This is a genomic window from Vreelandella subglaciescola, assembly GCF_900142895.1.
Taxonomy (GTDB): Bacteria; Pseudomonadota; Gammaproteobacteria; order Pseudomonadales; family Halomonadaceae; genus Vreelandella; species Vreelandella subglaciescola.
On record NZ_LT670847.1, the window covers coordinates 1,314,924 to 1,543,927 of the forward strand.

Consider the following 229,004-nt stretch of genomic DNA (forward strand, 5'->3'; position numbering starts at 1 on the left):
CGCCGCCGGCGGGTTAACCACGGCGCGGCGCTGGATTTTGCCGGCAACGACTATCTGGGGCTCGCGCTGGATCCGCGCGTCGCCGAGGCCGCGGCCGTGGGCGCACGCCGCTTTGGCGCAGGCGCAGGCGCTTCGCATCTGGTTAGCGGCCATTTGGCCGTCCACGAGGCGCTGGAAAACGCTCTGGCCGAGTGGCTCGGCCGCGAACGGGTATTGCTGTTTTCCACCGGCTACATGACCAACCTCGGCGTGCTTCAGGCGCTGGCCGACGGCGAGACAGCGGTGTTTCAAGACCGCCTCAATCACGCCTCGCTGATCGACGGTGCGACGCTTGCCGGCGCGCGTTCCCGGCGTTTTCATCACCGCGACAGCAGCGATCTGGAGCGCCTGCTTGCCCGCAGCCGCGCCGCGCACCGGCTGATCGTCAGCGACGGCGTGTTCAGCATGGACGGCGACGTCGCCGACGTTCACGCACTGGCCAACGCGGCCCGCCGGTACCAAGCTTGGCTGATGATCGACGACGCCCACGGCATCGGCGTGCTCGGCGAGCACGGCGGCGGCTGTAGCGAAGGCATGGGCAGTGCTGAGGTGCCGGTATTGGTCGGCACGCTGGGCAAAGCGCTGGGCACCGGCGGCGCCTTTGTCGCCGGAGACGCCGCGCTGATCGACCACGTCACCCAGTTCGCACGTAGCTACGTGTACACCACCGCCCAGCCGCCGGCAGTGGCCAGCGCTACTCTCAAAGCGCTTGAGATTGTGCGCAGTGAACCCGAACACCGTGCCCGCCTTAACGCCAACATCGCCACCTTTCGCCGCGAAGCCCAGCGTTTGGGTCTGCCGCTGGCCGATTCAACCACGCCGATTCAGCCGCTGATGCTGGGTGACGAGGCGCGCACGCTGCGCTGGGCCACCAGCCTTGAGCGTGCGGGCATTGCCGTGGGTGCTATTCGCCCGCCCACCGTGCCTTTGGGGCAGGCGCGACTGCGCATTACGCTCAGCGCGCGGCATACCCAACACGATATTGCACGGCTGCTCGATGGCCTTGCGCAGTGCCAGCGCGAGGTGGCGCCATGAGTACCGCGTTACGCTTGACGCTGCTTTCCGGCTGGGGCGTGGATTCGCGCATTTGGCAATCGCTCGCCCCACATTGGCCGGAAGGCGTCAACGTTACTACGCCCAACTGGCCGGGGTATTCTTTATCACGGGACGAAACTTCAACACGGGCCGACACCACGCCCGCGCTTGTCGAACCGGCCAGCCTGACCGCCACCGCTGACGCCATGACCGATAAGTTGGCGCCAGACAGCGTTTGGGTCGGCTGGTCGCTCGGCGGGCTTTTAGCAACTGCGCTGACCGCGCATCTGCCCGCCCCGCAAGGGCTGATTCTGCTGGGCGCCGGCGCGCACTTTTGCACGGCGGGCGGCGTCACGCCCGACGCCCTTGCCGACTTCACCCGCGCCTTTGAGCGCTCGCCCACGGCAACGTGGCGGCATTTTTTGCGCTGGCAAACTCGCGGCGAGCCTTCGCCCAGCGCGGCTTTTCGTGAGCTGAGCAGCCTGCTGGGCAGCACTCCGCCGGCAGATACGGCCACCCTTGCCGCGGGGCTTGGCTGGCTAAGCACGCTGGATAACCGCGAGCGGCTGGCCGCCTTGCCCTGCCCTGTAACGCATCTGGCGGGGAAAAACGATCCGCTATTAGGCGCCGAACCACAGGCCGAGCGGCTTGTCACGCGACTGACCCAGGCCGGGCACTGCCCGATGGTGTCTCAGCCCGCCGCGCTGGTTGAGGTGCTTCACCGGCTAGCCGCCGGTATGACCACGCGCCCCGTGGAGGCATCATGACCACGCTTGCTTTGCAACGCGATACACCGCTAACGACCGACTGGCAGGCGCGGGTTGCCCGGGCGTTTTCTCGCGCCGCGCCGCGCTACGACGAGCTGGCCACCGCTCAGCAGCGCATCGGCGAGGGGCTGTGGCAGGCGCTCCCGACTAACGCGTCAAGCGTATTGGACGTGGGCTGCGGCACCGGCTACTGGACCCAGCGCCTGGCCGAGCGCTACCCGGCCGCCCGCGTTATCGGCGTGGATATCGCCCCCGGCATGCTGGATCAGGCACGAAACCGCCCGACCCGCGTTGACTGGCGCCAGGGCGATGCCGGCGCGCTGCCCGTTGAGAGCGCGAGTATCGGGCTGGTGTTTTCCAGCCTTGCGCTGCAGTGGTGCACCGATATGGACGCCGTGATGGCCGAATTTTCCCGGGTGCTCGCCCCCGGCGGGCGGGCGGTTATCACCACGCTGCTTGCCGGCACGCTCGAAGAAATCGCCTTTGCCTGGCAGCGCCCCGAGGCGCTTTTGGCTTATAAAAGCGCCGCCCACTATGGCCGCGCCGCCGAATCCGCCGGGCTTGATGTGGTGCGCCAATGCGAGCACCGCGAACGCTACTACTACCCCGATATGCGCGCGGTGATGGCCTCGATCAAGGGCGTGGGCGCACAGGTGCCGCGTCCCAGTTCCAGCGCTGCGCTGACTCGCCGCGACGTCGAGGCCGCCGCCGCCCGGCTGGAAACGCGCCGCACCCCGCAGGGGCTGCCGGTCAGTTACCGCTGCCTGACGCTGACGCTGGAACGGCCATCAACCCCGGAGTAACTGCCATGAGCACCTATTTTGTTACCGGCACCAACACCGATGCGGGCAAAACGCTGGTGACCAGCGCGCTGCTCTATGCGGCGCGGCGCCGCGATTACTCCACCCTCGGGTTAAAGCCCGTGGCCTCGGGCAGCGACGTAACCGAAAGCGGGCTGCGCAACGCCGACGCGCTGGCGCTGCAGGCGCACAGTGCCCCGCCGGTAGCGTATAGCACCGTCAATCCGTTTGCCTTTGCTCCGGCCATTGCCCCGCATCTGGCCGCCGCAGAGGCCGGCCGCCCGCTCAGCGCCGCCGCCATTATTGATGCGCTCAGGCAAACCCTAAAACAGACGCCGCGAGATTTTACTCTGGTAGAAGGCGCCGGCGGCTGGCGGGTTCCGCTCAACGCCGATGAGGATTTTTCTGAGCTGGCCGCCGGGCTCAAGCTGCCGGTGATCCTTACCGTGGGGCTGACGCTTGGCTGCCTGAATCACGCCCGGCTCAGCGCCGAAGCTATCGCCGCCGACGGCCTCAGGCTTGTCGGCTGGGTGGGCAGCGCGATTGACCCCGCGTTCAGCGCCGACACGCCGCGCTTCACTGCCAACCTTGAGCTGCTGGAGCGCAAGCTGGGCGCGCCCTGTCTGGGCATTATTCCTCACCTTAAAGCGCCCTCCGCCGAGGCGGCATCAACGTATTTGACCTTACAGGAACTGCAATGACTTCCCCCGTCTGGCACCCCTACCAGCGCCTGAACCATTCCTCCAACCCGGCCCCTAAACCACCCAAGGTAGTCGGCGGCGACGGCGCCTACTTCGAGTTGGAAGGCGGCGAGTGGCTGCTCGACGCCTGCTGCTCGTGGTGGTGCATGATCCACGGCTATCGTCACCCGCGCCTTGTTCAGGCCATTACCGACCAGGCGCAAACGCTGTGCCACGTGATGCTCGCCGGGCTTACCCACGACCCCGCCGAGCAGCTTGCCCGTGAATTGGTGCGCATTACGCCCGAGGGGCTGAACCACGTGTTTTTCATCGACAGCGGTTCGGTGGGCATGGAAGTGGCGATGAAAATGGCGCTGCAGTATCACATCCTCACCGATCGTCCGGAAAAGACGCGCATGCTGGCACTCAAGCGCGGCTACCACGGCGATACCAGCGGCTGCATGGCGGTGTGCGACCCGGACAACGGCATGCACCGGCTGTTCAGCCCGCTTTTGCCACAGCACCACTTCGCCCCGGCGCCAACCGCCCCTTTTGATGCTGCCCCCGACGACGTCGAGGGCGACCTTGCCGCCCTGCGCGAAGTGCTCGAGCGCCACCATCACGAAATTGCCGCGCTGCTGATGGAGCCGTTGCTGCAGGCCGCCGGCGGGCTGAACATGACCTCGCCGCACTACCTGCGCGGCGCCCGCGCGCTATGCGACGAGTTCAACGTGCTGCTGGTATTTGATGAAGTGGCCACCGGCTTTGGCCGCACCGGCAAGCTGTTTGCCGCCAACCACGCCGACGTGACGCCGGATATCATGGTGCTCTCCAAGGGGCTGACCGGCGGCTACATCGGCCACGCCGCGACGCTTGCCACCGACCGCGTCCACGACGCCTTCAGGGGCGACAGCGACATCCACGCCTTTATGCACGGCCCCACCTTTATGGGCAATCCGCTGGCCTGCCGCGTGGCGCTCGAGAGCCTGCGGGTGTTTGAGGAAGACGACTATCTGGGCAAGATCGCCCGGCTGAGCGAGGTATTAACCCGCGAGCTGAAGGACGACGCCGCACTTAACGCCTGTGACGCCGTGGCCGACGTTCGCGTGCTCGGCGCCGCCGCGGTGATCGAAGTCCACGACGCTAGCGCGCTTGACGGCGTGCGCGAGTTTGCCCGGGAACGCGGCGTCTGGCTGCGCGCCTTCGGCCGCTGGATGTACACCATGCCCGCCTACATCACTAGCGAAAACGACCTGCAAAAAATCACCAACGTGATGAAGGCGTGGTTTTCATCCGGCCTCGCGGACCAACGCTAATTGACCCTCGCGCTGCCACTGGCGGGTAAGCGCGGGCACGCCCTCGCCCGCGGTCGCGCTGAGCGGCTGCACGCCGGGCGGGCTTAACGCACGGGCGTTGGGGTCCACCAGCGCGCAGGGAACCTCCACGTTGAGGTAGTCAAGCAGCAACGCCGCCGGCATAACGGCCAGCGACGTGCCTACCACCAGCAGAAAATCCGCCTCTTCGACCAGCGCACAGGCCTCGTCAAACAACGGCACGGGCTCGCCGAACCAGACCACGTCGGGGCGCAGCTGGCTGCCCATGTCGCACAGGTCACCCAGCGCAATGCCGCCCCTGGGCAGCGGATAGCGCATGCGCGCATCGACGCTTGAGCGGGCGGTTAAAATCTCGCCGTGCAGGTGCAACACGCTTTTAGAGCCGGCGCGCTCGTGCAGGTCATCGATATTCTGGGTGATGATGCTGACGCGAAACCCGGCCTGCTCAAGCCCGGCGAGCGCCTTATGCGCAGCGTTGGGCCGGGCACGGCGCACCTGCTCGCGGCGGCGGTTGTAAAATTCGAGCACGCGGCCGGGGTCGCGGCGAAAGCCCTCGGGCGTGGCCACGTCTTCAACGGCGTGGTTTGCCCACAGGCCGTCGCTGGCGCGGAACGTCTCGATGCCGCTTTCAGCGCTGATGCCCGAACCGCTGAACACCACCAGATGCGGCGTCTGGGTCATGTCGTCCTCGCTTTTGGGTCGAAAGCACTCAGTGTATCAGCGCCGCCCGGGCGCCGTTAAACCGCTGTTTGTTGCGATACGGATAAACGTCGATCACCCGGCCGGCGCGAATGTCCTGCTGCAGGCCCTGCCAGTAGGCCGGGTCGAAAATTTCCGGGTGCAGGCGATAAAACTGCTCGCGGCGGGTGGGGTTGGCGATCAGGAACGGCCCGAATTCTTCGGGGAAAATATCGTTCGGGCCGATTGAAAACCACGGCTCGCCAGCGAGTTCCTGCTCGGGGTGGCTCGGCTTGGGAATCGCGCGAAAATGGCAGTCGGTGAGGTAGCTGATTTCGTCGTAATCGTAAAAAATCACGCGCCCGTGGCGGGTGACGCCAAAGTTTTTCAGCAGCATATCGCCGGGAAAGATGTTGGCCGCCGCCAGCTGTTTGATGGCATTGCCGTAGTCTTTGAGAATCGTCAGCTGCTCGGCTTCGTCACAGTCTTTCAGGTAAAGGTTGAGCGGCGTCATCAGGCGTTCGGTGTAGCAGTGGCGGATAATCACCTTGTCGCCTTTCAGCGCCACCGTGGAGGGTGCAACTTCGAGCAGGTGCGCCAGGCAGTCGGGGTCAAAGTGATCCTGGCGGGCAATAAAGTTGGAGAATTCCTGAGTATCGGCCATGCGCCCCACGCGGTCGTGGCGTTTGACCAGGCGATATTTTTCGCGCACCTGATCGTGGGTCACGTCCTTGGCCGGATCAAACCTGTCCTTGATGATCTTGAACACCGTCTGGTGCGACGGCAGCACAAATACCGCCATCACCATGCCGCGCACCCCCGGCGCGATGATAAAGCGGTCGTCGCGCCGGGCCACCTGATGATTGAGCGCGCGGAAAAACGCAGTCTTGCCGTGTTTGAAAAAACCGATGGCGGCGTACAGTTCGCTTTCGGATTTTTGCGGCATCAACGTCTGCAGGTAGCCCACGAACTCGTTAGGTACCGGCACGTCGACCTGAAAGTAGGCGCGGGTAAACGAAAACAGAATCGAGACTTCGTCGGGTTCGATCAGCACGGTATCCAGATGCAAACAAGCGATGCCGCTGCGTTCCTCGCCGTCCTCGCCGTGCAGCACCGGCAGGATCAGCGGCACCTGCTCGCCGCCGCCGCGAATGCGCCCCACCAGATACGCGCCCTTGTTGCGGTAGAACACGCTGTGCAGCAGCTCGATCTCGGCATTTTCTGCCTGCAAAATAGCGTCGGGCAGGTGCTCGCGCAAAAATTCGGCACCCAGCGCGGCGTCTTCTTCCGCGTCGGCGAATGGATTGTCCAGCGGTGCCTCGGTTAACGCCCAAACCAGCGCGGCCTGCCAGTCGTCATTGACCGACTGGCGCCGGCACAGCTCAATGCCCGAGCGGCGCGGGGCATCTTCCCGAGAGCTGTACACAAACATCCAGTCGTTGCGGATGTGGCGGTGATGAAAGATCGAGCAAAACAGCGAGTTGAAAAACGTCTCGGCCAGTTCGTAGTCCAGCCGATGGCTGATTAGCTCGGCGTAGCGGCTGCGCGCTTCACGCCAGTAGTCACAGTGGGCCAGCACGTCCTGATTGAAGGTGCGCTGCAGGCGCCCCAGAGTGTCGTCGACTTTCTCTTTGTACAGGTTGATACGCCCGGCGTTGGCCTGCTGGGTTTCCTGCCAGGCGGCGTCGCGAAAGCGCCGGCGGGCGTCGCCGGTAATGGCCTGAAAGCGCGTGCGATATTCGTCAAAGCCGTGGAGTACGGTGGCGGCAAGGCGATAGGCGGCGGAAAGTTTCACGAGTATCTCCTGTGCGTTTCATCAAGCTTCGCTGAACCCGAAACCACACGCGAGACGACTTTGGTGGCGCCTGCCGGCCTTACGCTATCGCTTCAATGTGGCTCAGGCGCAGACAGAACGCTCCGGCTTGGCGGTCGGCAATCAACAGGCCGAGCTGATAAATCGTCTCGGGCGACAGCGCCGGCGCCTGAACCAGACGCTTACCGCGGTGCACGGCTTCAAACTCGCCCCACCCGAAGCGCAGGGTTTGCCATTCCCCTGCGTCCGGGGTAAACGCCACGCGGTAGGCGCTGGTATCCCCCAGTGTGTGGCTCTTCAGGCGCAGCTGATAGGTGCGCCCGTCGCCATATACGCGCAGGGCGATACCCTCGGCAGAAGCCAGCGTGCGTTCAAAGGCCTCGGGTTCGCGGCGCACCGAGGCAAACCCGCCGCCGTTGTCCAGCGAGGTTTCACCCACAAAGCGCCCTTCGCCCTCCGCGACGTGAAAGCCGCTTTTCGATACGCCGCCCATGACCCCATCATTCACCGCATACCAGCGCCCGGCCTCGGTTTGGGCTTCATCAGCGGCAAGGCGTGAAAAACATACGCTACTCATTAAAACTCCCTGACCCGCATCGTTGATGGGTTTGCTGCAACGTTTTTCATAGCGTTCTCCACGACGGCTCCCACAACTCTAGACTAGACTCAGCCGGTGGGTCACGCTTAACGCCCACCTTCATGCGTTACCCGGAGCCCGTCATGTTTAATACCACCGCGTGGAATCGCTTGCGCTACACCGCCTACGCGCCGCTGTATGACGCGATAGCCGGACGTGTGCTGCAAAAGCCGCGCGAAGCGGCGCTGGCTCAGGTGGACTGGGAAGCGGGTATGCGCGTGCTGCTGGTGGGCGCCGGCACGGGGCTTGATCTGCCGTTTCTACCGAGCAATATCGAGCTGCACGCCACCGATCTGTCAGCGGCGATGATCAAGCGCACCGCCAAACGCGCGACTCACCTGCGCCGCGATGCCAACTGCCGCGTGATGGACGCCGAGGCGCTTGACTACCCCGACGCGCATTTTGACGTGGTGGTGATGCACTTTATCGTCGCGGTGATGCCCGACCCCGCACAAGGGCTTGCTGAGGCGCATCGCGTGCTCAAGCCCGACGGCCAGCTGTGCCTGCTGGACAAGTTCCAGCCTGATCACCGCCCCGCCGGCACCGGGCGCCGCCTGCTCAACGCCGTCACCTCAGCCATTGCCACCGACATCACCCGCCAGGCGACGCCGTTACTCAGCGGCGCGGGCTTTGCCGTACGCTGCGATACGCCGGTGCTGATGGGGTCGCTGTTTCGTGCGCTTATTGCGGCCAAGCAAAGCTGAACGTTCAGACTATTCAAAGCAGGTTATACAGAAACACAGTGGCGATACCGGCAGGCGTCACGAACTTGAGTATCAGCATAAAGGCGTTGAAGGCGCCGCCTTGCAGACCAATGTCTTCAGCCAATCCATCCCGCGTGACGGCCCATCCGGCAAACAGGGCAATAGCCATCCCACCGAGAGGCATCAGGACGTTGGAGACCAGAAAATCCAGCAGATCGAATACCGTCTTGCCTTCGAAGAAACCCATGAAGCCCAGCGGATACACCTCGCCCCACACGTTGAAAGACAGCACCGTGCCGATGCCAATGAACCAAACAGCGATTCCACCACCCAGCGCGCTTTTAATTCGGCTGGCGCCTTTATGTTCCTCAAGCCATTCCACCACGGGTTCCAGCATGGAGATGGCTGAGGTAATGGCCGCCACCAGCAACAAGGCAAAGAAGAGAGTGCCAAATATAATACCGCCGCTCATCTGCCCGAAGGCCAACGGCAGCGTCACAAAAATAAGCCCTGGCCCGGCGCCGGGTTCCAGACCGTTGGCAAACACCAGCGGAAAAATAGCCAGCCCCGCCAGCAACGCCACGCCGGTATCCAGCACGGCGATGGTCATGGCGGTTCGGGCAATGTTGATGTTTTTCGGCAAATAGGACCCATAAGCCATCAACACACCGATACCGATACTCAGCGTGAAAGCCGCATGGCCAAGGGCGATCAAGACGCCCTCGGTCGTCAGGCGGCTAAAGTCCGGTGAAAACATGAACTCAACGGCGCGACCAAAGCTGCCGCTGTTCATGGCGTAAATCACCATCACGATAAGCAATAGAAACAGCATCGGCATCAGTATGCCGACCGCTTTTTCAAGGCCTGAACGAATCCCCCGCGCCACGATAAATACCACGATAGCCATGAACACAGAATGCCAGAGCAACAGCTCCCAGGGATTCGCCAGCAGGTTATTGAACTGCCCGCCAATGGCCTCTGCATCGGCACCCACGAACATCCCGACCGCCGCCTTGCCGATGTACACCAGCGCCCAGCCGCCGATCACCGCATAGAAAGACAGCACCAGAAACGACGCCACCACGCCATTCCAGCCGATGATGCGCCAGCCTTTAGCTGTGCCCTCGGTTTGCGTCAACGTGCGCATGGTGGCAATCGGACTCTGCCCGCCCCGGCGGCCGAGCATGATTTCAGCGATAAGCACCGGCACGCCGATAAGGAAGATACAGGCGAGATACACCAGTACAAAAGCACCGCCCCCGTTCTCACCGGTAATGTAGGGGAATTTCCAGATATTCCCCAGACCCACGGCAGAGCCCGCAGCCGCCATAATAAACGCCAGCCTGGATGTCCAGAGATTACCCGCCTGCTGGTGGGCATGCACCGTTTCACTCATTGCGTTCTCCGAATCATTGTTGTTGTCGGATCGTCATGGTTAAAAATCTATGCACATTTTGCTCAACCCTATGCACCTCACCGGCCGATGGCGTGGCAATAGCACAACGTACTAGAAGCCAGCGGCTGCGCACCGGCCGCCGGTTGAACGCTCGCTCGGGCGTCGCTGTCGTCAGCAAAGAAGCTCATCAGCGCCATCACGATGATGGAAAGCACAAAGTAAATGGCCAGCCGCTTCCAGAAGCTTATTTTCATGGGAAAGGTCCTTGATTGTGGGGGCATATCGGGTATCGGCAGACAACGCTAGAACGCTTTTTCCAGGGCAAAACGCGGCCGGGTTTGCCCGTCTTGTTCGACCGTTTCAGTAAACATGGCAAGCGGGCGCACCCACAGGCCGTATTCGCCGTAAAGCGCGCGGTAGACCACCAGTGTCTCTTCATTTTCGCTGTGCTGTGCGCTGCCCAGCACTTCATACAGCGCGCCTTTGTAGTGGCGATAAATACCGGGAACGGGGGGCATTACGTTGTCTCTCCTGACGGGGTTGATGAACTGCCGGAGGCCGCCGCGTGCGACGCCCGGGCTTTTTTGGCCAGGCGCGCCAGCACCTGCGAGGCGGCAACAAAGCCGAAGGTACCGGTCACGAACGTCGCGGCGCCAAAGCCGCTTTCGCAGTCCAGCCGCGTGGACTCACCGCTGGCCGGCTTTTGCTTGCATACCTCGCCGTCGGGCGCCGGGTAGGTCAGCTGTTCCTCGGAATACACGCACTCCACCGCAAAGCGACGCTTGAGGTTGCGCGAAAAGCCGAAGTCGCGGCGTAGCCGCGCGCGCACCCGGGAAAGCAACGGATCGTGCAGGGTGCGGGTCAAATCGGCCACCCGAATGCGCGTCGGGTCGGTTTGCCCGCCCGCCGCGCCGGTCACGGTGATGGGCATTTTGTGGCGTTTGCACCAGGCGATCAGCGCGGCCTTGGCCACTACGCTGTCGATAGCGTCGACTACGTGGGTCGCTTCCCGCGGGATGCGTTCGTCAAGGTTGGTGGGCGTGGCGAAGGCGGTATCGGCGACGACCTCGATCTCGGGGGCGATCAGCCGGCAGCGCTCGGCCAGCACTTCGACCTTGGGACGCCCTACGGTGCCGTCAAGCGCGTGGAGCTGGCGGTTGACGTTGGAGATACAGACGTCATCCAGATCGATCAGGGTGAGCTTGCCGACCCCCGAGCGCGCCAGCGCCTCGACCGTCCAGCTGCCCACACCACCCACGCCCACTACCACTACGTGCGCGTGGCGAAACGCCTCGGCGGCGCGCGCGCCGTAAAGCCGGCGAATGCCGCCAAAGCGCAGGGCATAATCACTGGAGGGCATATCGCTATCGGCAGGGGTCTGGGTCATATCAAGCTCGCGGTTGATTTAAGGGGCGGCGCGTTTGGCAAGACGCGCTGGCGGTCAAGCGGCAGGTGGCCGGCCCAGCCAAAGCGCTGGAACAGGGCTTGCATGGGCGTATCCAGCGCGCACTCAAGTTCGATGCGCTGGCCCAGCAGCGGATGTTCAAAGACCAGCTGCGTGGCCGCCAGCAGCAGCCGTGGTGCCTCGAGGCGCTGGGCAAAAAAGCGGTTGTGCACGCCTTTGCCGTGCCGGGCGTCACCAATGATCGGATAGCCGCGCCGCGACAGATGCCGGCGGATCTGGTGGCGTCGTCCGGTCAGCGGCCGCGCCTCCACCAGCGAGTAGCGCGCTTTGGGGTAGCGGTCGACCTGTACCGGCAGCTCGACGCTATCCAGTCGGGTAATCTCGGTGGCCGCCGGCATCGCAGGCATCTCGGCCTTGGGGCGAATGCCGTCTTCTTCGCGCAGCGCGTACTCCAGCCATTCGTGCTCGGGGGCCGCGCCGCGCACCACCGCCAGGTAGCGCTTGTCGACCCGTTGCTCGCTAAATGCCTCACACAGGCGGGCGGCCACCGCGGACGACAACGCAAACACCATCACCCCGGACGTCGGCCGGTCAAGCCGATGCACCGGGTAGACGCGCTGGCCGATCTGGTCGCGCAGCCGCTGGAGCAAAAACTCGGTCTCACCGCGCGACAGCGCCGAACGATGCACTAAAAGCCCCGACGGCTTGTGCACGGCAACCAGGTGTTCATCCTGATAAAGGAGTGTCAATGGCGGCATGGGCGCCTCCTGCAAAACAGGGCGCTATTGTCGCGGCTTGGCGTCAAGATGTCATCCACGCCGTCGAGCCGGCCAACTGCCGGCGCTAATAAAGAACGCTTTGTGAACATGGGGGGTTATCCAGGTGCGTCATTGGGTCACGGCGCAAAATTTTGCTAGGCTCAAAGGCAGAAGATTACCTCTTGGCCTGCCCGCTAGCGGGTCGCTTAACATCCGCAAGGAGAAATCACCATGCGCTACACCGCACCGTTTACCGGTATTGCCGCCTCGCTGCTGCTGGCCGCCTCGGCCCACGCCGCCGATACGCTGGACGTTGACATGCACAGCGTCAGCGCCGATGGCGTCGGCGATTCTCTGGGTACCATGACACTTGAGCAAACCGACCACGGGCTGCTGCTCACGCCAACGCTTGAAGGGCTTGAAAGCGGCATTCACGGCTTCCACGTCCACCAGAACGCCAGCTGCGAAGCGGACGACAACGACAGCGGTGATACCGTCGCCGCCCTGTCTGCCGGCGGCCACTATGACCCCGAGTCTACCGAGACCCACCAGGGCCCCTACGGCGATGGCCACCTCGGTGATTTGCCGGTACTCGCCGTCAATGAAAACGGCGAAGCCAACCTGCCTACGCTGGCGCCGCGCCTTAGTCTTAAAGACATGAGCGGGCGCAGCCTGATGATTCACGCCGGCGGTGACAACTACTCCGACGAGCCGCACCTGGGCGGCGGCGGCACCCGCGCTGCCTGCGGCGTCGTGAACAAATAAACGGCGCAGTAAACTGCAAGACGCGCTGCATAGCACAACAAACGGCACAGCAAAACGGGCAGGTCATATGGCCTGCCCGTTTCAGCATCACGCTACCCTGTCGACGGCGTTTATTCGTCGCCGGCCATTTGCATCTGGCGCTGCATGTAGTTCTGGATACCCACTTTCTCGATCAGGCCCAGCTCGGTTTCAATGTGATCGATATGGTCTTCTTCGTCGGCCAGCAGGTCGCGCAGCAAGTCGCGAGTGACGTAGTCCTTGACGCTTTCGGCGTAGGTCACGGCTTCGATGTAGTCGTTACGGCCGTCGTGCTCGATTTTCAGGTCGGACTCGAGCATTTCCTTGACGTTCTCGCCGATGTGCAGCTTGCCCAGATCCTGCAGGTTGGGAATGCCCTCGAGGAACAGGATGCGCTCGATCAGCTTGTCGGCGTGCTGCATTTCTTCGATGGATTCGTCGTATTCCCACTTGGCCAGCGCCTTGAGGCCCCAGTCCTTGTACATTTTGGCGTGCAAAAAATACTGGTTGATCGCCACCAGCTCGTTGCCCAGCGCAATATTAAGATGCTCGATAACTTTCGGATCGCCTTTCATGACACCACCTTTTGGTTGGGCATTGCCCGCGACAATGCCAAAAATGCTTGATGGAACACTGCCCACGGCAATGCCGCAAACAATGCGGATCAGGCCTGGACGCATCCAGACGCGATCAACCAGGAGTTACAGGCACAACAAAGCCGACTCCCAGGATGTCTGGAAGTATAGGCTAAAAAACAAAAAACTTAAACGAATCATCACGTTGCTAACGCTAAATATAACAAGATAGATTCGCGTCAGACGGCGTAAGAAAGCCCCATACTGGCCTCGGCGCGCGCCTCACTGAGCGCTTCGCGGGTGACGGACTTCGCTACGCAGACGCACTTGCCGCACTGGGTGGAACACCCGGTCGCGTCGCGAACGTCTTGCCAGCTGCGCGCGCCGTCATCCACTTCACGCCGAATCTGGTGGTCGGTTACTCCTTTGCACACGCAAACATACATGGCAACACCTCATACAAGACATGCCACCAATGTAAATGATTCCCATACATCTTTGCAAGTGATAACGCCACCTATTGCTTTTTCCCCGCCTTGGGCAATACCACAGTGCGCGTATCGGAGGCGAGATCCGGCCAGCTGCGTTTTTCCGCATCAAACAGCACCCACCAGTACCCCATCCCCAGTGCGGCCAGCGACACCCAGGCCACCATGCAGCGCATCAGGCTCTGAAACAGGCTAATCGGGCCGCCATCCAGCGTTTGCACCCGCACCCGCCAGGCCTGCATGCCCAGCGTCATGCCGGCGCGGCGCCAGCAATAGGTAAAAAAGGCCGCCGTCGAACACACCAACAGCAGGCGCAGCGTGGCCACGGCCAGGCTGCCGGTACCGATACTTTCGGCACTGTGGCCCAGCACAAAGCGCATGAACGCCAGATGCGCCACCGCCACCACCAGCCAGATGGCCAGCACCAAAAAGCCGTCATAAAGCATCGCCGCCAGCCGCCTGGGCAAGGCGGCCGGCGTTACGCTATCCAGCTGGGTAAAACGTCGTTGGGTCATGAAAGTCTCTTTAACAAAAGCGAACCAGGGGCTGTGCGAAAAATCGTCGAGCGCAGGCACTTTTCGGGCAGCACCTAGCCGTTGCGGCGCAGCAGAAACAGTCCCGCAGCCGCGCAGACAAGGGTCGGCACCAGCACCGCCCATACCGGGGAAAAGCCGAAAATCGTCGAGGCAGGGGCGAGCAAATCCTGGGTGTACTTGAAGATCAGCCCGGTGATCACGCCGTAAAACACCCGCGTACCGGCGGCCACGGTGCGCAACGGCCCGAACACGAACGAGGCGGCAATCAGCACCAGCGAACCCATGGTCAGCGGCAGCAGCATTTTCTGCCAGAAGTACAGCAGCGGCTGCTCGGCATTACGCCCCTGAGATTCAAGAAAGCGGGCGTAGGCGTAAAGCTCGCTGGGTGACTGACTGGCAATATCGCGCAGCAGCCGCTCAAGCTGCATGGGCGTCAACGCCGTGCCCCAGGTCTCGCTCTGATGGTGCTCGGTTTCGGTACGCTCGGGGTAAAAGCGCGTGGTGGACACATTGGCCAAACGCCACTCGCCGTTCTCCCAATAGGCGCGCTCGGCGTAGGACGCCTCGATCAACCGACGGTCGTCAAAGCGGTAGCGCAGCAGATCCAGCACCACGTCATCGGCGCGGATGGCGCCAAAGCGGTACACCCGATCATCTTCGATCTGCCAGGCGCTGCGGCTGGTCAGCAAGGCGCCCTCGCCCATGCGCTGCTCAAACTGCCAGGCTTCGGCAAACTGTTCGGTGCGCGGGCTGACAAACTCCGCCACAAAAAGCACGGCTACCACGACGAGCAACACGGGTTTCATGACGCCCCAGACGATGCGTGAAAGCGAGCGCCCTGCCGCGCGCATCACGGTCAGCTCGTTGCTGGAGGCCATGCTACCAAGCCCTATCAGCGCCCCGATCAGCACCGCCACCGGCGCGTATTGATAAAACCGCCAGGGCAGCCGCATCCCCAGATACAGCAGCACGTCCAGGCTGCTGTAAGCGCCCTGCACGTCACCCAGATCGTCAATATAGGCAATAATGAAATCAAGCCCCAGCAGCACGGCCTGCACCACGATAATTGACGCCAGCACGGTGCGCGCAATGTAGCGGTCCAATCGATCCATCAGCATTAGCGCATCCCCTTGCGTTGCGAGTGCCATAACAGCCCCAGGCCTAACGCCAGAAACACGCCGTGAATCGGCCATACGCCGAGTGCGGCAGGCAGCGTGCCGGCGTCGATGGCGTCCATCGCGGCCAGTAGCAAGCTTAGATAAGCCACGTACAGAAACACCGCGGGCAACAGCTTGGCAAAGCGCCCCTGACGCGGATTCACCTTGGATAAGGGCTGCGCTATCAGCCCCAGCACAAACACCATCAGCGGCAGCCCGGCCCGCCACTGCCACTGTGCCTTGGCAGCGGGGTCATCGCTTTGCCACAGCGCCGCGGTACTGCGGTATTCTGCGGCATCCAGCTCACGGCGATCACCGCTCAGCCCCAGACGAATGGTATAGCGCTCAAAGGCCAGATGCTCGGCGCGGTTCTCGCCCGGCGTCACCCCAAAGCGGTCGCCTTCCTCGAGGACCAGAAAGCGGCTGCCCGTTTCGTCACGAATTTCCTGATAGCCCTGCGCAGCCCGGGTAACGTAGTTGGGCATATCTTGACCGCGGTTGCCCAGCTCATGGACGAAAACATCTTGCATCTGCTTGCCGTCACTGGAAAACCCGCTGATATAGGCCGTTCGCCCCTCGCCGAATTCCTGAAAGCGCCCGGGTGTCAGTATTGATGCATCCAGCCGGCTGCGCTGCTCCTGGATGATTTCTTCGTTGAGCATGCTGCCCCAGGGCGTCAACCATACGCTGCACAGGCCCACCAGTACGGCGACCACCACCGAGGGCAGCAGCGTGATTTGTAGCAGCCTCAGCGGGCTGATGCCGCAGGCGACCATGACGGTAATTTCGCTGTTCATGTAAAGCTGACCATAGGCCAGCAGAATGCCCAGAAAAAACGCCAGCGGCAGCACCAGCTCCATAAATCCCGGCAGATGAAACAGCATCAGGTTGCCAAGGATGGTGACAGGGAAATCGCCTTCTGCCGCGTTGGCAAAATAGCGAATAAAACGGCTGCCCATAATCACCAGCAGCAGGATGCCAGCCACCGCCGACATGGTGAGCAGCACTTCGCGGGTTAGGTAGCGAAATAAAATCAACGCGGTCTCCGGCCAGTCTCGCAGGTTGCCATGCAATGCGCCCATGGCTTGGGTACACTGGGGGCATTATCCCGATTCTCACAATGCTTGTCTTGTTTGGAGACGCCATGCAATTTTCCGTTCAGACTGCCAACCCCGCCAAAGCCGAAACCGACTGCGTTGTGGTGCCCGTGTTCAAGGACGGCGAGCTGCTGCCCGCCGCCGCCAAACTGGACGACGCCAGCGAGCGGCTGATTGGTCAGCTGGTGGAACGCGGCGACTTTGACGCCGCCCTTGGCAACGTGCTGATGGTGCCCTTTGCGCCGGGGCTTTGCACCGCGCGCCTGATGCTGGTCGGCCTTGGCGAACGGAAAAAATGCCGGGAAGCCGCATTTCTCAAAGCGCTCGACGCCGCCTGCGAGGCGCTGATCAAGCTGCCTGCCGACGACGCCGTCATCGCCTTTACCGACGTGCCGCTTGACGAGCGCGACAGCGCCTGGAAAGCGCGCAAGACACTCGAGGCCATCGTCCGTGCCGGCTACCGCTTTGACCAGTTCAAATCGAGCCCCGCGCCGTTGCCCAGTCTCAAACGGCTGACGCTGACCGCCCGGGACAGCGACGACGCCCGGCGCATCGAAGACGGCGCGCGCGAAGGGCTCGCCATCGGGGACGGCATCAACTACACCCGTACGCTGGCCAACCTGCCCGGCAACGTCTGTACGCCGCGCTACCTCGCCGAACAGGCCGAGGTGCTGGCGGCAGAGTCCGGCGGCGCGCTCACCGCCGAGGTCCTCGACGAAGACGCGCTGGAAGCCCTCGGCGCGGGTTCGCTGCTCTCGGTGGGGCGCGGCAGCGTCGAGCCCACACGGCTGATCGTGATGCACTACCGCGGCGCCGACGACCCCGACGAGGCGCCCCACGTGCTGGTGGGCAAAGGCATCACCTTTGACTCCGGCGGCATTTCGCTCAAGCCCGGCGCCGGCATGGATGAAATGAAATTCGACATGGGCGGTGCGGCCAGCGTCTTCGGCACAACCCGGGCGGTGCTCGGCATTCGTCCCAAATTGAACCTGGTGTTTATCGTCGCCGCGGCGGAAAACATGCCCGGCAGCGCCGCCACCAAGCCCGGCGACATCGTCACCACGCTCAAGGGGCTGACCGTCGAAGTGCTTAACACCGACGCCGAAGGCCGCCTGGCGCTGTGCGACGCGCTGACCTACGCCGAACGCTTTGAACCGGCAAGCGTGGTGGATATCGCCACGCTCACCGGTGCGGTGATCACCGGCCTTGGCCACCACGCCAGCGGGCTTTTGTCCAACGATGATGATATCGCACTGGACGTGCTCGACGCCGGTGAAACTGCCTGGGACCGCGCCTGGCATCTGCCGCTGTGGGACGAATACCAGCAGCAGCTGGACTCCAACTTCGCCGACCTGGCCAACATCGGCGGCGCACCGGCGGGCACCATTACCGCCGCGTGTTTTCTGTCGCACTTTGCCGACCGCTTCCCCTGGGCGCACCTCGATATCGCCGGCACCGCCTGGCATTCGGGCAAGCAGAAAGGCGCCACCGGCCGTCCGGTCGGGCTTCTGACCCAGTACCTGCTGGATCGGCAAAACGATGCTGACGTAGAACCCAGCGAGCGCTAATATAGAATGCCCTGGCGGGCGTTAGCGCCCGCCATTGGTGGCTATACATTCAGCTTTCACGCCCCACTTTCACGTCAGTCTTTTCACGCCGGCGCCAACACGCTGGTTTTAGCGGAGAATATACCCGTGCCCTCAGCCACGTTTCAGACCCAGCCGTCCAATCAGCCGACGGCCGATAACATCCGCGACAACATTCTCGACGCACCCGGGTTTGGCATCCACTTCAGCGACCACATGGTGCATATCCGTTGGACGCAGGATGCCGGCTGGCACGCACATGGCGTACGCCCTTACGGTCCGCTGACTCTCGATCCGGCTGCCGCGGTGCTGCACTACGGCCAGGAAATTTTCGAAGGCATCAAGGCCTACCGCCACGCCGACGGCTCGGTGTGGACCTTCCGTCCGGAAAAAAATGCCGAACGTTTTCGCCGTAGCGCCCGCCGCCTCGCCCTGCCGGAGCTTTCCGACGACGACTTTATCGGCGCGCTCAAGGCGCTGCTGGCACAGGATCACGCCTGGGTACCCACCCCCGCCGACGCGTCCGACGAGTGCAGCCTTTATCTGCGCCCGTTCATGATCGCCTCCGAGGCGTTTCTGGGTGTACGTCCGTCACACGAGGTGGATTTTTACGTCATCGCCTCCCCGGCGGCGGCCTACTTCAAGGGCGGCGTCGAGCCGGTCTCGATCTGGCTTTCCAGCCACTACAAGCGCGCCGCCCCCGGCGGCACCGGCTTTGCCAAATGCGGCGGCAACTACGCCGCCTCGCTTGCCGCGCAAAAGCAGGCCGATGCTCAGGGCTGCAGCCAGGTGGCGTTTCTCGACGCGGCGGAAAACCACTGGATCGAAGAGCTTGGCGGCATGAACCTGTTTTTCGTGTTCAAGGACGGCCGGCTTGTCACCCCGCGCCTGACCGACACCATTCTCGAAGGCGTGACCCGCGACTCGGTGCTGACGCTTGCACGCGACGAAGGCCTGACGCCGGAAGAGCGCCCGATCAGCCTCGACGAATGGCGCGAAGGTGCCGAGTCCGGCGAGATCACCGAAGTCTTTGCCTGCGGCACGGCCGCGGTCATCACCCCGGTCAGCGAGCTGGTTACCGAAGACGAACGTATTCGCCTGTCCGCCGGCGGCGACAACGCCGTGGCCAAGCGCCTGCGCACCAAACTGCTGGACCTGCAGTACGGCCGTAGCGAAGACACCCACGGCTGGCTGACGCGGCTGGTTTAAGCGCGACAGGCAACAATGCAGGGGCCTTTATGGCGCGCATCGACTTTTACATTCTGCAAGATACCACCCTCGACGCGCGCCTGGCGTTTGCCTGCAGGCTGGCGGAAACCATCTGGCGCAAGGGCTACCGCCTGCACCTGCACTGCGCCGACCGCGCACTGGCCGAGCAGGCCGACGCCGCGCTCTGGGACTTTCGCCCCGATGCCTACCTGCCCCACGCGCTGGAAGACAGCGATATGGCCGCGAGCGTCCCCGTGACGCTCGGCTGGCAGGCGCTACCCGTGCCCCGGGGCGACACCGCACTGTTGAACCTGCACCCCGAGATTCCCGAAGGGTTCGAGCGCTACGCCCGGGTGGCCGAGATCATCAACCAGCACCAGGACGTCCTCATGGCCAAACGCGCCTGCTGGCAGCGCTACAAGGCGCAGGGCCACGAGGTGGTTCCCCACAAACTTGGCTAGCCGTTAAGCGCCGTTCGCCAAGTGCCTTGCCATTCATGCCGCTTTCCCACGGTGGGTTTATGCTGCGTTCGCAACTCGCGCGTTTTCCGTTAACCACGATCGTTATCGCGCAGTTTTTTGGCACCTCGCTATGGTTCAGCGTCAACGGCGTGGGCCAGGCGTTGCAGCAGACCATTGGGCTAAGCACAGGCGATTTGGGGCTGCTGACCATTGCCGTGCAGGCGGGGTTTATTACCGGCACCTTGACGATTGCCACCACCGGGCTTGCCGATCGGGTGCGCGCCAACCGCCTGTTTGCCGGCTCCGCGGTGGCCGGGGCGGTGGTCAACGTCGCGTTTATTCTCGCCGCCGACCAGCTGGCCGCCGGCGCGCTGCTGCGTTTTCTGACCGGGCTGTGCCTGGCAGGCATCTACCCGCTGGGGATGAAGCTGGTAGTCAGCTGGACGCCCCGTCAGGCCGGCGCTGCCCTCGGCTGGCTGGTGGGCATGCTGACTCTGGGCACCGCCTCGCCGCATCTGCTGCGCGGGCTGATGCTGGCGCTGCCGTGGCAGTGGCCGCTGGTGCTGGCCTCGGCTTTGTCGCTGGTCGCCGCCGCGCTGATTTACACCCTGGGCGTCGGCCCGCACCTTCCGCAAACGCCGCCTTCCGGCCCGCCCTGGGCCGTGGCGCGGGCGTTTAAACAGCGCCACTTTCGCGCCGCTGCGCTGGGCTATTTCGGCCACTCGTGGGAGCTTTACGCCTTCTGGGCGCTGGTGCCGCTGCTGGTAGCACGCGAGCTGGCGCGCATTGATATCTCGCTGAGCAGTGTGGCCTGGCTCAGCTTTGTGGTGATGGCGGTGGGTACGCCGGGCTGCGTGCTCGCCGGCAAGGCCAGCCGGCACTACGGCAGCGCCGCCGTGGCGCGCACGGCACTGGCGACATCGGGCGCGCTGTGCCTGTTTTATCCGCTGCTGGGCAGTGCGCCGCCGCTGTTGCTTATCGCGCTGCTGCTGGTGTGGGGCGTCAGCGTGATTGCCGATTCGGCACAGTTTTCGGCGTTGGCCTCAACCCACGCGCCGCCGGCACGGCTGGGCGCGGCGCTTGCCGGCATGAACGCGATCGGCTTTGCGCTGACCATCCCCGCGATTGCGCTGGTGACCACGCTGTGGGCCGATCAGGGGCTCGCGGTGCTGTGGTGGCTATTGCCGGGGCCAGCGCTGGGGCTCATCGCCATGCGTCAGGCCGGCCGCGCGTAGAACAAGGCCTGACGCACCCCCGCGTCACGCGTTATACTCGGCAGCATTTTTACGCTGCCGCCCAATGACATGAATTCGATGCTGCGCCTCGGCGCGGCGTCTCTGCTGTGAGTGACCCCATGGACAAGACCTACCAACCCGAGACGATCGAAACGCGCTGGTATCAGCGCTGGGAAGCCGACAACCGTTTTGCCCCCTCGGGCACCGGCGAGGCGTTTTCCATGATGATTCCGCCGCCCAACATCACCGGCAGCCTACACATGGGGCATGCGTTTCAGGACACCATCATGGATACCCTGACGCGCTACAAGCGCATGCAGGGCAACAATACGCTGTGGCAAATCGGCACCGACCACGCCGGCATCGCCACGCAAATGCTGGTGGAGCGCAAGCTCGCCGCCGAAGAAGGCAAGACCCGCCACGATCTGGGCCGTGACGCCTTTCTCGACAAGATCTGGGAATGGAAAGAAGAGTCCGGCGGCCACATTACCCGCCAGCTGCGCCGCATGGGTGCCAGCGTCGACTGGTCGCGGGAACGCTTCACCATGGACGACGGCTTCTACAAGGCCGTACAGGAAGTCTTTGTCCGCCTGCACAAAGACAAGCTGATCTACCGCGGCAAGCGGCTGGTCAACTGGGACCCAACGCTGCACACCGCGATTTCCGATCTGGAAGTGGAAAACCGCGACCAGCAGGGCAGCTTCTGGCACTTCCGCTACCCGCTGGCCGACGGGGTCAAAACCGACGCCGGCCTCGATTACCTGATCGTTGCCACCACCCGCCCGGAAACCCTGCTCGGCGATACCGGCGTGGCGGTCAACCCTGACGATCCGCGCTACGCCTCGCTGGTCGGCAAGTTTATCGAGCTGCCGCTGGTCGGGCGCCGCATTCCCATCGTCGCCGACGAGCACGCCGACATGGAAAAAGGCTCGGGCTGCGTCAAGATCACCCCCGCCCACGACTTCAACGACTACGAAGTCGGCAAGCGCCAAAACCACCTGCTGATCAACGTCTTCTCGCAAAATGCCGAGGTGCTCGCGCGCGCCGAGATCTACGACCTGAAAGGCCAGCCCCAGCCCGACGCAGACGCCAGCCTGCCGGAAAAATACGCCGGTCTTGATCGCTTCGAGGCGCGCCAGCAGATCGTCGCCGACATGGACGCCGCCGGCCTTTTGGCAGAGGTCGAAGCGGTCAACAACACAATGCCTTACGGCGACCGCTCGGGCGATATTATCGAGCCGCTGCTGACCGACCAGTGGTTTGTCGCTGTCGAAGAGCTGGCCAAGCCGGCCATCGCCGCGGTCGAAGACGGCGACATCGAGTTCGTGCCCAAAAACTACGAGAACATGTACTTCTCGTGGATGCGCGACCTCCAGGACTGGTGCATCTCGCGCCAACTGTGGTGGGGCCATCGCATTCCGGCGTGGTACGACAGTGAGGGCAACGTCTTTGTCGCGCGCACCGAAGCCGAGGTGCGGGAAAAACACAATCTCGCCGCCGACGTCACGCTGACTCAGGACAACGACGTGCTGGACACCTGGTTCAGCTCGGCGCTGTGGACGTTCGGCACCCTGGGCTGGCCCGAGCAGACGCCCGAGCTTGCCACCTTCCACCCGACCAACGTGCTGGTCACCGGCTTTGACATCATCTTCTTCTGGGTCGCGCGGATGATCATGATGACGCTCAAGTTCACCGGCGAGGTGCCGTTCAAGACGGTCTACGTCCACGGGCTGGTGCGCGACGGTCAGGGCAACAAGATGTCCAAGTCCAAGGGCAACGTGCTCGACCCCATCGACCTGATCGACGGCATCAGCCTTGACGATCTGGTGGAAAAGCGCACCGGCAACATGATGCAGCCGAAAAAGGCCAAGGCCATCGCCAAGGCCACCCGCGACGAGTTCAAGGGCGGCGTCGAGCCCCACGGCACCGACGCGCTGCGCTTTACTTTCCTCTCGCAGGCGACCACCGGACGCGACATCAAGTTCGACATGAGCCGGCTCGACGGCTACCGCAACTTCTGCAACAAGCTGTGGAACGCCTCGCGCTACGTGCTGATGAACGCCGACGGCGAGGATTGTGGTGCGGATGGCAGCGAGGTCACGCTGTCGCTGGCCGACCGCTGGATCCTCTCAGCGCTGCAAAAAACCATCGCCCAGGTCACTCGCCACATCGACGACTACCGCTTCGACCACGCCTCCCAGGCGCTTTACGACTTCATCTGGAACGAGTACTGCGACTGGTATCTCGAACTCTCCAAGCCTGTTTTATGGGACGAAGCAGCCAGCGATTCCGCCAAGCGCGGCACCCGTCAAACGCTGGTGCGCGTGCTTGACACCGTGCTGCGCCTCGCCCACCCGATGATGCCCTACATTTCGGAAGAGATCTGGCAGCGCGTGGCACCGCTGGCGGGCACGCTGAACGGCGAAGGCGATTCGATCATGACCCAGCCGTGGCCCGAGGCCGACGAGCATCAAATCGACGAGGCCGCCAGCCGCGATATCGAATGGCTCAAGGGTGTGATCGTCGCGGTGCGCAACGTGCGCGCCGAGATGAACATTGCGCCGGGCAAGCCACTCAACGTGCTGCTGACCCGGGGCAAGCCCGAAGACGCCGAGCGCCTGGCACACAACCGCCCGTTCTTGATGAAACTGGCCAAGCTCGAAAGCGCGACCTGGCTGGATACCCCCGACGACGCCCCGCTTTCTGCCACCCAGCTGGTGGGCGACATGGAAGTGCTGGTGCCAATGGCCGGGTTGATCGACAAGGACGCCGAGCTTGCGCGGTTGAAAAAGGAAATCGACAAGCACGACAAGCAGATCGGCGGCGTGGAGAAAAAGCTCGGCAACGAAAGCTTTATGGCCAAAGCGCCGGCGGCCGTGGTCGACAAGGAGCGCGGCAAGCTCGCCGACGCACAGGCCACGCGCGCGCTACTCGAAGAACAGCGCCAAAAGATCGAAGTGCTGTAACCCGCGCCGCGCTTTGGCTAACGTCCTTGTAAGCGACCGCAATGCCACTGCAAACGCCCGCCCCGCGCGGGCGTTTTTACGTTCCGATGAACCTTTGCAGATACCCGCCGTGGTTAACGTTTTACCAGCGTTGAAAGGACTTATTAAGCCAAGCATTATTCTTTGACTATAATATGTGTAAGATCCGTAACGCTTTTTCCAAGCCTGCATCGACTGATTTCAGCCCCATAGGGAAGCGCTTATGCCCATCGCTATTGAACCGCTGGAGGCGGCGCTCCAGGACGCCGGCATCACTTGTCGGGCGCTTGAGCCCATGGCCGATACCGGCCTCGCCCACGACCACGTTTGGCTGCACCGCGACGGCGACGACTGGGTGGCACGGCTGCCCAAGCAAAGCCAGATGGACCTCTCGCCGGAAGACAATCTGACCTATCAGGCAGCTTGCTACCGGCGCGCGGCCGAAGGCGAACACGCCCCGCACCTGCACGCCGTGCTGCCCCCCAGCGATACCCTGCCCCGCGGCGGGCTGGTGGTAGACGCCGTGCGCGGCCGGCCGGCCGAACTGCCCGAGGACTTGCCCCGCATTGCCGCGGCGCTGGCGAGCCTGCATAGCCTGGCGCTGCCAGCGCCCGGGCAGCGTACCCCGCTGCTGGCTCCCGCCAATCCGTGGCGTGCCATGCGCAATGAAATCGCCGAGCAGGCCCTGTTTGTGGAAACGGCTCAGCTGCCGGACGCCGTCAGCCGGCGCATTCACGCCGCACTCAAAACCCTGCCGGCGCAGCTGGACGATACCGTCGCCTGCCTGATCAGCTTTGATGCCCACCCGGGCAATTTTTTGATCGACCCGAGCGGTCGCGCCGTGCTCGTCGATCTGGAAAAGTGCCGTTACGGGTTGGCCGGCATCGATCTGGCCCACGCCAGCCTGTATACCTCAACCACTTGGGACATGAACAGCTACGCCGTGCTCACGCCGGACGAAGTCGCCACCTTTTACCAGCGTTGGCACAACGCATTGGGCGATACTTCGCCGAGTACCGAAACGCTGCTGGCCTGCCGCCGCGCCACCTGGCTCTGGTCGCTCACCTGGTGCGCCAAGTGGCGCGCCCAGCATTTGCAGGCGCGCGATGCCAAGCGCCGCGGCGAAGACTGGTCCGCCGAGCTGAGCGACCCGGCGCTGATCGAGCACGTGCGCGACCGCGTGGAGCACTATCTTTCGCTGCCGGCCATCGACGGCGTGGAAGAAGAGCTGGATCACCTGGACGACGTGCTTTATTAACGACGTGCCTGCCCACACCTGACAGCCCCTACTTTGCCTGCTGACACAAGGAACGATGCCATGCCTGCCCGCCAACTGCTGCGCCCTCTGCGGGTGACCCGCCTTTTCGCCGTGCTGTTTGCCGGGCTATGCACCGCGCTGACGCTGCCCGCCTTTGCCGCCACTTCCCAGGCGCCCGACCCCGACGACTGGGGCGCGGTGCTCAAGCGCGCCGAGGGCCAGACGGTGTACTGGAACGCCTGGGGCGGCGATTCGCGCACCAACCGCTACATCGGCTGGGTGGCACGGCAAATGGACGAGCGCTACGGCGTTGATGTCGAACACGTCAAGCTGGATGACACCGGCAGCGCCGTGGCCCGGGTGCTGGCTGAAAAACAGGCCGGCAACAACGACGACGGCAGCATCGACCTGCTGTGGATCAACGGGGAAAACTTCGCCGCCATGCGCGAGCAAGACCTGCTGTTTGGCCCCTTTGCCGGCGCGCTGCCCCACTTTGCGCTGACGCGTCCAGCGGCAAATCCCGAGGTAATTACCGATTTCACCCTGCCCACCGAGGGCTACGAGTCGCCCTGGGGCAAAGCACAGATCACCTTCTACTATGACAGTGACATGCTGGATGGCGCCGACAGCGACACGCCGCCGCGCAGCATGGCCGCGCTGCTCGATTGGGCGCGCGCGCACCCGGGGCGTTTTACCTATCCGCGCATTCCCGACTTTACCGGCAGCACCTTTTTAAAGCAGGCGCTGATCGAGCTGACGGAACAGGGCGATGCGTTGTATCAGCCGGTATCGGAAAGCGACTTTGACGCCGTCACCGCCCCGCTCTGGGACTACCTCGACGCGCTGCACCCGCACCTGTGGCGCCGCGGCGAGAGTTTTCCTGCCTCCGGCCCGCGGCTGCGCTCGCTGATGGGTGACGGCGAACTATCGCTGGCGTTTTCGTTCTACCCCACCGACGCCGCCGTCGCGGTGCAGGAATACCAGCTGCCGCCCAGCGTGCGCAGCTACGTGCTCGACGGCGGGACTCTGGGCAACGTGCATTTCGTCGCCATTCCCTACAACTCGCCGCACAAGGCCGGGGCCATGACGCTGGCCAACTTTCTACTCTCGCCGGTTGCCCAGGCAAAAAAGCAGTCCCTCGACTACTGGGGGGATCGCACCGTGCTCGACGTGGCCCACTTGAGCGACGCTCAACGGGCGCTGTTTGACGCCCAAAGCGACAACCCCGCGCTGCCGTCGCCCGAGGCCTTTTCCAACACCCTCGCCGAGCCGCACCCCAGCTGGATGACCGCGCTGCAAGACGCCTGGCTTGAGCACTACGGGGTGAACTAAGCGTGCTACGGCTGGCCCCGGCGCTGGTTATCGCCCTGCTGACGCTACCCGTGGCCGCGGGGCTGGGCATGATTTTACTGCCCGCCTTTGGTTACCTGCCGGTGCTGGGCGGCGACGCCGCAAGCCTGACCCCGTTTCACATGCTGTTCGCCCAGCCGGGGCTGTGGCGCTCGGCCGCGCTGAGCATGGCCAGCGGCCTTGTTACGCCGTTTATCGCGCTGAGCGTGGTGGTGCTGTTTCTGGCCGCCGGGCGCGATAGCCGGCTGGATCGCAGCATTCGCCGGCTGGTCTCGCCGTTTCTGGCCGTGCCCCACGCCGCGCTGGCTTTCGGGCTGGCGTTTTTGATTGCCCCCTCGGGGCTTTTGATGCGGCTGGTGTCACCGTGGCTCAACGGCGTCAGCCACCCGCCGGACGCGCTGATCGTCAACGACCCGCTGGGCCTGTCGCTGATGGCCGGGCTAATCCTCAAGGAGATTCCCTTTCTGCTGCTGATGAGCCTGGCCGCACTGCACCAGCTGCAGCCCGAAAAGCGCGTGGAAATCGCCCGCTCGCTGGGCTATGCGCCCACGGTTGGCTGGCTGAAAACGGTGCTTCCCGTGCTCTACCCGCTGATTCGTCTGCCGGTTTACGCGGTGATCGCCTACGCCACATCAAACGTGGATATGGCGCTTATTTTAGGCCCGACACTGCCGCCCACCCTGGCCGTTTCCATCCTCGGCTGGTTCAACGACCCCGACCTCAACCGGCGCTTCATGGCCTCGGCGGCGGCCGTGCTGCAACTCGGCGTGACGCTTGCCACGCTGCTGACGTGGTGGCTTGGCGAGCGGCTGGTGGCGCGCTGTTTACGCCCTTGGCTCACCAGCGGCGGCCGCCGGCGCGGCGAAGCCACGTTGCGCCGTTTGGGTCGCAGCGGGCTGACCGGCGCCAGCTTGACGGCCGTTGCCGCGCTGGCCGGCCTGGTGATGTTCTCGTTCGCGGGATTCTGGAGCTTTCCCGATGCCCTGCCGCAAACCTGGACATTTGACCACTGGCAGCGCGTCGCGCCGATGCTTTCCGGCGCACTCGGCAACACCACATTGATTGCCCTTGCCGCCACGTTTATGGCCACCGCGCTGGTGCTCGCCGTATTGGAAAACGAACACCGGCAAAATATTCGCCCTGCCCGCGCGCCATGGCTGCTATACGTGCCGCTGATCGTGCCGCAAATCGCCTTTTTATTCGGCCTGGTGGTAGCCGCCGAAAGCCTCGGCGTAGCGCCGCAAACCGGCCTGGTGATTGCCGGACACCTGCTGTTTGTGCTGCCCTATGTGTACCTGTCGCTGGCTGACGCCTACCGCCAGCTTGACCCGCGCTGGTTTGAAGTGGCGCGCTCGCTTGGCGTCTCGCGCAACGCCGCTTTCTGGCGGGTGCGCCTGCCGCTACTGGCCGCGCCATTATTGACCGCGTTTGCCGTAGGGCTTGCCATCAGCATCGGCCAGTACCTGCCCACCCAGCTGCTCGGTGCCGGGCGAGTGAACACCGTCACCACCGAGGCCGTCGCACTGGCTGCGGGCGGCAACCGGCGCTTGATCAGCGTGTGGGCGCTGGTTCAGGCTTTTCTACCGCTGCTGGGCTTCGTGCTCGCTGCGGCACTACCGCGACTTTTAACTTCCCCCGGGCGCATACTGCGAGGCAGACCGCCGTATCCGGCAAATGCCAGCGCCCCACACGTCATCGGCAAAAAGGACCCCTAGCGTGGCTGAGACTGTTCCCACTTTAACGGAGCCGGCACGCATCAGCATCGTGGTGCCGGTGCTCAATGAAGCTACGACGCTTGTCGCCGCTCTTGAGGCGCTGCAGCCGCTACGCCGGCGCGGGGTCGAGCTGATTGTGGTCGACGGCGAAAGCCGCGATAAAAGCGCCAGCCTTGCCCTGCCGCTGGCCGACACCGTGATGACCAGCACCCCCGGCCGCGCCACCCAGATGAACATTGGCGCCAGCGCGGCCAGCGGCGACGTGCTGCTGTTTTTGCACGCCGATACGCGCCTGCCCGACAATGCGCTCGAACAACTAAACCAGGCGCTTGCCGCCCACCGCTGGGGGCGCTTTAACGTCACGCTCGAGGGAAGCAGCTGCTGGCTTGGCATGATTGCCACGCTGATGAACGCCCGCTCGCGGCTCACCGGCATTGCCACCGGGGATCAGGCCATGTTCATGAGCCGCGCCGCGTTTGCCGCCGCCGGCGGCTTTCCCGAGCAGCCGCTAATGGAAGATATCGAGCTGAGCCAACGGCTCAAAAGGCACGGCAGACCCGCCTGCCTGAAAGCCCGGGTGATCACTTCCGGCCGGCGTTGGGAGCAGCACGGCGTTTGGCGCACGATATGGCTCATGTGGCGGCTACGCCTTTACTACTGGCTCGGCGCCGATCCTGAAGATCTCGCCCGCGCGTACCTGAAAAAAGAGCCCCGCGATGCCCGCTGATAATGCTTTTGTGGCCGATGCGCCGGTGCAGCTGCACCTGCTGGCCAAGGCGCCGCTGGCCGGGCGTGCCAAAACGCGGCTGATGCCGAGGCTTGGCGCCCAGGGCGCGGCCAGCGCTCACGTCGAGCTGGTCACCCAGTGCGTGGCCAACGCCTGCCGGGCGATGCCCGCTGCCCGCGTGACGCTGTGGACGGCACTCGACCACGATCACCCGCTGTTTGCCACTTTGCAGGCACGTTGTGGCATCAAGCTCGCGCCCCAGCCCGAGGGCAATCTGGGCACCCGCATTCACCATGCGCTGGCCAGCCGCGAAGGCCCGGCGATGATCATGGGCAGCGACTGCCCCTCGATTACCCCCGATCTCATCCAGACCTGCGCGGCGCGGTTGGCGACACATCCCGTGGTGATTTTGCCCGCCGAAGACGGCGGCTACGGGCTGATCGGCATTCACTCCATCACCCCTGCCGACACCCAGGCGCTGTTTGCCGACATTGCCTGGGGCAGTGGCGCAGTGCTGGCGCAAACCCGCGAGCGGCTGGCAGCCCTTGGGCTGAACGCCGCCTTTCCCGCGACCGTCTGGGACGTTGACCGTCCCGAGGACTGGCAGCGCTACCGACGGCTGTTCCCCTCACCCTCTTTCTCATCGTCAACCCGGAGTCGCCCGTGAATCGACAACGTCTGCTGCTCATTGTCCTACTGCTGGTCGCCATCGTGGCCTTTTTTGCTACCGGGGCCCACGAGTGGTTCAGCCTGGAGACGCTCAAGACCTACCAGAGCGATTTTCAGGCCATGTTTAACGACTCTCCGTGGCAAGTGGCCGGGGCTTTTTTCGCTGTTTATGTGCTGGTCACTGCGCTGTCTTTGCCAGGCGCGGCGATTCTGACCCTGCTCGGCGGGGCGCTGTTCGGGCTGGGCATTGGCCTGGTGCTGGTGTCCTTTGCCAGCGCCATCGGCGCGACGCTGGCCTTTCTGATCTCGCGCTACCTGCTACGCGGCCCCATTGAGCGGCGCTTTCCCGGCCGTCTGGCGGCGATCAACCGGGGCGTGGACAAGGACGGTGCATTTTATCTGTTCAGCCTGCGGCTGGTGCCGGCGTTTCCGTTTTTCATCATCAATCTGGTCATGGGGCTAACGCGGCTCAAGGCGCGGACGTTCTACTGGGTCAGCCAGGCGGGCATGCTTCCCGGCACGCTGGTGTTCGTCAACGCCGGCGGCCAGCTGGGCGAGATCGAGCGCCTGAGCGACGTAGTCTCCCCGGGGCTGGTGGCCTCCTTTGTGCTGCTGGCGGTGTTCCCCTGGCTTGCCCGGCGGATGATGCAGGCGGTGCAGCGGCGCAAGGTCTATCAGGGCTTTATCCGGCCTTCGCGCTTTGACTACGACCTGCTGGTGATCGGTGGCGGTTCGGCGGGGCTGGTCAGCGCCTACATCGGCAGCGCGGTCAAGGCGAAAGTCGCGCTGGTGGAGTCGGGCGCCATGGGCGGCGACTGCCTCAACACCGGCTGTGTGCCCTCCAAAGCGCTGATTCGCGCCGCCCGCGCTGCCCACGAAATACGCACCGCCGAGCGCTTTGGCGTCACATCAGGCGAGCCGCAGGTCGATTTTGCCAGGGTTATGGGCCACGTTCACCAGGCGATTGCCGGGGTCGAACCCCACGACAGCGTCGAGCGTTATACACAACTGGGCGTTGACGTGCATCAGGCCCACGCCCGGCTAAAAACGCCCTGGGAGGTGGCCGTCGGCGGGCAAACGCTCAGCGCCCGGCATATCGTCATCGCCACCGGCGCGCGTCCCAACGTACCGCCACTGCCCGGGATCGAGACGGCCCGGGTGCTGACCTCGGAAAACCTGTGGACCCTTGACGAGCTACCCGAGCGGCTGGTGGTGCTGGGCGGCGGCGCCATCGGCTGCGAGCTGGGCCAGAGCTTTGCCCGGCTGGGCAGCCAGGTAACGCTGGTGGAAGGCGGCGATCAGCTATTGGGCCGCGAAGACAGCGAGGTGGGCGAGCATATGTCGCACACCCTGGAAAGCGAGGGCGTGACGGTACTGACCCGCGCGCTGGCGCATGAAATTACCCACTACGACGGCCAGCAGCTGCACATCGAGCGCCGTGGCCATGAGGCGGGCGCTGAGGGTGAGGCCGCCAGCGAGCATCAGACGCTGAATTTCGACTATCTGCTGGTCTGCGTCGGGCGTCGCGCCAACGTCGAAGGGCTGGGGCTTGACGCCCTGGGCATCACCACGGAAGACAACGGTACCCTGGCGCTCAACCGCCAGCTGCAAACTCGCCTGCCCAACGTTTGGGCCTGCGGCGACGTGGCCGGCCCCTATCAGCTAACCCACGCCGGCGCGCACCAGGCCTGGCACGCGGCGGTCAACGCCCTGTTCGGCGGGCTCAAACGCTTTAACGTGGACTATCGCTTCATCCCCGCGGTGGTTTACACCCAGCCCGAAGTGGCACGCGTGGGGCTAAGCGAGCGCGACGCCGACGAACAGGGCATCGCCTACGAGCTCACCCGCTACGCCATGAGCGAAAGCGACCGTGCCATTGCCGAAGACGCCACCGGCGGCTTTATCAAGGTGCTAACCGTCCCCGGGCGGGACAAGATTCTGGGCGCGACCATCGTCGCCGAAAACGCCGGCGAATGGCTGGGCGAGTTCAGTCTGGCGATGAAGCACGGCCTGGGGCTCAACAAGCTGCTGGGCACCGTGCACCCTTACCCCACGCTCAGCGAAGCGGCCAAGGCCACTGCCGGCGCGTGGAAAAACGCCCACAAGCCCGAGCGCGTGCTGGCGCTGCTCAAGCGCTACTTTCGCTGGCGGCGCGGGGCATGATCGAGCTGACGCTTATCGGTGCGGGACACGCCCACGCCTTTGTGCTCGAGGCCTTTGCCCGCATGCCCGAGCCCGACGTCAACCTGACAGTCATCAGTGAAAGTCGTCTGGCGGCCTATTCGGGCAGCGTGCCCGCCTGGCTGGCCGGTCAGTGCCGGCTGCGCGAGACGCAAATCGACGTCGCCGGACTGTGCCAGCGCGCCGGCGCCCGGCTAATCGAGCAGCGCGCCGCGCACGTCAACGCTGCCGCCCGTGAGATCACGCTTGAAAGCGGCGAGCGCCTGAACTTTGACCTCGCCTCTTTCAACGTTGGCGCCACGCTGCGCCACCCAGACACCATGCAGGAGCAAGATGACTCAGCGCTGCCGTTCATGCTCGCCATGCGCCCGCTATCTGCACTTGCCCCACGTTGGCAGACGCTGTGCGCGCGGGTCGATGCGCTACCCCGCGAAAGCGTACAGCGGGTGGTGAGCGTGGGCGGCGGTGCAGCGGGGTGCGAAACGCTGCTGGCCGTGCTCGCCGAGCTGCGCGCACGGCGCCCGGACGTGCGCTTTGAGGGGGCGCTGCTGAGCGCCGACGGCGCGCTGTTACCCGGCGCGGGCAAGCTGCCGCGAATGCTGCTGGGTCGTGCCCTGCGCCGCGCCGGCGTGCACGTCCACAGCGGCATACGCGGTGAGGCACTGACCAGCGGCGGCGTGCTCAGCCAACACGGCGATAATATAGCGGCGGATATCGTGCTCTGGGCCACCGGTGCGGTGGGGCACGAATGGTTGTCAGAAAGCGGTCTGGCGAGGGATCGCCGAGGATTTATCAAGGTGGCGCCAACGCTGGAGGCGAGCGGCCAGCAGGGGATTTTTGCCGCCGGCGACTGCGCGGCCTTTGAGCCGGCGCTGCCCAAGGCCGGCGTTTACGCCGTGCGCATGGGGCCGCACCTTGCCGCCAACCTGCGCCGCGCCTCCCGCCACGAACCGCTAACGGCGTGGCAGCCGCCTCGACGAGTGCTGGCGCTGATTGGCACCGGCGACGGCCGCGCCATTGCCAGCTACGGCGCGCTCGGCGCCTCGGGAAAATGGCTATGGCGGGCGAAGAAACGCATTGATGAACGCTTTATCGCCCGCTTCAACCCGCCGTTTGACAACGGTTCGGGCGCCTAGTGTCGGCCTAGTTGGCCTTGCGCCAGCCGCCGATCACCCGGCTATCGGGGCCGAAGAACACCAGTCGGTCGTGGTCAATCAAATAGCCGTAGGCGTTTTCCAGCATATCGGTCACGCGCTTGGCGTCGTCAAGCGCGGGGCAAGCCTTGCGCGTGGTGGCCAGCTCGTCAATGCTGATGCGCTGCTTGCCGCCCAGGCTTGCCTGACCGGTAAAGCGATTGCAGCCGTCGCTGCCGCTAACGCTACCGTCGGGCGCAATACGGAAATGCGCCGGTTCGGGCAGCGTCACGCGCTCGTGAGTGCCGAGCAGCAGCAAATTCCAGCGCTGATCGATCACCTCGCCGCTCAGCGGCTTGTCGTCGGAGACGTCAGGATTGGCAGGGCTGGTTACCGGCGGCGCGCTTGAACAGGCAGCCAGTAGCGTCATTGACGCCGCCACGCCGGCGAGCTGAAAGCGCTGCTTTAGGCGGCCTCTTTGCTTGCCTGGGGCACGCTGTGTCATGGGGTTTCCTCGATGTATAACGCAGCGGGTTACCAGCTGCCGGTGTTTTCCATGGATGCCCAGGGCTCGGCGGGTTCCAGCGGCTCGCCCTTTTGCAGCAACTCGACCGAAATACCGTCGGGGGAGCGTACAAAGGCCATGTGGCCGTCACGGGGCGGACGGTTGATGGTGACGCCGCTATCCTGAAAGTGCTGGCACAGCGCGTAGATATCGTCGACGCGGTAGGCCAGGTGACCAAAATTGCGGCCGCCGTCGTAGGTTTCCGGGTCCCAGTTGTGAGTCAGCTCGAGTTCTGGCGCCTGCTTTTCGGCCGAGCGGCTCTCGTCTTCCGGCGCGGCCAAAAAGACCAGCGTAAAGCGGCCTTTCTCGCTGTCCTTGCGGCGCACTTCTTTCAGGCCGAGCAGGTCGCAGTAAAAATGCAGCGCGGCGTCCAGATCGCTCACGCGCACCATGGTATGAAGATATTGCATATCAGCTCCTCGAACGTTTCAGGGCAAGGTGGCTACGGGGCGATACCTTCGCCGCAGCCGCTGTACTGATCACCGTCAATGGACAGCGTGACCCGTGCAGGATGAGGCTTGCCGCTCATATCGTCAAAGCAGGCGCCGGATTCGATGCGTACACGAAAAAAGCGCGAGGCGTCAGCGTTTTCCAGCACCACGCGGCCGGCGGCGTTGTCCATTACGCTCATCATGTAGGGCAGCGTTTCGGTGGTTTCACCGTAGTCGGTGGATAGCGTCAGCGTGGGCGCCTTGTTGTCCAGCTCGACCGTCCAGCCGGGCTCGTTGCCGTGGGCCAAAAACATCACGCCGGGATGGTCGGCGCGGGTGCGCGCCGCGCGTTTGTTCGCCAGTTGGCACTGCAGCTGGCCGCGCGGCGTTTCTACCTGGGCTTTATCGCCACGATTCCAGAAGCTGATCCCGCCGTTCTGGTAGCGTGCGCCGCTCGCCACCACCGCCTGGGGCAGGCGCCAGGCGCCGTGCAGCGACCACAGCCGCAGGGTTTCATCGCCAAAGGCGGTGACCAGATTCTGGTTGGCTGGCGCGCAGCGCCACGCCTCAAAGCGTTCGGCCTCGCCGGGAAACAGCATGGGCGGCAACAGCGGAGCCGAGGCTATGGATGTATCCGGCGCCGTCTGGCGCGGCCCGTCGGTAGCCTGATCAGCCGCTGAAGGCGCTGCACCCTGGCTCGCACAGCCGCCGAGTACCAGCGCCGCGGCGCCGAGCAGCGGCACCACGTGATAATGGGTTGGCATGAAGTCTCCCTGGTTTTTTATAACGTGCTCAGCTTGTTATAGCGCACTCAAAGCGGTGGTGTCGCGTTCAAGGCCGCTTGTACGCTTGCAGGTCGTCGGGGTTGAACCCTTCAACGTGCTCGGGCAGCTCAAGTTCTTCGCGCTTGAGTTTTACCTGCATTTTTTCGGCCAGCCGTTCGGCGTCGTCGTCGGTGGTGCGGTCGTTCATCTCGGCCATCTGCGCCATACCCTGATGGTAAAACGAGACGAGATCCAGCGCCGTACGGTCGTCGTTGTCCATGGCGCGGCGCAAGGTCGAGAGATAGCCGCTGACCTGCCCCAAGTGGTGTTTGAGCTGCCAGGCATAGCGCACCTCGGTCATCCACGGGCGATCCTTGAGGACGGCAAACATCGCGCTGGTGGCCAAAAGCCCCAGCAGTACGCCCAACGCATTCAGCGCCAGGCTGCTGCCAAACGCCGCGGTCAACAGCATGGCAAACAGCATGCCGAGCACGACGAACTGCCCCGCCATCACCAGGCTGATAATCCGCGACTTGCGTCGATACGCGTGGGTATCCTGATGTTGGAGTATAAAGCGTGCCATGAACGGCCTTTTGTGTGATGGGTTAATGTTTACGCCAGCCGCTCGGCGGCGGTTTTCAGCAGGCGCTCGGTGGTGTCCCAGCCGATACAGGCATCGGTCACGGAGACGCCGTGGCGTAGTGTACTACCCAGCGATTGTTTGCCCTCGTGCAAGTGGCTTTCAAGCATCAGCGCGGCCAGATTGAGGTTGCCCGCCTCGCGCTGGGCGAGCACGTCGAGCATTACTTCGCTCTGGCGGCGATGATCCTTGCGCGCATTGGCGTGGCTGCAGTCCACCATCAGCCGCGGGTTTTGCCCGGCGCTCTCCAGCGCCGCCGCCGCTGCGCGCACGTGCGCCGCCTGATAGTTGGGTTCACCGCTGCCGCCGCGCAATACCAGATGGGTGTGCGGATTGCCCGGCGTTTGCTGCACCACCGGCCGGCCGCCGGCATCCATGGCGAAGCGCTGGTGCGGGTGGGCAGCAGCCGCCATGGCATCAACCGCGACCTGCACGCCGCCGTTGGTGGCATTCTTGAACCCCACCGCTGCGCCCAAATCGCTTGCCAGTTCGCGGTGCAGCTGGGATTCCGTGGTGCGGGCCCCGATGGCCACCCAGCTGAGCAGATCATCCAGATACGGCGCAAGCATGGGTTGCAAAAGCTCGGTGGCAATCGGCAGACCACATTCGGCGACGTCGCGCATCAACTCGCGAGACAGCTCAAGCCCCCGGGCGATGTCGCCGCTGCCGTCAAGGTCGGGGTCGTAGGCCAGACCCTTCCAGCCCACCGTGGTGCGCGGCTTTTCCACGTAGACACGCATCACCGGCAGGATTTGCCCGGCGACGTCGTCGGCAAGCGCGGCAAGGCGTTCGGCGTATTCAAGGGCCGCGCGGGGATCGTGCACCGAGCACGGCCCCACCACCACCAGCAGGCGCGAATCCTCGCCCGACAAAATACGCTTTACCGCCGCACGCTGGGCGCTGATTTGCGCGCTCAGTGCGCGGCTGACAGGATACGCGGCGCTCAGCGCGTCGGGCGTGGGCAAGGCGTTCGCAGCGCTTGGCGATGCGGTGGAAGACGAGGTGACGGCCGTGGCAGATTCAAGGGCAGCAGCAGTGGCATTCATGGGTTAACTCTCCGTACGCAAGGGACATCGTTGGCTCTTGCCACCCGCATGTACACGGCCGGAGGTGGCAGCTGCTGCCGGCCGCGCGGGGCTAAATCGCCACCCGTAGTCGTACGCCGGATAGCCGTACAAAACGGGAGATTCGATGTTGGCCGGTGCGCGGTAACTCATGGTGCAGCTCCTGTGTAATCAATCGCTTTAGCGGATACTTCCAATTTTTTCGGGCCGACGTATAAACGCAAAAAACCCCGGCTGGGGATTACCCACCGGGGTTTTCGCGGCAGGCAACCCGTAGGGGGATGCCCGTTGGCGCGACTCAATCGCCGGCCACGGCCATCCCCTGGCTAAACCAGTAACCATAGCCATAGGCAAACGCGGTGCATTGCACCGGTGCAAAAAATACCCTGTAAGCGAAATCGACGGTATTCATACGTGTTGCCTGCGGGTCGTGTTGCCGTGAAAATAAAACCACTGGCGCCAGAGTAGCCTGATCACAGCCCCTCTGGCAAGACGGCCGGCTAGCCGGTAAATGTCTGGATCCAGCCGATGGTGGCAGGCAGGCAGGTCATGCCCACCAGCACGATCAGCCCCATCAGGATGGAGAGAAAGCCGGTATCGTCGTAAGAGTTTTCATCGCGGGCCATACAAGCCTCCTTGTGGTTGATACGTTTCAAGCGGACTTCTGTCCGCGTGCAGAGCCTTGGTTTATCAAGCTGAGCATCTCAAACCCAGCCTTTCAAATCCAGTTTAGCAAACTCTTGGCCGGCGTTTCAGGCTTTATCGCGCGGAGCGTAGCTGAACACATCGGAAAATACCCGGGTTTGGTCGATGCCTTTGGCTTCCAGAATATCCAGGCAGGCATACACCATGCCCGGAGAGCCGGACAAATAGATATCGCATGCCTCGGATGCAAGTTCGGCGTTTTCCAGCGCTTCGTCGATGCGCCCAGCGTGGTGGATAATTCGCTCACCGTCGGCCAGCGGCTCTTCCAGCGGCAGCTCGGTCACCGCATGAAAGCAAAACTGCGCCCGGGTTTGTGCCCAGTGCGTGGCCAGCGGCTCGAGGTAAAGTTCGCGGTGCTCACGGGTAGCCCACCACAGGTCGATCCGGCGCTCGGGGGTGTGTTCAAGGGCGGCCTCAACGATGGCTTTCATCTGGGCAAAGCCGGTGCCGGCCGCAATCAGCAGCAGCGGACGCGCACTGCTTTCATCGAGTACGCAGTCGCCGCCGGGCAGGCGCACGGTGAGCTGGTTGGCGACCTTTAACAGCTCGCGCAGCCGCGCCGAGTTGCTGCGTTCCGGCCAGTGCTGCACGTGCAGCTCCAGCCGGCCGTCGCCGCGCGCGGCGCTGGCGATCGAGAACGGCACCCAGGTCGAGTCGTCCAGCGCCAGCTCCAGATACTGCCCCGGCGCATGGCGCATGGCTTCGGCGCGTCCTTCAAGGGTGACGCCAAACACATCGGGATTCAGACTTTCCACTTCGGTGACCTGACAGGTCATCGTCCTTGCGCTCATGCAAACCTCTTGTTCAGCGTCTCATACGGGCGACGCGACGTCGTGAATGATGAATGTCAGCCGCTGCTGCCGCTTCGCGCCGGCGGCAGCGGTATGCCGATACCCAGCGATTCCCAGCGTTCGTCCACGCGCGCCTTGATGGCGCTGTCCATGGCGATGGGTTCGCCCCACTCGCGGGTGGTTTCGCCGGGCCATTTATTGGTGGCATCAAAACCCATCTTGGAGCCCAGCCCCGATACCGGCGAGGCAAAATCAAGATAGTCGATAGGGGTGTTTTCCACGATAACCGTATCCCGCGCGGGGTCCATGCGCGTGGTCATCGCCCAGATCACGTCTTCCCAGCGGCGTGCGTCGACGTCGTCGTCAAGCACCACCACAAACTTGGTGTACATGAACTGGCGCAGGAAACTCCACACCCCCATCATTACCCGCTTGGCGTGCCCCGGATACTGCTTTTTCATGGTCACCACCGCCATGCGGTACGAGCAGCCTTCCGGCGGCAGATAAAAATCCACGATCTCGGGGAACTGCTTGCGCAGAATGGGCACGAACACTTCGTTGAGCGCCACGCCCAGAATCGCCGGCTCGTCGGGCGGGCGGCCGGTATAGGTCGAGTGGTAAATGGCGTCGCGGCGCTGGGTGATGCGCGTTACGGTAAACACCGGAAACGACTCCACCTCGTTGTAGTAGCCGGTGTGATCGCCAAACGGCCCTTCGGGGGCGGTGTCGTCGGGGTAAATGTAGCCTTCGAGAATGATCTCGGCCGAGGCCGGCACGTCGAGCTCGGCGTGGCCACACTTGACCAGCTCGGTGCGCGAGCCGCGCAGCAGTCCGGCAAAGGCGTATTCCGACAGCGTATCGGGCACCGGCGTCACCGCGCCGAGAATCGTCGCCGGGTCGGCGCCCAGTGCCACCGCCACGGGGAACGGCTCGCCAGGGTGCGCCTGCTGAAACTCCTGAAAGTCCAGCGCCCCGCCGCGATGCGACAGCCAGCGCATGATCAGGCGGTTTTTGGCGATTTTCTGCTGGCGGTAAATGCCCAGATTCTGGCGTTCCTTGTGCGGCCCACGGGTCACCACCAGCGACCAGGTCACCAGCGGCGCGGCGTCGCCCGGCCAGCAGTGCTGAATGGGCAGACGATCAAGATCCACGTCATCGCCTTCGTACACCACTTCCTGCACCGGCGCACGCTTGACCATTTTCGGCCCCATGCTCAGCACCTGCTTGAAAATCGGCAGCTTTTGCCAGGCGTCTCTGAGCCCCTTGGGCGGATCGGGCTCTTTCAAAAACGCCAGCAGCTTGCCGACTTCGCTAAGCGCCTCGACCGAGTCTTCGCCCATGCCCAAGGCCACCCGTTCGGGCGTGCCGAACAGGTTACCGAGCAGCGGCATGTCGTGCCCCTTGACGTTTTCAAACAGCAGCGCCGGGCCACCGGCGCGCAGGGTACGATCGCAAATTTCGGTGATTTCGAGGTAAGGGTCCACCTCGGCGCTGACGCGTTTAAGCTCGCCTTTCGCTTCAAGCGCCTCGATAAAGTCACGTAGATCGCGGTATTTCACGACGGAGTTCCTGTTCTCTTGGGCGTCACCGATGCCGGTAACGCTCGCCGGCAGGGCTGCGATGGCGACTAGCGGCGCTTCATGGCCTCGAAGAATTCGAGGTTGGTCTTGGTATCTTTAAGACGGTCAATCAGGAACTCGGTCGCACCGGTGTCGTCCATCGGGTGCAGTAGCTTACGCAAAATCCACATGCGCTGCATTTCGTCTTCCGAGGCGATCAGGTCTTCGCGGCGGGTGCCGCTGCGGCGAATATTGAACGACGGGAAGACGCGTTTTTCGGCCAGCTTGCGGTCCAGATGGGCTTCCATGTTGCCGGTACCCTTGAACTCCTCGAAGATGACCTCGTCCATTTTGGAGCCGGTATCCACCAGCGCCGTGGCGATGATCGTCAGGCTGCCGCCCTCTTCGATGTTGCGCGCCGCGCCGAAGAAGCGCTTGGGTTTTTCCAGCGCGTGGGCGTCAACGCCGCCGGTCAGCACCTTGCCCGAGCTGGGCACTACGGTGTTGTAGGCCCGCGCCAGACGAGTGATGGAGTCCAGCAGGATCACTACGTCCTTTTTGTGCTCGACCAGCCGCTTGGCCTTTTCGATCACCATCTCGGCGACTTGAACGTGGCGCGCCGGCGGTTCGTCAAAGGTCGAGGCCACCACTTCGCCGCGCACGGTGCGCGACATTTCGGTAACTTCTTCCGGACGCTCGTCGATCAGCAGCACGATCAGGTGGCACTCGGGATTGTTGCGCGTGATCGACGTGGCGATGTTCTGCAACATCAGCGTCTTACCCGCCTTGGGCGGCGACACCAGCAGGCCACGCTGGCCCTTGCCGATCGGCGCGGTGAGATCAATGATCCGCGCGGTCAGGTCTTCCGTCGAGCCGTTGCCGATCTCCATGCGCATCCGCTCGTCGGGAAACAGCGGCGTCAGATTCTCGAACAGAATCTTGTGCTTGGCGTTTTCCGGGCGATCGAAGTTGATCTGGCTGACCTTGAGCAGGGCAAAATAACGCTCGCCGTCTTTCGGCGGACGAATCTTGCCGGCAATACAGTCACCCTTGCGCAGGTTAAAGCGGCGGATTTGCGACGGCGAGACGTAGATATCGTCTGGACCGGCCAGATAGGAGCTGTCGGCGCTGCGCAGAAAACCAAAGCCGTCCTGGAGGATTTCCAGCACACCGTCGCCGTAGATATCCTCGCCGCTTTTGGCGTGCTTCTTGAGGATGGCGAAAATGATGTCCTGTTTGCGCGAACGAGCCAGATTATCAATCCCCATTTCGCGGGCGATAGTCAGCAGCTCGGGAACAGTTTTTTGCTTGAGTTCGGTAAGATTCATCGGTGTGTTAGAACGTTGCTCGTGGAAGCGAGGCGCCAGGCGCCAAGAAGAAAGGGGCGTGAAAATTCGCCGTATGATGCGTTCAGATTCCGAGAAGGCGCGTGTTCAATATGTACGGGGTCAGGCTGAACCGACAGTATCGGGTGTCAGCTTGAAGATATTAACGCCTGTTAAATACGTATGTTAAGTACGTCCAGCATTGGGAAAGCTGGCTCAACGGATAATCTGACGACTTGGACATCTGGTCAGCTCTACCACTGCTGTGAACCCGACGATTGAGTGACCTTATCATGAAATAAAGCCGAAAAACCGCGAAAAACGTCTGATGCACATGTGATGTGGAGGTTGGATAGAGCTCGGGATGACCGAAGCGACGCTGCGGTACAGTCTGCTATGCGCCTTTCGGTTCAAACCAGTTACTGGATGGTAGTCAAGCCCTGCGGCAAACGCAAGCCCTTGCCGATTGACAATTATGCAGGGGCCCCGCAACCTTGCCCTAGCCAACCGGAAGGACAGCTCATGCCCAAGGACACGCCTTTTTCCGTCGCCGACGCCAATAACGCTACCCTGCCCTCAGCTCCACATGTCAGGCAGCAGCCGCAACGTCGCGCACAGGAACGTCGCGCCACGTTAAAACGCGTGGCCGCCATTGATCTGGGCTCCAACAGCTTTCACCTGCTGGTGGCCAACTGCCGGCAAGGGCGCTTGCAGATCGTTGCCCGGCGCGGTGAAAAAGTCCAGCTGGCGTCGGGGCTTGGCGATGACGGCCAGCTCGACGATGCCGCGATACAGCGTGCGCTGGGCTGTCTGGGCCGCTTCTCTGCCTTTTTACGCAATATTGCCCCGGAAAACCTGCGCATTGTCGGCACCAATGCCCTGCGAGAAGCCGACAACAGCCGCGCCTTTATCGATCAGGCGGAAGCTCAGCTTGGCTATCCCATTGAAATCATTGCCGGCCGTGAAGAAGCCCGGCTTATCTATCTGGGCGCGGCGCATGCGCTAGCCGAGCACGGCCGGCGGCTGATAGTGGATATTGGTGGCGGTTCCACTGAACTCATCATTGGTGAAGCCTCCGAACCGCTGGCGCTGGAGAGTCTGCGAATGGGCTGCGTGACCTTCTCCCGGCGTTTTTTCGCTGACGGCAAGATAACCTCGGCGAACATGCGCCGTGCCGAACTGGCCGCGCTTTCCGAGCTCGTGCACATTCAGCGTGCCTATCAGCAGCTGGGCTGGGATGAGCTGGTGGGCACCAGCGGCACGGCCAAAGCGGTCGCCAGCGTGCTGTACGCGCACGGCGACACCCCTCAGCAGGGTATTATTACTCGTACCGGGCTGCATAAGCTGCGCAAACGCCTGCTGGACTGCAAACGCCTGGACAAAGTCGCGCTTGACGGGCTGAAGGCCGACCGCGCCAGCATTCTGCCCGCCGGTGTGGCAGTGCTCACCGCGATCTTTGAAGCCTTTTCCCTTGAACGCATGCGCTTTGCCGAGGGCGCCCTGCGTGAAGGCGTACTCTACGATATGGTGGGCCGCGACCACGCCGCAGACTCGCGCGGCAAAAGCATCGAGACGCTCAAGTACCGCTACAGCGTCGACCCGCGTCAGGCGCACAACGTGGCGACCACCGCAGGGCAGCTTTTTGACCTCGCGCGCCAGACCTGGCCACTGGGCGACGAACAGCGACGCTATTTGTGCTGGGCTGCCGAGCTGTATGAACTCGGCCTTGCCGTGTCGCACAGTCGCTTTCATCGTCACGGCGCGTACCTGATCGAACACTCCGACATGGCCGGCTTTTCCCGCCCCGAGCAGCAGCTGCTGGCTTTTCTGGTGCGCGCCCACCGGCGTAAATTCCCCCAGAAAGAGTGCCTGATGCTGCCCCGGGCCCGTCAGCAGGATGCCGCCCGTCTGGCGCGGCTGTTGCGCCTGGCCGTGTTGTTCAATCACTCGCGTCCGCAACAGGCACCGGCCGACCTGCCCGTCAACATTGTGGATGAGGTACTTGAAGTGGCGCTTTCACCCGGCGACCGCGATTCCTTGCTGGGTGCTGACCTGGAACAGGAAGCCGCCTACCTTGACGCCGCCGGCTATGGCCTCTCACTGATCTAGCCATTGCCGCTCGCCGGCCCTCGACGCTCGGCATGATGCGTCGTCAAGCGCCAGCCTTCTGCCTGATACAGCAGCGTATCGGGCGCCTTGAGCACGGCCACGCAGGTCTCCCCCGCCCACAGCACAATCACTGCGTCGCGCTCCCAGGGCGGCACGCCACTCTCGGCCAGCAGCCGCTTGAGATCCCGCCGGCCGCGTCCGGCCAGCCGGATAACCTCGCCGCCGCGTCGCCAGGTGGCGGTCAGCGGCGTTTTAAGCAGCGCGTTGCCGTCCCGGCTCGCCCACCATTCTGACTGCACCGCGCGTGCGGTTAACGGCTCTTCAGCCAACGACGTTTCCGTTAACAAATACAGCCGCCCGCGCCATAGCCGCGCGCAAGCGCCCGGCCAGGCAACATGCACCTGGGCATCGGCGGCGGCATTCAACTGATCGAGCAGCGTATCAAGCCGCCGCGCAGGCGGTGTGGCAAGCCCGCGCTGCCGGCAAAAGGTGCGCACCAAAAGCCGCTGGCGCGCCCGCGAGCGGGTGGCCAGCGCGGCAGCGTCGAGCTGATCGGGGGCGAGTTTGAGCGTAGCCAGTTCTTCGCTGGCATAGGCCTCAAGCAGCGCGTCAGCATCCTGCATGTGATGGGCGGCGGTGCCAAGCGCGCGTTCGGCGTGGGGCCAGCGCTGAGTCAATAGGGGGAGTACGCGGTGGCGCAGGTAATTGCGCTCAAAGACGGTATCGGCGTTGGTGGGGTCGTCGCACCAGACAAGCGTGCCGGCGCGTTCAAACGCCTGCGCTTCATCGACAAGGGAGCGATGCGGCACCTCCAGCCACGGGCGCAACAGCGTTATGCCGCCACTGTCCCGGCGCGCTGGCATGGCGCCAAGCCCGCGCGTCCCGCTGCCGCGCAGCGCGGCCAGCAGCCAGGTTTCGGCCTGATCGGTGCGGTGCTGAGCCAGCCACAGCGTGTCGCCTTGGGGCAGGTGCTGGGCAAAGGCCGCGTAACGCGCCTCCCGGGCGGCACCCTCCACGCCCATGCCTTTAGCGCTCACGGCCACCCGCGCCACCGTCAGCGCCACGCCCAGCCGCCGGCACAGCGCGCGGCAGTGGTGTTCAAAATCCGCGGCGGCGTCCTGCAAGCCGTGATTGACGTGCAGCGCGTAAAGCGCGCGGCCCTGCGCGTGGCAGACCTCGGCGGCAAGCGTCAGCAGCAATGAGGAATCCATCCCGCCGGAGAGTGCCACCCAAACGCCGCGCCCCGGCGGGGTCTCCACCAGGGCGCGTTCGAGCAGGGCGGGCAGCGTGTTATGCCGCGGGCGCGCCATAGCTCATCAGCCGCTCGTAGCGACGTGCCAGCAGCGTCTCGGTATCCAGCCCTTCAAGCCGCTCAAGGCTTTGGCTGAGCGATTCTTTCACCCGCTCGGCGGTTTGTGCGTAGTAGCAGTGGGCGCCGCCCAGCGGCTCCTTGATCAGCGAGTCGACAAAGCCGAGCTCCTGCAGACGCTCGGCGGTAATGCCCATCGCCTGTGCTGCTTCGGAGGCTTTGGTCGCGCTCTTCCACAGGATCGAGGCGCAGCCTTCCGGCGAAATCACCGCGTAGGTCGAGTACTGCAGCATGGCCAGCTCGTCGCATACGCCAATCGCCAGCGCGCCGCCGGAGCCGCCTTCGCCGACCACGGTAGAAATGATCGGGGTTTTCAGCCGCGACATCACCGCAAGGTTGTTGGCAATCGCTTCGGACTGACCGCGCTCTTCGGCGCCGATGCCCGGGTAGGCGCCGGGGGTGTCGATAAAGGTGAATACCGGCAGGCGAAAGCGCTCGGCCATTTCCATCAGACGGCAGGCTTTGCGGTAGCCTTCCGGGCGCGGCATACCGAAATTACGCCGCACTTTTTCTTTGACGTCGCGGCCTTTCTGATGGCCAATCACCATCACCGGCTTGTCATTCAGGCGCGCAATGCCGCCCACCAGCGCCGGGTCGTCGGCAAAGTGGCGGTCGCCGTGCAGCTCGTCAAAATCGGTAAATACGTGCTCGAGGTAATCAAGCGTATAGGGGCGCTTGGGGTGGCGTGCCAGCTGCGTCACCTGCCAGGGCGTGAGATCCTTGAAGATGGACTCGGTCAGCTTGCGACGCTTGGCCTCCAGACGTTCGATTTCATCGGCGAGGTTGACCTGACTGTCGGAGCTGACCAGACGCAGTTCTTCAATTTTTGCCTGTAACTCGGCAATCGGCTGTTCAAAATCGAGGTAGTTGGGATTCATGGACGGTGCCTGTAAAAAAAGCCTGTAAAAAGTAAGCCTTGTCGGATCGAGCATCTCTTAAAGGGCATTATCGCAGCTTGGCCCTGCCACGCAAGGCAGACGCACGGCGTGGCGCCAACGTCAGCGGTAGCGCAGCTTGACGCCGGTCTGGCCCTGGACATCGCGCAGCGCCAGCAGCAGGTCATCACTTGGCGCCACCCGCCAGGTGTCATCGAGCGCCAGCCACGCCGTCGCCTCGGGATGGCGATATTGCAGGCGCACCGGCAGGCCATCGGCGTCGCGGTGTGGCGTCAGGCTATCACGCAGGCTGGCGACCAAACGACCGTTGACCTGGGTGGCGTCCAGCGCCACATCCACCGACTGCCCGTAGCGCACCCGCGCGGTGACCATCGGCGTGACGTCCTTGCCGCGCAGTTTGATCCCGCCCGCGTAGTCATCGGTGGAGACTTCGCCTTCCACGATAATGATCTGATCGGTCTCGATCTGGCCGCGTAGCGCCTCGAACGCCTCGCCAAACAGCGACGCCTCGATGCGCCCGGTGCGGTCGTCCAGGGTAATGAACGCCATGGTGTCGCCGCGTTTGGATTTCATCGTACGCACGCCCACCACCAGCCCGGCCACGCGCTGGGGCTCCCGCGACGGCGTCAAATTGCTGATGCGGGTGGAAACAAAGCGCTTTAGCTCGCGCTCGTATTCATCAATCGGATGGCCGGTCAGATAAAGCCCCAGGGTATCTTTTTCACCGGACAGCCGCTCGCGGTCGGTCCATTCGCGCACGCCGCGGTAGTCGGCGTAAACGTCGCGATCCTCTGCCGGGGCAAAGGCCTCACCGAACATATCCACCATGCCCAGATTCTGGTTGGTGTGATTCTGCGCCGCGGCCTTGAGCGCGTCTTCCGTCGAGGCGGCCAGCAGTGCGCGATTGTCGCCCAGCTTATCCAGCGCGCCGGCGCGAATCAGGGCTTCAAGGGTGCGCTTGTTCATGCGCTTGGGGTCAAGCCGGCGACAGAAATCAAACAGGTCGGTGAACGCCCCGCCGCTTTCCCGCGCTTCGACAATCGCGCCAATCGGGCCTTCGCCCACCCCGCGAATCGCGCCCAGGCCGTACACCACGCGCCCGTCGGTATCCACGGTAAATTTGTAGCCGCCGACGTTGACGTCCGGCGGCGTGACGGTCAGCCCGAGGTGGCGGCATTCTTCGATCAGCGGCACGACCTTGTCGAGGTTGTCCATTTCCGTGGACATCACCGCGGCCATGAACGGCCCCGGATAGTGCGCCTTGAGCCACGCCGTCTGATACGACACCAGCGCGTAGGCCGCCGAGTGGGACTTGTTGAAGCCGTAGCCGGCAAACTTCTCCACCAGATCGAAGATGTTGCCCGCCAGATCTTTGCCGATGTCGTTTGCCGCGCAGCCTTCCATGAAGCCGGCGCGCTGCTTGGCCATTTCTTCGGGCTTTTTCTTGCCCATGGCGCGGCGCAGCATATCCGCCTGACCCAGGCTGTAGCCGGCCATCACCTGGGCAATCTGCATGACCTGTTCCTGATACAGGATGATGCCGTAGGTGGGCGCGAGCACGGGTTTCAACACCTCATGCTGATAATCCGGGTGTGGATAAGATACTTCGGCGCGGCCGTGCTTACGGTTGATAAAGTCGTCGACCATGCCCGACTGCAGGGGGCCGGGGCGGAACAGCGCCACCAACGCGATCATGTCGTCGAGCGAATCCGGCTGCAGACGCTTGATCAGCTCCTTCATGCCGCGGGATTCGAGCTGGAACACCGCGGTGGTTTCAGCCTTTTTGAGCATCTCGAAGGTAGGCTTGTCGTCCAGCGGGATGGCGGCGATATCCAGCGGCGCCTCGTCGTCCACGGCGCGTATCTTGTCGACCATCTCCAGCGCCCAGTCGATGATCGTCAGGGTACGCAGGCCGAGAAAGTCAAACTTCACCAGCCCGGCGTCTTCGATGTCGTTCTTGTCGAACTGCACCATCAGCCCCGAGCCGTCTTCGTCGCACAGCAGCGGCGAGAAATCGGTCAGCTTGGTCGGCGCGATCACCACCCCGCCGGCGTGCTTGCCGGTGCCGCGCGTGGTGCCTTCGAGCTTTAACGCCATCTCCCAGATTTCTTCGGCGTCTTCATCGGCGGCGATAAACTCCTGCAGCGCGCTCTCGGCCTCGATGGCCTTGCCCAGCGTCATGCCCACTTCAAACGGGATCAGCTTGGAGAGCTTGTCGCCCAGCGAATACGGCTTGCCCTGGGCGCGGGCAACGTCGCGCACCACGGCCTTGGCCGCCATGGTGCCGAAGGTGACGATCTGCGAGACGGCGTCGCGCCCGTAGCGGCGGGCGACGTAGTCAATCACGAGGTCGCGCTTTTCCATGCAGAAATCGACGTCAAAGTCGGGCATGGAGACACGTTCGGGGTTGAGAAAACGCTCGAACAGCAGGTCGTACTTGATCGGGTCCAGGTCGGTGATCTTCTGCGCGTAGGCCACCAGCGAGCCGGCGCCCGAACCGCGCCCCGGTCCTACCGGCACGTCGTTATCCTTGGCCCATTGGATAAAGTCCATGACGATCAGGAAGTAGCCGGGAAAGCCCATCTGCAGAATGATGTTGAGTTCGAAGTCCAGCCGCTCGCGGTAGCGGGCGTCAATCTCGCGGTAGTCTGCGCCGTCGCGGGGGTAGCGCTCGGCGGGATAAAGAAAGTCCAGCCGTTCGGTCAGCCCGTCGTGGGACACCTTGCGGAAAAATTCGTCCTGGGTCATGCCCTCGGGGATGGCAAACTCGGGCAGAAAGATTTCGCCCAAGCGCACGTCAACGCTGCAGCGCCGGGCAATCATCACGCTGTTTTCGAGCGCCTCGGGAATGTCGGCAAACAGCTCGGCCATTTCGTCGGGGCTCTTGAGGTACTGCTCCTCAGTATATTTGTTTTCGCGGCGCGGATCGTCCAGCGCCTTGCCCTCGCCGATGGCCACCCGGGTTTCGTGCGCCCAGAAGTCGTCGCGCTCGAGAAAACGCACGTCGTTGGTGGCCACCACCGGCGTACCCGACTCCAGCGCCAGCGCTACGCTTAAGTGCACGCAGTCTTCTTCCAGCGGCCGACCGGTGCGCGTCAGTTCCAGATAAAAGCGCTCGGGAAACGCCGCCTGCCATTCATCCAGCAGCGCCCGAGCATCGCGCTCGTGATCGCTCAGCAGGTGGCGGCCAATATCGCCTTCGCGGCCGCCGGACAGCGCAATCAGCCCGGCGCTTTGCTCAAGCACCCAGCGCCTGTCCAGCAGCGCACGCCCCTGGCGCTGGCCGTCGGTCCAGCCGCGGGAAATCAGCTCGGTCAGGTTGCGGTAGCCGGTGTCGTTCATCGCCAGCAGCGTGAGGCGGTACGGGTGCGCCGCGTCGTGAGGGTTGGCCAGCCACACGTCGCTGCCGATGATCGGCTTGAGCCCCGCGCCCTGGGCCGCGGTGTAGAACTTGACCAGCCCGAACAGGTTGGTTTCATCGGTCAGCGCCAGCGCCGGCATCTCGCGCTCGGCGGTGGTGCTCACCAGCGGCTTGATTTTCACCAGCCCGTCGACCAGAGAGAACTCGCTGTGAACGCGCAGATGAACAAAGGGAACTGTCATGGGAGTCTCGATGATAGCCTCGACAAAACGCATGAAAAGAAAGATGCAGGAAAGGCAAACCGCCGGCAGCCGTGACGCAAAAGCCCGACGTAAAAACCTAGATCAGCGCCAGCTGGCGAGCCACCGGAGCGAAGCTGCGACGGTGCTCGTCAAGCGGCCCCAGACGCTCAAGGGCGGCCATGTGCGCCTGGGTAGGATAGCCCTTGTGGCGGGCAAAGCCGTAGTCGGGGTAGCGCGCGTCCAGCTCAAACATCTGGGCGTCGCGGGCCACCTTGGCAAGTATCGAGGCGGCGGCAATGGCCGCGTGGCGGGCATCGCCCTTGACCACCGCCTGCCCCGGTAGCGTATGCCCCGGCAGGCGGTTGCCGTCCACCAGCAGATACTCCGCCGCGGGCGCCAGGGCGTCAATCGCGCGGCGCATGGCCAGATGCGTGGCGTGGTAAATATTCAGCGCATCCACTTCGGCCGCGCTGGCCTCGGCCACGGCAAAGCTCAACGCGTGCTCACGAATCTCGATGTCCAGCGCTTCGCGGCGCCTCGCGCTGAGTTTTTTCGAATCGGTTAGTCCGGCGATCGGCCGCGACGGGTCAAGGATCACGGCGGCCGCCACCACGCTGCCGATCAGCGGCCCGCGCCCGACTTCGTCGATGCCGGCCAGCCGCTCGCCCTGATAGGCAATCTCGAGCGGGGCGTACTCAACGGCGGTGCGCTTGGCCTTGGGGCGTTCGGCGTGACTCATGGCGGCTCCTCATTGAACGACGCCTGATTGAGCGACTGCCCTGCCGCCAGCGCCTCGATGGCGTCAACCGCGCGGGCGCTGGCGCCGCGCTGAAGCGCGGCGTGCATAGTGGCAAAGCGTGCCTCCAGCGCGGCGCGCTCATCGGCATCATCCAGCATCGCGGACAGCGACTCGGCAATCGTCTCGGGCGTGGCGGCGTCCTGGATCAGCTCGGGCACGATGGCCTCGCCGGCGATGAGGTTGGGCAGCGAAATCCACGGCGTTTTCACCAGCCGCTTGGCCAGCCAGTGTGTCGCCGGGGCCATTTTATACGCCACCAGCATCGCCCGGTGGCAAAGCATGGCTTCCAGCGCAGCGGTGCCCGAGGTCAGCAGTACCGCATCGCTTGCCACCATCGCTTCGCGGGACTGACCGTCGACCAGCGTGATCCGTGCGGCAAGCGCCGGATGCTCGGCCAACAGCGCGGCAAGCGCCTCGTGCCGAGCGGGGCTGGCTGCGGGAATCACCACCTGCAATGCCTCAAAGCGGCGGCACAGCGCCTCGGCGGCGGCCAGAAACGTCGTCCCCATAAAGCGGATTTCGCTTGCCCGTGAGCCCGGCAGAATCGCCAGCGTCAGCGCCTCGGGCGTAAGCCCCAGCGCCTTGCGCGCGGCCTGACGATCGTTCTCCAACGGCATTTCGTCGGCCAGCGGATGGCCGACAAACGCCACCGGCACGCGGTGCTCGCGGTAAAAATCGGCCTCGAAAGGCAGCAGGGTCAGCATCGCATCGACCGAACGGGCAATGCCTTTTACCCGCCCCTGACGCCACGCCCATACCGAGGGACTGACGTAGTGCGCGGTGGTGATGCCCGTGCTGCGCAGCGCGCGCTCAAGCCCCAGATTGAAATCCGGGGCGTCGATGCCCAGCATCACGTCGGGCTGCCACGCCAGCGCGTCGGCTTTCAGGGTGCGGCGCACGCGCAGCAGTTCGGGAAGATGCTTGACCACCTCCACCAGCCCCATGACCGACAGCGTTTCCAGCGCAAAGCAGCTGTGCATGCCCTCGGCGAGCATGCGCGGGCCGCCGATGCCACGAAACGCGACGCCGGGGTGGCGCGCCTTGAGTTCACGCATCACACCAGCGCCGAGAATATCGCCGGACAGCTCGCCGGCCACGATGTAGATACGCGTAAGCGCCATGACAGGACTCGCCTCTTAACGCACCATTCTTAACGGGCTTTTTTTAACGGACGATGCCGCGCGTCGAGCATTCGATGGACGCCGCAAAGCGCTCCACTTCGGCCGTCGTATAGCGTTCGCGCATGGTGCCCAACGCTTGCTCCACGGTCAGCCCCTGACGATAGACCAGCTTGTAGGACTCGTTCAGTTCCTTGATCGCCTCGCGGCTGAAACCGCGGCGCTTGAGCCCTATCGCGTTCAGCCCGTGGGCCTGGGCGGGGTTGCCGGTGATCATGATGAAGGCGGGCGTATCTTTGGTGATGATCGCGCCGCCGCCGGCCATGGCGTGTTCGCCGAAATGGCAGAACTGGTGTACCGCCGAGAGCCCGCCGATAATCGCGAAATCGCCCAGCGTTACATGCCCGGCAAGCGTCACCTGATTGGCCAGAATGCAGTCGTCACCAATGATGCAGTCGTGGCCAACGTGCACGTAGGCCATCAGCAGGTTGCGCGAGCCGATGGTCGTCTCGCCGCGATCCTGCACCGTTCCCCGGTGCAGGGTCACGCCTTCGCGGATGACGTTGTCGTCGCCCATCACTAACCGAGTGGGTTCGCCGGCGTATTTCTTGTCCTGGCAGTCTTCACCCACCGAGGCAAATTGAAAAATACGCGTGCGTTCCCCGAGCGTTGTCGGGCCTTTGATAACCACGTGGGGGCCGATGACGGAGCCGGCGCCGATAGTGACATCGGGGCCGATCACGCTGAACGGACCGACCTCGACGTCATCGGCCAGGCGTGCCGACGCATCAACTAAAGCAGTAGGATGAATCAAGCCACCTTCCTCTCGGCACAGGTAATTTCCGCTTCGCAGGCCAATTCGCCATCTACCGTGGCGCGGCAGGCAAACTTCCAGATGCCGCGCTTGCCGCGAATCACGTTGGCTTCAAGCGTCAGCTGGTCGCCGGGCATGACCGGACGCTTGAAGCGCACCTTGTCGCTGCCCACAAGGTAGTAGACATAGCCATCGGCCGGGCGCTTATTGACGGTTTTGAAGCCCAGAATACCGCAGGCCTGAGCCAGCGCTTCGACCACCAGCACGCCGGGCATGATCGGATGATGGGGGAAATGGCCGTTGAAAAACGGCTCGTTGATGCTGACGTTCTTGTATCCCACGATGGTTTCGCCTTCGACCAGCTGCGTCACCCGATCCACCAGTAAAAACGGGTAACGGTGGGGCAAGTATTCGCGAATTTCGTTGATATCCATAACCATCGTAGCAACCTCTAAATGACAAAATACCCGGATAGAACCGGGTGATTCCAGCGCTCCCGCCGGCAAAAAAGCAGTGGATTATACCGCGCTGCCCGAAGGCCTCAAGCGCCCCAGCGTGAAAACCCGCGGGCAACGTTTCAGTCGCGATGTTTTTCCAGCCGCGCCAATCGCTTGGCAATATCGTCCAGCTGCTTGAAACGCACCGCGTTTTTACGCCACTGATGGTTTTCCATGGCGCCGGTACCCGAGGAGTAAACGCCGGACGCATGGATCGAGTTGGTGACCAGGCTCATGCCCGTCACCTGCACGCCGTCGCACAGGGTCAAATGGCCGGAAAGCCCGACTCCGCCGCCCAGCATGCAGTGTTTGCCCACCCGCGTGGAACCGGCAATGCCCACGCAGCCCGCAAGCGCGCTGTGGTCACCGATCTGCACGTTATGGGCAATCTGTACCTGGCTGTCGATTTTGACATCGCTGCCAATCAGGGTATCGCCAAGCGCTCCGCGATCGATACTCGAGCAGCTGCCCACTTCCACGTCGTCGCCCAGCACCACGCCGCCAAGCTGGGCAATCTTGTGCCAGGCGCCGCCATCGTGGGCAAAGCCGAAGCCGTCGCCGCCGATCACGCAGCCGCTGTGGAGTATCGCCCGCTTGCCAATCACCACGCCGTGACACACCGTGACGTTGGCGTGCAGCCGCGTGCCCTCGCCGAGCTGACTGTCGGCGCCTACCACGCTGCCCGGCCCGACGACCACGCGCTCGCCAAGCACCGCGCCCGACTCGATCACGGCATTGGCCGCCACGCACGTGCCTTCGCCCAGGGTCGCGTCGTCAGCGACTACCGCTGCGGGGTGAATGCCCGTGCGATCCCGCGCCGGCAGCGGATCAAACAGCTGCGACAGCCGAGCATAGCCGAGGTAGGGATTATCCAGCTCCAGCCGCGGTACCGGGCAGGTCTTGCTGTGCTCCGGATGCAGCAGCACGGCGCCGGCGCGGGTGGTGGCCAGGTCCTTGAGGTAGGCGCGGTTGGTCAGAAACGCGATCTGATCGGGCTCTGCGTCTTTAAGCGTCGCCAAACCGCGAATGGGCGTTTGTGCGTTACCGCTCAAGGGCACACCCAGATGGCGAGCGATATCCGCAAGAGTCAGAGAATGGGAAGCGTGCGTCATAAGAGCCCAGAAATGCTGGCGGTGCGGCCCATGCCGCACCGGAGAAAATTAGTTCAGCGAGTTGAAGACCTGCGTAACCTCATCGGTGAGGTTGGGCAGGTCCATGGAAGAATGCAACACGCCCTGCGGCTCGACCAGAATATCGATACCGTGACGGGCAATGACCTCGTCCACGGCTTTCTCAAGCATCGGTTCGGCCTGCTTCAGAAACTGCTTTTCCGAGCGCTGCTGTGCGGTCAGCACTTCGCGGCGCAGCGTTTCAAACCGGCGGCCTTTCTGCTGCAACTCGCTCATCAGACGCTGGCGCTCGGATTCCGACATCACATCGCCTTCGCTTTGCAGGCGCTGCTGCAGGCTTTGCAGTTCATTGCCCAGGCTTTTCGCCTCGCTTTGTTGAGCGCCCACTTCGCCTTCCAGCCGGCTCAGGGAGGTCTGTGCCGACTCGGTGTTCATCAGCGCGGCACGCCAGTCAAGCACGGCGACTTCTGCCGCGTACGCCGGTACCGCCATGACCCCAAACAACATTACCGCTGCTATCAGTTTACGCATGCTACATCACTCCTTGTGGGTACGAACGCGTGGGTAAGCTTACCTATCCCGCCGCGTTAAAACGACTGACCCAGCGAGAACTGGAAAAACTCGGTGTCGTCTTCGCTTTTGTCATTGATCGGCTTGGCCACGCTGAAGGTCAACGGACCAACCGGCGTCAGCCAGGCAAGGCCGATGCCCGCGCTGTAGCGCAGCTCGCCCAGATCAACGCCCGAGCTGCAGTTCTGCCGCGCCTCGTCATCGTCCAGTACGTCATAGCAGGAGGTCAGGAAGGTATTACCGGCATCCACGAACAGCGAGGTTTGCATGGAATCCTGATTTTCCACGAACGGCATCGGGAACAGCACCTCAGCGCTGCCCTCAACCAGCACGTTGCCGCCCAGGGTGCGGTCACGACCGCCCTCGCGTTTGGGCGTGGTGCGCTGGCCCAGGGTGTTGGAGGTAAAGCCGCGCACCGAGCCCAGCCCGCCGGCGTAGAAGTTTTCATAGAAAGGATACGGTTCACCGCCGCCGAAAGTGTCGGCATAGCCCAGATTGCCGGAGAACTTGAGCGACCAGAGGTCGTCGTCATCCAGCGGAAACAGCTGCTGGGCACGGGCGCGGAACTTGTAATAGCTGACGTCGCTGCCCGGTGCGGCGGTTTCGAACGACACGCGCTGGTAGCTGCCGTCGGTGGGCATGATGCCGCGGTTAAGGTCGTTGCGTGTCCAACTGGCGGTGAGCTTCACGGCTTCCGCACTGTCGCCTTCGTCTTCCACGTAGCGCTCGATTTCCGACGCCGTGTCGAAGTACGTCTTGACCTTGAGGCTTTCAGCGCTGGCGCCGAAGTTCAGCCGGGAAAGCTCGCTGATCGGATAACCAAAGTTGATACCCGCGCCGAAGGAATCGGTGGAATAGGTGGAAATATCCGAGTCTTCGTAGTCGGTTTCACGGTAGAAGACGTTATAGCCCCGGGAGATACCGTTGATCGTCCAGTACGGATCGGTAAAGCCGAAGTTGACGCTGGTAAAGGTATCGCTGCGCTGGGCCCCCAGGTTGACGCGGTTGCCCGTGCCCAGAAAGTTTTTCTGCGACAGCGACGCGCCGTAGATGACACCGGCACTTTGTGAAAAGCCGACACTTGCCGACACCGAGCCCGACGGCTGTTCTTCCACCTCGTAGGTGACGTCCAGCTTGTTGGGCTCGCCGGGGACGCGCTGGGTATCCACCTCGACCTGGCTGAAAAAGCCGAGGCGGTTGAGGCGCTGACGCGACTGGGTGATGGCATCGGTGGACGCCGGCGCGCCTTCCATTTGCGTCATCTCGCGGCGCAGCACTTCATCCTGGGTGGTGGTATTGCCCTTGAACTCGATGCGCCGAACGTAGGTACGCTCACCGGGCTCAACGTTGAGCACCAGGTCCACCGTCTGGTCAGCGTTCATTTCAGGCCTGCTCTTAACTTCGGCAAAAGCAAAGCCTTCGGCGCCCAGCCGCTTGCGCAGCGCTTCGGTGGAGGCGTTGAGCTTGCTGCGCGAAAACTGCTGGCCGGACTTGATTTCAAGCAGGTCGCGCGCCTCGCTTTCCTTGAGGGTCAGGTCCCCGGCAAAGCGAATGTTGCCCACGCGGTATTGTTCGCCTTCATCCACGTTCAGGGTGATGTAGATGTCGGTTTTTTCCGGCCCGATGGATACCTGCGTCGAGGTCACTTCAAAGTTGGCGTAGCCGCGGTCCAGATACCAGGAGCGCAGCCGCTCGATATCCCCGGCCAGCGCCTGGCGCGAATATTCATCGCTGGAAAACCAGCCAAAGAGCATGCCCGGCCGGTCTTCAAGCTCGAACAGGTCGCTCAGGGTTTCGTTGTCAAAAGCGCGGTTGCCGACGATGTTGATTTGACGAATCTTGGCCACATCGCCTTCGTTGATATTGATATTGACCTGCACGCGGCCGGTATCGATTTCTTCAATCTCGGCATCAATGCTTGCACTGTAGCGCCCCTGGGACTGGTAGACGCTTTCCAGCTCGCGCTGGATTTCTTCCAGAGTGGAAAGCTCCAGCACCTGGCCTTCGGCAAGCCCGGCTTCGGTCAGCCCCTTGCGCAGGTCATCTTCGGCAATCTGCTCGTTGCCGCTGATATCAAGCCTGGCGATCGTCGGCCGCTCGACGACCTTGATCACCAGCACGTCGCCTTCGCGCGCCAGGGAGACGTCGTCAAACAGTCCGGTGGCAAACAGTTCGCGAGCGGCATCCGCCAGCTCGCGCTCGCTTACCGTATCGCTCGCGCTTACCGGAAAGGCGTTAAAGACCGAGGCGGCGGATACCCGCTTGAGTCCTTCTACACGAATGTCGGAAACGTCAAAGGGTTGTGCCTGGGCGCTGCCGGCCGCGGCCAGCAAAAATGCTGCCATTCCTAGGGTCTTTATTTTCATGCAGTCAGTTCGCTCGCGTTGGTCTGCCCACCGTATCAGACAGGCACCATATACATTTGTGCAGGCGGATGACAAGGCACCCCGCCTTTACACGCGTCATTACCACAGGCGCATCAGGTCAAAATATAGCGCCATCAGCATCAGCGTCCCGACCATCGCCAGGCCAATGCGCAGCCCTATTCCCTGTGCCCGCTCGGAAACGGGACGCCCCCGCACAAGCTCGACGACATAGTAAAGCAAATGCCCGCCGTCCAGCACCGGAATCGGCAGCAGGTTAAGCACGCCAAGGCTGATGGAGAGGTACGCCAGAAAGCCGACAAAGGCGTCAAGCCCGGCCCGCGCCGAATCGCCGGAGATCTTGGCAATCGTGATCGGCCCGGACAGATTCGACGGCGAAATCAGCCCCACCAGCATCTTGCGGATGGAGTCCAGCGTGAGCAGCGTCATCTCGCCGGTGCGTGAGAGCGCCTCGCCCACGGCCTCAACCGGGCCAAAGCGAATCTCACGACGTAATTCGTCAGGCCACTCAACCGGCTGTACACCCGCGCCGATATAGCCGATTTCCGCGCCGCTTTCCAGCGGATGGCTGCCGGGGGTCAGCGTCATCGCACGGGCTTCACCGCTGCGTATCACACTGATTTCAAGCGCGCGCCCAGCGCTTTGGCGCACGTGCTCAACAAAGGCCATCCAGTCGTCGATGGCCTCGCCGTTGACCTCAACAATGCGGTCGCCCACCTCAAGGCCCGCCTGCGCCGCCGCTTCGCCACTGATGATCTGGCCCAGCACCGGCGGAAATGCCGGCTGCCAGGGCGTGATGCCCAGCGACTTCAGTGGCCTTGGCGGGTTCTGACGCACCATATAGCGCTCGACCGCAAGGGTATAGCGCCGCGGCTCGTTGGTCGCTTCCGGGCGCGCCTCGATGGCCAGTTCGCCATCATGGCCAATCAGCCCCACCAGCGCCAGGTTAACGTCTTCCCAGGAGCTCACTGCCTCGCCCTGTACGCCGGTCAGCTCGTCGCCGTGGCGCAGCCCGGCTTCAAAGGCCGGCGATTGCGGCGCTACCGCGCCCACCTTGGGCACGACCACAGAGGTGCCCGCCACAAACAGGGCCCAGTAGGCGACAATCGCCAGCAGGAAATTGGCCGCCGGGCCGGCGATCACCACGGCGATACGCTGCAGCACAGGTTTGCGGTTGAAGGCGCGGTGCTGCTCTTCCGGCGGCACCGGCGCTTCCCGCTCGTCGAGCATTTTCACGTAGCCGCCCAGCGGAATGGCGGCCACGGCAAATTCGGTGCCGTGGCGATCCACCCGCGACCACAGCGGCTTGCCAAAGCCGACGCTGAAGCGCAGCACCTTGATCCCGCAGCGGCGCGCTACCCAGAAATGCCCGAACTCATGGAACGTGACCAAAAGCCCCAACACCACAATAACCGCCAGAATGTTCTGTATCAGGCCCATCGGCTGTTCTCTCCTGCGCGCTTGCTGCGCGGGTTAACGTCGCGGTGCACCGTGGTGAACCACACGCCGGGCGGCGGCATCGCGCGCCCGACGGTCGGCGTCGACAATCGCCTCAAGGCTTGCCGCCTGCGCCACCGGCTCGCTCTCAAGCACGTCTTCCACCACCCTGGCAATCGCTGCAAACCCCAGGCGCTGATCCAGAAAGGCGTCAACGGCAATCTCGTTGGCCGCGTTGAGCACGGCAGGCGCCGTACCGCCGGCAAGCATGGCCTCGCGCGCCAGCCGCAGGCAGGGAAAACGCGCCTCATCGGGGCGCTCAAAATCCAGCTGCGCCACCTGAAACAAATCCAGCGGCTTGACGCCGGCATCGATGCGTTCAGGAAAGGCCAGGCCGTAGGCAATCGGCGTACGCATATCGGGATTGCCCATTTGCGCAATCACCGAGCCGTCATCATAGGCCACCATGGAGTGAACAACACTTTGCGGGTGCACTACCACCTGCACCTGCTCGGGGGTGGCATCAAACAGCCAGCAGGCCTCGATCAGCTCAAGGCCCTTGTTCATCAGCGTAGCGCTATCGACCGAGATCTTGCGCCCCATCGACCAGTTGGGGTGCGCGCAGGCTTCATCCGGCGTGACCCGCTCAAGGGCTTCTCCGCTCAGGTGACGCAGCGGTCCGCCCGAGGCGGTCAGCAGCAGCTGTGATACGCCGTGGCAGGAAAGTCCGCCGCGGTGCTCAGCGGGTAGACACTGGTAGATGGCGTTATGTTCCGAATCAATCGGCAGCAGCGTCGCGCCGGAGGCCGCCACGGCGTCCATGAACAGCGCGCCACTCATCACCAGCGCTTCTTTATTCGCCAGCAGCACACGCTTGCCGGCCTTGGCCGCCGCCATTGCCGGCAGCAGCCCCGCGCCGCCCACAATCGCTGCCATCACGGTATCTACCGCGCTATCGCGAGCTACCTCGCACAGCGCCTCAACGCCGGCGGTAACGGCCGCGGCCACGCCCGCCGTTTTCAGTTCGCGGCGTAGCCAGACGGCATCCGCCTCAGTGGCAAGCACTGCCACCTCGGGGCGGTGCACCAGGCACTGCGCCAGCAGCGCCTCGCGGGAGGTGTGCGCCGTCAGCGCATGCACGCAATAACGCTCAGGATGGCGAGCAATCACGTCCAGCGTACTGGTGCCCACGGAGCCCGTAGACCCCAGCACGGTTACGCGGCGAACGGCGGCGTCCGTCATAAAGGCAGCACCTGCAGATAGAAAAGGGCAAACACCGGCACCGCAGCGGTCAGGCTGTCGATGCGGTCAAGGACGCCGCCGTGGCCGGGCAGCAGCGCGCTGGAATCTTTCACCTGGCGATGGCGCTTGAGCATGCTTTCCAGCAAATCGCCCAGCACTGATACCAAGGTGACGCCGACCGTCACTGCCAACAGCAGTGTCGTGGCCAGCAGGCCCAGCGACTGCCACACGGCAAACCCCAGCGACAGCAGCGCCGTGGCGGCCATGCCGCCGAATACGCCTTCCCAGGACTTTCCCGGGCTGACGCCGGGGGCCAGCTTGCGCCGGCCAAAGGCGCGGCCGGCAAAATACGCGCCGATATCCGCCGCCCACACCAGCAGCAGCACAAACAGCAGCCAGACTCCGCCCGGCGCGCTGGCCCGCAGGGCATTAAAGCCGACCCAGCAAGGCACCAGCACGCAAAGCCCCATGCCCAGCCGCCGCGGCGTAGAGCCCCACTGCGTGCAGCCCGCGGGGTAGCGCGACACCCAGTAGAGATTAAGCGCCCAGCCCAGCGCACCCAGCCATAGCGGCCAGACCGCCTGCGCGGCGCCTGTTAGCCACAGCGCCAGCATGACCGCGGCCAGGCCGGCGACGATCAGCCCGCGCCGGCGTGAATCGAGCACGCCCGCCAGATTGGTCCACTCCCAGCCGCCCAGCAGCACGATGGCGGCGGCAAACAGCGCAAAAGCGCCGCCTTCAAGGCCAAACAGCCCGGCCAGCACCAGCGGTGCCAGCCAGGCGGCCGTAATAATCCGCTGTTTAAGCACCCTGGGCCTCGATCATCTGCTCGTGGGTCATGCCGAAGCGACGCTTGCGCCCGGCGAAATCGTCAAGGGCAGCGTCCATCGCCTCGGCGCCAAAGTCCGGCCATAGCAACGTAGAGAAATACAGCTCGGCGTAGGCCAGCTGCCAAAGCATAAAGTTGGACAGACGCTGCTCGCCGCTGGTGCGAATGCACAGGTCGACCGGCGGCACCTGGCTTTGCGCCATGGTGTGATCCAGCCGCTCGGCGGTCACCTCGGCAGGGGTAAGCTCCCCCGCCGCCACCTGCTCGGCCAGCCGCCGCGCCGCGCAGGCGATATCCCACTTGCCGCCGTAGTTGGCGGCGATCACCAGGTGCATCCCGGTATTATCCCCGGTCAGCGTTTCGGCGCGCTGGATGTGCTGCTGGATCGCGTGCGAAAACGCCTCGCGATCGCCCAGAATGGTCAGGCGCACGTTGCGCTCGTGGAGCTTTTTGACTTCGCGTTTGAGCGCCATCAGGAAAAGCTCCATCAGCGCGTGGACCTCTGCCGCCGGCCGTTTCCAGTTTTCGCTGGAAAAGGCAAACAGGCTCAGCGTGCCCACGCCGCGTTCGGCGGCGCGCTTGATCACCGCACGCACCGACTCGACGCCGGCACGGTGGCCGCGAACGCCGGAGAGCCCACGCTTTTTGGCCCAGCGGTTATTGCCATCCATGATGATGGCAACGTGCGCGGGCACGCACGCAGCCCCCTGCGCGGATGAGTGCGACAATGGCGTACCTGCTTCAACGCAGGGCTCGCCGGCGCTTGTCGGCCGTGTTTCAGGAAGCTGCGGTGGCGTCATGGCGTCTCGGATCCGGGATCATTCATAAAATACGGCGCGCGGCCTCACGCAAAGCACTGCCTTCCGTGAGGGAACGTCGGGAGTCCCGTACGTTATACTTTCAGCAGGTCGTCTTCCTTGGAAGACAGTGCCTTGTCGATTTCGGCAATGTGCTTGTCGGTCAGCTTCTGGATGCCTTCCTCGCCCTGGCGCTGTTCGTCCTCGCTGATCTCCTTGTCCTTGAGCAGCGACTTGAAGTCACCGTTGGCATCGCGGCGCACGTTGCGCACGGCTACCCGGGCGTTTTCGGCTTCGCTGCGCGCCTGCTTGATGTAGCCCTTGCGCGTTTCTTCGGTCAGCATCGGCATGGGCACACGAATCACGTTGCCGGCACTGGCCGGGTTGAGGCCCAGATCAGAGGTCATGATGGCCTTCTCGATCTTTTGCACCATGCTGCCTTCCCAGGGGCTGATAGACAGCGTACGCGCGTCTTCCACGTTGACCGAGGCCACCTGGTTCAACGGCACCTGACCGCCGTAATAGTCAACGGTCACCGCGTCCAGAATGCTGGGGTGCGCGCGCCCGGTACGAATTTTTTTGAAGTTCGTGTGCAGCGCATCGACGCTTTTATGCATGCGGTTGCCGGCATCTTTCTGGATATCTTCGATCACGTTGTTACCCTCACGTTTTAGCCTTTGTTTATCAGCGTGCCTTCCTTGCCCCCGACCACCAGGTTCAACAGGGCACCAGGCTTGTTCATGTCAAATACCCGCACCGGCATATTATGGTCACGTACCAGGCAAATAGCGGTCAAATCCATGACGCCGAGCTTCTGATCCAGTGCATCATCGTAACTTAGCTGATCGTACTTCACCGCGTCAGCGTGCTTTACCGGATCCTTGTTGTAAACGCCATCCACCTTGGTGGCCTTGATCACCACGTCAACGTCCACTTCGATACCGCGCAGACAAGCGGCAGAATCAGTGGTGAAAAACGGATTGCCGGTCCCCGCGGAGAACAGCACCACGTCGCCGGAGGTCAGGTAGCGGATCGCCGAACGGCGGTCGTAGTGTTCGACCACGCCGCTCATCTGAATCGCTGACATCACCCGCGAGCGGATGTTCGAGCGCTCAAGCGCGTCGCGCATGGCCAGCGCGTTCATGACCGTTGCCAGCATGCCCATATGGTCGCCGGTGACGCGGTCCATGCCGGCTTCGTTGAGCGCGGCGCCGCGAAACAGGTTGCCGCCGCCGATTACCAGCCCCACCTGCACGCCGATACCTACCAGCTGGCCGATTTCCAGCGCCATGCGATCAAGCACTTTGGGATCGATACCAAACTCGTGCTCTCCCATCAGCGCCTCGCCCGACAGCTTGAGCAGAATACGCTTATAGTTCGATTTGGAACCATTCGGCTTCGAACTTACGGCTGCCAAGGCAGCGGGCGTCTGGGGTTCGTTCGTTTCAGTGGGCATGGCATCTCTCCTGCAGCAGACCTAAACAGCGGATAGGCAAAAACTCCCGACGAGCGGGGAGCGGATACGCGAAGGCGTGCGCCAATGCGCACGCCCCACGCAGTGAAACCTCTGACCTTAGCTACGGCCAGCCTGTTCCATGACTTCCTTGGCAAAGTCGACTTCTTCGACTTCAATGCCTTCGCCCACTTCAAAGCGGGTAAAGCTGGTGACTTCACCGCCGGCGGCCTTGACGTACTCGGCCACGCTTTGATCAGGGTTCTTGACGAACGGCTGCTCGGTCAGGCTGTTTTCCGCCAGGTATTTCTTCAGCCGGCCCTGAACCATTTTTTCGGCGATGTTTTCCGGCTTGCCGGCCATATCCGGCTGGGCCAGAATAATCGCTTTTTCCTGGTCCAGCTCTTCCTGCGGCATGTCGTCCGGACGTGCAACGCTCGGATTGATCGCCGCGACGTGCATGGCGACGTCTTTGGCCGCTTCAGAAGTACCGCCGTTGAGCACGGTCAACACGCCGATACGACCGCCGTGTACGTACTCGCCTACGGTGTTGCCTGCGCCGGCATCGATCACGACGGCACGACGTACGCTGATGTTCTCGCCGATTTTCTGCACCAACCGCTCGCGGGTGGTTTCCAGCTCACCGTCCATGACCGCGGCCACGTCTTCGCTTTTCGCCGCGAAAAAGGCGTCAACGATGGTGCTGGTAAACGCGGTGAAGTTGTCATCGCGGGCAACAAAATCGGTTTCGGAATTGATTTCGACCATAACGCCGTAGCTGCCGTCATCGGCAACGCGGGTTACAACGGCGCCTTCGGCGGCGGTGCGGTCGGCTTTCTTCGCGGCTTTTAGGCCGGAGTTCTTGCGCAGGTTCTCGATCGCGACTTCGATATCGCCGTCGGTTTCAGTGAGTGCTTTTTTACACTCCATCATGCCAAGACCGGTACGCTCGCGCAGTTCCTTAACCTGAGAGGCGCTGATAGCTGCCATGGAAATTCACCTCGAATAAGTCTAGCTGAATGATGAAAAGCGGGAAAAAAGGGGGCCAGGCCCCCTTGGACAATGCGGCACGCAAGGCCGCTTCGCCATCTTACTCGGCAGCAGCAGCGCTGTTGTCAGCGGCGGGCGCGTCGTCGGCGGCTTCAACGAGCTCGTCCGGCGTGCCTTCTTTGGCGCTGGCGCAGGCATCGGCGATCGCCTTGACGTAGATCTGGATCGCGCGGATGGAGTCATCGTTACCCGGGATCACGTAGTCAACGCCGTCGGGGTTGGAGTTGGTGTCCACCACGCCGATAACCGGAATGCCCAGCTTGTTGGCTTCGTTGATGGCAAGACGCTCGTGATCAACGTCAACCACAAACAGCGCGTCCGGCAGGCCGCCCATGGCCTTGATACCGCCAATGGAACGCTCGAGCTTTTCCTGCTCGCGGGTGGCCGTCAGCACTTCTTTCTTGACCAGCTTTTCGAAGGTACCGTCTTCACGCATCGCTTCCAGATCGCGCAGACGCTTGATCGACTGGCGGATCGTTTTGAAGTTGGTCAGCATGCCGCCGAGCCAGCGATGGTTAACGAACGGCTGACCCACGCGGTTCGCTTCTTCCTTGATAATCTTGCTGGCGCTGCGCTTGGTGCCCACAAACAGAATCTTGTTGTTGGCCGCAGACATTTTCTCAACCACGTCGATCGCTTCGTTCAGCGCCGGCAGCGTGTGCTCAAGGTTGATGATGTGAATCTTGTTGCGCGCGCCAAAGATGTACTGACTCATCTTCGGGTTCCAGTACTTGGTCTGGTGGCCGAAGTGGGCGCCCGCTTTGAGCAGGTCACGCATATTGACATGTGCCATGGTAAAACTCCTGAAACTCGGGTTAGGCCTCCACGCACCCCATGGATCCGACCAGTGACGCCGTGTGGCGTTCAAAGGCACCCGGGACCATGTGCCGGTGCATGTGTGTTTTCAAGGCTTGCAGTTGGTAATGCAACGTGCCGCCAATGGCACGCTACGGGTACGATTTCCTGACGCCGTGCGGCGACCGGTCAGGGCGCAACAAGGGCATCAAGCCCTCGGCGGGTCTAGCACCAGACGCGACGGACGATTGCAGGAAAGCGCGCGGCTTTATACCATAGTTCCTTACCAAGATGAAGTCGCGGCGCTTTTTACCCGCACAGGTTACACACAGAAGGTGCCCGTACCGCCTGCGGCTCGTGTCATTTTTTCACCTCCAACGCCATCGAGTGTCCATGAACGTTCCGATTAAAACGCCCGCCGAAATTGACCTGATGCGCGAAGCCGGCCGCCAGGCTGCCAGCGTGATCGAGATGATTACCCCCCACGTCAAGGCGGGCATCAGCACCGGTGAAATCGACCGCTTGTGCCACGCATACATTGTTGACGAGCTCGGCTCCACGCCGGCGCCGCTCAACTATCACGGCTTTCCCAAAGCCTCGTGCACATCGATCAACCACGTGGTCTGCCACGGCATTCCCGATGACGCCAAGACGCTCAAAAAAGGCGACATCATGAACCTCGACATCACCGTCAAAACCGCTGACGGCTACCACGGGGATTCCAGCGTGATGTTCATCGTCGGCGAGACGATCCAGGGCGAGCGGCTGAGCCGCGTGACCCAGGAGTGCCTGTATAAAAGCATCGAGGCCATCAAGCCCGGCGTACGCCTGTCGGACCTGGCGCGGGTGATCCAGCAGCACGCCGAAGCCAACGGCTACTCGGTGGTGCGCGATTTTTGCGGCCACGGCATCGGTGCCGGCTTTCACGAGGAACCGCAGTTTCTGCATTACGACGGCTACGCGCCCGAAGCCGACATCACTCTGGCCGCGGGCATGTGTTTTACCATCGAGCCGATGATCAACGTGGGCAGTTACAAAACCAAGGTGCTACGCGACGGCTGGACGGCGGTGACCAAGGATCGCAGCCTCTCGGCCCAGTGGGAGCACACCCTGCTGGTCACCGATAGCGGCGTGGAAGTGCTGACCGCGCGCGGTGATGAAGACCTGAGCTTCCTTACCCGCTGATGCTTCTTCACCACTACCGGTACGTGCCGGACACCTCGCTGCTGGATCTCGATGCCTTTCGCGCCGAGCTTGCCGGCTCACGCTCGCCGATCGCGCCGTTCAAGGGCGCGCTGGAAACGCTGCAGGCGCGGCTGGACGCGCGCTTTCGTGCAGGCGCGGATATCCGCGACTTGGTGCGCGGGCGCGCCTGGCACCTCGACCGGCTGCTGGCGATTGCCTGGGAGCAGCACGCCTGGCCGGATGACGGCGTCGCCCTGCTGGCGGTGGGCGGCTTTGGTCGCGGCGAACTGCATCCGTATTCGGATATCGACCTGTTACTGCTGCTCGAGCACGACGACGACACGCCCTACCGCGAGCCCCTCATGGCCTTTGTCACCTTTCTCTGGGACATCGGCCTGGAAATCGGCCACAGCGTGCGTTCGCTGAATGACTGCGAGCGCGAGGCGGCGGCCGACGTCACGGTGATGACCAACCTGCTGGAGACGCGCCTGATCGCCGGCCCCGAGCGGCTGCGGGAGTCCATGCGCGAACGGCTGGACGAGACGCGCCTGTGGCCGGCCGACCGGTTTTTTGCCGCCAAGTGGGAAGAGCAGATCACCCGCCACCAGCGCTACAACAATTCCGAATACCACCTTGAGCCCAACATCAAGAGTTCGCCGGGCGGGCTGCGCGATATCCAGATGATCGGCTGGGTCGCCAAGCGCCATTTCGGCACCGAAAAATACGCCGACATCGTCGCCAATGGCTTCATGAACGACGCCGAGCTGCGCATCCTGAGCCAGGGCCAGGCGTTTCTATGGCAGGTGCGCTACGCCCTGCACATGCTGGCCGGGCGCGCCGAAGACCGCCTGCTGTTTGATCACCAGCGCAGCATTGCCGAGCTTTTCGGCTTCAAGGACACCGCCGAGCGCCTCGCGGTCGAACAGTTCATGAAGCGCTACTACCGCCACGTAACCGCGCTGGCCGGCCTGAACGACATGCTCTTGCAGCACTTTGACGAAGTCATCCTGCGCGGCGAGCAGTCATTGGCCACCGTTGAACTCAACGAACGCTTTGAAACCAAGGGCGGCTATATTCAGGCGCGCTCGCGCAGCCTGTTCCGGGAGCATCCTGAAGCGCTGCTGGAACTTTTCCTGCTCATGGCCGAGCATCCCGAGATCGAAGGCGTACGCGCCGACACCATCCGCCTGATCCGCGATCACCGCCACCAGATCGACGATCACTACCGCGATGACCCGCTGCACCAGCGGCTGTTCATGGCGCTTTTGCGCTCGCCGGGCAACGTGCCGCGCCAGCTGCGGCGGATGAATCGCTACGGCATTCTCGGCAAGTACCTGCCCGAGTTTGGCCGCGCCGTGGGGCTGATGCAGCACGACCTGTTCCACATCTACACCGTGGATGCGCACACGCTAAAACTCCTCAAGCTGCTGCACGGCTTTCGCAAGCCCGATGCCCGGAACGACTTTGCCGTTGCCGCCACGCTGATGCCCAAGCTGCCCAAGCTCGACGTGCTGTGGATCGTGGGCCTGTTTCACGATGTCGGCAAAGGCCGCGGCGGCGACCACTCGATCATCGGCGCCCGGGACGTAGAGCAGTTTTGCCACAGCCACCGGCTTTCCAATCACGATACCAAGCTGGCCAGCTGGCTGATCGAGCATCACCTGCTGATGTCGATGACCGCGCAGAAACGCGACACCACTGATCCCGAGGTGATCCGCGACTTCGCCCTGACGGTGCAAAACGAAACCCGTCTGGACTACCTCTACGTGCTCACGGTGGCCGACATCAACGCCACCAACCCCACGCTGTGGAACGGCTGGCGGGCAACGCTCCTGCGCCAGCTGCACGCCGAAACCAAGCGCGCGCTGCGCCGCGGCCTGCAAAATCCGCCCGACCGCGACGACTGGGTGCGCGAAACCCGCGACGAGGCGCGCTCGCTGCTGCAGGCCGCCGGCGTCAACGCCGACCAGATCGACCCGCTGTGGGATTCGCTCGGCGAAGACTATTTTTTGCAGTATGCGCCCAGCGAAATCGTCTGGCAGACCCAAGGCATTCTCGCGCACCACGACCCCCACCTGCCGCTGGTGATGATCAGCGCACCGACCGACGACATGGCCGAAGGCGGCACTCAGGTGTTTATCCACACCCGCTCGGTCGACGACCTGTTCGCCGCCACCGCCGCGGCCATGGAACAGCTCGGGCTGTCGATTCACGATGCGCGCATCGCCACCTCGCGCAATGACTGGACGCTGAATACCTTTATCGTGCTGGACAATCAGCATCAGGCGATCCGCGACGCCGACCGCATCGAAGAGATGCGCCGCCATCTGGTCGAAGAGCTGGATGATCCCGACGATTACCCGCGCATCGTCAGCCGCCATACGCCGCGCAAGCTCAAGCACTTCAAGGTGCCCACCACCGTGCTGATCGAACAGGATCCCGGCAACGAGCGCACCCTGCTGGAGCTGACCGCGCCCGACCGCCCCGGCCTGCTGGCCCGGGTGGGGCGGATTTTCATGGAGCAGGACATCGCGCTGTCTGCCGCCAAGATCGCGACCTTGGGCGAACGCGTGGAAGACGTGTTCTTCATTACCACCAAAGCCGGCGAGCCGCTGACCGACCCCGGGCGCCAGGCCAGCCTGCGCGAACGGCTGATCGAGGTACTGGGCGTATAAACGCGCGTTTAACGGTGGATTTGAGCCAACCCGGGGGCTTGCCTATAATCAGCGGCCTGCCCCTGACCAACGATCCCACAACGGCCCTAAAACGGCCCTAAAACGGCCCTAAAACGAAAAATATCATGAATCCCGATCTTGACGCCCTGCATCCGTATCCGTTTGAAAAGCTCGCGGCGCTAACGGCTCACCTGACGCCGCCGGACCATCTTGAACCGATTGCGCTGACCATCGGTGAGCCCCGGCACGCGCCCTACGCCGGCGCGCTTGACGCACTGGTCGCCCATCAGCGCGAGATGGCGCGCTACCCCGCCACCGCCGGCCTACCCGAGCTGCGCGAGACGCTTGCCGGCTGGGCGCAGCGGCGTTTCGGGCTTGCCGAGCTTGACCCCGAGCGTCAGGTGCTGCCGGTCAACGGCACCCGCGAGGCGCTGTTTGCCTTTGTGCAGGCCACCCTTGACCGCACTCGCCCAGCGAAAGTGGCCGTGCCCAACCCGTTTTATCAAATCTACGAGGGCGCGGCGCTGCTCGCCGGCGGGCAGCCGCTGTATCTCGACTGCACCGCCGAGACCGATTTTCGCCCCGACTTTGCCGCCGTGCCGGCCGAGACCTGGCGCGACGTACAAATTGTGTTTGTCTGCTCGCCGGGCAATCCCACCGGCGCGGTGACGCCGCTGGCCGACTTCAAGCAGCTGATTCAGCTGGCTGACGAATTCGACTTCGTGATCGCCTCCGACGAATGCTATTCCGAACTGTATCTGGACGAAAACGCCCCGCCGCCGGGGCTGCTGGAAGCCTGCGCGGCGCTCGGCCGCAACGACTACCGCCGCTGCGTGGTGTTTCACTCGCTGTCCAAGCGCTCCAACCTGCCGGGGCTGCGCTCGGGCTTTATCGCTGGCGACGCCGCGCTGATTGCGCCGTTCAAGCGCTACCGCACCTACCATGGCTGCGCCATGTCACTGCCGCTGCAGCACGCCTCCATCGCCGCCTGGAACGACGAAGCCCACGTGCGCGCCAACCGCGACGCCTACCGCGAAAAATTCGCCGCCGTGACCGCCGAGCTGGCACCGGTGCTGGAGTTCCCCGCGCCGCAGGCGAGCTTCTACCTGTGGCCGGCGGTACCCGATGGCGACGACGTGGCTTTCGCCCAGCGCCTGTTTGAAGCGCAGCACGTCAGCGTACTGCCCGGCAGCCTGATGGGCCGTGCGAACAACGCAGGCGACAACCCCGGTGCTGGCCGCGTGCGTCTGGCGCTGGTGGCCGAGCCGACCTCGACCCTTGAGGCCGCACGGCGCATTCGCGCGTTTATCCAGCGCGGCTAGCCCGGCGTGGCTTGCTTGACACCCGCTTCACGCTCGATACACGCCCGCTTCACGGAGGCTTCATGCTGACGATTTACACCATCAATACCTGCGACACCTGCCGCAAGGCGCGCCGCGCGCTGGATGCCCAAGGCGTGGACTACCGCGTTCACGACCTGCGCCGCGACGGCCTGTCAGATGAACTGCTGGCGTATATTTTCGAGCGCGTGGCGCTGACCGACGCCGTCAATAAACGCAGCAAAACCTGGCGTGAGCTTTCCGCCACGGACCAACAGGCCTTTGAACAGCCGACCGTTGACGACAGCGCCCGTAAGCTTTTACAAGCGTATCCAACGCTACTCAAACGCCCGCTGCTCGCCGTCGACGATGCCACCCTGCGGGTCGGCTACAAAGACGGCGACTACGACGATCTGTAAACTACGCCGCCGCTACGCACACAATGACCGAAGGACGACTTTTATGCTCAGCTTTGCACTTGGCATTGGCACCCAGAACACCCAGGGCAACTGGCTCGAGATCTATTACCCGGCGCCGTTATCAAGCCCGGACGACAGCCTTGTCGCAGCAGCCAAAAAAGCGCTGGGCGCCCCGGAAGGCAACGCCGCCATCAGCTTTCTGCCCGAAGACTGCGCGCGCCTTGCCGCAGCGCTCAAGGCCGCCGGCCACCCCGAGCAGGCCGAGCTTGCCGAGGCCTTTGCCATCAGCCAGCGTCCGCTGGTCGCCATGTTCATCGAGACCGATCAGCCGCCGCAAACCGCTCCCGAGGTCTACCTCAAGCTGCACCTGCTGTCGCACCGTCTGGTCAAGCCCCACGGCGTTGACCTCACCGGCATGTTCGGCCTGCTGCGCAACATCGCCTGGACCAACGAAGGCGCGATCGACATCGAAGAGCTGCCCGCCCGCCGCCTGAAAGCGCGCCTGGCCGGCCGTGCCCTCAGCGTGGACTGCGTCGACAAGTTCCCCAAAATGACCGACTACGTGGTGCCCGGCGGCATTCGTATCGGCGACACCGCCCGCGTGCGCCTCGGCGCCTACCTCGGCGAAGGCACCACGGTCATGCACGAAGGCTTTGTCAACTTCAACGCCGGCACCGAAGGCCCGGGCATGATCGAAGGCCGCATCTCCGCCGGCGTGATGGTCGGCAAGGGCTCGGATCTGGGCGGTGGCTGTTCGACCATGGGCACCCTTTCCGGCGGCGGCAACATCGTCATCAAGGTGGGTGAAGGCTGCCTGATCGGTGCCAACGCGGGTATCGGCATTCCGCTGGGCGATCGCTGCACCGTGGAGTCCGGCCTCTACATTACCGCCGGCGCCAAGATCACGCTGATCGACGCTGACGGCAACGACGCCGATACCGTGGCCGCCCGCGAGCTGGCCGGCCAGAACGACCTGCTGCTGCGCCGCAACTCGCAAAACGGCCGTATCGAGTGCCTGACCAACAAGAGTGCCGTGGCGCTGAACGAGGCGCTGCATGCCCATAACTGAGCCGGACGCGCTCTCACCGACGCTTCAACTCGCGTTTGACCTGATGCGTCGCCCGTCGGTCACCCCCGACGACGAGGGCTGCCAGGCACTGCTCATCGAGCGCCTCGAGGCGCTCGGTTTCCACATTGAGCGCCTGCCCTTCGGCGAGGTCGAAAACGTCTGGGCGACACGCGGCCACCACGGCCCGGTGCTTGCCCTGGCCGGCCACACCGACGTGGTGCCCAGCGGGCCGGAAAGCGGCTGGGAATATCCGCCGTTCGAGCCGCGTATTGACGACGACGGCATGCTCTGCGGGCGCGGAGCCTCGGACATGAAAGGCAGCCTGGCGGCCATGGTCACCGCGGTGGAACGCTTTGTTGCCGCGCACCCCGATCACGACGGACGCATCGCTTTTCTGATCACCGCCGACGAAGAGGGCCCCGCGGTTGACGGCACCCGCGCCGTGGTCGAACACCTGCGCGAGCGCCACGAGCGGCTGGATTACTGCATCGTCGGCGAGCCGTCTTCCACCGCGCGGCTGGGGGACGTGATCAAGAACGGGCGGCGCGGCTCGCTCGGCGGCGTGCTGCGGGTGAAAGGCATTCAGGGCCATGTGGCCTACCCGCATCTGGCGCGCAACCCCGTGCATCAGGCCATGCCGGCGCTGGATGCGCTGGCCCGGGAACGCTGGGACAACGGCAATGACTTTTTTCCCGCCACCAGCTTTCAGATTTCCAACCTGCGCGCCGGCACCGGTGCCACCAACGTGATTCCCGGCGAACTTGAGGTGGTGCTCAACTTCCGCTTTTCCACGGAAGTCACCCACGACGAACTCAAGGCGCGTACCGAGGCGCTGCTGGATGCTCACGGGCTGACGTACGAGCTGGACTGGACCCTCAACGGCGCGCCGTTTTTAACCGCCGAAGGCGCGCTGGTTGACGCCACGGTCAAGGGCGTCGAGGCCGTCACCGGCGAACGCCCAACGCTGTCCACCTCCGGTGGCACGTCCGACGGCCGGTTTATTGCCACGCTGGGCGCCCAGGTGGTCGAGCTGGGTCCGCTGAACGAGACCATTCACAAGGTCAACGAGCGCATTCGCGCCGACGATCTGGACACACTCAGCCGCATCTACGAAACCACCCTCGAAGCGCTGTTTGTTCCCGTACAGGAGCCCGCCTGATGGAGCGCTATCCGGATATTGAGCTGTATCTTGCCCGCACGCCGGCCGGCGTGCTGGATGCCTGGCTGAGCGAAACGCTGGAGGCCGCTCCCCTAATGCCGGCGGGCAAGGGCCAATGGCGCACCACGGGCACATGCCACGGACAGCCCGTGCCGGTGCTGCTGGTGGAAAACGCTTCCGACGGCTTTTCCAGCCTGTGGTTTGACAGCGACCAGACGCCGTGGCCAACCGATCAGGACGCCGCCCGGCACGCCGCCGCCGCACTGGGCGTTAAAGTACGCTGTTCGCTGGGCGGCTGGAGCCCCGGCGATGACCCGGACCGCTTCTGGCAGGTACTGCCCAACGGCGAGGAAGGTCCGATCCACTGGCCCGGCTAGCTCGCGCGCCACGCTCACCCACCCCGCTTGCCAAGCCCCGTACGCAAAAACCCCGCCGTAGCGGGGTTTTTGTTGTGCGCAGGGTTTTAGGCTATTCGATGATGCTGACATCGTCGGCCTGCAGGCCGCGTTCGTTCTTGATCACCTGATAGCGCACGATCTGGCCTTCATGCAGCATGCGCGGGCCACGGCCACGAATCGCACGGAAGTGCACAAAGACGTCTTCGCCGTTATCCCGGGTAATAAAGCCGTAGCCTTTATTGGTGTTGAACCATTTGACGTCGCCTTCTTCGCGCCCGTCATTGGGGTCGATGACGTCCTCTTCTTCATCGTCCCAGTCGTCATCCTCGGGTTCGCGCGGGGCAGGTTCGGCGGGTGCCGGCTGGCGCGCGGCGGATTTGGCCCGCACCGGCGCTGCGGCAGGCGCGCCGGCGGCCTGTACGACCATCGGCGGTGCCAGCACAGCGGCCGCCAGCGTACCGATGCACAGCAGTACGAAGCCGCCCAGCACAGTGGCAAAATACACGCTGACCCCGCCCCCTATCCGGGCCAGTTCGGCGATCCACTCGTCAACGAGCGGCACACCTATCAGATGAAAAATGCCCATCAGCAGAAACGGTGCCGGCGCGGCCAGCAGGATACTGATCAGAATACAGCGCAACACAACTTTTGGATTCATGGATATAAAAAGCTCGCTTGTTGTATGGATAACAAAGGAAGGACAATACATCGTCCCGATACGCGGCGCCAAGGCCGCCGTTACTTGCGGCAAACGCCGTTTATCAACCGGTGCCGGCTTAACGGCACCGGCCATACTCTACAAGACTGCGATGTTATCATGCCCCACAACTTGTCGCCTGCCGCACTAGACGCGCGTCTGGAAGCACTGGAAACCCGCCTCGCCTATCAGGAAGACTGGCTCGATACCCTAGACCAGACCGTGATCGACCAACAGCGACGGCTGGACGCACTGGAAAAGATCAGCGCGCTGATGCGCGAACGGCTGCGCGAGCGCTCTCACGAGCCATCGCATGGACAGACACCAACGCCGGGTGAAAGCGACGCGCCGCCCGACGACGAACGCCCGCCCCACTATTAAGAAGCATGAATGAATAAGCCGGAATGAGCCAACGGCGCCGCGCTACGCCGAGACGATGCTTGCCGGATCGGTGAGCTCAAGCCCGAACGCCTCTGCCACGGCCTGATACGTTACCTGACCCTTGTGGACGTTCAGGCCGGGCAAAAAGTGCGGATCATCGGCGAGCGCCTGCTTCCAACCCTTGTCGGCCAATGCCAGCACGAACGGCAGCGTGGCGTTGGTCAGCGCCTGTGCCGAGGTGCGCGCCACCGCGCCCGGCATGTTGGCCACACAGTAATGCACAATGCCATCAACCACATAGATCGGCTCGGCATGCGTGGTGGGTCGGCTGGTTTCAAAACAGCCGCCCTGATCAATGGCGACATCGACCAGCACGCTGCCCGGCTGCATATCGGCCAGCATGGCACGGCTAATCAGCTTGGGCGCGGCGGCGCCGGGCAGCAGCACCGCGCCGACGATCAGGTCCGACTCGCGCACCGCGCGGTCAAGGGCCTCCGTCGTGGCATATACCGTGCTGATCGCCCCCTGATAGCGATTATCCAACTCGGTCAGCCGGGCAAGGCTGGTATCCAGAATGCGCACGTTGGCCCCCAGCCCCCACGCCATGCGGGCAGCGCTTTCACCCACTACGCCACCTCCGATCACGCTGACGTTGGCGGGTGCCACGCCGGGTACGCCGGGCAGCAATACGCCGGCGCCGCCCTGGGCTTTTTCCAGACTGTGAGCCCCTGCCTGTACGGCCATACGCCCCGCTACCACGCTCATGGGCGCCAGCAGCGGCAGGCCGCCACGCCCGTCGATCACGGTTTCATAGGCAATGCAGGTTGCCCCGCTTTGCATCAAACCACGGGTCAGGGTTTCTTCGGCGGCAAGGTGCAGGTAGGTGAACAGCGTATGCTCGGGCGTCAGGCGTGCCACTTCTTCAGGCTGGGGTTCTTTGACCTTGAGGATCAGCCCGGCGTTTTGCCACAGCGCGTCTACGTCGCCTTCAATGCGGGCGCCGGCAGCACGGTAATCGGCGTCGTCAAAGCCGGCACCTTCGCCGGCGCCGGCCTGTACGCTTACCTCGTGGTCGTGCTCGAGAAGCTCACGCGCGCCGGCCGGGGTCAGCGCGACGCGGTATTCATGGTTCTTGATTTCCTTGGGGACGGCAACGTGCATGCAGGGCTCCTTGCGGGTCAGGTTTATTATTGGTGTTGGCCACCAATGATCTTACCTGCCAAAGCAAAACCGCGTATAGCATGCCGTTAACCGTGGACGCACCTAGTCACGAAAGACCCGCACGCCCAGCGCCTTGAGGTAGGCCGTTTCGGGAATCGCCGGGTGAATCGGGTGATCCGCCGACTGATGGCCCTGAAAAATCACCTGGCCGTGACGATCCTGATGGCGCACCGCGCCGCGTACCACGTCAACCAGACGCTCGGGTGCCAGATGCATCGAGCACGAAGCCGACAGCAACAGCCCGTCGCGGCCCAGCAGACGCATGGCTTCGCGGTTCAGGCGGGCGTAGGCGCGCTCGCCGTTGGGAATATCCTTGCGCTTTTTGATAAACGCGGGCGGGTCGAGCACCACCACGTCAAACTGCTCACCTTCGGCCTTGAGCGCGGCCAGCACCTCAAAGGCATCGCCCTGGCCAATAGCGACCTGCTCTTGCAGGCCGTTAAGCTCGGCATTACGTGCCACCCGCTCAAGCGCGGGGGCTGATGAGTCCACGCACAGCACCTCAGAGGCGCCGCTGGCCGCCGCTTGTACACCCCAGCCGCCCACGTAGCTGAACACGTCCAGCACGCGCTTGCCGGCCACGTGGCGGTTAAGCCAGGCGCGGTTATCGCGGTGATCAAAGAACCAGCCGGTTTTCTGACCGTCGAGCACCGGCACGACAAAGCGCGCGCCGTTTTCTTCGATCAATACTTCGTCGGGTAGCGTGCCCTTGACCACTTCCACTTGGGCCTCCAGCCCTTCCTGGCGGCGGCCGCCGGTATCGTTGCGGAACACGATGGCCGAGGGTTTGATGACTTTTTCCAGCGCGTCAACAATGGCCTCGCTGAGCGCCTGCATGCCTGCGGTATTGAGCTGCACCACGAGGATGTCGCCAAAGCGGTCGATTACCAGCCCCGGCAGCAAATCGCCTTCGCCATGAATCAGCCGGTAAAACGGCTGGGCATAAAACTGTTCGCGCAGCGAAAGCGCCTGCTTGAAGCGGTGGACAAACAGCGAGCGGTCAATCTTCATCGCCGGATCGCGGGACATGATCCGCGCGCAGATCAGCGAGTTGGGATTGACGTAGGCCACCCCGATCGCGCGGCCGTTGGCCTCTTCTACCCGAGCCAGCGCGCCGCTTTCAAAGGCTTTCAACGGCGTTTCGCGGATATCCACTTCGTTGGAGTAGATCCATAGATGCCCGGCCTTCAAACGGCGGTCAGCATTTTTTTTCAGTCGCAGAGGTTGGCTCACGAGTCTCTCCCGTTCGGGGCTAATACAGGGGCTAGCGACAAGGGCTAGCGCTGGCATACGGGGCAGTAGACGCTGGCCCGCTGGCCAAGGGTAATGTGTTTGAGTAAGGCGCCGCAGCGCCGGCAGGGCTGCCCCTGGCGGCCGTAGACGTTAAGCTGCTGGGCAAAATAGCCCGGCTCGCCCTGCCCGCTGACAAAATCGCGCAGCGTGGTGCCGCCCTGGGTAATCGCCGCGGCCAGCACCTCTTTGGCAGCATCGGCCAAACGCTCATAGCGCACCCGGGCGATGCGTCCGGCGGCGCGGCGCGGGTCAATTCCGGCCATGAATAGCGCCTCGGCGGCGTAGATGTTGCCTACGCCAACCACCATGCGGTTATCCATCAGGAACGGCTTGACCGCCATGCGTTTACCGCGCGACAGCTGGTGCAATCGCTCGCCGGTAAACGCGTCGGATAGCGGCTCCGGCCCCAGGTGTGCCAGGCGCGAATCGTACTGCTCGTCAGCCTGCAGCCAGTCGACAAAGCCGAAGCGGCGCGGGTCGTGGTAGCGCAGCACATGGCCATTGGCCAGCACTACGTCGATGTGGTCATGCTTTTTGGGCAAATCACCCACTTGCGCAATACGCAGGCTGCCCGACATGCCCAGATGCCACAGCAACGTGCCCGGCACTTCCTCGCGCGACGCCCCCTCAAGCGGCACCAGCAGATACTTGGCGCGGCGCCTGAGCGTGCCCATGCGCGCGCCCACCGGCCGTTCGGTCAGGTCGTCGGGCACCGGTACCCGCAAGCGGGTGTGGCGCACGCGCACCTCGGTGATTTCCTGCCCTTCTACGTAGGGGGCAATGCCGCGGCGCGTGGTTTCCACTTCGGGCAGTTCAGGCATGGCGCTGTCTCCCGGAGGTTAGCCAGACGGCGGCAAGGTAGCGATACAGGTACAGGGCAGCGCACATGCAAAAACCCGGCACGAAGCCGGGTTTTTCAACAGGCGCTCGCCTGCGGAGAAAGCCAATCATAAGCGCTTACTTGATCTTGGCTTCCTTGTACATCACGTGCTTGCGTACCACCGGATCGTATTTCTTGAACTCGAACTTGTCGGGGGTATTCCGCTTGTTCTTGTCAGTGGTATAGAAGTGGCCGGTACCGGCACTGGATACCAGTTTAATCTTGTCGCGCATGGTGTAACTCTCCCAAAAACAGGCTCAAAAACTGAACCAAAACCTGACCCGAAGGCTTATTTAGAACGATTCGCCGCGCTTGCGCATATCGGCAAGTACGCTGTCGATGCCTTTCTTGTCGATGATGCGCATACCCTTGGAGGAAACGCGCAGCTTGACGAAGCGGTTTTCCGACTCGACCCAGAAACGGTGCGAGTGCAGGTTCGGCGCAAAACGGCGACGCGTTTTACGCTGAGAGTGAGAAACGTTATTACCGTATACCGGACGCTTGCCGGTAACTTGACATACATTGGACATGAGAGCCTCCAACCGCTTGGCGAGTTGTTCAAAGTCGTTTTCAAAACCGTCGGGCAGTTCGGAGCAGGGAGGCAACCGACGCGTTATGCCGCGACTTTTCCCAAACCCGTTATTCAACCCAAGTTCAAAGGTGGCACTTTATACCAGAGGTTGCCGACACCAGCAAGAAAAACCGCTTTTATAAGCGGAATCATCCCGTCGCAAGCCCTCACCGAGAGGAAACGGTCGGCTGTGCCTCTGTCCCTCTAAAGTGCAACCTTCGATATATTAAGAAAACCGCCGCAAAGACACGGCAGTAAAGGGCGCATAATATCGCACAAAACGCGCGTTATATCCAGCCGCGCTCGGCAAACGACACCACCTCGCCGTCGCCCACCACAAAATGGTCCAGCACGCGGATGTCAAAAAGCCCCAGTGCGTCTGTCAGCCGCTGGGTAATGCGCCGGTCGGCATCGCTTGGCTCAGCCACCCCGGACGGATGATTGTGCGCCAGAATCACCGCGCCGGCGTTAAGCGCAAGCGCGCGCTTGGCCACCTCACGCGGGTACACCGAGGCGCTGTCCAGGGTGCCGCGAAACAGCGACTCAAAGCGGATAATGCGGTGCTGGGTATCCAGAAACAGCGCGGCAAACTCCTCATGCCCGAGGTGGCGCAGCTGGGACGTCAAATAGTGGCGCACCAGCGCCGGCGAGGTCAGCGCATTGCCGCGCGCCAGCTGGCTGGCCAAATGCCGACGCGATAGCTCAAGGGTCGCCTGCAGCTGGGCGAACTTGGCATCGCCCAGCCCCTTGCCCGCACAGAAACTCTGACGGTCGGCCTCCAGCAGCGGGCGCAGCCCGCCAAACTGCGAGAGCAAATCACGTGCCAGATCCACCGCCGAGCGTCCGCGCACGCCAACGCGCAAAAAAATCGCCAGCAGCTCGGCATCCGACAGCGCCTGTGCGCCCAGATGCAGCAGTTTTTCCCGCGGCCGCTCACCTTCCGGCCAGTGATTGATGCCCATAAGCGCTCTCTGCCTCCGTGTCGTTCCTGCCTGTCGTCCATGGCCAGTGCCCGTTCGCTCAGCATGCCAAAGCGGCGGCGCGAATGGTATGGTAAGCCTCTTGAAAAACCTGAATTCAGGAAACACAGAGGCAGGATTCCGCTATGGCTGCTTTGACGTTGTCGGGAAAACGCGTGCTGCTGGGCGTAAGCGCCGGCATTGCCGCGTACAAAAGCGCGCTGATTACACGCCAGCTCAAACAGGCCGGCTGCGAGGTGCGTGTGGTGATGACCCACGGCGCCCAGGCGTTTATTACCCCGATGACGCTGCAGGCGCTGTCGGGCGAGCCGGTGCGCACCTCGCTGCTAGACACCGACGCCGAGGCCGGCATGGGCCATATTGAGCTGGCGCGCTGGGCGGATGTGATACTTATCGCACCGGCCACCGCCGACCTCATCGCGCGCCTGGTTCACGGCTTTGCCGATGACCTGCTCACGACGTTATGTCTGGCAAGTAATGCGCCCAAACTGATTGCCCCGGCGATGAACCAGGCCATGTGGCGCCACCCGGCCACCCAGCGCAACGTTGCCACGCTGAACGCGGACGACTGGCAGCTGATCGGCCCCGATGCCGGCGATCAGGCCTGCGGCGATAACGGCCCCGGGCGCATGAGCGAACCCGACGACATCGTCGCCGCGCTCTTCGCGCGTTTGGCGCCGCCGGCAGGCGCCGCCACCGGCAAGCACATAGTGATCACCGCAGGCCCCACCCGCGAAGCGCTTGATCCGGTACGCTATTTGACCAAGCACGTTTTGTCTAATAAAAGCTCGGGGAAAATGGGCTACGCGCTGGCCGCTGCCGCCCTGGAACAGGGCGCGCGGGTCACGCTGATCAGCGGCCCGGTCGCCCTTTCCACGCCTTTCGGCGCCGAGGCCGTCGCGGTGGAATCCGCCGCCGAGATGCACGCCGCCGCCCTGCGACTGGCGCCCGACGCCGACGTGTTTATCGGCTGTGCGGCGGTGTCCGACTACCGTGCCGCCGAGACGGCCGCGCACAAGCTCAAGAAAACCGATAACGACGACACCCTGACGCTGACGCTGATCAAAAACCCCGACATTATTTCCGAGGTCGCCGCGCTGGAAACGGCCCAACGCCCGCCGGTGGTGGTCGGCTTTGCCGCCGAAACCCGGGACGTCGAACGCTACGCCGCCGGCAAGCTCGCGCGCAAGGCGCTGGACATGATTGTCGCCAACGACGTATCCACCGCCGGGCTGGGCTTTGGCAGCGACGACAACGCCGCCTGGCTACTGTGGCGCACACCCTCGGGCAACACCAGCGAGCACCAGCCGCCCCAGCCCAAAACCCGGCTAGCACGGACGGTCATCCAGCGCGCGCTGGCACTATTACCCGCCCCGACACCGACACATACCAAGGAATCATCATGACCACTGCCGCTGCCCGCCCGCGCCTTGAATGCCAACTGCTGGACGAGCGCCTGCGCGACCATATGCCCACCTACGCCACCGAAGGGTCCGCCGGCATGGACTTGCGCGCGCTGCTCGACGCGCCGCTGACCCTTGAGCCCGGCGACTGCGAGCTTGTGCGTACCGGTCTGGCCATTTACATCCGCGACCCGAACCTTGCGGGGATGATCCTGCCGCGCTCGGGGCTGGGTCACAAACACGGCATTGTGCTGGGCAACCTCGTCGGGCTGATCGATGCCGACTATCAAGGCGAGCTGATGATCTCGGTGTGGAACCGCGGCCAGCGCGCCTTTACCGTCGAGCCGTTCGAGCGCCTGGCCCAGTACGTGCTGGTACCCGTAGTGCAGGCCGAGCTTGAGGTGGTCGAGCACTTCACGGCAAGCCAGCGCGGCGACGGCGGCTTCGGCAGCACCGGCGCGCGTTAATATCTTTTTTATCGTTTGATTGCATACAGAGACGACCATGACCCACGCCTCCCTGAACGCCTCCATTTTCCGTGCCTACGACATTCGCGGCATCGTTGACGACACCTTGACCGACGACAGCGTCGCGCTGATTGGCCACGCCATCGGCAGCGAAGCCAGCGCCCGCGGCGAAACCACCGTGGTCGTGGCGCGCGATGGGCGCCTCTCGGGCGAGCGCCTGCAGGCCGCGCTGATCCGCGGGCTGACCGCCGCCGGCCAGAACGTGATCAACGTCGGCATGGTGCCCACGCCGGTGCTTTACTTTGCTACTCACGTACTCGACGGCACGGCCTCCGGCGTCATGGTCACCGGCAGCCACAACCCGCCGAACTACAACGGCTTCAAGATCGTGCTCGGTGGCGAGACGCTCTCGGGCGAGGCGATTACCGCGCTCTACCAGCGCATCGTCGATAATAACCTGACCCATGGCGAAGGCCAGATCGGCGAAGAAGACCTGCGCGAGGCTTATTTGGACCGCATCGTCGGCGATATCCACGTCAAGCGCCCGCTCAAGGCCGTGGTTGACTGCGGCAACGGCGTGGCCGGCGAGCTGGGGCCCGAACTGATCCGCCGGCTGGGTATCGACACCGTGCCGCTGTTCGACGACATCGACGGCACCTTTCCCAACCACCACCCCGACCCCGGCAAGCCGGAAAACCTCGTCGATCTGGTCGCGAAAGTAAAAGAGACCGGCGCCGATATCGGCCTGGCCTTTGACGGCGACGGCGACCGCCTGGGCGTGATTACCCCCAGCGGCACGCTCATCTACCCCGACCACCTGCTGATGGCCTTTGCCACCGACATGCTCGGCCGCAACCCCGGCGCCAAGGTGATTTTTGACGTCAAATGCACCGGCAACCTGACTCAGGTGATCGAACAGGCCGGCGGCGAGCCCGAAATGTGGCGCACCGGCCACTCACTGATCAAGGCGCGGATGAAAGAAACCGGCGCGGCACTGGCCGGCGAAATGAGCGGCCACGTGTTCTTCAAGGAACGCTGGTACGGCTTTGACGACGGCCTGTACGCCGCCGCGCGGCTGGTGGAAATCCTTGCCGGCCAGCAAGACGATGCCGACACCTTCTTTCAGGGTTTCCCGCTTGACGTGGGCACCCCGGAAATCAACATCGAAGTGACCGACGCCACCAAGTTTGCGCTGGTCGAGAAACTTGCCCGTGAAGGCGACTTCGGCGAAGGTATCAAAACCACGCTCGACGGCATCCGCGTGGATTACCCCGACGGCTGGGGCCTGTGCCGCGCCTCGAACACCACGCCGGTTCTGGTACTGCGCTTTGAGGGCAAAAGCGACGCCGCCCTGGCGCGCATCAAGGCGCGCTTTGCCGCCGCGCTGAGTCAGGTTGACGCCACGCTTGCGCTGCCCGAAAGCCCGTAGCTCGCCGTCGACGCTGCTTCTTTATAAAAAAAATGCTTCATCAAACGATAATTAAAGCTTGTCCATACAGGGTATCGGCAAAAGCACACCAGCAAGGGATCACAACAGATGAACTCAGCCAGTCGCGACCCCCAGGTCGTTGTGGAAGTGCTGTCGGAGGCGCTCCCCTATATCCAGCAGTTTTCCGGCAAAACCGTCGTGGTCAAATACGGCGGCAACGCCATGACCGAAGACACCCTGATTGACTCCTTTGCCCGCAACATCGTGCTGATGAAGGAAGTGGGCATCAATCCGGTGGTCGTCCACGGCGGTGGCCCGCAAATTGGCGAGCTTTTGGGCAAGCTCAATATCGAGTCGCGGTTTATCAACGGCATGCGCGTGACCGACGCCGAAACCATGGACGTGGTGGAAATGGTGCTGGGCGGGCTGGTCAACAAAAGCATCGTCAACCTGATCAACCAGTGCGGCGGCAAGGCCATCGGCGTGACCGGCAAGGACGGCGCGCAAATTCGCGCCAGACAGCTGCATGTCGAACAGCAAAACCCCGAGCACCAGGCCTCGGAAATCATCGACATCGGCCACGTGGGCGAAGTCGAGTCGATCTCTACCGACCTGATCGAGATGCTCACCGAACGCGACTTCATCCCGGTGATCGCACCGATTGGCGTCGACGGCGAGGGCAACAGCTACAACATCAACGCCGACCTTGTGGCCGGCAAGGTAGCCGAGGCGCTGTCTGCCGAAAAGCTGATGCTTTTGACCAATGTCGCCGGGCTGATGGACGAGACCGGCGAGGTGATGACCGGGCTAACCACCGCGCAGGTCGACGGACTGATCAGCGACGGCACTATTCACGGCGGCATGCTGCCCAAGATTCGCTGCGCGCTGGATGCGGTCAAGGGCGGCGTGCAAAGTGCTCACATCATCGACGGGCGCGTGCCCCATGCGGTGCTGCTGGAGATTTTCACCAACGCCGGGGTAGGTACGCTGATTACCGACACCGAATAACCGCCAGGGAGGGCATGACCATGAGCGAGAAGCACAAGCCGCGCCGCCGCGAGCAGATCCTTCAGGCGCTCGCGCAGATGCTCGAAGAGGACAGCGGCAAACGCATTACCACCGCCGCGCTGGCGCGCCAGGTCGGCGTGTCGGAAGCCGCGCTGTACCGCCATTTCCCAAGCAAGGCGCGCATGTTTGAAGGGCTGATCGATTTTATCGAGGAAAGCATTTTTGCCCGCGTTACCCGGATTTTAAGCGACGTTCCCAACGCCACCGAGCGCTGCGGCACCCTTGTGGCGCTGCTGCTGGGCTTCGCAGAAAAAAATCCGGGGCTTGCTCGAGTCATGGGCGGCGACGCCCTGACCGGCGAGACCGCAAGGCTGCGCCAGCGCGTGCATCAGCTGTTCGAGCGCCTGGAACTGCAGCTCAAGCAGGTGCTGCGCGAAGCCGAGCTGCACGAAGGGCTGCGCCCCTGCATTCCCGCCTCAGCCGCGGCCAACCTGCTGATGGCTCACGCCGAAGGGCGCATTTCCCAGTACGTGCGCAGCGATTTCAAACACCGCCCCACCGCGTACTGGGACGACCAGTGGGCGCTGCTCTCGGCGCGGCTGATGTGCCCTGTCGCGCAGAGCGCTTAACGCAGCGCATCGGCACAATCTATATCAGTACAATCCACCCACGTGAAAACGGCGCCCTGAAGGCGCCGTTTTTGCGATGTTACCGCACAGACTGAACGTATTGAGCGAACGTCATCAGGCGAAAAACGTATCGCCCATTTTATGGCGCAGCTTTTTCATCGCGTTTTTCTCAAGCTGGCGAATACGCTCGGCGGATACACCGTAAACCGCGGCCAGGTCGTGCAGCGTTGCCTTGTGCTCGGCCAGCCAGCGGCGCTGGAGAATATCCCGCGAGCGCTCGTCGAGCCCTTCAAGCGCGCCCTGAAGGCGGCGCGACGCGTCCTGCTCGTAGTCGCTGTCTTCCAGCTGCGTGGCCGGGTCGGCGGCCGCGTCGTTCAGGAAGTTCACCGGCGCCCGGTAGGCGCTGCTGCTGTCCTCGTCGTCGCCCGGGGAGGCATCAAAGCCGGCGTCATACGACGTCAACCGCCCTTCCATGTCGCGCACCACGGCGGGCTTGACGTCGAGGTCCTTGGCAATCGCGTTGACTTCGTCATTATTGAGCCAGGCCAGACGCTTTTTCGCGCTACGCAGATTGAAGAACAGCTTGCGCTGCGCCTTGGTCGTGGCAATTTTGACGATGCGCCAGTTGCGCAGCACGAACTCGTGAATTTCGGCCTTGATCCAATGCACGGCGAACGACACCAGCCGCACGCCCTGATTCGGGTCAAAGCGCTTGACGGCCTTCATCAGGCCGACGTTACCTTCCTGAATCAGGTCAGACTGCGCCAGCCCGTAGCCGGAATAGCTGCGCGCAATATGAACCACAAAGCGCAGGTGCGACAGCACCAGACGGCGCGCCGCTTCCAGATCGCCGTCGTCGTAAAGACGCCAGGCTAGAGCGCGCTCTTCTTCAGCGCTTAATACCGCAATACTGCTGACCGCGCGTGTATAGCCGCCCAGATCCTGACCTGGAGAAAGCTGACCCACCGGTAGAAGACTGTTGCTCATGTGCAGATGGTCTCCCTGATAACCCAATGTGGTTGACTGGAACTATCGTTAACAGCCTATCGTTAACAGCCGTCGTTAACAGCCGTCGTTAACAGCCGTCGTTAAGAACTGTCTTGAACTAAAGCAATAGACGTTATAACTGGAAAAAAGTTCCTTTCGCACCACGTTTAGTGCGTTTGCCCGGTTATTCAGCGGAATATGCCGTAAAAGCGTCTTCTCGCCTACCGTGCCTTGATGCTGGCCAAGTGCCGCGTGACGGCAACCCACGCGCCCAGCCAGCCGAGTATTGTACTGCAAAAAAGCAGGATTGTAGAGCCCGCGATGCCTAGCGCCGGCAGAGTGAAACCTGCGCCGTAGCTTGCCGCCAGCGCCTGTACCGGCAGCGCCAGCCAGCGCCCGCCCAGAGTCAGCAGCCCCAGCGCGAGAAGCCCGCCACCCAAGCCGTACCAGGCGCCGCTGTACAAAAACGGCCGGCGCACGAATGCGTGGGTCGCGCCGATCAGCATCACCACCTCGATTTCGCGCCGGCGGCTTTCTACCGCCAGCCGGATAGTATTGCCCACCACCAGCAGCACGCCAAGCCCGAACAGCACGCCCAGCGCCAGCGTCACGCGCTGGCCCAGCTCGGCCAGGTGACGCAGCCGCTCGATCCAGGCCAGATCCACGCGCACCTCGTCCACCCCGGCAAGCTCGCTCAGCCGCCGGGAAAGCGCCTGCATGGCCTTGGGCGACGGGCTGTCGGGCGTCACCACTATGCTTGCCGGCAGCGGATTATCCTCAAGCCCGTCAAGCGCGTCGGCAAGTCCCAGCGCCTGCTGAAAATCCGCCATGCCCTGCTCGGCAGTAATCAGCTGCGTTCCCTGAACGGCAGGCTCCGCGGCCACCGCCTGCTCGACGCGCCCGGCCTGAGCAGTATCCACGCGGGATTGCAGATACACCGTCAGCGTGGCGCTGTCGTCCAGCTCGGCATCCAGCAGGCGCGCACTGGAAAGGGTCAGCCACAGCGCGGCGGGCAGCACCAGCGCAATGGCGATCGCCAGCATGGTCAGCAGGCTGCCGATAGGATAGCGCAACAGCCGCCGGATGCTATCCACGGCCATGGCCTTGTGGTGGCGCACCCAGGCTTGAAAGCGGCTGGCCAGCCGCGAGCTGGAAAGCGTCGGCCTGGCGGTACGGGTTGGCGACGCCGCGGGCTTGTTTGCGGCGGAAGACGTGGCGGCGCGTTTGGGCTGGGCAGTGCGGCGCGGCGTGGTCGCCGGTTTGCGTGGCGATGTCATTGTGCCCCCTCATCGGCGACCAGACGCCCGTCACTGAGTCGCAGCATGCGGTGACGCAGCTGGGTGATCAGCGCCAGATCGTGGCTGGCGATCATCACCGTGGTACCGATGCGGTTGAAGTCTTCAAAAAGCGCCATGATGTCGGCCGACAGCTGCGGGTCCAGATTACCGGTGGGCTCATCGGCAAGCAGCAACGCTGGCTTGTTGACCACGGCGCGAGCAATCCCCACGCGCTGCTGTTCGCCGCCGGATAGCTCGATGGGCAGCGCACGTTCGCGGTGCAGCAGCCCGACCTTGTCCAGCGAGGCCCGCACCCGTCGCGCCACTTCGCGCGGCGACGCGCCCTGAATTTCCAGCGGCAGCGCCACGTTGTGAAATATCGAGCGGTCGAACAACAGCTGGTGATCCTGAAACACCACGCCAATCTGGCGGCGATAAAACGGCACCTGGCTTGCGTGCAACTCGGCGATGTCGTGCCCGGCAACCACCACGCGGCCACGGCTGGGGCGCTCAAGCCGCATGATCAGACGCAGCAGCGAACTCTTGCCGGCGCCGGAGTGGCCGGTCAGAAACACCATCTCGCCCCGCCCGACGCGAAAGCTCAGGTGGGACAGCGCCTCAAAGCGCCCGCCGTAACGCTTGCCGACGTTCTCGAAGGCGATCATTCGCGGCTGTCATCTTCCTGGCGGTCAAACAGCGCGCCAACAAAGTCGTTGGCGACGAAGGGGCGCAGATCATCCAGCCCCTCGCCCACGCCAATAAAGCGGATCGGCGTTTTCAGCTGCTTGGCCAACGCAAAAATCACCCCGCCCTTGGCGGTACCATCCAGCTTGGTCAGGGTAATGCCGCTGACCGGCACGGCTTCGTTAAAGGTGCTGGCCTGAGTAATCGCGTTCTGGCCGGTGCCGGCATCCAGCACCAGCATGACCTCGTGGGGCGCACTGGCGTCGAGCTTTTGTATCACCCGATGCACCTTTTTCAGCTCCTCCATCAGGTAGCCCTTGTTGTGCAGCCGGCCGGCGGTATCGGCGATCAGCACATCAACGCCGCGCGCCTTGGCGGCGGCCACCGCGTCGTACACCACCGAGGCGCTGTCGGCGCCGGTATGCTGGGCAATCACCGGCACGCTATTGCGCTCGCCCCAGACCTTGAGCTGCTCTACCGCCGCGGCACGGAAGGTATCGCCGGCGGCCAGCATCACGCTTTTGCCCTCTTGCTGAAAGCGTTGGGTAAGCTTGCCGATGGTGGTTGTCTTGCCCACGCCGTTCACGCCTATCACCAGAATCACAAAGGGGCCGTCGCCGCTTTTCTCCAGACTCAGCGGTGTGGTAACCGGCTCCAGCATAGCGGCCAGCTCTTCTTGCAGGCCCTGATACAGCGCCTGCGGATCGCTGATTTCCTTGCGCGACACCCGCGCCTCGAGCCGCTCGATAATCGTCGTGGTGGCTTCGATACCCACATCGGCCATTAACAGCTGGGTTTCCAGGTCTTCCAGCAATTCGTCGTCGATCTGCTTTTTGCCCAGAAACAGATCGGCAACGCCGTCGGTCAGGTTAGCGCGGGTTTTACCCAGCCCGGCCTTGATGCGCGACAGCCAGCCCTTTTTCTCCGGCCGTGCTGCCGGCTGCGGCTGAGTCGCCGTTGCCTGCTCAGGCTCTGGCTCAGGTTCTGGTTCCGGCTCTGGCTCTGGCTCTGATTGTGGTTCCGGTTCCGGTTCCGGTTCCGGTTCCGATTCAAGTTTGGGCTCAGCGTCCGGGTCAGGCTTGTGCTCGGCCTCGGTGACGGGCGGTATCGGCGTCGGCGCGGGCTTTTCATCAGCCGCTGCTTCATCCGCGGCGGGCGGCGTCGGCGCTTCAATGCCCTCGTCCTGCTCACCCTGACGGTCAACCGGCGTTTCCTCAGAGAGCTGTGTGCTGTCGTCTTCCGGCGCTGTTTCGCGGGTATCGTGCTTTTTCTTGCGTTTAAAAAAACCAAACATGGGCAATATCCGAACGGGTCATCGTCAAAAAAGAGAATTGCCTCCATCCTACCACCGCGCATCAAGACTTTGGATAAGCAGGACGCTACAATCCCGCCCATGACACGAAAACGCTCCTTTCGACAAAACGATCGCAAAAACGCTACGCGCGGCCAGGCCCGGTCAGGCGGCAAGCTGCGCATCATCGGCGGCGAATTCCGCCGTCGCCAGCTGCCCGTGCCCGATCTGCCGGGGCTGCGCCCGACGCCGGACCGCGTGCGCGAAACGCTGTTCAACTGGCTGGGCCAGACGCTCAACGGCAAGCGCGTGCTGGACGCCTTTGCCGGCACCGGCGCACTGGGGATCGAGGCGCTGTCCCGAGGTGCCGCGCGCGTGGACTTTATCGAGCGCGACGCTAAAGCCGCCGCCCAGCTGTGGGAGAACCTGGCCACGCTAAAGGCCGATAGCGGCGACGTCATTCGCGAGGACGTTCAGGCGTTTCTTGCGCGACCGTCAGGCATCGATGAACCCTTTGATCTGGTGCTGCTCGACCCGCCCTTTCATCAAGGGCTTGTCGACACCTGCTGCGACGCGCTTGAAACCGGCGGCTGGCTGTCACCGGACGCTCTGATTTACGTGGAGGCCGAGTCGACCCTCACGCCGGTCGTACCCGGTCACTGGCAGCTGTATCGTCAAACCCGGGCCGGAGAAACCACCGCGCGGCTTTACCAGCGCAAAGACGGCTAAGTCGCGCTTGCCGGCGCGCGGCGTGGGCGTTACGCTCAGCGCAGCCCTTGTGCCAGCCGTCGTCGGCTATCTTGAACGTCGGCCACGCTGAATCACACAATTATTGCATTGTTTACTTACTCGCCAGGAGACAGACATGAGCCAGGAACTGTTCAATCAGCTTGAGCAAAAAGTGACAGCCACGGTAGAAGCGCTTGAGCTTTCCAAGCTGGAAAACGACGAGCTGCGCGAAGAAAACCAGAAGCTCAAGCAGGAGCGCGAAGAGTGGGGACACCGCCTGAACGGCCTGCTGCAGAAGTTTGAAGAAACCGCTTAAAGACACGGTTTGAAGGCGCCTACTGCGCTTCACCTGCCGCCAATGGCAGCGACATCAGCAGCGCATCTTCACGGCCAGCGTCGCTGGCTGACGCGGCGGGGTAATAATGGTTGCGCCGCCCGTCCACGCTGAAGCCGTGGCGCTGATAGAGCGCAATGGCGGCAGCATTGCCGGCTCTGACTTCCAGCAACAGGCGTTCGCTGTGAAAGCGCTCGGCCATACGCTGTGCTGCGCGCATCAGCGCATCGCCTACTCCCTGGCCACGCCGTTCGGGCAGCACGCCAACGGCCTGAATCTCGGCGTCAAAGGGCTGGCGCGCCAGCAGGATAAACCCCATCAGCTGCGGCGCATCTACGGCGCCCGTAAGCGCACCCAGCACACAGGCATCCGCCGCGCCCAGCGCCTCTTTTAGCTCGGCGGGCGTTGCACCGCTGTGTGCGATACCTTCCACCGTTTCAAGCAGGCTTTTATGCTGCGACGTTAACGCCGTTATGCGAAACGTCGCCTCGTCATCAGCGGCTACGCTAGTCATCGTCCTGCGCCTCGCGCCAGCGCTCGCCCAGCGCCTTGATGGCCGGCCACAGTGCGCGCTTGGCAGCGCCGTCATGCAACAGCGTTTCCAGCGCGGGGCCTTGCCATAGCGGCAGCGCAAGCGTATTCGAGCGCGTGGCGCTTTTTTCCTGATGCGGATCAAGCACCTCGCCCAGCGGGGTTTGCTGCTCACCGGCCCACCACAGCACGTGCGAAAGCACCCAGCCGTTGCGGCTTGCCGTACCGCTGACAAAGGCGCTCAGGCCTTCGCGGGCTTCAACCAGCGGCTCTTCGGCGGCGGGGCCATCGGCCAGCGGCGGCCAGGTAAATGTCTGCCAGGCCGACATGGCCGACGGCGCAATGCCCGCCGCCTGATAGATATTAACCAGAAATTTGCGCTGCTCGGCCGTCAGCTCGCCGTCGTGCAGGCTGAGCCAGCGCCCGCCAAGACAGAGTCCCGACAGCGTAAAGGACAGCGGCTGACGGGGGGCAGGAGTCGTCGGCGCCTTTTCTGCCGGCGCAGGCACCGGCTCGGCGCGTGATGGCACGTCATCCAACAGCGCCTTGATGGACGCAGGATTGGCCGCCGGCTCAGGCGCAGCAGCGCGGCGGTCGGCTTCGGCCTGTTGGGCATCGTCAAGCAGCGCATGCAAGCGCTGGCTGGGCGAGGCAGGCGCCTGCGGCGCCGGTTGCTCCCAATCGCAGGCCGTTGTGGCCAGCGCGTTGGGCAGGCAGTAGCGCGATGCCAGCGTAGTAATACCCATGGCCTCAAGGTACTGCCGGCGAACGACTTCCTGATTCACTTGCCGCCGCCACGGCAGTCGGGCGAGTCCGGGCGCTCACCGCCACGCGCCTGCCATTCTGCCGGCGTGTAAAGGTGCAGCGCCAGCGCGTGCACCGGGCCTGCCAACTCGTCGGCGAGCAGCTTGTAGACCTGCTGATGACGCTTGACCGGCATCAGCCCGTCAAGCTGTTCGCTAACCAGCGTGACCTTGAAGTGCGTCTCGGAATTGGGCGGCACGTTGTGGCGGTGGCTTTCGTTCTCCACGCGCAGTACCGACGGCGCCAGCGCATCAAGCTTGTGCTCAATCTGTGTCTGCAGCGTCACGGCTATCTCCTTGGCGGACGGTTCTTGATAAACAGGTCTTGATAAACGGTTCTTATGCATATGACCCCAATGGTACGCGCTTATGCGCTACGCGACGATGCACGCTCGCGCATGGCACGGCGCGCCAGCGGAATCCGCGCCACGCTCGCGATCAGCGATAACAGCGCGGTCAACGCCCCCAGCCACAGCGTCACCTGCACGGCCAGCCCCAGCGCCAGTGCCGCACCCACCAGCGCCACGCCCAGCGATTGACCCACGGTGCGCGTGGTGCTCATTACCCCGGAGGCGTTGGCGCTGCGCGCCGCCGGCAGGCTGGCCATCATCTCGCGGTTATTGGGCGGCTGAAAAAGGCCAAAGCCGATACCGCACAGCGCAACGCGCCACAGGCTGCCGGCAATGCCGGTGCTTTCATCCACCAGCGCCAGCGCGACAAACCCCACGATCAAAAGCCCCAGGCCGATACTTGAAAGCACGCTGGGATTCACCCGGTCGGCCAGGCGGCCGGCCAACGGCCCCACCACCATCAGCGCCAGCGGCCAGGGGGTAAACAGCCAGGCAGTGAGCAGCGGGCTCAGCCCCATTTTTTCCTGATAGAGAAACGACAGCGCGACAAACGCCAGCCCCTGCCCCACAAAGGCAAAGCCCGAGGCCGACACCGCCAGGGTGAAGCGCTTTTCGCGGAACAGGTGCAGCGGCAGTAGCGGATACGGCGCGCGCCTCTGGCGGCGGATAAACGCCGTGCCGGCCAGCAACATGCCAAGCCCGAACCCTGCGCACTGCCAAACGGGGGCGCGGTGCCCTATTGCGTTCATGGTCAGAAACAGGCTGGCCAGCATCAGCATCGAATACAGCGCGCCGCGCGTGTCAAAGCTGCCCTGACGCGGCGTTTCTTTGGGCAGCGCATGGCGGGCGAGCAAAAACGAGGCCAGCCCCAGCGGCACGTTAAGCGCAAACAGCCAGGGCCAATGGGTAAACGACAGCACCAGCCCGCTGAGCGTGGGGCCGGCGGCGTAGCCACCGCCCACCACCAGCGCGGAGAGCCCCAGCGCGCTGCCCAGCAGGCGTGAGGGGAAAATCAGCCGGTAGATTGATGGGCCGATGGACAGCGTCGCCGCTGCACCCAGCCCCTGCAGCGCACGAAACACCAGCAGGGTATCCAGATTGCGCGACAGCGCCGACCCCAGCGCGGCCACGACAAACGTGCCCAGCCCGAACAGGTAAATGCGCCGGCGGGTCACCAGTTCGCTGAGCCCGGCAAAGACCAGCAAAAACGCCGCGCACACCACCTGGAAGATATTGGTGACCCAGACCACGTCGCTGGACGTCACCTTGAGGTCGGCGGCAATGGACGGCAACGCCAGATTGATCATGGTGGTATCCACCACCGCCATCAGCGTACCGCTAACCAGCGCCAGCACGGCAAGAAAGCGCTCGGGGCCCGGCAGGCCATCGTCGCCTGCGCGCGTTTCAAACAGTCGCATGGGTCAGTCGCATGGGTAAAAATCCTTGGGGAAACACACGAACGCGCCTGCTGAAACCGGATCGAAATCGGTTCCAGCAGGCGCGGCTGTGGCACGACGCCCTTGACTCAGGACGCTTGGGGAAAAGGCGAGTAGGCGCTAGTCGGGCTCGTTATCGAGCAATAGCGCATCGTCGACTTCCGAGATTTCCAGCGCCGTTTCGTCATCCAGATCCACGGCGAGAAAGCTGTACTCAATGCGCAGAAAGGCCTGAAACAACGACCAGTCCAGCGCGGCCGGCCACTGACTCTCGTCTTCTTCCCAGGCAAGCAGCTCGGTTTCAAAGATGTCCACGTAGCGTTCGCGCACGTAGGCTTCAAGCGCCTCGGGCGTGTCCATTTCGGGAATCAGATAGACGGTACTCTCGCGTTCGACGTCGCCCAACGCCAGGTCATCGTCTCCCATGGCAGGCTCAAGCGCGTTGATCCAGTCCACAAATTCCTGGGTCGGCCTGACACTCAAGGCGGAGCGGTTAAGCAGTTTCATGGGGTTCTCCTTATAGAACGATGCCTTTGCTGAACGATCTTCACCGTCGAAACAGCATCTTGAAACGCAGTCAGTATGGGCGTTTGAGCGCCGACTTGCCAACGTTTGCCAACCCGATGTCCGGTCTCTACACGTCCGCTTCCGGACGCATGGCCGGGAACAGCAGCACGTCGCGGATCGAGGCGCTGTCGGTAAACAGCATCACCAGCCGGTCAATGCCGATACCTTCGCCCGCGGTGGGCGGCAGGCCGTATTCCAGCGCGCGCACATAGTCAGCATCATAGTACATCGCTTCCAGGTCACCGGCGTCTTTTTCCGCCACCTGCTCTTTAAAGCGCTGGGCCTGATCTTCGGCGTCGTTAAGCTCCGAGAAGCCGTTGGCGATCTCGCGCCCGCCAACAAAGAACTCGAAGCGATCGGTGACGAAGGGATTAGCGTCATTGCGCCGTGCCAGCGGGCTGACCTCGGCCGGGTATTCGATGATGAACGTCGGCTGATCAAGCTTGTGCTCGGCCACTTCTTCAAAGATTTCGGTCTGCAGCTTGCCCAGCCCCCAGCTGTCCTTGACCGCAATGCCCAGCTTGTCGGCCAGCACGCGGGCGGCGTCCAGCGTGTCCAGATCGGCATCCACAATGCCATCGCCATGGGTCAGGATCGCGTTGCGCAGAGTGATGCGCGCAAACGCTTTGCCAAAGTCGTACTCGGCGCCCTGATACGGAATCAGCGTGGTGCCCAGCACCTGTTCGGCGGTGGTGCGCAGCATGGCTTCGGTCATGTCGAGCAGATCAAGGTAGTCGGCGTAGGCCCAGTAAAACTCGACCATGGTGAATTCGGGGTTATGCCGCGTGGAGAGCCCTTCATTTCTGAAGTTACGGTTGATCTCAAAGACCTTTTCAAACCCACCGACCACCAGCCGCTTGAGGTAAAGCTCGGGGGCAACGCGCAGGTACATGTCGATGTCCAGCGCGTTGTGATGGGTCATGAACGGCCGCGCCGTCGCCCCGCCGGGAATCTGCTGCAGCATTGGCGTCTCCACTTCCATGAAGTCGCGGGCTTCAAAAAAGCGGCGCATGGCGCTGATCACCGCCGCGCGGATTTCAAATACGCGGCGCGAGTCGGGGTTCATGATCAGGTCAACGTAGCGCTGGCGGTAGCGGGCTTCCTGATCGGTCAGGCCATGGAACTTGTCCGGCAGCGGACGCAGGCTTTTGGTGAGAAGCGTGGCGTCGACCATTTTGACGTACAGGTCGCCCTTGCCAGATTTGTGCACCGGCCCACGGCCGGCAACGATATCGCCAATATCCCAGCCTTTGACGTCGTCAAGCACGTCGTCGGGCAGGCCTTTTTTATCCACGTAAAGCTGGATTTGCCCGGCCACGTCCTGAATCACGATAAAGGGGCCACGTTTGCGCATGACGCGCCCGGCGACCGAAGCGTACTGGTCAAGCACTTCCAGCTCGGCCTTGTCCTTGTCACCCAGCGCGTCCTGCAGCTCGACGCTCAGGTTGTCGCGGCGAAAATCGTTGGGAAACGCACTTTTCCCCTGGGCGGCGGTCTTTTCGCGGTGTGCGGAAAGCTTGGCGCGGCGCTCAGCGATTAAGTGGTTTTCGTTCTCAAAAGACGCGTCCTGATTAGCCATTCGGGCACCCTTACAATGATAAAACCCTGAAAAATTACAAACCCTGCTTAAGGCTCGCGACGATAAACTGATCCAGATCACCATCGAGCACTTTTTCGCAGTTGCTCGACTGCACGCCGGTGCGCAAATCCTTGATGCGCTGGTCGTCCAGCACGTAGGAGCGGATCTGGCTGCCCCAGCCGATGTCAGCTTTGGAGTCTTCCGCTTCCTGCTTGGCGGCGTTGCGCTTTTGCATCTCAAGTTCCCAGAGCCTGGCCCTGAGCTGCTTCATGGCAGAGTCACGGTTGGCGTGCTGGCTGCGCTGGCTCTGGCAGGCTACCACCACCCCGGTCGGCTCGTGGGTAATACGCACGGCCGAGTCGGTGGTGTTGACGTGCTGGCCGCCGGCGCCGCTTGAGCGGTAAGTGTCGGTGCGCAGGTCTGAGGGGTTGATATCCACCTCGAAGCTGTCGTCCACCTCGGGGGAGAGAAACACCGAGGAAAACGACGTGTGACGGCGCCCGCCCGAATCAAACGGACTTTTGCGCACCAGCCGGTGTACGCCGGTCTCGGTGCGCAGCCAGCCAAAAGCGTAGTCGCCCTGGATATGCAGCGACGCAGACTTGATGCCAGCCACGTCGCCGGCCGAAATTTCGGTAATGTCTGCCTTGAAGCCGTGGTGCTCGGCCCAACGCAGATACATGCGAAGCAGGATATTGGCCCAGTCCTGCGCCTCGGTGCCGCCGGAGCCCGACTGGATATCCAGATAGGCGTTGTTTTCATCCATCTCGCCGGAAAACATGCGCCGGAACTCGAGCTTTTCAAGCGCGGCCTGCAGGTTATCAAGCTCTGCCCGAACTTCGTCCACCGTCGCTTCGTCGTCTTCCACCTCGGCCAGCTCGAGCAGGTCTTCGCTATCGCCAAGCCCCTGTTCAAGGGTGTCGATGGTGGTGACGATGGTCTCCAGCGAGGCACGCTCTTTACCCAGTTTCTGGGCGTAGCCGGGATCGCTCCAGACGTTCGGGTCTTCAAGCTCGCGGGTGACTTCTTCTAGCCGGTCTTTACGCTCAGCATAGTCAAAGATACCCCCTAAGAATGCCTGTCCGCTCCGACAGATCCTTGATTTGATTGTGAATCGGGTTGGTTTCCAGCATGGATGCGCCCCAGATGTGTGGCTTTGGCAAAGCGGGCATTGTAGCGAAACCGGGCGCCTCCCGCATCCATCGCCCCGCCACATCCGCATAAAAACACGCGGCCAGCAAAAAACCCGGCCGGAGCCGGGTTGGGTAGCGCTCATACACAGCGTGAAGCGTTAAAAACGGTAGGTCAGCTGCGCGCCAAAGCCGTGGGCTTCGTTTTTGTAGTCGGCGGAGTAGGTGCTTCCCCCGATCGGCTGGCCGCCGGTGGCCGGGCTTGCCAGGTGATCACTACGGTTCTGCTCAACGTGTGTGCCGTGCTCGGTGAGGTAGGAATAGGCCAGGTCAATGGTCATATCCTCGACCGGCGTCCAGCCGGCGCCCAGCGAGAAAATACGCCGGTCATCAGACGGAATCCGCACGCTGCGGTGCTCGTCATTACTCGGTGTCTGGTCAAGGCTCAGGCCAGCACGCAGGGCCCACTGCGGATTCAGCTGGTACTCGCCGCCCACGGCGAAGGCCCAGGAGTTACTATAGTTCTGCGTTTCCTGGGTGATCTCCTCAATGGTGTCACCGGTTACGCGAATTTCCTGGAACTTGCTCCAGCGCGACCAGGAAGCGCCAAACATCAGCTTGAGCTTTTCGGTCATTTGCTGGGTCACGGAGAAGTTGACGGTTTCCGGCGTGGTTAGCGCAAGGTTGGCGTTATCGGATCGGACCACGTTGCCCAACGGATCGGTGGCCGCAAAATCCCCTTCGAGGTCATATTCGACCTCGGAACGATAGGTCAGCCCCAGCGTGGTTTCCGGCACCGGCTGATAAATCACCCCGAGGTTGTAGCCCCAGGCTTCGTCGTCGCCATCGACGCGGGCGTCAACGTCTCCCGCCGGGTTATAACTCGTACCGGTAGGAATCTGGCGGCGCAGTTCGCCTTCCACGCGGTTATACGTAACGCCGGCGCCGAACGACCACTGATCGTTGAAGCGATAGGATACCGTTGGCTGCGCGGTTACCACCTTAACTTCGGTGTAGTTACCGAAATAGCGCCCCTGAAAATCATCTTCGTAATCGGTCTTTGAGCCAAAAGGCACGTAAACGCCAAAACCGAACGCCAGCCTGTCGTTGACCGGATGCGCATAGAAGGCAAAAGGCACCGCTTTATTGCCGACCATATCGCCGTCGTTACCGCCGGGAACGCTGCCTACCGGCACCTGAACACCATTAGGGGCGCCTCCTCCGACGACGCCAGAGTCCAGGTTACGCGTAGCGGTGGCATTGCTGATGTCGTTATTGACCATCAGGTAGGTGCCGCCGGCCGAAATCTGCGCACGGTCGAGGAACGACATCCCCGCGGGGTTGCCATACACAATGGTGGCATCGTGGACGTTGGAACTGCGCCCGGCGTGGCCGTAGCCCTGGCCGCTGACGCTCTGCTCGTTGAGCTGAAAGCCGCCGGCATGGGCCTGGCTGGCAAAGGCAGCGGCGCTAACGGCGGCCGTTAACGCGAGCTTTTTGACGTGATGTGCTTTTTTAGCAGCGTTTTTAGCATTGTTATTCATAGTCCACCTCTCTTCCCGATGATCGTTATGCAGCGTCCTGATTTATTATGGATCTAGTTGATGATGATTGCGGATACGGTATGTGGCTTCGTTGGTGATGCGCTTTTAGCGTGTTAAGCCCATCGCATTAATACGCCCGTTTAGCCTAGTGCCTTTTTCTCGCACCCGGCGCGTAGGTTCAAGAGCAAACGACCGTTTTATTGCGTCTCCGCTTCATTCTTTAGTCGTATGCATAGATTTTACAGCCAATGGCGCGCGTCATTGGCTCAGCATTGACCTATGGGTAACACAAAGGTTTTACACTACGGGCATGATCGGCTCGCTACCCAGGCCACCGGACACAGAGTAAGGGGAGACGCGGATGAAAGTCAGCGAGATTGCCAGAGAGGCAGACGTGACGGCCGAAACGGTGCGCCACTACACTCGCGAGCACCTGCTCGCTCCCACACGTCACCCGCAAAACGGCTACCAGCTGTTCAGCCGGCACGACCTTGAGCGCCTGCGCTTTATTCAGCGCGCGCGCAAGCTGGGCTTTAGCGTCGCGGAAATCCGCGAAATTCTGGCGCACGCCGATCAGGGCGATTCGCCCTGCCCGCTGGTGCGCGACCTGCTGGCCAGCCGGCTACCCCAGATTCGGTCTCGCATTGCCGAGCTTGAAGCGCTGGCCGCGCGCATGGAGCAGGCGCTTACCAGCTGGCAAGAGATGCCCGACGGCACGCCGGACGGCCACAGCCTGTGTCGTTTGATTGAAAGCTTTCCCGAGGAGACGCCATGAGCCAGCACACCCTGACGCGCCACGTGCCCGGCATGAATTGCCAAGGCTGCGTCAAGCGCATGCGCGAGGCCATTGAGGCCATTGAGGCCGACGCCGAGGTTATCGGCACCCCAGCCGAGAAGCGCCTCGACGTGACCACCACGCTCGACGCTGAGACGCTCGACCGCGCGCTCGATGAGGCCGGCTATCCGCCCGGCGACGTCGAGAACGCAGCCGCCGATGAACCAGCGGACACCGAAACGCCCGACGTCTCCGTCGAGAACACGCCCGCTGCCGGCAGCGAGAAAACGCGCCTGGCGATCAGCGGGATGACCTGCGCCAGCTGTGTGAAAACCGTGCAGCAGGCGCTTGAGCGCACCGCCAACGTCGACTCGGCTTCGGTCAACTTCGGCACCCATACCGCCGAGATCACCGGCAGCGCTGCGGAAAGCGCGCTGATCAGCGCGGTTCAGGACGTGGGCTATGACGCCGAGCCGATTGTCGATATGCGCGAGGCCGAAAAAACCCGCGCCGATAAAGAAGCCCGCGAGTATAAAAAACGCCTGAAAGGCAGCGCGTACTCGCTGGTGCTGGCTATTCCGCTGATGGCCAGCATGTTCTTCTTCCACCCCGAGCCAATTGGCGCCGGCCGGCTTTACTGGTTGGCCATCGGCGCGCTGACGTTTGCGGTCATGGCCTTTCCCGGGCGGCACTTTTTTACCAGCGCGTGGAAAAGCTTCAAACACCACCAAGCCAATATGGATACGCTGGTGGCCATGGGCACCGGCACCGCCTGGCTGTATTCCATGGTCGTGGTGCTGTTTGCTTCCTGGCTGCCCGAGGCCGCTCGCGGCATCTACTTTGAAGCCTCGGCGATGGTCATCGGGCTGATCCTGCTAGGCAACGCCATGGAGCTTAGAGCTCGCGGGCGCACCAGCGACGCGCTCAAGCGCCTGCTCGACCTGCAAACCCGCACCGCGCGGGTGATCCGCGACGGTAACGAGCAGGAAATCGAGATTAACGCGGTGCGCGAAGGCGACCATATCCGCGTGCGCCCCGGTGAGAGCCTGCCGGTCGACGGCGACGTCACCGAGGGGTCGAGCCACATCGACGAATCCATGCTCACCGGCGAGCCGGTGGCGGTAGCCAAAGCCAAAGGCGATACGGTTAGCGCCGGCACGGTCAACGGCAAAGGCGGGCTTGTCTACCGCGCCACCCGCGTCGGCAACAATACCCGGCTGGGGCAAATCACCGAGCAGGTGGCCAGCGCCCAGAACTCGCGCCCGCCCATCGGCGATCTGGCCGATAAAGTCTCCAGCGTATTTGTGCCCTCGGTGATGATTATTGCCGTGCTGACCGCACTGGTGTGGTTCAACGTCGGCGCCGAGCCGCGGGTGATCCACATGCTGGTGACCGCCACCACGGTGCTGATTATCGCCTGCCCCTGCGCGCTGGGCTTGGCCACGCCGATTTCCACCATGATTGGCGTGGGCAAGGCCGCCGAGCACGGCGTGCTGGTCAGAAACGGCGAGTCGCTGCAAACCGCCAGCAAGCTCACCGCGCTGGTGGTGGATAAAACCGGCACCCTGACCGAAGGCAAACCCCGGGTGACCGAGACCAGCATTTTAAGCGGCAGCGAAGCCGACACGCTGGGCTTAGTGGCCGCCCTTGAGCGCGGCTCCGAGCACCCGCTGGCCACCGCCCTGCTGAGCTATTGCGAGGAACAATCTGGCAGCGCCGACGCCGCCGAGATTCACGACTTTGACAGCGTGACCGGCGGCGGCGTGAAAGCCCAGAGTAAAGCCGGCGAGCTGCTGCTGGGCAACGCCCGCCTGCTCGAAGACGCCGGCATCGACTTGGCCGCCGGCCACGACAGCGCCCGGGCGCTGGAAGAAAAAGCCCGCACGCTAGTGTATCTCGCCGTGGGCGGCAAGCTTACCGCGCTGTTCGGCGTCAGCGACCCGCTGCGCAATGACGCCAAAGAGGCGATTTCACGGCTCAAAGCCGACGGTCTAAAGATCATCATGCTCACCGGCGATAACCGCCATACGGCCAAGGCCATTGGCATGGAGGTGGGGATCGACGATTACCGCGCCGAGCTCAAGCCGGAAGATAAGCACGCCGAGATCGAGCGCCTGCAGCAGGAGGGTCACATCGTGGGCATGGTGGGAGATGGCATCAACGATGCGCCGGCGCTCGCCCGCGCCGACGTGGGCTTTGCCATTGGCCAAGGCACCGACGTGGCGATTGAAAGCGCCGGTATTACGCTGATGCGCGGCTCGCTGCACGGCGTGGCCGCCGCCATCGAGATCAGCCAGGCAACGCTTACCAACATCAAGCAGAACCTGGCCGGCGCCTTTGGCTACAACGCGCTGTGCATACCCATTGCCGCCGGGGTGTTCTACCCGCTGACCGGCACGCTGCTGTCGCCGATGATCGCCGGTGCGGCAATGTCGCTGTCCTCGATCACCGTGGTCAGCAACGCCAACCGCCTGCGCCTGTGGAAGCCCAAACAGGCGCCATCTACCGCCGCCGCCAGCGATGACCACGCCGACAAGGAGCAACGCTCATGAGTTTCATCATTAATCTAGCGGGTATCGGGCTGATTGCCGCCGTTGTCTGGTGGTTCTGGCTGAGTTAGTTCTGGCTGGGCGAGTTCTGCGCGATAGGCGATTCAACCCGAACGGCGCGCGCCTCGCAGCACTAGCACCAGCGCCACGCTGCACAAAAGCGCCACCAGGCCGGCAAACCCCGCGCCGGTGGCTACAAGCCCTAGATAGCGAGCGGCCAGCCCAATGCCCACCACCGGAATCGACAGCGCGATATACACAATCACGAAAAAGGTGGAAGTCACCGCACCGCGCTGACTCCCGGGGCAGGCCGCCGCGATAGCCCCCAGCCCGGCACGAAAAGCGATGCCCTGCCCGACGCCGGCAAACAGCGCGCCGCACAGAAACACCGTGAGTGCTGCCTGCAGAATACCTGTGCCGATCAGCAGCGCTCCGGCAATGACGATGAGGCAGCCCAACGGCAGGCGCCATGAAGGCGTGATTCTCCCCTGCAGCACTTGGCCCAGCGTCGAGGAAAAAAACACCATGCCGGCCACCAGGCCAATCAGCGCGAGACTGTGCTGGCCCAACACCTGCTGCATGAAGGCCGGCACCATGGCGGTGAAAAAACCCAACACGGCAAACCCGGCAAAGCCTGCCAGCACCGCGGGCAAAAACACGCCGCGCACCTCGGGCGGCAGGCTCAGGCGTTGCACGCGCAACTGCGGATGCGCCGCCCGCGCCACGGTTTCCGGCGCGCGCCAAACCAGCATCAGGCCAATCGCTAGCAGCACCAGATGCAGCACATACGGCAGCGCCAGCGGCGCCGGCAGGTAGGCCCCGAACACGCCGGCCGTCATCGGTCCCAGCCCTAATCCGCCCATGTTGACGGCGGTGGCGGCCAGCGTAGCGCGCGGCTTCCACGCCTCGGGGGCCAGCTCAATGACCGCCACCGTTGCCGTGCCGGTGAAAATGCCGGCAGAAATCCCCGACACCACGCGCCCGGCCAGCAGCATTCCCAGCCCGTCGCCGAGCAAAAACAGCGCATCGCTTGCCGCCGCTACCAGCAGTCCGGCGAGCAGCAGCGGGCGTCGCCCCAGCTGATCCGACCAGCGCGCGGTGACTATCAGCGCACCGATCACGCCCAGCGCGTAGGCGGCAAAGATCACCGTGATCAGCAGCTGGGAAAAGCCGTACGCCGCCTGATACAGCGGGTACAGCGGCGTGGGCAGCGTGGTGCCCAGCATAACCACCAAAAAGGCGAACGCCGGGCCTAGAAAAGCTAAAGGAGAACGGGCGGAAGAACGCACTGTGGGCATTAGGCAACTCGGATCAATCAAACGGAAAAATGCACACGCCGTGGCCAAGTATTAGACCGGCTCGGCGTGCTCAACCATTAGCTGCAGGCTTTCGCGGCCGCGAAAGCGGTTACGGTTGAGCTTGTAAGCGCAGTGCAGGGTATCGCCGACGCCAAAGGCCGGGAGCTCGCCGGGGGTTAGCGCACGAAACCAGATGGCCTTGAACGTCAGCGCGCCGGTGGAAAGCTCCATCATCAGGTGGGTACCGTCGGCACCCACCGGACGCAACGCTTCAACGATAAAGCGCCCTTCAAACAGCGGCGGATCAAACTCGCGCCCGTAGGGCCCCAGCGCGTCAAGCTCGTCCAGGGTCGCAAGGCTAAGCTTTTCGACATCGAGCTCGCCGTCGGTCCACAGCTTGGGATACAGCGGCGTATCGCCGAGCTGCTCACCCACGGCCTGTAAAAACGCCGCCTTAAACGCGGCAAGCAGCACCTCGGGCACGCCGATACCCGCCGCTCCGCTGTGCCCGCCAAAGCGTGGCAGCGCCTCGGGCGCCAGCTCATGGGCGCGCTGTAGGGCGTCGCGCAGGTGCAGCCCGTCAATCGAGCGGCCGGAGCCGGTCAGCATGGTGGGGGCTGTCGCGCGGGTCAGCACCAGCGCAGGCCGGCCGTAGGCCTGCACCAGCCTTGACGCGACAATGCCCTGCACGCCCGGGTGGCCGTCTTCCACAAACACCACCACCGCCGGCGCGTCGGCGGCGATCTCGGCGACGGCCAGCGCGCGCGCCTCAATGGCCATCTCGGCTTCGATGGCCTTGCGCGACTGGTTATCGTCTTCCAACACGCTTAAGTGCTGCCCTGCGGCGCCGTCGCTTTCGGCCAGCATGAAATTCAGCGCCTCGTAGGGGTCATCGAGGCGCGAGCGGGCGTTGATCCGCGGCGCCATTTGAAACGCCAGCGTCTCGGCGTTGAACGGCACGCTGTCAGGCCCCAGCCGTTCGGCCATGGCGCGCCAGCAGGGGGCATCCATGCGGTTAATCAGCGTTAGTCCGTAACTGACCACCGCCCGGTTGGCGGGGCTGGCGCCAAGCGATACGCAGTCGGCCACGGTGCCCAGCGCCACGTAAGACAGCCACGGTGAAAGCTTGGGCGTGGCGGCGGGCAAAGCACCCCATTCGATCAACACGCCGCGGGCCAGCGACATCACCAGCCACGCCACCATGCAGCCGGCAATCGTCGCATCGGGGTAGTCGCAGTCTTTCCGGGTGGGGTTAACGCAGGCATACGCCGACGCCGGCGGGCCTTCTTCGGGCAGCGCGTGGTGATCGCTGACCACCACGTCAATGCCGGCGGCTTTGAGCCGGGCGATGCGCGGCTCGTCGGAGCTGCCGCAGTCGGCGGTAATCACCAGCGTGGGCTGGGGCGTTAGTGCAAGCGTGCGCTCCACCAGCGGCAAGCTGATGCCGTAACCATCAAAAATGCGGTGGCCAATCAAGCTGTGGAGCCTGTGTTCGGGGACGCCAAACAGCTCCACCAGCGTACGGCGGATCACCACGTGCGAGGTAATACCGTCGACGTCGTAGTCGGTCAGGATGCCGATCGACTCGCCCTCAACCACCGCCTCGGCAATGCGTTCGGCGGCGCGGCGCCCGTCGGCGAGCTTTTGTGGATGCACCAAATAGCGCAGGCTCGGCGTTACCAACGGCGCAAGCTCGCCTTCATAGCCCGGCAGGCGCGAGGCCAGAAGCCGCGCCTGAAGCTCGGAAAGTCCGCTCTCCAAAGCACGACGGTAAAGGGACTCGTTGCTCGAGCGCGTCACAATCACAGGACGGGTGGCCGCATGGGTCAACCGCTCGGGGGCGTGTGGCATGGGTGTCTCTTTCCTACGGGGCAAGACCCCGAACAGCGAAAACGCGAGGATTCGGGTGCGTTAGGATCAGGGCCGATCAACGGGTCATCGAGCAAACATCACACGAGTCAGGTCAGCGGCAACATCACGTGCTCGCGAAAACCCGGACGCTCGGTAAGACGCTCGTACCAGGTGGCCAAGTGCGGCAATTCCGGGCGCTCGATGTTCATGCCAAACCAACCATAGGCGTAGCAACCCAGCGGAATATCACCGATGCCAAAGTTCTTGCCGGAGAGCCACGCTTGGCGGCTGAGAACGTCGTCCAGCACGTCCAAGTGCTTGGCGCAGGCCGCACGGCCGGCCTCCATGGCCGCCTCGTCGCGAGTCGCGTCGGTGGCCCGAATCTTATTCAGAAACAGAGCGCGGAAAGGGTTGGCCAGAGTCGACAGCGCCCAGTCCATCCACATGTCACTGCGGGCCAGACCCCCGACGCTGCCGCTGCCAAGCCTGCCTTGACCGTACTCGGCGACCAAGTAGCGAACGATGGCATTGGACTCCCACAGCAGCAGATCACCGTCTTCCAGGCAGGGGATCAGGCCGTTGGGGTTCTTGGCCAGGAACTCAGGGCTGTCGAGACCGCCGAAGGGGCCGCCCATGTCGACTCGCTCGAGCTCGATACCCAACTCATTCGCGCACCACATCACCTTCTTGACGTTGATCGAGTTCTTTCGTCCCAACAAACGCATGAGCTCACTCCCTTCGTGATGAAACGAGGGCGACATCGCCACCCTTCTCTAGCCGTACTAGTCACGGCGATTTTCCGCCACAAAGCGCTGCACGGCATCGAGCTCGGCGGGCAGCACCGTGTAGCGCTCTTCGCGTTCCAGCAGGTCATCCATGTGCGCGGGCAACGGCACGCCGGAAAAGCCTGCCTTGGCGACGGCTTCGGCAAACTTGGCCGGATGCGCGGTGGCCAGCGTGATCACCGGCGTAGCGGCATCTGCTCGGGCGCGTTCGGCGGCGTGATAGCCGGTAGCGGTATGCGGGTCGAGCACTTCGCCGGTGCGCCGATAGGCCTCGCGAATGGTCTCAAGGATCGCTTCGTCATCCACGCTGTAGCTGGCGAACTTCTTGCGCAGTTTGGCCAGCGGCGCGTCGGCAAGCGCGGTCGGTTCGTGCTGGAAACGCTCCAGCAGCGAAGCCACGGCGGCGCCGTCGCGGTCGTAGGCGTCAAACAAGAGCCGCTCGAAATTGGATGACACGACGATGTCCATGGACGGCGCCAGAGTCGCGGCCAGCTCGTGCCTGGAGAAGTCGTTGGCAGCCAGCGTACGGTGCAAAATGTCGTTGGCATTGGTCGCAATGATGAACTGTTTGACCGGCAGCCCCATCTTGTAGGCCATGTAGCCGGCAAAGACGTTGCCGAAGTTGGCCGACGGCACGCAAAAGCTGACTTCGCGGTGCGGGGCGCCAAGTGCTACGCCAGCGGCGACGTAGTAGACCATCTGCGCCATGATGCGCGCCCAGTTGATCGAGTTGACCGCCACCAGCCGCGTGCCGTTGAGGAAGTCCTGATTGGCAAAGCTGGCCTTGACCATCGCCTGAGCGTCGTCAAAGTTGCCTTCGATGGCGACGTTGAAAACGTTATCCGCCAGTACGGACGTCATCTGGCGGCGCTGCACTTCAGAAACGCGGTTATGCGGGTGCAGGATGAAAATATCGAGGTTGTCGCAGTGACGACAGCCCTCAATCGCCGCCGAGCCGGTATCGCCCGAGGTGGCGCCCATGATCACCGCGCGTTCGCCGCGCTTCTTGAGAAAGTGGTCCAGCAGCCGGCCGAGCAGCTGCAGCGCCACGTCCTTGAACGCCAGCGTCGGGCCGTGGAACTGCTCCATCAAAAAGTGGTTGGCATCCAACTGCTTGAGCGGCACCACCGCGTCGTGGCTGAAGGTGGCGTAGGCCTCCGTGACCAGCTGATGAAAGGTGGTGTCGTCGATTTCACCGTTGACGAACGGCTTCATCACACGAAAAGCGATATCGGCATAGGACAGCCCGGCCATATCGGCCAGGGCGTCATGGGTGAACGACGGCAGCGTTTCGGGCACGTAAAGGCCGCCGTCGCTTGCCATGCCGGTCAGCACGACCTCTTCAAACGAGAGCGCCGGTGCCTGACCGCGGGTACTGATATAGCGCATGGCGTTACTCTCCTTCGTCCAGGCTCTCTACCCGGATGCGCGTTACCGCGCCGGCAATGTCGGCCATGGACTCGATTTCGCGAATGGCGTCGTTCATCTGGCGCTCTTTGGTGCGGTGCGTCATCAGGATGATCGGTACCAGCTCGCCTTCGGTGATTTCTTTCTGGATCAGCGCTTCAATGGAGATGCCGTTGTCGGAAAGAATCGTCGCCACACGCGCGAGTACGCCGGGGCGATCTACCGCGAGCAGGCGCAGGTAGTAGGCGGTGGTAATGTCTTCCATGGGCATGATCGCCGGCGCGTTCATGTCTTCACCCACGCCGCTGAAGGCCAGGTACGGCACACGGTAATGGTGGGCGGTGTTGATGTCGCGGGCGACATCCAGAATATCCGCGACCACGGCAGATGCAGTGGGCTCGGCACCGGCGCCGGCACCGTAATACAGCGTGGGGCCCACGGCGTCGCCCATCACGGCAATGGCGTTTTTCACCCCGTGGACGTTGGCCAGCAGCCGGTCCTTGGGGATCAGCGTGGGGTGTACGCGCAGCTCAAGCCCGTTTTCGGTGCGCTTGGCAATCCCCAGATGCTTGATCACGTAGCCCAGGTTATCGGCCTGATCCACATCTTCGCCGGTAATCCGCGAAATGCCTTCAGTGTAGGCCTTGTCAAACTGCAGCGGCACGCCGTAGGCGATGGAGGCCATGATGGTTAGCTTGTGCGCCGCGTCGATGCCTTCAACGTCAAAAGTGGGGTCGGCTTCGGCGTAGCCCAGCGCCTGCGCTTCGGCCAGCACGTCTTCAAAGGCGCGGCCTTCGTCACGCATGTGGGTCAGGATGTAGTTGCCGGTACCGTTGATGATGCCGGCCACCCATTCGATGCGGTTGGCGCCGAGGCCTTCGCGCAGCGCCTTGATCACCGGAATACCGCCGGCTACCGCCGCTTCGAATGCCACGATCACGCCCTTTTCATGGGCGGCCTGGAAAATTTCGTTGCCGTGTACGGCAATCAGCGCCTTGTTGGCGGTGACCACGTGCTTGCCGTTTTCAATCGCGGCCAGCACCAGCTCGCGGGCGGTGTCGTAGCCGCCAATCAGCTCGACGATGACGTCCACGTCGGGGTTGGCCGCGACTTCAAAGACGTCACTGGTGGCCTTGATACCGGTAATATCGCAATCCGGGTGGATGCTGCGATGCCCCACCTGTTCGATCACGATCGGGCGTCCCGCACGCCGCGCAATATCTTCGGCGTTGCGCGTGAGTACGTTAAAGGTGCCGCCGCCAACGGTCCCTAGTCCACAGATGCCTACTCTTACCGGTTTCAAAATACATCCCCTTTGTCGTTGCGCACCTGAGCGGTGCAGTCAGCGTTATGTCGCGTTGCGTTCGGGTAGCGTCGTTACGCCAGAATATCGTGCTAGTCGTCAAGCCCCAGCATGGCGCTCAGCCGCTTGGGTGGCACAAAGCCCGGCACCATCTTGCCGTCGGGCAGAATAATCGCCGGCGTGCCCTGCACGCCCATTTCCAGCCCCAGAGCATACTGCTTGGCGACCGGATTGTCGCAGCTGGCGTTGGCCGCCAGCGTCTCGTTGCTAAACGCCTGGCTCAGCGCGTCGCCGGGATTATCGCTGCACCAGGCCTGCTGCATGACCCGAGCCGCCGGGCTTTGCATGCCGCCGCGCGGAAACGCCAGATAGTGAACCGCAATGCCGCGCTCGTTGAGCTCGGGTATGCTTTCATGCAGCCGCGTGCAGTAGGGGCAGCTGGTATCGGTAAACACCGTGATGGTGGCTTTGGGCTCATCCACGCCGCGAGACACCACGCGCTCGCTTTCCGGCACTGCGGCCAACGCGGCCACGCGCTCCTGATTCTTGTCCTGCTCGCTCAGGTTGACCAGCCCGCCGCTGTCATTCTGATAAAGGTCTCCGACCACAAAATAGCTGCCGTCGGCATTGGCATAAAATGACTCACCGCCGTCCAGCTGTACGTGATAGAGGCCGTCCATCGGTGTTTGGCTAACGTCTGCGACCGGGACTTTTTGCCCGTTGATCCGCAACGAATCGGTCAGCGTATCGGGTGCCGTCTGGGCACTGGCTAATGCGGGCAATAACGTTCCGGCAAGCACCAGACTGGAAAAAATATTGCGAACTGAAATAACGGTGCGACCCATTGTCGTTCAACCTCGTGGATGATGATCGGCATGCAGCTGCTCCAGGCGCGCCTGGGCAACATGCGTATAAATCTGCGTGGTGGATAAATCACTATGCCCCAGCAGCAACTGTACGACCCGCAAATTGGCGCCATGATTCAATAAATGTGTGGCAAACGCATGGCGCAGCGTATGCGGCGACAGCGGCGTGTCGATGCCGGCACGCAGCGCGTGGGCCTTGATGCGGTACCAGAACGTCTGGCGCGTCATGCTTTTATCGCCGCGCCCGGGGAACAGCGCTGCGCGCGTGGTGTCCTGCATCAACGCCGGGCGCGCCGTGTCGATATAACGTTCAAGCCAGTGCCCGGCCTCCTCGCCCAGCGGTACAAGGCGGTCTTTATCGCCCTTGCCGCGCACCCGCACCACGCCCTGGCGCAGGTTGATGGCGTCAACGCTCAAGCCTACAAGCTCGGAGACCCGCAGGCCACAGGCATACAGCAGCTCCAGCATGGTGCGGTCGCGCACGCCCAGCGGCGTGGCCGTATCCGGCGCGGCCAGCAGGCGTTCGACCTCGTCTTCGTCAAGCACGTTGGGCAGATTCGGCCGCACCGGCGGCAAGCGAATACCCGCCAGCGGGTCGTTGGCCACATGCCCGTAAAGGCGCGCCCAGCGATAAAAACTGCGCAGGGTCGATAACAGCCGGGCATTGCTGCGCAGCTGATAGCCCTCGGCGCGGCGTGCGTCAAACCAGCTAACCAGCGCACCCGGCGGCGGCGCTACCAGCACACTTTCATCACTCGCGCTTTGAGCGCTATCAGCCTCAAGCGTATCACGCCAGGCCTCCAGGTCGCGCCGATAAGCCGCTAGCGTATGCTCACTGGCGCCGCGCTCAAGCCACAGCGCATCCAGAAATGCATCAATGAGATCCATAGGCCAGCAGCCTTCCCTTGTTCAGATTCCTGGCCGCCCGTCTGTTGCGCGGCACAGACACACAAAACCCCGCCCCGCAGAGCGGTGACGGGGTTTTGGCAGCCGGGCGCCACAACGCCCGGCACGGCAAGCTCGCCCTTAGGCCAGCTTTTCCTTGATCCTCGCCGACTTACCGCTACGCTCGCGGAGGTAGTACAGCTTGGCTTGACGCACGTCACCGCGGCGCTTGACTTCAAGGGAGTCGACCAGCGGGCTGTAGGTCTGGAAAGTACGCTCAACGCCAACGCCGTGGGAAATTTTACGCACGGTGAAAGCGGAGTTCAGGCCGCGGTTACGCTTGCCGATTACGACGCCTTCAAAGGCCTGCAAACGCTCGCGAGTGCCTTCCTTTACCTTGACCTGAACGACAATGGTGTCGCCCGGGGCAAAGGCCGGAATTTCCTTGCTCATCTGCTCGGCTTCAAGCGCCTGGATCACCGGTTTTTTACTCATCGTCTTACTCCTGATAGTTCGTCGTGGCTTACCGCTCAGCCATAAAAAGGCGGAAGCCGTGATCCCGGCGCTCAAAGCGAGTGCGCGGGAGTCGTTATGGGTGACGCAAGTGCGCGGCTACTGGCCTTCGCCCTGCACCGCCGCCTGTCCTACCGGTTGCTGGTCTCGGTGTTATCGACCGACCGGGTGGACAGCGCGTATTCCTCGATAAATTCATTCAACAACCGCCGCTGCTCTTTATCCAGCGCTTGCTCGTCGACAAGCTCCGGACGTCTGAGCCAGGTACGACCCAGCGACTGCTTCAAGCGCCAACGCCTGATGGCCGCATGATTACCGCTCAACAGCACCTCGGGCACGCTGACGTCGTCAATCACTTCCGGGCGCGTGTAGTGCGGGCAGTCAAGCAGACCTGCGTTAAATGAATCCTCGATGGCGGAGTCCTGATGGCCCAGCACGCCGGGAATCAGCCTTGCCGCCGCGTCAATCAGCACCATGGCCGGCAGCTCGCCGCCGCTCAGCACATAGTCGCCAATCGACCATTCTTCATCGATGTCACTCTCGACCACGCGTTCGTCGATCCCTTCGTAGCGTCCGGCCACCACGACCAGCGGGCTTTGCTCCGCCAGCGTCTGCACGCCTTGCTGATCCAGCTTTTTGCCCTGGGGCGAAAGATAGATCACTTTGGGCGCCAGACCGGTGGCATCAGCGGCGCGCTGGCGCGCATCGGCAATCGCACCGCGCAGCGTATCCACCTTCATCAGCATACCGGGGCCGCCGCCGTAGGGGCGGTCGTCGACGCTGCGATGGCGATCGGTCGCGTAGTCGCGCGGGTTCCAGTATTCGAGCGTCAGCTGGCCTTTTTCCACCGCCCGGCCGGTTACGCCGTGCTCCGTCAGTGCGGCAAACATGTCGGGAAAAAGCGACACGACGCCGACCCACAGCGTGGGAGCGGGAATTGACCCGCCTTCTGACATCAACGCACTGCTGCTCAAAACTCTGCTGCTCAAAACTCTGGATCCCAATCAACGCACATCCGGCCTGCCTCCAGATCCACCTCGGTAATCACGTCACCGGGCAGATACGGCAGCAGCCGCTCGCGTCGATCGATGGCGTCGCGATCACCGCGCACCACCATGACATCGTTGGCGCCGGTTTCGAACAGGCTACTCACCCGCCCTAACCGTTCGCCGGCCTGCGTGAAAACCGCGAGGCCTTCAAGTTCGTACCAGTAGTACTCATCATCGGCGAGTTCGGGAAGCTCGGCCTTGGGCATCAGGATCTCGGCTTGGGACAGTGCCTCGGCCGCGTTACGATCACTCACGCCTTCAAGCTCAACCACTAGCCCTTTGCCCTGCCGACGTCCCTGAATGACGCGATAGCGCTTGAGGCTCTCGCCCTGGCGCACCCACCATTCGGGGTAGTCAAAGATGCTGTCGGTGGGGCTGGTGTAGGCATACACCTTGAGCCAACCCTTGATGCCATGAGGGCTTGTCAGCGTGCCCAGCACAACGTGCGCCTCCGGCTCGCCGCGATTGGCGCCGGGCGACGGAGTGTTCATCGTGGAATAAGGCATCAAACCACCTTGGGGCATTCAAACAACCTCATGAGACAGCATGGCAAAAGCACTTAGGCTTTTTTGCCAGCTTCCTTGACCAGTTCAGCAACGCGGTTGGACAGCTGTGCGCCGTGACCCTGCCACACGGCGATGCGGTCCAGATCAATGCGCAGACGTTCTTCCTGACCGCGCGCTACCGGGTTGAAGAAACCCACACGCTCGATGAAACGACCATCACGCGACTTGCGTGAATCGGTAACGGACAGGTGATAAAAGGGACGCTTTTTGGCGCCACTACGTGCCAAACGAATAGTAACCATACGATAAATATCCTTCGGTTGAGGTTACGAGAGCGCCGTGCCGCGGGGCGTACCCACGCTCTATAAAGAGATATACGCTCTGTAAAGATATAAAGGTGCTTGCTTCAACCTTCACGGGCGGCGCCATAGACGCAACGCCCACGCATGAAGAGGCCGCATTCTACGCAAAAGCACGGACATTGGAAAGCCTCACGGACGAAAAGCCGCCAGGCCTGCATGCCCGCCGTTAACGCCGGGGGAGCCCGCCCGGCCCGCCCATACCGCCGGGGCCTCCAGGGCCTCCAGGGCCGCCTGGCCCACCGCCGCCGGTCATACCCGACATACCGCGCATCATTTTCTGCATGCCGCCTTTCTTGCCGGCTTTTTTCATCATTTTCTGCATCTGCTTGTGCTGCTTGAGCAGACGATTCAAATCCGGCACCTGCAGCCCGGCACCCGCGGCGATGCGCCGCTTGCGCGAGCCGTTGATGATTTCAGGCTTGTGGCGCTCTTTGGGCGTCATGGAGTCGATCAGCGTCTCCAGCTTGCCCATCTCTTTTTCGGGCCCCGGGCCTTGAGCCATCTCGGCCATCTGCCCCATACCCGGAAGCTTGCTCATCAGGCCGCCCATGCCGCCCATTTTCTTCAGCTGCTGGAGCTGTTCGCGAAAGTCTTCCAGATCGAAGCCGTCGCCTTTCTTGACCTTTTTGGCGAGTTTTTCGGCCTTGGTCTTATCGACGGTGCGCTCGGCTTCCTCGATCAGCGAGAGCATGTCGCCCATACCCAGAATCCGCGACGCCACGCGGTCGGGGTGGAACGGCTCCAGCGCGTCGACTTTCTCGCCCATGCCCATGAACTTGATCGGCTTGCCGGTAATGTGGCGCACTGAGAGCGCCGCACCGCCGCGGGCGTCGCCGTCGGCCTTGGTCAGGATCACGCCGGTGAGCGGCAGCGCTTCGTGGAACGCCTTGGCGGTATTCACGGCGTCCTGGCCGGTCATGGCATCGACCACAAACAGCGTTTCGTCAGGCGTCACGGCCTGATGTAGCGCCTTGATCTCGTCCATCATCGCTTCATCGATGGCCAGCCGGCCGGCGGTATCGATGAGCACCACATCGTGGAACTGGATCTTGGCGTGGTGCATCGCCGCCTGAACGATATCCACCGGCTTTTGATCCGAACGCGAAGGGAAGAAGTCGACTTCTACCTCTTTCGCCAGAGTTTCCAGCTGGTCAATCGCCGCGGGGCGATAGACGTCGGCCGAGACCACCAGCACCTTCTTGTTCTCACGTTCGCGCAGGTAGCGCGCCAGCTTGGCCACCGAGGTGGTTTTACCCGCGCCCTGCAGACCCGCCATGAGCACCGCGGCCGGCGTGCTTTTGAGGGTCAGCCCTTCGTTGGCCTCGCCCATGATCGCTTCCAGCTCCTGCTGGACGATCTTGACGAACTGCTGGCCCGGCGAGAGGCTGGTGGACACTTCCTGCCCCACCGCGCGCTCGCGCACGCGATCAACAAAGGCCTTGACCACCGGCAGGGCCACGTCGGCCTCCAGCAGCGCACGGCGCACTTCGCGCAGGGTATCCTTGATGTTGTCGTCGGTCAGGCGGGCCTGACCCTTGACCGACTTCAGCGTCTGCGAAAGACGCTCACTTAGATTCTCAAACATAGGGCTTCTGCCTCCCTTGTGGTCACCAGACGCAAGCGCCCTGGACAAGATGGCCGTGATTATACGCGCTGGCGCCGCGAGTCTCCATCCATCACCGCTGTGCGAGACTGCAAGGATTCGTTATAGTAGAAGATTAGCGACCTTAAGCCAGCAGTGCGCCGCCTTTTCAGCGCGGCGTGCCGGCTGTATTCATCATCATTTTCACTATACCGCGCCGCCTGGCGCACGGATGGCATCATGCAGGCGCTGCCTTTCGCCACGATTGCTCTTGTTCTTTACGTCGCTGCCGCCATTTGGCAGGGCATGACGCTTTTGCGCCGCGTACCCCCGCGTCAGGGCATCGTGCGCCTGCTGGCCGCAATGGCGCTGCTTTTGCATATCCCCGCGATTGTCGAGCTGCTGGGCCGATCGCCCGGTTTTTTACCCGGCTTCACCACCAGTATTGCCCTGTTCATGGCAGTGGCCGCCAACGTGGTGTTGGTGGCCAGCCTGTTCAAGCCGATTCTCAATGCCGGTATTGCGCTGTTTCCGCTCGCCGGCCTCGCCCTGCTGATTGCCGCCGGCCTGCCTAGCCACGGCATCAAAGGCGGCATTACCCCGGGCATTCTGTTGCACATTGTGACCTCCGCGCTGGCCTTTGCCCTTCTCGCGATCGCCGCTGCGCAGGCGGTACTGGTCGGGCTGCAAAATCAGGCGCTGCGCCACCACCATATCCGCGGCATCGTGCAGTCCCTGCCGCCGCTCAACACCATGGAACGGGTACTGTTCGAGCTGATCTGGGCCGGCATGGCGCTGCTTACCGTAGCGATTATCAGCGGGCTTATTTTTATCGACAACATGTTCGCCCAGCATCTGGCACACAAAACCGTGCTCTCGTTTGCTGCCTGGGGCGTGCTGGCGGTGCTGCTGATCGGGCGCTACCGTTTTGGCTGGCGCGGCATGCGTGCGGTAAAATGGACACTGTCGGGCTGCGGTTTTTTACTGCTGGCCTACTTCGGCAGCAAGTTCGTACTCGAGATCCTGCTGACGCCTTGACACGCCACGCTCCTGCTTCTAAATATCAAATTCGGAACGCGACAAAGGAACTTTCAATTTGAGCGACGACTTCCCCGTGGGGTTACTGTTCGGCCTGCTAGCATTGCTGATTCTGCTATCAGCGTTTTTCTCGAGCTCTGAAACCGGCATGATGTCGATCAATCGCTACCGCCTGAGCCACCAGGCCAGCGCCGGCGATAGCCGCGCCCAGCGGGTGATGCGCCTGCTCGCGCGCCCCGATCGCCTGATCGGCATGATCCTGATCGGCAACAACTTCATCAACAATCTCGCGGCTTCCATTGCCACTATCATCGCCATTCATTTTTTTGGCGACGTATCGGGGCCGGCCATCTCCACGGCGCTGCTGACCATTGCGATCCTGATTTTTTCCGAGGTAACGCCCAAAACCTACGCCGCCATCCGGCCCGAGCGCATCGCCTATCCGGCGTCGTATATCCTCGAACCGCTGCTCAAGCTGCTGTATCCGCTGGTGTGGCTGGTCAACATGATCTCCAACGGCCTGCTGCGGCTGGCCGGGGTCAAAAGCGTGGACGGCGGCGGTGACAGCCTGACCCGCGACGAGCTGCGTACCGTGGTGCACGAGGCCGGGACCCTGATCCCCTACCGCCACCAGGCCATGCTGCTGTCGATACTGGATCTGGAAAACGTCACCGTGAACGACATCATGGTGCCCCGCCACGAAGTCATCGGCATCGATCTGGATCACAGCCTTGAGGATATCCTGACCCAGATCCGCACCAGCCAGCACACGCGCCTGCCGGTCTACAAAGGCGACATCAACAATATTATCGGCATGCTCCACCTGCGCAACGCCGCGCGCTTTCTCTCGCGCCCCGAAGTCACCAAGGCGGCCATCGTTGAGGAAGCGCGGGAGCCTTATTTCATTCCCGAGTCCACGCCGCTGCACACCCAGCTGCTGAACTTTCAGCAGCAGAAGCGTCGTATCGGCATTGTGGTAGATGAATACGGCGACGTGGAAGGGCTGGCGACGCTTGAGGATATTCTGGAAGAAATTGTCGGCGAATTTACCACCGACGTGTCAGAGGCGCGGGAGATCTACCCGCAGGACGACGGCAGCCACGTCATTGAAGGCACGGCCAATATCCGCGAGGTCAACAAGGCGCTGGGCTGGAAACTGCCGACGGACGGCCCCAAAACGCTTAACGGGCTGATTCTTGAGCATCTTGAATCGTTTCCTCAGGGGCCGGTGTGCCTGCAAATGGGCAGCACGCGGATGGAAATCCTCGACATCCGCGACAACCTGATTACCTCGGCACGCTGCTGGCAACCCACGCGCCCGGCGCGGCGCTAGCGCTCGCTACCGCCAATATCCTCATCGGCGGCGGCTTTCAACACGCGCACCCGGGCTTCAAAATAGCGGCACAGCGCCTGGTTCTGCACCGCATGCGGATCGACCGGCGCGCCGAAGTGCAGGCTGACACGGGCGCGAAAGCGGCCCGGCCGCTTGCTTAGCGCCGGCCCGCCGCGGTGGGATGTCCACGACCCCCAGAGGCCGGCAAGCCCGGCGGGCACTACCGGCACCGTGTTGCGTGCCAAGATGGTCTCAAGCCCGCGGCGAAATGCCTGCACCTCGCCGTTGGTAGTCAGCTTACCTTCAGGAAACACCATCACCACCTCGCCGTTCTCCAGCGCCGCGCTGATATCGTCCAGCGCGCGACGCAGGGCGCCGGGATCACGCTTTTCCGATTCAATGGGAATAGCGCCCACCAGACAAAACAGCCACTTGAGCCCCGGCGCGTCAAAAATCGGCCGATCCATCACGAAGCGCAGCGGGCGCGGACAGGCGCCGCCCAGCACCAGCGCATCCATATAGCTGACGTGATTACACACCAACAGCGCAGCACCCTGGCGGGGAATATATTCGCGGCCATGCATCGTCAGGCGGTAACAAAGTCGCACCAACACCAATATCAAGCGCCGTATGATGCGGCGCAAAATACCATGTAGCCGTTGCCGCCAGCCTCTCACGCCGTCGGTTCCCGGTGGCGCAACCCGGTCAGCACCGTGGTCAACAGCTGATCGAGCAGCTCATCCACCTGCAGCTGCTCATCCTGCCAGTAGCCCAGCCGCTCGTTGAGCCCCAGCTGCACCAGGCCGTGTACGCTGCCCCAGAGCATGCGTGCCAGCTGGCGCGCCTCGGGCTTGCCCAGCGCCGGCTGAAAGTTGCTCAGGCAGGTTTCCACTTCGATAAACAGCGCCTCGATCAGGCCGCTTTGGCGCTGGTCAAGTTCGCCTTCATTGGCCAGCGGGTAGTCAAACAACAGCTGCCAGCGGTAACAGTCCTGCTCGGCAAACTGCCAGTAGGCATGCGCCAGCGAACGCAGCCAGGGTTCCGGCGCGTCGTTTTGCAGGCTGCTGATGGTATATTGCAGGCGCGACAGGGTTTCGACGTTGACGTGCTGAAGCAGGTTGTGAAAACTGCCGTAAAGCTTGAGCAGCGTGCTCGGCGCACAGCCCACCTCACGCGCGATGGCGCGCAGCGACAGGCCGTGTACCGGCTGCGCCGTTAGCCACCGGTCACAGGCAGCCATCACCTGCGCGTGAAGGGCGTCGGGCGCATGCTGTCTTGGGCGGGCCATGGCAATCTCTTTAGGTTAGCGCAAAGGGGATTGGGCAAGAACGTTGTGCAAGAACGTTATGCAACGCAACGGGCACGATGGCGCATTACGCTTTAACGTGGGTGATGGAACGCTTAGGATACCCTAAATCGAACAGCGTTTTCGAGCCGCTTTTTTCAATGTCTGTTTCACCGGTTAACGTTGTCACCCGCGAGCGTTTCACTCGCTCGGCATTATCCACTTTCCTCAACCACTGCGAGGTGCAGATGACCGGACGCCTTTACGTTGCGCCGATCGACCTGCCCCGGCTACTGCCTCGGGTAAAGGTCGGGCATACGCCTGTCACATCGCCCAACCTGGCGCCGCGCCAGGCGGTTTCGGCGCTGCGCTGGGCGCAGGGCCAATGCCAGCTTGACCCGCTGTTCTGGGGGCTGACCCCACCGTGGCTTGAGGTGCTTGACCACGCGCCCCACTGTGCCCGCGCCGAGTCGCTGTCGTCGCGGGCCATGTTTCGTGACGCCTTTCACGCCCGGCGCTGCTTGGTTCCGGTCAACGGCTTTTATGCCTGGAAACCCCAGCCGCGCGGCAAACAGCCTTATCTGATCACCCAGACAACGCGCGCGCCGCTGCTGCTGGCCGGGATCTGGTGTCGCTATCACACCACGCTTACCGCGTTTACCGACTCCATGGCGCTGATCACCGTGCCTGCCAGCGACTGGCTGGCGCCGCTGAGCGACCGTTTTCCGGCGATTATTGCGCCGGAACATGCCGAGCAGTGGCTCCACCCGGACACGCCGCTTGAACAGGTTGAAACGCTGTTAAAACCGGCAGCGCTGGAACTATTGGGCGCTTTTCCGGTATCCAGATACGTGAACAATCCCGCCAACCAGTCGCCGGCCTGCGCTCACCCCGTGGGCCCGATGCTGATTTGGCAACCCTGACAGGAGATAGCCCATTGTTACACGCCACCCCACCGCTGCTGGGCGCAACGCTGATGCTTGCGGCCGCCTGGCTGCCTGCCCAGGCCGCTGACATGCCCAATAGCTCACGCATTACCGATACCACCACGCCCATCAAAAGCCCGTTTGACAGCCGTGCCTACCGCGTACTGACGCTGGATAACGGCCTCACCGCGCTGCTGGTCAGCGATCCGGAGGCCGACAAGGCCGCCGCGTCCATGAACGTCAGCGTCGGCAGCGAACAAAACCCCGACGACCTGCAGGGGCTTGCCCACCTGCTGGAACACATGCTCTTTCTGGGCACCGAGCCGTACCCCGAGCCGGATGCCTATCAGGGCTATATCTCGCGGCATGCCGGCTCGCATAACGCCTTTACCGCCGCCCAGGATACCAACTACTTTTTCGACATCGAGCCTTCTGCGCTGTCCGGCGCGCTGGATCGCTTCAGCGCGTTTTTCCTTTCGCCGCTGTTTAATGCCGACAAGCTGGAAAGCGAGCGCAGCATCGTCGACTCGGAATACCAGGCACGCCGCCGCGATGAAAGCCGGCGCGAAAACGACGTGCTCAATCAGGTGCTGAATCCGGCGCACCCCGGCACGCAGTTTTCCGTGGGCAGCCTTGAGACGCTGGCGAATCGCCCGGCAGGCGAGCCCACGCTGCGCGAGCGGGTCATCGACTTTTATCACGGCCACTACGGTGCCGGCGTTATGCACCTGGCCATCGTCGCGCCGCAATCGTTGGACGAGCTGGAGCAACTGGTCACCCAGCGCTTTGCCGAGCTGCCCAACCGTGGCCTTGAGCGCCCGACCATCGACGCCCCCCTGGTCGAGGCCGAATCGCTGCCGCGCTACCTTGAGCGCCAAACGCTGACAGACAGCCGTCAGGTACGCTTTCTGTTTCCCATTCCCGACCCCCAGAGCGACTACGCGAACAAGCCTACCCAGCTGCTCTCGCACCTGCTTGGCGATGAAGGCGAAGGCAGCGTGCTGGCCGCACTGCGCGATACCGGGCTGGCTGACGGCCTGTCTGCCGGCGCCGGCCGTAGCGACGGCGAGCACGCGCTGTTCAACGTGGCCATCAGCCTGACGCCCGAGGGCGCCAAGCGGCTGGATGACGTTCAGGCCACGCTGTTTGCCGCCATCGACAACGTTGCCGCCAACGGGGTTAAGGAATGGCGCTACGACGAGCAGGCCAGATTGCAGGAACAGGCATTCCGTTTTCAGCAGCACGGTGCGCCCCAACACGAGGCCACCCAGCTGGCCATGCGCCTGTCGCGCTACCCGGTCAAGGACGCGCAATACGCGCCCTACCGCATGGACGGCTTTGACGCCGAGCGTACCCGCACCTATCTTGAGGCGCTATCGCCCGACAACATGATCCGCATCTACTCCGGTCCCGAGGTCGAAAGCGAAAAGGTATCCCCGTGGTTTGATACCCAGTGGCAAGAGGTGTCGCCCAGCACGGATGGCCAGGTCGTAGATACCCTTGCGCTGCCCGCTCCCAACCCGTTTATTGCCGATGATTTAACCCTGCAAAGCGGCCATGACGACGATCCCAGCGTGCTGATGGACGATGCCCACTTCACCGCCTGGCACATGCAGGTCGAGCGCTTTAACACGCCCAAAGTCGAGTGGCGCGTTAGCCTGCAGCACCCAAGCGTCAGCCGCTCGGCCGAAGAGGCCGTGCTCAACCGCCTGCTAGCCGCCTGGCTCAACGACAGCCTGAATGAGGCGCTGTACCCGGCGCAGCTTGCCGGGCAGTCGTTTAATGCCTACGCCCACGCCCGGGGCATGACGCTGGCGTTTTCAGGCTGGCGCGACGGTCAGGCACCGCTAATCGAACGTACGCTGACACAGCTGGAAAACGCGCCAATTAGCCTGGAAAGCTTTGATCGCGTGCAGTATCAGCTGGAACGCCAGTGGCGCAACGCCCCGGACTCAGCGCTGTTTGGTCAGGCCCGACGCACGCTCAGCCAGGCGCTACTCACCCCCCAGTGGTCAACCGAAGAATTACTCGCCGCCAGCCGACGCCTAGAGCTTCATCACCTGAAAGACTTTCGCCAGCGCTTTCTGAGCGGGCTTTACGTCGACGCCATGGCAGTGGGCAACCTCGATGCTGAGCTGGCTCGAACGCAGGCCAGCAAGATTAAACACACCCTGCGTCCGCGCCTCACGCGCGATGACATCCCACCGCTGACGCCGCTGGCGGTCAGCCCTGACGACGGCGTACTGCGCCCCCACAGCACTCGGGACGAGTCGCTGGTGCTGCGCTACCTGCAGGGCAATGAGGCCACCCCGCGCCAGCAGGCCACCGCCAGCGTGCTGGCACAGTGGCTGCAAACGCCGTTCTATCAACGTCTGCGTACCCAGGAGCAGCTCGGCTACATCGTCAACGCCGGCTACTACCCGCTGCTGGAGGCGCCGGGGCTGGCGCTGGTGGTGCAGTCGCCGGAGGCCGACAGCGCCACCGTGGCCGAACGGATGGACGTGTTCATGGCGGATATCACCACGCGTCTGAACGCGCTGGATGACGCGACGCTGGCGCCGTACCGTCAGGCGGTACACAGCAAGCTGACCCAGCGTGACACCAGTCTTGGTGCGCTTGCCAACCGCTACTGGCAGGCCACGGCGCTTGAGGACGTACGTTTCGACCGCCGCCAACGCCGCGCCGAGCAGGCGCTGGAAGTGGGCGTGGATGACGTGCGCACGCTGTGGGAAACGCTGCTGGGGCATCGTCTGGACGTGCGCTTTGACTCCGGCGATACGCCCAGCGACGTAAGCACCTACCGCGACGGGCTAAGCGCGTTCTCTGCTACCGACACAACTGACGACTAACCTTTCTCTAGCGTCAGGACGGTAAAAGGCCGCTATCCAACGATAGCGGCCTTTTTTGTTGCCCAGTCAAGGATTTGGCGGTCGCGCAGCAAAGCTGCCCTCCTACAACAGCCAGGTGCACCAATCAGGTTTTCGCAAGAGGCCGGCTATACCTAGACTTCTACAATGGCGCAATGCGCCGTTCGGGTTTTCGTAGGAGGTCGCGCAGCAACGCTGCCCTCCTACAACAGCCAGGTGCACCAATCAGCTTTTCGCAAGAGGCCGGCTATACCTGTACTTCTACAATGGCGCAATGCGCCGTTCGGGTTTTCGTAGGAGGTCGCGCAGCAACGCTGCCCTCCTACAACAGCCAGGTGCACCAATCAGCTTTTCGCAAGAGGCCGGCTATACCTGTACTTCTACAATGGCGCAATGCGCCGTTCGGGTTTTCGTAGGAGGTCGCGCAGCAACGCTGCCCTCCTACAACAGCCAGGTGCACCAATCAGCTTTTCGCAAGAGGCCGGCTATACCTATACTTCTACAATGGCGTAGTGCACCGTTCGGGTTTTCGTAGGAGGCCGGTTTACCGGGCGATAGAGGCCGCCAGGCCTCTTGGTCTACCTCAAGCATCAAACGCCTGCGCCGGCAGCATCCCTTCGACGTACATTACCAGCTCTTCGAGTATCTGGCGTTCGCGATCGTCGAGCGTCTGCTGGTTGTAGTGCTCGATTTCCCGGGCAAAGGCTTTCAGAGTAAAGCTGGCCGTCGTAGGGTCATTCAAACGCTCCCAGCGAAATGCTTCCCACTGTGCCAACTCCTCGCCTTCCAAGGTCTCGGGGTAGCTTCGGGCACGGTAGCGAAACAGCATTTCTTCCAACCGCGGATCCTGAAACGCAAAGCGCTGGCCGACCAAATCCCACGCCGGGGTCTGGCGCACGCGCTCCATCTGCTGGCGGTCGGCGGATGAAAAAAAGCCGCCGGCATACAGCATCAGGTCGGGGTCCCGCACGTCGCCGTACGCCGGGTCGGCAAATACCTCTGCGACCTTGGCGGCCACGCCGGGTGCGTCGTGCAGGGTTTTCCAGTGGCTACGGCAGGCGCCCATATTCAGCCCCAGCCGCGCGACGATGTCGCCGTACTCGCCCTTGTGCGCCCCGTCCACATCTTTCAAAAAGCCCGCCGGAAACACCACCGGGCAGCGGTTAATGTGGATCACCTTGAGGGGAATGCGCGTCTCGCCCTCGCTCAGATCGGCCTGACTGACGAACACGCGCTCGCGAATCTGTGCGGGCGACAGGGCCAGCATTTCGCTCGGGTCAACGCTTAAATCGTAGACGATCACGCCGTTGGGGTTGCTCGGGTGTTCGGCAAGCGGCACCACCAGCGCACTGCAGCCACGGCTGGCCGGGTAGCGTCGGGAAATATGTAGCAGCGGCTTGGCGCCTGGCAAATCCAGCTGCTTGGCCACGGCGCGTTTGCCGCGTAGCCCCAGCAGGTAATCGAACAGACTGGCGTTTTTCTCGCGCAGCAATCGCGCCAGCGCAATGGTGGCACGCACGTCAGTCAGCGCATCATGGGCGCTGGCGTGCTCAATGCCGTTGGCCGCGGTCAGGGCTTCCAGCCTGAAGCTCGGGGCGCCATCTTCTCGCTTGGGCCATTCAATACCCGCGGGGCGCAGCGCATAAAACGCGCGCACCACGTCGATCAAATCCCAGCGCGAATTGCCGTTTTGCCACTCGCGCGCGTAGGGGTCGAGCAGGTTGCGATAAAACAGATGGCGCGATATTTCATCGTCGAAGCGCAGGCTGTTGTAGCCCACCGCACAGGTGCCGGGCTCGCTCATGTGACGCAGCACTTCGCCGGCAAATTCGGCCTCAGGCAGGCCGTGACGCCGGGCTTTTTGTGGCGTAATGCCGGTAATCAGGCACGCCGTGGGATGCGGCAGATAGTCATCGGCGGGCCGGGCATAGAGCTCGACAGGCTCGCCGATTTCATTGAGCGCCGCATCCGTGCGAATCGCGGCAAACTGCGCCGGCCGGTCGCGGCGCGCATCGGCACCAAACGTTTCGTAGTCGTGCCACAAGAAGCTGGCCGGGGCGGCATTGGGTGGCGCCATGAAAAAGCATGCTCCGCTTATGATTTGGGCAGGGTAACGTTGAGCTCCAGCACCGAGCAGTTGTCTTCGCTGTCCATTGAAATCTGCACGGCATCGTTGTCGATATCAACGTAACGACGGATGACTTCTACCAGCTCGCGCTCCAGCTTGGGCATGTAGTCCGGCTGGCCGCGTTGGCTACGCTGGTGCGCCACGATAATTTGCAGGCGTTCTTTCGCCACCGGTGCCGACTTTTTACGCTCACGTTTTAAAAATTCTAACAGTTTCACCGGCGACCTCCTCCAAACATGCGAGTTAGCAGGCCTTTCTTCTGGACTTCGTGAAAGCGCAGCGGCACATCTTCCCCGATCAGGCGCGATACGGTATCAGCGTAGGCCTGGCCGGCATCGCTTGATTCATCGTGGGTCACCGGCACGCCCTGGTTGGACGCGCGCAGTACCGCCTCGGACTCGGGAATCAGCCCCAGCAGGTCTACCGCCAGAATCTCGCGAATGTCATCAAGGGTGAGCATGTCACCGCTGGTCACCCGGTTCGGGTTATAGCGAGTAATCAGCAGATGCTCCTTGATCGGCTCATCGCCTTGCTCGGCACGCTGGGTCTTGGCCGCCAGCAGCCCCAGAATACGATCGGAGTCGCGCACCGACGATACTTCGGGATTGGTCACCACAATCGCCTCGTCGGCGAAGTACATCGCCAACTGCGCGCCGCTTTCAATCCCCGCCGGCGAATCGCACAGCACATAGTCAAAGTCTTCCTTGAGCTTGGCCAGCACATCGGCAATGCCTTCCCGGGTCAGCGCATCTTTATCGCGGGTTTGCGAGGCGGGCAGAATAAACAGGTTTTCCACTCGCTTGTCACGGATCAGCGCCTGATTAAGCCCGGCTTCCCCCTGAATCACGTTGACCAGGTCATACACCACGCGCCGCTCGCAGCCCATGATCAAATCAAGGTTGCGCAAACCCACGTCAAAGTCGATAACCACGGTCTTTTTACCGCGCAGCGCAAGGCCGGTAGAAATGGCAGCCGCACTGGTGGTTTTACCGACCCCCCCTTTGCCTGACGTTACTACGATGATTTTGGCCAAGATTGACATCCTTTAGTAAAGCGATAGTCCGCTAGCTAAGCGTGTGCATTTTTCGCGTTAGCTTAGCGGCTTTATCTCAAGCTGTTGTTGATAAAAGTGCACTTCCACCGGCTCGCCCAACAGCTGTGGGTCAAGGTCTTCCAAACGCTTATAATTGCCTGCCACGGATAACAGCTCCGCATTTAATTCGCGACAGTAAATACCGGCGTCAAGATTGCCATGCATCCCCGCTAGTGCGCGTCCGCGTAGTGCGCCATATACATGAATATTTCCCGCTGCCAGCACTTCCGCCCCGGCGTTTACCGCACCGACGACGACCAGGTCACCCTCGGCGGCGCTTATTTGCTGGCCGGAACGCACCGTGCCGCGATACAGCCGCGTTTGCGTCACGCTCGCGAGCGCCGCGTCGGGCGGCTCGGGCACTTGAGCCTCGGCATCAGCCGGCGCCGTCGCGGGCGTTTTTTCCACGCTTGCCAAGCGCCGCGCGCGCTGCTCTTCTACCGGCGCAAACCAGCCAAGCCCCAGTGCCCAGGCCGACTGACGCACCGGGTCTGCCCCGCCGCGCACGGCCACCGGCAACAGCTTGTGATCACGGCACACCGCACAGATACGCTCAAGCGCCAGATGCGGCTCGTCGAGCTTTTCCACGCTCAGCACAACCGGTGTATGCTGGAAAAATGCGGGCGACTGGGTAAGCTTGTTATCCAACTGCTGGCGAATGCGTTCCGGGTCGGCACTGCCAAGCTCCATCACGGTCATGGGCAGCATGCCGCCTTTAAAAGTAAAGGCCTCTTCGGCACTATCCACGTTGAGACTCATGGCCGAAACTCCATGTCTGGATCGATAAGCCCGCCTTATTCATCAGGACGCCGAACGAGCGTTTTACGTCCCGTGGTGACCGGGACCGACCGGCTTTTATGTCATACGGTCGCTGAGTAGCCGATTAGCACATAGCTTTATCGTATCAATGCCGTGATATTTATAACTGAAGTTCATTGGTTTCGAGTGACGGCGCAGCCGTGGTCGTCGGCCTCCATAGTGGCCGTTTTGTCTGCTGGAAAAGGCTGAGTAATGCGACGTGTCAGGTCAATGCCGTCAGCCGCGGCAACCCTTTCAGTAAAGATGGCCACCATTTATCGGCGGCATCGCCGAGGTGCACGGTGATGCGCCGGGCGTGCACTGTCAGCGTGGCGGCCACCTTAAGCACCTGCTCGCGCATCCGCTTCAGGCTCCAGCCCTGCCGGGTCTGTCGTTCCAACAGGCAACGCAGCCCGTGTAGCACCTGATAAGCGCAGAGAGTCAGCAGCAGGTTTACCTCGTTGCGGGCCATGACGTCCTGGACGGTGGAGACACCGCGATCAGTCGAGGAGAGATGCAGGTCGAGCGCCGACTTCACCTCGCCCATGTGGGCTTCGGCGCTGCCGCGCTTGCGATAAAGCGCCAGGACCTTTTCCGGCGGCCAGTTGAACTTGCCGAGGTTGGTGACCAAAAAGAAGGCATGCAGCAGCAGATCATCGGGCCGCTCTTGTACCACCAGCACCACGCGCCGCGGCGCCGGCCAGGTACCGGCTTGGTACGCCAGGTCATGGCACCATTCCCGAGGTTGCTCGGGGGGCCGGCCGCGTGGCCGCTTCAGATGTGGCGCTGCCAGTGTCTGCAGGCCCGTATGACTGCGCAACCGGCCCAGATACTCGATGTCGCGATCTTCCAGCGCCTCAAGCGTGTCGTTGTCGGTGAAACCCGCGTCGATGCGTACCTTGACCTTGGCCCCGGTGCTCTCGTTGAGTCGCCGCACCAGATGTGGGATCCAGGTATCGGCATTCTCGGCTGGGCCGGCGTTACCTTCACGCAGCAGACCGCCCACCATGTCGCCGGTCTCTGCCAGCGAGGCCACCAAAGGCGAGTAGATTCTGGCCCCGTAAAGTCCATGAAACGCCGAACCGCCCTGGTGGCCGTGGACGTCGATCGGCAAGCCGTCGATGTCCAGCGTCAGATGCTCGGGGCGTTCGCCGCCGTCCAGCGAGGTCAGTCGCCAGACCGCCAGCCGCAGCAGGCCCTCATGCACGGTATCGATATTGTCGTCGCGGCCCAGGCACGTCAGCAGCCGCGACAGCGTCGCTTGAGATGGCCGGTCCTGAGCCAACGGCGTTGTCCCGCGGGCATCACTGCAGGCTAGCTGCCAGAGCGGGTCACGGCGGAGCGTGTCGGTATCGCTGAGGTCGATCCAGCCCATCGAACGCTGCAGCACCAGGGTACGCAGCTGGCTGGCTAACGAGTGGCGGACGCGATCCGGGTCGCGATGATCGACCAGATGGTCGTCCAGCGCATCGATCATGCCGCTGTTGTCGAGGGCTTCACGCAACAGCAAAGCACCGCTGTCGCTGGTGGTGCGATGGCCGCTGAGCTCGACGCGGATGGACCCGTTGCATGACGGGGTCCAGGGGGATAGGCTTTCACCCATGGCGAGTGGTCCTCTTGAGTCAAGTTCGGTTAGGAACATATTGATTCTACAAGAGAAACTGCTCGCCATCTTCTTTTCTGTCTCAGCCCGGTGAATAAGGCGGGATAAGGTGAACGGTAGCGCATCCGTATGCGCCGAGGCGAAGGGACGACATTCTCCGCAACGCCGACCATGTTACCGCAAAGCTAAGCGTCAGCAACTGCAACCACCAACTGCCGATGGCTTATTTTTTTCACGTTCGGCCTTTTTCGCAGGATGATACATGCAAGGATTGTTACGTCGCCTGTTTGCCCCTCGCTGGCAGCACCCGCGCGCCGAAATACGCCGCCAGGCACTGGACCAACTCGACCCGGCCAGAGCCGATCAGCGCCGCGCCCTTGAAGCCCTCACCCATGACCGCGAGGCCGACATTCGCCTTGCCGCGCTAAGCGCGCTGGATGACCTCAATGGATTGGTGGCCGCCCTTCCCGAACAGCGCGATAATACTGCCTGGCGACACACGCTTACCCGGCGGCTCAGCGGCCGCGACGGGCATAGCGATCTCGCCACACGCCAGGCGCTGCTGGCCGATATTGACGATACGCCGCTGCTCAGAAGCGTCGCACTGGAAGGCGATAATCTGGATTTGCGTCTTGCCGCCCTCGCCCGCCTTGAGCACGAAAACGACCTTATCTATCAGGCCTGCCACAACCGCGTGGCTGCGGTGCGCCGGGCGGCTGCCGAACGGGTCTCAAGCGAAGCCGGCCTGAAGCAGCTGCTGAAAGAATCGCGCCGCGACCGTCAGGTCACGCGCCTTGCCCGCGAGCACCTTAATCGTCTGAAGGCTGACGCTCAATGGGCCAACCAACAACAACAGCGCCGTGAAACGCTGCTTGAGCAGCTGGAGCGGCACGCTCGCGGGGTCTGGGAGCCGCGTTACGAGGCGCGCCTGCGCCACCTGAAAAGCGCATGGAACGCACTCTCCAAATTACCCAGCTCAGAGCAAGAAGCACGCTACCAACAGGCCGTGCTGCGCTGTGATAAAACGCTCCACGATCGCGCCGCCGAAGAACACGCCCGCCAGTGGCAAGCAGAGCGCCAGCAGACCGCTGAAAACGAGCGTGAAGCGCTGCTCGATGCGTTTGCAGAAAGCCTTGACGGCGTGTGCGGCGGCCCAACTCTGGGCGCTCAGGATATCGACAGTCTGCACGCCGAGCGTCGGCTTTCCGGGCAACGTTGGCAGGCGCTTTCCGATATTCATCCACCAAGCGACGCCACCCGTGAACGCTACGCCCAGATCGTTAAGCGCTACGAACACTACGCCGCCGCCTGGCAGCGCTATATTGACGCTAGTACCGACCTGCAGGCCGCGCTCGATAACGCTGACGCCAACCTGCTGACCAAGCTGGCCGGCGCCTGCCAATGGCCGAACGCGCTACCGCCGCCGGCGCTGCTCGCGCGCGCTCGCGAAAGCCTTGACGCACTCAAGAAACCCGGGGCCGGAAGCGCTGCCCAACGCCTCGAACCGACAGCCGCGCTGGATACGCTACGCCACGAGCTCGACACGCTCGAACAACAGCTGGAACACGGCGCGTTTACCGATGCCAGCCGATTGCATCAGCGGCTGAAACCCCACGTTGACGCGCTGCACGATGCCAATGGTGCAGCGCTCAAAACGCGGCTTAAGCACCTTGGCGCACGGCTGGCGGAGCTGCGCGACTGGCGCGGCTTTGTTGCTGGCCCCAAACGCGAGCAGCTGTGCGCCGGCATTGAAGCCCTTGCCGCCAACACGCAGCTGATGGACGTCGCGCTGGATCGCCGCCACCGCCAACTGATCAAGGACTGGAAAGCATTGGGCGACGCTGCCGCAACGCGCGAACTCTCACGCCGCTTTCGCACTGCCTCCGACCGCATTCACCAGCGCCTGACGCCGTGGCGCGACACACTCACCCAGCAGCGCAGTACTAATCTGGCCGCCCGCGAAGCGCTTTGCGAACAGCTGGAAAAACTGCTTGAACAGCCCGCCGAAGACGCTGACCCTGATGCGCTGCGCCAGATTCGCGACCGCTCGCGCCACCAGTGGCGCGAGTATTCCCCCGTGCCACGCCAGCAGTCAGAAGCCGTAGGGCGGCGGTTTGGCCATGTACGCCACCGCTTGCAGGCGCTGATTGACCAGCGCGCCAAACATATTGCCGCGCAAAAACGTGCGCTGGTGGAGCAGGCTCAGGCATTGACCAACAGCAGCGAGCCGCTTGAAGCGCGCACCGCTCAGGCCAAAGTCCTTCAGCAGCAATGGCGCGCACTGGGCCGCGCACCCAAAGGCGACGAACAAACTCTGTGGCACGCCTTCCGTCGCGCCTGCGACCGCCTGTTCGCCGAGCGCGACGCGCACAAGAACGAGCGCGCGGAGCGTCAGCAACAACGCCTGGACGACATGCAGGCACTGCTTGACCGCATGGATGCCTGGCAGCCCGAAAGCGCTGCCGATGTTGCCACGCTGGATGCCTTGCTCAAACAGGCCGCAGCCCTTGAACCGCTGCCGCGTGGCCGCCGCAGCGAAGGCATGCAAAAACGCCTGAACGGCATTGCCCGCGCGCGCCGCGAGCGGCTTGGCCAGCTGGAGATCAACGCCGTGATTGCCCAGTGGCAGCATAGCGTGCCGCTACTCAACGCCCACCTTGCGGCTGACCAACAAGCGCTTGATGGCAAGCCAGGCCACAACGTGGATGCCCAACGCATACTCGGCGCACCGCTTCCGCCACGATTTAGCCATGCGCATCACCAGCGCAATGCCAGCCGCCCGCAGGCCACCGGCTTTGACGCCGACGCCCATGAAAAGCAGCGCGATCGCCTCGCCCGTCTGCGCGTTCACCTGTCACTGCTGGCCACCGGCCAGGTACAGGCAAGCGACGAGCCGCTGCGCCTGGCGATTCATGTCGAGCGCCTGAACGACGGGATTAGCCAAGAGCGCAGCCGCGCCAACGAGCTCAGCGGCATTCTCACCGCCCTGCTCGCGCTTGGCCCCATGCCCCAGACCCTGTGGGACGATACGGTCAACACCCTCGACGCCCTGCTGCTAAGGCTTACCGACCACCACGTGCCCCATGAATAATAGACGCGCTAACGCCAATCAAGAGATTGTGTGCACAAAAGGTTTGACATAACGGGAAAATAACGTAGTATGCGTCTCAGTTGATGCGGGGTGGAGCAGTCTGGTAGCTCGTCGGGCTCATAACCCGAAGGTCATCGGTTCAAATCCGGTCCCCGCTACCACTATTTCGAGAGGCAGATCAGTTACTTACTGGTCTGCCTTTTTTGTTTCTATGCGCCTTCTAAACGCCCTTCGGCCGGATTTAACATTACGTTCACGGCACGGACGATCACCTCGAGCCGCTGGTCGGTAAGCCGTCCATGGACCCGAGCTATGATGGTCCCGGAAGCATCCAGAATCAGGACAGCTGCAAGCTTGCTCGCAGCGGGAATATCGAGTGCCTCTTCCATGAGCTGCGAATCGAGAATCCAGGTCTGATCATAGTAGCGTTCCGGCACCGCTTCTCTGGCAAGGCCAATGGCATCCTCTTCGGACATGAAGAATGGCAGATCGATCGTCAGCACGGCACGAATACGCAGTGCCTTGACGTCTAGCGTCTTTCTCAGGGCTTGCGTCCACGCCTTCGTGGAGTCCCCTGCAGCCCTGGATGGCGTGATGATGAGTAGCGTCGGCTGACCAAGCAGAAGACTGCTGTCGACCTTCTCATAGGTCAGTGTGGTGGCGGTGAATGACTCCCACGGCACTTCGGTGTCAGCACCTCCTGCAGAAGTGAGCAATGAAGCCTGCATGACGAGGGTTAGTACGGCAGCTTTGAAATAGGATGGTCGCGACGCCTGGCGTCGGCGAGAATGGGTAGAAGTAACATCTTTCATAGACAGGCTCCGGACGAAAGAAACAATTAGCGCCGTCTATCCGTGCGTTAGAGTAACGGTTGGCGCCTATTCATATACGTTAGGCAATGTGGCTGACGAAGTCCATAGACTCACCCGTCGCCTATGCAGTCTGCCGGGTTATGGGCGCTCCGCACGGTGACGACGCCCATTTCTCTCAATTCTCTGTGTTGGCGTCGCCGGCCTGTCCGGGGGCCAGTGCGCCGATGGCTTTGGCATGGAAGGTTGCTGCGTCGGCCACGGCCGCAGCACCTGGGTCGTCCGGCAGTACGTTGAGCGCACTCACCGGATTCCCCGCCAGCGCCTCGATCACCGCATAGGCACTGTCGGCCAATGCCTTCGCGTTGTAGCCGCCTTCCAGCATCATCACCAGTCGGCCATCGCAGAGCTCATCGGCCAGGGCGCATATACTCTGGGTGACGGCGGCATAGCCGGTTTCGTCCATGGCGCAGACCATGTCGAGGTAATGACAGTCGAAGCCGGTTGATATCAGCAGAATTTCAGGCCGGAATGCGCGCGCCGCCGGACGTACCACCTGCTCAAACACAGCCTGCAGCGTGGCGTTGCCACTACCCACCGGTAGCGGTACGTTGAGGTTGTAACCAGCACCCGCTCCGGCGCCGGTTTCGGCCAACAGGCCGGAGCCCGGGTAGAACGGTGCCGCGCAGTGGCTATCAACCACCAGCACATTGGGATCGTCATAGAAAATGGCCTCGGTGCCGTTGCCGTGGTGCATGTCCAGGTCCCAGATCATGACCCGGTCATAGCCCAGCGCTTTGCGTGCATGCGCCGCGGTGACCGCCAGATTGTTATATAGGCAAAAACCCCGGGCACGGTCGGCCGGAGCATGGTGGCCCGGCGGGCGCACGATACAGAACGCTCGCCGGGCTTCACCGGCGGCGATAGCTTCGATCGCGCCGATCCCGGCGCCGGCCGCCAGGCGGGCCGCTGTCACGCTGCCAGGCGATACTGCGGTCGTGTCCTTGGCCAGCCAGCCGGATTGACCGTCCAGCGATTCGACATGGGCCACATAGGCCGCGTCATGTGCCCGCTCAAGCTGGGTGGCGCTGGCCGGGGCCAGGAGCATCCAGCGCACGCCGTCGATGGGCTCGAGAAGCAGCGAATCGACGATCGCGGTCAGGCGCTCCGGACGTTCCGGGTGCCTATAGGTGTCCAGGTTGCTGTTGGGATATTGCAGCTCAATCATCGCCTTGACGGCGTCGGTCCATTCGGGACGGCCAGGGTCCCAGCCGTGTGGATTGTGACCGAGCATGCGGAAATCGTAATAGATCAATACCGTCGTCGCCATAGCTGTCATCCTCCCGGCTTTTTGAGGTTGTGTTCATCAACGGCGATCGCCGCCACGCAAACCGGGTCGTGGCCGAGGAGCCTTTGGCTCGGTCGTCCGTCACTCATGTCGCTCCCCACCGGCGCAACTGTACACAGGGAAACTTCGACGCTGTGCGTTCTACCGTCTTGCGTTGCATGTCCAGGAACACGGTGACATAACGATGACCGCGTTTGGCTGCCGTTTCATCAAGTCCAACGGACTTGACCTGAGAGAGGTCCAGTTGATCGAGTATGCATCCGACATAGTGATACACGATGCGCCATAGCCGCTTGTCGGTGATCTCGATCAGCCGGACGGCGGCGAGCACCGGCATCTCCCTGATCAGGGCCATGGCGGCCTGTTCAAACAACAGGGTGAAGTCGCTACCGGGGCGGGCCCAGGGTACTTCGATCCGCTTAATGCCGTGCGTGGGGCACTTGGTGCGCGGCACCCGCGCATGCAGATAGCAGTGATGTTGAAAGAAGTTTAGGTGCCGCCAAATCTTGCGGATGAAATCATGGGCCGGGCAAGCTTCACTACACTCGGGGCAAGGGTAAAGGCTGCCACGTTCTGCCTCGACGGTGAGGTCCAAGCGATGGGGTGACACGGCGTATCCAGGTGCTGGTCCTTGAGAATCCAGGGCGCTTCAAGGCCCAAGCCGAGGGTCAGAATCTGGGTGCCTCCTGTCGTTGTGGAGGCCATATTTTGGTCCAGTTCAGGGGGTGAATTCCACACCCAACGTCGAAGAGCCGTATTTTTGTGACAAAACTCATGGTGGTAAATTGACATTAACCCACCTCAATGCCTTGTGAGAAAACACAGAAAGCCCATCAACCATAGGCTCTACAGGTGCATAACGTTGATTAACGACAAATGGTGCCAGCTAGGTATATCAGCCTCATAACCCGAAGGTCATCGGTTCAAATCCGGTCTCCCGCTACCAAACATTGAAAAGCCGGTTCTTTTGAGAGCCGGCTTTTTATTGCGTGTGTGCGTCTAACTTGAAGGTCATCGGTTTGCTCTTGTTTTCACACAGGCGGCCCTGATACCACTACTTTTATAGTAAAATCAATAATTTACTGATCCTCATTTTTTTGTCTGCCTTTTAAAATCCCTCTGTGCCCACCTTGCGCCCACGCTGGGCCCAAAATCTTCAATCGTGCAGGGCAATCGCATGAGGCGAACTATTCTCATTCGAGGCCCAGCAGGTGTGCCCGGTACGCGTCGGATGTGGCGGCGATGATCCGCTTGGTCTTGAAACTGCCCTCGCGTTTGACCGGGTCCAGACGAATTAAATTCAGCGTCAAGCGCTTTAGAATCGCCAGGTTGTGGGCGGCATGGGCTGTGCGGGCTCGCATCTGGTCATCGCCAAAGGTCACGTCCAGACACCAGTGTACCCGGTTCTCGATGCCCCAGTGTTGGCGTACCGCCTTGGCCAGCTGCTCGGCATCGGGGCCTAGGCTGCTGAGGTAGTAACGCCGTTCCCGCGTCACCTTGCCTTGCCGCTCACAGCTCGACTCGACGACGGCAAAACAGCGCAGGTCGGGCCATCGTTCCGGATGGGATAGACACGCGAGGGCATCGAACACATAGCAGCGACGCGTTTCCAGTCGCCCGTGATCCTTGTTGACCGTTTCGCTGACCTGGTGCGGCGTCTTGTCCGCGGGTGCTGACTGGAACAGGTCGAAGAAGTCCTCGATCGCGGTCTTGAGCTGGGGCTGATTGTCCTTGACGGCCAGCACATAGTCCGCCTGACGGTCACGGATGGCCTGCGCAATGCTGGGCTGTGTCCCCATGGCATCGATCGTCACGATGCAGCCTTTGAGTGCCAGGGACGCCAGCAGCTCGGGGATCGCCGTTTTCTCGTTCGACTTGGTGGCGGTCGCCTGCTGGCCGAGGATGACGCCAGCATCCGCCGCGAACGCACTGACCAGGTGTAACGGGCCTTCACAAGCCTTGGCCGAGCGCCGGCTGGTCTTGCCATCCAGTGCCGCGACCTGGGGCGAAACCCCGGGCAACACACCGTCCACCCAGTCGCGGAAGGCGGCTTCGAACGCCTGAGGATCCATCAGGCCGAAGAGACGTGCGAAGGTATCGTGAGAGGGAATGCCATTGGGCAAGCGCAGGTAGTGTTGGAGCCAGGCACGCTTCTCCTGGGCCCAGAGTTCGATCTCCTTGAACGTGTCGGCGCCGACGAGGATGCCGCAGGCGGCGACCGTGAGGACTTCCGGCAAGGCATGTTGGACCCTGTTGGGATGACGTGGATCGGTAACACCGGCGAAGACCTCCAGCATGGACTGCGGAGAATGAGACATAAGGAATCGTTGACCAAAGCCCCAGCTATACCTGTTCACGCGACAGGATTCAAATACGAACGATTCAGGTCATGCGATTGCCCTGTTCAATCGTGCTGAAATGGCCGAAATTTGGCATGACCTTGATAGCATTCCAAATGCTCTCAAACTCAGTGATCATGCGGAATCCGACACCTAGCGGCCAAGACGTAAAGAGAACGACCGTTAAAGCGGGCCTCCCAATGTCGGCTTGAGGGCATCGAGTACTCGTCCGGCCCTCGCCGAGAGTGGCCACTCGGCCCGGTGCAATAGCCACAGCGTATCTACCACCATGGGTTCGCCAGTCACCACCCGAATCGCCTCGGGGCGCGCAAAGGCTTCACGAGCGAACTGCGGTAGTACGGTAAAGCCCAGCCCTAGCAGTCTGTCGGACTTGATGTTGATAAAGGCATTGAGACGTAGGTCTTTCAACCATCCCTTATGTTGGTGATGGTATATGACCCTTAACCTGCCCCTCGGCTTCTACTCTGCGAGGTGATTATCCGTCGTTACCGGCTGAGCGCTACGCGCCTCAGCCCGCTGCCAACCGGTGCATCCGTTTAATGTTCCATGCCATGGTGACCAGCCGCCACTCACCGCTGACATTCTCCAGCCCTCGCAGCGAGACCTGCCGGAACCCCATCACGTGTTTAATGATCCCGAAGACCGGTTCCACGGTATGTTTACGCAACGCGTAAAGCGCTCGCCCCGCCTGTGTCTTCAAGTGGTGTGCCATTTGCTCAACAGGCTCCTTGCTCGCTGGAGTAGGCGGGTCAGCGGCAAAGCGCTCAAGGACCGGGGGATGGTGGACATCGCGCTTCATTGCTATCAGAGGCTTGATACGGTGGTCGTGGCAGGCTTGAACATTGGCAGCACTGAAGTAGCCGGTATCGGCCAGTAAGTGGTCTGGTTTTGCTAACGGTGCGGGGAGTCTCGCCAACGCCGTCAGTAGCGGCATGACCTGCTGTTTGTCGTTGGTCGCTTGGGTGACATGGGTATGAGTCACCAGCATGCTGTCAGTATCGACTGCGGCCTGGGCGTTATAGCATTGATCGAAGCCCTTGCCGGTGACCGGCATGATGCGTGACTGCGGATCAGTAAGGTTAACCTGATCTTTGTCACGCGGGCCACCTGTTGGCGGTTCAGGGTCACGTCCGCGAGGTTTCTTTCCCGTCTTCCGCTGCGCATCACGCCGTGCCACCTTTTCCTGGTAGGCCGCTTTTTCAGCGGCCTCACGCTCCTTGGCCCGAGCCTCGATCTTGGTCTTCGCTACGGCGATCGCTTCCAAGCGTGCTTCACGCCGGGCTATCTCGGCAGGAATATCCATGCCGTCGGCCGCGTCATCCTTGTCCGCCGATGCAGCCCGCTGGGTCAGCGCCTTCACCTCAGCCTTGAACTGCGCCTCCAGTTTCTTGGCATGACCATATGACAATGCCTTGTGCTTGCTGGCATTGGCGTTGAGTTTGGTGCCGTCCAAGGCGATGGTGCCGAGCGTGAGTAGCTTCATTTCTCGGGCCAGCAGCAGAACTTGAACGAACAGCTGCTCCAGTTCCGGCAGAAAACGCCGACGAAAGGTAGCCAGGGTGTCGTGATCGGGGTGGGTGTTGGCGGCCAAATAGCGAAACGCCACCGAGTCATAGGTGGCACGCTCAATCTTGCGACTGGAGACCACGCCGGTAGCGTAGCCGTAGACCAACAGGTTCAGCAGTACCGCGGGATGATGGGCCTTGGAGCCCCGGCCCGCGTAACGCCGAGTCAGGGCTGAGAGGTCCAGTTGCTCGACGACATCGACGACGAACCGCGCCAAGTGGCCATCCGGCAACCACTCGTCTACCGAAGGCGGCAGTAAGTAATCGGTCTGACGGTCCACAGGGATAAAGCGGCTCATGGCGATGTTCTCAGTTCGGGGTGACAGCGGTTAGTATCTCACGGTGCGGCGGAAAGTCCGACAGACTGCTAGGTTTGCCCATACCGTAGCAGCATAGGTGACGTATGGCAGGTCGTTACGAAATCTCGAGCCACAAGTGGTCGCTGATCGAAGATATTGTCTCTCCGCCGCAGCGGATGGGAAGGCCTAGACGGGATGATCAACAAATACTGAATGGTATCTTTTGGGTGCTGTGCTCCGGTGCTAAATGGCGAGATGTGCCGGAGCGCTATGGCCCGTGGACCACCGTATATGATCGCTTTCGTCACTGGCGTGATGATGGCACCTTCGATGCCGTTCTTGAGCGACTGCACCTCCAGCTGCGAGAAGATGGGCTCATGGATTTAGACACATGGATGGTCGACTCCACTTCAATTCGCGCCACGCGGGCTGCCTCGGGAGGCGGCAAAAAGGGGGCTCCAGCGAACCGTTAGATCATGCGCTGGGCCGCAGCCGTGGCGGATTGACGACCAAAATTCATTTGGTGTGTGATCGCCACGGTTGGCCCCTGACCTTTAGCTTGTCGCCTGGGCAAGACGCTGACTCCCGCCACTTCATCTCCGCCTTGGAGAGCGTCTACCTGCCCGGGTGCCGGGGGCGGCCTCGAAAGCGTTGCCGCTACGTGGTGGCGGATAAGGGATATGTGTAGTGGTCAAGTGTTTTTGGCCACGGCCTTTTGAGCATTCCAGTATGTCGTTTCTGCCGCATTCGGTGGCAGCCCATCGTTATGTGTGTGCGGCCTGAGGCAGCTGTAGTAGCTGATTATATATTCAGTGATGGATTGCTTCGCCGCCGCCATATCGAGATAGCCCGTTGCTGGTACCCACTCTGTTTTCAGGCTTCTGAAAAAGCGTTCCGTTGGCGCATTATCCCAGCAATTCCCTCGGCGACTCAGGCTCTGTGTCATCTGATAGCGCCAGAGGCATTGCCGGAAACCCAGGCTGGTGTATTGGCAACCTTGGTCCGAATGAAAAAGAACGCTCTTGGGTTCATGGCGAGATTCATACGCCATCATCAACGCCTTGTTAACGAGCTCTGTGTCCGGTGACGGCGACATCGCCCAGCCCACCGGCTTGCGTGAAAAAAGGTCAATAACCACCGCCAAATACGCCCAGCGTGATCCAGTCCAAATATAGGTGATGTCACCAGTCCAAGCCTTGTTGGGCGTCTTTACATCGAACTGCCGGTCGAGCCGATTCGGAATAGCCAGGTGCGGCTGCATCGCCTTTTTGTAGGCATGGCGCGGCGGCTGTGTGCTCGCCAACCCAAGCCGTTTCATCCGTTTTCCGGCACGGTAGCGGCTCAGCGGCACTCCTGCTTGGGTCACCATCTTGGCAATGCTCCGCGCCCCTGCAGAGCCCTTGCTGGCTGCATGGGTATCGACGATTCGCTGCAGCAGGGCTCGCTCTTCCTGGCTTGGTACCGTATTTCTGTTACGCCATGCGCGGTAACTGCTGCGGTGCACCCCAAATACGCTACACAAGCGCTGCACCGCATAGCTCTCTTCAAGTCGCTCGATTAACGAGAATTGCTCAGGGAGTCGGACATCAAGAGAGCGGTAGCCTTTTTTAGGATGGTCTTTTCTTCCTCAGATCGCCGTAGCCGCCGCTTTAAATCCTGAATTTCACGCTGCTCAGGTGTCAGCGCTTCACCTTTTTGCGGCGCATTGCCTGCCCGCTCTACGCGTAGCTTGCGAACCCAGGATTCCATGGTGGTTTTGCCTATCCCCATGGCCTCGCAAGCTGCCTTCAGCGTATAGCCTTGATCAACGACAAGTTGCGCCGCTTCCAGACGAAATGCCGGGCTGAAATTTCTTCTCTTGGTCATCATGTCCACCTGATTTTCTCTCGGAGTGATCATACACTCAAAACCAGCTGGCCAAATTGACTATGCCACTACATATGATAGCGAAGCCCTGCGCCGGTATTGCGACCGCCATCATATGAAGCCCATCATTCCTCAGCGCAGGATGCGGCGTAAACCACGCCCCGGGCTCCCTCGTGGATTTGATAAACCTAAATATCGTGAGCGTAACGCCGTCGAGCGTTGCATTGGCTGGCTCAAAGAGCTGCGGCGCATTGCGACACGTTATGACAAGCTGGCTCGTAGTTTCCGTGCCATGGTATGCCTTGCGTGCATACATCGTTGCCTACGAGCCAACTTTTCGTACAAAACCTAGATAGTTTAATTAAAGACTAAATGTAGGGTGCCGTATTATTGGCTTGCCAGGCAAACACCCCGCGCATTAGCTAAAAGAGGCTCGGCTAATGCCATGAAGGATAACGAACACGCTGTACGGACGGCTAGCGCAACAGTTTATGAGTCAGTTCCGTCACCGTTTGCAAGGCAATATTCCAGGATGCTGGGGTATCGGCGCTGCCAAAAATTGCGGATGTTGACGCCCGAATTGTTCCGCATCCGTCTGTACGACGTTGTGGATCAAGCTGCTCAATGCCGTGGCGTCGTAGCCGGATGCCGCGATGATGTGAAGGTCGTAGACGTGTCTGATCAGGGTTTCATCATCGTAGCAAGAACGGTCACGGCCAACATGCGCGGTGCGACGGAGCAACGCCACCAATTTTTCACTGATCGTGGCCTGTATAGAGACCACGGGAAAAGACGCTATTTCCGGGGAATGTTGCAAAGCATCGGCATACAGGGAACTGACAGAGCACGTTACGACAGGCTCAAACAACTCAGAGGCCGTGATATCCAGCTTCAAGTCTGGCCGAAGAGCGGAGATGCCAGCCTGCGTCCGGGGATAGCGAACCGTGAATTCGGCATAGCGGTATTCATTACGCTTGGCGATGCCATGCTCGGGGTCAAGCTCAAACACGGCGGATTCATGGATGAGCTGGGTAATCTCGGTTAACACCGCTTTGCGAGCCGCCTTCAAGGCGGTTCTCGACATCTCCTCTGCCACGCCTTCACGAGCCACCAGCTTGATATCGATATCCTCGGACATACGGAAAAGGTTGCGATGTGCTTTTGCCAAGCTCGTTCCACCCGCAAACACCAGAGTGAAACGCGCTGAGTGAAGCCCTGACAACAAGCTCAGCAACTGTACGGCGTACGCATCCTTTTCCACGATGGCAGGGCTATCAATGCCAAGTGCATCGGCTACGTCAGGAAATAACCCCGGATCAATGTTCATGCTGAAGCGCGCTCAATACCCAAGCGGTATTTTCCGTAGGCAATACGCCGCTGAAACGGTCCCTTTACCCTGACCACGACGCGCGCGGGAATTTGCGTGCTGCCCGCCTGATAGGCTTTTTCCGCGCTGGCAGGTTCCCATTGTACGCCCAGGCGATTTAGCGCCTCCTTGGCGACCTGAGTAAAGCCGCCAGGGGCTGCCAGCATCGGTTGGCCGGTAATGCGGTTTTGACGCGCTTTGGCATAGAGTCCTTTGCCGACGCGAACCACACGCCCTTGGGCTTCCAGTTGCCGAAGCGCCCGGCCGACTTGGTCGTAGTCACCCAACACGGCGAAGTCGTCGCGCAGAAATACCGTCCGCCGACTCTTGCGGATCTTATCGCGTATGCGGGTTTTAAGGGGTTCAGTGCGCATGTCACACCTCCAGACGCCGAGCTCTCATGACTCATAGTCTATAACGCCCACTGTAAAGAGGCAAAAACACGACAACAAAAATCGCATTAATTAAAATAAAATTATTATATATCATGGCCTTATATAATATATTGTGACCCAAAATACGCCGCGCCCCGCGCTTGGCGATCACCCCGTACAGGAGCCCTGCTCATGCTTGCTCGTTTTCAGGACTGGCTGGCATAGCATGAGTGAAGGCGACGTGCTCGCGCGGGGCGATTTTTTGGCGCCACCGGGTATTGGCAGGGAGATGCTGAAAGAGGTGCAAGGTGAGCACCTGCTGGCGGGAATGCCTGAAGGCGTGCGCGCGGTGATTCGCGTGGCCCCTTTTCTGGGCGTGGAGCTGGCTCAGGTATGCAGCCGGTTTGCTGCCGCGCGCGATCTGGCAGTCAGCGCGCCGCTATTGCTGGTGCTACTGGTGGAGCGCGGTGCCCTTGAGGCATGGTCGCCCGAGACCTTTTGCAGCGATACGGTTTCTATCCCGACCCGCCGCTGCCGGAGAACGCCTGCATTGAGCCGATCATCAGCTGGGACGGGCTGCTACAAGAAGGACGCCACATGCAGCACTGCGTCGGCGCCTACCACGGCACCGTGGCGGCGGGTCAGGTGGCGCTTTATCACATGCACGACCCTGAATCCGTGACCGTAGCGCTACGCCCCCAAGGCGCTTCATGGGTGCTCAGCGAGGCCAGCGGCACGGCTAACGCCAGACCCTCAACGGCGGCGTTGAGCAAGATTCAGGCATGGCTTGAGCAAGCAACAAGGGATGAAACTGTTTTTAAATCAGCCTTATAAAACTATTGGCTTTGTCTATCTAACCATATTGCAGGCATGCGTCCTGCCCTGTCGCACTACTCGCCTAGCCTGTTGCCATTCACTGGGTTTTTCGGATGGTAGCAAATGAATATGCTCAACACGGTAGCTCCTGACCACACCTCGTCTCTCAACCGTTGCTCATCTCACCCTGCGCCTACGTTGAGTGCTGCGCTTTCATCGCACGCGGATCAAGAATTGAAAAAATGGCAGCAGGACCGCAAACATTGGGAAGACACCTTGTCAGTATTGGGCTGGCTCAGCCACTGCCTGACGTTACAGCCGGTTGAGCAACCAGGGTTTACCACCGTCAGTACCGATGGTCGCTATCTGTATTTTTGCCCCCTGTATAGCGCGACGCTAACCGATACTGAGCGCCGCTTTTGGCAGGCACACCTGATCTGGCACTGTGTTGCCGGCCACCTGTATGCACCGTTAGGCGTACATGCCCATCGCTGGCACCTTGCCTGCGACCACGAAATCAACAGCCTGTTGCTGGCGCTTGATGTGCCGCTTTCTGATAACGCCGTGCTATTTCCCGCACGCTGCGGACACAGTGCCTTGCAGGTGTACCATTGGCTGGCAGACCACCCTTCGCCACAGAGTGAATCCACGCCGGATATTCATCCGGCAGCCCTTTGGCTATACGGGGCTTCCGCCCTGGCTGATTCTGCGCTTATTGCCCTGTGGCGACGCCGAGCGCATTTAGCCGCGCGTGAGATACCGGCACTGCCCACTATGGTCGCCGCGTTTTGTGTATCGCGCTAAACTGTGCATTAGCTTTATGTGATTATTGCCACGGCATTCTCAGCAGCTTCTCCATGACTATCTCCACAACGGTCATCAAGCCAGTCACCCAAACAATCATCACAAGGGGCACCATGTCTGATCTGCGCGATACGCTGTTTCGTTATTTGACGCTGCTGCAACTGATTCCGCGTTATCCGGGGCGTGCTTCTACGCCGGTGCTGAAGGAAAAGCTGGCCGAGCGTGGCTTTCAGATTGATTCTCGCTCGCTCCAGCGCGATTTGCGCGACCGCCTTTCCGTGCACTTTCCGCTGGTCTGCGACGACAGCCAAAAGCCCTATCGTTGGTATTTTGATCGGGATTTTCATTGCAACCTACCTGCACTGGACGTGCCCAGTGCGCTCACGCTGGTACTTGCCGAAGAGTACCTCAAGGGCCTGCTACCACCGGTGGTTATCGGTCAGCTGTCGCCGCACTTTACCGATGCCCGTCGGCTGCTGGATGAGCTGTCGTCCAACGGATTGAGCCGTGGGGCACGCAAGGTCCGCGCGATTCCCAACGGCAAGGCGCTGATTCCAGCCGAGTTGAATGCAGATACTTGGCAAGTAGTCACTGAGGCGCTGTTGGAGCAAAAGGCCATCGACGTGACCTATCTGTCGCGCAGCAGTGAAACCGAGAAACCGTTGACGCTACACCCCCAAGGGATGGTCAGCCGGCACAGCGTGACCTACCTGCTGGCCACGGTGAACAGCTACGCCGATATTCGTCAGTTCGCGCTGCATCGAGTCAGGCACGCAGCGTTAAGCGAGCAGCCGTGGCGCGCCAGAGAAGACTTCAATATTGATACATACATTCAAGGCGGCGCTTTTGGTTACCGGCAAGGAGCGCACGACGTTACCTTGAGCGCGGATATCGCTCGGTCAGTCGCTTGGCTTTTGCAGGAAACGCCGCTCTCCCACGAGCAGTCCGTCGAAGCACTTCCAGGCTCGGACTGGTACCGCTTAACCGCCCGTGTCCCCGACGATCAACAAACACTCTGGTGGCTAATGGGGCTCGGCGCCAACGTCAAGGTACTGGCGCCCAGTGCATGGCGCGACGAGCTAAAAGCCACCGCCGAGCGGGTGCTGGCGCACTATGCGGATGATGCCTCGGCTGTCCACGACGATACTTAAAGCGATCTAATTGAAGCGGACACCCCGATAAGCTTCACCATATAGGCAGTGGCCGTAAATACTTGACCATTACACTCGATCTCAGCATAACCAGATGGCATTAGCTCAGTCACTGGGAAGTAACTCAGCTTCAAGGGTCGCTCGGCATTCTTCAGTGAGAGCCGACAGACAGCGATCATGTTGTAGAAGCTGAAGTGCCTCGCAGATGGCCGCATACAAGGCTTCCTGCTGGTCCTCAATGGTCTGAGTACCGCGCAAAACGTCCAACAGCGGGGTTTCCAGGTAGATGGGATGATAATTATTGGAGCGATCTTCCTCTCTATGGTGATAAAACGACCAACGTGTGCTTGGTGCTCCCTCTCTCAGGGACTCCACCAGAGAGAGGTAACTTGGCAGATAACTGTAGGTCCGATGCAGCGCGTGCGAGAAATCCAAAATCATCTGCAGCATGACCTGATCGGGATGGCGATGCTGTACCGAGTGATCGGTCCCATCCAGGATGACGCCAACAAAGATCCCAGGCATCCATTTGACGGGGCCAGACGCATGCACTAGCTCAAAGCCAAGGCGTCCCCACCGATAATTCTTCATGGAACTCTCGTATCCACCTTCAAGCGGCCAGTGCCTGCCGGCTAGAGGAGAAAGAGCCTGCGAAATCTGGTTTGGCAACTTTCCAGCGATAGGATAATAGCGGATGGCCTGATGGTCGATGGGAGCAGCGGGATGCAGTCCCTCATGGCGCAATAGGGCCAAAAAGCTGTCGATATGAAACTGCTCGGTCGCGTTATCGCATTGGCCGACATACTCTTCCAGTGCGGTGTAGATGTGGTGCCAACAGAGGCAGCCATCGGCTTCGGAGCGATGTTGATCAAAGGTCGTACTGATCACAACGACTCTAGCTTCTTGGCCCTCAAAGTGGTTCTGGGCAAGTTCTTGGTAGCGGAGAACCTGCTCCTGATGCAGTGCGGCATGCACCTTGTGCTCGAACAGGATCGCCCCGCCCGCCCATTGCGCCAGCATGTCTAGGCGAGCTCCGGGATAGGCTACTTGGGTGTCCCAAGTCACATCGCACATTGGAACATCGATTCTGCGGTCCGCTCGCATGCGCATGACGGTAGTTTCAAGCACCTTTGCAGCCACTCCTTCCACATTGCGTAGCAGCCAGGCAAAAACCTCAGTGATGAAATCCTCAAGAGAGTCACGCCCCTCCCGGGGGCGATACTGTCGAAGGCTAACCAATAGAGAATCGTCCATATAGCATCCTTGTCGATGATAGAGCCCGGCTACATTAGCACAGGTTGGATCATACGCTTGGAAGAGTAGCGTGATAGCCATTTATCTTGCAGTACAACGGCCCAAGGTTTGGCTTGAGCTGAGCTGGCGAAGATAGCAAATCATGGCACCCAGCAGTTCGGGGGTTGCTGGTGGTAAGACTTGGCCAAAGCAATGACTGATATTCTCTGTTCTGACTTCCTTGCCACACCGTTCGAATTAGAGCTACACAAACGTCAGCAGGATGGTTGACATGCTTAGCCTGAGATGAAAAACAACGTGGGATATTCATGGACACAACGCTTCACTGCCTCAAGGTCAAAATTTGCCGTAAAATTCACTTTTTATTTTGTGACAAGCTCGTCAGGCCACAATTGACGCCAAACGACATTATTCTCTCTTCAAAAACCGCTACAAGCCGCATCATGGCGGGGATTAACGGCATTTTGTGCCACATAAGAAAAAATAAGAAAATCGACTTCAATCAGCCTCATAACCCGAAGGTCATCGGTTCAAATCCGGTCCCCGCTACCACTATTTCGAGAGGCAGATCAGTTACTTACTGGTCTGCCTTTTTTGTTGCGTGTGTGCCTAGCCCGAAGGTCATCGGTTCGCTCTTGTTTCACACCGGCGGTCCCCGCTACCACTATTTAAAGAGGCAGATCAGTTACTTACTGGTCTGCCTTTTTTGTTGCGTGTGTGCCTAGGTTCTGTCTGAAAAGTCGACCCTCATACATCGTTCGATGCAGGCCAGCGTGACCATCGCTCTGTAACTGCTGGCAAGCTTGTCGTAGCGAGTATTCAGCCGACGCTTTTCCTTGAGCCAGCCAAACAGACGCTCTACCACGTTGCGCTGACGGTATTTGGGTCTATCAAACTGATGCGGCAGGCCTGGCCTCGGGCGTCGATGCATGCGCCGTCTGGGGATGATCGGGCGCATACCGTAACGTGTGCAGTAATGTCGTAATGCATCGCTGTCGTAGCCCTTGTCCGCCACAAGATAGCGGCTGCGCTTGCGAGGACGACCCGCACGCCCCGGCAATCGAACCTTCTCCAGTAGCTCCGTTAAGTAGGTCGAATCCGCGCGCTGGCCTGCAGACAAAGAAAATGTGATGGGAACGCCCTGGCTGTCACACAGCAGGTGGATCTTCGTGGTCAACCCGCCACGACTGCGGCCGAGTGCATGATCCAGCGGTTCTATTGACCCCCCTTTTTGCCGGCACCGCTGGCCGACCGGGTTGCTCTGATGGACGTCGAATCCACCATCCAAGTATTGAGGTCCATATAGCCATCTTCACGCAGACGCAGATGTAGGCGGGACAGAATGTGGTCGAACGTGCCGTCGTCACGCCACTGTCGGAAGCGCTGATAGACGGTTTTCCACGGACCATAACGCTCCGGCAGGTCGCGCCACTGTGCCCCGGCGCAGAGAATCCACAGAATGCCGTTGAGCATCTGGCGATCATCCCGGCGTGGGCGTCCCATAGCCTGCGGCGGAGAAACAATATCTTCGATCACTTGCCAGCGCTGATCGGAAAGTTCGTAACGGCCTGCCATAGCGGTCTCCTGCTCAATCAACAGGGACAGCATAACAGCCATGACTTTTCAGACAGAACCTAGCCCGAAGGTCATCGGTTCGCTCTTGTTTCACATCGGCGGCCCCCGCTACCCAACATTAAAAAGCCGGTTCTCTTGAGAGCCGGCTTTTTTTATTGCGTGTATATGCCCAACACGAAGATCCTCGGTTCACTCTGGTTTCAACACCGGCGGCCCCGTTACCACTACTTCGATAGGTAGATCAGTAATTTGCTGGTCTGCCTTGTTTATTGCCCGCTGCTTAATGGCCACTCGCCTCCAAACGCCGAAGCCACACCGCCTCGCAAGTTACCCGGGGACATCTCCTCAGCGCAATTTTTCAGCGTTAGTTCAGTTCCACTGCATAAACTGAAAGCTGATCTGCATCAAGCCAGATATGAGCCCCGAACGCCATGGCTTGACCTCTGGGTAACCCACAGGTTCTAGACTGGTATCAGAACCTGTCAATCGGGTTAACCACCAATAGAAGGAGACCTGACCATGTCGGGAAATATGATGGCCTATATGGGAAGTTCCAGCTGGGGATACATACTCTTTTGCGGGTTAATGATGGTGCTGTTCTGGGGCGCCATCATTGCCTTGGTGGTGTTTCTGGTGCGTGGCCGGGGCAAAGATGAAGTAAGCGACGAGGCTTCTCAGCGGCGGCCAACCGCGTTTGAGCTTCTGCAGGAGCGCTACGCTCGAGGCGAGATCGACCAGCAGGAATACGAGCAACACAAGCACGATCTTGTGCATTGACGGTTTTTGTATAGAACGCTGAGACACCACCAGCCCACCAAGGTGACGGAGACAATGTCATGGCTCAACAGCAGGAATACTCGCAGCACGGCAAGCAGGAGGCCGCCCAATACACCTGCCCGATGCACCCGGAGGTGGTGGCTGACCAGCCGGGTGACTGCCCGAAGTGCGGCATGCACCTTGTGCCCGTCAACAACAGCGACTCACAGGCGCATTCCAGCCATGACAATTGTCATGCACATGAGCACGCTCATCACACCAACCCTAAAACCACCGCGCCGGTGCGCGGCGGCAAGTACGACAAGGTGCCGGCCGGGCATGCCGGCGCCGTCTACACCTGTCCGATGCATCCCGAGGTGCGGCAAACCAAACCCGGCGCCTGCCCGCTTTGCGGCATGGGGTTGGAGCAAGAGTCCACGGCGGTTGGGGACGAGGGACCGAATCCAGAGCTGATCGATTTCACCCGACGCTTCTGGGTTGCGGCCGTCCTCACGATCCCATTGCTGGTACTGGCGATGAGCCCCTATCTGGGCCTCACCGCGATCCGCGACTTCTTCGGCGAACGGACCTCAATGTGGATCGAGTTTGTCCTGGCGACGCCGGTGATCCTGTGGTCAGGCTGGCCGTTCTTCGTGCGCGGCGTCAACTCCTTCCGGACGATGAACCTCAACATGTTCAGCCTGATCAGCATGGGCGTCGGTGCGGCCTATCTGTTCAGCATCGTCGCGGTGCTGGCGCCGGGCATCTTCCCCGAGGGCTTCCGTGATCCCGAGACCGGCAATGTCGGTGTCTATTTCGAGGCCGCGGCGGTGATCGTCGCGCTGGTCCTGCTGGGTCAGGTGATGGAACTACGTGCACGGGAAGGCACTGGTAAGGCAATCCGCGCGCTGCTGGACATGGCCCCCAAGACCGCCCGGGTGATCCGGCCCGATGGCAGCGAAGAGGAGATCCCGCTGGACGACGTGCAGGTGGGCGACCACCTGCGGGTACGGCCCGGCGACAAGGTGCCGGTGGACGGCGTGGTGGTCGAGGGCCGCTCCTCGATCGACGAGTCGATGATCTCAGGCGAGCCGGTGCCGGTGGAGAAGGTCGACGGCGACAAGGTCACCGGGGCCACCATCAACGGTACCGGCAGCCTGATCATGGAGGCCACCCGTGTCGGTGCCGATACCATGCTCAGCCAGATCGTCGAGATGGTGGCGAATGCCCAGCGCTCCCGCGCGCCGATCCAGAAATTCGCCGACAAGGTGGCGGGCAAGTTCGTCCCCGCGGTGATCGGCGTCGCCGTGATCGCCTTCATCGCCTGGGCGATCTGGGGGCCGGCGCCGGCGCTGTCCTATGCGCTGGTCTCGGCGGTGGCGGTGCTGATCATCGCCTGTCCTTGCGCCCTGGGGCTGGCCACGCCGATGTCGATCATGACGGCCACCGGACGCGGCGCGCAGCTGGGGGTGCTGATCAAGAACGCCGAGGCGCTGGAGCGTTTCGCCAAGGTCGATACGCTGATGGTCGACAAGACCGGCACCCTGACCGAAGGCAAACCGAAGCTGGTGGCGGTGCTGCCGGAAGCGGGGCATGACGAAGCCGAGGTGCTGCGCCTGGCGGCCAGCCTGGAGCGCGGCTCCGAACACCCGCTGGCCGAGGCGATCGTCAGCGGCGCCGAGGAACGTGGGGTGACCCTCGCCGATGCCAGCGATTTCGAGGCCGTGACCGGCATGGGCGTGAAGGGCGTGGTCGACGGCAAGCCGGTGGCGCTGGGTAATGCCAAGCTGATGGCCGAACTGGGCCTGGACGGCGGCAAGCTAGCGGACACCGCCAATGACCGCCGTGACCAGGGCGAGACGGTGATGTTCGTCGTGCTCGACGGCGCCATCGCGGGTCTGGTCAGCGTCGCCGACCCGGTGAAGGAGACCACGCCCGAGGCACTGAAGGCGCTGCACCAACTCGGCTTTCGCATCATCATGGCGACGGGCGACAACGAGCGCACCGCCAAGGCGGTGGCCGGGCGCCTGGGCATCGACGAGATCCGCGCCGATGTAATGCCCGAGGACAAGGCCCGCATCATCCGTGAACTGCAGGAACAAGGCCGCAAGGTCGCCATGGCCGGCGACGGGGTCAACGATGCCCCGGCACTGGCCCAGGCCGATGTCGGCATCGCCATGGGCACCGGCGCCGATGTGGCGATCGAAAGCGCAGGCTTCACGCTGGTCAAAGGCAATCTCGACGGTATCGTGCGCGCCCGTAAGCTGTCCCAAGCCACGATGCGCAACATTCGTCAGAACTTGTTCTTCGCGTTGTTTTATAACGCGATCGGCGTGCCAATCGCTGCCGGCATCCTGTTCCCCTTCTTCGGCATCCTGATCTCGCCGATGTTTGCCGCCTTCGCGATGAGTGCATCGTCCTTGTCGGTGGTCACCAATGCGCTGCGCCTGCGTCGGGTAAGGATCTGATCATGGCGAGCGGGAAGCGCCGGCTGAGCAGGCAGCCGAATAGAAGGCGCGTCTCGCTCTCTGCACTTGAAGAAATACGTTCTATGGGAAAAAGGCAGAGGAAATTTACCATGCAAAACCAGTATCGACTTGGCGTCAGCAAAGTGAACCTGGTCACGCGAAAGTTAAAGCTCAGACTCATCGAGCCCCCAACTTTGCAGCAGGCAGTCGAAGAAATCGACCAGCTTTACGGCCTCAACAGCGTGGCGTTCGATGACAATAAAAAAATGCTGCGTTTAGCGTACGATGCATCACGCATTGGCATAGAAGACGTGGAAGCCATCTTAACCAAACAGGGCATGACCATTGATCAAGGCTGGTGGAACCGCGCCAAGGAAGAGCACTACCGATTTGTCGATCAAAACATCAAGGACAATGCCGCCAAGGAACCCTGGAGCTGCCACTAGACGTTATATTGCTATCTGCAGGCTCCCGAATGATCAAGTCGCCTACAGGAGTTATCCCCTGCTCGACGGGATAGCTTCCCCGACCGAGCAGCGACGACGGCCCGCCCCCGGCCATTGAACGATCACGGTGATAAACAAAGACCAGCACCAGCAGGCCGACAAGGTCGGTCACCAACCCCGGTTTGATCATCCGAAACCCTACAGCCAGCCAACAGCCGGTTGAAGCTCTCGACCCGAAAGCCGCGCAGTTTTCGAGCCTGAAAAAACGACTGCCAATCGACTGGAATCGGCTGATGAAGCGAGTCAGCCAACTCCAGCTATAGGTCGCAAAATAAGCTTAGGCCTCTGTTTCGTCCTCCAACACGACGGCCTCACGCCCGGGCAAAATGCCGCTCAGAAGCAGTGCCACTAGTGAGCCTGTGGTAATACCGGATGCCAGCGCCACCTTGGCAAACTCCGGCAGATAGCTGAGCAGTTCCGGGCGCACGGTTACCGCCATACCAGAGCCTATGCTGACCGCGATAATCAGCATGTTGCGCCTGTTGAACTCAATCCGCGACAGCATGCTGATGCCAGCCGAGATAATCATGGCAAACATGACCAGGCCTGCGCCACCCAGAACCGGCAGCGGAATAGCCACCACCAAAGCCCCCAGTACCGGGAACAGGCCCGCCAGAATCAGCATGCCACCGGTAATGGCAACAACATGACGACTGGCCACGCCGGAAATCGCAACGATGCCTACGTTCTGTGAAAAGGATGAAAATGGCGTAGTAGAAAACACAGAAGCCAGGGCGGAACCCAAGCCGTCACACAGAATGCCGCTAGACAGCTTCTTGCCCGTTAGTTTTCGGTGGGTAGCATCGGACAACGCCATAAAATCGCCGGTGGATTCCATAATGGTCACCAGATAGGCGACGCTCATGCCAATAATGCCGCTAATGGGAAAGCTCAGGCCAAAGTGCAGCGGACTGGGCAAGGCCACCGCAGAGGCTTCCTTAACCGGACTAAAATCCACCAGCCCAAACGCAATGCACACCACAAAACCCACTACGATACCAATCACCACCGCAGCCGCTGCCAGAATGCCGCGCCCCCACTGTGACAGAGCAATAACCAGCGCCAGCACAAGCAGCCCAATCATCAGATTAGCGGGCTTGGCATAACCCTCGGACCCCACCTGGCCGCCTGCCAGCCAGTCGACCGCGACAGGGATCAGCGAAAGGCCAATCAGGGTAACAACCGTGCCAGTGACAACCGGCGGAAACAGCTTGCGGATAAAAGGCATGAAAAAACTACCCACAATCATCACCAGCGATGCCACCAAGGCCGAGCCCAAAATACCCGCCACACCATGCTCAAACCCTATGGCAATGGATACGCCCACGAAGGTAAAACTGGTGCCCATCACGCACGGCAACCGAATGCCCACCGGCCCTGCACCCTTGCACTGCAGAATCGTTACAACGCCCGACACCAGCATCGCCGCATTCACCAGGATCACCATATCCTGGGTGGGTAGCCCCAAAACGCCCCCAACCACCAAAGGTACGGCAATAATGGCACCCAGAGCTGCAAGCAAATGCTGAGCCGCGAGCAACACTGAGATGGGTAGGGGCGGCTTATCTTCCACTTGATACATCAGTTCCATAACTTACTCCTTGAACTCCTGAACGACCGGCATTTTGTTATTTTCCCCACAGCGCTCACTTTGCGCGCTGCGGGCTCCCTGAAACCTGGTAGAAGAAAAGGAATGGCACCCAAGATTAACTCTATGTATTAACGTGAGATACGCCCGTTACAACCTCTGCGTATCGGGCGCGCCAAGCCTTCAAGCCCACTTCTCACGGGGATGGGTGTAGCTGCAAAAGCAGTCAACCAGATCTTACGGGACAACACCATACACCTTGCCGCCGAAAGCGGCTGCCCCCAGCGGCGGGAAGACGATACGCGCCGCACAGGATAGCAAACCTGACCGACGCTTGATGCGAATGTGCCTAGAGCCTGCTTGCCGACCCCGCTGGCTAACTCGAGTCAAGGTCAGACCATCGCATTACTTTGGTCAGACACCATCGCCACGGCTAGCCGCTCGCTGCTCGGCGGGATAGCTTCCCCGACCGAACAGCGACGACGGCCCGCCCCCGGCCATCGAGCGATGACGGTGATAAACAAAGACCAGCGCCAGCAGCGGCAGGCCGACAAGGTCGGTCACCAACCCCGGTTTGATCATCGCCAGCGCGCAGGCCAATACCAGCAGGCGCTCATACCAGCGCATCCGGGTGACCAGATAGCCTTGAGTTGCCGCGACAAAAGCCAGCATGCCGATGACTGCGGTGAAGATCACCCAGCCACCGCGTAGCCAGCTATCCACGTGCAGGATCAGCTCGGGATTGAAGAAGAACATGAACGGCAGAATCACGGTGCGCAGGTCATAGATGAACCCCTGCACACCGGTGCGTACCGGGTCGGCACGGGAAATCGCCGAGGCGGCATAGGCCGCCAGCCCCACCGGCGGCGTATCGTCAGCAAGAATGCCAAAATAGAAAACGAACAGGTGGATGGCCACCAGCGGCACGTCGAGCCCCACATCGCTTGCCAGATTGGCAATCACCGGCGCCACCAGCGCCGCCATCACGATGTAATTGGCGGTAGTCGGCAGGCCGATTCCCAGAATCAGCGAGGTGAGCGCCGCGAGAATAAGCACCAGCCAGATATTGCCCATGGAGAGCACGCCAATAATTTGGGTCAGCCCGTAGCCCAGATTGGTCATGGTGACCATGCCGACGATGATGCCCGCCGCTGCTGTGGCAATCGCAATGGTCGTCATGTTGCGAGCGCCCTTCTCAAGGCCCTCGAACACCAGCCTGGCACCCTGCCAGAGCCCCATCACAACGCCTTTGGCACTCCCCGCATGCCGCAGACCCAGCCAGGCTTCTTGTATGAACATCACGATAATGAGCAGCACCAGCGCGTTCAGCGCGCTGCGTTCCGGCGTCAACTGCACCCACATCAGCTCGTAAAGCAGAAAGGCCACCGGCACCAGATAGTGAACGCCTTTCAGGAACGTCGGCCAAAACGGCGGCAACTCCGCACGTGGCATACCCGGCAGATTCAGTTTGAGCGCTTCCAGATGCACGGTGAACACCAGGCCCATATAGGACAACAGCGCTGGCACCAAGGCATAGAGAATCAACTCGGAATAGGGAATGTTCAGAAAGGTCGCCATGATGAAGGCCGCGGCGCCCATGATCGGCGGCATCAGCTGGCCATTGGTCGAGGCTGCGCATTCGATGGCCCCGGCCTTGAGCGGCGGATAGCCGATTTTCTTCATCAATGGGATTGTGAAGGTGCCCGTCGTTACCGTATTGGCGGTAGAAGACCCCGAGACAATACCGGTCAGCAGGCTCGCCACTACCGCCGCCTTGGCGGGGCCACCGCGGTACGTGCCCAGACCGCTGTACGCCAGATCGACGAAGTACTGCCCGGCGCCGGCCCGATCCAGAAGCGCACCGAACAGAACGAACAGGAATACGAAGGAGGCTGACACCTGAATCGGCGTCCCCCAGATACCTTCCGTGGTGATATACAGCTGCTGAACAATCTGGCGCCAGTCATAGCCGTTGTGCAGGAAAAGCATGTCCGGCGGGGTCAGCGGAATGATGCCGGCAGGGCCGGTGATGCCATACAGGATGACAATACTGGCGATAATCGGCAGCGCAATACCGATAATACGTGAGGCCGCCAACCCGAGCGTGATCAGCAGAAGTGAGCCCATCCACACGTCACGGGTGATCGGCAGCCCGCCCTGGACTGCGACCAGATTGTAGTAATTAACGACGATATACAGCGCCGTGACCATGCCGACGCCCGCCAGCAGCCAGTCATACCAGGGAATGCGCTCATTGGGCCCGCGCTTGCCGGGGTAGGACAAAAACGCTAAAGCAAAGCCGAAGGCCAAGTGTATCGCGCCGAGTTTCTGCGGGCTGAGCGAACCAAAATAGGTGGCGTAGAGCTGAAACAGGCTCCAACTCACCGCGATCAGCACCAATAGCCAGCGCTGCCAGCGGCTATGCGGCTTACGCGCGCCGTATTCGCTTTCAACGATACGCTGCGCCTCGGCGCTATCGCCCGCCTCCTCATCCGTCGCTCGATGGGCCATGGCTTCCCACTCGCTATGGTGGTGGCTGCTGAGTCAGCCCTGGATATCCGGTGACATATCAGACCCCGGCTCACCCGGGGCCCGATATGCCGATAGCTACACCGATCGTTTCATTGATCGTTACATGGAAGGTTTAAGCTCATCCGGCACGTCGACATTCTGCTCCTCGAAGAACTTGACCGCACCGGGATGCAGGGGAATGGACATACCCTCCAGCCCTGATTCGACGGTGAAGAACTTCTTGAGGTTCGGGTTCTGGATATCGCTATAAAAGGTATCCAGCTTCTCATTGAACACCGTGTTCATGAAGGTATAGACGTCGTCTTCGGATAGCTCGGCGGATGCCCCGAGCATGGCCTTGAGCGTCACCGTCTGCACATCGTCCTCGACACCGGGGTAGGTCTCACCGGGAATGGTGAAAGGCGTATAAAAATCGTAGTCCTCCTGGAGCTGCTTGAGAGGTTTCGGATCGATGGAGATGACGGTAACTGGCGCCGTCTGGGCCGCTTCGACAATGGCCGAAGAGCCCAGGCCCACGGTGTAGAACATGGCGGCAATCTTGTCGTCGCGCAGTAGCCCCACGGCGTCACCGGAACTGCCGCGCACGTCGGCCTTCAGGTCATCGAAGGTCACATCGAAGGCAGCCATGATATTCATGGCGTCCTGCTCGGTGCCGGAGCCCACATCACCGACGTAGACACGCTTGCCGGCCAGATCCGCGACGCTCTCGATCTCCGCATCTTCCCGGGCCAGAATATGAATGGCCTCCGGATACAAGCCGATCAGGCCGCGCAGGTTGTCGATCTTGTTGTTTTTGAAGGCCTCGACCCCGGTGCCGTTATACGCATAAGAGGCGATGTTGTTCTGCATCATCCCCATCTGCAGCGAGCCCTCGCCGATGGCATTGGCGTTGAAGACCGAAGCCCCGGTAGAACGCGCGTTAGCACGCAGGCCGACGTCCGCCTCGCTGAGAATCTTGGCGATACCCACTGCCGTTGGATAGTACAGCCCGGACGTGGAGCCCGAACCGATGGTGAGGAACGTGGTGGACTGAGCCGAGGCGACACCGGTGGTCAATACCGTGCCCAAAACCACCCCCAATGACTTTACTATCAATCGGTTACCGAACGAAAAGCGCATGATCATCACTCCCCTATCAATTCTGATTTCAGGAACACATGGTTGTATGCCACTATTTCCAAAAGCTTTTTCAAGAGCTTTTTCAGGGTCGAGTCAGCGTGATGCGTAACGTGGCGTACAGCGTGCGAAAGCACATCGTTAAAAATTAGTCAATGGCAGGAGAGAAAGCAAATAACCGGGCTGTATCCGCTCACCTTGCAACAACGTTGTACTGGATTTGGGTACTGGGCACTTGGCGCCAGACCTTCTCCCGTCACCTGGCCTCTGCATCAACCGGCACAGGCTCTGCCCCAACGGGGAAAATAACGTCGTACGCCCAGTTAAAAACGAAGGCATAGATCATATAGAAAATAGCGAACGAGATATCCATCTGGAAAGCGTGGGCCAGAGAGACACCGAGGTACCACGCGATAAATGGCAGCAGGACGATCAGCAGGCCGGTTTCAAACAGCACCGCGTGAAACACACGCAGAGGGACAGTTTTGCGCACGCCGCCAAGGCAGCGCAGCATCGCGTGGTCAAACCCCAGATTGTAGACGTAGTTCCAGCACGTGGCGATGGTCGCGCTGACCACGGCAACCACGCCGATATCGCTCATCGGTTTGTCGAACAGCCAAGTGCCAAGCGGAATAATCAGCATCAGGCCGATGAGTTCAAACGAGATCGCATGGCGAACACGATCTTTAACAGTGCGCATGGCGCGCTCCTTGATTCATTCGGGGACCACACAGGATAGCAAACCTGCCCGACGCTTGATGCGCCAAGCCAATGTTCCGGAGCTGGCGGGCTGTGCTAGGCTTTGCGCAATTTTTCGCGATCAGGCACGTGCAGCACACCCTCAGGAGAGTAGAACAATGCGAGTTATCCAGGTCAATGAACCCAGCCAACGTGACGCCTGCCTGGCGCGGCTATGTGCCGATACCTATGGCAGCCAGTCGGGTCTGACGCCCTTGCTGCGTTTTGCCGGCGTGAAGGGCGTGCTGTTCGAGCAGCAGGCAGCTCGCGTGCTGGCGCTGGTCGATGATAGCGCACGCCCAGTAGCACTGGCGCTGCTGGTGCTCGACAAGGCCAACCAGGGCATGTCCCCCATGCTGATGGTGGATCTCGATACGCCCACCGGCTCCTCCCCGGCCATGCAGCTGGTTAACGAGCTGGCTCAGCGCGCCCCACTGCGCGTCGATGCCGCCGATCCGGCCGATGAAGAGCGCTTTCATCGTGCCGGCATTGCACGTTGGTTTACCGGGCCAAACGGCATCCGTATCGGCCTGAGCGCCGAACACCCGGCCAGCGGGCCCGACGACCTGTCGCCCGCGTTGAGCGTCGATGATGCCGCCGTTGCCCAAAGCCTAAAGCAGGATCGCAAGCTGTTCGAGGACTACAAGCAGCGCTTTATGGCCGGCCTGGAAGACTTCCCCGCTACGCTATAGCACTACCCTGTTCAGGCGCCTGACGAGGAGAAAAGACCGTGCCCCAGCCAAGGAAAAGGCAGGATCGATGCCGGCGCAGAAAGCGCATAATGCTGCTGGCGTTATTGCTCATTATAGCGGCCTGGCTTGCCATGAGCTTTTGGCAGCGCCACAAGCCGTTGCCCGAGGGCGTGGGCGTGGCCTGGCCAATGCGTGAGGCCAATGACATCCAGCTGCTTGTGGACGAAACCTGGTACGACGCCGAGGGGCAGCGACATTATCGTCAAGCGATTTTCGACGAAGTGCTGGGCATGATCGGGCAGGCGCGGCGCCTTATCGTGCTCGATATGTTCCTGTTCAACGACTTCGCCGGCAAGGCCGGCAACGAGGGTATGCGCGCCCTGTCCAGCGAGCTGAGCGAGGCGCTGGTTGTGCAACAACGTCGGCATCCCAACATGACCGTGCGCGTCATTACCGATCCGATCAATACGCTTTACGGTGCGCTGATGCCCGAGCATCTGGCGCGGCTGAAAGAGGCCGGCGTGGCGCTGACCCTCACCGATTTACCCCGGCTTCGGGCCTCCAACCCGCTGTGGTCCGGGCTGTGGCACCTGGGGTTGAATCGTCTCGGCAACGATCAAGGCGGCGGCTGGCTGCCCAATCCGCTGGGCCAGGGCCAGATCACCCTGCGCAGCTACCTGAGCCTGGCCAATTTCCGCGCCAACCACCGCAAGACGCTGGTGGTCGACCACGGCGACGGCTGGGCTGGGCTCGTCACCACGGCCAACCCCCACGATGCCAGCAGCCGCCACGGCAATATCGCGCTGCGCTTTACCGGCCCGGCGGCGCTGGACCTACTGGCCTCCGAGCGCTCGCTGATCGGCTGGTCAGGCAGCGCCGAGGGCGGGTGGCCAGAAACCCCGACCCCGCCAACCACCGCTGATAAAGCACCTGAAAACGTAACGGGGGCACGCCTGCGCATCCTCAGCGAGGCGGCGATTCGCGATGCCCTGCTCAACCGCATCGCGCATGCCGACAACCGCGACCGGCTGGATATCGCCGTGTTTTACCTCTCTCACCGCCCGCTGATCAAGGCGCTCAAGGCCGCCAGCGCGCGCGGCGTTGCCGTGCGGGTACTGCTCGACCCTAATCGCGAGGCCTTCGGCATGCAAAAAGGCGGGCTCCCCAACCGCCCGGTGGCCGCCGAGCTTGCCGAGTCTGATATCGAAGTACGCTGGTGTTTGACCCAGGGCGAGCAGTGCCACACCAAGCTGCTGCTACATCGGGAGCGAAATGGGTTGGGTGCAGCGATGATTTTGGGCTCAGCCAATTTCACACGGCGCAATCTGGATAACCTGAACCTTGAAACCAGCGTAGAGCTGACGGGCAATCAGCAAACGCCGGCGATCAACAAGGCCGCCGCACTGTTTGAGCGCCGCTGGTTTTCCACCGCATCGCGACGCACCAGCCTGCCGCTGTCATCGAGTGGCGACGTCAGCCAGTGGATGCGCTGGCGCTACCGGCTGATGGAAGCAACGGGGCTTTCGACGTTTTAAGTGCTTGCCACAGGCGCCCTTTAACCTGTCATTCGTCTGCCCTATCATCAAGGGTCTTTCACCTCTCCAAAGGTCAGCGCATTGGATTACACCACTCTCAATCAGCTGCGCCGCCTGCACCCTGCCTGGCGGCTGCTGCTGGCCGACCACGCTCCGTTGATTATCAGCTTTCTTGACGCCGCTTTTATCCAGCCCAATGCGCGGACCCTGGCCGAGGCACCGCTGCGCTCGCAGCTGGAAGATTTGCTTTTTCAACTGCGGGAAAATCACGGGGAGGACGCCTTTCCCCGGGGCGCCGGCGACTACCTGAATGACTGGGCGGACAACGGCAAGGGCTGGCTGCGCAAGTTCTACCCGCCAGGCAGCGACGAGGCCCACTTTGACCTGACGCCGGCCACGGAAAAAGCCCTCAGCTGGCTGGAAAGTCTTACGCAGCGCCAGTTTGTGGGTACGGAATCGCGCCTGCGCACCGTCTTTGACCTGCTACAGCAGATGATCGCCGGTACCGAGACCGACAAGCAGGCCCGGCTGGATGACCTGCATTCACGCAGGGCGGCGATTGACCGGGAAATTGCCCGTGTGGAAGCCGGCGATATCACCCTCATGGATGACACCGCCCAGCGCGAGCGCTTCCAGCAGCTTAGCGGTACCGCCAAAGAGCTGCTGGCGGACTTTCGTCAGGTCGAGCAGAACTTCCGCCAGCTGGACCGCGAAGCCCGAGAGCAGATCACCGCCTGGGAGGGCAGCAAAGGCGACCTCCTGGCGCGAATATTCGGCGAGCGGGATGCGATTTCCGATACCGACCAGGGGCGTACCTTTCGCGCCTTTTGGGAGTTTTTGATGTCGCCCTCGCGTCAGGAAGAGCTGTCCGAGGGGCTGGAGCGCGTCTTCGAACTGGACGCGGTACAAACACTCAAGCCGGATGCACGCTTCAAACGCATTCACTTTGACTGGCTCGACGCCGGCGAGCAAACCCAGCGCACCGTTGCCCGCCTCTCACGGCAGCTGCGGCGCTTTCTTGACGACCAGACCTACTTGGAAAACAAGCGCATCATGCAGCTGATCCAGTCGCTGGAGACCCAGGCGCTGGGGCTACGCGATGCGCCGCCCGAGGCCACGCTGATGGCCATGGAGTCCCCCCAGGCCGGCATTAACCTGGCCATGGAGCGCCCGCTTTTCTCGCCGCCACTAAAGCCGGTGATCGAATCCGCGGTGGAAGTCGGGGACGAATCGGACGTGGACCCCGAGGCCCTGTTCAATCAGGTGGTAGTGGAGCGTAAGCGCCTTGAAGAGCATATCCGTGACACGCTGCGCGACCGCTCTCAGGCAACGCTTGCCGACGTCATCGAACGCCATCCCTTGCAGGTGGGGCTGGCCGAGCTTGTCACCTACCTGAGTATCGCCAGCGAGCATTCCCATGCCAGCTTTGATGACAGCCAGCAGGACAACATCCGCTGGATCGATGACACCGGTACCGGCCGCCGAGCGCGCATTCAACGCATCATTTTTATCCGCTAGGCGGTCTCTCCGTCGCGTCGCCTGCCCTACGTTTTGCCATGGAGACTCCGCTTACATGATTACGCCCGAACCTCACGATACTTCCTCCGATAATGCCCTGTCTCTGGCCGTGATCAAGCTGCTCAAGGGCGTCGTCTATCAGGATGATGACCCGGGTCTGTGGCAGCAGATCATGACGCTGCAGCCGCGCATCCGCGATTACGTGGCGTTGCTGGGGCTCACCTTCCAGCTGGACGAAGCGGAGGGCTATGCCTGGCTTGTCACCCGTGAAAGCGACGCCGACGAAACGCCGCTTCCCCGGCTCATGAGCCGGCGCCAGCTGTCCTATCCGGTCAGCCTGCTGATCGCCCTGCTGCGGCGCAAGCTGGCCGAAGCCGACGCCTCCGGCGGTGACGTCCGGGTCATTCTGGACCGAGAGGAAGTGGTCAGCCTGATGCGCACCTTCCTGCCTGAAAGCTCCAATGAGGCGCGTCTGGTCGACCAGATCGACAGTCATCTCAACAAGGTTGCCGACCTGGGGTTTATCCGCCGCCTGCGCGACCAGCCCGATAAAATCGAAATCCGCCGAATCCTCAAGGCCTACGTCGACGCCCAGTGGCTCAACGCGTTTGACCTGCGCCTGGCGGACTATCGGCAGCACATAACGCCGCATAACGACCAGCCAGCAACCCGGGAGGGCCAGCAGTAATGCAGGAACAGCTACTGGATATGGTGGATAACGACACCCGCGCCGGTTTTCGGCTGCAATACCTTGAAGTGCTGAACTGGGGCACCTTTGACCGTCGTGTCTGGCGCGTGGAGGTCAACGGTGACAACGGCCTGCTGACCGGCGATATCGGTTCCGGCAAATCCACTCTGGTGGACGCCATGACCACCCTGCTGGTGCCCACCCAGCGCATTGCCTATAACAAGGCGGCCGGCGCGCTGAACAAGGAGCGTTCGCTGCGCTCCTACGTCCAGGGCTATTACAAATCCGAGCGTAGCGACAGCGGCCATAACGCCAGGCCCGTCGCCCTGCGCGACCACAACAGCTATTCCGTGCTGCTGGCCGTGTTCGGTAACGAAGGCTACGACCAGCAAGTCACGCTGGCGCAGGTCTTCTGGCACAAAGACAAGCACGGCCAACCCGACCGCTTTTATCTCGTTGCCGAAGATGCCCTGACCATTCGCGAGCACCTGGCCCACTTCAATAATGACCTCACCACGCTGCGCAAACAGCTGCGCAATACCCCAGGCATCCAGCTGTTCGAGACGTTTCCCCCTTACGAAGCCACCTTCCGCCGGCTGTTCGGGCTGAAAAACAACCAGGCGCTGGAGCTTTTTCATCAGACCGTGTCGATGAAATCCGTCGGCAACCTGACCGATTTTGTCCGCGAGCACATGCTCGAGGCCTTCGACGTTCAGCCCCGCATTGACGGCCTGCTGCACCATTTCGATGACCTCAGCCGGTCCCATGCCGCCGTGCTCAAGGCCCGCCGCCAAATCGACGCGCTGACGCCCCTGGTGGCCGACGGCGACCGGCATGCGCACAGCGTCCGCCAGCGCAGGCGCTGGGAAGACAACCGGGATACGCTCAAAAGCTACTTTGCCAGCCACCGCCAACAGCTGCTGGAAAAGCGCCTGAGCCACCTTGAAACCGAGCATGAACGCCAGAGTCACCGCCTGCAGCAGCAGGTTGAAAGCCTGACCGCACAGCGCGGCCAGCGCGACCAGATCAAAGAAGCCATTTCCCGGCAGGGCGGCGACCGCCTCGAGCAGCTTGCCGCCGAGATCCAGCGCCTCGATCAGGAGCGCCAGCGGCGTCAGCAAAAAGCCGACGAATACGCGCGCCTCGCCGCCAGCCTCGAACTGACACGCCAGCCCGACCTGGACACCTTCACCCGCCAGGTTGGCATGCTGACCGCGCGCAAGAACGAGCTTCAGAGCCTGGCGGCCGAGCAGGACAACAGCCACACGGAGCTTGAAGTATCGCGCCGGGAGTCCCGTAAAGAACACGGCGAGCGGGAAGACGAGCTGGCCTCTCTGCGCCAGCGCCATTCCAATATTCACTCGCGCCAGGTCGGCATTCGCGATGCCCTGTGCGACGCCCTCAGCCTTGACGCCGACGACCTGCCCTTTGCCGGCGAGCTGCTCCGCGTACGCGACCACGAAAGCGCCTGGGAAGGCGCAGCTGAACGCGTGCTGCACAGCTTTGCGCTGGCGCTACTGGTCGCCGACGAGCACTATGCCGACGTCGCCCACTGGGTCGAGTCCACCAACCTGCGCGGGCGGCTGGTCTACTACCGGGTGCACCAACCGCAAGCACCAGCGATGCCCGAGCGCCACGCCCAATCGCTGATTAATAAGCTGGATATCCGCCCCGATTCGGCCTTTTACCCCTGGATGGAACAAGAGCTGGCGCGCCGGTTTGATTACGCCTGCTGCGACGACCTGGCCCAGTTCCGCCGGGAGCCCCGGGCCATTACCGCGTCCGGGCAACTCAAGGCGGGCAACCAGCGCCATGAGAAAGACGATCGCCACCGCCTTGACGACCGCAGCCGCTTTGTTCTCGGCTGGAGCAACAAGCAGAAAATCGCTACCCTGGAAAACCGCCAGGCCGAGCTGGAAAGAACCATTGCGGCGCTCGACGCGCAGCTGGCGGCTATCGACACCCGCCGCCTTGAGCTCAGCGGCCAGCGTGACGCCATGACCGCCCTGCTGCAGGTGCAACACTTCAGCGATATCGACTGGCAAACCCCGGGGCAGGACAGCGCCAGAATGGCGCAGGAAAAGCAGGCACTGGAGTCGGCTTCCAGCCAGCTTCAGGCACTGAGCGAGCAGCTCAAGACGCTGGAAGAGCGCATCCGCGAGAACGAGGAACAGGAACGCCAGCTCAATCGCGACCTGGGCCGCACCGAGGACAAACAGCGCAATGCACAACAGGCGCTGGAAGACGCCCAGGCGCTACTGAGCGATGATAACGAGCAGGTGGAGGCCTTCAAAGCGCTGGATGCGCTACGCCCCGAGGCGCTGGGCGAGCAGCAGCTCAGCGTGGAATCCTGCGCCAACCGCGAACAGGAGTTTCGCGAATGGCTGCAGAAAAAAATCGATAACGAGGCCGGGCAGTTAAAACGCCTGGAAGAAAGCATCCTCAAGGCCATGAGTCGGTTCAATCACGGCTGGCCGCTGGACGCCCAAGAGGTGGATATCAGCCTCGACGCCGTGCCCGAATACCGCGCCATGCTTGAGGCCCTGCAGGCGGATAACCTGCCCCGCTTTGAACAGCAGTTCAAGGCACTGCTCAATGAAAACGCGATCAACGAAATTGCCACCTTTCAGGGCCAGCTGCACAAGGAACGCCAGCTGATTCGCGAGCGTATCGAGCAGATCAACCGCTCCCTGGCCGATATCGAATACAACCCCGGCCGCTATATCCTGCTCGAAGCCCAGCCCAACGCCGACGTGGACATCCGCGAGTTTCAGGAAAGCCTGAAAGCCTGTACCGAAAACACCACCCTGGGCATTGAAGACGACCAGTACGACGAGCGCAAATTTTTACAAGTCAAAGCGATTATCGAACGCTTTGGTGGCCGCGAAGGCACGACCGAGCTGGATCAACGCTGGACCCGCAAAGTTACCGATGTGCGCCAGTGGTTCACCTTTGCCGCCTCCGAACGCTACCGCGAAGACAGCAGCGAATACGAACACTACACCGACTCCGGGGGTAAATCCGGCGGGCAGAAAGAAAAGCTCGCTTATACCGTGCTCGCCGCCAGCCTGGTGTACCAGTTCGGGCTGGAATGGGGCGAAGTGCGCTCGCGAAGCTTCCGTTTCGTGATGATCGACGAAGCCTTTGGCCGCGGCTCTGACGAATCGGCCCGCTTCGGCCTGGAGCTGTTCCGCCAGCTTAACCTACAGCTCTTGATCGTCACCCCCATGCAGAAAATTCACATTATCGAACCCTACGTCGCCCACGTCAGCTTCGTGTCCAACCCCGAAGGCCGGGAGTCGCTGCTGCGCAACCTGACCATCGAAGCCTTCCGCGAGGAACGCTCGACAAGGGCCGACAGGGCAACACAGGGCCCACCCGAACCATGAGCCCGGACTGGACAACAGCGTCTGATATACGCAAGCAGCTGGAAAAGCGCTGGCAAAAAGGCGAACTGTTGCGCGCCTGCGAACAGCCGGACGCCCTTTTTCCGCTACGCCTGACGCTGAAAAAACCCACGGCCGGTCAGCTGCTGGAACACTTCAATGCCGCCCGGCGCTGGGCCACGCACTGGCAAAACGCCGCCAGTCAAGACCTGGTACCGGAATGGCACACCGCCAATCACCGCCAGCTGGGGCGTAATACGCTGCCAGTGGCGATCGTGATCCCCACGCTTGATGCCGCCCTGCGCCAGATCGGACGGCTCGACGCCATGCGCCGGTATCAAACGCTCAGCGCCGAGATTACCCGGCGCTTTCCCGTGTTGGCTGACTGGTGCCGGCACAAGCCGCTCAAGGTGCTTGACCTCCAGCCGCAATGGCCTGCCCTGATCGCCATTCTTGGGTGGGTGGAACAGCACCCCAGGCCGGGCCTGTATATCCGCCAGCTGGAAATCCCCGGCGTGCACACCAAGTTCATCGAAGGCAACCGCGGGCTGATTGCAGAGCTGCTTGACCAGGTCTTGCCGGAACACGCCATCGACGTCGCCGCCACCGGCGCTCGCCACTTCGAACAGCGCTACGGCTTTCGCCGCCGGCCCTCCCGCCTGCGTTTGCGATTTCTCGACCAGGCACACGCGATGGCCGGGTTACACGACATCGAAGTGCCCATAGACCAGTTCGCCGCGCTCGGTCTGGCGGTCAGAACAGTTTACATCGTCGAGAACGACGTCACCGCCCTGGCCTTTCCGCCAACGCCCTCGGCCATTGTCGTCTTCGGTCAGGGCTACGGCATCGGCCACCAGCTCGCCAATGTCGACTGGTTCAAGGACAAGGAAGTGCTTTACTGGGGCGATATTGACACCCACGGCTTCAGGATTCTCAACCAGCTCCGCGACGTCCTGCCCCACAGCCGCTCCCTGCTCATGGACGCCGCCACCCTGCGGACTCACCAGCACCTATGGGGCATTGAACCCTCCCCGTATACCGGCGAGCTATCGAACCTGACGGCACACGAACAAGCTGTTTACCAAATGCTGAGCAGCATTGAACCCGGCCAACATTTGCGCCTGGAGCAGGAGCAGATCGCATTTTCGGCGTTGCGAGGCGAGACGGGATAACGGCTGCCGGCACCCACACGCCGGGCAGCGTGTGAAGCAATAAATCTTTTTGTAAGCACTTACTGAACGAGGCATACCATGAACGCCGACCCACGACTGCTCGCGTTTTATCGCGGCGCAGCGCCCGCGCTGCGTGAACGCCAGCGCCACTCGCTGGACGTCATGCTCGGGTTTTACGGTCTGACCCGGGACGCACAAGCCGTGGAGGCGCTGCCAGCGCTGTCCATTGCAACCCACATCTGGCTAAAAGCCGGCGGCCATAATCACCTGCGTATCACGCGCATCATCCGCTCGTTGGCGCTATGCCATCAGCCCGAAATGGTGCACGCCTTTCAGCAGGCCTTTTAGGCGTTTCCAGGCGCTACTTGGACGACTTATAAAACTCGTCCACTTCTTTCTCGGCTTCTTCGCGTGCCAAGCCGTGGCGCTCCTGTACTTTGCCGATCAGCTTGTCGCGCTCGCCGGCGACAACGTCAAGATCGTCATCGGTCAGCTTGCCCCAGCGCTTCCGGGCTTCGCCTTTCAGCTGCTTCCAGTTGCCTTTTATCTGGTCGTTATTCATGGCGTGCTCCTTCGGGTTGGCTTGCAATTTTTTGCTTCCGTATATTTACCGGCCTATCGCTTTAAAGCTAGCAGAAAGCCGCGTAATGCGCTCTAAAGCCTAAAATCACGGGCTTCCTGGTACATGCGCTGGAAAGCATCACGCTGCTGCAAGCGTGTGAACCACTCCCCGAGTGCCGGCCAGCGCTTGCCATCCAGCGCAATACCGGCCAACAGCAAGTTGGTCAAATGCGCGCCAACCGCAATATCGGCATAGCTGAACGCCCCGCCGGCAAGCCAAGCATCACCGCTTTTTGCGAGGCTGTCATTCAGGTAGTCGCCCACGGGTGGCAGCAGCTCGTTGAGCGCATGGGTCACAACGTCTTCGTCGGCGTCAGTGCCCAATCGGATTGGCTTGACCACACGCTCGATCAACGGCGGAAAGACCGCCTCGGCCAGGACATCATCCGCATACTTGTCCCAGGCAATCACACGCGCCAGCGTCTGCGGCGTTGCATAGTCGATCAGCGCGCTGCCCTGACCACGAATCAGGTAGTGGCAAATGGCCGACGAATCCCACATCTTGACGCCGTCATCGGCAAAGCCGGGGATACGTCCCAGCGGGCTGATCTCACGAAACGCTGGTGCGTCGCTGCCCGGCGGGGTAATGACCTGTTCAAACGGCAAGTCCAGTTCATAAAGCGTAAACAGCGTCTTGCGTACAAAGGGCGATAACGGAACACCGTAAAGCAGCATAAAAATCACATCCTGACAGAAAAATTTGGCATCGCGGAGTAGGCCAACGGCTTGAACACCGATGCCCCCATCCTGCCATACTCGTGGCTGCGTCAACGTTGGTTTTTTATCAAACCGCAAGGAGACACTTCATGCGCTATACGCCCGATGAACAACGTTACGAGCGGATGCCCTACCGCCGCTGCGGAAAAAGCGGGCTGAAACTGCCGGCGATTTCACTCGGCCTGTGGCAGAACTTCGGCGAAAACGCGCAGCCGGATAACGCTCGAGCGATCTGCCGCACCGCCTTTGACCACGGTATTACCCACTTTGATTTGGCCAACAACTACGGCCCGCCGCCGGGCAGCGCCGAGGAGCTCTTTGGGCGCATTCTTAACACCGATTTTGCCGGCCTGCGCGACGAAATGGTAATTTCCACCAAGGCGGGCTATCGCATGCACCCCGGCCCCTACGGCGAGTGGGGCAGCCGCAAGTATCTGCTTTCAAGCCTTGATCGCAGCCTGGAACGGCTGGGCACCGACCATGTGGATATCTTTTATTCCCACCGCTTTGATCCGGAGACACCGCTGGAAGAAACCATGGGCGCGCTCGACCACGCCGTGCGTCAGGGCAAGGCGCTGTACGCGGGCATTTCGTCCTACAATACCCAGCGCACCCGGGAGGCGGTCGCTATCCTGCGCTCGCTCGGCACGCCGTGCCTGATTCACCAGCCGAGCTATTCGCTGGTCAACCGCTGGATCGAAGACGACGGACTGCTGGATACCCTCGACGAGCTGGGCATGGGTTCAATCGTGTTCTCGCCGCTGGCCCAGGGGCTTTTGACCGGCAAATATTTGCAGGGTATTCCCGAAGGCAGCCGCGCCGACTGGAGCAAAACCATCCGCGACGGGCACCTTTCCGCCGAGAACCTGGAAAACGTGCGTGCCCTGAACGCCATTGCCGAGCGCCGCGGCCAGAGCCTTGCGCAAATGGCCATCGCCTGGGTGCTGCGTAGCGGAAGAGTAACGTCGGCGCTGATCGGCGCCAGCCGCCCCGAGCAGGTGATCGACTGCGTCGGCGCGCTGAACGCCCCGGACTTTACCGCCGATGAACTGGCCGAGATCGATCACTACGCGGTAGAAGGCGACGTCAATCTTTGGGCGCCCTCGTCACAGTCCTGAGGAACCGACTGCCATGCAGCAACCGATTGTCGGCTATCACAAGGATGACGAGGATCACTGGGTGGCCAAGCTTGCCTGCGGCCATAACCAGCATGTGCGCCACCAGCCGCCGTGGACCGAGCGGCCCTGGGTAATCACCGAGGCCGGCCGGCGCTCGCGGCTGGGGTTGGAGCTTGGCTGTGTGAAGTGCGATCGCGGCGAGCCCCGCGACTGGCATTAGCCGTTACCCCACCTTTACACGTGGGTAATCACCGGTAGCCATAGCGCCAGCGCCACCAGCGCGGCCAGCAGTACCGGCGTGGTGATGACCACGCCAATTTTCATGTACTGCCCCCAGCTAATGCGGTAGCCCTTGCCCGCCAGCACGTGCAGCCACAAAAGCGTGGCAAGGCTGCCGATGGGGGTAAACTTGGGCCCCAGATCGTTACCCACGACGTTGGCGTAGACCATCAGTTCTTGAGTCAGCGCCGGGAGCTTCGCCTGATCGATCGCCAGCGCGCCGATCAGTGTCGCCGGCATGTTGTTCATGATCGACGCCAGCAGCGCGGCGGCGAACCCCGTGCCGATCGTGGCAACAACGTCGCCCTGCCGCGCGAGCCACTCAAGCACCCCCGATGCGGAGGCGGTCAGCCAGGCGTTGCCCAGCCCGTAGACCACCAGATACATGCCCAGCGAAAACAGCACGATCTGCCAGGGGGCATTTTTTATCACCTTGCCCAGCGCAATCGCGCGGGGCTGCCCGGGCGCCCAGACGCGCCCGGCAATGGCCATCAATATCAGCGCCGCCGCCCCCATGATTACGCTGAACGGCAGCGGCCAGCGGGCAGTGACAAACAGCGCGGCCAGCAACAAACCCAGCAGCGGAAACGCCGCGCGAAACACGTAGTGGTCACGGATCGCGCTGGTCGGCGCTTCCAGCCGAGAAACGTCGTAGCGCGCCGGAATATCACGGCGGAAATAAATGCCCAGCACCGCAAGCGTGGCGGCCAGCGAGACCAGATCCACCGGCACCATGACCTGCGCATAGCGGTCAAAGCCGATATCGAAGTAGTTGGCGCTGACGATATTGACGAGGTTGGAGATGACCAGCGGCAGGCTGGCGGTATCGGCCACGAAGCCGGTGGCGATAATGAACGCCAGCGCTGCGGCGGGCGTGAACGACAGCCGCAGCAGAATGGCCACCACAATGGGCGTGAGCAGCAGCGCCGCGCCGTCGTTGGCGAATACCGCGGCAATCAGCGCGCCCAGCAGCACAACCAGCGGAAACAGCAGCCGCCCGCGCCCGTTGCCCCAGCGGGCGATATGCAGCGCCGCCCAGGCAAAAAAACCGGCTTCATCGAGTATCAACGAGATAAGAATCAGCGCAACAAAGGTAAAGGTGGCGTCCCAAACGATGCTCCACACCACGCCGACGTCCGCCCAGCTGACCACGCCGACGGCCAGCGCCAGCACCGCGCCACCCAGCGCGCTAAAGCCGATACCCAGCCCTTTGGGCTGCCAGATAACCAGCGTTAGCGTGGCCACAAATATCGCTAGCGCGAGCATAAAGCGTTCTTCCTGTTGTCCGAATTGTGTGGTGAAGCCGTCGCGTGAGAGTCCTGCGCTGAACGGCGCCTTAGTGGGCGGTTTGATTAACCCGTTGGGACACCGCTTCGGCGCTTTCCACGCGCTCGGAATAGCGGTCGGTCAGGTAGGCCGAGCGCCCGCGAGTCAGCCAGGTGAATTTCGTCAGCTCTTCGCACACGTCCATAATGCGGCGATAAAGCGGCGACGACCGCATGCGCCCTGCCTCGTCAAACTCGTTGAACGCTTTGGGCACGGACGACTGATTAGGAATAGTCAGCATCCGCATCCAGCGCCCCAGAAGGCGCAGCTGATTCACCGCGTTAAAGCTCTGGCTGCCGCCGCACACCTGTATGACGGCAAGCGTTTTGCCCTGGGTGGGGCGCACGCCGCCAAGCGCTAGCGGTATCCAGTCGATCTGAGCTTTCATCACGCCGGTCATCGCGCCGTGGCGCTCGGGGCTGACCCAGACCATGCCTTCGCTCCACTCGGCCAATTCGCGCAGCTCCTGCACTTTGACGTGTTCGGCGCTGATATCGTCGGGCAGCGGCAGGCCGGCGGGATCAAACGTGCGCACTTCGCAGCCAAACTGGCGCAGCAGCCGCCCCGATTCCTCGGCGACAAAACGCGAATACGAGCGCTCGCGCAGCGAGCCGTAAAGCACCAGAATGCGTGGCGAATGGCCGGGGTCGCCGGCGGCTGCCAGCCGGTCGATATCCAACGGCTGAAACGACTCGGGCTCGACGTGGGGCAGCTCGTTTATGCTCATTTGGCCGCCTCGATGATGCGCCCTTGCTCAAAGCGCACGATCTCACCGTTTTCTTTAGTGAAAGCGCTCAGCGGGGTGGTTAAAAGCTCAAACACCGCCTCTGAGGGACGGCACAGGCGCGTGCCTTTGGGGGTTACCACGATCGGGCGGTTGATCAGCAGCGGGTGCTCGAGCATGGCGTCGATCAGCGCGTCATCATCGAGCGCGGGGTCATCCAGCTCCAGCCCGACACGCGGGGCGTCCTTGCCGCGCAGCAGCTCGCGCGGCGCGATCTGCATGGCCGCGATCAACTCCACTAGCTTTTGCCGCGACGGCGGCGTTTTCAGGTACTCGATGACGTGGGGCTCTTCGTCGGACTGGCGCATCATCGCCAGCGTATTGCGCGAGGTGCCGCAGGCGGGGTTGTGATAAATCACGCTGGGCATAGGCGTATCTCCTTGCTGTAGCAGTTGGCCAGGTTTGTCCGGCGTGCAGCGCTGAGGGTCGCCGGCGCAGCAGTCGCGTACCAGAAAATCGAGGGTTTCGTTCAGGCCGTCAAGCCGGGCGCGGTAGATAATCGAGCGGCTTTGCCGCCTAGATGTGGCCAGGCCGGCACGCAGCAGAATGCCCAGATGTGCCGACATGGTGTTGTGCACCACACCGGAAAGCCGTGCGATCTCTCCTGCCGAGAGCCCATCGGGTTCATGGCGCACCAGCAGGCGAAACGCATCGAGCCGCGTGGGCTGCGAAAGCGCGGCGAGAACATCAAGAGTTTGCAACTTATCCATCTGTCTAGAATTACAGACATGTTGGCAGAACGCAATGCTTTCACAGCGAGCCACTGACGTGTGTGAATGCTATGATACGCGCCCTGCTACGCCGTATACCTCAAGGATAGACACTTGAACCGTACTGACCTGCGCCGTGTGGATTTTCATCTGTTGATCGTCTTTGAAACGCTGATGCACGAACGCAGCGTAACGCGAGCGGCGGAAAAGCTGTTTCTCGGCCAACCCGCCATTAGCGCGGCGCTCTCCCGGCTGCGCACGCTGTTTGACGATCCGCTGTTTATCCGCGCCGGCCGCCACATGGAGCCAACCGCCCGGGCCGAGGAGATTTTCAAGCACCTGGCGCCGGCACTGGACTCCATCGCCAACGCGCTGAGCACTACCAGCGAATTTGATCCTGCCACCAGCGACGCCGTCTTTCGTATCGGTATATCCGACGACGTGGAATTTGCGCTGCTGCCCGCCCTGCTGCGCCAGCTGCGCCGCGAGGCTCCCGGCGTGGTACTGGTTATTCGCCGTACCAACTATTTACTGATGCCGGAGCTTTTGAACGCCGGTGATATTTCGGTGGGGGTAAGCTACGTTGTCGACCTGCCGGCCAACGCCAAATGCAAGCCGCTGCGCCGCAGCTGGCCACAAGTGTTGCGTGCCGACGACGCTGCCGCTCCTCTGGCGATTGATGAGTACTGCGCTCGCCCTCACGCATTGGTATCCTTCGCCGGCGACCTTGACGGCTACGTGGACGACGCCCTGGAAACGCTTGGCTACACGCGCCGCGTCGTCCTTGCCGTACCGCAGTTCAGCGCGCTGGGTACGCTGCTTGCCGATACCGACCTTATCGCCACCGTGCCCGACTACGTCATTGAAGAGCTGACCACAAGCGGCCGGCTGCACGCCAACGCCCTGCCGTTTACCGGCCCGTCCTTTGATCTTTCCATGGCATGGCGTGGCGCCCAGGATAACGACCCCGCAGAGCGTTGGCTGCGCGCGCGCATCGAGGAATTTATCGGCGATCCACAGAGCTTTACGCCAATTAATTAGCGTGATAACTGCTTTTGCAACGTTCGATTCGTCATGGTTCGTACACAGGCGCATTATGTGGTCATCCACACGGGGCAGCGTACTTCAAAACGCCCGTCCCTTTACTGTTACGGAGTCACGCACCATGAAGAAATCACTACTTTTTTCTCTCGTTATTGCCGTCGCACTACCTGCCGCTGCCAGCGCCAGCGTGGCTGTTCAACAAGCCAACCAGAATATCCAGGAACCCGTTGCCGGTGCCGCCCCGATGTCTCAGGACGTCAAGGCCAGCGTTGATGCGGCAAACACCCTGGGCCACAGCGCGGCGATGACCGAAACCACCGTTGCCCTGATGCAAAACACTCAGCATAAAACCCAGCTGCCCGTGACCGATCACAACCTTGCCAGCCCCGAGCAGCCGACCGACTGGTAAGTGATCAACGTTGCAAAAAAAAGCCCCGCCCTGTGCATAACCTGCAGGGCGGGGCTTTTGGGTCTAGGCTTTGTCCGGAAAGTGCCTGCGCTTGCTCATACGGTGTTAAAAATCAGCTCAAAATGCTCATTTACACGCTGTAAACTGCGCTTTTTCGCTGTTTTTTGCCTTGTCTGAACTACGCTCGACGACTTTTCGTACAAACCCTAACCAACAAGTAGCTGATCAGACAAATGTCTCGAGTACGACTTTTCCCTTGGCCGTGCCGGTTTCGATCAGCGCGTGAGCCTTGCGCATATTCTCCGCGTTAATCGGGCTTAGCACCGTGTTAAGCGTGGTGCGAATACGTCCGGCGTCGACTTCACCCGCCACGTAGCTCAGCAGCCGGTGCTGTTCGATCATGTCCGGCGTTTTGAACATCGCGCGGGTAAACATGAACTCCCAGTGCAGGCTGGCCGCCTTGGTCTTCATCCCGGCCATGGGCATCGGCAGCGTCGCGTCATCAATACTGACAATGCCGCCCTGCGGACGAATCAGCTCAACGGCAGCGTCCCAGTGGCGCATGTCGTTGAAAATCGCAATGTGATCGACGTGTTCAAACCCCAGCGCGCGCACCTGCTCGACCATGGGTTCGCGGTGGTTGACCACGTGGTCGGCCCCCAACTCTTTGACCCAGCGGGTGGTTGCGTCGCGCGAGGCGGTGGCGATCACCTCAAGCCCGGCCGCCTTGGCCAGCTGAATGCCGATGGAGCCCACGCCGCCGCCGGCGCCGATGATCAACAGGCTCTGGCCTTTATCCGCGCCGTCGCGGTCAATGCCCAGCCGCTCGAAGAAGGCCTCGTAGGCGGTGATCGTGGTCAGCGGCAGCGCGGCGGCTTCGGCAAAGCTCAACGTGGTGGGCTTGTGCCCGACAATGCGCTCATCCACCCGCTGAAACTCGGCGTTGGAACCGGCGCGGGTAATATCTCCAGCGTAGTAGACTTCATCACCGGGCTTGAACAGCGTGACCTCGGGGCCCACGGCCTCGACCACGCCGCTGGCGTCAAACCCCAGCACCCGGGGCGGGTCTTCTACCTGCTCCTTGGGCCCCCGGATCTTGGTATCCACGGGATTGACCGACACGGCCTTGACCGCTACGAGCAGGTCCTGGTCCAGCGGCGCGGGCGTGGGAAGGTCCACATCCAAAAATGCCTCGGGATCCTCGACGGGAAGATAATGCGTCAACGCAACGGCTTTCATTTGTCACCTTTAACACTGTATAAACATTGACTTACACGATGTGCGGACCAGCGCACAATGACGCCGGATGCGGCCCCATTGTGCGCTGTTTTGCCGGGCAAGTCTTGAGCTCAGGACTAAACCGCCGCCGGGCACCGAGCGCTTCATCCACAACGCCATATGCAATACCGCTGATTAATGCTCATTACCGTGAATCCATATTTTTATATAATGCTATTCATTCGTTTCAATAACGCTATTTAATAGTTGTTTTAAACACTCATTAAACACCGATTTACGCCTTAAACGACTTCGCTTTATTTGTTTTATATGGGATAATCACACAGTGCACCGCACATTATAGTCTTCTCAATAAGACACATCCGAAAACCCGGCTTTAACCAACAGACTTTCGTAAATTTTACTTTATTTTCAAAGACTTAGAAAAAGCTTAAAAATAGCTTCAAAAACCCGGGCCGTCCCTGGTTTTTCGAGCACCTTTCGTCAGGAGGCATCATGCTACGCGCCGCGATTCTTACACTATTGTTCGCTACGACTCTTACTCTTGTAGGGCTGGCTCAGGCTCAGACCCCGGCTCAGCTTGAGTCTCGGTCGAGCGCACTGACCGACACGACGTCGACAGTGAATATGGTAGTGCATGATGCACGAACGCAGCGTCTCGCGGAGTGAAAAGCGTCTCCTCTGACGATTCAACCTGCGCAGGCTCCCTGCGTTCGACACGCTAAACATTGATCCAGGCCAACTTTTACGACGGCACCTCGCGCTATAGTAGTATGTGACATACATCTTTGGGCCGACACCCTGTCGGCCACTACTTTTTTAGCGAGGTGCCCATGGCCACTGCACTCGACCCCCATCACGCCGAGCCGCTGGATAAACAGGCGCCCGGTCGCGGCGCTACCGTCATCGTTTACATGCTGCTTTTGGGCAGCGTCATGACGGTTGTCACCGCGCCGGCCGGCGCGCTTGTCGCCCATCTCAAATATCGCCACGCCGCGCCCTGGGTGCAAAGCCACCTGCAGTTTCAGCTGCGTACGTTCTGGCTGGGCGTGCTTGGCGGCGCGCTGTTTGCGGTTGTCTGGCAGCTGCTGGGCGTTGCCGGGATTTCCCCCATGGCGCCCTGGGCAATGGGCTATGTGTTTTTTACCACCTGCCTGATCTGGCTGGTCGGCCGCTGCGGCGTAGGCATTTCCCGGCTAATCGCCAATCGGCCCGTGCCTGACCCACGTAGCCTGGCCTTCGGCGGCGCTGATATTACGCTTCGCGACGCATGAGTTCCCGCGCGCTGCCCAACCCCGGCTGGGGTCCGCTTTCTGCCTTGCCCGGCAATCCGCTGATGTGGGTTCTGATCCTCAGCGAACTGCTGGTGTTCATGGCCTTTTTTGTGCTTTACATCACCGAACGCGCCGCGCAGGTGGCGCTGTTTGATGCCTCCCAACAGCATCTTGACCCGCTAATGGGCGGGCTCAACACCATGGTACTGCTGACCAGCGGGCTATTTGTGGCATTTGCCGTGGAAGCCATTGCGGCGGGAAAAGTACGCCGCACGCGCCAATGGCTTGGCGGTGCCGCGGGGCTGGGCGTGCTGTTCGGTGCCATCAAGATAGTCGAGTACTCGAGCAAATTTACGGCGGGTACCACGCCCGAAACCAATACTTTCTTCGGCTTTTATTTCGGGCTGACCGCCTTTCACTTCGCCCACGTGCTGTTTGGCCTGATTCTGCTCGCGCTGGTGAGCTGGCGGACCAACGTGGAAAACGTCGAAACCGCCGCAGCGTTCTGGCACATGGTCGATCTGATCTGGATTTTGCTCTACCCGCTGCTGTATCTGCTGCGTTAATACCCGTTGTCGTTAACAAGGAGGCTTTTCCCATGACCATTCTGCCCGGCCAGCGCCGCCTGTTGATGACGTGGGCCACGCTGATGGCGCTCACCGTGGTATCCATGGCCTCGGCACGGCTGGATCAAGCCAGCTGGGAGGCATTGCCGCTGTGGTCGGCAGCGCTAGTGCTGATGGTGACCGGTTTCAAGGCGCAGCGGCTGCTGATGGTGTATTTGAACCTGCGCCAGTCCACCGGCGCCTGGAAAGGCGCCTTTGTGGGCATCATCACGCTGACATTGCTGTTGATCAGCGCGGGCTATCTTTACACCCACTTCAGTCGTTAGGTGACGCACGCTTAGCGCGCGGGTGCTCTGGCCCAGCGTTCCAGTCGGCGGCCAAGGCGCATCAGCCCGTACACCACCACCGGCATGATCAGCATCAGCGCCACGCCCCAGTCGCGGTTGTTGATCAGCCACACCAGCGGCAGCACAATCGCAACGGCGCAGCCAAGCCAGACCGCCACGCCAAGGTACAAGCGGGAATGCTGCAACGGCTGAACCCGTGAATGATGCATAACGCATACCTCCCTCTATCAAACTGCCGCCTGGCCAACAGTCAGGTGGCGATAATCTGGCGGTAAATCCCCGGCAGCGCGAGCGATAAATGCTCGGGGCGCTGGACGATGGCATAGCTGCCGCGGCCAAACAGGCGCGGAATATATTGCCCGGCCTGACGGTCGATGGTGACGCCAAACACGCGGACGTCCTCGCGCCGCGCTTCCAGCACCGCTTTGCGGGTATCTTCAATGCCGTAACGGCCTTCGTAGTAGTCGTTGTCGTTGGGCTTGCCGTCGGTGAGCATCAGCAACAGCCGGTGGCGGTTGGGCCGTTTGGCAAGCTCTGCGGTCAGGTGCCGAATGGCCGGCCCCATACGCGTATAGCTGCCGGGCTTGAGCGCCGAAATGCGCCGCGTCACCCGCTCGCCCATGGGCTCATCAAAGTCCTTCAGCGTATTCACCCAGACCTTGTGGCGTCGCTGGGAGGTAAAGCTGTGAATGGCGTAGTCATCGCCGCAGCCGGCCAGCCCGTGGCCCAGCACCAGCAGCGCTTCCTTGGCCACATCGAGTACGCGGCGATCGTCCAGCCAGGCTTCGGTCGACAGCGATACGTCCACCAGAATCGACACTGCCAGATCCCGCGCCTGAGTGCGGCTCTCGATGTATAGCCGATCGCTGGACTCGCCGGTTGCGGCCAGATCGCAGCGGGCGCGAATCACCGCGTCCATGTCCAGCTCGCTACCGTCAAGCTGACCGCGCAGCATTTCCCGCCGCGGCCGGAGCGCTTCAAACTCGCGGCGCACGCGGCGTATACGCCGGCGCGTGATTTCATCGGGCGTCCAGTTTTCGCCTTCTTCGCTTTGCACATCGCTGAGCACCACGCAGTGGTCGGGCAGATAGGCCTGCTTGCGATGGTTCCATTCGGGGTAAACGTGACGGCCTTTCAGCCGCGTGCCGGCAGCGGCGTCGGGCGCCAGATCCAGGTCGAGCTTGAGCTTTGACGAGGCCTTCTTGCGGTTGGGCGAAAGCACGATCTCGTCCATCTGATCAGCCGCCTGGCGGGCGTCTTCTTCCTCGTCGTCGACGTGGCGGTTGAGGTTGACCATCTCGGCCCAGGAGAGCATTTTCTCCGAGGCGTTGAGCATAAAGGAGTCGTCGCGGTCGGCCTGGTCCTGCTCCCGGCGATCGGCCTGACGCTTGCCCTGGTCATCTTCTTCCTCATGCCGGGTCTTGAGCTCGGTCTCGTCATCGTCGTCTTCGACGCTATCCTGCTCGGCATCACGAGTACCGATCGCCACGGCCTGCCCCCACAGCGGCACCGGCAGCGGCGGGCGATAGCCCTGGGGCGCACGCAAATCATCCAGCGGAGTGTCGGGATCCCGAATGGCGTGCTGCAGGGCAAGCGCCAAGCCGCTTTCAGGATCGGGCGCGCCCAGCTCGGCGCACAGCGCCGTTTCCAGCGCGGCCTCTACCGGCGGCAGGCGTCGGCGCGCCGGGCGAATACTCAGCAGCGCTGCGCACAGCGCCATATAGCGATTCTGCAGGCCGGAGAAGCGTGCAAGCGTCGCCTGCCAGGCGCGTCTAGCCTCCCGCAGCCGGCAAACATCAGCCTGCAGCAGGTCAGCCGGCAGCGATATCGGCTGCACTTCGGCCAGGTAGGCGGTCAGCCACAGGTAGAGGTCACGATTGAGCGCCGCCTCGGGGAATAGCGCCAGTCTGGGCGGCAGCAGCAGGTGGTCTTCATCCCGACGGGCCTGGTCAAGCTCTTCTTCGTCAAGCCCTAGCCGCTGGCGCAGACTGAGCCGGTGACGCGAGGCACGGCGCTTGATCGCCGCCACTTCAAGGCCGGCATCGCCACCGGCGGCGCGAAAAAACACACCGAGAAGATGCTGCATATCGTCCAGCAACACCTCGGCATCAGGGTACTCGGGGTAGCTGTCTGCCCGGGATGCCCAACGGTGCCAGTGGCGGCCGACAAACTCTTCAACCTCAAGGAAATCCAGCATGGCGGCCTCCCGTAAGCCCATGAAAAACGCGGATGAAACGTGGTTGCATCAGCGGCATCAGCCGAAGGTGGCGCGAACCGCTTCCATCAATCCTTCCTGCACGTCGGCATCATCGGACAGCGGCTCCACGATGGTGGCTCGGGCAGCATCGAGAATCGGCATGCCGGCTTGAATCAGGGTGGCGCAGTAAATCAGCAGGCGGGTAGAAATCCCTTCCTCCAGATCCTGGCCTTTCATGCCCCGCAGGCTGGCGGCCAGATTGACCAGTGCCGCGCAGCGTTCGGCGGGCAGGCCGCTTTCCTTGGCGACAATATCACGCTCCACCGCCGGCGGTGGAAAATCAAACGACATGGCCACAAAGCGCTGGCGCGTGCTGGGCTTGAGGGATTTGAGAATGTGCTGATAGCCCGGGTTGTACGACACCACCAGCATAAAATCGTCCGGCGCTTCGAGCAGCTCGCCGGTGCGCTCCAGCGGCAGCACGCGACGGTCGTCGGTGAGCGGATGCAGCACCACGGTGACGTCCTTGCGCGCCTCGACCACCTCATCGAGGTAGCAGATGCCGCCTTCGCGCACCGCACGGGTCAGCGGGCCGTCGACCCACTGGGTTTCACCGCCCTTCAACAGATAACGGCCGGTGAGGTCGGCGGCGGTCAGGTCATCGTGGCAGGACACCGTATGCAGCGGCTTGCCTAGTTTTGCCGCCATATGGCTGATAAAGCGCGTCTTGCCGCAGCCGGTGGGGCCTTTCAGCAGCAGCGGCAAACGCTGGGCAAACGCCTGCTCGAACATCTCGCACTCGTTGCCCACGCTTTGATAATAAGGCACCGACGCGTCCACCGTGGAGGGCGCGTCAGCAGGTTTAGTCAGGGTTGATAAGGACATAAAACACTCCCGGCAACATGAAAAAAGGCAGCGAGTCACAAAGGCCCCGCGGTACGGGGCCCTTTCACATCAGGCGCTTTCGGCGCCTGCGATCATCTGTGTGCCGCCGGCCGGCGCTTGAACCCGCCGAGGACCAAAGAAGGAGTAGACCAACAGCCCGGCGCCAATCGCGACGGCCACGCCGGCACCCAGGCGCATGCCGTAGAACAGCCCCAGCTGATCCTGAACTTCCATGTAGTTCATGCCCAGCACGCGCTGCAGGTGGGTTTGCACCACACCGGCAAAGGTCAGCGTAAAGGTCATGAAGCACATCGCGCCGGTCATGATCCAGAAGCCCCACATGTTCATGACCTGGTTATACGGCTGGCTGCGGCGCAGCGACGGCATGGCAAAGGTAATCACGCCCAGAATGATCATCACGTAGGCGCCGTAAAAGGCCAGATGGCCGTGCGCGGCGGTAACCTGAGTGCCGTGGCTGTAGTAGTTGACCCAGTGCAGCGTGTGCATGAAGCCCCACACGCCGGCGCCGAAGAAGGCCACGGTCGGGCAGCCCAGCGTCCACAGCATGGCGGCCTTGTTGGGGTGATTGCGGGTGCCTTTCCAGAACATGGTGAAGGCGAACATCACCATGGTGAAGAACGGCGCCACTTCAAGCGTCGAGAAAATGCTGCCGATGGGCTGCCAATAGCTCGGCGCACCAATCCAGTAGTAGTGGTGACCGGTGCCCAACAAGCCCGAGAACAGCGCCAGCCCGACGATCACGTAAAGCCACTTTTCGATCACTTCGCGGTCGACCCCGGTCATCTTGATCACCAGATAACCCAGCAGCGCGGCCATGATCAGCTCCCATACGCCTTCGACCCAGAGGTGCACGACCCACCACCAGTAAAGCTTGTCGACAGCGAGGTTGGTCGGATTGTAGAAGGCAAACAGCCAGAAAACCGCCGCTAGCCAGAGCCCCAACATCAGCACCATGTTGATCGCCGTGCGGCGACCCTTGGCCAGCGTAGTGCTGGTGTTGAACAGGAAGAGCAAGAACGAGATGGTGATCAGCACCTTGATCCAGAACGGCTGTTCCAGAAATTCGCGCCCTTCGTGAATCCCGAACTGGTAGCCCACCAGTGCTGCCGCACCGGCAAAGGCAAAAATTGCCAGCTGCAGGTAGGCCAGCCCCGGGCTATGAATCTCGCGCTCGGCTTCTTCCGGCATCAGGTAGTAGGTGCATCCCATAAAGCCGATCAAAAGCCACACGATCAGCAGGTTGGTATGACTGACGCGCATGATGTTGAACGGCATGAAGCTGGCCATGAACTCGGGCCAGACATAAACCGTGGCGGCCAGCAGGCCGAACACGATCTGCAAGGCAAATAGCGCCATGGCAACCATGAAGAACGGTAGCGCCACCCTTTGCGTTTCGTATTTCATTACGGTGTTCTCCTTGGGTTAACCGGCGGAATTCGGCGGCCAGTCTTGGGTGTCTATACCGTCGGTCCATTCGAGAAAATCGATCAGTGACTGCATTTCCTCTTCGCTGAAGTCGTAGGCCGGCATCTGGCGCCGTCCGGGCACGCCCAAGGGCTGAGCACGTATCCACGCGGCAATGCCGTTGCGCGCCGCCTCGGCGTTTTCATGCCCGCCGTAGCGCTCCCAGACGTTGCCCAGCTCCGGCGCAAAGTAGGCGCCTTCGCCGAGGATGCTGTGGCAGTTGATGCACATGTTCTTTTCCCACACCTCTTTGCCGTGCTTGACCGAATCGGTCAGCCCCTCACTGTCGGTGGAAACATTCACCATGTACCAGTGGCTATGCGCCGTTAGCGCCGCGAACAGCAGAAAGAAGAACAGCGACCCGCCGTAGAAAATATTGCGGGCCGCCGACTTGGTGAGACCTTCGGCCATGAGTTACCCCCCTTGCTCGCTTGGCAGGCGGCAACTGGGCACGCCGACCTGCGGTTTTATAAGATGCACTTAACATGCATCTTTATTGTAAAGCACCTTCCCCGTCGCAAACGTTGATGGGGATCAAGAAGACGTGAAAAATCGCTGCGTTAGCGGCATATATGCAGCGGTACGCGGGCGTAACCGCCGGCAGGGTAACAAGCGCGCACGGCAGGCTCATCGGGAATCGTGCGAATGCGGCGGGTGGCGTTGATCAACGCCTGCATGAAGTCCAGCAATTCCATGCGGGCCAGCGGCGCCCCGGGACACACGTGAATGCCGGCGCCATACAGCAGGTTGCTCTCGGGGTCACGGCCCAGGCGCACTGTGTCCGGGTCTTCAAACACGTCCGGGTCACGGTTGGCGGCGCCCCACAAAATCGTCAGCCGCTCGCCTTCGGCAATAGATCGCCCGCCAACGTCGACCGGGCAGGTGGCCACGCGGCGGTTGGACATCAGCGGCGCATCCAGACGCAGTATTTCGTCGATCACTTCGGGCAATATGTCGGGCTCGTCGCGCAGGCGCTGCTGCCAGCCGGAGTTAGCCGCGAGAAACTGCATCAGGCTACCGATGCTCGCTGAAATGGTGCCCAGCTCGCCCACCGTCCAGTTACGCATCAGGCTGACCAGCTCTGCGTCGGTCAGCGGCCGGCCGTCGACGGTTTCGTTCATCAGGCGAGTGGTGACGTCGTCGGGCGGCGTGGCGAGCGCGCGGCGCACAGTCAGGCGTTCGCGGATCACGCCGTCAAACTCCAGTGCCAGCTCGCCCAGCGCCTCACGGTCACCGGCAAGCGTGGCCGCCTGCTGGCGTTTGACCCAGTCGCGCAGCGGCTCGTGCAGGCTCGTCGGCCAGCCCATGAAGGCGCACTGAATTTCCAGGGCGAAGTTCTGGCCCATCTCGGCCATGGCCTCAACCGGGCCGTCGTGGGGCAGGCGATTGACCACGCCTTCGGCAATGGCGCGGCAGCGGGGGGCAAACTCGGCCATCGCCGCGGCGTTGAAGTACGGCTCGATAATCCGGCGAAAGCGGGTGTGATCCGGCGGGTCCATGGCGTTGGGCACGGACAAATGCCGGCTGGCCGCGTTGCTGAAGGTGGCGTGGTCGTTCAGTACGCGCACCACATCCGCGTGGCGCAGTAGCGACCACTGCAGGTAGTCACTGAATGCGACGGGGCAGCGGCCGCGCAGCGCATCGTAGGCATGGAGCTGGTCATCCTGCACGTCTGGCGCGCGCGGATCCCAGTCGATCTGGCAGGTATCGCTCATGTTGCCTCCCAAGCAAGTGAGTAGAGACAACACTCAGGGAAGCACAGCCCGCCACCAGCGCGTATTGATACAGATCAAGCCGGAAGCGGCGACCCGGAAAACCGACCTTCAGCTGAGCGCTGGATAGTCAGACAAACAGAAGGTTTCCTTGAACTGGCGCAGCTCCGGCTGGTGCAGCGCGGCAATGCACCGGGCCAGCTCGGCGCCGCGCGCCAGCAGGTGCACTTCGCTACGGCGGCGGTCTTCGCGCCCCTGCACGCGCTGTACAAACCCCGAATGCTCGCAGCGATCCACCAGCATGACCGTGCCGTGGTGCTTGGCCTGCAGCCGTTCGGCAAGCTCGCCCACCGTTGCCCACTGGCGCGCCTCGCCCCCCAGCAGGTGCAACAGCAGCTGGTACTGCAGCGGCGTCACGCCGTGGCGGCGGCAAATATCTTCGCTGTGGCGTAAAAAACAGCGCAGCTGGTAGCGAAACAGCGACAGCTCCTGAAAGTCCTGCCGAGTAAGTTCCTGCTGAGTAAGAGAGGCATCACACATGACATCGTCCACGGTTACCGCACCGGGCGCCTGCTATATTGACAAGCAACCCCGTACGACCTAAGGGTTAAACATAAAACATCATAATATGATATTTTTGTTTACCTGACGAGTTTGACCGATCTGCTGCCTCCCACCTTTGAGGACACCGCCATGAACCCGACCACCGTGATCAAGCTGCCCTTCACCCGTCAGGCGGGTTGGAAAGAGCTGCAGCGCCGCCGGCCTTCCATTGCCAAGCTGGCCTTTTGCTTGGTGCTGCCCATGTCGCTGATTCCGCCGGTACTGTTGTATTACGCCGGCACCCACTACGGCGATGCCTTCGTCGCCGGTTTCGGTGACCGGCAGTGGCGTTTTATCACCACGATCCTGTTTTTGTCCGAACTGCTGACGTTTTTTGTCATGGGCTGGCTGATTCACACCGTGGTCAACATCGCCGATGACATGACGCTGGATTATCAGGACGCCTATTTACTCGCCGCGCTCGCGCCGCTGCCGCTCTGGTCGTCGGCATTAGTGCTGCTGATTCCCAGCCTGCTGCTCAACGTATTCGCCGTCCTGGTGGCGCTGGGCATTTCCTGCAGTCTGGTTTATCAGGGGCTGGGGGCGCTCTGTGAGCGACGCGGCCAGGATATGACGACCATGTCCGCGACCTACACCATCATGGCCGCCGGCGTACTGGCCTGGGGGCTGTTAATGACGATTATCTGGTCGTATTGAGTCGCCGCCGTAGGCAAAGGAACGCTTAAAAAAGCACTAGTGAGAAGGAATGATCATGCCCCTATGGAAACGCTCTCGCCCGCTGCCGGCCTCGCCTGCAGCGGATGACGCCGATACCCTGCGCGCCGAGCGAGACCGCCTGCAGGCGCGCGTTACCGCGCTGGAAACCGAACAGCGCCTGCATCAGCATCTGTTTACCAACCTGACCGGCTTCGGCGATTCCGTGATCGCCCTGCGCGAATCGTTTACCGATTTGTCATCGCTGCTGCTCGGCAACCGGCAAACCACCGCCTTCACCACCCGCGAATCCCAGCACAGCCAGCAGGCACTTAATGCCATGCTGGAAGATCTGCAGACGCTCAATCGGCACATCGGCAGCGCGGCTGAACAGGTATCGGTACTGCGTGGGGACGCCGGCCGCATCGACAGTTTTGTCCACGCCATCGACAAGATTTCCCTGCAATCCACACTGCTTGCCTTTAACGCCAGTATTGAAGCAGCGCGCGCGGGAGAAGCCGGTCGGGGGTTCTCCGTGGTGGCTACCGAGGTGCGCCAGCTCGCTACCCGAACGCACAGCGCTACCGGCGAAATTGGCGAGCTTAACCGCAGCATCCTGCAGCAGGCAGGGCACGTTGACGACACCATGGTCGATAACGCACACAAGGCCGAACACCTCAGCACTGAGGCGAGCCAGGTCATGCAACGTACCGAACAGCTGCTCGCCCTCACCCGCGAAAGCAGCCAGGCGCTGTCTTTTTCGGCCATGCTCAGCGAGGTTGAACTGGCCAATCTGGAAGAGCTGGAAATCAAGCTTGAGGTGTACCGCATTTTCATGGGGCTATCTGAGTCAACCGCCGCCGATCTGCCCGATGAAACCCAGTGTGCACTGGGACGCTGGTACTATGAAGGCACCGGCAGCCAGCAGTTTAATAACGATCAGGACTTTCAGGAGCTGGAAGTGCCGCACCGCGAGGTACACCAGCAGGCTATCGCCGCGGTTAGCTACCGTCAGGCAGGCGATGTCGAGGCCGCCATGGCAGCACTTGCGCGCATGGAAGCGGCCAACCTGAACGTCATGGAGCGGCTGCGATATATCATGCGCAAATATCGTCCCGAATCTTCGCCGCTAGCGGCCGAAAAACATACCGAACTGGAACACAACGTCGCCTTGGCCGAACCGCAGCGCGTCCTGTTACCGTCGTGAAGGCAGCGTCTGTTGGCCGGTTGCCCAGCGCACCAGCCGCCAGGCCACTACCAGCCAGGCGGCGCTCCAGCACAGCGCCGCGCCCCACAGCGCGGCCATTCCCCCAACCTGCCATGCTACCAAGCGCAACGCGGCGGCGGCAGCGAACAGCAGCACCAAGGGGATAAACGCCCGCTCACGCTCGGAGCGTGCCTTGGCACGCGATACCGCCTGGCGCAGCATTACCGTACTTGAGAGCGTGCCCAGCGCCCCGATGGTAAACGCATGCAGCGCGGTGCTTGCGCTCAGGCCGCCAAGCGCCGCCCAGGCATATAGCCACAGCCCCGCCCCCAGCCAGGCGTAGCCCGCCATCAGCGCCAGCAAGTCGGCCCGCTTACGGCATTGCCAGGGCGTAAAGCCCCACAGCCGGTACATCACCAGCGCCCCTGCCGCCGCGGCCATCAGTGCGGCAAGCACCTTGCCATAAGGCAGCCAGAGCGCGGCGGGCAGCACGCCCAGCAGCACAATCAGCGCCGCCTCCAGATTAGGCTGCACGCCGGCACCGCTTTTATGAAACTGGCGTTTTACATAGCCATTGACCGCCGGGGCAATCAGGCGCCCACCCATAAATGTCATCAGCAGCACCAGTAACAGCACGCCCTGCTGCAGCAGCGAAAACGCCGGCCAGCCGCCCACATAGCGCTCGCCCAGGGTGGCCACGGCGAGCAGGCAAATCAGACTGATAAGCGGCGCCAGCACGTGGTTGCGCCACTTTTTGGCAGCGAAGAAACGTGGCACCACCCACCACGCCACGCCCACGGCAAACAGCGCATCGGCAAGCGTTGCCACCACTAGCCAACCTCCGCCCAGCAATCCCAGCCGGCCCAGGCCCCACAGCGCCACCAGCGGTATCAAGCGCTGCCGGCTCAGCGGGCCCAGCAGGTAGCCCGCCATGACCGCCAGCGCAAAGCCGAACAGCAGCTCACGGGCATGCCCGGCCGGTGTGGCCAACGATGTTGCCCACGGCACAGCGCCGTACATCGCCGCCAGCGACAGCGGCACAAACAGCGCGGCGTGAAGCGCTGCCAGCGGAAAAAACCACTGCCAGGCCGGCATGCGGCCGTGGCGGTTGGTGGCCGATGCCACCTCGCGTATTGACTTGAAAAGGCTGAACATAACACCAACGTACGACATTGCGTCACGCAGTGCGACCGCCGCCTCTCTGGAACAGTTGCAACCCGCCAGCCAGCGCTATAGCCTCGCTCTATACACTTCTATAACGGTTTACTGCCGTCATGCTCAACACCGCTTCGACTCTTGCCACCGCCTGGCCGCGACGTTTAGCGGTGGCTTTCGCCGCGCTGTGCGCCGCCGGCCTGGCGCACGCCGACACGCTGCACGTTGCCGCAGCGGCCTCGATGACCGACGCCATGAATGATGCCATCGAAACCTACACCGTCGAGCACGACGACGTGAACATCGTGCCGGTTTACGCCTCGTCTTCGACCCTTGCCCGCCAGATTGCCAACGGCGCGCCGGCGGCACTGTTCATTTCCGCCAACCAGAAGTGGATGGACTGGCTGGAAGATGAGGGCGTGGCCGTCCAGCAGCGCATCGACCTGCTGCAAAACCGTCTGGCACTCGTCGCCCCTACCGACGAAGCCGCTGGCGATTTCATCCCCGGTGAAAGCGGCGAGCTTGTAAGACTGCTGGATGACGACGAGCGCCTTGCCGTGGGTGACCCTGACCACGTGCCCGCGGGCATTTATGCCAAGCAGGCGCTCAAGCAGCTAGGCGAATGGGACGCGCTCGAACCGCGTCTGGCGCGCGCCAGCAACGTGCGCAGTGCGCTGGCGCTGGTGGAGCGCGGCGAAACGCCGGCGGGCGTGGTCTATCAAACCGATGCCCAGGCCAGCGACGGCGTGACCACGCTGGGGCTCTTCCCGCTCGACACCCACGACCCCATCGTTTATCCAGCGGCGCTGATCAGCACGGAAGATAGCGACGCGCAAGACAACGCCGACGCCGCGGCCTTTCGCCTTTGGCTGGAAGGCGACGCCGCCACGGCGATTTTTGCCGACCACGGCTTTGCCTCTGCGCTTGAAGGCGACGTGACTAAACATGACCCGACGCCTGACAATGACATCTAAGGAGCGCCGCGTTGCTGTCTCCGGCTGAATGGGACGCCATCCAGCTTAGCCTGCGAATTGCGCTAAGCGCGGTGGGCTGGATTTTACCCCCGGGCATCGCCATTGCCTGGCTGCTGGCGCGGCGCGAGTTTCGCGGCAAGGCGCTGCTCGACGGCCTGGTACACCTGCCGCTGGTGCTGCCGCCGGTGGTGATCGGCTACCTGCTGCTTGTTTCCCTGGGGCGGCGCGGTTTTATCGGCCAGTGGTTGCACGAGGTGGCGGGTATCTCGCTGCCGTTCACCTGGCAGGGAGCGGCGGTGGCCAGCGGCGTCATGGCGTTTCCGCTGTTTGTGCGCGCCGTGCGACTTTCGCTCGAAGCGGTCGACCCCAAACTCGAAGCCGCCGCCCATACGCTCGGCGCGAGCAAGTGGCGGATATTTTTCACCATTACCCTGCCGCTGTCGCTCCCCGGACTGGTGACCGGCACCATGCTGGCGTTTGCCCGGGCGCTGTCCGAGTTTGGCGCCACAATTACCTTTGCCTCAAACATTCCCGGCGAAACGCGCACCCTGCCGCTGGCGCTTTACACCTTGATTCAATCCCCCGGTCAGGAAGCCGCTGCCGCCCGGCTGTGCGTCATCTCCATCGTCATCGCCATGGCGTCGCTGGTGGCGTCGGAATGGCTGGCGCGCAATGCCCGCCTGCGCACCCGCGAACGCGATAGCTGATAAAAGCTCAAGAGGATAACCATGCCGGATACCAGCCTCAGGCTTGCCGTCAAAAAGCAGCAGGGTCGCTTTACCCTCGACGTCGACCTTGCGCTTCCCGCGCGCGGCGTCAGCGCGCTGTTCGGTGCGTCCGGCAGCGGCAAAACCAGCCTGCTGCGCTTGATCGCGGGGCTGGATAAACCCGACGCCGGCCACATTACCCTCGGCGAGCGGGCGCTGGTGGATACCCGGCGCGGCGTTTTTCTGCCGCCCAATAAACGGCGTATCGGCGTGGTCTTTCAGGAAGCGCGGCTGTTTCCCCACTTTCGCGTACGCGCCAACCTGACCTACGGCATGCCGGAAAGCGCCCGCCCGCGCTTTGACGCCATTGTTAAGCTATTGGGCATCGGCTACCTGCTCGAGCGCCTGCCGGGCACGCTCTCCGGCGGCGAAGCCCAGCGCGTCTCGATCGGCCGGGCGCTGCTGACCGACCCCGAGCTGCTGCTCATGGACGAGCCGCTGTCGGGGCTCGACGGCGCACGCAAACAGGAGCTGCTGCGCTTTATTCTCTCGCTGGTGCAGGACGTCAATATCCCCGTGGTGTATATCAGCCACGACCCCCAGGAACTCACCGCCATTGCCGATCATCTGGTGGTTATCGAAGACGGCCGCGTGCTGGCAAGCGATACGCTGGAAAACGTGCTGCTGCGCGTCGACCTTACCCGCCAGCTCGGCGGCTTCGATGCGGCCTCAACGCTTAGCGTCAGCGTTGCCGCCCACGACCACGACTACGGCCTGACGCACCTGCAGCTGGACGACTCCCGCACGCTGGTGGTGCCCTATCAGGACACCCCCGTGGGCACTCACTTTCGCCTGCGCATACCCGCGCGCGACGTAGCGCTGGCGCTATCAGCGCCCAACAACACCAGCTACCGCAACCAGCTGGCCGCGACGATTGAGTCGATCACCCCGCTCCCCGACGACCACACGGCGGTGGAAGCCGTGCTGGCGATAGGTGATCAGCGCCTGCGCGCGCGGCTAACGCGCAAATCACGGGATGACATGGCGCTTGAAGAAGGCCAGCCCGTTACCGCGCTGATCCGCAGCGTCGCCTTTGATATGCGCCAGCGGTAAACGCGGCGTCATGGGTTCAACACCCGGCCAGCGCCATCTTCAAGGCTTCCAGCGTGATTATCGGCACCCAGTAGCCCGCGCCGCTGCACCTAATCACATTGAATATCATTTGCACCTTGGTTGGCGTGTCGGTAACGTAGGCGCACACTCTGGCTCTTACCCCAAGGAAACGCCGCATGACTCGTCACCCCCTCGTTGCCACCATTGCGCTTGCCGCGCTTGTGCCGCTGGCCGCTCAGGCCGCCAACGACGCCACGCCGGATGCGGTCGTTGCCAGCGATGTTGTCACTCACTACGCCGACATCGCTCACGCCACCTATCAGGACGCACTGACCACCGCGCAAACGCTGAACGAGCGCATCGACGCGCTGCTGGAAAACCCCTCGGCCAAGACGCTGGCCGCCGCCCAGCAAGCCTGGCTTGCGGCGCGGGTGCCCTATCAACAGTCGGAAGTTTTCCGCTTTGGCAACGCCGTGGTCGACAACTGGGAAGGCCAGCTCAACGCCTGGCCGCTTGACGAAGGCATGATCGACTACGTCGAAGCCGACGACTACCAGCACGAGCTGGGCAGCGAAGGCGCGACCGCCAACATCGTCGCCAACGAATCGATCACCGTGGGCGGCAAGGACGTTGACGTCAGCGACATCACCCCCGAGGTGCTGGCTGACCTGAACGAAATCGGCGGCTCGGAAGCCAACGTGGCCACCGGCTATCACGCCGTCGAATTTTTGCTCTGGGGCCAGGATCTCCACGGCTTTGACGCCGGCAACGGCAACCGCCCGGTCAGCGACTACGTCACCGGCGACGACTGCACTAACGGCAACTGCGACCGCCGCGGCGAGTACCTCGACGCCGTATCCGACCTGCTGGTCGAAGACCTTGAGTGGATGACCGCGCAATGGGCCGACGGCAGCGATGACAACTACCGCGCCGAGCTGCTCGCCGAAAGCGATCAGGAAGGCCTGCGCCGCATGCTCTTCGGCATGGGTTCGCTGTCGCTTGGCGAGCTGGCCGGCGAGCGTTTGAAGGTCGCCCTTGAAGCCAACTCCTTTGAAGACGAGCACGACTGCTTCAGCGACAACACCCACAACTCGCACTACTACAACGGCCAGGGCATTCAGAACGTCTATACCGGCACCTACGAGCGCGTTGACGGCAGCGTCGTTAGCGGCCCGGCGATGGCCGACCTGGTGGCAGAAGAAGATAGCGAACTGGCGACGACCCTGCGCGGCCAGATGGAAACCAGCATGGACAAGCTGGGCGTGATCAAGCAGGCCGCCGAAGCCGAGCAGTCGCCCATGGCCTTTGACATGATGATCGCGCCGGGCAACGAGCAAGGCAGCGCCATGATCAACGACGCGATTCTCGCGCTGGTGGCCCAAACGGCTTCCATCGAAGAAGCCGCAGGCAAGCTGGGCGTCACCTCGCTGCAGCCGGACACCGCCGGCCACAGCTTCTAAGCGCCGCGTGACTCATATTCCATGACGCACACGCAATGACAACCGCCCTGTGGCCCCAAAGCCGCAAGGGCGGTTTTTGCCGTTTATGCATACCGCCACTCTGCGAGGCAGTCCGATGACACCGCACGTTCTCCTTTTCCTCGCCGGGCTGAGCTTTTCCGGCCTGACGCTTGCCGGCGATGACGCCGACGCCTTTCCCATTCAGGACACCCCGCTGTCCGGCGGCAAGGGGTCGGTGGAGCAGTTTGACCACAACGCCTACTCGCTACCGCTGGGCAATCTGGCCATGACCAAACGGCTCGATTTCAGCGTGGGCAACAGCTTTTTCCGCAATCCCTGGGTCGTCGCGCCGGCCAGCACCGCCGCCCGGGACGGCCTCGGACCTTTGCTCAACACCAACAGCTGCCAGGGCTGCCACCTCAAGGACGGCCGCGGCCACCCGCCCCAAGGCGACGAATCGTCGATCGCGCTGTTTCTGCGCCTCTCATTACCCGCCAAACAGGGCAGCGAGGAAACGCTCAAACAGCTCGGCGCCGTGCCGGTGCCCCACTACGGCCGCCAGCTGCAAACCGCCGCCATTCCCGGCGCCGAGCCGGAAGGCAAGATGGTGATCGACCACGAAAAACGCCAAGTCAGCCTTGAGGGCGGCGACACGGTCACCCTGGGCGCGCCGCGCTACCGCATCGAGAACCCGGCCTACGGCCCGCTGCCCGACGATCTGGAAACCTCGCCACGCCTGGCACCGCCGATGTCCGGGCTGGGGCTGCTATCCGCGATTCCCGAGGCCGACCTGCTGGCCGCCGCTGACCCTGACGACGCCAACGGCGACGGGATTTCCGGGCGGGTCAATCACGTCTGGGACGCGCGCAGTCAACGTACCGTAGTCGGCCGCTTTGGTTGGAAAGCCGGCGAGCCCAGCGTCGAGCAGCAAAGCATGCACGCTTTCGCCGGCGACATGGGGCTGACCTCTAGCCTGGCCCCGGCCACCGACTGCACCGTCGCGCAGCAGTGCGACGACTTTGCCGACGGCGGCGAGCCCGAAGTCAGCGACAAAATCGCCGACTTCATCACCTTCTACGCCGAAAGCCTGGCCGTGCCCATGCGTCGCGACATGGACGACCCCGCCGTTGCGCAGGGTGCGCGGCAGTTCAACCGGCTGGGTTGCGCCAGCTGCCACACGCCGCGCCAGCAAACCGCCGATGACGCCGCGCGCCCCGCGCTTGCCGGCCAGACTATCTGGCCCTACACCGACCTGCTGCTGCACGACATGGGCGAAGGGCTGGCCGACAACCGCGCCGAGTTCGAGGCCAGCGGCCACGAATGGCGCACCCCGCCGCTGTGGGGTATTGGTCTGGCGCAAACGGTTAACCCGCGCGCGCACTTTTTGCACGACGGCCGCGCCGCCACTCTGGAAGAAGCGATTCTATGGCACGGCGGCGAAGCCGAAACGGCGCGGAACAACTACCGCAGCCTGCCGTCAGAGAAGCGCCAGCGCCTGCTGCGCTTTCTTGAATCCCTGTAATGCATTTCCCCTTGGTAAAGGAGCACGCCATGCCGACACGAGTGCCTTTTCGACGCACCGCCCAAACCGGGTTGGTTGCCGCCTCGCTGCTGTTAACGCTTGGCGCTAGCGCGGATCAACCCGCCCCGCGTGAGCAGTGGCACCAGGCGGCCCAGCAGCAATACACAGCGCTTGCCGACGCCGCAAAAACCCTTGAGCAAAGCGCTGCCGACTACTGCCAATCATCCGACGAGACCACCCGCAGCGCACTGAAGGCCGACTGGCTGGCCGCCTACCGCGACTGGCAGGCGGTGCGCTATATCCAGTTCGGGCCGATCGAACAACAAAGCCGCGGCTGGCAGCTGCAGTTCTGGCCGGACAGCAAAAACCTGGTCGGCCGCAAGGTCAACACCCAGCTCAAGGCCGACGCGCCGCCGACGGAGAAAGACGTTGAGCAAGCCGGCGTCGCGGTGCAGGGTTTTCCCGCGCTGGAATACCTGCTGTATGACGACGCCATGCAAGCAACAGCGCTGGATAGCCCCAACGCCTGCGCCCTCACCCAGGCGGTTAGCACGCATTTGACCCACACCACTCAAGCGCTTGCCGACGACTGGGACGCCTTTGGTCAGCACTTTGAAACCACCGACGGCTACACTCATACGCTGCTGCAAAGTGCTATTCAAAGCGTGGAACTGCTGGAAGAAAAGCGCCTGGCAAGCCCCCTGGGGCTGCGCGGCAAACCGGCCAACGGCTACCGCGCCGAGGCCTGGCGAAGCGGCCAAAGCATCGCCCTGATGCAGGCCAGCCTTAAAGGTATTGACCGCGGGCTGATGCCCGGTCTGACCGCGCTGCTCACCAGCCGCGGCCACGCTGAGCTGGCGCAAAGCGTGCGCGAACAGCTCGACATCACCCTTGAGCGCGCCGCCGCGCTGCCCGATGGCCTGGCACCGGCCATTGAGGATGACGCCGCCTTTGCCAACATCCAGGGCTTTTACGTTCAGATCAGCCAACTGCGCCAACTGCTGGCGCTCGACGTGGCCGCGGCGACCGGACTGCGGCGCGGCTTTAACTCCAGCGACGGGGACTGACCCATGACCGTTAACCAGACGCGGCGCAACCTGCTTGTGGCCGGCGCGGGAGCGCTGGCCATGCCTTCCTTTGCCTGGGCGCTGCCCGGCCGCCAAAACGCCGACTGGCTGTTCAGCGCGGTGGACGATGCAAAAGGCAACCACTGCATCGCCGGCATTACCCCCAATGGCGAGCGCCATTTTACGCTGACCATTCCCGAGCGCTGTCACGGCGGCTGCCTCTCGCCCACTGCCCCCCCGGGCGGTGGTGTTTGCCCGGCGCCCGGGGCATCATTTTTACGTGGTCGACGCCGACCAGCGCCAGATCACCCACCGCGTGGCCGCCGGCGACGGCTATCACTTTTACGGCCACGGCGTGTTCGACCCCGACGGACGCTACCTTTACGTCACCGCCAACCGGTTGGATGACGCCATGGGGCTGGTGCGGGTATATGACGTCGACGATGGCTATGCGCACGTCCGCGACATCGCCCTCGACGGCATCGGCCCCCACGAGATCCGCCTGCTGCCCGACGGCAAGACACTGGCCGTGGGGCTTGGCGGCATCAAAACGCACCCGGACTACGGCCGCGTCAAACTCAACCTGGGGGAAATGGACCCGGCGCTGCTGCTGGTGGACCGCCACAGCGGCGAGGTTACCGCGCGCCACCGGCCTTCGCACCACCAGCTCAGCTGCCGGCATCTGGACGTTAGCGCCGACGGCACGGTGATAGCGGGCTATCAGTTTCAGGGGCCCGAGTGGGAAACCCACCCGCTACTGTGCCGGTTAGGTCCGGACGGCGCGTTTTCCGAACTGGCGCTTGAGGAAGCGCTCACCGCGAGCCTCCAGCAGTACACCGCCAGCGTCGCAATCAGCCGCCAGCAACCGCTCGCGCTGGTGACCGCACCGCGCGGGCACAAGGCCATCATGCTCAACCACCAGAGCGGGAAACTGCTGGGCGAATATGCCCTGCCCGATGCCGCCGGCGCGCGCTGCGACGGCGCGGGCGGTTTTCTGGTGTCGTCCGGCCAGGGCGGGCTTTACCGGATCGAGCCCGGCAAGCCCGACGCCGTGGCGCTGGCCAACCTGCCGCTGCACTGGGACAACCACCTCACCTGACCACCTTTACTTAACAAGGCTCTCGCCTGGGCACCGCCCTGCCACGCGTTAATCCGGCGCCGGTGCTGCCAGCTGGCGGCGAATCAAGTCCCCCAAGCGTCGCGCCGGTTCTGACGGCCGGTGGGGCGCCCAGTGCAGCGCCAGCTCGATGCTGGGCAGCGCCGGCAGGCCGCTGCTTTCATCCAGCGGCTTGAGCATCGGTGTGAGCATGCTGCGGGTAATCACCACGATGGCCAGCCCCGCAATCACCACCGGCGTCAGCCCGCTCATCGACTGGCTGGTGTAGGCCACCTGCCATTGGCGTCCGGCGGATTCCAGCGCCTGTTCGGCCACTTCACGAAACACGTCGGCCCCGCGCGAATACAGCGCCAGCGGCAGCGGGTCGCGCAGCAGCGGCTGGTGCTGCAACCCCACCGCCCACAGCAGCGGCTCGCGGCGGATCACCTCGCCCCCGGGCGAGCGCCGCTGGCGCGTCACCAGTGCCAGCTCCAGCTCGTCATTTTTCACTCGCTCGGCCAGATCAGCACTGGTGCCGCAAATCACCTCCAGCGATACGCCGGGGTACAGCTGATGAAAGTAGGTCAGCACCGCGGGCAACAGCAGCGCGTAGTCTTCGGGAATGCCCAGGCGCAGCTCGCCGCTGACCTGGCGCGCCTGCATGTCCTGCCAGGCATCGTCGTTCACCGCCAGCAGCCGGCGCGCATGGGTGAGCAAACGCTCGCCGTCGGCGGTGATCTTGAGCTTGCGCCCTACGCGCTCGTGCAGCGACGTTTCCAGCTGCTCTTCCAGCCGCTTTAACTGCATGCTGACCGTCGACTGGGTATACGACAATCGCTTGGCAGCGGCGGTCACGCTGCCGTTGTCAGCCACCGCCACCAGCGTGCGCAGCAGCGTGAGATCAAACGTGGGGGCGCGCATAAGACTCCTTTTTGCCATCACGACGACAAAGTACCGTCAACACATTATAGCCCATTCATCACGAACATTGATGAGTCACATCAATAAGCATTGATTTTATGATACGTTGTGGCGGGATATGCTGCGAGAGTGATATTCAAGGCAAGGAGCCAACGTATGCATAACATTCATATTATCTCACCTCGTCATTTCAGTATTGCCGCTGCGTTGGTGGCCGTCGTGCTATGGAGTGCTGCCCCGCTGCTCGCCGAACAGGCGCGCGATGTTTCTCCACTGCCGCTGGCCGCGCTCACGCTGCTGGCAGGCGCGCTAGTCACGCTGCCGCTAAGCCGGCGCGAGCCCACCCGCCACCTGAGCATGGGCTGGCGCTTGGCCATCTGGCTGGGATTGCCGCTGCTCACTACCGGTGCGGTCAGCAGTTACTTTATCGGCATGCGGCTGGCACCCGCCTCGGACGCCGCCTTGATTACCTACACCTGGCCGGTGCTGTTCATTCTGTTAAGTCAGTGGATTACCTTCGGCCGCGTGCGCTTTTCAAGCGTGCTCGGCGCCATAATTGCCTTTGCCGGCGTGGCCCTGCTGATGGTGCCGCAGGCACTGAGCGGCAGCCACGAAGGCTCGCTGGCCGGCTACGGCTTTGCCATGCTGGCGGCGGTATGCTGGGCGCTGTATTCATGGCTGTGCCAAGCGGCTCCCGCGTCGCTGACACCGTTGATGCCACGAATTTTGCTGATTGCCTGCGCCATCACCGCGGCAGCCGCCCTGCCGCTGGGCAGCTCGCTCACGCTGCCCAGCCAAAATGCGCTGCTGGCCGGTATTGCTATCGGACTGGGACCGTTTGGCATCGCTATGGTGGCGTGGGATAAGGCGCTGCGCCTGGGTAAAGCTAGCGTGATTGGCAGCCTGGCCTACGGCGTGCCGGTACTCGCCGCGGCGTTTCTGGTGCTCGCCGGTATGAGCGTGCTGGACTGGCGCCTGCCGATTGCCGGCGCGCTCGTGGTGGGTGGCTGCCTGCAGGCCAGCCGGCGCTAAACCTCACTCTTCTTACCTCAATCTGCTTTATCGCCTGGCGTAGCGGCGCAGGGCGTAAAGCAGCATGGCCCCCAGCGCTAGCCCGCCCAGCGCCCAGAGCACATCAACGTAGCCGCTGGCGGTGGCCAGCGCGCCGAGCTGGCTGCCCAGCAGCGTTACCCCGGCAAGCCCCGGCACGATACCCAGCGTCGAGCCGATCATGTAGTCGCGAAAGCGCAGATGAAAAGCGCCGGCGAGCATGTTGGTCAGGGTAAACGGCGCCAGCGGCAGCAAATTGACGATCACCATGGCGCGCACGCCGCGCCCGGAAAGGTAACGCGACAGGCCGTTCAAATGCCGGCCACCGTAATCCAGCAGCGCCTCGCGCCCCAGCCGCCTGCCCACCGCGTAAGACACCATGGATGAACACAGCGTGCCCAGCGTGGCATACACAAAGCCCCACAGCGGGCCAAACACCAGCCCCGTCACCGCCACCAGAATACTCAGCGGAAACATCACCAATAGCGCGGCCACGTAGATCGCGCTGACCGCGGCAAAGGCCCAGGGCGAGCCGCGCCACTGCGGCGCACCCGCGACCCACTGGCGCACGCGCTCAACGGTCAGCACATCGTGCATCGCCAGCCACTGCCACAGCCCGGCAAGCGTCACCAGCAATACAAGCGCGCCCAGCGCAATGGTGAGCGATCGTGTCATGTGTTCTCCTCAGCGACGCTGGCGCATGAAAGGTATGGCATAGCAGTTATGGTGTAGAAGGTATGGAATAGAAACAGCGGTATATCATGCTATCTTGATGGCGTTATTTCCCCGATCCCACCCGAGGAGACTCAAGCGCGTGCATCGCCAGCGACTCATTCCGTGGATTTTTTACCTTACCCTGACGCTGATTACCGCTCTGCTGGGCTACAAGATCTATCTCAATTTCTTTGAGCAGGATTTTGCCGCCAACCATGCGGTGCAGGTCAAGAAAATTGAAACGCTGCTGGAACAAAAACAACACTACCGCTTTGCCGTGCTGGGCAACATCAACAACTCGGTGGGTATTTTCGAACGCAAGATTATCCCACTGCTGAACAAAGGGGATTACGACTTTGTGATCTCGGCGGGCAACGCCGTGTCCAGCGGCGGCGAGGACAAATACCGCGCGCTGTTCGGCACGCTGTCGCACCTTGAGATTCCCTACCTGCTGACGTTTGGCCAGCAGGAGGAAAGCCGCATCGGCGGGTTCCGCTTTTACGACCACTTCGGCCCCTACCATTTCAGCTTTGCCGCCGGCGATACGCGCTTTACCTTTCTCGATAGCACCGGCACCACCGACTACGGCTGGCAGCTGCGCTGGCTGGACGAAATCCTGCGTTCATCAACTGCCGGCAACCACTTTATGTTCAGCGCCTACCCGCTGTACCCGGTCGACTATTCGGGCCTGTTGCGCCTGGGCCTCGATGACGACTACCTGTTTCCCGATGACTCGCGCCGCGCTTTTACCCAACTGATCGAACGCGCTGGCGTCAAGGCGGTGTTTTCTGCCGAGCTGGCGCTGTTTGACCGCCAGACCCACGGCGCCACCGACTACGTGGTCACCGGCGGCGCCGGCGGGCTGGTGCTCAACCGCGGGCGCAGCCGCTATCACTTTGTCACGGTCGACGTCGACGGCAACAACGTCACCATTGCAGAACAGCCGCTGGATATCGGCCAGCACCCGTTCTGGCGCACTGCGGAAAGCCTGTGGTTTTTCGTCTATTCGCTGTTTTACGTGGGCTATCTCAACTTTATTCTGCTGGTGGCGATCTTTATCGCCATCGCCATCTGGCTGTACCGCAAAATCTTCACCGAGCCCCACTACTACCCCGACTTTGACATCGACCCCGATGCCGACGACGGCACGCCGCTGCGCACGGCCATGTTTACCAACAACTATCTGCCGTTTATCGGCGGCGTGCCGATCTCCATCGAGCGCCTGAAACGCGGGCTGACCGCCCGGGGGCACCCGGTCATGGTTGTCGCCCCGCGCTATGGCCGGGATGACAATCAACCCCGTACGCCGGACGAGGACGACGTGCTGCGGCTGCGCTCGCTGCTGCCGCTGGGCAAGCATCAGGAGTTTCGTCTGGCCAACATTTTCAGCTGGCGGCTGGTGTCACGGGTACGCGATTTTGCGCCGCACATCATTCATGTGCATCACCCGTTCTGGATCGGTCGCGCCGGCCAGCTGATCGGTCGCCTGCTCGGCGTACCGGTGGTGTATACCTACCACACCCGGCTTGAGCATTACGCCCACTACGTGCCGCTGCCCGGGCCGCTGTTTCGCAATTTTATTTCCCACGCGCTGGTCAAGCGCTTTGCCAACGGCTGCGACACGATCATCGTGCCGACCAGTTCGGTGGAGGAATACCTGCGCATGATCGGGGTGAAAAAGCCGATTTTCGTCCAGCCCACCGGCATCGAATACGCGCGTTTTGCGCACCGGGACGAAGCCGCCGTCGAGGCGCTAAAAATGCACTATAGGCTGAGCGGCAAGCGCGTGCTGGTGTCGATTTCGCGCCTGAGCCGCGAGAAAAATATCGACTTCATGCTCGACGGCCTGCGCCTGCTGCACGACAGCGGCGAGCACGATGCCCACCTGCTGCTAATAGGTGAAGGCCACGACCGCCGGCGCCTTGAGGCACGCATCGATGCGCTGGCGCTGAGTGAGAACGTGACGCTGGTAGGCGCGGTGGCCCCGGCGGATATCCCGCTTTACTGCCACCTGGCCGAGCTTTTCGTCTTCGCCTCACGCTCGGAAACCCAGGGCATGGTGGTGCTGGAGGCCATGGCCGCCGGCCTGCCGGTGGTGGTGATCCGCTCGAGCGGCATCGAAGATATCGTCACCCAGGGTAACAACGGCTACAAAACCGCGCCGGACGTACAGGCGTGGAGCCGCGCCGTGGCCACGCTGCTAGGCGATGACGACAAGCGCCGGCGCATGGGCCGCCAGGCGGCCGAGTTTGCCGCCGGCCATTGCATCGAGCGCTTCGCCCACAGCGTGCTGCGCGCCTACCGCTACGCGCTGGCGGCCAAGCGCAAGACTTAGCGCTCGGCCTCTGGCGCCTGTGCTGCAATGCGGAACCAGAGCGCGTACAGCGCGGGCACAAACAGCAGGGTAATCAGCGTGCCCGCGGCCACGCCGCCAATCAGCACATAGGCCAGCGGCCCCCAGAAGCTGTCCATGGTCAGCGGGATAAAGGCAAACACCGCCGCCACCGCGGTGAGCACTACCGGGCGCGCGCGCTGCACGCCGGCTTCGACCACGGCCTCGCGCAGCGGCATGCCGTGGTGCTGGTTGTCGGCCACCTGCTGGGTCAGGATCAGCGTGTTGCGCATCAGAATCCCCGCCAGCCCGATCAGCCCCAACATGGCCACAAAGCCAAACGGTTGGCCGAACAGCAGCAGCGCGGCCACCGCGCCAATCAGCCCCAGCGGCGCTGTCGCCACCACCATGAAGGTGCCGGAGAACGAACGCATCTGCAGCATGATAAACGTCAGCATCAGGATCACCATCAGCGGCTGCAGCGCCGTAATCGAGGCTTCGGCCTTGGCCGACTGTTCGATTGAGCCGCCCATTTCCAGCCGGTAGCCGTTGGGCAGGCCCGCGCGCAGGTCACTCAGCGAGTCCCACACCTGCTGGCTGACGTCTTTGGCCTGAGCGCCGGAGACTTCGGCGCTAACGGCCACAAACGGCTCGCGGTTGTAGCGCTTGATCACCGGCTGTTCAAAGGCGATTTCCAGCTCGCCGAGCTGGGTCAGCGGCACGCGCTTGCCGTCGTGGGTTTGCACCTCGAGGCTTTCCAGCGTCGCCACGTCGTCTGCCGCCGCGCGACCCACGGCGGGCGCCAGCCGGATACCGTCGCGCAGCTGGGTAATGGTGACCCCGTCGAGCTGGAACTGCAGCTGGCGCGCCACGTCGTCCGGCGACAGCCCCACCAGCTGCAGCCGGTGGGAATCCATCGCCAGATGCACCGTGGGTACCCGCGCGTCCCAGGCCAGATGCGGGTCGCGAGTGGCGGGGTTTTGGGCAAAGATATCGCGCACCTGGTGGCCAATCTCGCGCAGCGTATCGGTATCGTGGCCAAGCACGCGCACGCTTACCGGCCAGTCGACCGGCGGGCCGTAGAGCAGCGTTTCCACCCGCACCCGCGCCTCGGGAAACTCGCCGTTGGCCACGTGTTGCTTGAGCGTTTTCAGCAACGCGTCCCGGGCGTCGATGTCGTCCGCCACGGCGATCATTTTGGCAAAAGCCGGGTTGGGCTGCTCGGGGCTTGCCGAGATGAAAAACCGCGGCGCGCCGCCGCCCACGTAGGCCGACAGCGAGGCCACGCCGTCGGCCTGATTAATCAGCGTTTCCAGCCGGCGCGTGGTGGCATCGGTCGCCGCGATCGAGGTGCCTTCGGGGTGATCGACGCTGACCAGCACTTCAAGGCGGTCAGAGCTGGGGAAAAACTGCTTTTCCACCGGGCCGGCCATCCCCGCAATGGCGAGCAACAGCAATGCAAGCGTGATACCCACCACGGTTTTGCGATAGTGCACGCAGCCGCTGACCAGCCGGCGCAGCCGCCGGTAGTGGTGCGACTGATAGGCGTCGCCTTCCTCGGTCGCCTTGGCGTGGCGCTCGGGCATCAGCTTGACGCCCAGATACGGCGTGAACACCACCGCCACGACCCACGAGAGCAGTAGCGCAATGGCCAGCACCCAGAAAATATTGCCGGCGTATTCGCCCACGTTGGAGCGGGCAAAGCCGATGGGCACAAAGCCCGCCACCGTCACCAGGGTGCCAAACAGCATCGGCGCGGCGGTAACTTCCCAGGCGTGGGAGGCCGCGCTGATGCGGTCCCAGCCCTGTTCCATCCTGACCATCATCATCTCGATGGCGATGATCGCATCGTCCACCAACAGCCCCAGCGCGATGATCAGCGCGCCGAGCGTAACGCGGTCCAGGTTGATCCCCATGGCTTTCATGACCACGAACGTCATCGCCAGCGTCACCGGAATCGCAATCCCCACGACCACGCCTGCGCGCAGCCCCACGGCGACCATGGTCACCAGCATGACCACCACCACGGCGACCAGAAACTTCACCTGAAACAGGTTGACTGCGCCGGCGATGGCGTCGGCCTGATTGGTCATCACATCGAGCGAGATGCCCAGCGGCAGGCGCTCGCGTTCCTGCTCCCAAAACGCGTCCAACCGCTCGCCGAACGCCAGGCCGTTGGCACCGTCGCGCATGACCACGCCCAGCAGCAGCGCATCTTCGCCGAAGGCGCGCACCATAAAGTCGGGTGGGTCTTCGTAGCCACGGGACACGCTGGCGATATCGCCGAGGCGTATCAGCCGCTCGCCGATACGGATCGGCACGTCGGCCAGCGCCTCAGGGTCAGAGAGATCGCTGCCCAACCGCAGATACACCCGCGGCCCGTCGGTGTCGAGATAGCCCGCGGGCAGCAGCCGATTGTGCGCCTCGATGGCGTCGAACACGTCCTGCGGGGCAATCCCCAAACTCTGCAGCTGGGGCATATCGAAGTCGATTTGCACGCGTTCGTCGCGCTCGCCCAGCACCTCGGCACGGTTGACGCCGTCGACCCGCTGCAGCCGGTCGCGAATGCCCTCGGCGTCGCGCAGCATCTCGCGCATCGACATATCCGGCGCGGTCAGCGCCACCAGCGAGAAATACACATCGCCGAAGTCTTCGTTGATGATCGGCCCGATCACGCCGTCGGGCAGCGTGCCGGCGGCGTCCTGCATGCGCCGGCGCACCTGATAAAAACGCTGGGGCACGGCGTCGCTGGGGGTGGATTCCTCAAACTCGATCTGCATGTCCGCCCGCCCGGGACGGATGGTGGTTTCGACCCGGTCGACGTTATCCACCGCCTGAATCTGTTTTTCCAGCGGGTCGGCGACGTTATTCTGGATGTCTTCGGGCGTGGCCCCCGGCCATACCGCTGAAACCATCATCACGCGCATGGTGAAGTCGGGATCTTCCGCGCGGCCCATGGCAACAAAGGCGTAAAGTCCGGCCAGCAGCGCGATGATCAGGAAAAACAGCGTCACCGAGCGCTCGCGCACCGCAATCGCCGATAAATTGGGAAAACTCACGGCGTTACTCCTCGTCGTCACGCGGGGCATCAAGGGCGCGCACGGGCATAGCCGGCGCCAGCAGGTGCGTCCCCAGCGCAATCACGCGCATACCGTCGCTTAATTCGCTGCCGCTGACCAGCGCCCGGTCGCGCTCGATTTTTGCCACCGTGACGGCAAACGCCCGGGCTTTGCCGTCAACAATATGCCACAGCCGTGGTCCATCACCGCGCTCGTCCACGGCGGCCACCGGCACGCGGTAAAGCGACGGCGCGTTATGTGCCATTGCCGCGCCCGCCGGCGTTGTCTCAAAGCGGGTTTGCACCACCTCGCCTAAGCCAAGGCCCAGCCCGATTCCGTCAGGCAGTTCTTCCGCGGGCGAACCATCGGCCAGCCGGTAGCGCGCCTGCCAGGTACGGCTGGCCGCATCCACCGAGCCGGACACTTCGCGGCGCTCCAGCGCAATACGCGCCTCATTCAGCAGCAGCTCGCCGCTCGCCGGCGGGCGTACATCAGACGGAAACGCGACTTCGACCTCGCGCGGGCCGGCCTTGGCCAGCCGCGCCACCGGGTGGCCGGTTTGTACCACCTGCCCCGGCTCGCCGCTGACCTCAATCAGCAGGCCGTCGCTTTCGGCGCGCAACGTGGCGTATTCCAGCGCGTTTTGTGCCTGCTCCATGCGCGCTCGGGCGGCATCTTCCTGGGTATCGGCCTGCTCGGCGGAAAGTTGGGCGCGGTCAAATGCCTGACGGCTCAGATAGTCGCGTTTGAACAGCTTGCGGTCGCGCTCCAGATCCGCCCGGGCCACCGCCGCCGAGGCCTGCGCCGAAGCCAATTCGGCCTTCGACGCGCTCAGCGACTGGCGCAAATCGCTCGGATCCAGCGTAAACAGCACGTCGCCTTTGACCACCCGCTGGCCCGAGTCCACCTTGCGGGTGGCAATTTGGCCGCCGACCTGAAACGCCTGAGGTGTTTCATAGCGCGCGCGAATCACCCCGGTCAGGCGAATCGTCGGTGCCGTCACCGGCGTTACCACGCCGGTCTTGACGCGCTGTTCCTGCGTCTGGCCGGCGCCGTCCGCCGAAGGGTCGCCACAGCCGGAAAGCACCAGCGCAGCGCATAAAAAGGCCGCTAATTTACGCATGCATCGTCTCTTTTCGCAGGGTGGCGTTGCGTTGATGGTTCAACGCCGTGTGGTGTAGCCGTCACGATAAATCAAACGATCGTTTATTAACACAATCGTTTATGGGTTAAGGCTCATAAACCCTGCCGCTCAGTCAGCCTGCCGGGCAGTCCAGGCGTAAACCTGCTGGCGCGAATAGCCGGTAAATCCGGCGCGCTGATAGAGCCGGCAGGCCGGCGTGTTGGTGGTATCCACCGAGAGCAGCACGCGCTCGGCGTCGGCTTTATACGCCTCGGCAAACGCCGCATCAAGCACCGCACGCCCCAGCCCTCGGCCACGCGCCTGCGGCGTTAGCCCCATCAGCAGAAGTTCCATGCCCTGCACCTCGGGGCGCGGCGCCAGCAGCAACGCGCCGATGGGGGCCGCATCCGGCGTATCCGCAGGATAAATCGCCCACCAGTGGGCGGGCGCGCTGGCGTCCTGCTGCAGGAATCCGGCCAGCAACGCTTCGGTATCCAGCGCCTCGCGCAGCGCGACGCAGTCCAGCGAGTCTTGCTGTACATCGCCCAGCAGCGCAATTTGTTGCTCGCGGCCAAGCGTGGCCCAGGGCACCAGCCGGATAGCCGGGGTTGCCGTCGGCGCGCTCACCGGCGCGGTCAGGTATTCGAGCGGCGCCAGCAGGCGCATTCCTGCGTCTTCGAGCTGCCGGGCAGCGGCGGTGTCCTCGGGCGTCAGCACGGTCTGGCACAGCGCAAAGCCCTGTTCGTGCATAAAGCGCCGGCCCGCGGCCAGCAGCTCGGCGGCGATATCGCCCGTGGCGTGGGGCTGCCACAGCTGCGCCATGTTGCCGGGCAGCGGCTGCACCCACAGCGCGGCCTTTAGCGTGTCGCCGTGCATGGCCACCCAGAGTCCGTCCCAGTCGTGGTCGGGCGCCTCCAAATGGGCATCAACTGCCTGGGCCAGCTCGCGGCGGCCGGCGGTGTATTGCGCGCCCGCCAACTGTAAAACAGCCTGACGGCGTAGCGTCAGGGGGCAGGGTCTAAGCGAATCAAAAGCCGCATCAACCGCGGCATCGGGGGTAGACATAACGCTGAGGTCTCCTGAAAGTAAAAAACGCAGCCTGCGTGCCGCGCCTTGAATCCGGGCGGGTTCGCCTGCATATCTTATGCCAAGTTTATTGCCTTTTAGATTGTCTTATTAGAGAGTTCCCATGCCGATTATTGACCCGCGTACCGGCGAAGCGCTGACCGCCCCGCTCGATCAGACCGCTGCGACGCCCGAGGCCTCGCCCGCACAGCCCGCTGCCCCGGGCGATAACGCTGCCACCGGCGAGGTGCGCCGCGAAGACGTGATCCTCGACGCGGATGCCAGCAACATCCAGCAGATCCTCGAAGCCTCCATGCAGGTGCCGTTTTTGCTCGGCTGCTGGTCACCCGAGTCCGAAGCGTGCCAGACGCTGATGCCGGTACTCGAGAAGCTCGCGCTGGAATACCGCGGCGCGTTTGTGCTGGCAAGGCTCGACGTAGCGGCCAATCCCGAGATTGCCGGCCAGTTGGGCGTGGGGTCGGTGCCGGACGTCAAGCTGGTCAGTCAGGGCGGGCTGGTCGATGGCTTTCAGGGGGCATTGCCGGAAAAAGAGCTGCGTGAATGGCTGGGGCGCTACTTTCAGGCACCGGAAGACGCCCCGGCCAGCCCCGAGGAGCTGGCCGCCGCCGCGCTTGACGCCGGCGATACCGCTACCGCCCGGGAAATCTACCAAACGCTGGTCGAGCAGTATCCCGAACATTACGCCTATCAGGTCAGTTTGGCGCGCACGCTGGTGACCGAAGGTTTGAGCGACGACGCCCGCGGCGTGCTCGACAATCTGCCGCCCGAAGAGCGCGACGCCGCCCCGGCGCGGGGCGTGCGTGCCAGCATCGAGTTTGGCGAGCGCGCCCTGCCCCCGGCCGAGATCGATGCGCTGGGCGAGCGCGACGACAGCGACGCGCAGTTTCAGCGCGCCCTGCGCCATCTCGCCGACGGCAGCTACGAAGCAGGGCTTGAAGGCCTGCTGCGTCTGATGAAAAGCGATCGCGCGTATAGCGACGACGCCGCGCGCAAGACGCTTTTGCAGGTATTCGACGCACTGGGCGCCGACCATCCGCTCACCGTCACGTACCGCCGCAAGCTGTTTGCCCAGCTGTACTAAACGCGTTTTGCCGTTAGCCCTTGAGTAGCGCGTCCATGCGCTCAAGGGCGGCGTCCAGCTGGGTGGCCGTGGTGCCAAAATTCAGCCGCACGAAGCCCGGATTGCCGAAATCCGCGCCGTCGGACAGCGCCACGCCGGCCTGCTCCAACAGCGTCGTCTGCGGCGTGGCACCCAGCCCCGCGTCGCGCATATCCAGCCAGGCCAGATAGGTCGACTCGGGCGCGCTCATGCTCACCCCCGGCCATTGTGCGACCTGCTCGATCAGGCGCTGGCGGTGGCTCCGCAGCGTTTCCAGCAGCGCCTGGCGCCACGGCTCGCCTGCGCTGTAGGCCGCCTCGGCGGCGGTTAGCCCCAGCACGTTGCATTCGGGCAGCAGCCCTTTTGTCGCCGCCTGAAAACGCTGGCGCAGCGCGGGATCGGCAATCACCGCGCAGGCGGTGCTTAGCCCGGCCAGGTTGAAGGTTTTCGACGGTGCCCAGAGCGTGATGGTACGCGCCAGCAGCTCGGGGAAGGCCGCCGCCAGCGGCCGATGGCGTGCGCCCTCATCCAGCAGCAAATCGCAGTGCAGCTCGTCCGAGACCACGTATAAATTGTGCCGCACCGCCAGCTCGGCAAGCCCAGCAAGCTCATCTTCGCGCCATACGCGCCCGGTGGGGTTATGCGGCTGGCACCACAGCAGCAGACGGGTCTCGGGGGTAATCGCGGCTTCAAGTGCGTCAAGGTCAAGGCGCCAGTCGCCACCCGGCGCGTCAGGCGGTGCCAACGCGGCCTGCTGCGCCAGCCGGCCGGTATGCTGGGCGACGCTCAAAAACGGCGGGTAAATCGGCGTCACGGTCAACACGCCGTCGCCGGGGTTGGTCAACGCCAGGCTTGCCACGTGCAGCGCCGGCACCACGCCTGGCAACCACTGCTGCCAGCCGGGCTCAATCGCCCAGCCGTAGTGGGTTTCGCTCCACTCGCAAAGCGCTGACTCAAGCCCGGCGGACACGTTGGCGTAGCCGTAAACGCCGTGATCCACGTGGCGGGCCAGCGCCTCATTAACGTTGGGCGGCGAACGAAAATCCATATCCGCGACCCAAAGCGGTAGCACCTCGCTTGCGTAGCGGTGCCATTTTTTTGACGACCAGCCGCCGTCGGGGGTGCGCCGTTCAATCGGCGTGGCAAAATCAAACGCCATGGTAGTCCTCTGTTCGTGACACAAAGCTCGATGATAAGACTCGGGATATCGACCCAGAAACCGGTTATCAGCAGTCCCTGAAGCATGCCGTCGCAACGGATATTCAGCAACCCCGTTTCTTGCGGGAACCGTCAGGAGCCACTTTATGGCCATCCGCTACAATCTATGGCTCGACCCGGACAACACGCCCCAGCATCGCGCGGTAGAGGCGGAGCTTGAACGTTATTTCATGGAGCGCTTTGCCGACTATCCGCACATTCGTCTGGCCGGCGCCGATCCCTACGATTATGATGCGCCCTTCAACCGGCTTTACGGCGTGCTGATGGCGCGCGCCGCCGAGTTTTGCGAAGAGCGCTGGGGCTATGTGGCCTCCCCCGCGCAGTTGAATCGCTGCTTTTTTCGCGCCGTGGGGCGTTCCAACAAGTTTGTTCAGGATCTGCCCACCTGAGAACGCCTGCGCGACTGCCGTCCAACCCCTATGCTGCAAGAGACTTTTCCATGCTGACCCGTACCCGGCACGCCCCTTCGGCGTCTGAGATTGATATCATCACCTGCCAGCTGGGCCGCGCGCCCCGCGGTCTTGAGGCCATTGCCGCCGTCGACGGTGAAGGCACGCCGCTGGCGCTGCGCATGGCGCCGATCCTCAACGGCGCGCCCTTCCCCACGCTTTACTGGCTATGTTCCGAGCGTCTGAAGGTGGAAATTTCGCACCTCGAAGCCGCCGGCGTGATCAAACAGCTGGAGCAGCGGCTTCAGGAAGACCCCGACTTTCTCGCCGCCTATCACCAGAGCCACCGCGACTACATCGCCGAGCGCTGGGAGTGGATGAGCGCAGAACAAAAGGCTGACATCGAACGCCGCGGCTATACCCAGGTGCTCACCGAACGCGGCGTCGGCGGCATTGCCAGCTGGGATCAGGTGCGCTGCCTGCACACCCAGTACGCCCACCATCTGGGCAGCCACAACGTGATTGGCCAATGGCTCGACGATACGTACCAGCTGGCCAGCTGCCTGCCCTGAGCATCGCCAATTCTCCTCTTATCCGCTAACAAGGAACTCCGCATGGCACGTTTTTGCGTTTATCTCGGCTCACGCTCGGGCAACCATCCCGAGTTTCGTCAGGCCGCCATCGCGTTGGGGTCGGCCCTCGCCAAGCGCGGGCACACGCTGGTCTACGGCGGCGCGCGCGTGGGCCTGATGGGGGAGCTGGCCAACGCCGTGCTGGATACCGGCGGCGAGGCCATCGGCGTGATGCCCGATCATCTGGTCGAGCGCGAGCAGGCGCACTTCGGCCTGAGCGAGCTGATTCGCGTGCACGACATGCACGAGCGCAAAGCCACCATGGCCGCCAACGCCGATGCGTTCATGGCGCTGCCCGGCGGTATCGGCACGCTTGAGGAGCTGTTTGAAATCTGGACCTGGGGCTATCTCGGGCTGCATGAAAAGCCGCTGGGCGTGCTCAACGTGCAGGATTTTTATTCGCCGCTGCTGACCTTTCTTGATTCGACCGTTGGCCACGGCTTTCTCAACGCACCGACCCGCGACATGCTGCTCGATGCCACAACACCCGACACGCTGCTTGACGCGTTGGAAGCCCAGCTGCAAGGCTGAAACGTTCGCAACCCACAAGGAGTTTGCCATGCACGCCGTTACCTTCAGCCAGCAGCACGCCGACTGGCAGGAAGTGCCCGATCTCGCCCCGCCCGGCGAAGGCGAGGTACAGCTTCGGGTGGCCTACGCCGGCGTTAACCGCGCCGATCTGATGCAGCGCGCCGGCCAGTATGCGCCGCCGCCCGGCGTGTCTGACATACCCGGGCTTGAAGTCAGCGCCACGGTGGCCAACGTGGGAGCCAGCGTCGACCATTTGGCCGTCGGCGACCGGGTCTGTGCACTGCTGACCGGCGGCGGCTACGCCGAGATGGTCAACGTCGATGCCCGTCAGGTGCTGCCGCTGCCGCGCGGGCTCGACCTGCGCACGGGCGCGGCGCTGCCGGAAGTCTTCGCCACCGCGTGGCTTAACCTGTTTATGGAAGGCAACCTGCAGGCCGGCGAGCGCGTACTGCTGCACGCCGGCGCCAGCGGCGTGGGCAGCGCGGCCATTCAGCTGTGCCGCGCATTCGGCCACCCGTGCTTTGTGACGGCCGGCAGCCGCGCCAAGCTCGACGCCTGCCATAAACTCGGCGCCGACGCGGGCTTCAACCGCCACGACGGCAGCTTTGCTGACGCGGTACAAGCCTGGGGCGAGGTGGATGTAATTCTTGATCCGGTGGGGGCAAGCTACCTGCCCGACAATCAGCGCGTGCTGAACACCGACGGGCGGCTGGTGCTGATCGGCATTATGGGCGGCCGTCACGCCGAGCTGGATATGGGACGACTGCTGATGAAGCGTCAGCGTCTGCTGGGCTCAACCCTGCGCAGTAAGCCGGCCGCAGCCAAGGGCGCCATCATGCAAGCGCTTTATACCCACGTTTGGCCGCTTTTGGAAAGCGGTGAAATTAGCGCGCTGCTCGACCGCTGCTGGCCCATTGAGCAGGTCAACGACGCCCACGCGCACATGGAAAGCAATGCCAATACGGGCAAGGTGCTATTAATGATTAACGCTGGAGATTAACGCGATGGCGTCGTCAGGCTGAGCGTCCGGGCGTAGGTTAGCTGCAGCAGGCGGGCGTCGTCGCCGGCGCGGTGGCGATGGATGCCACGCTCGGCAATCAGCGCCTCCTTGGTGTCGCTCCATAGCGCCTGCTGGTCTTCGCTGAGCAGCAGGCGTAGCGCCTCCAGACGAAAGCCCGGCAGCATGCCGGCGTGATGAAACAGCAGCGAGAGCCAAGTGTTATCGTAGCCCCAGCTGTCGCTGTAGGCTTTACCGAGGCCAGACAGCTCGTCGTTGAGCCAGCACGCCACCTGAACCACGGGGTAGCCTTCGCGCTGCAGACGCGCACGCGAGATACCGTGGAGCAGCTCGGCCTTGGGGTCCCAGTGGGTCCATTCCTCCAGCGGCTGAATCAGCAACGCGCAGCGGCTGCCGTCGGGGCGGGCAATGCCCACCTCGATCGGATAGCTGCCGCGCCCGAACCCGGACGCTTCGACATCCAGCAGTGTAGGTAGCGTCTCGGTCACGAGCCTTCTCATCCTGTGAAGCGCGTCATCCTGTGAAGCGTCGTGTGTCTCGCCGGGCTCAGGAAGCGCCGGCCGAGTGCAGCGAGCCATCGGCCATCTGCTGCCAGTAATCGGCCTGTTCGCCGTCAACGGCAAGCCCCAGTTCGCCCTGCTGATAGGCGCGCATCAGCCGCTCGGCGGCCAGATAATGCCCGGCCTTGGCCGCGCGGGCATACCAGGTCACCGCGTATTCATCGCGGCTCGGGTACTGCGCGCAGCCGTACTCGTAAATCCTCGCCACCTGGTACTGGGCCTTTAAATCACCCGCGTGGGCGGCTTCCACCACGTAACGCGCGCCGCGGGCTTTATCCTGCGGCGAAGCGCTGCGATGAAACAGCATATGCCCATAAACCGACAGCGCGTCCGGATGTCCGGCGTCCGCGCAGCGTTTGAATAGCCTGAGAGTCAGACGCTGGGTGCGCTTTGAGCGCGGCAAAAGCCAGCGAGTATGAAACAGCCTCTCGGCCAGGCGATATTCAAGACGCGTAAACAAAGCTGATGCCTGCAGCATGGCAAACCACCTTGCCTATCAAGTTGATCCCGGAAAGGCCGCTAAAAAGTACTTGCGACCGGCCTACCCCGCATGCAATCGGCCTTGGCCGGTGGAGGGGCTGGCAAGCATACGCCTGGCGATCCAAGGACTCAACCCCCATGATTTGCCGCCCGCGAACACCGCCGCTACCATGCTTTGCACATGCAGAATAAAGGCCGCTTTTGGCCATGCGTTTCCGCTTTTCAGCAAGGAGATCACGATGCACACGCGCCCCTTGGGTAACACCGGTATAGAAGTCAGCCGGCTATGCCTGGGTACCATGACGTTTGGCGAGCAGAACACCGAGGCCGAGGCCCACGAACAGCTTGATCGCGCCGTTGCTTTTGGCATCAACTTCATCGACACGGCAGAAATGTATCCGGTGCCGCCACGCGCTGACACCCAGGGGCTCACCGAGCGCTATATCGGCTCCTGGCTTGCCCGGCGCGGCTCCCGAGACGACGTGATCATTGGCAGCAAGGCCGCCGGCCCCGGAGCAGACCACATTCGCGGCGGTCCGCGCCTGACTCGCGAACATCTGCATCAGGCCATTGATTCAAGCCTTGCGCGGCTGAACACCGACTACGTGGATCTCTACCAGCTGCACTGGCCCGACCGTCAGGCCAACTTTTTCGGCAAACTGGGCTATGCCCATGACGAGGAAGAAGACGCCACGCCGCTGGAAGAAAGCCTGTCGGCGCTGAAAGAGCTGGTCGACGCCGGCAAGGTACGCGCCATTGGTCTGTCCAACGAAACGCCCTGGGGCGTGATGAAAGCGCTTGAGATTGCCGATCGGCTGGGTCTGCCGCGGATTGCCTCGGTGCAAAACCCGTATAACCTGCTCAACCGTTCGTTTGAAGTCGGGCTTGGCGAAATCGCCCACCGCGAGGACGTGGGCCTGCTGGCCTACTCGCCGCTGGCCTTCGGGGCGCTGTCGGGCAAGTATTTAAACGGCGCGCAACCGGCCAAGGGCCGGCTGACGCTGTATGAGCGCTTTAAGCGCTATACCACGCCACAGGCCGAGACAGCGATTGACGCCTACGTCGCCCTGGCGCGCGATTGCGGGCTGGATCCGGCGCAGATGGCGCTCGGCTTCGTCAATTCGCGCCGTTTTCTGACCAGCAACATCATCGGTGCCACCACCATGGCGCAGCTCGAAAGCAATCTGGACAGCGAAGCGTTACGGCTGGACGACGACGTGCTCGATGCCATCGACGACATCCACCGGCGCATGCCCAATCCCTGCCCCTGAGCGCCGTTTATAAGAACGCTCCATCAGAACGATCCACAAGAGCTATTCTGCCGCTATCACCGTGATAGCCCCGGCCTTGGCCGGGGCTTGGTATCATGTCGAATAAATCGGTTATTTCCCGAGCTTAATCACACTGGCTTAACGGAGCGCCCATGCTAAGCGTTATTTCCCCTGCCAAAACGCTGGATTTCGACACCCCGGCGACCACGGCCGAATTTACCCGCCCCGATTTTCTCGACAGCAGCCAGGCGCTGATTGATATCCTGCGTGACTATTCTCCCCAGCAGATCAGCGAGCTGATGGGCGTCAGCGATAAGCTCGCCGGTCTCAACGCCGCCCGCTTTGGCCAGTGGCAAACGCCATTTACTCCGGACAATGCCAAACCCGCGGCGCAGGCCTTTCAGGGCGACGTCTATACCGGCCTTGAAGCGGAACGCTTCAGCGATGCCGACAACCGCTTTGCCCAATCGCACCTACGCATTCTCTCGGGGCTTTACGGCCTGCTGCGCCCGCTGGATTTGATTCAACCCTACCGTCTGGAGATGGGCACCCGGTTGGCCAACCCCGCCGGCAAGGATCTCTACGCGTTCTGGAAGCCCACGCTTACCCAGGCATTGAACGACGCCATCGCGGCCAGCGGCTCGAAGGTGCTGGTCAACCTGGCATCCAACGAGTATTTCAAGGCCGTCGATACGAAAGCGCTCGACGCCCGCATCGTTACGCCGGTATTCAAGGATGAGAAGAACGGCAGTTACAAAATCATCAGCTTTTACGCCAAGAAAGCTCGCGGACTGATGAGTGCCTGGATGATCCGCGAGCGCCTTGACGACGTCGAAGGGCTAAAGGCGTTTAACGTCGCGGGCTATGGCTTTGACGCCGAGGCATCTCAGGGCGATACGCTGGTGTTCACTCGACGCGAACAGGACCGTATCTGAGCGGCGGCGCCCGTTTGACCGACCGCTAGAAAAACGTCAGCGGGCGCGCGGCGCGACGCTTCAAAAATGTCTGATGCGCCTGCTTGAACGTGGCTGTATCGCAGCGCTCAATCCACTCGTAGGCAACCATATCCGCCGATACGCCCACCGCGCCGCCGGCACAGGCACGCTCCCGAGCAAGTCTCGCTTCTTCTTTCCGGCGGCTGGCTGTCGCCTCGCTGAGCCAATACACCGCGTAGCCGGTGGCCTGTAAATCAAGCGCTGTTTGCAGCACGCAGATATGCGCTTCAGCGCCACATAGCACGATCTGTGTTTTGCCCGTCGCTTTCAGCGCAGCACGAAAGTCAGGCTCGCCCATGGCGCTGAAATGCTGCTTTTGCCAAACCTGATGTTCCCCCAGCGCGCTGAGTAACTCGGGCGTGCTGGCCCCGATTTTCTCGGGCGACTGCTCGGTCACCCAGACCGGCACGCCCACCACATCAGCCATGCCCGCCAGCCAGCCAGCTTCATTGACAGCCTGTGCACCACCGTCGATGACCGGTAACAGGCCGGTTTGTAAATCCACAATCAGCAGCAGGCTATTTTCGCTTGTTAAACGCATCGCAGCCCCAATTTAAATTGTTTTAAAGCACCTCTATGCCAGACACCAAAAAGCCGCTCTAAAAGCGGCTTTTTGGTCAGCGGCAATGATAATTGCCTGACAGCAACATTACTGCGTTGCGTCTTCTGCTGAATCCTGAATATCGTCGCCCATCTGCTCGAGGTTTTCACCAGCGTTATCCATGCTTTCATCAATGCTTTCGCCAGCTTCTTCAGCGGGGCCCTCATTGTCACATGCGGCCAAGCCACCCGCCATCATCAAAACACCGAGTGCTACTACCAGCTTTTTAAGCGTTACGTTCATTGTCTGCTCCTTTTTCTCATCGTGGTGAGAGAGATACGCCTTTATGGCTACACTCTCAAAGTAACAGACTCTCTTGAGTCCGTCATGGTGAAGCTCTGCTGTTGCATATTACCTGCACAAGATTATTGGCCAAGATACTGAAAAAAATAAGGAAAAAGCACTCTCAGGGCACAAGCGTCGGGCGATGCAGGCCGCAAGCCTTCCGATCTTCCGTATTTTTCTTCCACGCACACAAAAAACCCAGCCTAGTGGCTGGGTTGATTGCGGTATAAGTGCCTGACGATGACCTACTCTCGCATGGGGAGACCCCACACTACCATCGGCGCTGAGCGGTTTCACGACTGAGTTCGGCAAGGGATCAGGTGGTTCACGCACGCTATGGTCGTCAGGCGAAACGGGTATATATCATGCTGACTGTTGACTAAAAACCGTCTGTGATCGTCTCGCGTATCCGGTCTGTCTTTCATCGTTGTCCTGCGACGCCAACCCCTTGGGTGTTATAGGGTCAAGCCTCACGGGCCATTAGTACACGTTAGCTCAACGCCTTGCAGCGCTTCCACACCGTGCCTATCAACCAGCTCGTCTTGCTGGGCCCTTCAGGAGGCTCTTGGCCTCGGGGATGTCTCATCTTGAAGGGGGCTTCCCGCTTAGATGCTTTCAGCGGTTATCCCGTCCGCATTTAGCTACCCGGCAATGCCATTGGCATGACAACCGGAACACCAGAGATGCGTCCACTCCGGTCCTCTCGTACTAGGAGCAGCCCTTCTCAAACATCCTACGCCCACGGCAGATAGGGACCGAACTGTCTCACGACGTTCTAAACCCAGCTCGCGTACCACTTTAAATGGCGAACAGCCATACCCTTGGGACCGACTTCAGCCCCAGGATGTGATGAGCCGACATCGAGGTGCCAAACACCGCCGTCGATGTGAACTCTTGGGCGGTATCAGCCTGTTATCCCCGGAGTACCTTTTATCCGTTGAGCGATGGCCCTTCCATACAGAACCACCGGATCACTAGAACCTGCTTTCGCACCTGCTCGACGTGTCAGTCTCGCAGTCAAGCACCCTTATGCTCTTGCACTCATTGCACGATGTCCGACCGTGCTGAGGGTACCTTCGTGCTCCTCCGTTACGCTTTAGGAGGAGACCGCCCCAGTCAAACTACCCACCACACACGGTCCTCGATCCGGATTACGGACCAGAGTGAGAACGCCAATGATGCCAGGCTGGTATTTCAAGGGTGGCTCCCTCCGATCTGGCGACCGGAGTTCAAAGCCTCCCAGCTATCCTACACAGGCAACATCAGCGTTCAGTGTGAAGCTATAGTAAAGGTTCACGGGGTCTTTCCGTCTAGCCGCGGGTACACCGCATCTTCACGGCGATTTCAATTTCACTGAGTCTCGGGTGGAGACAGCGTGGCCATCATTACGCCATTCGTGCAGGTCGGAACTTACCCGACAAGGAATTTCGCTACCTTAGGACCGTTATAGTTACGGCCGCCGTTTACCGGGGCTTCAATCAAGTGCTTCGCCGAAGCTAACACCATCATTTAACCTTCCGGCACCGGGCAGGCGTCACACCCTATACGTCCGCTTGCGCGTTAGCAGAGTGCTGTGTTTTTAGTAAACAGTTGCAGCCACCTGGTATCTTCGACCGGTTCGGGCTGAGAGAGCAAGTCTCTTCACCCTACGCCGGCGTGCCTTCTCCCGAAGTTACGGCACCATTTTGCCTAGTTCCTTCACCCGAGTTCTCTCAAGCGCCTTAGGATTCTCACCCTGACCACCTGTGTTGGTTTGGGGTACGGTCTCGCAGTATCTGAGGCTTAGAGGCTTTTCCTGGAAGCGTGGCATCAATGACTTCAACACCGTGGTGTCTTCGTCTCGTCTCTCGGCCTTAGGAATCCGGATTTACCTGGACTCCCAGCCTACGGACTTTCACCAGGACAACCAACGCCTGGCTCACCTAGCCTTCTTCGTCCCCCCTTCGCAATACTGTGAGGTACGGGAATATTGACCCGTTTTCCATCGACTACGCCTTTCGGCCTCGCCTTAGGAGCCGACTCACTCTGCTTCGATTAGCGTCGAACAGAAACCCTTGGTCTTCCGGCGAGGGCGTTTTTCACGCCCTTTATCGTTACTCATGTCAGCATTCGCACTCGTGATACCTCCAGCAGACTTCTCAATCCACCTTCATCGGCTTACACGACGCTCCTCTACCGCTCATCCATAGGATGAACCCGTAGCTTCGGTACCTGGTTTAGCCCCGTTACATCTTCCGCGCAGGCCGACTCGACTAGTGAGCTATTACGCTTTCTTTAAAGGATGGCTGCTTCTAAGCCAACCTCCTAGCTGTCTGAGCCTTCCCACATCGTTTCCCACTTAACCAGGATTTCGGGACCTTAGCTGACGGTCTGGGTTGTTTCCCTTTTCACAACGGACGTTAGCACCCGCTGTGTGTCTCCCACGCTCGCACTCACCGGTATTCGGAGTTTGCCTCGGGTTGGTAAGTCGGGATGACCCCCTAGCCGAAACAGTGCTCTACCCCCGGTGGTGATACGTGAGGCGCTACCTAAATAGCTTTCGAGGAGAACCAGCTATCTCCGGGCTTGATTAGCCTTTCACTCCGACCCACAGCTCATCCCAGCATTTTTCAACATACTTGGGTGCGAGCCTCCAGTTGATGTTACTCAACCTTCACTCTGGCCATGGGTAGATCGCCCGGTTTCGGGTCTATTCCCAGCAACTAATCGCCCTGTTAAGACTCGGTTTCCCTACGCCTCCCCTAGTCGGTTAAGCTCGCTACTGAAAATAAGTCGCTGACCCATTATACAAAAGGTACGCAGTCACAGAACAAGTCTGCTCCTACTGCTTGTACGCACACGGTTTCAGGATCTATTTCACTCCCCTCACTGGGGTTCTTTTCGCCTTTCCCTCACGGTACTGGTTCACTATCGGTCAGCCAGGAGTATTTAGCCTTGGAGGATGGTCCCCCCGTCTTCAGTCAAGGTTTCTCGTGCCCCGACCTACTCGATTTCACGCGATCAGATTTTCGACTACGGGGCTATCACCCACTATGGCGGCATTTCCCAATGCCTTTGTCTAATCAGTCACACGCTTAAGGGCTGGTCCCCGGTCGCTCGCCGCTACTGGGGGAATCTCGGTTGATTTCTTTTCCTCGGGGTACTGAGATGTTTCAGTTCCCCCGGTTCGCCTCGTATCCCTATGTATTCAGGATACGATACTCACCTTGTGGTGAGTGGGTTTCCCCATTCAGAGATCGCCGGGTCGCAGGTTGTTTGCCACCTCACCGACGCTTATCGCAGGCTACAACGTCTTTCATCGCCTCTGGCTGCCTAGGCATCCACCGTGTGCGCTTCATTGCTTGACCCTATAACCCGAAGGAGTCGGGGTCGCAATGACAACGATTATTGCCGGATACGCTTGAGACGTATCACATGATGCTTTCATCAAGCGCTTGTTTTAAAAACATTAAAACAGAATTCTTAACGAAACCATCGGTTTTTATCAGCATGATATACATTGTTAAAGAGCGACTGCGTAAACGCAGTGGTAAGTCTGTCGACTTACCGCTGCCCATACACAATATCGATCAGGTAATTCATTGTGAGCGCTTGCCTGGCGGATGACGCATCGTTTAAGGAGGTGATCCAGCCGCAGGTTCCCCTACGGCTACCTTGTTACGACTTCACCCCAGTCATGAACCACACCGTGGTGATCGCCTTCCGAAGTTAGGCTAACCACTTCTGGTGCAGTCCACTTCCATGGTGTGACGGGCGGTGTGTACAAGGCCCGGGAACGTATTCACCGTGACATTCTGATTCACGATTACTAGCGATTCCGACTTCACGGAGTCGAGTTGCAGACTCCGATCCGGACTGAGACCGGCTTTATGGGATTCGCTTACTCTCGCGAGTTCGCAGCCCTTTGTGCCGGCCATTGTAGCACGTGTGTAGCCCTACCCGTAAGGGCCATGATGACTTGACGTCGTCCCCACCTTCCTCCGGTTTGTCACCGGCAGTCTCCTTAGAGTTCCCGCCATTACGCGCTGGCAAATAAGGACAAGGGTTGCGCTCGTTACGGGACTTAACCCAACATTTCACAACACGAGCTGACGACAGCCATGCAGCACCTGTCTCTGCGTTCCCGAAGGCACCAAGGTATCTCTACCAAGTTCGCAGGATGTCAAGGGTAGGTAAGGTTCTTCGCGTTGCATCGAATTAAACCACATGCTCCACCGCTTGTGCGGGCCCCCGTCAATTCATTTGAGTTTTAACCTTGCGGCCGTACTCCCCAGGCGGTCGACTTATCGCGTTAACTTCGCCACAAGGATCTCAAGGATCCCAACGGCTGGTCGACATCGTTTACGGCGTGGACTACCAGGGTATCTAATCCTGTTTGCTACCCACGCTTTCGCACCTCAGCGTCAGTGTCAGTCCAGAAGGCCGCCTTCGCCACTGGTATTCCTCCCGATCTCTACGCATTTCACCGCTACACCGGGAATTCTACCTTCCTCTCCTGCACTCTAGCCTGACAGTTCCGGATGCTGTTCCCAGGTTGAGCCCGGGGCTTTCACAACCGGCTGATCAAGCCGCCTACGCGCGCTTTACGCCCAGTAATTCCGATTAACGCTCGCACCCTCCGTATTACCGCGGCTGCTGGCACGGAGTTAGCCGGTGCTTCTTCTGTGAGTGATGTCTTTCCGCCGGGGTATTAACCCGACGGCGTTCTTCCTCACTGAAAGTGCTTTACAACCCGAGGGCCTTCTTCACACACGCGGCATGGCTGGATCAGGCTTGCGCCCATTGTCCAATATTCCCCACTGCTGCCTCCCGTAGGAGTTCGGGCCGTGTCTCAGTCCCGATGTGGCTGATCATCCTCTCAAACCAGCTACGGATCGTTGCCTTGGTGAGCCATTACCCCACCAACCAGCTAATCCGACATAGGCTCATCCAATCGCGAAAGGCCCGAAGGCCCCTTCTTTCCCCCGTAGGGCGTATGCGGTATTAGCGTGGGTTTCCCCACGTTATCCCCCACGACTGGGTAGATTCCTATGCATTACTCACCCGTCCGCCGCTCGACGCCTCCTAGCAAGCTAGGATCGTTTCCGCTCGACTTGCATGTGTTAAGCCTGCCGCCAGCGTTCAATCTGAGCCATGATCAAACTCTTCAGTTTACAATCATTGTGATTCTTACTCTCCCGCCACCCGTAGGCGTTGGGAAAAAGCGAATCAAACTTGGCTCAAGGTTTCAAACGTTCTCAAAAAAACTCAACGGCCGAAGCCGTTTCATCTTTGACGAGTCGCTTGCCTTGATAATAGGTGATTTGTCACCCACTCAGGCAAGCGCCCACATGAATTACCTGATCAACTTGTTAAAGAGCGTGTCGCGGGGTGAGTCATAAAAACTTACCCTGAACAACGTGTCGTTGTCGCCAGTGACTCAGCGGCTAACGTTGCTGCGAAGAAGGCGTATTCTACGCTTTCCGTGGTGTTTGTCAAGGGCGCTTTCAAAACCGGTTATCGAAAAACAAAACGTAAACCGAAGCGCTAACTGCCTGACAAACAAGAGCTTTTAAGGCTCTACCACCGCCGGTGACGTGAGACGTCGTCGGCAGCGAGTGCGTACTCTACGGCCCAAGCCGGGCGTTGGCAAGGGCTTTTTCCAACTTTCTTCGCTCTTTTATCATTCTCTTAACGACGCCACTTTCAGAGAGCCGCTTTTACTTGAGCGTGACGCGGGCATAGCGCCTCTTGCCGGCCTGAATCACGTAAGCCTGCCCGGTGGATAGCATGGTGTCTTTGGCAGCCACCTCACCGTCCACTTTAACGCTGCCGTTCTTCAGCATGTCCTTGGCCTGGGCACTGTTTTTGGTCAGCTCGGCGCGATTGAGCACGGAGGCAATGGGTGCGTCAGCGCTGCCCTCAAAGTCCACTTCCACCTCGGGCAAATCTTCCGGCAGCTCGCCGTCGGCCAGCTGGTTGCCTGCGGACTTGTGCGCCGTGGCCGCCGCGTCTTCGCCGTGATAGCGCGTGATCAGCTCGCGCGCCAGCTCCATTTTGATGTCCCGCGGGTTGGCGCCTTCCTCTATCTGCTGTTTAAGCGCGTCAATATCTTCGTTGGATTTCAGCGACAACAAATCGAAATAACGCCATATCAGGCTGTCGGGCATGGACACCAGCTTGTTGAACATGGCGCCCGGCGCTTCATCCACACCCACATAGTTGCCCAGCGACTTGGACATCTTCTGCACGCCATCGAGGCCTTCGAGCAGCGGCATGGTCATCACGACCTGAGCGGCCTGGTCATAATGCTTCTGAACTTCACGCCCCATCAGCAGGTTGAACTTCTGATCGGTGCCGCCCAGCTCGATGTCGGCCTTCAGGGCAACGGAGTCGTAACCCTGCACTAGCGGATACAGAAACTCGTGCAGCGAAATCGCCTGGTTGGCTTTGTAGCGCTTTTCAAAATCGTCGCGTTCAAGCATGCGCGCCACGGTGCTTTGGGCCGCCAACTCGATCATTTTGGCCGCCGAGAGTTCGCTGAACCATTCCGAGTTGAAACGCACTTCGGTTTTGGCCGGGTCGAGAATCTTGAACACCTGCGCCTTGTAGGTTTCGGCGTTGCGCTTGACCTCGTCTTCGGTCAGCGGCTTGCGGGTCACGTTCTTGCCTGTCGGATCGCCGATGCGGCCGGTAAAATCTCCGATCAGAAAGATGACCGTATGCCCCAGGTCCTGAAACTGGCGCATTTTGGTCAAGAGTACGCTGTGCCCCAGATGCAAATCCGGCGCGGTGGGATCAAAGCCCGCTTTTATGCGCAGCGTGCGGCCAGAGGCAAGCTTTTGCTTGAGCTCATCTTCCAGCAATATTTCGTTAGTGCCGCGCGCAAGCAGCGCCAACGCTTGATCCACCTCACTCATTGACCTTTCTCCACTGACCTATTGATGACGTACCGATAATCAACGCCTGATCAACAGGCGAAGTTGATAAACAGCGCATGATGTTACCATGCCCTGTCTTTGTGGTTGAGCTTTCGCCCCGGGAGAAATGCACCGCTTTATGGAAAATACGCCAGACCTCTACGTCGGCCTGATGTCCGGCACCAGCCTCGACGGCGTTGACGCCGCGCTGGTGGAAATAACCCCGCACACATCCCCGCGCCTGCTGGCCACTCACGCCGAGCCCATGCCGACCGCGCTGCGCGAGATGCTGTTAACGCTGTGCCACGCCAGCTCGGCAAGCTTTGCCGAACTGGCCGCCGCAGAAGATGCGTTTTGCCACCTGCAGGCGCGCGCCGTGTCTGCTTTACTCGTGCAGCAAGGGCTGACCGGTGACGCCATTGCCGCCATCGGCAGCCACGGCCAGACCGTCGAGCACGCCCCCAACGGCCACCAGGGAGGGCCGGCCTATACGCTACAGCTGGACAACCCGAGCCTGCTGGCCGAGCTGACCAACTGCCGCGTGGTGGCGGATTTTCGCCGCCGGGATCTGGCTGCCGGTGGTCAAGCCGCACCGCTTGCGCCGGCGTTTCATCAGGCACTGTTTCATAGCGGCGAGGAAGAGCGGGTTATTTTGAATCTGGGCGGGTTTGCCAACATCACGTGGCTATCACAAGACGGCGGCGCACCGCTCGGGTTTGATACCGGCCCGGCCAACGTGCTGCTCGATGCCTGGTGCCAGCATCACGGCCACGGCACCTTCGATGAAAATGGCGCCTGGGCAGCCTCCGGCCATGTCGATAGCGCGTTGTTAACGCGCTTGCTGAGCGAGGCGTTTTTCCATCAGCCACCGCCGCGCAGCACCGGTCGCGAGCTGTTTCATCTACCGTGGCTGGAAAGCCATCTGAACGGGGCAGAAGCGCCGGCTGACGTTCAGGCGACGCTTGCCGAGCTAACCGCCGCCAGCGTCGCCCAGGGCATAGGCCAATTCCTCGGGAGCCGACCACTGACGCTGATTATCGGCGGCGGCGGCGCGCGCAATGCCGACCTGTGCCAACGGCTGGCCAATCATCTGCCCAATGCCAACCTGCGCCCTGCCAGTGACTGGGGGTTTCCGGCCGACTGGATTGAAGCCGGCGCCTTTGCCTGGCTGGCTTACCGGCGCCTGCATAACCTGCCCGGCAATTTGCCCAGCGTGACCGGCGCGAAAGGCGAACGCGTATTGGGCGGTATTTATGCAGCCTGACCCAGCGGTGACGGAGGCTAAAAATCGTCGGCGTCGCGCAGCGCCAGACCGGCGGGCACCTGACTTTCCAGCGACGGCTCCGCGCCGTCTTGCGCCACGCCATATTTCAGCATCATGCGCAGCTCGTTGGCCGAGTCCGCGTGGGCCAGCGCGACCTCCTCGCTGACTTTTCCCGCCTGACACAGCGCGTAGAGCGCCTGATCGAACGTTTGCATGCCGTCATCCCGGGCATTGGCCATGGCGGCTTTTATCTCGCTGACGTCACCTTTGCTGATCAGATCCGCAATGCGCGGCGAGCGCAGCATGATTTCCACCGCCGGGCAGCGCCCGCCGTCCGGTGTGGGCAACAACTGCTGAGCCACCACGGCATGCAGGTTAAGCGATAAATCCATCCACACCTGATCGTGGCGCTCATGGGGAAAAAAGTGAATGATCCGCTCAAGCGCCTGATTGGCGTTGTTGGCATGCAGCGTTGCCAGGCACAGGTGGCCGGTTTCGGCAAAGGTCAGCGCGTGCTCCATGGTTTCCCGAGTACGAATTTCCCCGATCAAAATAACGTCGGGCGCCTGACGCAGGGTGTTTTTCAGCGCCACTTCAAAGGATTCGGTATCAATGCCTACCTCGCGCTGATTGACGATGCCGCGCTTGTGTGGGTGCACGTACTCGATCGGATCTTCGACGCTTACGATATGGCCGCCCAGCGTTTCGTTACGCTCCTGAATCATCGCGGCAAGCGTGGTTGACTTGCCGGTGCCCGTGCCGCCCACCACCAGCACCAGGCCACGCTTCTTTTTGGCCAGTTCCGCCAGCGCCGACGGCACGCCCAGGGTAGATAGCGGCGGGATATCCAGCGCAATGCGGCGAATCACCATCGCCATCTGGTTGCGCTGCTGAAACGCACTGACCCGAAAACGCCCGAGCCCTTGCAGGCTCAGCGCGAAGTTGGCCTCTTTGTCTTCCGCAAAACGGTCACGCAAGCCCTCGGGCAAGACATGGGTAACCAGCTCAGTCACCTGCCGCTCATCCAGCGGATCACGGCCGAGCGGCGCCAGCCCCTCGGGCATTTTCAGGCTCGGCGGCGCGCCCACCGAAATCAGCAGATCAGACGCCTGCTGTTCCACCATGCGACCCAGCAGCTGGTGTAGCCACCGGGCCGGCGTCATTGTTACCGGCGTATCGGCCATAGCGCTTTCCTTGATACTGTCCTTTTCGTACTGCATGACGCTCCTTGCTTAATAAAGCAGCTCGCCTTTGGCCTGAACCTGCGCCTGTTCGCGGCTGACCAATCCCTTTTGCACCAGCTGCATCAACGCCGCATCCAGCGTTTTCATCCCCAGCCCGCCGCCGGTCTGGATGGCGGAATACAGCTGCGCCACCTTGTCTTCACGGATCAGGTTACGCACGGCAGGCGTGGCGATTAAAATCTCATGGGCGGCCACGCGCCCACCACCTTCGCGCTTGAGCAGCGTTTGAGCGACGACGGCCTGCAGCGACTCGGACAGCATCGAACGCACCATGGCCTTTTCTGCCGCCGGAAAGACATCAATGATGCGGTCAATCGTCTTGGGCGCCGAAGTCGTGTGCAGCGTCCCCAGCACCAGGTGCCCCGTTTCCGCGGCGGTCAGCGCCAGGCGTATGGTTTCAAGATCGCGCAGCTCGCCCACCAATATCACATCCGGGTCTTCACGCAAGGCGCTACGCAGCGCATCGGCAAAGCTGTGGGTGTCGCGGTGAACCTCGCGCTGGTTGATCAGGCAGCGCTTGCTGGTATGTACAAACTCCACCGGGTCTTCAATGGTCAGAATATGCTCGTGGCGCTGGCTGTTGATGTGATCCAGCATCGCCGCCAGCGTGGTGCTCTTGCCCGAGCCCGTAGGCCCGGTGACCAGCACCAGCCCTCGGGGCAGCATCGCCAGACGCTCGAACACCTCGCCCAGCCCCAGATGTTCAAGCGACAGCACCTCGCCTGGAATGGTACGAAACACCGCGCCTGCGCCGCGCGCCTGATGAAAGGCGTTAACGCGAAAACGCGCCACGCCGGGCACCTCAATCGAGAAGTCCACCTCCAGGTTCGCTTCGTAATCACGGCGCTGACGATCACCCATGATGTCGTAGATCAATTCGCGTACGGTCGCGCCATCCATCGCGGGCACGTTCAGCCGGCGTATGTCGCCGTCAACGCGCATCATGGGCGGCAATCCCGCCGATAGATGCAGGTCCGACGCATTCTGCTTTGCCGAGAATGCCAGCAGTTCGGTAATATCCATTTCTCTTTTCCTGCTGCGGTAAGGTGTTAAGTATGAAAGACATTGCGCTACCCGAGGCACTGGCCGGCGCGCACGCGCGCCTTGAGCATGCGCTGCACGAAGCCGGCCGACCGCTGGATGCCGCCGCGCTTCTGGCCGTGAGCAAAACCCAGCCGGCCGCACGGCTGCGCCAAGCCTATCAGGCAGGCCAGCGTGCCTTTGGTGAAAACTATCTACAGGAAGCGCTCGACAAGCAAGTCGCACTGGCCGACCTTGACGACATCATCTGGCATTTTATCGGCCCGCTGCAGTCGAACAAGACCCGCGCCGTGGCCGAACACTTCGATTGGGTCCACAGCGTGGACCGCCTGAAAATCGCCCGCCGCCTGAGTGAGCAGCGCCCCGCCGGGCTGGCGCCGCTGAATATCTGTTTACAAGTCAACGTCAGCCGTGAAGACTCCAAGGCCGGCGTTGCGCCAGAGGCGCTCGTTGAGCTTGCCCGGGCGACTCACCAGCTGGCCAACGTGCGCCTGCGCGGCGTGATGGCCATTCCGGCGCCGGCAGACACCCTGGCAGCCCAGCGTCAGCCGCTGGCCGAGCTGCGCACCTGCCTGGCAACACTCCAAAAAGCGCTGCCCGATGCACCCCTGGATACGCTGTCGATGGGCATGAGCAGCGATCTTGAGGCGGCCGTGCAGGAAGGCGCAACCCTTGTGCGGCTGGGCACCGCAATCTTTGGTCCGCGCCGGCAAGCGTAACGTCGCACGCCGCCGCGGCTGACACCATCAGCGACTCATTCACGCGACTGACATCAACAGGACATTCCCATGGCGAGCAAGATTACCTTTATCGGCGCGGGCAACATGGCCGGCGCCATCATCGGCGGACTGACCCAAAGCGGCGCGGCGCCCGAGAGCATCACTGCCACCGCGCCCAACCAGGACGAGCTTACCGCCATTGGCGAGCGCCTCGGCATTCACACCACCACCGATAACGCCGCCGCGGTGGCAGACGCTGACGTTGTGGTGCTGGCGGTCAAGCCGCAGATCATGCGCGAAGTGTGCCAGAAGCTTGCCGACAGCGTACAAAAAGCGCGGCCGCTGATCATCTCGATTGCCGCAGGGCTTGATGCCACCACCATTGACGAATGGCTCGGCGGCGGCAATGCGCTGGTGCGCTGCATGCCCAATACGCCGTCGCTGGTCGGGCAAGGCGCCAGCGGCCTTTACGCCAATGCCCGGGTCAGCGACGCACAGCGCCAGATAGCCACCCGGCTGATGCAAGCCGTGGGGATTGTCGAATGGGTGGAAGACGAAGCCTTGCTGGAAGCGGTCACGGCGGTTTCGGGCAGCGCGCCGGCCTATTTCTTTCTTATGTTCGAAGCCATGGAAGACGCCGGGGTAACGCTTGGGCTGCCGGCTGAAACGGCGCGCAGGCTGGCGATTCAAACCGCGCTGGGTGCGGCCACCATGGCCTCGCAAAGCGAGCACGACCCGGCCACGCTCAAGCAAAACGTCATGTCGCCGGGCGGCACCACCGAGCGCGCCATCGCTCACATGGAAGACGCCAACCTGCGCCAGACGATCGCCGAGGCCATGCAGGCCTGCGCCGAACGCGCCCGGCAAATGGCCGACGAGCTCGCCAAGGGCTGAACACAAGCACTTTTCAGACGAAGCCTAACACCCGCCACCACCACGGAGACGTTACTATGGGCACCCAACTCGGCAGCGCCGGGCTGATGCTGGTCAACTCGCTGATCGGCATTTATCTGTTTATTCTTATGCTGCGCTTTTTATTGCAGGCATCAAACGCCGATTACTACAATCCGGTGAGCCAGACGGTAGTCAAAATCACCCAGCCGGTTGTGGGGCCATTTCAACGCTTTCTCGGCCCTGTTGCCGGGCGTTTTGATCTTGCCACGCTAGCCGCGGGCTTTGTGCTCAAGGTGTTGGGCATCATTGTGATTTTCATGATTATCGGCGTGGGCATTCCACCCATCGGCGGGCTTCTGATTGCCACTGTTGCCGCTCTGGCCAACGCCATTTTGAAGATTTACTTCTTTGCGCTGATTGTGATGATCATCCTGAGCTGGGTTGCGCCGCAGGCCAGCCACCCCGGCGCACTTTTGGTCATGCAGCTGGTTGAGCCCATCATGGCGCCGGTGCGCCGCGTCATCCCTCCGCTGGGCATGATTGATCTGTCGCCCATTGTGGTGTTTATCGCCATCAACCTGCTGGATGGCCTAGTGGTCGGCGCACTGATTCGTGCCGCCGGTATTTCCGGTAGGCTGGTAGGTCTATGATTTCCCTTTGAATAAAACGATGATATGTCATGCCTGATTCACATTCGGCCGACACGGAAAGCCAGCTGCTGCCAGATTCGGTAGGGCTTGTTACCCCGGAAGTCGCACACTTTGATACGCCGCTTGCGCTTGCCTGCGGAAAAACGCTGGCCGCCTACGATCTGGTCTATGAGACTTACGGTACGCTCAACGCCGAGCGTACTAATGCCGTGCTCGTCTGCCATGCGCTTTCCGGCCACCATCACGCTGCCGGCTACCACCATCCGGACGACCGCAAGCCCGGCTGGTGGGACGCCTACATTGGCCCGGGCAAGTCGGTTGATACCAACCGCTTTTTTGTCATCTCGCTGAACAACCTCGGCGGCTGTCACGGCAGTACCGGCCCGCTTAGCCACAACCCCGACACCGGCCGCCTGTGGGGGCCGGAGTTCCCCATGGTAACGGTTAGCGACTGGGTGCACAGCCAGGCGCGGCTGGCCGACCGCTTGGGTATCGAACGCTTTGCCGCCGTGATTGGCGGCAGTCTTGGCGGCATGCAGGTGCTCCAGTGGAGCATCGACTATCCCGAGCGCATCGCCAGCGCCGCGGTCATTGCGGCCACGCCGCGGCTTTCGGCGCAGAACATCGCCTTCAACGAAGTCGCCCGTCAGGCCATCCGCTCGGATCCCGACTTTCATGACGGCTGGTACGCCGAGCACGACACCATGCCCAAACGCGGGCTGAAGCTGGCGCGCATGGTGGGGCATATTACCTACCTGTCCGCCGACGCCATGGGCTCCAAGTTCGGCCGCGACCTGCGCAGCGACGACCTGCACTTTGGTTTTGGCGTGGAGTTTCAGGTGGAATCCTATCTGCGCTATCAAGGCGATACGTTCTCCACCACCTTTGACGCCAACACCTACCTGCTGATGACCAAGGCGCTCGACTACTTTGACCCGGCCGCAGAGCACGACGCTGAGCTGGCGCTGGCCCGGGCGCTGGCACCGGCGCAGTGCCCGTTTCTGGTGCTGAGCTTTTCCTCCGACTGGCGCTTCCCGCCGTCGCGCTCGCGCGAGCTGGTGGATGCCCTGATTCACGCCGGCAAACCGGTCAGCTATGCCAACATAGATTCGCCCTACGGCCATGACGCCTTTCTGCTCCCCGAGCCGCGCTATGAGGCCATCTTCAGCGCCTTCATGCAGCGCGTCGCGCCGACGTCCGACACCCAGGCCGACCCAGAGGAGAGCCAACCGTGATGCGCGCCGATCTCAACATCATTTACGACTGGATAGCGCCCGACGCCCACGTGCTGGACCTGGCCTGCGGCGACGGCGTGCTGCTGGAAAACCTCGCTCGGCACAAGGGCGTCACCGGCTACGGGCTGGAAATCGATCCCGACGGCATTACCCGCTGCGTCGCCCGGGGCGTCAGCGTCATCGAGCACAATCTGGATGACGGCCTGGCGAGCTTTCGCGACCAGAGCTACGATCAGGTGATCATGACCCAGGCGCTGCAGGCGCTGCGCCGTCCGGACAAACTGCTCCATGAAATGCTGCGCGTGGCCGACGAAGGCATTATCACCTTCCCCAACTTTGCCTACTGGCGCCACCGCGTGCATCTGGGGCTACGCGGCTATATGCCGGTGTCCAAGTCGCTACCCCACGCCTGGTACGATACGCCCAACATTCATCTGTCGACGTTCAACGACTTTGAACACCTGTGCCGCGATCAGGGGCTGGTCATCGTCGATCGCGCCGTCGGGGTAGGCAATCATCGCGGCCACTGGACCTCAAGGCTGTGGCCCAACCTGTTCGGTGAGATCGCGATCTTTCGCGTTCGTCGGCAATCCTGAGCGCCACGCGCGCTGGTGGGAGGCAACATCACATGACGACACGCTGGCTATTTTGCGTCATTGCGCTTTTCGGGCTCAGCCTGATGGCGCTTGTGGCCCACGCCGGGCAGCAGGAAACCGCCGGCGCTTACGAGATCCACTATAGCGCGGTGAGCACCCGTTTTTTGACGCCGGAAGTGGCCCGTTCCTACGGCCTGCAACGCAGCGCCGGGCTGGGGCTGATCAACGTCAGCGTCAGAAAGCGGCAAGACGACGGCACCACGCGGGCAACCAATGCCGGGGTTAAAGGCAGCGTCGGTCTGCTGGACGACACTCCCAAAGCGCTGAACTTTCGCACCGTGCGCGACAACGGCGCCGTCTACCAGCTGGCCACGTTTCGCCTGCAGTACGACGCACCGCTGCACTTTGCGCTCAAGGTGCGCACCGACCGCAACGCCGAGCCCGAACGCGTTGACTTCATCCAGCGCTTTTATCTCGAGCGCTAATCGCCCCGACCGCTAGAGCCGCACGTCGAGCCTGCGTTCAAGCGCTACCGCTACTGGCATGTCGCCGGTTTGGGCGTTGTCCCGGTCGCTGTCCTTGAAAAAGCTCACGCCGTAGGCCAGCACCTCAACGCCGCAGGCTACCGCCTCGCCAAGCGCCTCGGCGTAGGCGGGGTCAATGTGCGCCGCCGCGCCCACGCTATCAATCCCCTCATGGGCCACGCAGAACACCAGCACCGCTCGCGCGCCGCCCTGCGCCAGCCGGCTCAGGGTACGCAGGTGGCGGGTGCCCCGAACGCTGACCGCATCAGGAAAGTAGCCCAGCCCGTCGGCCTCCTTGAGCGTGACCTGTTTGACCTCGACATACGCCTGACCGCGCTCGGGATCATCCAGCAGAAAATCCAGCCGCGCATCGTCAACGCTGGCTTCACGCTTCAGCGTGACATAGCCGCGCAGCGGCGCCAGACGCCCGGCCGCCAGTGCCGCCTCAACGATGCGGTTGGCGCGCCCGGTATTGACCGAGGCCAGCGCCACGCCGCCGTCCTTTTCCGGCAGCTCGATCAGCTCCCAGGTCCAGGCCAGCTTGCGTTTAGGGTTGTCACTGGGGACTAACCATACTCGACACCCCGGCTGGTTGACTGCGGTCATCGCGCCGGTATTGGGGCAGTGCGCCACCACGTCGCGGCCATCGTCCAGACGCACATCCGCCAGAAAGCGTTTGTAGCGCCGTATCAGCGTGCCGGGCACCAACGGCGGATAGCGCCACGCGCCTGATTCGGCGGGCAAAATTGCTGCCATGAAAGCTCCTTTATTATCCTGCCCCGACGCGGGGCGCGATACCCTAACACCGTTCAACGCCGGCATCATGCTTGCATTCGCCGCGTTTTTACGCTAAACAAGCATCCCTTTGGCGCGACATCGATTAGCCACTAATGGTCGTTCAGCAGTCATTTATGTAAGGGGCACTCCCATGCCAGTAGCAGAAAAGAAAACGGAAGCGTCCAACACCTTCACCCCGTACGAACCAGCCGCGGGTGAGGAATACATGAACGAGCGGCAGCTGGAGCACTTCCGTCAGCTGCTGCTGGACTGGAAACAGGAGCTCATGGAAGAGGTGGACCGTACCGTTCGCCACCTGCAGGAAGATGCCAACAACTATGCCGATCCGGCCGACCGGGCAACCCAGGAAGAGGGCTTCAGCCTGGAGCTGCGCACCCGGGATCGCGAGCGCAAACTGCTGAAAAAGATCAATGAAACGATCGAAAAAATCGACGAAGACGATTACGGCTTTTGCGACACCTGCGGCATTGATATCGGCATCCGCCGGCTCGAAGCGCGGCCTACCGCCACGCTGTGCGTGGACTGCAAAACGCTGGCCGAGCTCAAGGAAAAACAGCTCGGCGGCTAACTCGCCGGCACGCTTGGCAAACGCGGGCACCTTCGGGTGCCCGTTTGCGTTTCTTGCCTGCCACTTTTTCACCGCCCCTTATGTTCACCGTCCCTCTATTGCACCGGCACTGTTACCATGGTCCTCATGGAAACTGACACTCACATCCGCTATCGCGGTCGCTTTGCACCGACGCCGTCGGGCCCGCTGCATTTTGGCTCGCTGGTGGCCGCGCTGGGCAGCTATCTGGATGCCCGCGTCGCCGGCGGTGAATGGTGGGTGCGCATTGAAGATATCGACCCGCCGCGCTGCCCCCAAGGGGCGGCCGCCACCGTCTTGCGCCAGCTTGAGGCCTTCGGCCTCGAGTGGGATGGCAAAGTCCTCTGGCAGCACCGGCGCGCCCCCGCTTACCAAAGCGCGCTTGACCGGCTGGTGGAACAGGGCCTTGCCTATGCGTGCAGCTGCTCGCGCAAACAGTGGCGTAACTACGGCGTTTACCCCGGCTGGTGTCGCAGCGGCGTTGGCAATGCGGAGGCGCCCTGCGCCTGGCGGCTGAGAAGCGACCTGGGCGAGCACCCCGCGCGCTTTGACGACCGCCTGCTGGGTACGCTGACGTTTGACCCCGCTGCGCTGGGCGACGTCGTGCTCAAGCGCAAGGACGAGCTTTTTGCCTATCAGCTGGCCGTGGTGGTAGACGACGCCGAGCAGGGCATGACCGACGTGGTGCGCGGCATGGACCTTTTAGATAACACGCCGTGGCAGCGCCAGCTACAGCGCGCGCTGGGCTACCCGCGGCCGCGCTATCTGCATCTGCCGCTGGTCGTGGCCGACAACGGCCAGAAGCTCTCCAAACAAAACCTTGCGCCGACGCTTGCCGACGATGAACGCGGCATTCGCCAACAGCTGTTTGACGCCCTGATCGCACTCGATCAGGCGCCGCCGTCCGAACTCGCCCACAGCCCGCCCCGCGAACAGCTCGCCTGGGGCATTGCCCACTGGTCAGCGGCGCGTCTGGCCACAGCCCCCACGCGCCCCGCGCCTCAGGAGAGTTAGCCGTGTACGTGTACCGCATCATGCTGTTTCTGGTTTTCGGTGGCTATCTGCTGTCGCCGCTATTGATGAGCGGCTGGGGCAACCCGGATATCGCCTGGTACCGGCCGTTTCTGATCTGGGGCGGGCTCATCGCCCTCACCGTATGGCTGGAACAAAAAAGGAAGCTTGATGAGCGCTGAATTGACGGGAATCGTGCTGCTGGGGCTGGGTTATCTGGCGCTGCTGTTTGGCTGTGGCCTGGCGATTGAACGGGGCTGGGTGTCCCCCCGGCTGACGCGTCATCCGGCGGTCTATACCCTGTCGCTCGGGGTTTACGCCAGCGCCTGGGCCATCTACGGCAGCGTGGAGTTTGCCGCCAACGCCGGCTTTGGCTATCTGGCCTACTATCTCGGTGCAGCCGGCGCGTTCTTGCTGGCCCCGGTGCTGCTCGTCCCCATTCAGCGGATTACCCGCACCTACCAGCTCGCCTCACTGGCTGACCTATTCGCTTTCCGCTTTCGCACCCGCTGGGCGGGCACCATCGTCACGCTGGTCAGCGTACTCGCTGTGCTGCCGCTGCTGGGGATTCAGGTCAAAACCCTGAGCGAGGCGATCAACGCCATGACCGGCACCACGGCGGGCAGCAGCGTCGCCCTGCTGTTCTGTCTGGTGATTGCCGCCTTCGCGGTCCTGTTCGGCGCCCGTTACAGCCACTTGCGCGCGCGCCACAACACGCTGCTGGCCGCCATTGCCTTCGAGTCGCTGGTCAAGCTTGGCGTCATGCTCGCCCTCGGCGCCATCGCGCTGTGGGGCGTGTTCGACGGCCCTCAGCATTTGCAGCAGTGGCTGGGCGGCGAAGGGCGCGCGCTGACCGCGCAGACGCCCACCCTTGACCCGGCGCACTGGCGCACGCTGCTGCTGCTGTTTTTTGCTGCCGCCTTCATGATGCCCCACCTGTTTCATATCACCTTTGCCGAAAGCCTCTCGCGGCATACGCTGCTGCAGGCCAGCTGGACGCTGCCGCTGTTTTTGCTGCTCATGGCGCTGCCCGTCCCGCTGATCTGGTGGGCCGCGCAAAAGACCGCCGGCGCGCCCATCAGCGTCACCGCCTACGCTGCCTACCTCATGAGCGAGCACGCCGCCGTGGGCGCGCTGGCCTTTGTCGGCGGGCTGGCGGCCGCCAGCGGCACCATGATCATGATTGCGCTGGCGCTCTCGGGCATGGTGCTCAACCACATCGTGCTGGTCGCCCACCCACCCGAAGCCCGCGCCGACCTCTACGGCTGGCTACGCTGGCTGCGCCGCGGATTGATTGTCGCGGTGGTGATCGGCGGCTGGCTGTTTCATGCCGCCGTGGGCAGCCGCCACGACCTGATGGCGCTGGGGCTGGCGGCCTTTGT

212 protein-coding genes, 2 tRNA genes, 3 rRNA genes and 3 pseudogenes (2 of these 220 cut by a window edge) are annotated in these 229,004 nt (G+C 62.1%); 96 read left to right on the forward strand and 124 right to left on the reverse strand.

What is annotated here, in order from left to right; genetic code table 11:
* The 5 genes in view from bioF to bioA are tightly spaced (at most 5 nt apart) and all read left to right on the forward strand, a layout consistent with a single transcriptional unit that may run on beyond the window.
* Positions 1–1,074, forward strand: the 3' portion of a protein-coding gene (bioF, locus tag B5495_RS06105) for an 8-amino-7-oxononanoate synthase (RefSeq protein ID WP_231897242.1). Its footprint begins 108 nt before the window's first position; the window shows 1,074 of its 1,182 coding nt (coding positions 109–1,182); its start codon lies beyond the left edge, outside the window; the stop codon is at positions 1,072–1,074.
* Positions 1,071–1,841, forward strand: coding sequence for an alpha/beta fold hydrolase (locus B5495_RS06110; protein WP_079552177.1), 771 nt, complete (start codon positions 1,071–1,073; stop codon positions 1,839–1,841). Before bioF ends, B5495_RS06110 begins: the two co-directional genes overlap by 4 nt.
* Complete coding sequence (locus B5495_RS06115; RefSeq protein WP_079552179.1) at positions 1,838–2,644, forward strand: methyltransferase domain-containing protein; 807 nt, start codon at positions 1,838–1,840, stop codon at positions 2,642–2,644. The genes B5495_RS06110 and B5495_RS06115 overlap by 4 nt, the downstream gene beginning before the upstream one ends.
* 5 nt (positions 2,645–2,649) lie before the next feature.
* Positions 2,650–3,342, forward strand: a complete 693-nt coding sequence (bioD, locus tag B5495_RS06120) for a dethiobiotin synthase (RefSeq protein WP_079552181.1) — start codon at positions 2,650–2,652, stop codon at positions 3,340–3,342.
* A complete protein-coding gene (bioA, locus tag B5495_RS06125; RefSeq protein WP_079552183.1) occupies positions 3,339–4,637 on the forward strand; it encodes an adenosylmethionine--8-amino-7-oxononanoate transaminase in 1,299 nt (432 codons plus the stop codon). Before bioD ends, bioA begins: the two co-directional genes overlap by 4 nt.
* On the opposite strand, the gene B5495_RS06130 is transcribed toward bioA, so the two are convergent.
* The 3 genes from B5495_RS06130 to B5495_RS06140 all read right to left on the reverse strand — a co-directional run bounded on the left by B5495_RS06130 (position 4,611) and on the right by B5495_RS06140 (position 7,723).
* On the reverse strand, positions 4,611–5,336 hold the full coding sequence (locus B5495_RS06130; protein ID WP_079552185.1) for an SIR2 family NAD-dependent protein deacylase: 726 nt from the start codon (positions 5,334–5,336) through the stop codon (positions 4,611–4,613). The two genes, bioA and B5495_RS06130, sit on opposite strands and share 27 nt — an antisense overlap.
* Before the next feature lie 28 nt (positions 5,337–5,364).
* Positions 5,365–7,128: a bifunctional isocitrate dehydrogenase kinase/phosphatase gene (gene aceK, locus B5495_RS06135; RefSeq protein WP_079552186.1), complete on the reverse strand. Its 1,764-nt coding sequence runs from the start codon at positions 7,126–7,128 to the stop codon at positions 5,365–5,367.
* A 79-nt stretch (positions 7,129–7,207) separates the two neighbouring features.
* Positions 7,208–7,723, reverse strand: coding sequence for a CIA30 family protein (locus tag B5495_RS06140; RefSeq protein WP_079552188.1), 516 nt, complete (start codon positions 7,721–7,723; stop codon positions 7,208–7,210).
* Between the two features lie 143 nt (positions 7,724–7,866).
* Between B5495_RS06140 and B5495_RS06145 the strand changes: the two genes are divergently transcribed.
* Complete coding sequence (locus B5495_RS06145) at positions 7,867–8,487, forward strand: class I SAM-dependent methyltransferase (RefSeq protein WP_079552190.1); 621 nt, start codon at positions 7,867–7,869, stop codon at positions 8,485–8,487.
* Between the two features lie 13 nt (positions 8,488–8,500).
* Here the strand turns inward: B5495_RS06145 and B5495_RS06150 are convergent, their stop codons facing one another.
* From B5495_RS06150 to B5495_RS06165, 5 genes are all read right to left on the reverse strand, one after another.
* Positions 8,501–9,883, reverse strand: a complete 1,383-nt coding sequence (locus B5495_RS06150) for a sodium-dependent transporter (RefSeq protein WP_079552192.1) — start codon at positions 9,881–9,883, stop codon at positions 8,501–8,503.
* Between the two features lie 77 nt (positions 9,884–9,960).
* Positions 9,961–10,137 (reverse strand): hypothetical protein, encoded by a 177-nt coding sequence (locus B5495_RS14610; RefSeq protein ID WP_154045232.1) that lies wholly within the window; start codon positions 10,135–10,137, stop codon positions 9,961–9,963.
* A 48-nt stretch (positions 10,138–10,185) separates the two neighbouring features.
* Positions 10,186–10,401 carry a DUF1653 domain-containing protein gene (locus B5495_RS06155; protein WP_079552193.1) on the reverse strand — a complete coding sequence of 72 codons (216 nt, stop codon included), beginning with the start codon at positions 10,399–10,401 and terminating at the stop codon, positions 10,186–10,188.
* On the reverse strand, positions 10,401–11,270 hold the full coding sequence (gene tcdA / locus B5495_RS06160) for a tRNA cyclic N6-threonylcarbamoyladenosine(37) synthase TcdA (RefSeq protein WP_079552195.1): 870 nt from the start codon (positions 11,268–11,270) through the stop codon (positions 10,401–10,403). Before tcdA ends, B5495_RS06155 begins: the two co-directional genes overlap by 1 nt.
* Positions 11,267–12,046, reverse strand: a complete 780-nt coding sequence (locus B5495_RS06165) for a pseudouridine synthase (protein WP_079552197.1) — start codon at positions 12,044–12,046, stop codon at positions 11,267–11,269. The genes tcdA and B5495_RS06165 overlap by 4 nt, the downstream gene beginning before the upstream one ends.
* Positions 12,047–12,277: 231 nt before the next feature.
* Between B5495_RS06165 and sodC the strand changes: the two genes are divergently transcribed.
* Positions 12,278–12,811 (forward strand): superoxide dismutase family protein, encoded by a 534-nt coding sequence (sodC, locus tag B5495_RS06170; RefSeq protein ID WP_079552199.1) that lies wholly within the window; start codon positions 12,278–12,280, stop codon positions 12,809–12,811.
* A 110-nt stretch (positions 12,812–12,921) separates the two neighbouring features.
* On the opposite strand, the gene bfr is transcribed toward sodC, so the two are convergent.
* The 5 genes from bfr to lptF all read right to left on the reverse strand — a co-directional run bounded on the left by bfr (position 12,922) and on the right by lptF (position 16,622).
* Positions 12,922–13,404, reverse strand: a complete 483-nt coding sequence (gene bfr, locus B5495_RS06175; protein WP_079552201.1) for a bacterioferritin — start codon at positions 13,402–13,404, stop codon at positions 12,922–12,924.
* 239 nt (positions 13,405–13,643) lie between these two features.
* Positions 13,644–13,850 carry a (2Fe-2S)-binding protein gene (locus B5495_RS06180; RefSeq protein ID WP_079552203.1) on the reverse strand — a complete coding sequence of 69 codons (207 nt, stop codon included), beginning with the start codon at positions 13,848–13,850 and terminating at the stop codon, positions 13,644–13,646.
* 71 nt (positions 13,851–13,921) lie between these two features.
* Positions 13,922–14,407 (reverse strand): RDD family protein, encoded by a 486-nt coding sequence (locus B5495_RS06185; RefSeq protein ID WP_079552205.1) that lies wholly within the window; start codon positions 14,405–14,407, stop codon positions 13,922–13,924.
* A 74-nt stretch (positions 14,408–14,481) separates the two neighbouring features.
* Positions 14,482–15,546, reverse strand: a complete 1,065-nt coding sequence (lptG, locus tag B5495_RS06190) for an LPS export ABC transporter permease LptG (protein ID WP_079552207.1) — start codon at positions 15,544–15,546, stop codon at positions 14,482–14,484.
* Positions 15,546–16,622: an LPS export ABC transporter permease LptF gene (gene lptF, locus B5495_RS06195; protein WP_172824530.1), complete on the reverse strand. Its 1,077-nt coding sequence runs from the start codon at positions 16,620–16,622 to the stop codon at positions 15,546–15,548. Before lptF ends, lptG begins: the two co-directional genes overlap by 1 nt.
* A gap of 107 nt (positions 16,623–16,729) precedes the next feature.
* On the opposite strand from lptF, the gene B5495_RS06200 reads away from it, so the two are divergent.
* The 12 genes from B5495_RS06200 (at position 16,730) to B5495_RS06255 (ending at position 33,193) form a co-directional block, all read left to right on the forward strand.
* Positions 16,730–18,250, forward strand: coding sequence for a leucyl aminopeptidase (locus tag B5495_RS06200; RefSeq protein ID WP_079552211.1), 1,521 nt, complete (start codon positions 16,730–16,732; stop codon positions 18,248–18,250).
* A gap of 126 nt (positions 18,251–18,376) precedes the next feature.
* Complete coding sequence (locus tag B5495_RS06205) at positions 18,377–19,477, forward strand: branched-chain amino acid aminotransferase (RefSeq protein WP_079554933.1); 1,101 nt, start codon at positions 18,377–18,379, stop codon at positions 19,475–19,477.
* A 29-nt stretch (positions 19,478–19,506) separates the two neighbouring features.
* Positions 19,507–19,938, forward strand: a complete 432-nt coding sequence (locus B5495_RS06210; RefSeq protein WP_079552212.1) for a DNA polymerase III subunit chi — start codon at positions 19,507–19,509, stop codon at positions 19,936–19,938.
* Between the two features lie 59 nt (positions 19,939–19,997).
* Complete coding sequence (locus B5495_RS06215; protein ID WP_079552214.1) at positions 19,998–21,173, forward strand: MFS transporter; 1,176 nt, start codon at positions 19,998–20,000, stop codon at positions 21,171–21,173.
* Positions 21,174–21,292: 119 nt separating this feature from the next.
* Complete coding sequence (locus B5495_RS06220) at positions 21,293–24,139, forward strand: valine--tRNA ligase (protein ID WP_079552216.1); 2,847 nt, start codon at positions 21,293–21,295, stop codon at positions 24,137–24,139.
* 241 nt (positions 24,140–24,380) lie between these two features.
* Positions 24,381–25,415 (forward strand): aminoglycoside phosphotransferase family protein, encoded by a 1,035-nt coding sequence (locus tag B5495_RS06225; protein WP_079552217.1) that lies wholly within the window; start codon positions 24,381–24,383, stop codon positions 25,413–25,415.
* Positions 25,416–25,475: 60 nt separating this feature from the next.
* The gene (locus B5495_RS06230; RefSeq protein WP_079552219.1) at positions 25,476–26,747 is read left to right on the forward strand and encodes an ABC transporter substrate-binding protein; all 1,272 of its coding nucleotides are present in this window, start codon (positions 25,476–25,478) and stop codon (positions 26,745–26,747) included.
* A 2-nt stretch (positions 26,748–26,749) separates the two neighbouring features.
* Positions 26,750–28,480: an ABC transporter permease gene (locus tag B5495_RS06235; protein WP_079552221.1), complete on the forward strand. Its 1,731-nt coding sequence runs from the start codon at positions 26,750–26,752 to the stop codon at positions 28,478–28,480.
* A 1-nt stretch (position 28,481) separates the two neighbouring features.
* Positions 28,482–29,207 carry a TIGR04283 family arsenosugar biosynthesis glycosyltransferase gene (locus B5495_RS06240; RefSeq protein ID WP_231897243.1) on the forward strand — a complete coding sequence of 242 codons (726 nt, stop codon included), beginning with the start codon at positions 28,482–28,484 and terminating at the stop codon, positions 29,205–29,207.
* On the forward strand, positions 29,197–29,874 hold the full coding sequence (locus B5495_RS06245) for a TIGR04282 family arsenosugar biosynthesis glycosyltransferase (protein WP_079552225.1): 678 nt from the start codon (positions 29,197–29,199) through the stop codon (positions 29,872–29,874). Before B5495_RS06240 ends, B5495_RS06245 begins: the two co-directional genes overlap by 11 nt.
* Complete coding sequence (locus B5495_RS06250) at positions 29,871–32,039, forward strand: FAD-dependent oxidoreductase (protein WP_079552227.1); 2,169 nt, start codon at positions 29,871–29,873, stop codon at positions 32,037–32,039. The genes B5495_RS06245 and B5495_RS06250 overlap by 4 nt, the downstream gene beginning before the upstream one ends.
* Positions 32,036–33,193 carry an FAD-dependent oxidoreductase gene (locus B5495_RS06255; RefSeq protein ID WP_079552229.1) on the forward strand — a complete coding sequence of 386 codons (1,158 nt, stop codon included), beginning with the start codon at positions 32,036–32,038 and terminating at the stop codon, positions 33,191–33,193. The genes B5495_RS06250 and B5495_RS06255 overlap by 4 nt, the downstream gene beginning before the upstream one ends.
* 7 nt (positions 33,194–33,200) lie before the next feature.
* On the opposite strand, the gene B5495_RS06260 is transcribed toward B5495_RS06255, so the two are convergent.
* The 9 genes from B5495_RS06260 to rho all read right to left on the reverse strand — a co-directional run bounded on the left by B5495_RS06260 (position 33,201) and on the right by rho (position 41,037).
* Positions 33,201–33,695, reverse strand: coding sequence for an META domain-containing protein (locus B5495_RS06260; protein WP_079552230.1), 495 nt, complete (start codon positions 33,693–33,695; stop codon positions 33,201–33,203).
* A gap of 29 nt (positions 33,696–33,724) precedes the next feature.
* Positions 33,725–34,165 (reverse strand): lactoylglutathione lyase, encoded by a 441-nt coding sequence (gene gloA / locus B5495_RS06265; RefSeq protein ID WP_079552232.1) that lies wholly within the window; start codon positions 34,163–34,165, stop codon positions 33,725–33,727.
* Between the two features lie 32 nt (positions 34,166–34,197).
* The gene (locus B5495_RS06270) at positions 34,198–34,950 is read right to left on the reverse strand and encodes an MliC family protein (RefSeq protein ID WP_079552234.1); all 753 of its coding nucleotides are present in this window, start codon (positions 34,948–34,950) and stop codon (positions 34,198–34,200) included.
* 67 nt (positions 34,951–35,017) lie between these two features.
* The gene (locus B5495_RS06275) at positions 35,018–35,533 is read right to left on the reverse strand and encodes a DUF3087 family protein (RefSeq protein WP_079552235.1); all 516 of its coding nucleotides are present in this window, start codon (positions 35,531–35,533) and stop codon (positions 35,018–35,020) included.
* A 29-nt stretch (positions 35,534–35,562) separates the two neighbouring features.
* Entirely contained in the window at positions 35,563–36,636 is a 1,074-nt protein-coding gene (locus tag B5495_RS06280; RefSeq protein WP_079552237.1) for a 3-deoxy-7-phosphoheptulonate synthase, read from the reverse strand.
* Between the two features lie 518 nt (positions 36,637–37,154).
* Complete coding sequence (locus tag B5495_RS15010; protein ID WP_269457150.1) at positions 37,155–37,280, reverse strand: hypothetical protein; 126 nt, start codon at positions 37,278–37,280, stop codon at positions 37,155–37,157.
* A 126-nt stretch (positions 37,281–37,406) separates the two neighbouring features.
* Complete coding sequence (locus tag B5495_RS06285; protein WP_079552239.1) at positions 37,407–38,150, reverse strand: FAD-binding oxidoreductase; 744 nt, start codon at positions 38,148–38,150, stop codon at positions 37,407–37,409.
* A 56-nt stretch (positions 38,151–38,206) separates the two neighbouring features.
* Positions 38,207–39,709, reverse strand: coding sequence for a 4-hydroxy-3-polyprenylbenzoate decarboxylase (gene ubiD / locus B5495_RS06290; protein ID WP_079552241.1), 1,503 nt, complete (start codon positions 39,707–39,709; stop codon positions 38,207–38,209).
* A gap of 68 nt (positions 39,710–39,777) precedes the next feature.
* The gene (rho, locus tag B5495_RS06295; RefSeq protein WP_079552242.1) at positions 39,778–41,037 is read right to left on the reverse strand and encodes a transcription termination factor Rho; all 1,260 of its coding nucleotides are present in this window, start codon (positions 41,035–41,037) and stop codon (positions 39,778–39,780) included.
* Between the two features lie 519 nt (positions 41,038–41,556).
* Between rho and ppx the strand changes: the two genes are divergently transcribed.
* Complete coding sequence (ppx, locus tag B5495_RS06300) at positions 41,557–43,143, forward strand: exopolyphosphatase (RefSeq protein ID WP_079552244.1); 1,587 nt, start codon at positions 41,557–41,559, stop codon at positions 43,141–43,143.
* Here ppx and tilS read toward each other — a convergent pair.
* The 18 genes from tilS to rpsB form a co-directional block, all read right to left on the reverse strand.
* Entirely contained in the window at positions 43,140–44,453 is a 1,314-nt protein-coding gene (gene tilS, locus B5495_RS06305; RefSeq protein WP_079552246.1) for a tRNA lysidine(34) synthetase TilS, read from the reverse strand. The genes ppx and tilS overlap by 4 nt on opposite strands.
* Positions 44,434–45,390, reverse strand: coding sequence for an acetyl-CoA carboxylase carboxyl transferase subunit alpha (gene accA / locus B5495_RS06310; RefSeq protein ID WP_079552248.1), 957 nt, complete (start codon positions 45,388–45,390; stop codon positions 44,434–44,436). Before accA ends, tilS begins: the two co-directional genes overlap by 20 nt.
* Positions 45,391–45,510: 120 nt before the next feature.
* Positions 45,511–49,011, reverse strand: coding sequence for a DNA polymerase III subunit alpha (gene dnaE / locus B5495_RS06315; protein WP_079552249.1), 3,501 nt, complete (start codon positions 49,009–49,011; stop codon positions 45,511–45,513).
* Positions 49,012–49,108: 97 nt separating this feature from the next.
* Entirely contained in the window at positions 49,109–49,750 is a 642-nt protein-coding gene (rnhB, locus tag B5495_RS06320) for a ribonuclease HII (RefSeq protein WP_079552251.1), read from the reverse strand.
* Positions 49,747–50,931, reverse strand: a complete 1,185-nt coding sequence (lpxB, locus tag B5495_RS06325; RefSeq protein WP_079552253.1) for a lipid-A-disaccharide synthase — start codon at positions 50,929–50,931, stop codon at positions 49,747–49,749. The genes rnhB and lpxB overlap by 4 nt, the downstream gene beginning before the upstream one ends.
* Before the next feature lie 43 nt (positions 50,932–50,974).
* Entirely contained in the window at positions 50,975–51,742 is a 768-nt protein-coding gene (gene lpxA / locus B5495_RS06330; protein WP_079552255.1) for an acyl-ACP--UDP-N-acetylglucosamine O-acyltransferase, read from the reverse strand.
* Positions 51,739–52,182: a 3-hydroxyacyl-ACP dehydratase FabZ gene (gene fabZ, locus B5495_RS06335; RefSeq protein ID WP_079552257.1), complete on the reverse strand. Its 444-nt coding sequence runs from the start codon at positions 52,180–52,182 to the stop codon at positions 51,739–51,741. The genes lpxA and fabZ overlap by 4 nt, the downstream gene beginning before the upstream one ends.
* A 137-nt stretch (positions 52,183–52,319) precedes the next feature.
* Positions 52,320–53,351, reverse strand: a complete 1,032-nt coding sequence (lpxD, locus tag B5495_RS06340; RefSeq protein WP_079552259.1) for a UDP-3-O-(3-hydroxymyristoyl)glucosamine N-acyltransferase — start codon at positions 53,349–53,351, stop codon at positions 52,320–52,322.
* A 48-nt stretch (positions 53,352–53,399) separates the two neighbouring features.
* Entirely contained in the window at positions 53,400–53,900 is a 501-nt protein-coding gene (locus B5495_RS06345; protein ID WP_079552261.1) for an OmpH/Skp family outer membrane protein, read from the reverse strand.
* A gap of 56 nt (positions 53,901–53,956) precedes the next feature.
* The gene (gene bamA, locus B5495_RS06350) at positions 53,957–56,305 is read right to left on the reverse strand and encodes an outer membrane protein assembly factor BamA (protein WP_422822027.1); all 2,349 of its coding nucleotides are present in this window, start codon (positions 56,303–56,305) and stop codon (positions 53,957–53,959) included.
* 99 nt (positions 56,306–56,404) lie between these two features.
* On the reverse strand, positions 56,405–57,763 hold the full coding sequence (gene rseP, locus B5495_RS06355) for an RIP metalloprotease RseP (protein ID WP_079552265.1): 1,359 nt from the start codon (positions 57,761–57,763) through the stop codon (positions 56,405–56,407).
* A gap of 33 nt (positions 57,764–57,796) precedes the next feature.
* Positions 57,797–59,002, reverse strand: a complete 1,206-nt coding sequence (gene ispC / locus B5495_RS06360; protein WP_079552267.1) for a 1-deoxy-D-xylulose-5-phosphate reductoisomerase — start codon at positions 59,000–59,002, stop codon at positions 57,797–57,799.
* On the reverse strand, positions 58,999–59,811 hold the full coding sequence (locus tag B5495_RS06365) for a phosphatidate cytidylyltransferase (protein ID WP_079552269.1): 813 nt from the start codon (positions 59,809–59,811) through the stop codon (positions 58,999–59,001). Before B5495_RS06365 ends, ispC begins: the two co-directional genes overlap by 4 nt.
* Positions 59,804–60,631 (reverse strand): polyprenyl diphosphate synthase, encoded by an 828-nt coding sequence (gene uppS / locus B5495_RS06370; RefSeq protein WP_079552271.1) that lies wholly within the window; start codon positions 60,629–60,631, stop codon positions 59,804–59,806. Before uppS ends, B5495_RS06365 begins: the two co-directional genes overlap by 8 nt.
* Before the next feature lie 92 nt (positions 60,632–60,723).
* A complete protein-coding gene (frr, locus tag B5495_RS06375; RefSeq protein ID WP_079552273.1) occupies positions 60,724–61,281 on the reverse strand; it encodes a ribosome recycling factor in 558 nt (185 codons plus the stop codon).
* Between the two features lie 17 nt (positions 61,282–61,298).
* The gene (gene pyrH, locus B5495_RS06380) at positions 61,299–62,084 is read right to left on the reverse strand and encodes a UMP kinase (protein WP_079552275.1); all 786 of its coding nucleotides are present in this window, start codon (positions 62,082–62,084) and stop codon (positions 61,299–61,301) included.
* Between the two features lie 117 nt (positions 62,085–62,201).
* Positions 62,202–63,071 carry a translation elongation factor Ts gene (gene tsf, locus B5495_RS06385; RefSeq protein WP_079552277.1) on the reverse strand — a complete coding sequence of 290 codons (870 nt, stop codon included), beginning with the start codon at positions 63,069–63,071 and terminating at the stop codon, positions 62,202–62,204.
* Between the two features lie 100 nt (positions 63,072–63,171).
* Positions 63,172–63,924 (reverse strand): 30S ribosomal protein S2, encoded by a 753-nt coding sequence (rpsB, locus tag B5495_RS06390; protein ID WP_079552279.1) that lies wholly within the window; start codon positions 63,922–63,924, stop codon positions 63,172–63,174.
* A gap of 395 nt (positions 63,925–64,319) precedes the next feature.
* On the opposite strand from rpsB, the gene map reads away from it, so the two are divergent.
* The 7 genes from map to B5495_RS06425 all read left to right on the forward strand — a co-directional run bounded on the left by map (position 64,320) and on the right by B5495_RS06425 (position 72,129).
* Positions 64,320–65,111 (forward strand): type I methionyl aminopeptidase, encoded by a 792-nt coding sequence (gene map, locus B5495_RS06395; protein ID WP_079552280.1) that lies wholly within the window; start codon positions 64,320–64,322, stop codon positions 65,109–65,111.
* On the forward strand, positions 65,111–67,786 hold the full coding sequence (locus B5495_RS06400) for a [protein-PII] uridylyltransferase (protein ID WP_079552282.1): 2,676 nt from the start codon (positions 65,111–65,113) through the stop codon (positions 67,784–67,786). The genes map and B5495_RS06400 overlap by 1 nt, the downstream gene beginning before the upstream one ends.
* Before the next feature lie 125 nt (positions 67,787–67,911).
* On the forward strand, positions 67,912–69,108 hold the full coding sequence (gene dapC, locus B5495_RS06405; RefSeq protein ID WP_079552284.1) for a succinyldiaminopimelate transaminase: 1,197 nt from the start codon (positions 67,912–67,914) through the stop codon (positions 69,106–69,108).
* 62 nt (positions 69,109–69,170) lie between these two features.
* On the forward strand, positions 69,171–69,524 hold the full coding sequence (locus B5495_RS06410; RefSeq protein ID WP_079552286.1) for a Spx/MgsR family RNA polymerase-binding regulatory protein: 354 nt from the start codon (positions 69,171–69,173) through the stop codon (positions 69,522–69,524).
* 43 nt (positions 69,525–69,567) lie between these two features.
* On the forward strand, positions 69,568–70,593 hold the full coding sequence (dapD, locus tag B5495_RS06415) for a 2,3,4,5-tetrahydropyridine-2,6-dicarboxylate N-succinyltransferase (RefSeq protein WP_079552288.1): 1,026 nt from the start codon (positions 69,568–69,570) through the stop codon (positions 70,591–70,593).
* On the forward strand, positions 70,580–71,752 hold the full coding sequence (dapE, locus tag B5495_RS06420) for a succinyl-diaminopimelate desuccinylase (RefSeq protein WP_079552290.1): 1,173 nt from the start codon (positions 70,580–70,582) through the stop codon (positions 71,750–71,752). Before dapD ends, dapE begins: the two co-directional genes overlap by 14 nt.
* On the forward strand, positions 71,752–72,129 hold the full coding sequence (locus tag B5495_RS06425) for a hypothetical protein (protein WP_172824531.1): 378 nt from the start codon (positions 71,752–71,754) through the stop codon (positions 72,127–72,129). The genes dapE and B5495_RS06425 overlap by 1 nt, the downstream gene beginning before the upstream one ends.
* A gap of 91 nt (positions 72,130–72,220) precedes the next feature.
* Here B5495_RS06425 and B5495_RS15015 read toward each other — a convergent pair whose 3' ends face one another.
* Positions 72,221–72,808: a cold-shock protein gene (locus B5495_RS15015; RefSeq protein ID WP_079552294.1), complete on the reverse strand. Its 588-nt coding sequence runs from the start codon at positions 72,806–72,808 to the stop codon at positions 72,221–72,223.
* A 159-nt stretch (positions 72,809–72,967) separates the two neighbouring features.
* Here B5495_RS15015 and B5495_RS06435 point away from each other — a divergent pair, with 159 nt between their 5' ends.
* Positions 72,968–73,228, forward strand: a complete 261-nt coding sequence (locus B5495_RS06435) for a SlyX family protein (protein ID WP_079554935.1) — start codon at positions 72,968–72,970, stop codon at positions 73,226–73,228.
* 42 nt (positions 73,229–73,270) lie between these two features.
* Here B5495_RS06435 and ald read toward each other — a convergent pair whose 3' ends face one another.
* The 6 genes from ald to radC all read right to left on the reverse strand — a co-directional run bounded on the left by ald (position 73,271) and on the right by radC (position 78,155).
* Positions 73,271–74,389: an alanine dehydrogenase gene (gene ald / locus B5495_RS06440; RefSeq protein ID WP_079552296.1), complete on the reverse strand. Its 1,119-nt coding sequence runs from the start codon at positions 74,387–74,389 to the stop codon at positions 73,271–73,273.
* Positions 74,390–74,491: 102 nt separating this feature from the next.
* A complete protein-coding gene (locus B5495_RS06445; protein WP_079552298.1) occupies positions 74,492–75,682 on the reverse strand; it encodes a class I SAM-dependent rRNA methyltransferase in 1,191 nt (396 codons plus the stop codon).
* A gap of 44 nt (positions 75,683–75,726) precedes the next feature.
* The gene (gene mutM / locus B5495_RS06450) at positions 75,727–76,563 is read right to left on the reverse strand and encodes a bifunctional DNA-formamidopyrimidine glycosylase/DNA-(apurinic or apyrimidinic site) lyase (RefSeq protein WP_079552300.1); all 837 of its coding nucleotides are present in this window, start codon (positions 76,561–76,563) and stop codon (positions 75,727–75,729) included.
* Between the two features lie 136 nt (positions 76,564–76,699).
* A complete protein-coding gene (rpmG, locus tag B5495_RS06455; RefSeq protein WP_027337782.1) occupies positions 76,700–76,855 on the reverse strand; it encodes a 50S ribosomal protein L33 in 156 nt (51 codons plus the stop codon).
* Between the two features lie 60 nt (positions 76,856–76,915).
* On the reverse strand, positions 76,916–77,152 hold the full coding sequence (gene rpmB, locus B5495_RS06460) for a 50S ribosomal protein L28 (RefSeq protein ID WP_079554936.1): 237 nt from the start codon (positions 77,150–77,152) through the stop codon (positions 76,916–76,918).
* A gap of 328 nt (positions 77,153–77,480) precedes the next feature.
* A complete protein-coding gene (radC, locus tag B5495_RS06465) occupies positions 77,481–78,155 on the reverse strand; it encodes a RadC family protein (protein ID WP_079552302.1) in 675 nt (224 codons plus the stop codon).
* 143 nt (positions 78,156–78,298) lie between these two features.
* Between radC and coaBC the strand changes: the two genes are divergently transcribed.
* The 5 genes from coaBC to slmA all read left to right on the forward strand — a co-directional run bounded on the left by coaBC (position 78,299) and on the right by slmA (position 83,109).
* Entirely contained in the window at positions 78,299–79,579 is a 1,281-nt protein-coding gene (gene coaBC / locus B5495_RS06470; protein ID WP_079552304.1) for a bifunctional phosphopantothenoylcysteine decarboxylase/phosphopantothenate--cysteine ligase CoaBC, read from the forward strand.
* Positions 79,576–80,043, forward strand: coding sequence for a dUTP diphosphatase (dut, locus tag B5495_RS06475; protein WP_079552306.1), 468 nt, complete (start codon positions 79,576–79,578; stop codon positions 80,041–80,043). The genes coaBC and dut overlap by 4 nt, the downstream gene beginning before the upstream one ends.
* 37 nt (positions 80,044–80,080) lie before the next feature.
* Entirely contained in the window at positions 80,081–81,472 is a 1,392-nt protein-coding gene (locus B5495_RS06480; RefSeq protein WP_079552308.1) for a phosphomannomutase/phosphoglucomutase, read from the forward strand.
* Between the two features lie 108 nt (positions 81,473–81,580).
* Positions 81,581–82,480, forward strand: coding sequence for an acetylglutamate kinase (gene argB / locus B5495_RS06485; protein WP_079552310.1), 900 nt, complete (start codon positions 81,581–81,583; stop codon positions 82,478–82,480).
* A 20-nt stretch (positions 82,481–82,500) separates the two neighbouring features.
* Positions 82,501–83,109 (forward strand): nucleoid occlusion factor SlmA, encoded by a 609-nt coding sequence (gene slmA / locus B5495_RS06490; RefSeq protein ID WP_079552312.1) that lies wholly within the window; start codon positions 82,501–82,503, stop codon positions 83,107–83,109.
* A 114-nt stretch (positions 83,110–83,223) separates the two neighbouring features.
* On the opposite strand, the gene rpoH is transcribed toward slmA, so the two are convergent.
* The 4 genes from rpoH to ftsY all read right to left on the reverse strand — a co-directional run bounded on the left by rpoH (position 83,224) and on the right by ftsY (position 87,351).
* Positions 83,224–84,096 (reverse strand): RNA polymerase sigma factor RpoH, encoded by an 873-nt coding sequence (gene rpoH / locus B5495_RS06495; protein WP_079552313.1) that lies wholly within the window; start codon positions 84,094–84,096, stop codon positions 83,224–83,226.
* Positions 84,097–84,317: 221 nt separating this feature from the next.
* Entirely contained in the window at positions 84,318–85,373 is a 1,056-nt protein-coding gene (gene ftsX, locus B5495_RS06500) for a permease-like cell division protein FtsX (RefSeq protein ID WP_079552315.1), read from the reverse strand.
* Positions 85,370–86,038: a cell division ATP-binding protein FtsE gene (gene ftsE, locus B5495_RS06505; RefSeq protein WP_079552317.1), complete on the reverse strand. Its 669-nt coding sequence runs from the start codon at positions 86,036–86,038 to the stop codon at positions 85,370–85,372. Before ftsE ends, ftsX begins: the two co-directional genes overlap by 4 nt.
* Positions 86,035–87,351, reverse strand: coding sequence for a signal recognition particle-docking protein FtsY (gene ftsY, locus B5495_RS06510; protein WP_079552319.1), 1,317 nt, complete (start codon positions 87,349–87,351; stop codon positions 86,035–86,037). Before ftsY ends, ftsE begins: the two co-directional genes overlap by 4 nt.
* Positions 87,352–87,450: 99 nt before the next feature.
* On the opposite strand from ftsY, the gene rsmD reads away from it, so the two are divergent.
* Together rsmD and zapB are read left to right on the forward strand one after the other, a co-directional pair.
* The gene (rsmD, locus tag B5495_RS06515; RefSeq protein WP_079552321.1) at positions 87,451–88,077 is read left to right on the forward strand and encodes a 16S rRNA (guanine(966)-N(2))-methyltransferase RsmD; all 627 of its coding nucleotides are present in this window, start codon (positions 87,451–87,453) and stop codon (positions 88,075–88,077) included.
* A 136-nt stretch (positions 88,078–88,213) separates the two neighbouring features.
* The gene (zapB, locus tag B5495_RS06520; RefSeq protein ID WP_079552323.1) at positions 88,214–88,393 is read left to right on the forward strand and encodes a cell division protein ZapB; all 180 of its coding nucleotides are present in this window, start codon (positions 88,214–88,216) and stop codon (positions 88,391–88,393) included.
* A gap of 19 nt (positions 88,394–88,412) precedes the next feature.
* On the opposite strand, the gene B5495_RS06525 is transcribed toward zapB, so the two are convergent.
* From B5495_RS06525 to B5495_RS06560, 8 genes are all read right to left on the reverse strand, one after another.
* Complete coding sequence (locus tag B5495_RS06525) at positions 88,413–88,925, reverse strand: GNAT family N-acetyltransferase (protein WP_079552325.1); 513 nt, start codon at positions 88,923–88,925, stop codon at positions 88,413–88,415.
* The gene (locus tag B5495_RS06530; RefSeq protein WP_154045233.1) at positions 88,918–89,727 is read right to left on the reverse strand and encodes a hypothetical protein; all 810 of its coding nucleotides are present in this window, start codon (positions 89,725–89,727) and stop codon (positions 88,918–88,920) included. Before B5495_RS06530 ends, B5495_RS06525 begins: the two co-directional genes overlap by 8 nt.
* Entirely contained in the window at positions 89,724–90,032 is a 309-nt protein-coding gene (locus B5495_RS06535) for a BolA family protein (RefSeq protein WP_079552328.1), read from the reverse strand. The genes B5495_RS06530 and B5495_RS06535 overlap by 4 nt, the downstream gene beginning before the upstream one ends.
* A gap of 80 nt (positions 90,033–90,112) precedes the next feature.
* On the reverse strand, positions 90,113–91,513 hold the full coding sequence (locus tag B5495_RS06540; RefSeq protein WP_079552330.1) for an MFS transporter: 1,401 nt from the start codon (positions 91,511–91,513) through the stop codon (positions 90,113–90,115).
* Between the two features lie 138 nt (positions 91,514–91,651).
* Positions 91,652–92,038, reverse strand: coding sequence for a hypothetical protein (locus B5495_RS06545; RefSeq protein WP_079552332.1), 387 nt, complete (start codon positions 92,036–92,038; stop codon positions 91,652–91,654).
* 127 nt (positions 92,039–92,165) lie between these two features.
* Positions 92,166–93,677 (reverse strand): lysine--tRNA ligase, encoded by a 1,512-nt coding sequence (gene lysS / locus B5495_RS06550; RefSeq protein WP_079552334.1) that lies wholly within the window; start codon positions 93,675–93,677, stop codon positions 92,166–92,168.
* 34 nt (positions 93,678–93,711) lie between these two features.
* A protein-coding gene (gene prfB, locus B5495_RS06555; protein ID WP_154045234.1) for a peptide chain release factor 2 occupies positions 93,712–94,810 on the reverse strand; the annotation gives its coding sequence in 2 pieces (ribosomal slippage) (positions 93,712–94,734 and positions 94,736–94,810; 1,098 coding nt in all).
* A 158-nt stretch (positions 94,811–94,968) separates the two neighbouring features.
* Positions 94,969–96,351, reverse strand: a complete 1,383-nt coding sequence (locus tag B5495_RS06560) for an OmpP1/FadL family transporter (protein WP_079552336.1) — start codon at positions 96,349–96,351, stop codon at positions 94,969–94,971.
* A 361-nt stretch (positions 96,352–96,712) separates the two neighbouring features.
* On the opposite strand from B5495_RS06560, the gene B5495_RS06565 reads away from it, so the two are divergent.
* Both B5495_RS06565 and B5495_RS06570 read left to right on the forward strand, forming a co-directional pair.
* On the forward strand, positions 96,713–97,126 hold the full coding sequence (locus B5495_RS06565; protein ID WP_079552337.1) for a MerR family transcriptional regulator: 414 nt from the start codon (positions 96,713–96,715) through the stop codon (positions 97,124–97,126).
* Complete coding sequence (locus tag B5495_RS06570; protein WP_079552339.1) at positions 97,123–99,678, forward strand: heavy metal translocating P-type ATPase; 2,556 nt, start codon at positions 97,123–97,125, stop codon at positions 99,676–99,678. Before B5495_RS06565 ends, B5495_RS06570 begins: the two co-directional genes overlap by 4 nt.
* A gap of 101 nt (positions 99,679–99,779) precedes the next feature.
* Here the strand turns inward: B5495_RS06570 and B5495_RS06575 are convergent, their stop codons facing one another.
* The 12 genes from B5495_RS06575 to ffh all read right to left on the reverse strand — a co-directional run bounded on the left by B5495_RS06575 (position 99,780) and on the right by ffh (position 112,085).
* Positions 99,780–100,973: an MFS transporter gene (locus B5495_RS06575; RefSeq protein ID WP_079552340.1), complete on the reverse strand. Its 1,194-nt coding sequence runs from the start codon at positions 100,971–100,973 to the stop codon at positions 99,780–99,782.
* Between the two features lie 51 nt (positions 100,974–101,024).
* Positions 101,025–102,824: a single-stranded-DNA-specific exonuclease RecJ gene (locus B5495_RS06580; RefSeq protein WP_079552342.1), complete on the reverse strand. Its 1,800-nt coding sequence runs from the start codon at positions 102,822–102,824 to the stop codon at positions 101,025–101,027.
* A 107-nt stretch (positions 102,825–102,931) separates the two neighbouring features.
* A complete protein-coding gene (locus B5495_RS06585) occupies positions 102,932–103,549 on the reverse strand; it encodes a glutathione S-transferase family protein (protein ID WP_079552344.1) in 618 nt (205 codons plus the stop codon).
* 57 nt (positions 103,550–103,606) lie between these two features.
* Complete coding sequence (gene thrC / locus B5495_RS06590) at positions 103,607–104,998, reverse strand: threonine synthase (RefSeq protein WP_079552345.1); 1,392 nt, start codon at positions 104,996–104,998, stop codon at positions 103,607–103,609.
* 4 nt (positions 104,999–105,002) lie between these two features.
* Positions 105,003–106,319: a homoserine dehydrogenase gene (locus B5495_RS06595; RefSeq protein ID WP_079552347.1), complete on the reverse strand. Its 1,317-nt coding sequence runs from the start codon at positions 106,317–106,319 to the stop codon at positions 105,003–105,005.
* A 92-nt stretch (positions 106,320–106,411) separates the two neighbouring features.
* A complete protein-coding gene (locus B5495_RS06600; protein WP_079552349.1) occupies positions 106,412–107,164 on the reverse strand; it encodes a DsbC family protein in 753 nt (250 codons plus the stop codon).
* 6 nt (positions 107,165–107,170) lie between these two features.
* Positions 107,171–108,073, reverse strand: a complete 903-nt coding sequence (gene xerD, locus B5495_RS06605; protein WP_079552350.1) for a site-specific tyrosine recombinase XerD — start codon at positions 108,071–108,073, stop codon at positions 107,171–107,173.
* A 138-nt stretch (positions 108,074–108,211) separates the two neighbouring features.
* Positions 108,212–108,565, reverse strand: coding sequence for a 50S ribosomal protein L19 (gene rplS, locus B5495_RS06610; protein WP_079552352.1), 354 nt, complete (start codon positions 108,563–108,565; stop codon positions 108,212–108,214).
* Between the two features lie 149 nt (positions 108,566–108,714).
* On the reverse strand, positions 108,715–109,506 hold the full coding sequence (trmD, locus tag B5495_RS06615) for a tRNA (guanosine(37)-N1)-methyltransferase TrmD (protein ID WP_079554938.1): 792 nt from the start codon (positions 109,504–109,506) through the stop codon (positions 108,715–108,717).
* Between the two features lie 62 nt (positions 109,507–109,568).
* A complete protein-coding gene (rimM, locus tag B5495_RS06620) occupies positions 109,569–110,138 on the reverse strand; it encodes a ribosome maturation factor RimM (RefSeq protein WP_079552354.1) in 570 nt (189 codons plus the stop codon).
* 53 nt (positions 110,139–110,191) lie between these two features.
* The gene (gene rpsP, locus B5495_RS06625; RefSeq protein WP_079552356.1) at positions 110,192–110,440 is read right to left on the reverse strand and encodes a 30S ribosomal protein S16; all 249 of its coding nucleotides are present in this window, start codon (positions 110,438–110,440) and stop codon (positions 110,192–110,194) included.
* 226 nt (positions 110,441–110,666) lie between these two features.
* On the reverse strand, positions 110,667–112,085 hold the full coding sequence (gene ffh / locus B5495_RS06630) for a signal recognition particle protein (RefSeq protein WP_079552358.1): 1,419 nt from the start codon (positions 112,083–112,085) through the stop codon (positions 110,667–110,669).
* Between the two features lie 237 nt (positions 112,086–112,322).
* Here ffh and B5495_RS06635 point away from each other — a divergent pair, with 237 nt between their 5' ends.
* Both B5495_RS06635 and B5495_RS06640 read left to right on the forward strand, forming a co-directional pair.
* A complete protein-coding gene (locus B5495_RS06635; RefSeq protein ID WP_079552359.1) occupies positions 112,323–113,120 on the forward strand; it encodes a cytochrome C assembly family protein in 798 nt (265 codons plus the stop codon).
* 58 nt (positions 113,121–113,178) lie between these two features.
* Positions 113,179–114,453: an HlyC/CorC family transporter gene (locus tag B5495_RS06640; RefSeq protein WP_079552361.1), complete on the forward strand. Its 1,275-nt coding sequence runs from the start codon at positions 113,179–113,181 to the stop codon at positions 114,451–114,453.
* Here B5495_RS06640 and B5495_RS06645 read toward each other — a convergent pair.
* A complete protein-coding gene (locus B5495_RS06645; protein ID WP_079554940.1) occupies positions 114,450–115,037 on the reverse strand; it encodes a 1-acyl-sn-glycerol-3-phosphate acyltransferase in 588 nt (195 codons plus the stop codon). The two genes, B5495_RS06640 and B5495_RS06645, sit on opposite strands and share 4 nt — an antisense overlap.
* Positions 115,038–115,126: 89 nt before the next feature.
* The gene (locus B5495_RS06650; protein ID WP_079552363.1) at positions 115,127–115,741 is read right to left on the reverse strand and encodes a TetR/AcrR family transcriptional regulator; all 615 of its coding nucleotides are present in this window, start codon (positions 115,739–115,741) and stop codon (positions 115,127–115,129) included.
* A gap of 245 nt (positions 115,742–115,986) precedes the next feature.
* Between B5495_RS06650 and B5495_RS06655 the strand changes: the two genes are divergently transcribed.
* Complete coding sequence (locus tag B5495_RS06655; protein WP_079552365.1) at positions 115,987–116,661, forward strand: SOS response-associated peptidase; 675 nt, start codon at positions 115,987–115,989, stop codon at positions 116,659–116,661.
* A 53-nt stretch (positions 116,662–116,714) separates the two neighbouring features.
* A complete protein-coding gene (locus B5495_RS06660; RefSeq protein ID WP_079554942.1) occupies positions 116,715–119,513 on the forward strand; it encodes an insulinase family protein in 2,799 nt (932 codons plus the stop codon).
* Positions 119,514–120,114: 601 nt separating this feature from the next.
* On the opposite strand, the gene sbcB is transcribed toward B5495_RS06660, so the two are convergent.
* From sbcB to B5495_RS06685, 5 genes are all read right to left on the reverse strand, one after another.
* On the reverse strand, positions 120,115–121,608 hold the full coding sequence (gene sbcB / locus B5495_RS06665; RefSeq protein WP_079552367.1) for an exodeoxyribonuclease I: 1,494 nt from the start codon (positions 121,606–121,608) through the stop codon (positions 120,115–120,117).
* Positions 121,609–121,625: 17 nt separating this feature from the next.
* Positions 121,626–121,877: a cell division topological specificity factor MinE gene (gene minE, locus B5495_RS06670; RefSeq protein ID WP_079552369.1), complete on the reverse strand. Its 252-nt coding sequence runs from the start codon at positions 121,875–121,877 to the stop codon at positions 121,626–121,628.
* On the reverse strand, positions 121,874–122,692 hold the full coding sequence (gene minD, locus B5495_RS06675; protein ID WP_079552371.1) for a septum site-determining protein MinD: 819 nt from the start codon (positions 122,690–122,692) through the stop codon (positions 121,874–121,876). Before minD ends, minE begins: the two co-directional genes overlap by 4 nt.
* 57 nt (positions 122,693–122,749) lie before the next feature.
* The gene (minC, locus tag B5495_RS06680) at positions 122,750–123,511 is read right to left on the reverse strand and encodes a septum site-determining protein MinC (protein ID WP_079552372.1); all 762 of its coding nucleotides are present in this window, start codon (positions 123,509–123,511) and stop codon (positions 122,750–122,752) included.
* A gap of 262 nt (positions 123,512–123,773) precedes the next feature.
* Entirely contained in the window at positions 123,774–125,192 is a 1,419-nt protein-coding gene (locus B5495_RS06685; RefSeq protein ID WP_079550240.1) for an IS1380 family transposase, read from the reverse strand.
* A 223-nt stretch (positions 125,193–125,415) separates the two neighbouring features.
* Between B5495_RS06685 and B5495_RS06690 the strand changes: the two genes are divergently transcribed.
* Together B5495_RS06690 and B5495_RS06695 are read left to right on the forward strand one after the other, a co-directional pair.
* Positions 125,416–128,244: a DUF349 domain-containing protein gene (locus B5495_RS06690; protein ID WP_079552374.1), complete on the forward strand. Its 2,829-nt coding sequence runs from the start codon at positions 125,416–125,418 to the stop codon at positions 128,242–128,244.
* Positions 128,245–128,328: 84 nt separating this feature from the next.
* Positions 128,329–128,405: transfer RNA gene (locus B5495_RS06695), tRNA-Met, on the forward strand.
* A gap of 48 nt (positions 128,406–128,453) precedes the next feature.
* Here B5495_RS06695 and B5495_RS06700 read toward each other — a convergent pair.
* The 6 genes and pseudogenes from B5495_RS06700 to B5495_RS06725 form a co-directional block, all read right to left on the reverse strand.
* Positions 128,454–129,056 (reverse strand): hypothetical protein, encoded by a 603-nt coding sequence (locus B5495_RS06700; protein ID WP_154045235.1) that lies wholly within the window; start codon positions 129,054–129,056, stop codon positions 128,454–128,456.
* A gap of 175 nt (positions 129,057–129,231) precedes the next feature.
* Complete coding sequence (locus B5495_RS06705) at positions 129,232–130,383, reverse strand: histone deacetylase family protein (protein ID WP_079552378.1); 1,152 nt, start codon at positions 130,381–130,383, stop codon at positions 129,232–129,234.
* 163 nt (positions 130,384–130,546) lie between these two features.
* Positions 130,547–131,106, reverse strand: a pseudogene (locus B5495_RS06710) (helix-turn-helix domain-containing protein); the annotation flags it as partial.
* Between the two features lie 488 nt (positions 131,107–131,594).
* A complete protein-coding gene (locus tag B5495_RS06715; protein WP_079552379.1) occupies positions 131,595–132,719 on the reverse strand; it encodes an ISAs1 family transposase in 1,125 nt (374 codons plus the stop codon).
* Positions 132,720–132,923: 204 nt separating this feature from the next.
* Positions 132,924–133,169, reverse strand: coding sequence for a type 2 periplasmic-binding domain-containing protein (locus B5495_RS06720; protein ID WP_231897246.1), 246 nt, complete (start codon positions 133,167–133,169; stop codon positions 132,924–132,926).
* A 100-nt stretch (positions 133,170–133,269) separates the two neighbouring features.
* On the reverse strand, positions 133,270–134,625 hold the full coding sequence (locus tag B5495_RS06725) for an IS1182 family transposase (protein WP_079551616.1): 1,356 nt from the start codon (positions 134,623–134,625) through the stop codon (positions 133,270–133,272).
* Positions 134,626–134,729: 104 nt separating this feature from the next.
* Here B5495_RS06725 and B5495_RS14925 point away from each other — a divergent pair.
* Positions 134,730–135,307: pseudogene (locus tag B5495_RS14925) on the forward strand (IS5 family transposase); the annotation flags it as partial.
* A gap of 9 nt (positions 135,308–135,316) precedes the next feature.
* Here the strand turns inward: B5495_RS14925 and B5495_RS06735 are convergent.
* A protein-coding gene (locus B5495_RS06735) for an IS3 family transposase (protein WP_154045297.1) occupies positions 135,317–136,491 on the reverse strand; the annotation gives its coding sequence in 2 pieces (ribosomal slippage) (positions 135,317–136,236 and positions 136,236–136,491; 1,176 coding nt in all).
* Between the two features lie 73 nt (positions 136,492–136,564).
* Here B5495_RS06735 and B5495_RS06740 point away from each other — a divergent pair.
* Positions 136,565–136,843: pseudogene (locus B5495_RS06740) on the forward strand (transposase); the annotation flags it as partial.
* A gap of 153 nt (positions 136,844–136,996) precedes the next feature.
* Here B5495_RS06740 and B5495_RS06745 read toward each other — a convergent pair.
* Together B5495_RS06745 and B5495_RS06750 are read right to left on the reverse strand one after the other, a co-directional pair.
* On the reverse strand, positions 136,997–137,818 hold the full coding sequence (locus B5495_RS06745; protein ID WP_079552385.1) for a nucleotidyl transferase AbiEii/AbiGii toxin family protein: 822 nt from the start codon (positions 137,816–137,818) through the stop codon (positions 136,997–136,999).
* A complete protein-coding gene (locus tag B5495_RS06750; RefSeq protein WP_079550629.1) occupies positions 137,815–138,231 on the reverse strand; it encodes a DUF6088 family protein in 417 nt (138 codons plus the stop codon). The genes B5495_RS06745 and B5495_RS06750 overlap by 4 nt, the downstream gene beginning before the upstream one ends.
* Positions 138,232–138,457: 226 nt before the next feature.
* Here B5495_RS06750 and B5495_RS14930 point away from each other — a divergent pair, with 226 nt between their 5' ends.
* The 4 genes from B5495_RS14930 to B5495_RS06765 all read left to right on the forward strand — a co-directional run bounded on the left by B5495_RS14930 (position 138,458) and on the right by B5495_RS06765 (position 141,002).
* A complete protein-coding gene (locus B5495_RS14930; RefSeq protein ID WP_231897247.1) occupies positions 138,458–138,913 on the forward strand; it encodes a hypothetical protein in 456 nt (151 codons plus the stop codon).
* Entirely contained in the window at positions 138,829–139,065 is a 237-nt protein-coding gene (locus B5495_RS15115) for a hypothetical protein (protein WP_422822028.1), read from the forward strand. The genes B5495_RS14930 and B5495_RS15115 overlap by 85 nt, the downstream gene beginning before the upstream one ends.
* A 216-nt stretch (positions 139,066–139,281) precedes the next feature.
* The gene (locus B5495_RS06760; protein ID WP_231897248.1) at positions 139,282–139,851 is read left to right on the forward strand and encodes a DUF2201 family putative metallopeptidase; all 570 of its coding nucleotides are present in this window, start codon (positions 139,282–139,284) and stop codon (positions 139,849–139,851) included.
* A 113-nt stretch (positions 139,852–139,964) separates the two neighbouring features.
* On the forward strand, positions 139,965–141,002 hold the full coding sequence (locus B5495_RS06765; RefSeq protein WP_079552388.1) for a helix-turn-helix transcriptional regulator: 1,038 nt from the start codon (positions 139,965–139,967) through the stop codon (positions 141,000–141,002).
* Positions 141,003–141,107: 105 nt separating this feature from the next.
* Here the strand turns inward: B5495_RS06765 and B5495_RS06770 are convergent, their stop codons facing one another.
* Positions 141,108–142,256: a PD-(D/E)XK nuclease family protein gene (locus tag B5495_RS06770; RefSeq protein ID WP_172824533.1), complete on the reverse strand. Its 1,149-nt coding sequence runs from the start codon at positions 142,254–142,256 to the stop codon at positions 141,108–141,110.
* A 445-nt stretch (positions 142,257–142,701) separates the two neighbouring features.
* Here B5495_RS06770 and B5495_RS14615 point away from each other — a divergent pair.
* Positions 142,702–142,808 (forward strand) — tRNA-Met (locus B5495_RS14615).
* Positions 142,809–142,977: 169 nt separating this feature from the next.
* Here the strand turns inward: B5495_RS14615 and B5495_RS06775 are convergent.
* A protein-coding gene (locus tag B5495_RS06775) for an IS5 family transposase (RefSeq protein ID WP_154045165.1) occupies positions 142,978–143,831 on the reverse strand; the annotation gives its coding sequence in 2 pieces (ribosomal slippage) (positions 142,978–143,474 and positions 143,474–143,831; 855 coding nt in all).
* A gap of 519 nt (positions 143,832–144,350) precedes the next feature.
* Between B5495_RS06775 and B5495_RS06780 the strand changes: the two genes are divergently transcribed.
* The 3 genes from B5495_RS06780 to B5495_RS06790 all read left to right on the forward strand — a co-directional run bounded on the left by B5495_RS06780 (position 144,351) and on the right by B5495_RS06790 (position 147,501).
* A complete protein-coding gene (locus B5495_RS06780; RefSeq protein ID WP_197685645.1) occupies positions 144,351–144,608 on the forward strand; it encodes an SHOCT domain-containing protein in 258 nt (85 codons plus the stop codon).
* 59 nt (positions 144,609–144,667) lie between these two features.
* Positions 144,668–147,055 (forward strand): copper-transporting P-type ATPase, encoded by a 2,388-nt coding sequence (locus B5495_RS06785; protein WP_172824534.1) that lies wholly within the window; start codon positions 144,668–144,670, stop codon positions 147,053–147,055.
* 110 nt (positions 147,056–147,165) lie between these two features.
* On the forward strand, positions 147,166–147,501 hold the full coding sequence (locus tag B5495_RS06790) for a hypothetical protein (RefSeq protein ID WP_079552401.1): 336 nt from the start codon (positions 147,166–147,168) through the stop codon (positions 147,499–147,501).
* A gap of 337 nt (positions 147,502–147,838) precedes the next feature.
* Here the strand turns inward: B5495_RS06790 and B5495_RS06795 are convergent, their stop codons facing one another.
* The 4 genes from B5495_RS06795 to B5495_RS06810 all read right to left on the reverse strand — a co-directional run bounded on the left by B5495_RS06795 (position 147,839) and on the right by B5495_RS06810 (position 153,497).
* Entirely contained in the window at positions 147,839–149,152 is a 1,314-nt protein-coding gene (locus B5495_RS06795) for a nucleobase:cation symporter-2 family protein (RefSeq protein WP_079552403.1), read from the reverse strand.
* A 411-nt stretch (positions 149,153–149,563) separates the two neighbouring features.
* Complete coding sequence (locus tag B5495_RS06800; protein ID WP_079552405.1) at positions 149,564–151,660, reverse strand: TRAP transporter permease; 2,097 nt, start codon at positions 151,658–151,660, stop codon at positions 149,564–149,566.
* A 120-nt stretch (positions 151,661–151,780) separates the two neighbouring features.
* Entirely contained in the window at positions 151,781–152,800 is a 1,020-nt protein-coding gene (locus B5495_RS06805; protein WP_079554950.1) for a TAXI family TRAP transporter solute-binding subunit, read from the reverse strand.
* A 253-nt stretch (positions 152,801–153,053) separates the two neighbouring features.
* Entirely contained in the window at positions 153,054–153,497 is a 444-nt protein-coding gene (locus tag B5495_RS06810) for a PACE efflux transporter (RefSeq protein ID WP_079552407.1), read from the reverse strand.
* Between the two features lie 157 nt (positions 153,498–153,654).
* Here B5495_RS06810 and B5495_RS06815 point away from each other — a divergent pair, with 157 nt between their 5' ends.
* From B5495_RS06815 to B5495_RS06845, 7 genes are all read left to right on the forward strand, one after another.
* Positions 153,655–154,227, forward strand: a complete 573-nt coding sequence (locus tag B5495_RS06815; protein ID WP_079552409.1) for a hypothetical protein — start codon at positions 153,655–153,657, stop codon at positions 154,225–154,227.
* A gap of 89 nt (positions 154,228–154,316) precedes the next feature.
* Positions 154,317–155,762 (forward strand): phospholipase D-like domain-containing protein, encoded by a 1,446-nt coding sequence (locus tag B5495_RS06820; RefSeq protein ID WP_079552411.1) that lies wholly within the window; start codon positions 154,317–154,319, stop codon positions 155,760–155,762.
* An 81-nt stretch (positions 155,763–155,843) separates the two neighbouring features.
* The gene (locus B5495_RS06825) at positions 155,844–157,280 is read left to right on the forward strand and encodes a DUF3375 domain-containing protein (RefSeq protein ID WP_079552413.1); all 1,437 of its coding nucleotides are present in this window, start codon (positions 155,844–155,846) and stop codon (positions 157,278–157,280) included.
* Positions 157,281–157,335: 55 nt separating this feature from the next.
* Positions 157,336–157,968, forward strand: a complete 633-nt coding sequence (locus tag B5495_RS06830) for a DUF4194 domain-containing protein (RefSeq protein ID WP_079552414.1) — start codon at positions 157,336–157,338, stop codon at positions 157,966–157,968.
* The gene (locus tag B5495_RS06835) at positions 157,968–161,357 is read left to right on the forward strand and encodes an ATP-binding protein (protein ID WP_079552416.1); all 3,390 of its coding nucleotides are present in this window, start codon (positions 157,968–157,970) and stop codon (positions 161,355–161,357) included. The genes B5495_RS06830 and B5495_RS06835 overlap by 1 nt, the downstream gene beginning before the upstream one ends.
* On the forward strand, positions 161,354–162,526 hold the full coding sequence (locus B5495_RS06840) for a DUF3322 domain-containing protein (protein WP_079552418.1): 1,173 nt from the start codon (positions 161,354–161,356) through the stop codon (positions 162,524–162,526). The genes B5495_RS06835 and B5495_RS06840 overlap by 4 nt, the downstream gene beginning before the upstream one ends.
* A 78-nt stretch (positions 162,527–162,604) precedes the next feature.
* Positions 162,605–162,874, forward strand: coding sequence for an opioid growth factor receptor-related protein (locus B5495_RS06845; protein WP_079552420.1), 270 nt, complete (start codon positions 162,605–162,607; stop codon positions 162,872–162,874).
* 13 nt (positions 162,875–162,887) lie between these two features.
* On the opposite strand, the gene B5495_RS06850 is transcribed toward B5495_RS06845, so the two are convergent.
* Both B5495_RS06850 and B5495_RS06855 read right to left on the reverse strand, forming a co-directional pair.
* Positions 162,888–163,088: a CsbD family protein gene (locus B5495_RS06850; protein ID WP_079552422.1), complete on the reverse strand. Its 201-nt coding sequence runs from the start codon at positions 163,086–163,088 to the stop codon at positions 162,888–162,890.
* 92 nt (positions 163,089–163,180) lie between these two features.
* Positions 163,181–163,822, reverse strand: coding sequence for a glutathione S-transferase family protein (locus B5495_RS06855; protein ID WP_079552424.1), 642 nt, complete (start codon positions 163,820–163,822; stop codon positions 163,181–163,183).
* Between the two features lie 131 nt (positions 163,823–163,953).
* Between B5495_RS06855 and mgrA the strand changes: the two genes are divergently transcribed.
* Together mgrA and B5495_RS06865 are read left to right on the forward strand one after the other, a co-directional pair.
* The gene (gene mgrA, locus B5495_RS06860; RefSeq protein ID WP_079552426.1) at positions 163,954–164,982 is read left to right on the forward strand and encodes an L-glyceraldehyde 3-phosphate reductase; all 1,029 of its coding nucleotides are present in this window, start codon (positions 163,954–163,956) and stop codon (positions 164,980–164,982) included.
* 13 nt (positions 164,983–164,995) lie between these two features.
* Positions 164,996–165,202, forward strand: a complete 207-nt coding sequence (locus B5495_RS06865; protein ID WP_079552427.1) for a DUF3565 domain-containing protein — start codon at positions 164,996–164,998, stop codon at positions 165,200–165,202.
* Positions 165,203–165,216: 14 nt separating this feature from the next.
* Here the strand turns inward: B5495_RS06865 and B5495_RS06870 are convergent, their stop codons facing one another.
* The 3 genes from B5495_RS06870 to arsC all read right to left on the reverse strand — a co-directional run bounded on the left by B5495_RS06870 (position 165,217) and on the right by arsC (position 168,081).
* Positions 165,217–166,527, reverse strand: a complete 1,311-nt coding sequence (locus B5495_RS06870) for an arsenic transporter (RefSeq protein ID WP_079552429.1) — start codon at positions 166,525–166,527, stop codon at positions 165,217–165,219.
* A gap of 70 nt (positions 166,528–166,597) precedes the next feature.
* Positions 166,598–167,314: an arsenical resistance protein ArsH gene (gene arsH, locus B5495_RS06875; protein WP_079552431.1), complete on the reverse strand. Its 717-nt coding sequence runs from the start codon at positions 167,312–167,314 to the stop codon at positions 166,598–166,600.
* Positions 167,311–168,081 carry an arsenate reductase (glutaredoxin) gene (gene arsC / locus B5495_RS15155; RefSeq protein ID WP_079552432.1) on the reverse strand — a complete coding sequence of 257 codons (771 nt, stop codon included), beginning with the start codon at positions 168,079–168,081 and terminating at the stop codon, positions 167,311–167,313. Before arsC ends, arsH begins: the two co-directional genes overlap by 4 nt.
* 114 nt (positions 168,082–168,195) lie before the next feature.
* On the opposite strand from arsC, the gene B5495_RS06885 reads away from it, so the two are divergent.
* Positions 168,196–169,122, forward strand: a complete 927-nt coding sequence (locus B5495_RS06885) for a LysR family transcriptional regulator (protein WP_079552434.1) — start codon at positions 168,196–168,198, stop codon at positions 169,120–169,122.
* Positions 169,123–169,246: 124 nt separating this feature from the next.
* Positions 169,247–169,534: a hypothetical protein gene (locus tag B5495_RS06890; protein ID WP_079552436.1), complete on the forward strand. Its 288-nt coding sequence runs from the start codon at positions 169,247–169,249 to the stop codon at positions 169,532–169,534.
* 225 nt (positions 169,535–169,759) lie between these two features.
* Here the strand turns inward: B5495_RS06890 and B5495_RS06895 are convergent, their stop codons facing one another.
* The gene (locus B5495_RS06895) at positions 169,760–170,773 is read right to left on the reverse strand and encodes a zinc-binding alcohol dehydrogenase family protein (protein ID WP_079552437.1); all 1,014 of its coding nucleotides are present in this window, start codon (positions 170,771–170,773) and stop codon (positions 169,760–169,762) included.
* 833 nt (positions 170,774–171,606) lie between these two features.
* Between B5495_RS06895 and B5495_RS06900 the strand changes: the two genes are divergently transcribed.
* The 3 genes from B5495_RS06900 to B5495_RS06910 are packed head-to-tail and all read left to right on the forward strand — an operon-like array spanning position 171,607 to position 172,939.
* Entirely contained in the window at positions 171,607–172,047 is a 441-nt protein-coding gene (locus tag B5495_RS06900) for a DUF4870 family protein (protein ID WP_079552439.1), read from the forward strand.
* Positions 172,044–172,613 (forward strand): cytochrome c oxidase subunit 3 family protein, encoded by a 570-nt coding sequence (locus B5495_RS06905; protein WP_079552440.1) that lies wholly within the window; start codon positions 172,044–172,046, stop codon positions 172,611–172,613. The genes B5495_RS06900 and B5495_RS06905 overlap by 4 nt, the downstream gene beginning before the upstream one ends.
* 32 nt (positions 172,614–172,645) lie before the next feature.
* Positions 172,646–172,939 (forward strand): cytochrome C oxidase subunit IV family protein, encoded by a 294-nt coding sequence (locus B5495_RS06910; RefSeq protein WP_079552442.1) that lies wholly within the window; start codon positions 172,646–172,648, stop codon positions 172,937–172,939.
* Positions 172,940–172,950: 11 nt separating this feature from the next.
* Here B5495_RS06910 and B5495_RS06915 read toward each other — a convergent pair whose 3' ends face one another.
* From B5495_RS06915 to B5495_RS06945, 7 genes are all read right to left on the reverse strand, one after another.
* Entirely contained in the window at positions 172,951–173,169 is a 219-nt protein-coding gene (locus B5495_RS06915; RefSeq protein ID WP_079552444.1) for a hypothetical protein, read from the reverse strand.
* Between the two features lie 41 nt (positions 173,170–173,210).
* Positions 173,211–175,157 carry a nitric oxide reductase activation protein NorD gene (locus B5495_RS06920; protein WP_079552445.1) on the reverse strand — a complete coding sequence of 649 codons (1,947 nt, stop codon included), beginning with the start codon at positions 175,155–175,157 and terminating at the stop codon, positions 173,211–173,213.
* Between the two features lie 57 nt (positions 175,158–175,214).
* Positions 175,215–176,042 carry a CbbQ/NirQ/NorQ/GpvN family protein gene (locus tag B5495_RS06925; RefSeq protein WP_079552447.1) on the reverse strand — a complete coding sequence of 276 codons (828 nt, stop codon included), beginning with the start codon at positions 176,040–176,042 and terminating at the stop codon, positions 175,215–175,217.
* A 69-nt stretch (positions 176,043–176,111) separates the two neighbouring features.
* The gene (locus B5495_RS06930; protein ID WP_079552449.1) at positions 176,112–177,467 is read right to left on the reverse strand and encodes a cbb3-type cytochrome c oxidase subunit I; all 1,356 of its coding nucleotides are present in this window, start codon (positions 177,465–177,467) and stop codon (positions 176,112–176,114) included.
* An 18-nt stretch (positions 177,468–177,485) separates the two neighbouring features.
* Positions 177,486–177,938 carry a c-type cytochrome gene (locus B5495_RS06935; protein ID WP_079552451.1) on the reverse strand — a complete coding sequence of 151 codons (453 nt, stop codon included), beginning with the start codon at positions 177,936–177,938 and terminating at the stop codon, positions 177,486–177,488.
* Positions 177,939–178,087: 149 nt separating this feature from the next.
* A complete protein-coding gene (locus B5495_RS06940; protein WP_079552453.1) occupies positions 178,088–179,242 on the reverse strand; it encodes a cytochrome P450 in 1,155 nt (384 codons plus the stop codon).
* 108 nt (positions 179,243–179,350) lie between these two features.
* Positions 179,351–179,779, reverse strand: coding sequence for a MarR family transcriptional regulator (locus tag B5495_RS06945; RefSeq protein ID WP_079552454.1), 429 nt, complete (start codon positions 179,777–179,779; stop codon positions 179,351–179,353).
* A 153-nt stretch (positions 179,780–179,932) separates the two neighbouring features.
* Between B5495_RS06945 and B5495_RS06950 the strand changes: the two genes are divergently transcribed.
* Both B5495_RS06950 and B5495_RS15020 read left to right on the forward strand, forming a co-directional pair.
* Positions 179,933–180,499 (forward strand): YIP1 family protein, encoded by a 567-nt coding sequence (locus B5495_RS06950; protein WP_079552456.1) that lies wholly within the window; start codon positions 179,933–179,935, stop codon positions 180,497–180,499.
* Between the two features lie 55 nt (positions 180,500–180,554).
* Positions 180,555–181,703 carry a methyl-accepting chemotaxis protein gene (locus B5495_RS15020; protein WP_172824535.1) on the forward strand — a complete coding sequence of 383 codons (1,149 nt, stop codon included), beginning with the start codon at positions 180,555–180,557 and terminating at the stop codon, positions 181,701–181,703.
* Here the strand turns inward: B5495_RS15020 and B5495_RS06960 are convergent.
* Entirely contained in the window at positions 181,692–182,858 is a 1,167-nt protein-coding gene (locus B5495_RS06960) for an NnrS family protein (protein ID WP_079554952.1), read from the reverse strand. The genes B5495_RS15020 and B5495_RS06960 overlap by 12 nt on opposite strands.
* Before the next feature lie 119 nt (positions 182,859–182,977).
* Between B5495_RS06960 and modA the strand changes: the two genes are divergently transcribed.
* The 7 genes from modA (at position 182,978) to B5495_RS06995 (ending at position 190,800) form a co-directional block, all read left to right on the forward strand.
* Positions 182,978–183,832, forward strand: coding sequence for a molybdate ABC transporter substrate-binding protein (modA, locus tag B5495_RS06965; protein WP_079552460.1), 855 nt, complete (start codon positions 182,978–182,980; stop codon positions 183,830–183,832).
* A gap of 11 nt (positions 183,833–183,843) precedes the next feature.
* A complete protein-coding gene (modB, locus tag B5495_RS06970; protein WP_079552462.1) occupies positions 183,844–184,539 on the forward strand; it encodes a molybdate ABC transporter permease subunit in 696 nt (231 codons plus the stop codon).
* Positions 184,540–184,560: 21 nt separating this feature from the next.
* Positions 184,561–185,652, forward strand: a complete 1,092-nt coding sequence (gene modC, locus B5495_RS06975) for a molybdenum ABC transporter ATP-binding protein (RefSeq protein ID WP_079552464.1) — start codon at positions 184,561–184,563, stop codon at positions 185,650–185,652.
* 176 nt (positions 185,653–185,828) lie between these two features.
* A complete protein-coding gene (locus tag B5495_RS06980) occupies positions 185,829–187,112 on the forward strand; it encodes an imelysin family protein (RefSeq protein ID WP_079552465.1) in 1,284 nt (427 codons plus the stop codon).
* Between the two features lie 115 nt (positions 187,113–187,227).
* On the forward strand, positions 187,228–188,634 hold the full coding sequence (locus B5495_RS06985) for a di-heme oxidoreductase family protein (RefSeq protein ID WP_079552467.1): 1,407 nt from the start codon (positions 187,228–187,230) through the stop codon (positions 188,632–188,634).
* A 29-nt stretch (positions 188,635–188,663) separates the two neighbouring features.
* Entirely contained in the window at positions 188,664–189,701 is a 1,038-nt protein-coding gene (locus tag B5495_RS06990; RefSeq protein WP_079552469.1) for an imelysin family protein, read from the forward strand.
* A 247-nt stretch (positions 189,702–189,948) separates the two neighbouring features.
* Positions 189,949–190,800 carry a DUF1513 domain-containing protein gene (locus B5495_RS06995; protein WP_231897249.1) on the forward strand — a complete coding sequence of 284 codons (852 nt, stop codon included), beginning with the start codon at positions 189,949–189,951 and terminating at the stop codon, positions 190,798–190,800.
* 48 nt (positions 190,801–190,848) lie between these two features.
* On the opposite strand, the gene B5495_RS07000 is transcribed toward B5495_RS06995, so the two are convergent.
* The gene (locus tag B5495_RS07000; RefSeq protein WP_079552470.1) at positions 190,849–191,718 is read right to left on the reverse strand and encodes a LysR substrate-binding domain-containing protein; all 870 of its coding nucleotides are present in this window, start codon (positions 191,716–191,718) and stop codon (positions 190,849–190,851) included.
* Positions 191,719–191,874: 156 nt separating this feature from the next.
* On the opposite strand from B5495_RS07000, the gene B5495_RS07005 reads away from it, so the two are divergent.
* Positions 191,875–192,750 carry a DMT family transporter gene (locus tag B5495_RS07005; protein WP_079552472.1) on the forward strand — a complete coding sequence of 292 codons (876 nt, stop codon included), beginning with the start codon at positions 191,875–191,877 and terminating at the stop codon, positions 192,748–192,750.
* A gap of 27 nt (positions 192,751–192,777) precedes the next feature.
* On the opposite strand, the gene B5495_RS07010 is transcribed toward B5495_RS07005, so the two are convergent.
* A complete protein-coding gene (locus tag B5495_RS07010; protein ID WP_079552474.1) occupies positions 192,778–193,443 on the reverse strand; it encodes a TVP38/TMEM64 family protein in 666 nt (221 codons plus the stop codon).
* Positions 193,444–193,540: 97 nt separating this feature from the next.
* Between B5495_RS07010 and B5495_RS07015 the strand changes: the two genes are divergently transcribed.
* A complete protein-coding gene (locus tag B5495_RS07015) occupies positions 193,541–195,817 on the forward strand; it encodes a glycosyltransferase (RefSeq protein WP_154045237.1) in 2,277 nt (758 codons plus the stop codon).
* Here the strand turns inward: B5495_RS07015 and B5495_RS07020 are convergent.
* From B5495_RS07020 to B5495_RS07030, 3 genes are all read right to left on the reverse strand, one after another.
* Complete coding sequence (locus B5495_RS07020; RefSeq protein WP_079552477.1) at positions 195,814–198,873, reverse strand: efflux RND transporter permease subunit; 3,060 nt, start codon at positions 198,871–198,873, stop codon at positions 195,814–195,816. The genes B5495_RS07015 and B5495_RS07020 overlap by 4 nt on opposite strands.
* A 4-nt stretch (positions 198,874–198,877) precedes the next feature.
* Complete coding sequence (locus B5495_RS07025; protein ID WP_079552479.1) at positions 198,878–199,996, reverse strand: efflux RND transporter periplasmic adaptor subunit; 1,119 nt, start codon at positions 199,994–199,996, stop codon at positions 198,878–198,880.
* 129 nt (positions 199,997–200,125) lie between these two features.
* Positions 200,126–201,061: a GNAT family N-acetyltransferase gene (locus B5495_RS07030; protein WP_079552480.1), complete on the reverse strand. Its 936-nt coding sequence runs from the start codon at positions 201,059–201,061 to the stop codon at positions 200,126–200,128.
* A 124-nt stretch (positions 201,062–201,185) separates the two neighbouring features.
* Between B5495_RS07030 and B5495_RS07035 the strand changes: the two genes are divergently transcribed.
* Positions 201,186–202,163, forward strand: a complete 978-nt coding sequence (locus tag B5495_RS07035; protein ID WP_079552482.1) for a co-chaperone YbbN — start codon at positions 201,186–201,188, stop codon at positions 202,161–202,163.
* A gap of 13 nt (positions 202,164–202,176) precedes the next feature.
* Here the strand turns inward: B5495_RS07035 and B5495_RS07040 are convergent, their stop codons facing one another.
* Positions 202,177–203,340: a MalY/PatB family protein gene (locus B5495_RS07040; protein WP_079552484.1), complete on the reverse strand. Its 1,164-nt coding sequence runs from the start codon at positions 203,338–203,340 to the stop codon at positions 202,177–202,179.
* 145 nt (positions 203,341–203,485) lie between these two features.
* On the opposite strand from B5495_RS07040, the gene B5495_RS07045 reads away from it, so the two are divergent.
* The 4 genes from B5495_RS07045 to B5495_RS07060 are packed head-to-tail and all read left to right on the forward strand — an operon-like array spanning position 203,486 to position 205,951.
* Positions 203,486–203,788, forward strand: a complete 303-nt coding sequence (locus tag B5495_RS07045) for a hypothetical protein (RefSeq protein WP_079552485.1) — start codon at positions 203,486–203,488, stop codon at positions 203,786–203,788.
* A gap of 50 nt (positions 203,789–203,838) precedes the next feature.
* Positions 203,839–204,360 carry a DUF501 domain-containing protein gene (locus B5495_RS07050; protein WP_079552487.1) on the forward strand — a complete coding sequence of 174 codons (522 nt, stop codon included), beginning with the start codon at positions 203,839–203,841 and terminating at the stop codon, positions 204,358–204,360.
* A gap of 42 nt (positions 204,361–204,402) precedes the next feature.
* Positions 204,403–204,951 (forward strand): LOG family protein, encoded by a 549-nt coding sequence (locus tag B5495_RS07055; protein ID WP_079552489.1) that lies wholly within the window; start codon positions 204,403–204,405, stop codon positions 204,949–204,951.
* Between the two features lie 28 nt (positions 204,952–204,979).
* Entirely contained in the window at positions 204,980–205,951 is a 972-nt protein-coding gene (locus B5495_RS07060) for an NAD(P)H-quinone oxidoreductase (RefSeq protein WP_079552491.1), read from the forward strand.
* On the opposite strand, the gene B5495_RS07065 is transcribed toward B5495_RS07060, so the two are convergent.
* Both B5495_RS07065 and B5495_RS07070 read right to left on the reverse strand, forming a co-directional pair.
* Positions 205,948–206,457, reverse strand: a complete 510-nt coding sequence (locus B5495_RS07065) for a hypothetical protein (protein WP_079552492.1) — start codon at positions 206,455–206,457, stop codon at positions 205,948–205,950. The two genes, B5495_RS07060 and B5495_RS07065, sit on opposite strands and share 4 nt — an antisense overlap.
* Positions 206,458–206,515: 58 nt before the next feature.
* A complete protein-coding gene (locus B5495_RS07070; RefSeq protein ID WP_079552494.1) occupies positions 206,516–207,007 on the reverse strand; it encodes a tetratricopeptide repeat protein in 492 nt (163 codons plus the stop codon).
* Positions 207,008–207,248: 241 nt separating this feature from the next.
* On the opposite strand from B5495_RS07070, the gene B5495_RS07075 reads away from it, so the two are divergent.
* Complete coding sequence (locus tag B5495_RS07075; RefSeq protein ID WP_079552496.1) at positions 207,249–208,280, forward strand: NADP(H)-dependent aldo-keto reductase; 1,032 nt, start codon at positions 207,249–207,251, stop codon at positions 208,278–208,280.
* 152 nt (positions 208,281–208,432) lie between these two features.
* Positions 208,433–209,215, forward strand: a complete 783-nt coding sequence (gene yaaA / locus B5495_RS07080) for a peroxide stress protein YaaA (protein ID WP_079552498.1) — start codon at positions 208,433–208,435, stop codon at positions 209,213–209,215.
* A gap of 25 nt (positions 209,216–209,240) precedes the next feature.
* On the opposite strand, the gene B5495_RS07085 is transcribed toward yaaA, so the two are convergent.
* The 6 genes from B5495_RS07085 to tyrS all read right to left on the reverse strand — a co-directional run bounded on the left by B5495_RS07085 (position 209,241) and on the right by tyrS (position 217,060).
* Complete coding sequence (locus B5495_RS07085; protein WP_079552500.1) at positions 209,241–209,816, reverse strand: isochorismatase family protein; 576 nt, start codon at positions 209,814–209,816, stop codon at positions 209,241–209,243.
* 108 nt (positions 209,817–209,924) lie between these two features.
* Positions 209,925–210,119, reverse strand: a complete 195-nt coding sequence (locus B5495_RS07090) for a hypothetical protein (protein WP_079552502.1) — start codon at positions 210,117–210,119, stop codon at positions 209,925–209,927.
* 274 nt (positions 210,120–210,393) lie between these two features.
* Positions 210,394–210,509 (reverse strand): 5S ribosomal RNA (rrf, locus tag B5495_RS07095).
* A gap of 111 nt (positions 210,510–210,620) precedes the next feature.
* Positions 210,621–213,508 (reverse strand): 23S ribosomal RNA (locus B5495_RS07100).
* A 268-nt stretch (positions 213,509–213,776) separates the two neighbouring features.
* A 16S ribosomal RNA gene (locus tag B5495_RS07105) occupies positions 213,777–215,314 on the reverse strand.
* Together the 16S, 23S and 5S rRNA genes form the textbook arrangement of a ribosomal RNA operon.
* Before the next feature lie 546 nt (positions 215,315–215,860).
* On the reverse strand, positions 215,861–217,060 hold the full coding sequence (tyrS, locus tag B5495_RS07110; RefSeq protein ID WP_079552504.1) for a tyrosine--tRNA ligase: 1,200 nt from the start codon (positions 217,058–217,060) through the stop codon (positions 215,861–215,863).
* A gap of 139 nt (positions 217,061–217,199) precedes the next feature.
* Here tyrS and B5495_RS07115 point away from each other — a divergent pair, with 139 nt between their 5' ends.
* Positions 217,200–218,324 carry an anhydro-N-acetylmuramic acid kinase gene (locus B5495_RS07115; RefSeq protein WP_079554954.1) on the forward strand — a complete coding sequence of 375 codons (1,125 nt, stop codon included), beginning with the start codon at positions 217,200–217,202 and terminating at the stop codon, positions 218,322–218,324.
* A 17-nt stretch (positions 218,325–218,341) separates the two neighbouring features.
* Here the strand turns inward: B5495_RS07115 and B5495_RS07120 are convergent, their stop codons facing one another.
* Complete coding sequence (locus tag B5495_RS07120) at positions 218,342–219,487, reverse strand: PilT/PilU family type 4a pilus ATPase (protein ID WP_172824597.1); 1,146 nt, start codon at positions 219,485–219,487, stop codon at positions 218,342–218,344.
* A gap of 69 nt (positions 219,488–219,556) precedes the next feature.
* Positions 219,557–220,591 carry a type IV pilus twitching motility protein PilT gene (locus B5495_RS07125; RefSeq protein ID WP_079552505.1) on the reverse strand — a complete coding sequence of 345 codons (1,035 nt, stop codon included), beginning with the start codon at positions 220,589–220,591 and terminating at the stop codon, positions 219,557–219,559.
* Between the two features lie 32 nt (positions 220,592–220,623).
* Here B5495_RS07125 and B5495_RS07130 point away from each other — a divergent pair, with 32 nt between their 5' ends.
* The 6 genes from B5495_RS07130 to B5495_RS07155 all read left to right on the forward strand — a co-directional run bounded on the left by B5495_RS07130 (position 220,624) and on the right by B5495_RS07155 (position 225,188).
* Entirely contained in the window at positions 220,624–221,328 is a 705-nt protein-coding gene (locus B5495_RS07130) for a YggS family pyridoxal phosphate-dependent enzyme (protein ID WP_079552506.1), read from the forward strand.
* A 69-nt stretch (positions 221,329–221,397) separates the two neighbouring features.
* Complete coding sequence (gene proC / locus B5495_RS07135; RefSeq protein ID WP_079552508.1) at positions 221,398–222,222, forward strand: pyrroline-5-carboxylate reductase; 825 nt, start codon at positions 221,398–221,400, stop codon at positions 222,220–222,222.
* A 56-nt stretch (positions 222,223–222,278) separates the two neighbouring features.
* Positions 222,279–222,872, forward strand: coding sequence for a YggT family protein (locus B5495_RS07140; protein WP_079552510.1), 594 nt, complete (start codon positions 222,279–222,281; stop codon positions 222,870–222,872).
* A gap of 29 nt (positions 222,873–222,901) precedes the next feature.
* Entirely contained in the window at positions 222,902–224,107 is a 1,206-nt protein-coding gene (gene metX / locus B5495_RS07145) for a homoserine O-succinyltransferase MetX (protein WP_079552512.1), read from the forward strand.
* Positions 224,107–224,703: a methionine biosynthesis protein MetW gene (metW, locus tag B5495_RS07150; protein WP_079552514.1), complete on the forward strand. Its 597-nt coding sequence runs from the start codon at positions 224,107–224,109 to the stop codon at positions 224,701–224,703. The genes metX and metW overlap by 1 nt, the downstream gene beginning before the upstream one ends.
* A 32-nt stretch (positions 224,704–224,735) precedes the next feature.
* On the forward strand, positions 224,736–225,188 hold the full coding sequence (locus B5495_RS07155) for a DUF4426 domain-containing protein (RefSeq protein ID WP_079552516.1): 453 nt from the start codon (positions 224,736–224,738) through the stop codon (positions 225,186–225,188).
* A 12-nt stretch (positions 225,189–225,200) separates the two neighbouring features.
* Here the strand turns inward: B5495_RS07155 and sfsA are convergent, their stop codons facing one another.
* Positions 225,201–225,983, reverse strand: a complete 783-nt coding sequence (gene sfsA / locus B5495_RS07160) for a DNA/RNA nuclease SfsA (RefSeq protein WP_079552518.1) — start codon at positions 225,981–225,983, stop codon at positions 225,201–225,203.
* Positions 225,984–226,155: 172 nt separating this feature from the next.
* Between sfsA and dksA the strand changes: the two genes are divergently transcribed.
* The 4 genes from dksA to B5495_RS07175 form a co-directional block, all read left to right on the forward strand.
* Positions 226,156–226,593 carry an RNA polymerase-binding protein DksA gene (dksA, locus tag B5495_RS07165; RefSeq protein WP_079552520.1) on the forward strand — a complete coding sequence of 146 codons (438 nt, stop codon included), beginning with the start codon at positions 226,156–226,158 and terminating at the stop codon, positions 226,591–226,593.
* Positions 226,594–226,719: 126 nt separating this feature from the next.
* The gene (gluQRS, locus tag B5495_RS07170) at positions 226,720–227,625 is read left to right on the forward strand and encodes a tRNA glutamyl-Q(34) synthetase GluQRS (protein ID WP_079554957.1); all 906 of its coding nucleotides are present in this window, start codon (positions 226,720–226,722) and stop codon (positions 227,623–227,625) included.
* Positions 227,626–227,627: 2 nt separating this feature from the next.
* Positions 227,628–227,804 (forward strand): hypothetical protein, encoded by a 177-nt coding sequence (locus tag B5495_RS14750; RefSeq protein WP_172824536.1) that lies wholly within the window; start codon positions 227,628–227,630, stop codon positions 227,802–227,804.
* Positions 227,794–229,004, forward strand: partial view of an ATP-binding protein gene (locus B5495_RS07175; protein ID WP_079552522.1) — the 5' portion only. The gene runs 1,738 nt beyond the window's last position; only the first 1,211 of its 2,949 coding nucleotides appear in the window; its start codon is at positions 227,794–227,796; the stop codon falls past the right edge of the window. The genes B5495_RS14750 and B5495_RS07175 overlap by 11 nt, the downstream gene beginning before the upstream one ends.

Excerpts from the sequence above, each read along its gene's own strand:
- B5495_RS06110 (WP_079552177.1), top strand. The coding sequence starts at position 1,071 with ATGAGTACCGCGTTACGCTTGACGCTGCTTTCCGGCTGGGGCGTGGAT.
- B5495_RS06115 (WP_079552179.1), top strand. The coding sequence starts at position 1,838 with ATGACCACGCTTGCTTTGCAACGCGATACACCGCTAACGACCGACTGG.
- bioD (WP_079552181.1), top strand. The coding sequence starts at position 2,650 with ATGAGCACCTATTTTGTTACCGGCACCAACACCGATGCGGGCAAAACG.
- bioA (WP_079552183.1), top strand. The coding sequence starts at position 3,339 with ATGACTTCCCCCGTCTGGCACCCCTACCAGCGCCTGAACCATTCCTCC.
- B5495_RS06130 (WP_079552185.1), bottom strand. The coding sequence starts at position 5,336 with ATGACCCAGACGCCGCATCTGGTGGTGTTCAGCGGTTCGGGCATCAGC.
- B5495_RS06140 (WP_079552188.1), bottom strand. The coding sequence starts at position 7,723 with ATGAGTAGCGTATGTTTTTCACGCCTTGCCGCTGATGAAGCCCAAACC.
- B5495_RS06145 (WP_079552190.1), top strand. The coding sequence starts at position 7,867 with ATGTTTAATACCACCGCGTGGAATCGCTTGCGCTACACCGCCTACGCG.
- B5495_RS06150 (WP_079552192.1), bottom strand. The coding sequence starts at position 9,883 with ATGAGTGAAACGGTGCATGCCCACCAGCAGGCGGGTAATCTCTGGACA.
- B5495_RS14610 (WP_154045232.1), bottom strand. The coding sequence starts at position 10,137 with ATGAAAATAAGCTTCTGGAAGCGGCTGGCCATTTACTTTGTGCTTTCC.
- B5495_RS06155 (WP_079552193.1), bottom strand. The coding sequence starts at position 10,401 with ATGCCCCCCGTTCCCGGTATTTATCGCCACTACAAAGGCGCGCTGTAT.
- tcdA (WP_079552195.1), bottom strand. The coding sequence starts at position 11,270 with ATGACCCAGACCCCTGCCGATAGCGATATGCCCTCCAGTGATTATGCC.
- B5495_RS06165 (WP_079552197.1), bottom strand. The coding sequence starts at position 12,046 with ATGCCGCCATTGACACTCCTTTATCAGGATGAACACCTGGTTGCCGTG.
- sodC (WP_079552199.1), top strand. The coding sequence starts at position 12,278 with ATGCGCTACACCGCACCGTTTACCGGTATTGCCGCCTCGCTGCTGCTG.
- bfr (WP_079552201.1), bottom strand. The coding sequence starts at position 13,404 with ATGAAAGGCGATCCGAAAGTTATCGAGCATCTTAATATTGCGCTGGGC.
- B5495_RS06180 (WP_079552203.1), bottom strand. The coding sequence starts at position 13,850 with ATGTATGTTTGCGTGTGCAAAGGAGTAACCGACCACCAGATTCGGCGT.
- B5495_RS06185 (WP_079552205.1), bottom strand. The coding sequence starts at position 14,407 with ATGACCCAACGACGTTTTACCCAGCTGGATAGCGTAACGCCGGCCGCC.
- lptG (WP_079552207.1), bottom strand. The coding sequence starts at position 15,546 with ATGCTGATGGATCGATTGGACCGCTACATTGCGCGCACCGTGCTGGCG.
- B5495_RS06200 (WP_079552211.1), top strand. The coding sequence starts at position 16,730 with ATGCAATTTTCCGTTCAGACTGCCAACCCCGCCAAAGCCGAAACCGAC.
- B5495_RS06210 (WP_079552212.1), top strand. The coding sequence starts at position 19,507 with ATGGCGCGCATCGACTTTTACATTCTGCAAGATACCACCCTCGACGCG.
- B5495_RS06215 (WP_079552214.1), top strand. The coding sequence starts at position 19,998 with ATGCTGCGTTCGCAACTCGCGCGTTTTCCGTTAACCACGATCGTTATC.
- B5495_RS06220 (WP_079552216.1), top strand. The coding sequence starts at position 21,293 with ATGGACAAGACCTACCAACCCGAGACGATCGAAACGCGCTGGTATCAG.
- B5495_RS06225 (WP_079552217.1), top strand. The coding sequence starts at position 24,381 with ATGCCCATCGCTATTGAACCGCTGGAGGCGGCGCTCCAGGACGCCGGC.
- B5495_RS06230 (WP_079552219.1), top strand. The coding sequence starts at position 25,476 with ATGCCTGCCCGCCAACTGCTGCGCCCTCTGCGGGTGACCCGCCTTTTC.
- B5495_RS06245 (WP_079552225.1), top strand. The coding sequence starts at position 29,197 with ATGCCCGCTGATAATGCTTTTGTGGCCGATGCGCCGGTGCAGCTGCAC.
- B5495_RS06255 (WP_079552229.1), top strand. The coding sequence starts at position 32,036 with ATGATCGAGCTGACGCTTATCGGTGCGGGACACGCCCACGCCTTTGTG.
- B5495_RS06260 (WP_079552230.1), bottom strand. The coding sequence starts at position 33,695 with ATGACACAGCGTGCCCCAGGCAAGCAAAGAGGCCGCCTAAAGCAGCGC.
- gloA (WP_079552232.1), bottom strand. The coding sequence starts at position 34,165 with ATGCAATATCTTCATACCATGGTGCGCGTGAGCGATCTGGACGCCGCG.
- B5495_RS06270 (WP_079552234.1), bottom strand. The coding sequence starts at position 34,950 with ATGCCAACCCATTATCACGTGGTGCCGCTGCTCGGCGCCGCGGCGCTG.
- B5495_RS06275 (WP_079552235.1), bottom strand. The coding sequence starts at position 35,533 with ATGGCACGCTTTATACTCCAACATCAGGATACCCACGCGTATCGACGC.
- B5495_RS06280 (WP_079552237.1), bottom strand. The coding sequence starts at position 36,636 with ATGAATGCCACTGCTGCTGCCCTTGAATCTGCCACGGCCGTCACCTCG.
- B5495_RS15010 (WP_269457150.1), bottom strand. The coding sequence starts at position 37,280 with ATGGCCCGCGATGAAAACTCTTACGACGATACCGGCTTTCTCTCCATC.
- B5495_RS06285 (WP_079552239.1), bottom strand. The coding sequence starts at position 38,150 with ATGAGCGCAAGGACGATGACCTGTCAGGTCACCGAAGTGGAAAGTCTG.
- rho (WP_079552242.1), bottom strand. The coding sequence starts at position 41,037 with ATGAATCTTACCGAACTCAAGCAAAAAACTGTTCCCGAGCTGCTGACT.
- ppx (WP_079552244.1), top strand. The coding sequence starts at position 41,557 with ATGCCCAAGGACACGCCTTTTTCCGTCGCCGACGCCAATAACGCTACC.
- tilS (WP_079552246.1), bottom strand. The coding sequence starts at position 44,453 with ATGGCGCGCCCGCGGCATAACACGCTGCCCGCCCTGCTCGAACGCGCC.
- accA (WP_079552248.1), bottom strand. The coding sequence starts at position 45,390 with ATGAATCCCAACTACCTCGATTTTGAACAGCCGATTGCCGAGTTACAG.
- dnaE (WP_079552249.1), bottom strand. The coding sequence starts at position 49,011 with ATGACAGTTCCCTTTGTTCATCTGCGCGTTCACAGCGAGTTCTCTCTG.
- rnhB (WP_079552251.1), bottom strand. The coding sequence starts at position 49,750 with ATGAGTCACGCCGAACGCCCCAAGGCCAAGCGCACCGCCGTTGAGTAC.
- lpxB (WP_079552253.1), bottom strand. The coding sequence starts at position 50,931 with ATGGCGCTTACGCGTATCTACATCGTGGCCGGCGAGCTGTCCGGCGAT.
- fabZ (WP_079552257.1), bottom strand. The coding sequence starts at position 52,182 with ATGGTTATGGATATCAACGAAATTCGCGAATACTTGCCCCACCGTTAC.
- lpxD (WP_079552259.1), bottom strand. The coding sequence starts at position 53,351 with ATGACGCACGCTTCCCATTCTCTGACTCTTGCGGATATCGCTCGCCAT.
- B5495_RS06345 (WP_079552261.1), bottom strand. The coding sequence starts at position 53,900 with ATGCGTAAACTGATAGCAGCGGTAATGTTGTTTGGGGTCATGGCGGTA.
- bamA (WP_422822027.1), bottom strand. The coding sequence starts at position 56,305 with ATGAAAATAAAGACCCTAGGAATGGCAGCATTTTTGCTGGCCGCGGCC.
- rseP (WP_079552265.1), bottom strand. The coding sequence starts at position 57,763 with ATGGGCCTGATACAGAACATTCTGGCGGTTATTGTGGTGTTGGGGCTT.
- ispC (WP_079552267.1), bottom strand. The coding sequence starts at position 59,002 with ATGACGGACGCCGCCGTTCGCCGCGTAACCGTGCTGGGGTCTACGGGC.
- uppS (WP_079552271.1), bottom strand. The coding sequence starts at position 60,631 with ATGACGCCACCGCAGCTTCCTGAAACACGGCCGACAAGCGCCGGCGAG.
- pyrH (WP_079552275.1), bottom strand. The coding sequence starts at position 62,084 with ATGCCCACTGAAACGAACGAACCCCAGACGCCCGCTGCCTTGGCAGCC.
- tsf (WP_079552277.1), bottom strand. The coding sequence starts at position 63,071 with ATGGCAGCTATCAGCGCCTCTCAGGTTAAGGAACTGCGCGAGCGTACC.
- rpsB (WP_079552279.1), bottom strand. The coding sequence starts at position 63,924 with ATGGCACATGTCAATATGCGTGACCTGCTCAAAGCGGGCGCCCACTTC.
- map (WP_079552280.1), top strand. The coding sequence starts at position 64,320 with ATGAACGTTCCGATTAAAACGCCCGCCGAAATTGACCTGATGCGCGAA.
- B5495_RS06400 (WP_079552282.1), top strand. The coding sequence starts at position 65,111 with ATGCTTCTTCACCACTACCGGTACGTGCCGGACACCTCGCTGCTGGAT.
- dapC (WP_079552284.1), top strand. The coding sequence starts at position 67,912 with ATGAATCCCGATCTTGACGCCCTGCATCCGTATCCGTTTGAAAAGCTC.
- B5495_RS06410 (WP_079552286.1), top strand. The coding sequence starts at position 69,171 with ATGCTGACGATTTACACCATCAATACCTGCGACACCTGCCGCAAGGCG.
- dapD (WP_079552288.1), top strand. The coding sequence starts at position 69,568 with ATGCTCAGCTTTGCACTTGGCATTGGCACCCAGAACACCCAGGGCAAC.
- dapE (WP_079552290.1), top strand. The coding sequence starts at position 70,580 with ATGCCCATAACTGAGCCGGACGCGCTCTCACCGACGCTTCAACTCGCG.
- B5495_RS06425 (WP_172824531.1), top strand. The coding sequence starts at position 71,752 with ATGGAGCGCTATCCGGATATTGAGCTGTATCTTGCCCGCACGCCGGCC.
- B5495_RS15015 (WP_079552294.1), bottom strand. The coding sequence starts at position 72,808 with ATGAATCCAAAAGTTGTGTTGCGCTGTATTCTGATCAGTATCCTGCTG.
- B5495_RS06435 (WP_079554935.1), top strand. The coding sequence starts at position 72,968 with ATGCCCCACAACTTGTCGCCTGCCGCACTAGACGCGCGTCTGGAAGCA.
- ald (WP_079552296.1), bottom strand. The coding sequence starts at position 74,389 with ATGCACGTTGCCGTCCCCAAGGAAATCAAGAACCATGAATACCGCGTC.
- mutM (WP_079552300.1), bottom strand. The coding sequence starts at position 76,563 with ATGCCTGAACTGCCCGAAGTGGAAACCACGCGCCGCGGCATTGCCCCC.
- rpmG (WP_027337782.1), bottom strand. The coding sequence starts at position 76,855 with ATGCGCGACAAGATTAAACTGGTATCCAGTGCCGGTACCGGCCACTTC.
- rpmB (WP_079554936.1), bottom strand. The coding sequence starts at position 77,152 with ATGTCCAATGTATGTCAAGTTACCGGCAAGCGTCCGGTATACGGTAAT.
- radC (WP_079552302.1), bottom strand. The coding sequence starts at position 78,155 with ATGGGCATCAATCACTGGCCGGAAGGTGAGCGGCCGCGGGAAAAACTG.
- coaBC (WP_079552304.1), top strand. The coding sequence starts at position 78,299 with ATGGCTGCTTTGACGTTGTCGGGAAAACGCGTGCTGCTGGGCGTAAGC.
- dut (WP_079552306.1), top strand. The coding sequence starts at position 79,576 with ATGACCACTGCCGCTGCCCGCCCGCGCCTTGAATGCCAACTGCTGGAC.
- B5495_RS06480 (WP_079552308.1), top strand. The coding sequence starts at position 80,081 with ATGACCCACGCCTCCCTGAACGCCTCCATTTTCCGTGCCTACGACATT.
- argB (WP_079552310.1), top strand. The coding sequence starts at position 81,581 with ATGAACTCAGCCAGTCGCGACCCCCAGGTCGTTGTGGAAGTGCTGTCG.
- slmA (WP_079552312.1), top strand. The coding sequence starts at position 82,501 with ATGAGCGAGAAGCACAAGCCGCGCCGCCGCGAGCAGATCCTTCAGGCG.
- rpoH (WP_079552313.1), bottom strand. The coding sequence starts at position 84,096 with ATGAGCAACAGTCTTCTACCGGTGGGTCAGCTTTCTCCAGGTCAGGAT.
- ftsX (WP_079552315.1), bottom strand. The coding sequence starts at position 85,373 with ATGACATCGCCACGCAAACCGGCGACCACGCCGCGCCGCACTGCCCAG.
- ftsE (WP_079552317.1), bottom strand. The coding sequence starts at position 86,038 with ATGATCGCCTTCGAGAACGTCGGCAAGCGTTACGGCGGGCGCTTTGAG.
- ftsY (WP_079552319.1), bottom strand. The coding sequence starts at position 87,351 with ATGTTTGGTTTTTTTAAACGCAAGAAAAAGCACGATACCCGCGAAACA.
- rsmD (WP_079552321.1), top strand. The coding sequence starts at position 87,451 with ATGACACGAAAACGCTCCTTTCGACAAAACGATCGCAAAAACGCTACG.
- zapB (WP_079552323.1), top strand. The coding sequence starts at position 88,214 with ATGAGCCAGGAACTGTTCAATCAGCTTGAGCAAAAAGTGACAGCCACG.
- B5495_RS06525 (WP_079552325.1), bottom strand. The coding sequence starts at position 88,925 with ATGACTAGCGTAGCCGCTGATGACGAGGCGACGTTTCGCATAACGGCG.
- B5495_RS06540 (WP_079552330.1), bottom strand. The coding sequence starts at position 91,513 with ATGCGACTGTTTGAAACGCGCGCAGGCGACGATGGCCTGCCGGGCCCC.
- B5495_RS06545 (WP_079552332.1), bottom strand. The coding sequence starts at position 92,038 with ATGAAACTGCTTAACCGCTCCGCCTTGAGTGTCAGGCCGACCCAGGAA.
- lysS (WP_079552334.1), bottom strand. The coding sequence starts at position 93,677 with ATGGCTAATCAGGACGCGTCTTTTGAGAACGAAAACCACTTAATCGCT.
- B5495_RS06560 (WP_079552336.1), bottom strand. The coding sequence starts at position 96,351 with ATGAATAACAATGCTAAAAACGCTGCTAAAAAAGCACATCACGTCAAA.
- B5495_RS06565 (WP_079552337.1), top strand. The coding sequence starts at position 96,713 with ATGAAAGTCAGCGAGATTGCCAGAGAGGCAGACGTGACGGCCGAAACG.
- B5495_RS06570 (WP_079552339.1), top strand. The coding sequence starts at position 97,123 with ATGAGCCAGCACACCCTGACGCGCCACGTGCCCGGCATGAATTGCCAA.
- B5495_RS06575 (WP_079552340.1), bottom strand. The coding sequence starts at position 100,973 with ATGCCCACAGTGCGTTCTTCCGCCCGTTCTCCTTTAGCTTTTCTAGGC.
- B5495_RS06580 (WP_079552342.1), bottom strand. The coding sequence starts at position 102,824 with ATGCCACACGCCCCCGAGCGGTTGACCCATGCGGCCACCCGTCCTGTG.
- B5495_RS06585 (WP_079552344.1), bottom strand. The coding sequence starts at position 103,549 with ATGCGTTTGTTGGGACGAAAGAACTCGATCAACGTCAAGAAGGTGATG.
- thrC (WP_079552345.1), bottom strand. The coding sequence starts at position 104,998 with ATGCGCTATATCAGTACCCGCGGTCAGGCACCGGCGCTCTCGTTTGAA.
- B5495_RS06600 (WP_079552349.1), bottom strand. The coding sequence starts at position 107,164 with ATGGGTCGCACCGTTATTTCAGTTCGCAATATTTTTTCCAGTCTGGTG.
- xerD (WP_079552350.1), bottom strand. The coding sequence starts at position 108,073 with ATGGATCTCATTGATGCATTTCTGGATGCGCTGTGGCTTGAGCGCGGC.
- rplS (WP_079552352.1), bottom strand. The coding sequence starts at position 108,565 with ATGAGTAAAAAACCGGTGATCCAGGCGCTTGAAGCCGAGCAGATGAGC.
- rimM (WP_079552354.1), bottom strand. The coding sequence starts at position 110,138 with ATGCCTTATTCCACGATGAACACTCCGTCGCCCGGCGCCAATCGCGGC.
- rpsP (WP_079552356.1), bottom strand. The coding sequence starts at position 110,440 with ATGGTTACTATTCGTTTGGCACGTAGTGGCGCCAAAAAGCGTCCCTTT.
- ffh (WP_079552358.1), bottom strand. The coding sequence starts at position 112,085 with ATGTTTGAGAATCTAAGTGAGCGTCTTTCGCAGACGCTGAAGTCGGTC.
- B5495_RS06635 (WP_079552359.1), top strand. The coding sequence starts at position 112,323 with ATGCAGGCGCTGCCTTTCGCCACGATTGCTCTTGTTCTTTACGTCGCT.
- B5495_RS06645 (WP_079554940.1), bottom strand. The coding sequence starts at position 115,037 with ATGCATGGCCGCGAATATATTCCCCGCCAGGGTGCTGCGCTGTTGGTG.
- B5495_RS06650 (WP_079552363.1), bottom strand. The coding sequence starts at position 115,741 with ATGGCCCGCCCAAGACAGCATGCGCCCGACGCCCTTCACGCGCAGGTG.
- B5495_RS06655 (WP_079552365.1), top strand. The coding sequence starts at position 115,987 with ATGACCGGACGCCTTTACGTTGCGCCGATCGACCTGCCCCGGCTACTG.
- B5495_RS06660 (WP_079554942.1), top strand. The coding sequence starts at position 116,715 with ATGCTTGCGGCCGCCTGGCTGCCTGCCCAGGCCGCTGACATGCCCAAT.
- sbcB (WP_079552367.1), bottom strand. The coding sequence starts at position 121,608 with ATGGCGCCACCCAATGCCGCCCCGGCCAGCTTCTTGTGGCACGACTAC.
- minC (WP_079552372.1), bottom strand. The coding sequence starts at position 123,511 with ATGAGTCTCAACGTGGATAGTGCCGAAGAGGCCTTTACTTTTAAAGGC.
- B5495_RS06685 (WP_079550240.1), bottom strand. The coding sequence starts at position 125,192 with ATGTTCCTAACCGAACTTGACTCAAGAGGACCACTCGCCATGGGTGAA.
- B5495_RS06690 (WP_079552374.1), top strand. The coding sequence starts at position 125,416 with ATGCAAGGATTGTTACGTCGCCTGTTTGCCCCTCGCTGGCAGCACCCG.
- B5495_RS06700 (WP_154045235.1), bottom strand. The coding sequence starts at position 129,056 with ATGAAAGATGTTACTTCTACCCATTCTCGCCGACGCCAGGCGTCGCGA.
- B5495_RS06705 (WP_079552378.1), bottom strand. The coding sequence starts at position 130,383 with ATGGCGACGACGGTATTGATCTATTACGATTTCCGCATGCTCGGTCAC.
- B5495_RS06715 (WP_079552379.1), bottom strand. The coding sequence starts at position 132,719 with ATGTCTCATTCTCCGCAGTCCATGCTGGAGGTCTTCGCCGGTGTTACC.
- B5495_RS06725 (WP_079551616.1), bottom strand. The coding sequence starts at position 134,625 with ATGAGCCGCTTTATCCCTGTGGACCGTCAGACCGATTACTTACTGCCG.
- B5495_RS06745 (WP_079552385.1), bottom strand. The coding sequence starts at position 137,818 with ATGAACATTGATCCGGGGTTATTTCCTGACGTAGCCGATGCACTTGGC.
- B5495_RS06750 (WP_079550629.1), bottom strand. The coding sequence starts at position 138,231 with ATGCGCACTGAACCCCTTAAAACCCGCATACGCGATAAGATCCGCAAG.
- B5495_RS14930 (WP_231897247.1), top strand. The coding sequence starts at position 138,458 with ATGAGTGAAGGCGACGTGCTCGCGCGGGGCGATTTTTTGGCGCCACCG.
- B5495_RS15115 (WP_422822028.1), top strand. The coding sequence starts at position 138,829 with ATGCAGCACTGCGTCGGCGCCTACCACGGCACCGTGGCGGCGGGTCAG.
- B5495_RS06765 (WP_079552388.1), top strand. The coding sequence starts at position 139,965 with ATGTCTGATCTGCGCGATACGCTGTTTCGTTATTTGACGCTGCTGCAA.
- B5495_RS06770 (WP_172824533.1), bottom strand. The coding sequence starts at position 142,256 with ATGGACGATTCTCTATTGGTTAGCCTTCGACAGTATCGCCCCCGGGAG.
- B5495_RS06780 (WP_197685645.1), top strand. The coding sequence starts at position 144,351 with ATGTCGGGAAATATGATGGCCTATATGGGAAGTTCCAGCTGGGGATAC.
- B5495_RS06785 (WP_172824534.1), top strand. The coding sequence starts at position 144,668 with ATGGCTCAACAGCAGGAATACTCGCAGCACGGCAAGCAGGAGGCCGCC.
- B5495_RS06790 (WP_079552401.1), top strand. The coding sequence starts at position 147,166 with ATGCAAAACCAGTATCGACTTGGCGTCAGCAAAGTGAACCTGGTCACG.
- B5495_RS06795 (WP_079552403.1), bottom strand. The coding sequence starts at position 149,152 with ATGGAACTGATGTATCAAGTGGAAGATAAGCCGCCCCTACCCATCTCA.
- B5495_RS06800 (WP_079552405.1), bottom strand. The coding sequence starts at position 151,660 with ATGGCCCATCGAGCGACGGATGAGGAGGCGGGCGATAGCGCCGAGGCG.
- B5495_RS06805 (WP_079554950.1), bottom strand. The coding sequence starts at position 152,800 with ATGCGCTTTTCGTTCGGTAACCGATTGATAGTAAAGTCATTGGGGGTG.
- B5495_RS06810 (WP_079552407.1), bottom strand. The coding sequence starts at position 153,497 with ATGCGCACTGTTAAAGATCGTGTTCGCCATGCGATCTCGTTTGAACTC.
- B5495_RS06815 (WP_079552409.1), top strand. The coding sequence starts at position 153,655 with ATGCGAGTTATCCAGGTCAATGAACCCAGCCAACGTGACGCCTGCCTG.
- B5495_RS06820 (WP_079552411.1), top strand. The coding sequence starts at position 154,317 with ATGCTGCTGGCGTTATTGCTCATTATAGCGGCCTGGCTTGCCATGAGC.
- B5495_RS06830 (WP_079552414.1), top strand. The coding sequence starts at position 157,336 with ATGATTACGCCCGAACCTCACGATACTTCCTCCGATAATGCCCTGTCT.
- B5495_RS06835 (WP_079552416.1), top strand. The coding sequence starts at position 157,968 with ATGCAGGAACAGCTACTGGATATGGTGGATAACGACACCCGCGCCGGT.
- B5495_RS06840 (WP_079552418.1), top strand. The coding sequence starts at position 161,354 with ATGAGCCCGGACTGGACAACAGCGTCTGATATACGCAAGCAGCTGGAA.
- B5495_RS06845 (WP_079552420.1), top strand. The coding sequence starts at position 162,605 with ATGAACGCCGACCCACGACTGCTCGCGTTTTATCGCGGCGCAGCGCCC.
- B5495_RS06850 (WP_079552422.1), bottom strand. The coding sequence starts at position 163,088 with ATGAATAACGACCAGATAAAAGGCAACTGGAAGCAGCTGAAAGGCGAA.
- B5495_RS06855 (WP_079552424.1), bottom strand. The coding sequence starts at position 163,822 with ATGCTGCTTTACGGTGTTCCGTTATCGCCCTTTGTACGCAAGACGCTG.
- mgrA (WP_079552426.1), top strand. The coding sequence starts at position 163,954 with ATGCGCTATACGCCCGATGAACAACGTTACGAGCGGATGCCCTACCGC.
- B5495_RS06865 (WP_079552427.1), top strand. The coding sequence starts at position 164,996 with ATGCAGCAACCGATTGTCGGCTATCACAAGGATGACGAGGATCACTGG.
- B5495_RS06870 (WP_079552429.1), bottom strand. The coding sequence starts at position 166,527 with ATGCTCGCGCTAGCGATATTTGTGGCCACGCTAACGCTGGTTATCTGG.
- arsH (WP_079552431.1), bottom strand. The coding sequence starts at position 167,314 with ATGAGCATAAACGAGCTGCCCCACGTCGAGCCCGAGTCGTTTCAGCCG.
- arsC (WP_079552432.1), bottom strand. The coding sequence starts at position 168,081 with ATGGATAAGTTGCAAACTCTTGATGTTCTCGCCGCGCTTTCGCAGCCC.
- B5495_RS06890 (WP_079552436.1), top strand. The coding sequence starts at position 169,247 with ATGAAGAAATCACTACTTTTTTCTCTCGTTATTGCCGTCGCACTACCT.
- B5495_RS06895 (WP_079552437.1), bottom strand. The coding sequence starts at position 170,773 with ATGAAAGCCGTTGCGTTGACGCATTATCTTCCCGTCGAGGATCCCGAG.
- B5495_RS06900 (WP_079552439.1), top strand. The coding sequence starts at position 171,607 with ATGGCCACTGCACTCGACCCCCATCACGCCGAGCCGCTGGATAAACAG.
- B5495_RS06905 (WP_079552440.1), top strand. The coding sequence starts at position 172,044 with ATGAGTTCCCGCGCGCTGCCCAACCCCGGCTGGGGTCCGCTTTCTGCC.
- B5495_RS06910 (WP_079552442.1), top strand. The coding sequence starts at position 172,646 with ATGACCATTCTGCCCGGCCAGCGCCGCCTGTTGATGACGTGGGCCACG.
- B5495_RS06915 (WP_079552444.1), bottom strand. The coding sequence starts at position 173,169 with ATGCATCATTCACGGGTTCAGCCGTTGCAGCATTCCCGCTTGTACCTT.
- B5495_RS06920 (WP_079552445.1), bottom strand. The coding sequence starts at position 175,157 with ATGCTGGATTTCCTTGAGGTTGAAGAGTTTGTCGGCCGCCACTGGCAC.
- B5495_RS06925 (WP_079552447.1), bottom strand. The coding sequence starts at position 176,042 with ATGTCCTTATCAACCCTGACTAAACCTGCTGACGCGCCCTCCACGGTG.
- B5495_RS06930 (WP_079552449.1), bottom strand. The coding sequence starts at position 177,467 with ATGAAATACGAAACGCAAAGGGTGGCGCTACCGTTCTTCATGGTTGCC.
- B5495_RS06935 (WP_079552451.1), bottom strand. The coding sequence starts at position 177,938 with ATGGCCGAAGGTCTCACCAAGTCGGCGGCCCGCAATATTTTCTACGGC.
- B5495_RS06940 (WP_079552453.1), bottom strand. The coding sequence starts at position 179,242 with ATGAGCGATACCTGCCAGATCGACTGGGATCCGCGCGCGCCAGACGTG.
- B5495_RS06945 (WP_079552454.1), bottom strand. The coding sequence starts at position 179,779 with ATGTGTGATGCCTCTCTTACTCAGCAGGAACTTACTCGGCAGGACTTT.
- B5495_RS06950 (WP_079552456.1), top strand. The coding sequence starts at position 179,933 with ATGAACCCGACCACCGTGATCAAGCTGCCCTTCACCCGTCAGGCGGGT.
- B5495_RS15020 (WP_172824535.1), top strand. The coding sequence starts at position 180,555 with ATGCCCCTATGGAAACGCTCTCGCCCGCTGCCGGCCTCGCCTGCAGCG.
- B5495_RS06960 (WP_079554952.1), bottom strand. The coding sequence starts at position 182,858 with ATGTTCAGCCTTTTCAAGTCAATACGCGAGGTGGCATCGGCCACCAAC.
- modA (WP_079552460.1), top strand. The coding sequence starts at position 182,978 with ATGCTCAACACCGCTTCGACTCTTGCCACCGCCTGGCCGCGACGTTTA.
- modC (WP_079552464.1), top strand. The coding sequence starts at position 184,561 with ATGCCGGATACCAGCCTCAGGCTTGCCGTCAAAAAGCAGCAGGGTCGC.
- B5495_RS06980 (WP_079552465.1), top strand. The coding sequence starts at position 185,829 with ATGACTCGTCACCCCCTCGTTGCCACCATTGCGCTTGCCGCGCTTGTG.
- B5495_RS06985 (WP_079552467.1), top strand. The coding sequence starts at position 187,228 with ATGACACCGCACGTTCTCCTTTTCCTCGCCGGGCTGAGCTTTTCCGGC.
- B5495_RS06990 (WP_079552469.1), top strand. The coding sequence starts at position 188,664 with ATGCCGACACGAGTGCCTTTTCGACGCACCGCCCAAACCGGGTTGGTT.
- B5495_RS07000 (WP_079552470.1), bottom strand. The coding sequence starts at position 191,718 with ATGCGCGCCCCCACGTTTGATCTCACGCTGCTGCGCACGCTGGTGGCG.
- B5495_RS07005 (WP_079552472.1), top strand. The coding sequence starts at position 191,875 with ATGCATAACATTCATATTATCTCACCTCGTCATTTCAGTATTGCCGCT.
- B5495_RS07010 (WP_079552474.1), bottom strand. The coding sequence starts at position 193,443 with ATGACACGATCGCTCACCATTGCGCTGGGCGCGCTTGTATTGCTGGTG.
- B5495_RS07015 (WP_154045237.1), top strand. The coding sequence starts at position 193,541 with ATGGCGTTATTTCCCCGATCCCACCCGAGGAGACTCAAGCGCGTGCAT.
- B5495_RS07025 (WP_079552479.1), bottom strand. The coding sequence starts at position 199,996 with ATGCGTAAATTAGCGGCCTTTTTATGCGCTGCGCTGGTGCTTTCCGGC.
- B5495_RS07030 (WP_079552480.1), bottom strand. The coding sequence starts at position 201,061 with ATGTCTACCCCCGATGCCGCGGTTGATGCGGCTTTTGATTCGCTTAGA.
- B5495_RS07035 (WP_079552482.1), top strand. The coding sequence starts at position 201,186 with ATGCCGATTATTGACCCGCGTACCGGCGAAGCGCTGACCGCCCCGCTC.
- B5495_RS07040 (WP_079552484.1), bottom strand. The coding sequence starts at position 203,340 with ATGGCGTTTGATTTTGCCACGCCGATTGAACGGCGCACCCCCGACGGC.
- B5495_RS07045 (WP_079552485.1), top strand. The coding sequence starts at position 203,486 with ATGGCCATCCGCTACAATCTATGGCTCGACCCGGACAACACGCCCCAG.
- B5495_RS07050 (WP_079552487.1), top strand. The coding sequence starts at position 203,839 with ATGCTGACCCGTACCCGGCACGCCCCTTCGGCGTCTGAGATTGATATC.
- B5495_RS07055 (WP_079552489.1), top strand. The coding sequence starts at position 204,403 with ATGGCACGTTTTTGCGTTTATCTCGGCTCACGCTCGGGCAACCATCCC.
- B5495_RS07060 (WP_079552491.1), top strand. The coding sequence starts at position 204,980 with ATGCACGCCGTTACCTTCAGCCAGCAGCACGCCGACTGGCAGGAAGTG.
- B5495_RS07070 (WP_079552494.1), bottom strand. The coding sequence starts at position 207,007 with ATGCTGCAGGCATCAGCTTTGTTTACGCGTCTTGAATATCGCCTGGCC.
- B5495_RS07075 (WP_079552496.1), top strand. The coding sequence starts at position 207,249 with ATGCACACGCGCCCCTTGGGTAACACCGGTATAGAAGTCAGCCGGCTA.
- yaaA (WP_079552498.1), top strand. The coding sequence starts at position 208,433 with ATGCTAAGCGTTATTTCCCCTGCCAAAACGCTGGATTTCGACACCCCG.
- B5495_RS07085 (WP_079552500.1), bottom strand. The coding sequence starts at position 209,816 with ATGCGTTTAACAAGCGAAAATAGCCTGCTGCTGATTGTGGATTTACAA.
- B5495_RS07090 (WP_079552502.1), bottom strand. The coding sequence starts at position 210,119 with ATGAACGTAACGCTTAAAAAGCTGGTAGTAGCACTCGGTGTTTTGATG.
- tyrS (WP_079552504.1), bottom strand. The coding sequence starts at position 217,060 with ATGAGTGAGGTGGATCAAGCGTTGGCGCTGCTTGCGCGCGGCACTAAC.
- B5495_RS07115 (WP_079554954.1), top strand. The coding sequence starts at position 217,200 with ATGGAAAATACGCCAGACCTCTACGTCGGCCTGATGTCCGGCACCAGC.
- B5495_RS07120 (WP_172824597.1), bottom strand. The coding sequence starts at position 219,487 with ATGACGCCGGCCCGGTGGCTACACCAGCTGCTGGGTCGCATGGTGGAA.
- B5495_RS07125 (WP_079552505.1), bottom strand. The coding sequence starts at position 220,591 with ATGGATATTACCGAACTGCTGGCATTCTCGGCAAAGCAGAATGCGTCG.
- B5495_RS07130 (WP_079552506.1), top strand. The coding sequence starts at position 220,624 with ATGAAAGACATTGCGCTACCCGAGGCACTGGCCGGCGCGCACGCGCGC.
- proC (WP_079552508.1), top strand. The coding sequence starts at position 221,398 with ATGGCGAGCAAGATTACCTTTATCGGCGCGGGCAACATGGCCGGCGCC.
- B5495_RS07140 (WP_079552510.1), top strand. The coding sequence starts at position 222,279 with ATGGGCACCCAACTCGGCAGCGCCGGGCTGATGCTGGTCAACTCGCTG.
- metX (WP_079552512.1), top strand. The coding sequence starts at position 222,902 with ATGCCTGATTCACATTCGGCCGACACGGAAAGCCAGCTGCTGCCAGAT.
- metW (WP_079552514.1), top strand. The coding sequence starts at position 224,107 with ATGCGCGCCGATCTCAACATCATTTACGACTGGATAGCGCCCGACGCC.
- B5495_RS07155 (WP_079552516.1), top strand. The coding sequence starts at position 224,736 with ATGACGACACGCTGGCTATTTTGCGTCATTGCGCTTTTCGGGCTCAGC.
- sfsA (WP_079552518.1), bottom strand. The coding sequence starts at position 225,983 with ATGGCAGCAATTTTGCCCGCCGAATCAGGCGCGTGGCGCTATCCGCCG.
- dksA (WP_079552520.1), top strand. The coding sequence starts at position 226,156 with ATGCCAGTAGCAGAAAAGAAAACGGAAGCGTCCAACACCTTCACCCCG.
- gluQRS (WP_079554957.1), top strand. The coding sequence starts at position 226,720 with ATGGAAACTGACACTCACATCCGCTATCGCGGTCGCTTTGCACCGACG.